The following is a 230686-nucleotide window of genomic DNA, read 5'->3' on the forward strand; positions in this document are numbered from 1 at the left end:
AGACCAGCACCTCCCGGTGGCGGGTGACCGTGCGGATGTGGTGCAGGGACACCATCTGGACCCCGACGGCCATCACCAGCGCGGCGAGTGAGGCGAGGGGGATCAGCTCCAGGACGGGCACCAGGAGCAGGGTGGCCGCCATCACCCAGACGCCGTGCAGCATCGTGGAGTTCCGGCTGGTGGCGCCGGCCCGGACGTTGGCCGTGCTGCGGACGGCGACGCCGGCGATCGGCAGGCCGCCGAGGGCGCCGGAGACGACGTTGGCCGCGCCCTGGCCGCGCAGTTCGCGGTCGAGGTCGGAGCGCCGTACGTCGGTTCGTCCGGCCGCCAGTTTGTCCATGGCGACAGCGCCGAGCAGGGACTGCACGCTGCACACGAGCGTGGTGGTGAGGACGGCCGCGACGAGGCCGAGCGCCGGTCCGTCGGGCACGCCGGCCAGGGCGTGGCTGCGCCAGGACGGCAAATCGACCTTGGGCAGGCTCAACGCGGCGAGCGCGGCGGCGGCCGTGGCACCGGCGACGGCGACCAGGGCGGCCGGGATCGTGCGCAGTTGCCGTCCGACCGAGCCGGGGAGTCGGGGCCAGGCGAGCAGCAGGACGAGGGTGAGGACGCTCACGGAGACGGCGGCGGGGTGCAGGTGTGCCAACTGGGCGGGCAGGGCCCCGAGGTTGGCGCTGACGGAGCTCTGCGGGGTGCCGCCGAGCACGATGTGGAGCTGGGCGACGGCGATGGTGACGCCGATGCCGGCGAGCATGCCGTGCACGATCGCGGGACTGACGGCGAGCGCCGAGCGGGCCACGCGCAGATGGGCCAGGCCCAGTTGGGCGATGCCCGCGAAGACGGTGATGGCGCAGGTGGTGCGCCAGCCGTACTGGTGGATGAGGTCGGCGGTGACCACCGTGAGACCGGCGGCGGGGCCGCTGACCTGGAGGGGGGATCCGCCGAGGCGTCCGGCCACGAGTCCGCCGACGGCGGCCGCGACGAGGCCGGCCTGGAGCGGTGCGCCCGTGGCGAGGGCGATGCCCAGGGACAGGGGGAGGGCGATCAGGAAGACCGCGATGGAGGCGGACAGATCGGCGGCCGAGACGTGGAACCGGCGACGCGGGCCCTCCGGCGGGCTGTGCGGTCGGTGGTCACGCTCCGTCCGGTTCGAGTCCGGGTCGGTGGTGGGGGTGGGAACGCAGGCGGACATGTTCTCCCGTCTCCTCCGGGGCTGCGCGGTCGCGTCGGTTCGCGGCCGTGGGACACGGCGTACAGCGGCGGGATATCTCAACGCTCAGTAAACGAATCGTAATGCAGGGTAAAGGATGCGCAAGAACATTAGCCGCAAATAGGTCATTAGATCACTCGCGGGAGTGAATGAGGCATTTCATCGGCTTGTCGTATTAATCATGATCGGAACTCTGTGTGACCTTGGCCGCTCTGCCTCAGAGCGAAGGAAGGTGGGCGGGACATGGCCGTCACCCAGAGGATCGCCGCCGGAGTCACGCTCGCCGCGACCGTCGCCGCGGCGCTCGCCGGATGCGGGATCGGTGAGCCGACGTCGACCGCCGGTTCACCCGGCGCGAAGAGAACGGAGCAGGAGGGCCGGCAGGGCGGACCAACGAAGGAGGGTGCCCCGGCACCGCCCAAGACCGCCGTCCGGCTGATCGGCGACGGCTCCACCGCGTACACCGGTGCACAGCCGCACCTGCCCAGGCCGCAGCGGTTGGAGCCCGGTCAGCGGCCCCCGCAGTTCGTCGTCTTCTCCTGGGACGGCGCGGGGGAGGACAGCCAACGGCTCTTCTCGCACTTCCGCAAGGTCGCCCGGGCCAACGACGCGACCATGACGTATTTCCTGAGCGGCGTGTACATGCTGCCGGAGGAGAAGCGGGACCTGTACCGGCCGCCCCAGCACTCACCGGGCCGCTCCGACATCGGGTTCAACGACGTCCGCGGGATCAAGGACACCGTGGATCAGCTGCGCGGCGCGTGGTTGGAGGGCAACGAGATCGGCACCCACTTCAACGGCCACTTCTGCGGTCCCGACGGCGGGGTCGGCGAGTGGTCGGTCGAGGAGTGGAAGAGCGAGGTCGCCCAGGCCAAGTCGTTCGTGAAGGCGTGGAAGACCAACACCGGCACGGAGCGGGCCGAACCCCTGCCCTTCGACTACGACAAGGAGCTGATCGGCGCCCGCACGCCCTGCCTCGAAGGGCAGACCAACTTCATGCGGGCCGCCCGGGAACTGGGCTTCCGCTACGACACCAGCGGCGTGCGGAACCAGGTCTGGCCCGAGAAGAAGGACGGGCTGTGGGACCTGTCGCTGCAACTCGTCCCCGTCCCGGGACGGAACTTCGAGACCCTGACCATGGACTACAACTTCTACGTCAACCAGTCCGGCGCCCGGGCGGGTGCACCCGCCCGGCGGGAGGAGTGGGGCGACCAGTTCCGTGACGGGCTGCTCGCGGGCTTCGATCGCGCCTATCGGAGCAACCGCGCGCCCCTGATCATCGGCAACCACTTCGAGTCCTGGAACGGCGGCGTCTACATGCGCGCGGTCGAGGAGACCGTCGAGGCGGTCTGCGGCAAGCCCGAGGTGCGCTGCGTCTCCTTCCGGCAACTCGCCGACTGGCTCGACGCCCAGGACCCGAAGGTCCTGGACAGGCTGCGCGGCCTGGGCGTCGGTCAGTCCCCGAAGGACGGCTGGACGTCCTTCCTCTCCGCAGCAGCGGCACCGGCCCCGAAGGGGGTTCCGGGGGCACCCGCGGCCAAGCCGTAGCAGCGCTCAGACGGCGGCGGCGACCTGTTCGCCGAGCACGAACCCGGGGTCGATCTGCGAGGCCAGATCGGCCCCGGTCCGCTCGTTGCCCCAACTGGTGGCGTTCTTCAGGTGGAAGTGCTCCATCTGACGGGTGTAGCGCTCCCAGTCACGCAGCTCGTACGTGCCGTCGGCCGCTTCGTGCAGCGTGCGCAGGGAGCGGCGGTTGGCCTCCTCCAGATGCTCGAAGCGGGGCGGGCGGCCCTTCTCCAGGGCGCGCACCCAGTCCGAGTGCCCGAAGGCGACCAGCAGGTCGTCCCCGACCTCGGCGCGGAGGAAGTCGAGGTCGTCCTCGCCGTGCACCTTGTTCCCGACGACCTTCAGGGCGACGCCGAAGTCGGCGGCGTACTCCTTGTACTGGCGATAGACGGAGACTCCTCTGCGCGTCGGTTCGGCGACGAGGAACGTCATGTCGAAACGCGTGAACATGCCGGACGCGAAGGAGTCCGAACCGGCTGTCATGTCGACCACCACGTACTCGTCGCGGCCGTCCACCAGGTGGTTCAGGAACAGCTCCACCGCTCCCGTCTTGGAGTGGTAGCAGGCGACCCCCAGGTCGGCGTCGGTGAAGGGGCCGGTGACCATCAAACGGACGGCTCCGCCGTCGAGTTCCACCGGACGGGCGCAGGCGTCGTAGATCGCGTTGGGCTCGCAGATCCGCACCAGGCGCGAGCCGTCGCCCGGCGGGGTCGTCTTGATCATCGTCTCGGCGGAGGCGATCCGCGGGTTGGAGCCCCGCAGATGGTTCTTGATCAGCGCCAGCCGCTCGCCCATCGCGGGCAGTTCGGCGGCCTCCGACTCGTCGAGGCCGAGAGCGGCGCCGAGGTGCTGGTTGATGTCCGCGTCGACCGCGACGACGGGGAGACCTGAGACGGCGAGGTGGCGGATGAACAGGGAGGACAGCGTGGTCTTGCCACTCCCGCCCTTCCCGACGAAAGCAATTTTCATGTTCACTAACGGTAGTGGGGCGGCCGCCCAGGGTGTTCGCGCGATCGGGAAGACCACTCCTTCGAGGGGTCGGCCGCCAGTGCGCGTAGGGTCGTACTCATGAGTACGACAGGTGCGGCCGCCGATCCGCTCGCGGCCCTGGGAGAGCTTCCCGGTGTGGCCGAATCCGTGGAGTCCGTGCGCAAGGCCGTGGACCGGGTCTACGGCCACCGCGTCATGCGCCGTCGCAGCAACGCGGTCACCTCCGAGGCCGCCCTGCGGGGCGCGCGCGGCTCGGCGGCGCTGTCCGGCGCCGACTGGGCCCTCGAAGAGGTGCGTCGCCGTACGGACTTCAGCGGCCAGGACGGTGACGACGAGGCCCGCGCCGTGGGTGCCGCGCTGCGGCTCACCGCCGAGGCGGGCCAGCTGCTGTCGATCTGGCGGCAGTCGCCCCTGCGGGTGCTGGCCCGGCTGCACCTGGTCGCTGCCGGGAGCGACGACGCGCGCGTGGGGCGCCCGCGACAGGACGGCGAGCCCGTCGAGGAGCCCCTGGTCGAGCTGCCCCTGCCGGGTCCGGCGGAGGTGGCGGGCCGGCTCGACGGGCTCTCCGAGCTGATCATCAAGGGCAGTTCGGCCCCGGCACTGGTGACGGCCGCCGTCGTGCACGGCGAACTGCTCGCCCTACGGCCCTTCGGCTTCCACAACGGCCTCGTCGCGCGCGCCGCCGAGCGGATCGTGCTGATCGGCAGCGGCCTCGACCCCAAGTCGGTCTGCCCGGCGGAGGTCGGCCACGCGGAACTGGGCCGCGCCGCCTATCTGGCCGCCCTCGACGGCTACGCCTCCGGCACCCCGCAGGGCATGGCCGCCTGGATCGCCCACTGCGGCAGGGCGATCGAGCTGGGCGCTCGGGAGTCGACGGCCGTGTGCGAGGCGCTCCAGCGCGGGGCGGCGTAGAAAGCCGCGACCCAGGCGACGGAGAACCCCCGGAAAAGGGTTGCGGCGGTACGAGAATTCGTACCGCCGCTGGCATGTCCACCTGGTTACCAAGCGTCCTCGATATGTGCCCATCAGGCCGGGAACTCAGCCCGTGACCTGGTGCGGCTGGCCCGTAATCGACGGGTCGACGTCGCGTGGGTGCCTGGTGTTCATGCTAGGTCCGTGGGGCCAAAATGAGTTGTAAAGGTGATCCTCTCGGACGTCCTTTGGTCTCGCGGGCCTTGAATCCTTTCTACTCCAGGACCCGGGCAAGCGGAACCCCTCGATGTGCTTCTTTACTTTTAGGTTCAAAGAGGGTGATTCCGCAGCCGGGGCGCGGAGAGCGGGTCAGACGGTCGCCACACGGCGCCGGCTCGCGTACCAGACCAGCCCGGCGGTGGCCGCCGCGGCGCCTATGGCGGCGGCCGCGAGAAGAGCGGGCCGCGGCCGTACGGCCAGGCGCTGCTTGAGACGCACCGGGCGGTGGAAGTCGAGAATGGGCCACCCGCGCGCGAGGGCCTCCTTGCGCAGCGTCCGGTCCGGGTTCACCGCGTGCGGGTGACCCACGGCCTCCAGCATCGGCAGGTCCGTCGCCGAGTCGCTGTAGGCGTAGCAGTGCGCGAGGTCGTACTCCTCGGACTCGGCCAGCTCCCGGATCGCCTCCGCCTTCGTCGGGCCGTAGGCGTAGTACTCCACCTCGCCGGTGAAGCAGCCGTCGTCGCCTACGACCATGCGGGTCGCCACCACCCGGTCCGCGCCGAGCAGCTCGCCGATCGGCTCGACGACCTCGGCGCCCGAGGTGGAGACGATGACCACGTCCCGACCCGCGACGTGGTGCTCCTCGATGAGGGAGGCGGCCTCGTCGTAGATGATCGGGTCGATCAGGTCGTGCAGGGTCTCGGCGACGATGTCCTTCACCTGTTGGACGTTCCAGCCCCGGCACAGCGCGGACAGATACTTCCGCATCCGTTCCATCTGGTCGTGGTCGGCGCCGCCCGCGAGGAACACGAACTGGGTGTACGCCGTTCGCAGGGCAGCCCTGCGGTTGATCAGGCCGCCTTGGTAGAACGACTTGCTGAACGTGAGCGTGCTCGACTTCGCAATGACCGTCTTGTCCAGGTCAAAGAAGGCCGCTGTGCGGGGCAAGGAGTGGTTTTCCACGGGGCCGAGCATATGCGCCCGCCATTCGGGCTAGTGTGGGGCGCGTGGGTTTGCCTGAGAGGCCTCTCGGGTACACCATGGAAGTCACGGATCGTTCGCGACCGTGCTAACGCGGTCCGGCTCCTCCCCCCCCGAGTCGGCCGTGAAGACGACCCCCACTCTCCCCCCCGGTGGGGGTCGTCGCATGTCCGGACACGTTTCCTCTCTTCTCGCCGGCCCGCGAGGCGCCCTCAGGCACTCGTGGGCTTTCCTCTGCCCCGGCACAGGATCCGTCACTGTAGGTAGTCGCCGGGCTGCGCTGCGGAAGCCGCACAGGAGTCGCCTGTTCGGGTGACGGCGATATTCACAAGGACCCAGTTGTCCACAGTTTTCGACCAAGATCCACATGATTTCCGAGGCCGTCGCACCGTGATTCCAGCGCGTCCCGACGGCGGCGAGTTCATGGCCGGTTCCGTTTCGCGGATGCGTAGGGCCGGATTCCGTCGACCGCCTCCGTGGCGGCCGATCTCCGGTGCTTCACACAGGAGTTGAACACGTCGTCCGGAACACCGGACGACCGCGTTCACGCAGCGAAGGGGGCTGGAGATCATGGCAGGAGCCATCACCGACGACCGGCCGTCCGCCGCCGAGGGGCGGCAGGGCAGGCCGTTGATCGTCACCGAGGACGTGGAACTGCTGGACGACCTGCTGCGCCTGTGCGCGGCCGCGGGCGCCCGGCCGGAGGTCCACCACGGGGTGCCGGAAGGCCGGGGCCGATGGGACACGGCGCCGCTGGTGCTCGTCGGGAACGACGCGGCACGGCGGCTGCGCGGGGCCGCACGCAGACGAGGAGTGGTGCTCGTCGGCAAGGACCAGGACGACTCCGGGGTCTGGCAGCGGGCCGTGGAGATCGGCGCCGACCACGTCCTGATGCTGCCCGACGGCGAGCAGTGGCTCGTCGACCGCATCGCCGACGTGGCGGAAGGCGTCGGCAGGCCGGCGCTCACCGTCGGCGTCGTCGGCGGTCGGGGCGGCGCCGGGGCCTCCACACTGGCCTGCGCCCTCGCCGTCACCTCCGCGCGCCGGGGCACCCGCACCCTCCTCGTGGACGCCGATCCGCTCGGTGGGGGCCTGGACGTGCTCCTCGGTGGCGAGGGCGCCGACGGACTGCGCTGGCCGGCCTTCGCCGCCTCGCGCGGACGGGTCGGCGGTGGCGCGCTGGAGGAGTCGCTGCCCGAGGTGCACGCCCTGCGCGTCCTCAGCTGGGACCGGGGCGACGCCGTGGCCATTCCGCCCCAGGCCGTGCGCGCGGTGCTCGCCGCGGGGCGACGGCGCGGCGGTGCGGTCGTCGTCGACCTGCCGCGCCGCATCGACGAAGGCGTCGCCGAAACCCTCGCCCAACTGGACATGGGGCTCCTGGTCGTCCCCGCCGAACTGCGCGCGGTCGCCGCCGCCTCCCGGGTCGCCTCCGCCTTCGGCATGGTCCTGCGCGACCTGCGCGTCGCGGTCCGCGGCCCGTACGCCCCCGGCCTCGACGACCACGAGGTGGCCCGCCTCCTCCGGCTGCCCCTCGTGGGCGAGGTACCCACCGAGGCCGGGCTGTCCGACGGCGGCGGACCCCCGGGTGTGCCACGCGGACCGCTCGCTCGCTTCTGCGAGGGCTTCTGGGAACGCGCGGCGGTCCGGGGTGAGGCGGCGTGAACCGCGTGAACGGGATGCCCGACGACGGTCTGCTGGACGGCGTACGGCAGTGGCTCGTCGAGAGCGGGGCCGAGCCGACACCCGCGCGCGTGGCGCAGGCGCTGCGCGAGCGGGGACGGGTGCTCGGGGACGCGGAGGTGCTCGGCGCGGCCGAGCGGTTGCGGTCGGAGCTGGTGGGGAGCGGGCCGCTGGAGCCGCTGCTCGCCGATCCCTCGGTCACCGACGTGCTGGTGTCGGGCCCTGACCGGGTGTGGGTGGATCGGGGCGGCGGCCTGGAGCTCACCGGGATCTGCTTCCCGGACGCGGCGGCCGTACGACGCCTCGCGCAGCGCCTGGCGGCCGTCGCCGGACGCCGGCTGGACGACGCCCGACCGTGGGTGGACGCCCGGCTCCCGGACGGCACCCGGCTGCACGCGGTGCTTCCGCCGGTGGCCGTCGGTTCCACCTGTCTGTCCCTGCGGGTCGTCCGGCCGCGCGCCTTCACCCTCGCCGAACTGGTGGCGGCGGGCACGGTGCCGCCCGGCGGCGACGGGGTCCTGCGGGCGCTGATCCGCTCCCGGTTGTCGTACGTCATCAGCGGCGGGACGGGGACCGGGAAGACCACCTTGTTGAGCGCGCTGCTCGGGCTGGTCGACCCCGGCGAGCGGATCGTGCTGGCCGAGGACTCGGCGGAGCTGCGGCCCGACCATCCGCATGTGGTGCGGCTGGAGGGGAGACCGGCGAACCAGGAGGGCGTGGGCCTCGTCGAGCTGCGGGACCTGGTGCGACAGGCGCTGCGCATGCGCCCGGACCGGCTGGTGGTCGGCGAGGTGCGGGGGCCCGAGGTGGTGTCCTTGTTGGCCGCCCTGAACACCGGCCACGAGGGCGGCAGCGGCACGCTCCACGCCAATGCCGCGGGGCAGGTGCCGGCCCGTCTGGAGGCCCTCGGCACGGCCGCGGGGCTGGACCGGGCCGCACTGCACAGCCAACTGGCGGCCGCGCTGTCGGTGGTCGTGCATCTCGTACGGGACCGGGACGGCCGACGGCGGATCGACGAGGTGCACGTGCTGGAACGGGACGGGGCGGGGCTGGTGGGGACCGTGCCGGCCCTCCGCTGGGGCGAGGCGGCATTCGTGTACGAGCGGGGCTGGGAGCGGCTGCGGGGTCTGCTTCGGGGCGGAGCGCACGGCCGGGTGGACGAGGTCTCCGGTGGGGTGCGAGGCCCGGGCGGTGGGGTGCGAGGCCCGGGTGGCGGGCGGATGGACGAGACCGACGGCGGGCCTGGCGGCCTTCCGGAAGGGAGTGGGCGGCGGTGACAGGGGTCGGGGAGATCTCGGGGGTCGTGGCCGTGATGTGTGCCGGGGCCGCGGCCTGGATGTCGGACGAGGGGCGGGGCGCGGGAGCGCGGCGGGCGCGGTCGTTGTTGCCGGGCGGCGCGGCAGTGGGGCCGCCGCGATGGAAACGGGTCGCCGGCCGGGTGCGGACGCTGGGGGCCGAGTGGTGGGCGCCGGTGGCCGGGGCGGTGATCGCGGTGCTCGGGGCGTCGGTGCTGCCGGTCGTCGTGGGAGCGGCCGGGGTGCCGTTGCTGAGGCGGGTACGGCGGGCGGCGGAGGAGCGCCGGGGCCGGGAGCGGCGGGGCGACGCCGTGGTCGCGCTGTGCGCGTCGCTCGCGGGGGAGGTGCGGGCCGGGCGGCAGCCGGGCGAGGCGTTGACGCGGGCCGCGCGGGACTCCGCCGGACTGGGCGAGGCCCATGCCGTGGTGCTGGCGGCGGCCCGCTTCGGCGGTGACGTGCCCGGTGCCCTGCTGGACGCGGCGCGGCAGCCCGGCGCCGAGGGGCTGTCCGGGCTTGCCGCGTGCTGGCGGGTGGCCGTCGACCGGGGGGCGGGCCTGGCCGCCGGCCTCGACCGGCTGGAGGGCGCTCTGCGTGCCGAGCGGGACCAGCGGGCGGACCTGCGTGCCCAGTTGGCCGGCGCGCGGTCGACGGCCGTGATGCTGGCCGGTCTACCGGTGCTGGGCCTGTTGCTGGGGACCGCGCTCGGCGCCGATCCCCTGCACGTGGTGCTGCACAGCACGGCGGGGATGGGCTGTCTGCTCGTCGGTGCCGTGTTGGAGGGCGCGGGCCTGTGGTGGGCGCTGCGGATCGTGCGGGGAGCTGAGACGGCGTGAGCGGGGAACTTGTCCACAGGCTGGGGCTGACCGTCGCCGTGATCGTGGGGCTGTGGTGGCTGGTCCGGTCCTTCGACACCGCGCGACGCCGGCGAGGGCTGCGTGCCCGGCTGACCACGGTGCTCGCACTGGCGGCCGACCCGCCCCGGCGGAGCCTCCTGACACAGAGGGCCGTACGGCGATGGCTGCCGGTCGTCGGCGCGGTCTGCGCCGGGTGGGTGCTCGTCGGCGGGCTCGTCGGCCTGCTGCTGGGGCTGGCCGCCGGGGTCGGGGCCTGGCAATGGCTGAGGAGGGCGCGGCGCGCGGACGCCGAAGCGGGCGAGGCGTACGACGTCGCCGCTGTGGCGCGTCAACTGCCCCTCGCGGCCGACCTGCTGGCTGCCTGCATCACGGCCGGGGCGAGCCCGGTGGCGGCCGCACAGGCCGTGGGCGAGGCCCTCGGCGGACCGGTGGGCGAACGGCTGGCCAGAGGGGCGGCGGAAGCGCGGCTGGGCGGAGAACCGGCCGAAGCCTGGCGCTCGTTGGCGGCGCTGCCCGGCGCCGGAGCCCTGGCGCGGCTGCTGGAGCGCGCCGACGAGTCCGGGGTGCCGGCCGCCTCACCGGTCGCCCGCCTGGCCGCCGAGGCCCGCGCCGAATGGGGCCGCTCGGCGACGGAGCGGGCCCGCCGGGCCGCCGTGATGGTCACCGCACCGGTGGGGCTGTGCTTCCTGCCCGCCTTCATCGCGGTGGGCGTCCTGCCGGTGGTCATCGGGTTGGCGGACGGTCTGTTGCGAGGAGGCGGGCCGTGACGGGGCGGACGGGGGCGGGTGTTGCGCGGGGGCCGCCCGGACGGACCGGAAGGGCGACGACGAACTGCGGTGATCAGCGGACCAACGAGACAGACGAGTGGTCAACGGCACAGAGCCTCACGGGGGTTGAGATGCGCAAGGCAGTACATGCAGTACGGGTAGTACAGGCGACGCGGGCTGTGGAAGCAGTGCGGGAAGTGGTGCGGGTACGGGTGGTGTCGGCCGTGCTGTGCCGGGTGCGCGCGGCGCGGAGGGACGCGGGGATGGTGACCTCCGAGTACGCGGTGGGGATCATCGCGGCCGTGGCCTTCGCCGCGGTGCTCTACAAGGTGGTGACCAGCGGACAGGTCCAGGCGGAGCTGCAGCAGATCGTCGGGCGGGCCCTCAATGGCGGGGCGTGAGCCGCGTCGGCTTCGCGGGGCGCTGGGCGGCGACGGCGGGTTCGTGACGGCGGAGGCGGCCATGGCCCTGCCCGTGATGCTGCTGTTCGCGACGGCGCTCGTGTGGGCCCTGCTCGCGGCCTGCGCACAGATCCAGGTCGTGGACGCCGCCCGGGCCGGTGCCCGGGCGGCGGCCCGGCAGGACCCGCCGGGGGCGGTCGAGGCGGCGGCGCGGAAGACAGCGCCGGACGGGGCGGAGGTGCACGTGGGCCGCGAGGGTGATCTCGTACGCGTCGTGGTCTCGGCCCACGCGCCGGGGCCGGACGGACTGGACCTCGACCTCAGCCACGCGGCCGTGGCGCTCGCGGAGGAGACGGTGGGGGAGGCGGGCGGGTGAGCGCGTTGTCGTGGTGCGGCCGACGGTTCGGGGGCGTGCGCCCGGTCCCGGGGCGGCGGGCTGCTTCGGACAGAGGGTCAGCGACCGTCTGGGCGGTGGGGGCGATCGCGGTGCTGTGCGCGGTGTTCGGTGCCGTACTCGCCTTCGGCCAGGCTGTCGTGATCCGGCATCAGGCGGAGGCGGCGGCCGACCTCGCGGCCCTCGCGGCCGCAGACCACTGGACGAAGGGCGCCGAGGGGGCCTGCGCGACCGCGGAACGGGTGGCGAAGGCCCAGGACAGCCCACTGGTGCGCTGTGAGCTCCAGGGAGAGATCTCGGACGTCACGGCCACCTCGGCGATGGGCCCGTTCACCGCCGAGTCCAGGGCACGTGCGGGGCCACCGAACGCAGCGGACAGTCCCGCAGAAGCGCCCCTCAAGGGACGCGGGGAACTGCGCGACCAGCCACACACGACCGGCAGCCGCCCGATCCCTGACACCCCCGAACTCTGAGGCGCTCAGCACCCCGGGCTTCCCGGGCAGGCAGCACCGAGACTAGGGCACCCGGCCCTCCGGCGGAGCCCCCGGCGCGGTGCGCAGCAGCTCGGTCAGGAGGCGTACGGCGCCCCGCTTGTGCAGCGGCTCGTTGCCGTTGCCGCACTTGGGGGACTGGATGCAGGACGGGCAGCCGGCGTCGCACTCGCAGGAGGCGATGGCCTGGCGGGTGGCGGTGAGCCAGGCACGGGCCGTGTGGAAGGCACGCTCGGCGAAGCCCGCGCCGCCCGGGTGGCCGTCGTAGACGAAGACCGTCGGGAGCAGGGTGTCCGGGTGGAGCGGGACCGAGACACCGCCGATGTCCCAGCGGTCGCAGGTCGCGAAGAGGGGCAGCATGCCGATCGAGGCGTGCTCGGCGGCGTGCAGGGAGCCGCCGAGGATCTCGGCGTCGATCCGGGCCGCGTCGAGCTGGTCCTCGGTGACGGTCCACCAGACGGCGCGGGTGCGCAGCGTACGAGGAGGGAGGTTGAGTCTGGACTCGCCGAGCACCTCGCCGGTGATGAGGCGGCGACGGAGGAAGGAGACGACCTGGTTGGTGACTTCGACGGAGCCGTAGCACAAGCGGCCGTCGCCCCAGGGGACTTCCGTGTCGGTCTCCAGGACGGAGATGGCGGTGGTGTCGCGGGCGACCGTCGAATAGGGCGGGTCGGCTTGTTGGACGAGGGCGACGGAGTCCTCCAGGTCCAGTTCGCGGACCAGATAGGTGCGGCCCTGGTGCAGATGGACCGCGCCCTCGTGGACGGTGGTGTGGGCGGCGCCCGCGTCGACCGTGCCGAGGAGCCGGCCGGTGCCGGTCTCGACGACCTGGACGGGGCGACCGCCCTGGCCCCGGATGTCGGCCAGGTCGGCGGCGCGTTCGCGGCGGGTCCAGTGCCAGGCCTTGGCCCGGCGGCGGAGCAGTTTCGCCGCCTCCAGTTGCGGCAGGAGGTCCTCGCAGGCGGGGCCGAACAGGACGAGGTCCTCGTCGGTGAGGGGCAGTTCCGCGGCTGCGGCGCAGAGATGGGGGGCGAGGACGTACGGGTTGTCGGGGTCGAGGACGGTCGATTCCACCGGTCGGTCGAACAGGGCCTCGGGGTGGTGGACCAGGAAGGTGTCCAGCGGGTCGTCGCGGGCGATCAGGACGGCGAGGGCGCCCTGGCCGGAGCGTCCGGCGCGGCCGGCCTGCTGCCACAGGGAGGCGCGGGTGCCGGGGTAACCGGCGATGAGGACGGCGTCGAGGCCGGAGATGTCGACGCCGAGTTCGAGGGCGGTGGTGGCGGCGAGGCCGAGGAGCTCGCCGGAGTGGAGGGCGCGTTCGAGGGCGCGGCGCTCCTCGGGGAGGTATCCGCCGCGGTAGGCGGCGACACGGCGGGAGAGGGAGCGGTCCACCTCGGCGAGGCGTTCCTGGGCGATCACGGAGATCAGCTCCGCGCCGCGCCGGGAGCGGACGAAGGCCACCGAGCGGACGCCCTGGACGGTGAGGTCGGTGAGCAGGTCGGCGGTCTCGGCGGTGGCTGTGCGGCGTACCGGCGCGCCCTTCTCGCCGTGCAGCTCGGTGAGCGGCGGTTCCCACAGGGCGAACACCAGTTCACCGCGAGGTGAGGCGTCGTCCGCGACCTCGGTGACCGGGACGCCGGTGAGGCGGCGGGCGGCGACCGAGGGCTCGGCGGCGGTGGCGGAGGCGAGGAGGAAGACGGGCTCGGCGCCGTAGCGGGCGCACAGGCGGCGCAGGCGCCGGAGCACCTGGGCGACGTGGGAGCCGAAGACGCCCCGGTAGGTGTGGCACTCGTCGATGACGACGTACTTCAGGGCGCGCAGGAAGGAGGACCAGCGAGGGTGGGAGGGGAGGATCCCCCGGTGCAGCATGTCGGGGTTGGTGAGGACGTAGTTGGCGTACTGGCGGACCCACTCGCGTTCCTCGACGGGGGTGTCGCCGTCGTACACGGCGGGGCGTACGGCGTTTCCGAGAGGTTGTGAAAGTTCCTTCACGGCTCGGCACTGATCCGCCGCGAGGGCCTTGGTGGGGGCCAGGTAGAGCGTGGTCGCGCCCCGGCCGTTGGGGGCCTCGGAGCCGTCCAGGAGGCGGGAGAGGACCGGGACGAGGTAGGCCAGCGACTTGCCGGAGGCGGTGCCGGTGGCGACGACGACCGATTCGCCGTCCAGCGCGTGCTCGGCGACGCGTGCCTGGTGGGCCCAGGGATGTTCGATTCCGGCGGCCTGTACGGCGGAGACCACTTCCGGCCGGATCCGGTCGGGCCAGACGGCATGGCGACCCGCACGTGGGGGCACATGCTCCGTATGAGTGATGCGCGAAGCCCGGCTCGGCCCCGAGGCGAGCCGGTCCAGGACCGTGCCCGGCGAGGGGCTGGAAGCGGTGTCCGTCCGGGTTCGATCGGATCGGTGATTCTTGGCCATCGGCATCGAGTGTGTCACCGGCGTGACGGACAATGGAGCCAAGGCGTCGTGCACGCCTGCCGGTAAGTGATTGAATGCCATCGCGGCTGGCGAACCGTCCCGGGGGCTTTCAAGCCGAGGTGTCCCGAGGGGCGAACGCTCGATAGCAAGGTGCTGGAGGATCCGTGGACCTGTCCCTGTCGACCCGTACCGTCGGCGATCGTACGGTCGTCGAGGTCGGTGGCGAAATCGACGTTTATACCGCGCCCAAGCTGCGTGAGCAGCTGGTCGAGCTGGTCAACGACGGGAGTTTCCACCTCGTCGTCGACATGGAGGGCGTCGACTTCCTCGACTCCACCGGGCTCGGCGTACTGGTGGGCGGCCTGAAGCGAGTACGGGCCCATGAGGGCTCGCTGCGCCTGGTGTGCAACCAGGAGCGGATTTTGAAGATCTTCCGCATCACCGGTCTGACCAAGGTGTTCCCCATCCACACCTCGGTCGACGAAGCGGTGGCGGCCACTGACTGATCACGTCCGTCCGGGCCCCGTGCCCGGACGGCCACAGACAAGTGAGGAGGACCGGGCCCGTGCGGCCCGGCCTTCCGACAGCACGCCCGTAGTTCCGAGGGGGACGCATGGCCACCGTTGAACTCCGCTTCAGCGCGTTGCCCGAGCACGTCAGGACCGCCCGACTGGTGGCGGCAGCGGTGGCGCGCAGGGCCGGAGTGGACGAGGCCGTCCTCGACGAGGTCAGGTTGGCCGTCGGCGAGGCGTGCACCCGTGCCGTCGGACTGCATCAGAGCAGCGGTATCTCGGCGCCGGTGCGGGTGTCGCTGATCGAGGAGGAGAAGCAGTTCTCCATCGAGGTGGGCGACGAGGCGCCGCACGCCGTCCCCGGTGACCGGTCATCGGGTGCCGGGAACGCGGACGCCGAGGTCGAGGAGGACGACATGGGCCTCGCGGTCATCAGCGGCCTCGTCGACGACGTGGAGGTCACCGCCGGCGAGAACGGCGGCCTGATCCGTATGACCTGGCCGACGACACCGTCGGTCGCGGTCGTGCCCTGACCCTGCGTACTCCCAGTTTCAAGTAGTACCGCGAGGGCCCTGCTGAGCAGGGCCCTTCGTGTTTTTCCGGCAATCTATTCCGATCATTGTTCATCGGAACACCGGAATTCGTGAAGGAATTCACGATCATTCGCGTGATAATTGATCAAGCGTCAATGCCTTTGAGGCGTTACTTCTTTCGAGTAGCGTTGTCGGGTCCGGATCATTTGCTGAAGAGCATGTGAAGGCCAATTCCGTTTCCCGCGCACTGTTTTGATCAGGTCCACCTCCCTACAATCCGTCCACATCTTGAGCTCAGCCCAAGCGTCAAGGAGGACGAATGGCGGGGCTTTCTACCCCTCAAAGGTTTGACCACACCGCGAACTTCGCAGCCGCGGTGCTCACCGACGACAACCGGATCATCGTCATGGTGATCGGCGTCGTGGCCCTGGCAGCACTCGTCGTCGCCGGGGTCCTGGTGCGCCAGGTGCTCGCGGCGGGCGAGGGCACCGAGAGCATGAAGAAGATCGCGGCGGCCGTACAGGAAGGCGCGAACGCCTATCTGGCACGGCAGTTGCGCACGCTCGGCGTATTCGCCGTCGTCGTGTTCTTCCTGCTCATGCTGCTGCCCGCGGACGACTGGAATCAGCGCGCCGGACGATCGGTGTTCTTCTTGATCGGCGCGGCGTTCTCGGCGGCCACCGGCTATATCGGTATGTGGCTCGCCGTGCGCAGCAATGTGCGCGTCGCCGCGGCGGCCCGGGAAGCGACACCGGCGGAAGGTGAGCCGGAAAAGGATCTCACCGCCGTCTCGCACAAGGCGATGAAGATCGCATTTCGCACCGGCGGCGTCGTCGGCATGTTCACGGTGGGGCTCGGCCTCCTCGGCGCGTCCTGCGTGGTCCTCGTCTACGCGGCCGACGCGCCCAAGGTGCTGGAGGGCTTCGGCCTCGGGGCCGCGCTCATCGCCATGTTCATGAGGGTCGGCGGCGGCATCTTCACCAAGGCCGCCGACGTCGGCGCCGACCTGGTCGGCAAGGTCGAGCAGGGCATTCCGGAGGACGACCCGCGCAATGCCGCGACCATCGCCGACAACGTGGGCGACAACGTCGGCGACTGCGCGGGCATGGCGGCCGACCTGTTCGAGTCGTACGCCGTGACGCTCGTCGCCGCGCTGATCCTCGGCAAGGCGGCGTTCGGCGACTCCGGTCTCGCGTTCCCGCTGATCGTGCCCGCGATCGGTGTGATCACCGCGATGATCGGCATCTTCGCGGTGGCACCCCGCCGCACCGACCGCAGCGGCATGTCCGCCATCAACCGCGGGTTCTTCATCTCCGCGGTGATCTCGCTGGTGCTCGTCGCCATCGCCGTCTACGCCTATCTGCCCTCGTCGTACGCCGACCTCGACGGGGTCACGGACACGGCGATCCAGGGCCATGCCGGCGATCCGCGGGTCCTCGCGGTCGTCGCGGTGGCCATCGGCATCGTGCTGGCCGCGCTGATCCAGCAACTGACCGGCTACTTCACCGAGACCACCCGGCGTCCCGTGAAGGACATCGGCAAGAGCTCGCTGACCGGCGCGGCCACCGTCGTCCTCGCCGGTATCTCCATCGGTCTCGAATCGGCCGTCTACACCGCCCTGTTGATCGGCCTCGGCGTGTACGGGGCGTTCCTGCTCGGCGGTACGTCCATCATGCTCGCGCTGTTCGCGGTGGCGCTGGCCGGCACCGGCCTGCTCACCACGGTCGGCGTCATCGTCGCCATGGACACCTTCGGACCGGTCTCCGACAACGCCCAGGGCATCGCCGAGATGTCCGGCGACGTCGAGGGCGCGGGCGCGCAGGTGCTCACCGACCTCGACGCCGTCGGCAACACCACCAAGGCCATCACCAAGGGCATCGCCATCGCCACGGCCGTCCTCGCGGCCGCAGCGCTCTTCGGCTCGTACCGGGACGCCATCCTCACGGCCGCGAACGACGTCGGGGAGAAGGTCTCCGGCGAGGGCGCGCCCATGAACCTGATGATGGACATCTCGCAGCCCAACAACCTGGTCGGGCTCGTCGCGGGCGCCGCGGTCGTCTTCCTCTTCTCGGGGCTGGCGATCAACGCGGTCGCACGGTCGGCCGGTTCGGTGGTCTACGAGGTGCGGCGGCAGTTCCGCGAGCGGCCCGGGATCATGGACTACACCGAGCAGCCGGAGTACGGGCGGGTCGTCGACATCTGCACCAAGGACGCCCTGCGGGAGCTGGCCACGCCCGGTCTGCTCGCGGTCATGGCACCGATCGCGATCGGGTTCACGCTCGGGGTCGGGGCGCTCGGCGCGTATCTCGCCGGCGCGATCGGGACCGGGACGCTGATGGCGGTGTTCCTCGCCAACTCCGGTGGCGCGTGGGACAACGCCAAGAAGCTCGTCGAGGACGGTCATCACGGCGGCAAGGGGAGCGAGGCCCATGCCGCGACCGTCATCGGCGACACGGTCGGCGACCCGTTCAAGGACACGGCGGGGCCGGCCATCAACCCGCTGCTGAAGGTGATGAACCTCGTCGCGCTGCTGATCGCGCCCGCGGTCGTCCAGTTCAGCTACGGCGAGGACAAGAGCGTCGCGCTGCGGGTCGCCATCGCGGTGGCCTCGATCGCCGTCATCGTGGGCGCGGTGTACGTGTCCAAGCGGCGGGGGATCGCGGTGGGTGACGAAGGCAACTCCGAGCGGGTGGCCAAGTCGGCTGATCCAGCGGTGGTTTCGTAGACGGTCTTACGACCGGCTCTGTCAGGGGCCAGCTCAAGGGGCGGGCGGACGGCGCGTGTTGACGCGTCGGCCGTCCGCCCCTTGGCCGTGCCGGGGGGAGCCCGTGAGCCTTCTCTCTCTTGGTGCAAACGGTTACAAAAGGGTGCACCGGGGGTGCTCGGCACACGGGTGGCTCCCATTCGGCGTGTATGTTCCGGGGCCGAGAGCCATGGAAGGGACCAATCCGGTGAACAAGAAGCTCGCGGCCGCACTGTCCGGCGGTGCGGTACTGGTACTGGCGCTGTCCGGCTGCAGCGGCGACGACGAGACGAACGACAAGCTGAACTCCTGGGCCAAGGAGGTCTGCGACTCGGTGCAGCCGCAGATCAAGAAGATCGCGGCGGCCAACGCCTCGATCCAGAAGGAGACCTCGGACGACAGCGCGCCGGCGGACGTGCAGAAGGCCGACTCCCAGGGCTTCCAGGACATCTCCGACGCCTACAAGGCGATGGCGACGGCCATTCAGCAGGCCGGGGCGCCGGATGTCGAGGACGGCGAGAAGAAGCAGAAGGCCGCGGTGGCCGAGCTGAACCAGCTGTCCACGGCGTACGGGGAACTGAAGAAGAAGTCGGACGCGCTGAACACCAAGGACCAGGCGAAGTTCGCGGACGGGCTCGAAGGGGTCGCGACGGAGCTGGAGAAGCTGAGCAAGACCGGGAGCGACGCGCTGAAGGAGCTGGAGAAGGGGGAGGTCGGGCAGGCGATGGCCGAGCAGCAGAGCTGCAAGTCCGCGGGCACGTCCGGGGCCGCGTCGGTGCCGGCTGTGCCTTCGGAGGGGTGAGGGTTGCTCTCGCGTCGAGCGGCGGCCGGTGCGACGAGCCGGGCCGGGGGTTGATCGGACGCGCCCAGGGGTGCAGGTAGGCGGGCGGGGTGGGCCGGGGTTTGATCGATTGCCCGGCGGTCGGGCCGGCCGGGGATGGGTTCCGCGGCTCGGCGGTCACGAAGTGCCGCCTGCGCCCACCCGTGCCCCCCCAGCGGCACGACTGCCCGCAGTTCAGACGTCGCGCCGCAGTTCTGACGTGGTGTTGGGGCGTCCCCTCTGGGCACGACTGCCGTAGCCGGGACACCGTCGGGGCCGTGGCTGGGGCGGCGTCGAAAGTCGCAGCTGAGACGCCGTCGGGGGCCGCGAGGGAGAACGCGGAGTGTGTGTCGCTGAGGCGGGTCGTGGGGCGCGGTTACGCTGGGCGGTGTGAGTGACTCCAGGCTGTCTTCGTTGCCCTCTGTTGATCGGTCCGATGTCGCCGCTCGGTTGCGGGAGGCCTTGCTCGGGGCCGAGTTCACCGCCGACGGGCTGCTCGAACTGCTCGGTGCGCCGGCGTACGCGGCTCTCGCGCGGAGCGAGGTCGTGCCCGCGCTGAGGGCGACTCGGGGGGACACGGCGCTGGAGGCGCTGGTCCGGCTGTTCCTGTTGCAGGAGCCGGTCGTACGCGCGCGCGTGGAGGGCGTGCTGCCTGTCGACGCGTGCGTCGAGAGCGGCTGGCTCGTGCGCGTCGGTGACGACGGGGACGAGGTCGCCGCCACCGTCGACGTCCGGCCGTACGGCGGCCCCGGCGGCGAGGACTGGTTCATCGTCTCCGACCTGGGGTGCGCGGTCGGTGGGGCCGGCGGGATCGGGAGCCCGGACGAGGGCGTCGTGCTGGGGGTCGGCGGGGCGTCCACGACGCTGGCCGGGATCACCGTACGCACGCCCGTCGCCGCCGCCCTCGACCTAGGGACCGGCTCCGGCATCCAAGCCCTGCACGCCGCGCAGCACGCCACGCGCGTGACGGCGACCGATCTCAACCCGCGCGCGCTGCACATCACGGCGCTCACGCTGGCGCTTTCCGGAGCCCGCGCCGCCGAGCTGCGGGAGGGTTCGCTCTTCGAGCCGGTCGGGGCGGACGAGACGTACGACCTCATCGTGTCGAATCCGCCGTTCGTGATCTCGCCCGGTGCCCGGCTGACGTACCGCGACGGCGGGATGGGCGGGGACGACCTGTGCCGCACGCTCGTCTCGCAGGCGGGTGAGCGGCTGAACGAGGGCGGGTACGCGCAGTTCCTCGCCAACTGGCAGCACGTGGAGGGGGAGGACTGGCAGGAGCGGCTCATGTCGTGGGTGCCGCGCGGCTGCGACGCGTGGATCGTGCAGCGCGAGGTCCAGGACGTCACGCAGTACGCCGAGTTGTGGCTGCGGGACGCGGGCGACCACCGCGGTGACGTGGCCGAGTACCAGACGCGGTACGACGCGTGGCTCGACGAGTTCGAGGCGCGGAAGGTGAAGGGCGTCGGGTTCGGGTGGATCACGCTGCGGAAGTCGGCCGCGGCGGAGTCGGAGCCCTCGATCACCCTGGAGGAGTGGCCGCATCCGGTCGAACAGCCGCTCGGTGAGGCGGTGCGGCAGCACTTCGCGCGCGTCGACTACCTGCGGGCGAACGACGACGCGGCCCTCCTGGAGGCGCACTTCCGGCTCACTGCCGAGGTCGTCCAGGAGCAGGTCGGGCTGCCCGGCGCCGAGGACCCCGAGCATGTGGTGCTGCGTCAGAACCGTGGGATGCGCCGGGCCACGAAGGTGGACACGGTGGGCGCGGGATTCGCCGGTGTGTGCGACGGCACGCTCAGCGCGGGGCGGATTCTGGACGCCATCGCCCAACTCGTCGGCGAGGACCCGGTGGCCCTGCGCGACCGGACGCCGGTGCAGATCCGCCTCCTTGTCGAACAGGGGTTCCTCGAACCGGCTCGGTGACCCGCCCCGCACCGGTGAGGGGGCCCGTCCGGGCTCCCTCACCCGGTGACGATTTCCGGACCGTCCGATGACGGGACCGGTACCCCGCGCGGCGCCCGTTCCCGTGAAGGGTGGGGCTGGTTCGCACCTCTGAGATGCATGTGTCTCCTCTGTCTGGATTGGTCCGTAAAAAGGCTCCTGTCAGTGGTGCGTGCGAAGCTATTTTCAAGAGACGGATCCGACGTGTCCTCGGGGGAGGCACGCGCTGTCTCTGGGGGATCGGGGGATCGCGATGGCGGGGGAAACGCCGGAGCAGGGCCGGGGAAGGATCATCAACGACCGGTACCGACTGCTGCGCACCCTGGGCGCGGGCGGTATGGGCCGGGTCTGGCTCGCGTACGACGAGGAGCTGGCCTGCGAGGTCTCCATGAAGGAGATCTCGCTGCCCGATGTCCCGCTGGACGCGACCGAGCCCGCCCAGCGCATCGCCCGGGCCCGCAGCGAGGCCCGGCACGCCGCGCGGCTGCGCGGCCATCCCCATGTGGCCACGGTCCACGACGTGGTGCTCCACGAGGGCCTGCCGTGGATCGTCATGGAGTACGTGCCGGACGCGATCGACCTCCAGGCGGTCGTACGGCAGCGGGGACCGCTCTCGCCCGAGCAGGTCGCCCGGGTCGGGCTCGCCGTCCTCGACGCGCTCACGGCGGGACACCGCATCGGCATCCTCCACCGGGACGTGAAGCCGGCCAACATCCTGCTCGCGGCCGACGCCTCGGGCGACCCCTACGCGCGCGTGCTGCTCACCGACTACGGCATCGCGCTCCAGCCGGAGTCCCGCGAACCCCGGCTCACCGCCACCGCCGGAATCCTCGGCACGCCCGGATATCTGGCGCCCGAGCGGGCTCGGGGCGAGCCGCCGACCCCGGCCGCCGACCTGTTCTCGCTCGGCGCCACGCTGTACGCGGCGGTCGAGGGCCGCGGCCCCTTCGACCGGCACGGCGAGTACGCGACGCTCACGGCCCTGCTCGGGGAGGAGCCGGCGCCGCCCGCCCGCGCCGGTGAACTCGCCCCCGTCCTGCACGGGTTGCTCATCAAGGACCCCGTTCGTCGGCTCTCGCCGGAGGCCGCGGCACGCGGCCTGGAGCGGGTGGCCGCCTCGGGCGGCGAGCCGACCCCGCCCGGCTGGGGCGCCACCCCCGCGTCGGCAGCCGGCGCCTTCGGACCCGCTCCCCGCACCCCCGGCGCCCCCGCGACCCCCGGCACTCCCGGCGCGCCTCCGGGGTATGCAGCGAGCGCGCCCCCCGGGTACGTCGCCGCCGGGCAGCACGGCCTCGGGGGCACGCCCGACACGCCTGGCCCACCCCACACGCCGTACACACCGGGGGTCCCGCACACCCCCGGCACGCCCTCGTCACCGAACGCCCCGAACACTCCCGCCGGGGGCCCGCCCACGCCGGGCGCGACGCCGGCCGGCCCTTCGCCGTACGACCCGTGGCAGCGGGGACAGCAACCGCGCGGTCCCTACGACAGCCACAACCCGTACGGGGGCGGCCCGCCCACGCCCTACGGGAGTCCGGCGGGCGGCGGGGCCACGCCCTACGCGGGTGCCCCCGGTGGCCGGCCGTCGGCGTACGGCGGCGCAGGCGCTCAGTCACCTGGGTACGGCGGCACGGTCGGCAACCAGTCGCTGCCGTACACGGCCAACGCGTCCGTGCCGTACGGCGGTGGCGGCGCCACGCCCCCGGGGAACGCGGGGCTCCCGACCATCACGGCAGGAAGCCCGCCGCCCGGCGGACCGCGGCGCAGGACGCCCGCGGGGGCGGTCGTCGCGATCGTGGTCGCCGTGCTGCTCGTGGCGGGCGGCGGCACCTGGGCCGCGGTGAACCTGTCGGGCGGCCCGGACCCCAAGCCCTCCGACAGCCCGGGCCCGTTGTCGTCGCCGACGTCGGAGTACCCCTACGGCAAGCAGGCGGCCCTCAAGAAGGCGTTGGAAGTGGGGGACTGCGTCAAGGCCGTCTGGACGGGGACGGCGTTCGACTCGGTGCCCGACCTCGGCGTGGTGGACTGCGACGAGGACTGGCCGGACGGTCAGGTCGTGGCGATAGCGACGGCGTCGGACCCCGCCGAGGCCAAGGCGAGCGGAGAGCAGCGCTGCGCCGGCCAGGCCGACGCGCTGGCCGAGGCCCTGCCCGACGCGGGGGTCTACGCACTGATCCCGACGAAGGAGGGCTTCACCGCGGCCAAGGGCGGTACGGCATGTCTCGTCCTCGGCAAGCACGTCCCGATCGGCGGCGAGGTGGGCCGACTCCGTGACGTGGGCATGAACCTGTGGCCCACGCAGATGGCCGTCGGTGACTGCTGGGACTACGCCACCAGGGAGGACGAGGGGTACGACGCCCCGCTGACCGACTGTGCCGAAGCGCACACCGACCAAGTCGTCGGATCGGTGCAGGCACCCGACAACATGACCTTCGCCGGAGCCCTCGCCGAAGGCGGAAAGCTGTGCACCAACAGGTTCGAGTCGAGTTGGGCGCCCGGCGCTGACCTGATCGTGTCGGGATGGGTCTCCGACGAAGAGGAGTGGAAGAAGGGCTTCAACAAAGTGGTGTGCACGGTGCGCAACGCCGACGTGTCGCAGACGACCGGCAAGATACCCACGCCCGGTTCGGTCTGAGAGTCCGGACGCCTCACGTTCACCTCGGGTTCGCGCGCCCGCTTCCCGTCCGTGCCAGCCTCCCGTCCCGGTGCAGTCGAGGGGTGGGAGGACGGGACATGGAGAGCGGTCCGGCGATCTTCGTAGGAGTGGTGTTCGCCCTGTTCGGGGGCGGACTGATGCTGTGGACCGTGCGGCGGCTGCGCCTCGGCGAGCCGGTCGCGCAGGGGGTGCGTCCCGCGATGTCGGCGACCCTCGCGAGCGTCACCGCGGTCACCGCCCTGGTGCTCGCCGCGTGGTGCCTCGCCCGCGTCTGAGCGGGCGCGGGGAGCCGGGGCCGGCGAGCGAGCGGGGTAACCGCGATGTGACCCTCCGCATAGGCCCCGAACGGATCGCTGAGGACGCCGGGCGGCAGGAATGGCGGTAGTCGGGTTACCGTTCGAGTGGCCGTTGCGGGCTTTTCCCGTTTGACACGGGGGCGGGATGTACCGTCACACTCCGCAGCGTCAGCATGACCCGACCCCCGGGCCGACCGCCGAGCCCCGTGCGCGGCAACGGCCTTCGGGGTCGCCCGCCCCGGGACGCAAGCCTGGGGAGACCCAGCGTCGACCGGAGAGAAGAGCGAAGTTGTCCCCGACCAGCGAGACCGCGAAGGGCGGCCGCCGACTCGTGATCGTCGAGTCGCCTGCCAAGGCGAAGACGATCAAGGGCTATCTCGGCCCCGGCTACATCGTCGAGGCGAGCGTGGGGCACATCCGCGACCTTCCCAACGGCGCCGCGGAGGTGCCCGAGCAGTACACCGGCGAGGTGCGCCGCCTCGGCGTGGACGTCGAGCACGACTTCGCGCCCATCTACGTGGTCAACGCGGACAAGAAGGCGCAGGTCAGGAAGCTCAAGGACCTGCTGAAGGAGTCCGACGAACTCTTCCTCGCCACCGATGAGGACCGCGAGGGCGAGGCCATCGCCTGGCACCTCCAGGAGGTGCTCAAGCCCAAGGTCCCGGTCAAGCGGATGGTCTTCCACGAGATCACCAAGGCCGCGATCCAGGCCGCCGTCGCCAACCCGCGCGAGCTGAACCAGCGCCTCGTCGACGCCCAGGAGACCCGCCGCATCCTCGACCGCCTCTACGGCTACGAGGTCTCGCCGGTCCTGTGGAAGAAGGTCATGCCGCGGCTGTCGGCGGGCCGCGTCCAGTCCGTCGCGACCCGTCTCGTCGTGGAGCGGGAGCGGGAGCGGATCGCCTTCCGCTCGGCCGAGTACTGGGACCTGACCGGCACCTTCGCGACCGGCCGCGCCGGTGACGCCTCCGACCCGTCGTCGCTGGTCGCCCGCCTGCAGTCCGTGGACGGCCGCCGCGTCGCCCAGGGCCGCGACTTCGACTCGCTCGGGCAGATCAAGGGCGCCAATGTCCTCCACCTCGACGAGGCGAACGCCCGCGCGCTCGCCGCCGCCCTGGAGAACACCCGCTTCTCGGTCCGCTCCGTCGAGTCCAAGCCCTACCGCCGCTCGCCGTACGCCCCCTTCCGTACGACGACGCTCCAGCAGGAGGCCTCGCGCAAGCTCGGCTTCGGGGCGAAGGCGACCATGCAGGTGGCGCAGAAGCTGTACGAGAACGGCTTCATCACCTATATGCGTACGGACTCCACGACGCTCAGCGACACCGCCGTGGCCGCCGCCCGCGCCCAGGTGACCCAGCTGTACGGCGCCGACTACCTGCCGGCGCAGCCGCGTACGTACGCCGGGAAGGTCAAGAACGCGCAGGAGGCGCACGAGGCGATCAGGCCCTCGGGTGATCGTTTCCGCACGCCCGCGGAGACCGGTCTGACCGGTGACCAGTTCAAGCTGTACGAGCTGATCTGGAAGCGGACCGTCGCCTCCCAGATGAAGGACGCCACGGGCAACAGCGTCACCGTCAAGATCGGCGGCACCGCGTCCGACGGCCGGGACGCCGAGTTCAGCGCCTCCGGCAAGACGATCACCTTCCACGGTTTCCTCAAGGCCTACGTCGAGGGCGCCGACGACCCGAACGCCGAGCTCGACGACCGTGAGCGCCGGCTGCCGCAGGTCGCCGAGGGCGACCCGCTCTCCGCCGAGGAGATCACGGTCGACGGGCACGCCACCAAGCCCCCGGCCCGCTACACCGAGGCGTCGCTGGTCAAGGAGCTCGAAGAGCGCGAGATCGGCCGCCCGTCGACGTACGCGTCGATCATCGGCACCATCCTCGACCGGGGCTATGTGTTCAAGAAGGGCACGGCCCTCGTGCCGTCCTTCCTGAGCTTCGCCGTGGTCAACCTGCTGGAGAAGCACTTCGGGCGGCTCGTCGACTACGACTTCACCGCCAAGATGGAGGACGACCTCGACCGCATCGCGCGCGGCGAGGCCCAGGCGGTGCCGTGGCTGAAGCGGTTCTACTTCGGCGAGGGCACCGACGTCAGCGGCACGGCGGCGGCCGAGGCCGGCAACGGCGACGGGGACCACCTCGGCGGCCTGAAGGAACTGGTCACCGACCTCGGCGCGATCGACGCCCGCGAGGTCTCCTCCTTCCCCGTCGGCAACGGCATCGTGCTGCGCGTCGGGCGCTACGGCCCGTACATCGAGCGGGGCGAGAAGGATGCCGAGGGGCACCAGCGCGCGGACATCCCCGAGGACCTGGCGCCGGACGAGCTGAGCGTCGAACTGGCGGAGGAACTGCTCGCCAAGCCGAGCGGCGACTTCGAGCTGGGCGCCGACCCGGCGACCGGTCACCAGATCGTCGCCAAGGACGGGCGCTACGGCCCCTACGTCACGGAGATCCTCCCCGAGGGCACCCCGAAGACGGGTAAGAACGCGGTCAAGCCGCGCACGGCCTCCCTGTTCAAGTCCATGTCCCTGGACACCGTGACCCTCGACGACGCCCTGAAGCTGATGTCGCTGCCGCGGATCGTCGGCGCCGACGCGGAGGGCCAGGAGATCACCGCGCAGAACGGGCGCTACGGGCCGTATCTGAAGAAGGGCACGGACTCGCGTTCGCTCCAGACCGAGGAGCAGCTCTTCACGATCACCCTCGAAGAGGCGCTGGCCATCTACGCCCAGCCCAAGCAGCGCGGGCGGGCCGCCGCCAAGCCGCCGCTGAAGGAGCTGGGTGAGGACCCCGTCAGCGGGAAGCCGGTCGTGGTGAAGGACGGCCGCTTCGGTCCGTACGTCACCGACGGCGAGACCAACGCGACGCTGCGGTCCGGGGACAGCGTGGAGACCATCACGCCCGAACGCGGGTTCGAGCTGCTGGCGGAGAAGCGGGCGAAGGGGCCCGCCAAGAAGACGGCCAAGAAGGCTCCGGCGAAGAAGACGGCGACGAAGGCTGCCGCCAAGAAGGCCGCGCCGGCGAAGAAGACCGCTGCTGCGAAGAAGACCGCTTCTTCGAAGACGGCCGCGGCGAAGAAGGCGACTCCCGCGAAGAAGGTGGCTGCGAAGAAGGCGACGTCGGCCGGGGAGAGCGCCTAGTCGCTCGGGGGTGCGGGTGCGTGCGCGGCTGCGGGTGGAGTGTGGCTTGTCGCGCGGTTCCCCGCGCCCCTCAGGGGCGGCTCCGGTGCGCGTTGGCTGAATCTTCACCTCTCGGGTGCTGAACCCGCACCCTTTGCGCGACTTGGTGTCGACGTGTGTGTGCGCTCGGGCGCTGCTTCTGGGTGTCGGCGCGTGCCGATAGGCTGAAAGCATGATGCGAGCCGAGCAGCCGACGGCCCACAACCCGGCCCCCGACGACGCCCTGGCAGCCGACTCCAGGGAGCGCGCCGTCCGGGCGCTGCTGCGCCGGCCGCAGCTGAAACGGTTGTGGAGCGCACAGCTCGTGGGTGGCGTGGGCGACGTACTCGCGCTGTTCGTGCTGGTGCTCCTCGCCTTCCAGGCGGCGATCGCCGAGGGTGCCTTCGGCGGCGGATACCGGGGCGTCGCCCTGACGGTCGCGGTCGTCTTCGGGACGCGCGTCCTCGCGACCCTGCTCTTCGGTGCCGTGCTCCTCGGGCCGCTCACCTCCCTGACCTCGCAGGACGGTCCGCTCGACCGCCGCTGGACCATGGTCGGCGCGGACGGGCTGCGGGTCCTGCTGCTGATCGTCGCGCCCCTGTGGATCGACTGGACGCCGGCCAACGCGCTCGCGGTGCTGCTGGTCACCGTGTTCGTCGCCGGTGTCGCCGAGCGGTTCTGGACGGTCTGCCGCGAGAGCGCGGCCCCCGCGCTGCTGCCCGCGCCGCCGCTGGAGGGCGCGACCGTACGGCCGCTGCCGGACCACATGGACGCGCTGCGGCGCCTGTCCCTGCGTACCGGATTCGTGGCCGTTCCCCTCGCGGCCGCCGTACTCGTCGTCGCCTCGCTGCTCAACAACCTGCTGGGCGCGGGCCTCGACTGGTTCGGACAGCACCAGGCCGCGCTCGCCTCGTACGTCGCCGCCGGGCTCTTCGCCGCCTCGCTGTCGGTCGTGACCTTCCTCGAGCTGCCCAAGACGCGTACCCCCCGCGCGCGGTCGCCGCTGGAGGGACTGCGCCGGCCCAAGACGGGCACCGGTGTCGACAAGGGCCGCACGGGCGCGATCCCGCTGCTGGTGCCGGCCTGCGGGGCCGTCGCGGGTGCGGTCGCCGCCGCGGTCGCCGTCGCCGTGCTGCACGCCAAGGACCTGGGCGGCGGGCCGGTGATGTACGGGCTGTTCGTCACCGCGCTGACGGGTGGCGTGGTCGTCGGGATCCGTCGGGGCCCGTCCGTGCTGCCCTCGCTGTCCCGGCGCAGGCTGCTCGCTCTCGCGATCGCCTTCACCGGGATCGCGCTGCTCGCCGCCGGTCTGACACCGGACGTCACGAGCGTCGTGCTCATCCTGGGGCTCGCGGGTGCCGGCGCGGGAATCGCCGCCAACACCGGGCACACACTGCTCGATCAGGAGGCCGAGGACTCCCGCCGTGCCCGGACGACCGAGCATCTGCACGCTGTCGTAAGGGTGTTCGTGGCGCTGGCGGTGCTCGTCGCTCCGCTGGTCGCGGCCGTCATCGGACCGCACCGGCTGGAGAGCGGCAAGTTCGTCTTCGCGCACGGCGGTGCGGCGTTCACGCTGATGCTGGTGGGGGCGTTGCTGCTGCCGGTCGCCGCGCTGGTGCTCGCCAAGGTCGACGACCGCTCCGGGGTGCCGCTGCGGCAGGACCTGCGGGACGCGCTGCTCAAGGGCGACGACCCGGTGCAGGCGCCCGCGGCGTCCGGGTTCTTCATCGCCCTGGAGGGCGGGGACGGCGCCGGGAAGTCCACCCAGGTCGAGGCGCTCGCCGAGTGGATCCGGGCCAAGGGGCACGAGGTCGTGGTGACGCGCGAGCCGGGGGCGACCCCGGTGGGGAAGCGGCTGCGGTCGATCCTGCTCGATGTGTCGTCGGCCGGTCTGTCCCATCGCGCCGAGGCGCTGCTGTACGCGGCGGATCGTGCCGAGCACGTGGACACCGTGGTGCGACCCGCGCTGGAGCGGGGCGCGGTGGTCATCTCGGACCGGTACATCGACTCGTCCGTGGCGTACCAGGGGGCCGGGCGGGACCTCTCGCCGACCGAGATCGCCCGGATCTCGCGGTGGGCGACCGACGGACTCGTGCCGCACCTGACGGTGCTGCTGGACGTGTCGCCGGAGGCCGCGCGCGAGCGGTTCACCGAGGCGCCGGACCGGCTGGAGTCCGAGCCGGCCGAGTTCCACGAGCGGGTGCGGGCGGGATTCCTGACGCTGGCCGCCGCCGACGCCGGGCGCTACCTGGTGGTGGACGCCGCGCAGGACCCCGAGGCGGTGACGACCGTGGTCCGGCACCGGCTCGACGTGATGCTGCCGCTGTCCGAGGCCGAGGTGAAGGCGCAGGAGGAGGCCCGGCGCAAGGCCGAGGAGGAAGCCCGGCGCAAGGCCGAGGAAGAGGCCGCGCGCAAGGCCGAGGAGGAGCGGCTGGAGCGCGAGCGCCAGGAGGAGCTCGCGCGGCTGCGGGCCGAGGAGGAGGAGCGCAAGCGGCGCGAGCTGGAGGAGGCTCAGCGGCGCGAGGCGGAACGGCAAGCGGAGGAGGCCCGGCAGCGGGCCGAGGAAGCGCGTCGCCGGGCCGAGGAGGAGCAGGCGCGGCTCCTCGCGGAGGAGAAGGCACGGGCCGAGGCGGAGGAACGGCGTCGGGTCGAGGAGGAACGGCGTCGTCAGCAGGCCGCGGAGGAGCAGCGGCTGCGGGCCGAGGCGGAGGCGCGGCGCCTGGAGAAGCAGCGCAAGGCCGAGGAGGCGTTGCTGCGGGCCGAGGAGGCCCGGCGGGTGGCTGCCGCGGCGGAGGCCGAGCGGGCGGCGGCGGTCGCGGCCGAGGCGGAGCGGGCCGCGGCGGAGCGTGCCGAGGCCGACCGGAAGGCCGAGGCGGAGCGGGTCGCGGCCGCGGCGGAGGCCGCGCGGCTTGCGGCTGAGCGGGGGAGTGGGGCCGGGTCCGGATCCGGGTCGGGTCCGGGCGCGGGTGCCGGCTCTGGGGCCAGCGACGACGCGGTGACTGTGGCTACGCCGTTGGTGACGCCGACGAACGCGTCCGGTGGGCCGCTGGATGAGACGGCTGTGCTGCCGCCCGTGCGGGACGCGTCCGGGGCCGACTCCGAGACGACGGCGAAGCTGCCGAAGCCGCCGGTGCCCGCAGTGCCGCCGACGCCGCCGGTGCCGTCGTCGGGGGCTGCCGCGGAGGACGAGACCGCGGTGTTTCCGCCGGTGCCTTCGGGGGCGGCCGACGAGACGGCTGTGCTGCCGCCGGTGCGGGACGACTTGGTGCCGCCGGGATACTTCCGGGACGAGCGGCCTGCGGCCGGCGCGGCGGACGGGTCCGACGCCGTGGATCGGACGCGGGAGCTGCCGCAGGTCGATGAGCAGGGGGTGCCTCGACGGAGGCCTCGGTCGGACTGGGCCGAGGAGACGCCGTTGGACGATCTGCCCACGTTGGCGGACGAGTTGCTGGGGTCGCACGACGAGGACGACGCCGATGAGGGGCGGGGCTGGCGGCGGCGCCGCCGCTGAGTCGAGCTTCAGCCGACCCGAGCTGAGCTGACCGAGCTGAGCGGCTGAGCGGCTGAGCTTCGGTGGGGCGCGTGCGGCCGGTCGGCCGGTACGTGTTCCGCCGGTGGTCGGGTGGGGTCGGGGCCGTGTCGGTGCCTCAGATCGTCGCTGGTGCCCTACTGCCCGGGGGGTCCCCCGGGCTCTCTGGGCCGCTGTGTGCGACGGGCTGACGTACCGGCACGGCCCCTTCCCCGTGGGGGCGACGGACCGTGGGGCCGGGTGTCAGTGGGGTCGCGCACAATGGGGCGCGGTGAGGGTTTTGTGTGACGGAGGCGGTGGGGCATGGCTGTGTGGGACGACCTGGTGGGGCAGGAGCGGCTGAGTGCGCAGCTGGACGCTGCCGCTCGGGACGCGGACGGGATCGTCACGGCGGCCGAGAAGGGGATCGCGCCTCCGGAGGCGTCGAAGATGACGCACGCGTGGCTGTTCACAGGGCCGCCGGGGTCGGGGCGGGTGACGGCGGCGCGGGCGTTCGCGGCGGCTCTGCAGTGCGTGAGTCCGGACCGGGCGCTCGGCGGGAGCCCGGGCTGCGGATTCTGTGACGGGTGCCATACGGCGCTGGTGGGGACGCACGCGGATGTGAGCACCGTGGCGGCGGTGGGCACGCAGATCCTGGCCGACGACATGCGGGACACGGTGCGGAAGTCGTTCACGTCGCCGGCGAACGGCCGCTGGCAGGTGATCCTCGTCGAGGACGCCGAGCGGCTGAACGAGAAGTCGGCGAACGCCGTGCTGAAGGCCGTGGAGGAGCCCGCCCCTCGGACGGTGTGGCTGCTGTGCGCGCCGTCGTTGGAGGACGTGCTGCCGACGATCCGGTCGCGGTGCCGGCACGTCGGGCTGCTCACCCCGTCGGTCGACGCCGTGGCGGACATGCTCGTACGGCGGGAGGGCATCGAGCCGGAGGCCGCGGCGACGGCCGCGAGGGCGACCCAGGGGCACATCGAGCGGGCCCGGCGGCTGGCCACCGATCCGCGGGCCCGGGAGCGGCGGGCCGCTGTGCTGAAGCTGCCGTTGCGGGTCGAGGACATCGGCGGGTGCCTGAAGGCGGCGCAGGAGCTGGTGGACGCCGCCTCGGAGGAGTCGAAGCAGCTGGCTGAGGAGGTCGACACCAAGGAGACCGAGGAGCTCAAGGCGGCCCTGGGTGCGGTGCAGGGCGGGCGGATGCCGCGCGGTACGGCGGGGGTGATGAAGGACCTGGAGGACAAGCAGAAGCGGCGGCGTACGCGGGCGCAGCGGGACAGCCTGGACCTCGCGCTGACCGAGCTCACCGGGTTCTACCGGGATGTGCTGGCTCTGCAGCTGGGTTCCCGGGTGCCGCTCGCCAATGTCGAGGTGCGGGACAGTCTGGAGCGGTTGGCGAGAGGGGGCACGCCCGAGGCGACGCTGCGGCGCATCGACGCGATCGCGGCGTGCAGAGAGGCGTTGGACCGCAACGTGGCGCCCCTGCTGGCCGTGGAGGCGATGACGATGGCCCTGCGTGCCGGGTGAGGGGCCGGCGGTCTATGCGGGTGGGGCGCGGCCTGTTGACTGTGTCACTCGTACGAGGCGCCTTCGTCGCTGTTCGTGATGAATTGGGCGGTTCTGGTTAGGCTCGCGAGATGCACACCAGGCGTACTTCCCGGCCGAACCGCTCCGTGCGGGCCGGCGGCGCGTTGCTCGCGGCCGCCGCGCTGCTCGTCGCGGGCTGCTCCTCCGGTCACTCCAGTGCGGCGGCCACGACCGTCGACGGGGGGCCCGCCCTCGGCCCGCTGCCCCGTGCGACTCCGTCGGCGCTGGCCCCGTACTACGAGCAGAAGCTGAACTGGCGGGGCTGCGAGACCCCCGGTTTCCAGTGCGCCACGATGAAGGCGCCCCTGGACTACGCGAACCCGGCCGAGGGCGACATCAGGCTGGCCGTCTCACGGCGGAAGGCGACCGGCCCGGGGGAGCGGCTCGGCTCGCTGCTGGTGAACCCGGGTGGTCCCGGCGGCTCGGCGGTCGGCTATGTGCAGAGGTACGCGGGCATCGGCTACCCGGCCGAGGTGCGGGCGCGGTACGACATGGTGGCCGTGGACCCCAGGGGCGTGGCCGGCAGCGAGCCGGTCGAATGTCTCACCGGGCGCCAGATGGACACGTACACGCAGACCGATCTCACCCCCGACGACACGGCGGAGAAGGGCCGGCTGGTCGCCGCGTACAAGCGGTTCGCGGAGGGGTGCGGGGAGCGGTCGCCGAAGCTGCTGAGGCACGTCTCGACGGTCGAGGCCGCCCGGGACATGGACATCCTGCGGGCCCTGCTGGGCGACGAGAAGCTGACGTACGTCGGCGCCTCGTACGGCACGTTCCTCGGTGCGACGTACGCGGGGCTCTTCCCGGAGCGGGTCGGTCGCCTGGTGCTGGACGGCGCATTGGACCCCTCGCTGCCGGCCCGTCGGCTCAATCAGGAGCAGACGGCGGGGTTCGAGACGGCGTTCCAGGCGTTCGCGAAGGACTGCGTGGGGCGCAAGGACTGTGTGCTGGGGCGTACGCCCGCGCGGGTCGCCAAGAATCTGAGCGCTCTCTTCGCGCGGCTGGACGAGCGCCCGCTGGCGACCGGCGACGCGGACGGGCGCCGGCTCGGGGAGTCCCTGGCCACGACCGGCGTGATCGCCGCGATGTACGACGAGGGCGCCTGGCCACAGCTGCGGCAGGCGCTCAGCGAGGCGGTCAGGAACGACGACGGCGCCGGCCTGCTCGCGCTCTCGGACAGCTACTTCGAACGCGCGCCCGACGGCACCTACTCCAACCTGATGTACGCCAACGCCGCCGTGAACTGCCTGGACCTCCCGGCCGCCTACGACACCCCCGAGGCGGTGGAACGGGCCCTCCCCGAGTTCGAGAAGGCCTCCCCGGTGTTCGGCCGGGCCCTGGCGTGGGCCTCCCTGAACTGCGCGTACTGGCCCGTGGGGCCGACGGGCGGGCCGCACCGCATCGAGGCGAAGGGCGCCGCCCCGATCGTCGTCGTCGGCACCACGCGCGACCCCGCCACGCCCTACCGCTGGTCCCAGGCCCTCGCCTCCCAGCTCTCCTCCGCCCGCCTCCTCACCTACGACGGCGACGGCCACACCGCCTACGGCCGCGGCAGCGCGTGCATCGACTCCGCGATCAACACGTACCTGCTCCGCGGCACACCCCCGACCGACGGAAAGCGCTGCTCAGCGTCCTGATCATCGACGTCCGGGCCGGTCGTGCCGGGGCGGCCCCGGGGTGCTCCGACCCGTGGTCCGGAGCACCCCGGAAACTGTGTAGACTTACCGACGTTGCTGATCGCACCATGGTGTGGACAGCGCGCCGCCTTAGCTCAGATGGCCAGAGCAACGCACTCGTAATGCGTAGGTCTCGGGTTCGAATCCCGAAGGCGGCTCCATGGTGAACCCCAGGTCAAGCCTTTGACCTGGGGTTTCTTGTTTCGGATGACCTTGAAATCGACCCAAGTTGCGCCTCTGGGGTCTGTGCATCGTAATGCGTGGGTCGGGGGTTTGGTTTCCGTGACCGTGTAGACGGCTTGAGCCTCCGAGCTGGGCTTTTGCTCATCTAGGAGGGGCGGGTCAGGCATACGCGGTCGGTCTCGGTGGACAACCGGTGGACAGGCGTGCGTGACGTTCCATCAGGGGGCTGTCGCTGGCCCGGGACCGACGGGTGAAGTGCGATCGTCTTCGATGGGGCGATCGGGAGTGGTGGGACTGTCCGATGCCGATAGGTCTCACGTCCAGCTCGGGTCCTGGAGTTGATCAAGCTGTGAACCCACTCAGTAGCCGATCGGGGCACAGGGTCAGGATCGGCCGGTGGGCCGCACTGCTGCCTGTTGTTCCCTTGTGGCACAGCGTTCCTGGCGAGTACGCGTTCAGCATGGACCGGCGCGGACCCAGCGCAGCATGTGTGGGCACTTCCGCCTCAGGCCTCCAGCTTCCACAGGAAATGCCACTACAAGCCGGACGGCGCTCTCCTGTAGGGGTGCGGCGGCCCTGACGGCGCTGGCCGGAGGTCGTGCGTCGTCGAGAGGCATGCAGCTGACGGTTGACGGAGCAGAGAGACAAACTGGCCGCACTGCGGCAGCTCCCCATGGCGAGGGCCTGCCGACTGGAAAATCACCCAACGTCCGGCGACTTGCCGGAAGCTGGCCTGAATATTGATCAACAGGGTGATCACGAAGCAAGGAGTTGTTGATGTACTCGTTCACACATGTGTGCGCCGACGATCCGCTCTTCGGTTCGATCGGCATCGAACTGGACCATGAGAACGGGGCTTTGGTTGTCGACGGCGGTGGTCTTCCGCGGGCCGAGATGACGCGGGCCGCCGGTACACCGCTGGAGAGCCATGTGCCGATCGGTACGCGCGACCCGCAGTGCCTGATCATGACGGTCGACGACACGGCCGTGACCCTGCGCCCTGCCAAGGGTTTCCTGACCCGCCGGTCCTACCGAGTGGACGTCGGGTCCGAGGAGACGGGATCCGGGCACCGGTTGGTGCCCGATTCCCTTGGCAGCAGCCGCCTGTTACGGGACGGCGTGGTCATCGGTGCCTTCACGTCGACCGGAGACGGGGAGGTGACGGCCGAATGGGAGCCGGACGCCGCCCCGGAGCCCCGCGACGCGGCCATCGGATACGCGCTCGCTGCGGCCTTCGGCACCGGAGCTGAGCCGATGTGGAAGTTGACTCTTGAAGCCGTGCTCGCCATGTGGCCATAGGAGTGAAGGCGTTGCTCACACCTCCGGCGGCAGCAGGTGCGAGCAGGTTGAGCGGGCGACGAAGGCGATGCCGTCGTAGTCCTGCACTGGCACCAGCGGCGCCACATGGAAGCGGTAGAAGAATCGCGGCACATTGGCACCGAAGCCGCGCTGGGCATGTGGGGCGTACAGCCACTGTGCGGCCTCGGGTGAGGTACCGCCGACTCGCAGGTCGGTGTAGTAGTCACCGAGGACGCTGTCGGCGAGCTGTGCCTCAATGGACCGGAATCCCGTGCCGATGTGATGCTGAACCGGCGAGCCCTGGAAATCGTCACCGCGTCGTGCGAGGAAGGAGCCCTTACCGAAGAGCAGGGCCAGCGCGTAGTAGGCGTCGCCGTAGCGTTCGCGGAGCCCGCTGCCGAGCGCGGGGACGTTTTTGCCGTATGTGCTCTTCGCGATGTGTCCGTTGTGCGCCCAGAGCATGACCCGCGCCTTGGGGTTGTCGTCCACGAGCCGTGCCACGGCCTCGGCCATGTAGCGGTCGCGTACGGCGAATACGCTGTCCGCGCCGGAGTGCGGGTCCGGGGAGCGGGTCACCAGATCGGCGGCACGCACGAGGATCCGTGCGTGTTCCAGGGCTTCGGCGATGCCGTCCGCCGGTTCCGACGTCTCGTCCGCGGTGTGCCGGGACAACTTCTCGCGGAGGCTCTCCAGGAAGTCGGCGAGTGCTTCGGCGCGGCGCATGAGCGTTTGTCGCGGGTCGGGCTGGGACGCCGGTCGAGCTTGCTTCAGTACATCGAGTTCACGTATCTCCTCCGTCCGCTCGGGTGCGACCCGCTGGAGGAAGGCGGCGACCGCCTCGACCGAGTCGGTGCTGCGCTGGGGGTCCGTGCCGACGAAACGGACCCGCCGTTCCTCGGGGAGAGCGCGGTTGTGCTTGCGCAGCCACTCGACGAGGTCGAGCATCTCCTGTGTGCGCCAGGTCCAGAATCCCAGCCTGGCGACGAGCCGTGCGGGGTCGCCGGTGCCGTGCCGCACGTACGTGTCCAGGGCGTGGGCGGCTGACTCGCTGGCCTCCATGGCGAGGACGCCGAATCCCGCCTCCCGCACCAGGAACTCGATGATCCGGTGCTTCAGCCGGAAGAACTCGCTGGTGCCGTGGGTGGATTCACCGAGACCGACAATCCGCACACCGCGCAGGATGTCGCGGAGCGGTTCAAGGTCGTCGGCGGGAGCGCCCGGTGTCAGCGTGCTGAGCGGTCTGGCGTGCTCGGTCAGCCAGCGCGCGATGTCGTCGGGCACTTGGTGTCTCTTCTCGTCGGGCGGCTGAGCGGCGCATGGCGGGTCCGGGATGCCCTACCGGATCGGGTGACCGTTCTCCAGGCCCCGGCACGAGGTGAGGATGTCCTGGAGGTCTTGCACGGCGTCCGGTTGGCCATGTTCGGAATACACGCCGGCGAGGTTGAGGACAACTTCGTCCACGCCGGCCCGGCCGTATTCGGCCAGTTGTACGGCGATTTCCTCGGGCGTGCCGTGCACGAAGGTGCCCGAGTCGACCAGGGCACGGGCGCCGAGGTTCGGTCGGCTGTGATGCACGCGCAGGCCTGCCCGGCGCAGCATGTCGGTGTAGTGCGGGCCGGCGAGGTGGGCGCGGGCCGCCGTGTAGGCGAGCCGATACGCGTTGCGGTGGGGGCGGTCGACGGCGGCGTGCACGACCGTGACCATGCGCGGCACCGGCCGACCGGCCTCGGCCGCCCCTTTCGCCATGGCGGGCAGCAGCGTGTCGCGCACGTAACCGGGCGGAGTCATCCAACTGATCGCTGTGTCAGCCACGCGGCCGGCGGCGCGCGCGAGGGCGGGCCGGAGTACGCCGAGCCCGGTCTCCACGTACGGGTGCGGCATGCCGGGCAGGCTGACGGCACCACCGTCGTCACTGGTCGGCTGTGTCTGCTCGGTGTCCAGCAGACGGCGGACCTCACCGAGGTAGGCGGCGCAGGCGTCACGCGGGCTGTCGTACGGCTTCCCGTGTAGTCCGGTGACGAAGTCCGGCGTCGCCGCTCCCAGGCCCAGGACCATGCGGTGTCCGGTGAGCATGGCCAGGGAGCGGGACTGGATCGCGGCGTCCATGGGGTGGCGAAGCGGCATCAGGACGACGCTGGTCCCGACCGGTACGCGATATCCCATTCCGGCGAGGTAGGCGAACACCTGGTGGGTGTCCGCGCTCAGGGACTGGCCCTGCCACAAACGGGCGGCCCACCCGTCACGAACGAACTCGGCGAAAGGAACCACCGATCGAGGATCCGTCGGCATGACGGGGTACAGGACGGACACACGCATCGCTCGACCTCTAGGGGGACACGGCTTCGGTCAGGTAGCCCGAAGCCTGGAGACGGAAGAGACGGGCGTAGACACCGTCGGCCCGGACGAGGTCCTGGTGCACGCCGTGCTCGATCACCTTGCCGTTCTCCACCACGACGATGTGATCCGCCATCCGGACCGTGGAGAAACGGTGGGCTATGACCAGGGACGTGGCGCCGCGGGCGATTTCCTTCAACCGGGTGAAGATCTCCGCTTCCGCTTCGGCGTCGATGGCGGCCGTCGGCTCGTCCAGAACGACGACCGGTGCGCGTCGCATGAACGCCCGGCTCAGCGCCATCTTCTGCCACTGCCCGCCGGAGAGCTGGTGACCGTCCTCGAAGTGGCGTCCGAGCATGGTGTCGTACTTCTGCGGCAACGACTCGACGATGCCCTCGGCCCCGGCCGCACGTGCCGCCTCGGCGACTCGCTCCGTGTCCTGACGAGCCTCCACCCGGCCGAAGCCGATGTTGTCGCGCACTGGCAGCTCGTAGCGGATGAAGTCCTGGAAAATGACGCCCATGTGACGTTGCAGGTCGTCGATGTCGTACTCCTCGATGGGCACGTCGTCGACGAGGATCCGCCCGCCGCTCGGCTCGTACAGGCGAGTGAGGAGCTTGACGAGCGTGGTTTTGCCAGCACCGTTCTGCCCCACCAGAGCAACGCACCGGCCTGCGGGGATGGTGAAACTGACACCGTCCAGGACGACGCGATCGGTTCCGGGGTAGACGAAGCGTACGTCGCGGAACTCGATGCCCTTGCGGAGCTTGTCGGGGAAGGCCCTGGTGCCGCCCTTGAGCTGCCGTTCGGGCAGCGCGAAGAAATCGAAGAGGTTGCCGAGGAACAGGCTGTCCTTGTACAGGGCGGCGATGCCGAGCAGCATGGCATGCGCGGACACCTGGATCGATCCGACGGCCTGGAGGTAGCCCGCGAGCTGCCCTATCCGGCCGGCGTCGATGGTGGTGTGGATGGCCCACAACACGGCACCCGACGAGGCGGCGACGCTGAGAAAGCCGAGGGCGCCACCGAGCAGGGACTGGCGACGGGCCAGACGCCGGTCAGTGTCGAAGAAGGTCCGCACGAGGCGGGTGTAGAGGTCCAGGAGGTGCGGGCCCAGTTGGAAGAGCCGTATCTCCTTGTACGAATGGTCGCTGGTCGTGAGGTGCTGGTAGTAGTAAAGGCGGCGTCGGTCGGAGGCCCGCTCATACTCGATCTCGTAGCCCTTGTGGCTGAAGAACATGTACGAGATCACCGACGGGACGGGCGAGAACAGGATCGCCAGGGCGATCCAGGGACTCCAGGAGAACAGCACCACGCTGACGGTCACCAGAGTGACCAACTCCCGGGCAACCTCAAGGAGTTGGGTGAACACCTGATAGACACGGCCGCCGCTGCTCTCCTGGAAGGCGCGCTGCATGTTGTCGTAGACCGCCGCGTCCTCATACTGCTGCAGATCGAGCATCGTGCCCTTGCGCATCACCCACTCGCCCACGCGGGCGGTGAGTTCGAGCCGCAGGAGCGAGTCGAGGTATTGGAGGCAGGTGCCCAGCAGGTGGCTGGCGAGGCTCACCGCCATCAGGAGGCCACCCGAGAGGAGGGCGGACCGCCCAGCGTCGGCATCACCGGCGACGGCGTCGGCCACGCTCTGCACCGCGGAAGCGACGAGCCCGATCTGGGCGGCCGGGACGAGGGCGAGAAGCATGGACACGGCCGCGAAGCCCGATACCCGCAGAGGGCTGAGTCCCCAGAACAGGACGGTGACGCGGAGCCAGATCATCGTTCCTCCCTGGCCGCCGCGGCGGCACGGCCGCGGATCGCGCGCAGTACGTGCGCCCACAGGGCATGGCTGCGAGCCTCCCGGTCCAGGTCTATGGGCAACAGGCGGTTGATCTGCATATGGGCCAGGCTCGCAAGGATCCCGTCCTCCGATCCGACGAGCACCCCGTCCCGCTCCGCCTGGCGTACGGCCTCGGCCATCCGCCCGGCGGAGGACGCCTGGTCCGCGAAAATCTCATGGAGCAGCAGCCGGTGGCTCCTGCCCTCCTCGTGCGGGGCGCGATCCCAGGGGCTGAGAAGCTCGCACAGGTAGGCGCGGTGCGCGTGGAACAGCTGCCGGGTGTCACGTACCTGGACATCGTCCTGGTCGATGATGTGCCCAGTGCGCAGGGACGGTCGGCCACCCCACTGCGTGTACAGCGTGTCCAGGGCGGCGACGGCGAGGAACTCCGGTCTGATGTCGAGCCGTCGAGCCAGCAGCGTCGCCGTGGTCTCGCTGCTGGCCTGGAACATCAGCTCAGCGGCGTCGAAGACCTCCGGGCCCCCGTAGCGGGCGATCTCCGGTGCGTAGCCGGCCAGTTCGATGTCCCTGGCAAGCCCCTGACCGACCAGGCTCCGGCCCCATGTCGTTACGAGGGTCAGAGCGCGGGCGGCGTCCGTCCCCCGTACCCGCAGTCGCAGGTGGGGAAAGGGGTCGGCGTAACGGATGTAGAACCAGCGGTCGAGCAGGCCCTGTCGCCGCAGTTCGGCGACGAGGTCGCGCAGTGAGCCGGCGATGATCTCGTCCTGCCGCTCGGGTGCCGCGTAGACCTTGAGGAAGGTCCACTCGCCGCCCGGTAGATGGCGTTCCACGGGGACTTCCCGCCTGCCGCGCGGCAGGGAGCGGCGGGTGGCGCGCACTGCGTCCCGGAGCACGACCGGTACGACGACCTCGGCCGCGTAGCGGTCGCCGGCGGTGTCCTGGAGCCACATGCCGTCGAACGACGGCAGCATCTCGTGGAGGACGAGGGTGCGCTGCTTGTCCAGTTCCTCGCGGAGTTCGACTCGGCAGGCGGGGTGGTCGAGGTCCAGCAACAGCCGCTGGTCGGCTTCGACGAGGTAGACGTGGCGGGGTACGCGCCACCGCTCCCGCCAGCCGTCGAGGTCGTCGGCGGTGCCTGCGGTGAGCCTCCATTGCGCGGGGCGCAGAACCACCCTGCCGCGGGTCACCCGTGGCAGGAACGGAGCCGCCTCGGCCGGCCCCCAGTGGAATCCGGTCGGCTGGATGCAGCCGTCCTGAGACACTTCGATGAGGAAGCGCGCGACATTCGGCGCGAGGGTCGGGCTGAGCATGTGGTGCTGGGCGACCACGATCTCCCGGTCCAGTCGCCGGGACCAGAGGTGGAACCGGTCGTCGGCGACACCCACGAGGATGTCGTCCAGCGGGACGACCCGGTCCGGGGCCACCGACGGCGTCGTGTTGACGGGAATCTCGTACGGCCGGATGGCGGGGCGCAGTGTCACATTGGCCGCCCGGCCGTACGGCGGCAGGAACGCCAGGTCCGCGTAGGCGACATCGGGGAAGAGTGCCTCCTCGCGCCGCGCATAGTCGCGCAGCCGGTCCCCGGCGGCCTCACCGAGCAGGTCGCCGAAGCGTCCGAAGGTGCGTCCGCCGTAGGCGAGGCTGTCGGATCGCAGGACCGCCCGCCACTCGCCCCGGTCCAGGGCCTTGCGGTCCGAGGCGTCGATCTGGACGTACGCCTCTAGCGCGGGTGGCGGGTCCCCCGGCCCGAGGCGGGCCGGGGCGAGCCGGTCCAGCCAGGCGTCGGTCAGCTCGACCTCGACGGCCCGGTCCCACCACGCCTGCTGGGCGAACTCGACGAGCGCGCCGTCCAGCCGGGAGGTGTCCTCGGCGGGCGCGGGAGGCAACGCGATGCCGCGGGGCGGATTGGTGTAGGTGGGCGGCGCGTCCAGCCCGGTGTCGGGACTGAGCAGGCTGAGGACCGGTACGCGTGTCCCGGCGCCGTAGCGCTCGGTGAACTCCTCGCGGTAGCGGGTCAGATGGGTGCGCGTGCCGTGGGCTGCGCTGAGCCGGACCAGGACGCCCACGGCTTCGGCGACTTCCTGCGCGATCGACTCGTTCAGGTCCGGATCGCGCAGGTCCAGTGCGGTGTCGGCCTGGTAGGTCCGGTCCGTGTGCTCGGGGACCAGGTCGCGCTGGGCGACCGACAGCCGCCGCAGCGACTCGGTGTCGTGGACACGGTCGGCCAGGTCGGCCACCGCACGCAGCTGTTCGGCGGCGGCGGTGGCGGCCGGGACGCCGGTGAGTTTCTTCAGGACGTGCAGCTCAGGGCGTTCCGCGGTTTGCGGGGGCCGCAGGTCGCCGGTGAGGAAGCCGAGGTCCCACAGCTGGCGGACCAGCCTCTCGACGGACTCCGGCGACACCTCCGGGAAGGCGGTCGACAGTTCGGCCGTGAGCCGCTCGTAGGGGACAGGTACGGCGGCCGTCCGCATGACCAGGTCCACGGCGGGGGTGGCCCGGACGCGCACCGTGCGCGCGTCGTGTCGGCCGTACTTGTCGGCCTGCGGCAGGACGACGCGGTCGCCGGCGAGATGGGCCATGGGGTTGAGGACGAGGTGGAGTTGGCGCAGTAGGGCGGGGTCCGTCTCCAGCCGCTCGATCAGGGCGAGCAGCCAGCCCATGTCGGCGCGCACGCGGACTCGGTGCTCCTGGGGCCGGCCGAGCCGGGCTTCCGAGCCGGGTCCGAACGTTCCCATCGCCACGCCGGAAAACGCGCCGAAGGGCGTGGGCCGAGTCGCCATGCGCGTCGCGTACCGCAGCAGCCGGGAGTGCAGCCGCCGGGTGCGCTTCTCGCTCAGGCTGTCGAGCCGGTCGAGACCGCCGGTCAGATCCTCGCTCGCGATGAGCAGAGCGCGGGCGATGTCGGGACGGCCGGCGAGGTCGACCAGGGCCTGCGGGGTGCGGGCGGGGTCGGCCATGATGTCGAGATAGGTGTCCACGGGCAGGACAGGGGAGCGGAGGAGGAAGAACCCGGCGGGCTCGTACGGGGACATGGCCGTCACCGGGCGAGGAAGATGCGGAACCAGTGGGGTCGCTCCTCGCCGATGGCGGCGAGCAGGGTGAGGGCGACGCCGGTGGCCCCGGTGAGGAGCCCCGGATCGTCGACGGCCTGTCCGGGGCGGGGCACGTCCGTGAAGCCGAGCGGGCGGTCCGGATCGTGTCGGTCGAGCAACTGCCCGACCAGCTCCGGCAGCCGGTCGCGGGCGGTCGCGCTCCAGGGCGCGAACTCCAGGGCGAGCATGACGAGTCCGGCGAGGCCGTGGCAGAGAGTGGGTGACAGCGGTGCGAGATCTCGAGCACGGGTCAGTGCGGCGTCGAAGGCCGCGACGGCGGCGGCGTGCAGTTCCTCGTCCGCGGTGGCCGTGGCGATGGTCAGGAGCGCGCCGGCGACGCCCACGCTGCCGTAGCACCAGGCGACCCGATCGTGTCCGGACCCGGAGGTGACCTCCTGACCGTGCTCGTCGACGGGCGTGCCGTCGCCCCACACGGGGCCGTGCTCGTCGACGGCGGCCTGGGCCCGGATCCAGCGAGTGAAGGTGGCGACGGCCTCCAGGTGGCCCGGGCGGCGGTGGCCAGCCTCCCAGGCGACGGCGAGCGCGGCGGCCACCCCCGGAACTCCGTGCGACAGGCCCAGGTTGAGGTAGCCGTGCGGGTATTTGGCGTGGTAGTCGGCGACGGGCGGGTAGTACGCCGGGGTGATGAGCCAGCGGTGCGGTGTGCCTGCGGTCTCGGCAGGTCGGCTGAGCCAGATCAGGTAGTCGACGAGTGCGCCGGCGGCCTCGGAGATCCGGTCGGTTGGTTCGGTGAGGGAGCTGAGCTGGACGAGGGTGCCGGCCGCTCCGGTCACGAGGTCGTAGTCCAGGTCGCTGACGGCCCGCTCGGTCTGTCGCGGTGGCGCGGCGAGGATCTGGTCGGCGAGTTGTTCGTACAGCCGGTCCAGGCTGGGGCGGAAGCGGGGCTCGTCGCGGGTGACGTCCGCGAGCGCGAGGGCGAGGCCGCTGGTGCCGGCGAACAGACCATGGTGGTCGAGGGGTTCGACCTGGGTGGACAGAACCGCCTCGCGCATGTGTGCGAAGGCCGTGTCGAGGTCGCCCATGTCCGCCCGTGCGGCGTAGAGGTGCAGGAGCGCCGTACCCGCCTGCCCGTGGGCGACACTGGGCGGGTACCAGCCGCCGGACGTGTCACTCTGTTCGGCGGCGAGCAACGCCAGGTGGTCGACCTGCGCCGTGGTCGACGTCTGTGCGACGACGTGCTGGACGGCCGTCCGTACGCGGTGCACGAGTCCGAGGTCGGCCGCGCGGATCCTGGTCCCCGTACCGTGGTGGGCGAGTTGCATGGTCTGTCCCTGTCTGTTCGGCGTGTCTCTCGGGCTCTGTATGACGGGTGCCGCCGTGACGCGGGCACGGCGGCACCCGTCAGGCGTTCAGCCTGAGATCACTTACCGGGCGAGCAGAAGACCGTGCACACCGAGGTGCAGGCGCAGGTGCTGGTGACCTGGCAGACACTCTTGGTGCAGACCGTCTTGGTCGCGATCTGCGAGATGGACGGCGGGGGCGCCTGCTCACCGGCGGGGCCGACGGAGGGAGCGGAGATCCGGGCGTCGAGGTCGAATGCGTCCGACATTTTATTTCCTTTCGTGATTCCTTTCCCGGCCGTGAGGCCAGCCGGGAGCGCCGGTGTTTTCCCGGCGTGCAAAGAATCATGTCGAATCGTGTCAGGGAGTTTCTATTGGCCGTGACGACAATATTTCCGGAGTCAGCTTCTGGATTTATCCAGCTCGCCCGGGGGGGCGTCGGATCGTCTTTCCGTCAAGAATATGTACGACGCCAGGCACGCCGTCAGGCGGGAACCGAGTTCCAGTTTCTCCATGACGGCTGCCACATGGGCACGTACGGTCCGCTCGCTCACGTGGAGGTGCTGCGCCATTGCCTCGTTGGACAGTCCTTCGGCGAGTAGAAGAAAGGTCTCCTGCTCGCGGGGGGTGAGCCGGCCCACTCGGTCCAGGGCCGGTCTCCAGTGCGGCTCCGCGCATGCGGAGCCGGAAGGGGGTGCGCCGGTGCCACTCACGGTGCTGCCATGCTCCTGTCCGCGTCAGGGTGTTTGAGATGGTCGGTGGTCAGCCGTCGGTAGAACGGGTCGTCGGTGAGCAATTGTTCGTGCGTGCCCATGGCGCTGACCCGGCCATCGTCCAAGACGACGATCCGGTCGGCCGCGCGTACCGTCGACATTCGATGGGCCACCACCAGCAGAGCGTGTTTCCGGGATATTTTCCGTAACATCTCGGTGATTTCCCGTTCGTTGATGAGGTCGAGTTGCGATGTAGGTTCGTCCAGCAGCAGGAGATGCGGTCGGCCCAGCAATGCGCGAGCAATGGCGACTCGTTGGCGTTCTCCGCCGGAGAGATTGAAACCGCGGTCACCGACTTCTGTCCGCAGCCCGTCCGGAAGGCGTTCGACGAGTTCTTCGAGGTTGACCATTCGCAGCGTTTCGCGAAGGCTTTCCTCGTCCGCCGCCGGAGTCGCGTACACCAGGTTGTCGCGCAGGGTTCCGTGCAGCAGGGGCGCGTGTTGCTCTACGAGACCGATCCGGGCACGGTGCGCGCGCGGGTCGACATCGCGGATATCCGTGCCGTCGAAGGCGATGTGTCCGCCGTCGGGCTCGTAGAACTTCTCCACGAGCGACACGATGGTGGTCTTCCCGGCACCGGAGCGTCCCACGAGCGCGACGATGCCGGTCCGCGGCACCGTGAAGGAGACGTCGCGCAGCACGGGCCGTTCACCGTACGAGAAGGTGACGTTCCGCAGATCGAGCAGCGTCGATGAGGAAGCCGCGGGTGGCGTCGCCGACGCCTGCGTGACCTCTTCCACGGGCAGCCCCAGGACATCCTCGATCCGGCCGAGCGATCCCAGGCCGCGCTGGATGAGGCTGAGCGCGTTGAAGAGTCCCGCGAGCGGCATGACGAGGTAGGTGGCGAACAGGAGAAACGCCACGAGCTCGCTGACGGTCATCGATCCGTTCGACACACGGACCGCGCCGATCAACAGGACGAGGAGGAACGAACCGTTGACCGCGATCTCCATGGCCGGTCCCACGACGGAGCCCAGCCGCGCGGAGCGCAGTCCCGCGGTGTAGGCGGTGTCGACGTCCGCTCCGATGCGTTCGGCCTCCCGGCGCTCGGCACGGGCGGCACGGACCGTCCTGATGCCGCCGAGCGCGCGTTCGAGGTCGGCGGTCATCGCTCCGACGCCGGCGAGGGCCTGCTCGGTGCTGCTGCGGATGCCGGCCATCACACCGGCGACGAGGACGGCGGCGACCACAAGTGTCGCGGAGACCATGAGAAACATCACCGGGTCGATCCAGAGCATCAGCCCCGCGGCACCGACGCCGGTGACGCCTACGGTGACGAGTTGGACGAAGCTGCCGGCCACCATGTCGCGCAGCACGGTGGTGTCGGTCCCGACCCGTGACAGCAGATCGCCGGTCCGCCGGCCGTCGAGTTCCTGGATCCGGACGAACATCAGTCGCTCGACGAGCCGGCGCCGCAGCCGCCGGACTACGCTTTCGCCGGTCACGTCCAGCAGGTACTGACCGCCGGCCTCCAGCGCCGCCTGGGCGAGGAAGAGAGCGGTCAGGGCCACGACGAGCGAAGCGACGGCTTCGTGGGCCGAGACCCGGTCGATCAGACGCATGGTCAGCAGCGGCTGGAACAGGCCGACCACCGTACCCGTGACCGTCAGCACGAGCGCCGCGACCACGGTACGGCCGCTGCCCCGCAGCAGGCGCAGCAGATCGCCGATGCGTGGGCCGTCGGTCTCCTGGGCCGACCCCGCCTGGTCCTGGACCGCCCCGGTGCCCCCGGCAGCGGTCGCCTTGACGTCGCCGCTCATGAGCGACCCCTCTTCCCTGCCCCGGGGCTCACACCGATCAGCACCTGGAAGTAGCCCTGGGGCAGCTCCTCGCCCACCAGTCGGCCATCCGCCTCGACCCAGGCGTGGGCGCCGAACGGCGGCGCGCTGCGGACGCCGACGCACCAGGTGGGCCACTCTCCCCTGGCCCGGCACAGCAGGGCCGTGGCGACGGAACGAGGCAGACAGCCCTCCCGTCCGGCGCACACCGCGCTGACGGTGGTGACCGCTCGGCGGGCGCGAAGGGCTCTGTCGTGACCGGCCGGGCGGGCTCCGCGCGCCACGCGGCGGAGCAGCCGGCCCAGGCGGGCCGGCGGGAGAAGCAGGAGCGGCCGCGCCACTGCGACGGCGACACGGGCCTGGGCGCGTTGCCCGAACGACGTTCCCGTATGCGTCTCCGGCACCGGGTGGAAGCTCATGCCCTCACCAGCCGGGCCTCGCGCAGGGCGGACAGCAGCGCGGCCACGTCGGTGGCCGCGCGGTCCTCGTCCACCTCGAACTCGGCGCACAGTGTGCCGATGATCTCCTCGGCCGGACTGCCTTCGAGTAGGGCCGCCAGGATCAGACCACCGGTCGGGTTGAGTTCCCAGTACTCGCCCGTACCGCCGTTCAGCAGGACCTTGCCGTAGTCCGTGTCGACCAAGGACACGTCCTCGCGCAATTGCATGGAGATGTTCCCCTTCAGATGGTGCGAAGCCAGATCTCGCAGGCGAGCGTGGCGTCGAGGCCGCCGTGCCGCAGTTCGGGCGAGGAGGGTCGGAGGGTGATGTCCACGAGGCGTTTGGCATCGACGAGGCCGGCCTTGGCGAGGTGCGACTCCCGCCACAGTTCGGCCAACCGCACCCGGTTCTCCCGCAGGCCGTTGGCCGCGTCGACCGATGCCTCGCCCTTGGTGGTACGCCGCAGCAAGGCGTCGGGTACGTGACCGCGCATCGCCGTCTTCAGCAGCGGCTTGAACTCCCAAGGGGTGGTGCGCTCCTCGGAACGTACGGACCAGCACGCCATGATGACCCGGTCGTCCAGGAACGGGCTGGCCAGCGGCAGTCCGCTGTGCTCTGCTACCTGGTGCAGAACGCGGGTGGCGCGCGTCCCGTGGTGAAGCGTGTGGAGTTCGTTGTGCAGCGCGTGGGTGGCGCCACGAGGCTCGGCCGTCGCCGCGGCCTCCCGTAGCTTCCTGCGTACGGAGTCGGCGGCGTCGGGTGTGACCCACGTCGGCAACCGCGGCGGTATGTCCCAGGCGAAGACGTCCGGACTGTGCGGGGCCGGCCGGGGGGCGGTGATCCGGTCGGCGGTGTCCGCCAGCCACTGGCCGTACGGCCGCCGGTCGGTGAGCACCGACACCGTCTCCCGCAATGACCAGCGGTTCTGGGCACGGTAACCCCGGATGCTGCGCAGCGCCTTGAGCGGACGGGTGGTCAGCAGATCCCGGTGATGGGCGGGGTGCCCCCACAGGACGTGGTCGCCGCCCATGCCGGTGAAGTGCAGCCGCGAGCCACGGGCGAGGAGCCCGTCGTGGCCGACCAGTTGGCGGGGCTGGTCGATGATCGTGGGCAGCGGTTCGTCGACGGGACCGGTGACGTCGAGCAGACCGCTGTAGAACAGCGGGATCTCGTCGATGTCCAGCAGGATGTGTTCCAGGCCGTCGATCTCGGACGCCGCCAGCCGGGCCCAGTGCACGTCGTCGTCACCGATGTCCCGGCTGGGCATGGTGAGCGCGGGCAGCGGCTCCGCGCTCGCTCGGGCGGCTAGGGCGCAGATGGTGGTGGAGTCCAGGCCGCCGGACAGGTCGCAGCTGACCGTTTCGGCCGCGGCCACCCGGAAACGTACGGCGTCGTCGAGTGCCTCGCGCAGTGCCTCGGCACCCTCGACGAGCGGGACATGGGTGTGCGGGGGTTCCCACCAGCGGACCGTCCCGGCCCTGCCCCGGCCGAACCGGAGGAGGTCGCCGGGAACGACGGCGTGCACACCGCGCCACAGCGGCACGTCACCCAGCGGATGGGGTACGAAGTCCAGGAGACGAAGGGCGAGCATGTCCTCGTCCAGTGGTGCGTCGAGCAACCGCGCCAGAGTGTCGGCGCGGTTGGCGGACACGGTGACCTCGCCGACGGTGGCGTGGAACAGGCGGCGCAGCCCGCCGGCCGTGCCGCGGGCGTGGATCTCGCCGTGTGCCTCCACGACGGCGTGGAAGTCGCCGGGCAGGCGTGCAGTCAGGCGGTCGAGTGCGTCGATGTCCCTCACGTCGGCGATGTGGGCTTCGAGTTCGCGTTGACCGACGGGCGTGTGCCCGATCAGCGCCACGAACAGGCCGTGTCCGTTGCGGGCTTGGACGGAGGTGAGCCAGTCGCCCAAAATAAACGGGTTTCCGGAGGGGTGGGCGATGGTTCGAGCAGCACGTGTCACCATGCGGGAGGCCACGGCGAGGGCGGCCTCACAGTCCGGGAACAGCGTGAACCATCCCTCGCCGTGGTCTGTCATCGGACTACAGGCCCAGCGGCAGACGGACCTTGGGCTCGTGCGGCCCGCGCTTCAGGAATCCGGTGTCCTTGCGGAAGTCGCCGGCCTTGGACAGCGCCGGAACCTCGTAGACCTTCCTGGCCATATTCCTTGTCCTTTCTCTCACGGGAATTTCTGACGGGGCGGCACTCGATTTCGGGAAATCGGGTGCCGCTCACAGAGAAAATCTTGGTCCCACTCCGAGAACCGATCAAGAAGCAGTCCGGGCCCACCACTTTGGGTGGCCACCCCCGGTCCGCCGTTCGGCGTCCACCGACATGGCTGCCACCAGCGCGAAGACGTGCCGTCCACTCGTGGGGCGGGTAGACCCGGCGCAGTGGATCGACCTGGCTTTCTTAGGTTCTTCTTCACTCTCCGTATGAGCTTCATTGGTACCACGCCGATCCAGCAGTGGTGTCACAGAGTCCGCCGGGCCTGCGGCGAGTGGAGTGGACCGCACTGCGTCCTCCCGTGGCGCGCCACCACGCGAGGCATTCGCTCGATGGCGGAGATGATCGCGGTGCGTGAAATGCCGGATACATCCGCCAGGTTGACGACCTGCTGGAGTTGTGCGGAGATGTCGTCCATGTTCATCGGATGTGAGGAATGGAGGACGACGGGGCCGCGGCCACGGCCGAAATCGATGATTCCCTCGCTCCGCAGCATCCGCAGTGCCCGCAGAACGGTGTTCTTGTTGGCCCCGTATTTCTTGCCGAGTTGGTCCGCCGGGGGAAGTTGCTCTCCCCGGGCATACAGGCCGGACGCTATGTCTGCTCTGAGTCTCACCTTGATCTGGACATAGAGCGGTGTCGTGGTCTCACCGCTCTGTCGGCGGACATTCGCGACACCAGACACAGGTAACATCCTGCTGTTCCCCCCCCCATAGTTCGGATGTGCTCAAAAAACGCGCCAAGTCGTTGACTTACCGGCGCGGTGATGACCGAGGCAGCCCCGTGGGCCCGGCCTCCGCGTGGTCGGCGCGGGACCGAAATCTGCCTGGTCGGTATTGCGGTCCTCGATGGGCCGGTGGGCTGTGCGAGCCGGGAGTCGTGACAACGCTGTCGTGGGGGCCCTGTCCGGATGAGTTTCGTGCCGTCCGGAACGGGGCGCGCGGGGCGAACGTGATCAGGGCTAGGTTTGGGCTCGTGTGTTCAGTCACCGGCAAACGCGTCGGCGTCCGGTGCGGCGATCAAGTCGCCAGGGCGGTACGGCATCTCATCGACACCAGGACCGGTAAACGGAGCCGGGAGACGGTCTACGTCATCACCGACCTGACCAGCGGCCCGGTATCCCCTGAGCGGATCGCGAAGAACCTGAGGGCGCACTGGGTGATCGAAAACCCGCTCCACTTGTTCCGGGACACCGCCGCCCGTGAGGACGTCTCCAAGGTCCGTGCCGGTCACGGCCCGGAGAGCATGGCTCCTGCGTAACCTCGTTATTCACTAGTTCCGCACCACAGCCCTCGCCCTACCAGTGGGCCCTCCTCGGCCTCCGGCCGACCAGCACTGATCCATGATCAAAAATCTTTGCCAAGCGCCCTCGGGTCGCCTGGCATGCGGTGTGAGGAAAATGCGCATGCGGGAACGTCGCACACGGCGGTGACTCTCTAGGCATAGATGGCTCTTTCGGTGGGTGCCTACCGATCGACGATCACGTGGACTCGTCGGATCGAACGATTCCGCTGCCGGATCTTGCTACGCCCCCGCAAGCGTGTCAACGATCGTTTCCTGCCACGGAACGATCGTTTGAAGGACTGCTGACGAGCCGAGTAATGTGCGTGGGACAGGCACACCGACCTTGGGAGCGATTGGTGGAGCAACCTCTCACCGAAACTCTTCGGCGCCTCAGTGCGCACCGTGAGACGGAGAGTCTCAACTCCCGAGAGCTGGCAGCTCAGACGGCTCTTCCTGAGAACATCGTCCGTGAGTTGCTTCGCGGTGGTAGCCCGCCACCGGACACTGTGCAGCAAAGGGTCTGCGCGCGCATCAAGGCCCTGGCGGAGGACTACTTGTCTCGTACGGACAAGAAGCTGAGCGACCTTGTTTCTGAGGTCGCTGATCGCCTCGCGGTCTCCGAAGTTTGGGCGCGAAAGCTACTCAAGGGCGAGAAGATGCCCAACGTGCCCTTGCTCCACGACTTCGCGGATTTCTTCGACGTCGAAGGAGGGGAGACGTTCTTCACCATGTCAGCGGAGGACTCACTCAATCGTGTTCTCCAGCCGATCCTCCAGAAGTACGAGAACCCCGCGTCCGATCCTGTCCAGGCGCTGATGAAGAAGTACGGCGTCGTCAACGCCGACCTCAGGCACGCCGGTTCCCTGACACCTGAGCAGCTTGAGGTACTCCTTGCCGGCGTTATCCGGTCGGTCCTGCCCTCGGGGGGAGACTCAGCCCGTTGAGCATCCGAGCCATGAAATCACTTTTGTCTGCGCTCGGGAGAGAAGCAGCTCATTCGGTCGACCGGCCGGCAGACGCGGAGGAGGTCATGCGGGAGTTCTGCCGGGCGATGAGTGTTCGCACCGGACGCCCGATTGAACTCCTGTTCCGGCGCTTTCCCTCAGACATTCCCGTGTCCGGCATGCGCCTGGACTGCGGGGATCGGTCGATCATCGTGGTCGAGAAAGCAACCGTTCCGGAGGCACAGCTGGTCATCCTCGGACACGAACTGTGGCACGAGGAACAAGGCGACTGCGGCCACCACGCCCCCGGATTGGCAGCTGCCGCCCGCGCGCTCGTGCCCGACCAGGCCCCCGGCACGCTGCAGCGCGTAGTCGATCAGATCCTGACCGACCAGGACGTGCCACGCGAAGCGATCCGGATGGGCGCGGCGCGTGCGGAGTCCCTTTCGGAGCGCGAGGCGGCAGCGGAGACCTTTGGCCTGCTGTTCGGCAGCGAGGTCCGTGCATGGGTGAAGGGCCGCTACGCCGAAGGGCCCGTCAGTGAGTCGACTCTCGAGGGACGCATCAACGTGTCGCTCACCAACCGCGGTGGACGCATACTTTTATGATCTACGTCCCTTACTCGGTCCCTGCCGTCCTGCTGGCGCTTGCGCTGTTCTTCAAGATCCCGACGTTCATCCGAGCCTGGCGCAACCCCGAGGTAAGAGCAACAACCCTGCTGCTTGTCTGGGCCACGGCTGCGTTCACCGTCATCATTCCCGTCAACATCGAGCGCCTCAACGAAGTCACGGGTGTCCCGAACATAGCGGCACCCTGGGCCTATTCGTTCCTGACCGCGTCCGGGGCCACCGGCCTGGCCATGATCATGCGCTGGAGCGAGGAACCGTCCGAGCACCGACGGCGCAAGATCCGGCGCATCTATGCCATCTACACCGGCATGATCGTAGTTCTGTGGGTCACTTTCTTCCTTGCCGATGCGCCGGACGTGCGGATCTACGACCTCGACACCTACTACGCCAGCACCCCGTGGATGCGTGAACACATCCTGCTCTACCTGCTCGCGCACTTCACCACGTGTTCCGCCTCGGCGTTCATGCTCTGGAAGTGGTTCAAGGCAGTCCAGAACCCCTGGCTGAAGTCAGGGGTCGTCTTCCTGCAAGGCTCTTTCGTCCTAGGCCTGGCCTTCGACATAAGCAAACTGACTGCGATCACGGCCCGCTGGTCCGGCGCTGACTGGGACTGGCTCAGTACAAAGGCCGCACCACCTCTGGCACTCATGGAGGGGGTGTTCGCAGCCATAGGCTTCATCACTCCCCAGGCCGGCCCGGCCCTCAAGGAGTGGAACCAAAACCGGCGCGAGTACCGCCGGTTGAGACCACTGTGGCGCGCGGTACTCGTCCTGGCCCCCGCCGCAGCAACGGCACGGTTCGGGTACTGGGTTCCACTAGAGCTGCGTTTGCTGCAGCGCCGCCAGCGCATCCACGACTCTCTGCGCCTGCTCGCCCCGTACTACAACACGGCCCTGTACCACCAGGCGTACACGGAGGCAGACACCACCTACCCCGAGCCCAAGGCCCGCGCCATCGCCGGAGCCGTCGCCATCCGCGACGCGATCTCCGCCTACACCAACGGCACACCTGTCTCCGTCAGCGGACAGTCCCCACGGATCGGCGCCGAGATCACCGATCACATCGACGCCATCTCCGTCGCCCTCGACAGCCCTGCCACCGCCAACAGCCTCCACCAGCGGGCAACCGGAACAGAAAGCATGAACGCACATGCCTGACAGCGCCACCACCCGCCGGCCCACCGCAGTCGTCATCGGCGCCAGCGCCGCCGGGCTCTTCGCCGCCGCAGCTCTCGCTGAGTTCGCCGACGTCGAAGTCATCGAACGCGACACCCTGCCCAAGGGGCCCGAACCGCGCCGAGGCGTTCCCCAGGCACGGCACGCGCACGTTGTGTGGAGCGGCGGCGTCCGGGCCTTCAACGACCTTCTGCCCGGTCTAACCGACGACGTCGTTGCCCGGGGCGGGCGCATGGCCCACATCATGGGCGACATGGTCTCCCGTTCCCCCAACGGCGTGTGGTTCCGCCGTTTCCGGTCCACTCACCACCGCAATGTGGTGTGCTCCAGAGACCTGCTCGACGCCGTCGTACGTGACCGCGTCCTCACCAATGCACGGATCACATTCCGGGACACGACCACTGCCCTGTCGCTGGAGGGCACCGCCACCCAGGTGACCGGCCTCCGTGTCCGTACCGGCGAGGAAGCATTCGCCCTGAACGCCGACCTCATCGTCGACGCCTCCGGCCGCGGCTCCCGTGCCTCACAGTGGCTCGTCGGCCTAGGTATCCCCAGAGCAACTGAACGGGAAGTCAATCCTGGCGTCACCTACGCAACTCGCCTCTACAAGGCTCCGAGTTGTGTCGGCAGCGACTTCCCGCTGATCAACGTGCAGGCCAACCCCAGACAGGCCCCTGGCCGGGGCGGCATCATCCTCCCCATCGAGAACAACCAGTGGCTCGTCACTCTGGGAGGCACACGCGGCGGCGAACCCACCGCCGACCCGGACGCCTTCGCTGCTTTTGCCCTGGGCTTCGGCCACCCGGTCATAGGCGAGCTGCTCCAGAAGCTCGAACCCGTCAGCGACATCGTCACCACGCGCGGTACCGCCAACCGCCGCCGCTACTACGAGAAAGCGAAGCACTGGCCGGACGGTTTCATCGTTCTCGGCGACGCCGTCGCCACCTACAACCCCGTCTACGGACATGGCCTGACCGTCGCAGCCCAGAGCGCGACCGCTGTCCGCGACGTACTCCGCTCCACTGGCCTCACAGCGCCCGGCACAGCCCGCCGCCTCCAACGAGCCGCCTCACGGCCCGTTGCCGCAGCGTGGGACCTCGCCGTCGGCCAAGACGCCTTCTACCCCGGCGCCACAGACACCCCACCCACCTCAGTTGAAAGGTTGCTCGCCCGCTTCGTCGACCGCGCTGTTGCAACCGGAGCCCGAAACCCCCGCGCGATGAGGGCACTGCTCGACGTGATGAGTATGGAAAAGCCGGCAACTCGCCTGCTCTCCCCGGACATGCTGATCCCGATGCTCTTCGGTCCCAAGAAGCCCCACCTGCAAGGCCCGCCTCTGACCGAGAAGGAACGAGAAGCGGCAACCTCCTAACCATCCGTGTCGACCGCTGCTGCAGCTCGACCTGCATCAGAGGCGCTTGTGTCGAGGTCGGACAAGCACCCTCGTGTGCTCGTCTGGTCTCGTCGCAGCTACGCTTGCAGCCTCTCCGCGCACTGGTTGACCTCTTCCGGATGCCCCGTCGGTGGACAGCCGGTGGACAGACGCCTTTGGACAGTGCATCACGGGGTGGCACGGGTCAACCTGTCGTACGTGCTCTGATCAGGCAAAACGTCACGGCACAGTACTACGCGGCACTACGCAGCACGGACCCTCACGGTCTCGTAATGCGTAGGTCTCGGGTTCGAATCCCGAAGGCGGCTCCATGGTGAACCCCAGGTCAGGCCTTTGACCTGGGGTTTCTTGTTTTCGTTGACCTTGAAACTCGGGTCAATCGGGCAGACGCGGTCTGTGCATCGCAATGCGTAGGTCGGAGGTTTGGTTTCTGTGACGAGATTGACGATCTAGTGCTCTGACCTGGCTCTTTATCCGCTCGCAGAGGGCAGGTCATACGAACGCGATGGGTCCCGGTGGACATCCGGTGGACAACCGTGCATGACGCTCCATCAGGGGACTCTTGCTGCTCCTCGGCGACGGGGGCAATCCACCAGTGCCCGAAGACGCAATTGGTGTCGTCGGGATTGTCCGGCCCGAACAGATCTGATGTCGGGCGAGCGGCCTGGTGATGACTGCTCCGCCGCGTCTGCGAGGCCACCGATGATCTCCGCGGCCCCTGGGAACCGCCCGCCGAGTCGGGGGGTGGGGCGGGGGCGGCCTCATCCCCGCGCAGGTGCGCCGCCGAGGGTTCAGGAACCTCCGCCCACCACTCGGTCTTCCCCGTCCGAGCGCCGCATCCATCTGGGCCGGGGACCTGGCCCGCCTCCGGCTCGAAGAACGCGTCGGCAAAACCGCCGAACGGCCCGAGAGCATCAAGGATGCTCTCGGGCCGGAGGATCACGAAACAAGCTAAGACGCGCTGTGCTGCTTCGGGCTGATGAGGACGCAGGAATCTCCATCGCCCCAAGTCATCAAGCGTCTCATCTGCTTTCATCTCCCACGGACTGACCGGCGTGCGTGTGTACAGGCCGACACTTCAGCTGAGGGCTTGGTAGCCGCTCCAACCGGCACCCAGATCCCTGAGGGGCAGGTCGCCCTTGGAGATCCGGGGTACGAACCAGAGGTGGCCCGTCTCGAGGACGGTCCACAGGTCTGGTACTCCGTCGTGGTCGGCGTCTCCGGGGGAGGTCACCAGTGGGGCTCTCCCGGTGGTGAACCCGTAGCCGGTCTTGATCTTGGTGGACTGGTCCGCGAGGCCGTCACCGTTGTCGCCGGTGCCGGTGTGGATGTAGAGGTCGCCGGTCTCGGTGTTGCGGGAGATCAGGTCGACCCGGTCGTCCCCCCGTACATTGCCGGGGGCGATGAGCGTGGACTTCGCCCAGCCCTCGGTGCCGATCAGTAGGGGTTCCCGGTCGCTGTCGAGTCGGTTGTCGGGCGCTCCGAAGTAGAGCCACAGCAGGTCACCATTGCGGACCAGGAGGTCGGGGTGGCCTGGGATATCGGGCGTGCCGTCGTCGTCCACGTCGAGCGGACCGTCCACGTCACCGATGGTGAGGATCTCACTGGCCTGCTGCCAGTGGTTGTTGGCGGGGTCGTAGAGGGTGAGTTCCTGGCTGTCGTGGAGGTCGCCGGAGCAGTCTGTGCAGGCGAAGCCGTATCCGGAGTTGGGGTGAATCCACAATCGGTCGGTGTCGGTCGTGGCGTCGTGTCGGAGGGCGATGAGGTCTTCGTAGCCGTCGCCGGTCCAGTCCCCTCGATGAGAGATTTTCACCCCGGCCCAACTGGCGTTGCTCGCTGTGGACGAGGCCTCGGTTGCGGTGCCGTCCCCGGGGCCGAAGAAGCGGCGCAGAGTGCCGTCCTTGTCGACGCCCCACATGTCGGGGTTGCCGTCGCCGTTGATGTCGCCGGGCTTGTCGCCCTCCTTGAAGCCGTTGGCGTAGAAGAGATAGTCCGCCTGGTCCGACTTGTTGCCGGCCCTGTCCACGCTGCGGGCGTAGAGGTGGTTGCTGCCTGCGGCGGTAGGGGTGAAACTGACGTTGACGCCGCCTCCGGCGCTGGCGGGGGTTGCGGTGCGGACAGCGGGATCGGTGTCAGTCCAGTACTCGTACCTGGTCACGTCCGCGACGCCGCCGCTGGAGAGGGCGAAGGCGCCCTGGGTGCGGACGCTGCCGGTCGTAGCGGGCCAGCCGTCACTGCCGTCGGGGAACTGGCTGGACGTGATGCCGGGTGGGGTGCTGGGCCTGGTGGGGTCGAAGACGAAGCGGCAGCCGACTGCGCCCTGGACGGGTGTCCAGTCGGAGCTTGCCTTGCCGTCCTCGGCCTGCACCTTCCAGGAGAAGTTGCCGCCGGCCACCTTCAGATGGGGCGTGAGCTCAGCCTTGCTGACTTTGACCTTGGCAACGGTGCCGGAGGTAACAGAGACGGTCTTGTCGAAGAACACGCCGGGACCGTCGTCGTGGTGGCCGGTGGCCCACAGGTGGAACTGGGCCTTGACCGTGCCGCCGTCGCGGTCGGAGACCTTGGCGGTGAGGTAGAAGTCGGTGTTGCCGATCAGGCCGTACGGGGCTACGTCGCCGCAGCCCTTGGCGTTGCGGGTGCTGACCGGCGAGGTGTCCAGGGCGGTGGGCGCGTTGGGCACGGTGTTGTACTCGGTGGACATCACGGCCGACTTGGCGGCGAACTTCTTCCAGCCGTAGACGTCGGATTCGTTGGAGGCGGCGAGTTCCAGGGTGATCGTGTTCCATTTGCTCGCGGCGGCGTCCTTGGCTCCCTTCGTGATGTCGAAAGCCAGGTTGCCCGCCGGGCAGCTGGAACTCCAGCCCTTGGCATCATTGACCGAGTCCATCTGCTCGCGCCGGTCGGGCCGGTTGTTCCACGTCGTGGACGAGCCGATCGCGGCGGTGCGCCAGAGCTGCACCGGCTTTGCAGTGCACGACCAGGACCAGGTGTTCTTGATCCGGAAAGTGGACTTCAGAACCTGCTTGTTCGTGCTCCACAGGTTCTTGGTGTTCATCCGGAAGTAGGAGCGGGCCAGGCCGTTGGTCTCGTTCTCGTACCCCGCGCGGGCGGTGGAGGTGGAGGAGCCGGAGCCGCCCCAGCCGGCTCCGTTGTAGAAGGAGCTGTTGGGGAACTTCTTGTAAGCGATGGTCCACGAGTAGCGCGAGCCATCGATGTACGGGTCGATGTAGACCGGGTACGTGGTGTCCTCGCCGGTCATCAGCTCCGTGTCGGGGGTGAGTCGTAAGGTGTCGTCCGTGAGCTCGACCGGGATGGCGGCCTGCTGAGCTCCCCGCCCTGGTTCGAACTCGTCTCCGTCCGGTGAGGGATCAGCGGAGTCCTCGGCTGCGGTTGTCCGGAGACTCACGGCCTCCGTGCTGCTCTCGGTCGAGCTGTCCCACATCCGCGGTGTAGGCGCCGTGAACAGTTCCTGTCCGCCGGGATTGACGGCGCTCAGGTTGCCGTGCTCATCGACGCTGACGTTCACGCCGTCGCTGGACATCTCGTACGCGACCGTCTTCAGGTCCGGATTGGCCGCCGCTTGAGCGGACTTCACCACGAGAAGCTGCGCGAATCCAGACGCACCGGCACGTAGCTTGAGGTCGACGTCGGGCAGTACCTCCGGGTAGGTGACGGTGTCATTCGCGATCACCGGCTCCGGCAGGGCCGTCGGCCAGGACAGGGAGATGCTCCGGCCGTCGCGGGTGATGGTCGCCAGGGGCCCCTCGCCGCCGCCGGAGAACTCAAGACCCACGGCAGTGGCCTTCGGTGTGATCTTCCCGTTCCCGTCCGTGCTCAGGCTGGTGTCGAAGTCCACCAGTCTGTTGCCCTGACGTGCCCACTGGGCGGTGGCGTACCGCTCCTCGGTGAAGGTGCCCTCGGGATTGGCGAACACCTGCGACGCTTCACCCCGGTGAGACAGCAACTCCACCGGCTCTCCCGACTCCGCGGCCTGAGTCAGCGCCTTCGACTCCTCCGCGGAGTAGCCCTGCTCGGTCAGCGGACGGGAGGGTGTGTCATCGGCGGCCGAGGGCAGGGCCATGACCAGCGGCGCCACCATTGCCGCCGCCATGACGACGGCAATCGGCATACGACGAGACTTTCCGGTTCCCGGCCATCTTCGACGTTCTCTCATTACGCCTCCTATTCATTCTCTGCGCTACGTTCAGCGCACCCTACAACTTTGACAAGGCGGCACGACGAGAGATTGTGGAGGATTTCCCACTGACTTGGCTCGCACGAGTCGATGGGTGCACTACACCGCGACGTGTCCCAAGTCCAGGCGCTACGCGCGGAGTTCAACCAACCCCCGCAAGGGTGCGTTTCAGTCATGTGGTAGAAATCTCGCCAGGAATTCAAGGGCCTCCTGACGTGCCCTTTACGGCAGCTTTACCCAGTGATACCTTCCGCGAGATCTTCACGCTTCTGGACTTTCCATGGGGGGATTCCATGTCCGTTTTACGAGCGGAGAGACCGAGACATCCCGGTCGTGCGGTAAAGAGACGTGTGCGTTGGGCACGCTGCATCGCGCTGTCATTGGTGGCCTATCTGGTGGCCGGCCTGTTAGGCGGGCCTGTGGCCGCCGCAGCCGAGCTCACGCTGGCCAAGCTCAAGACGCCGGAGCCGGTGCCAGTCTCCCCGGCCGAGAAGCACCGGATCTCCAGGCCCGACCAGACCGCCAAGCACGCCTGGAAGAGGACTTCGAAGTCCTCTTGGCCGAAGCCGGGAACCACAGCGGTGGACCTACCCGCCGAGGGCAGTGCCGAGGCGGAGGCGGGAACACTCCCGCTGCGTATGGGACGCGCCGCACGAAGACCGCCAAGTCGGCGGCAGGCCCCGCGCGGGCGCAGGTCCAGGTGCTCGACCAGGAGGCCGCAGAAGCCGCAGGTGTCACCGGCGTGCTTCTCGCGGTGCGCCCGCTCGAAGGGGAGAGGGGTACGGTCGACGTCACGCTCGACTACTCCGGCTTCAAGGACGCCTACGGCGGTGGCTGGGCCTCTCGCCTGACGTTGCGCCAGATCCCCAACTGCGCCCTGCTCAGCCCGGACAAGAAGGAGTGCCGGAAGAGCAAGGCACTCGCGACAGACAACAACCTCGAGTCCACGGTTCTGTCGGCCTCCGTCGCCCTTCCGGCCGCCGATGCCCTCGCCGAAGACGAGACAGCGCCGGTGGTCAAGGCTCCTGCCGCGGCCCGCTCCACGAGTGGCCTCGCTGCCACCGATGGCACCGTGCTCCTGGCCGTGACAGCCGCCGCCTCCGGAGCCTCCGGGGACTTCAAGGCCACCTCCCTGTCACCGTCCGCGTCCTGGTCCGCCGGCGGCTCCAGCGGCGCCTTCACATGGACGTACGACATCGACACTCCCGAGGTACCCGGCGGCGCCGCACCGGACCTGAGCTTGTCCTACTCCTCCCAATCCATTGATGGACGTACAGCATCGACCAACAACCAGGCCAACTGGATCGGTGACGGCTGGTCGATGGAGCCCGGCTACATCGAGCGCCGCTACGTTTCCTGTGCCGACGACGACAAGGACGGCAACGGCACCGACAAGAGCGGCGACCTGTGCTGGAAGAAGGACAACGCGGTCCTCAACCTCGGCGGCCAGTCCAGCGTGCTCGTCAAGGACGACACGACCGGCGAGTGGCGCCTGGAGGACGACGACGGCACCAAGGTCGAGAAGCTCACCAGCACGGCTCGCGGCAATGGCGACAACAACGGTGAGTACTGGCAGGTCACCACGCCGAACGGTACCCGCTACCACTTCGGCTACAACCGTCTGCCGGGATGGAGCGAGGGCAAGCCGGAGACCAACTCCACGTGGACGGTGCCGGTGTTCGGCAACCACACCAGCGAGCCGTGCCACGCGGACGCGTTCAAGGACTCCTGGTGTCAACAGGCCTGGCGGTGGAACCTCGACTATGTCGTCGACCCGCACTCCGATGCCATGGCCTACTACTGGGCCAAGGAGACCAACCACTACGGACGGAACGTCGTCGCCGACACCGGTGCCTCGACCGCGACCGCGTACACGCGTGGCGGGCATCTGGATCGCATCGAGTACGGGCTGCGGTCCGACTCCGTCTACAGCGAGAAGGCAGCGGCCAAGGTCGACTTCACCGTCTCAGAACGCTGCTTGAGTGACTGCGGCACCTTCGACAAGGACAACGCCAAGAACTGGCCGGATGTGCCGTTCGACCAGTACTGCAAGTCCGGTGACGAGTGCAAGGACCGTTACTCGCCCTCGTTCTGGACCCGCAAGCGCCTCACGAAGATCGACACGTCGGTGCTGACCGGCGGCGCCTACAAGAGCGCGGACACCTGGGTGCTGGCGCACCAGTTCCCCTCCACCGGTGATGGGACGGACCGCGCGCTCTGGCTGGCCTCCCTCACCCGCACCGGGCACACCGGCACCGGGGACGTCGTCATGCCTGCCGTCACCTTCAAGGGCCAGCAGCTGGCCAACCGTGTCGAGGGCGCCACCACCGGCGGCGACGCCGACCCCGTGCCGCCGATGGTGCGCTACCGCGTCTACGGCATCGACACCGAGACGGGGGGCTCCATCGGGGTCACCTACTCGGCGGCCGACTGCAAGGCCGGTGACGTACCCACACCGTCGTCCAACAAGCGGCGCTGTTATCCCGTGATGTGGTCGCCCCCGGACGCGCCGGCGGCCGACTACGAGCCCTATCTGGACTGGTTCCACACCTACGTCGTCACGCAGGTCCTGGAGGCGGACAACACCGGCGGCGCCCCGGTCAAGCAGACCAGCTACTCGTATCTGGACGGTATGTCCTGGGGCAAGGAAGAGGACGAGTTCGCCAAGGCCAAGCACCTCACGTACGGCGACCGCCGAGGCTACGGACGGGTCCAGGTCCGTACGGGCGCCCCGGCCTCGGACAAGCAGACGCTGAAGGAGCACCGCTATTTCCGAGGCATCGACGGGGCCGAGGTGAAGGACCACGAAGGCGTCGCCGTCACCGACCACCCGGCCTTCGCCGGGATGCCCCGCGAGGAGGCCACCTTCAACGGCGACGGCGGCAAGCTGGAGAGCACCACCAGCTACGAGCCCTGGCATGGAGCCGCCACCGCGACACAGAGCCGCTCCGGCCTGTCGGCGTTGAAGGCATACTCCACCGGAACCAAGATCGAGAAGACCCGCACGGCCGTCGGTGACGGCTGGCGCTCCACCCAGACCGTGCGCACCTTCGACGAGTACGGCCAGGTGACCTCCGAGTCCGACCTGGGCGACACCGCCAAGACCGGTGACGAGGAGTGCACGACCACCGCGTATGCCCGGAACGACAGCAAGAACATCCTCAGCCTCGCCAAGGAAATCAGGAACGTCGCGGTCGCCTGCGACAAGACTCCGCGACTGCCGGCCGATCTGATCTCCGTCGCCCGGTACTACTACGACGACGCCACCAGCCTGGACACCGCTCCCGCCAAGGGCGACGTCACACGCCTGGAAGAGCAGGACGCCACGGGCACCGGCTACCTGACCACGGCCAGACACACCTACGACATCCACGGCCGTGAACTGACCGACACCGACGCTGACAACAAGACCACCAGCACCGCATACTCTCCGAAGAGCATCGAAGCGCCCACCTCGAAAACTGAGACCAACCCCCTGGGCCATGCGAGCATCACCGAGTTCGACCCGGTCCGCGGCGTGACCACCGCCACCGTCGACGCCAACCGCAAGCGCACCGACGCCGTCCACGACGGCCTCGGCCGCGTCGTCAAGGTGTGGCTGCCAGGCTGGTCCAAGGCGGACCACGCCAACCAGCCGTCAGCCCAGTACACGTACACCATTTCCAAGACGGCGGTGAACGCCGTGGCCACCAAGGCTCTCCAGCACGACGGGTCATATGCCACCAGCTACCAGCTGTACGACGGACTGCTGCGCGAGCGGGAAACCCAGGCACCGGCGATCGGCACAGCCCACCGGATCGTGACCGAGACGCTGTACGACAGCCGCGGCTCGGCCCACAAGTCGTACGGCGCCTACTACGCCGAGGGCGCCCCCTCGGCCGACCTGGCCGAGGCCGCCGACAACGCCGTGCCGTCCATGACGGAGAACGTGTACGACGGCATGGGCCGCGTCACCGACGCCATCACCCGCACCTACGGCGACGAGAAATGGCGCACCAAGAGCGTGTACGGCGGCGACCGCACGACGGTGATACCGCCCAAGGGCGGCACCGCCGCCACCACGGTCACGGATGCGCAGGGCCGTACCGTCGAGCGGATCGAGTACACCAACGCCGCACGCACCGCTTCGCAGAAGACCCGCTACACGTACGGCAAGTGGGACGAGCCGGACCAGGTCGTCGACCCTCTCGGCAACACCTGGACCTACACCTTCGACGCCCGTGGCCAGCGCAAGGTGATCGACGACCCGGACAAGGGAACGACAGAGATCAAGCACGACAAGCTCGGCCGTGAAGTGGAGACCACGGACGCGCGGAAGATCACACTGACTACCACGTACGACGAGATCGGGCGCAAGACCACGCTGAAGAAGGGCGACAGCCTGCTGGCCAAGTGGACCTACGACACCATCGCCAAGGGCCAGCCGACCAGCAGCATCCGTTACGTCGACGGCAAGGAGTACACCTCCACCACGGATGCCTACAACGACGCCTACCAGCCCACCTCAACAACAGTGACCGTCCCGGCCGAAGCGGGCGCCCTCGCAGGCTCCTACACCTGGACTTACGGCTACAACACGTACACCGGCCAGCAGGAATGGATCCGGCACCCGGCCGTCGGCAATCTGCCCAGCGAGCGCGAGACGACCGTCTACGGCGAAGGCAACCTGCCGCAGAAGACCACCGCCGGTTCCGTGACCCTTGTCAACTCAACCGCCCACGACGTGTTCTCCCGCCCTGTGCGCACGGAGTACGGCACGCTCGGCAAGAGGGTCTACAAGACGCAGGTGTACGACGAAGTCACAGGCCGGACGACCCGTCAGACGACCGATCGCGATCTCGCCCCCCAGCGGATCGACGACGTGGCCTACGCCTTCGACGACGCGGGCAACGTCACCGGCATCACCACCGCCAGCGGACAGGACACCCAGAGGACCGTCGACACCCAGTGCTTCAACAACGACGCCCTCCAGCGGCTGACCGAGGCCTGGACCGCGAAGACCGACTGCGCCACACCGCCGTCAGCCACCACGGTCGCAGGCCCCGACCCCTACTGGCAGTCCTTCGCATACGACGCCATAGGCAACCGCACCAAGCTCACCGAGCACGGCACGGGCGCCCTGGCCGGCGCCGACGTCACCACCACGTACACCGTCAACTCGCCCGGAACAGGCACACCGCACGCCGTGCAGGAAACCACGGTCGAAGGCGGCGCGGACGACGGCCGCAAGAGCACCTTCACCTACGACCCCGCCGGCAACACCGACATACGCACCGTCGGCAGCCGCACCCAGGACCTCGACTGGAACGACGAAGGCCAGCTCGCGACGCTCACCGAGTCCGGCAAGACCACCAGCTACCTCTACGACGCCGACGGCAACCGCATGATCACGCGCGACGCGGACGGCAGCCAGACGCTCACTCTCCCCGGAGACAACGAACTCAAGATCGCCGCCGACGGCACCAAGCAGGGAATCCGCTACTACTCCCACGGCGGAGAGAGCGTCGCCGTCCGTACCGGCAGCGGCTTCTCCTTCCTGATCTCCGACCACCAGGGCACGGCCATGACCGCCATCGCCATGACCACCCTCGCCGTCACCCGCCGCAAGCAACTACCCTTCGGCGGGCTGCGATCCGAGACCAGCCAGGCCCTCCCCGGCTCCCGTGGCTTCGTCGGCGGCACCAACGACCCCACGGGCCTCGTTCACCTGGGCGCCCGCGAGTACGACCCCACACTGGGCCGCTTCATCTCCGTCGATCCACTCATCGACATCGACGACCCCCAGCAGATGAACGCCTACGCCTACGCCAACAACCGCCCCATCACGGCCTCCGACCCCGACGGCCGGATGATCTACGACGACTTCACGGGCCTCGGCTACGGCAACGCCAAGGTGATGAAGAACAGCTACAAGAAGCGGGGTTACCTCGACAGCAGGGGGCGGCCCACAAAGAAGTACAGGAAGGCTGTGGCCGCTTACGACAAGCGGTGGAACAGCTACTACAACTCCAGCTACTACAAAAAAGAGATGCAGTGGGCCGAACAGGCAAACGCCCGCGCCGCAGCCGAACGCAAGGCCCAAGCGGAGGCCCGACGCAAGGCCCAGGAAGCCGAACGGCGCAAGAAAGACGGAATTCTCGGCAGCATCGGTAAAGGGCTGAGCAATGCCTGGGACAATACTGGCGGCAAGGCTGTATCAGGAATCGCGGACGCAGCAGGGGCCGTCGGGGATCACTTCTCCGACCATTGGCGGGATTACTTGGCGAATGGAGTGCTGGTCGCCGGGGCCGTCGGAGGACTTGCATGTCTAGCGTCCGTGGTCTGCGGAGTGGGCGGGGCCATTGCCATCGGTGCAGGCACGGCGGCCGCAAATTACGCTGCCTCGAACGCGGGAACAAAGAACTGGAATACCACCTCGTTTGCGATTAATACGGCGACCGGTGCGGGGCTCGGTTACCTTGGAGGTACTAGCGCTGCAGGCCAATCGGTAGCCAGTAGGATGTCCTTCGCTCGAATGGATCGAAGCCTGAATCGCATTGAGAAGGTGGTCCGGAGAATGAAGGATGATCAATGACAAAGTTGCAGCGGGAAGTCCTCAAAAGCATCGTTCCGCTGGCGATTCTTACTGCGATCGTCGCTGTGGTCTCCAAAGCGATTGGGGGATGGGTCCAAGTCATGGGCCCAATGGTGATCGTGATAGGAGCTGCGATGGTTTGGGGGACCGTGTTGCGGGCGAAGTTGAATCGCGAGGCCGACAAGGGGGATCAGCATGAGTAGCCTGTTGAGCCTTTCCCGGTAGTGGCTCCCGGGGGTGATCTCAGCCAGCCCTGGCGATCGCTTCATGCAAGAACACTGTAGAACGCCGGGCTGAGCTGGCGTTGTGGATAGCCTCGTGGGCCGTCAGCTTTCGCTGGCGGCCCCTGCGAGTTCATGGGTACACGAAAGAGCGGCCCCGTCGCCTGTACCGCTGTGTCAGCTATGGGCGGGGCCGGGCGGGGCAGCAGGAGCAGTTGCCATTGGCGCGGCAAGCGCTGGGGCTTCTTATGCTGCATTCAATGCAGGGACTACAAACTGGAACACGACGTCGTTTGCGATGTCCACAGCGACCGGAGGCATAACCGGATACGCAGGAGGAAGCTCAGCGCTGACAAGCAGAGTTGTGAGCCGAATGAGTTTCGCGCGACTGGAACGTTCATTGAAGCGGATAGAGAAGTCAGTGAAGAACAATGAAGGACTCTGAATGAAGAAAAACTGGAAGGTTATCCTGGCCTCTCTGGTCCCGCTGGCTATCCTGATCGTGATCGTCACTCAGGTGGCACGCACTCTGGGCGACCCAACCTCGGCTGTCGTTCCACCATTGTTCGCCATAGGAGGGGCAGTGATATGCGGAAAGATCATTCGGAGAAAGCTCCAGCAGGAGAATGGTAGGGAAACAAAATGAAATGCTCTCATTGCGGGCGGGAGCACGTCTCCGCACACTGCCTGATGCTGCCCTCGGGCGAAGGTAATCCCTGCTCACTGCTCACCCAGTTGACCCCGCCCAGCCCCGCCCAGTGGGGCGCGCTGGTACACGAACGGCTCCCGACTAATGGCGGGGGCTGTTCGCCGTTCCCTTACAAAAGGAGATGCAGTGAGCCGAACAGTCAAACGCCCGAGCCGCAGCCGAACGTAAGGCCCAGGCCGAAGCCCGACGCAAGGCACAGGAAGCCGAACGGCGCAAGAAGGATGGCATCTTCGGTCAAATCAAGAACGGCATCAGTGACAAGTGGGACTCATTCGAGAAGGACGTCACCAGCGTCGACTGATGGAAACACAAAGGTGTAGACATCGGCGTCGGTGTGCTCGCTACGGTAGGAACCGCAGCATGCATTGCATAGGTTGTCTGTGGCGCCGGACTGTTCACAGTCGGAGCAGCTGCACTTTTCACTGCTGGAATGGGAGCCCACATGGCGGTCGCCACAGATGAGGAGCGAGAACGGGGAGCATCTCAATTCATGCTAAGAACCGCGAAAGCGGAAGTAAAAGGAATGGCTTTCGGTACAGTCTTCGGGAGAGGACTGCTCGGTGCCATCCGCAAGTGAGGTAACCTCTCGTGGTCGCGATGGGCTGTCAAGGGTGGCCATGCTCGAGTCAACAGCATAGTTTCCGGACCGCGGCAGGGAGGGCTGCCGCTCCTCTGGAACCAATGCGGCCTCTTTAATTAAGTAGCCCAACGAGTGGCGCGGATACTCAGGGGTGGCCGTTGATGTTTCTTCTGCCGCCCCTGAGCTTGTCTCAATGGGAGATATCGAGGATCAAATGGATACATTCTACTGCGCAACGCGCAATCATGTTTCCGTGGACAAAAGTGCTGGGCTGCCGGACCGGCCGGAGCCCCTCTCGTTCTGCTCGGTAATCCGCGGATGCAGATTTGGGGTAGTCGCATGGTCTGCGGCAGTGGCTGCATTGACGCTGCTGATCGGATGGCAGGCGGGGGCGTTCCTGTTGGTTCTCTTCTTGTTCGTCTGCGTGTCATTTTTCTCGCCAGGAAGACGAAGGGGCATACGCTGAAATGCAGCCTGATGGGGTCATTGTCTGGAACCTTGCGATTGACGGATCTGATTTCATAGTCGTCCGGGTCCCTGATCCTCTTCCGCTCGTTTATTCAGTTAATGGGTAGGTTCGGATGTTAATCTTGATTGAATTTATCATTTTTGGGATATTCGGCTGGGGAGTTGCGGTGTTTGTGCGCTCCATGATTCGCAGGAGAGGTGCTCGGAGGAATTCTGCACTTGCCGATTCTGGTCTTGTGAAGTTTCCGTGCCGGATGTCTTGGCAGGGCTTCGGCGTAGTCGCATGACGTCCGGTTCGTGGTCATCCGAGGCCGAGGAGTGAGAGGGGTCGGTGAGGGTTGCGGGCGTTGCGGCGGAGACCGGCCGCGATGTTCTTCACTCCGGCCGTGCGGAGGGCTCCGATGGCGAGGTTGCGCCAGGTGGCCATCGCGCGGGGTGCGTTGCCGGTTCGCAGCTGGGAGGCGTCTTCGGCGAAGGTGGTGTCGCGGACGTGGTGCAGGGCCTCGATCTTCCAGTGGTCACGGACGAGTCGGGCGAGCTGGGCCGGGGTGGCCTGCTCGGCGGTGAGGCTGGTGACGGCGTAGACGGTCTTCACGGTGGTCTTGCCGGTCTTGCGGTCGGTGCGCCGGCGCTTGATCTGGATGGCCTGACGGGCGCCGGGAAAGAGCAGGTTGTTCACGGTGGCCACCTTGATCCGACGGATTTCGCAGCGGCCGTGGCCGACGTTCTGGGTGCGCCCCTGGAGCGGGATGCGCTTCCAGGGAAGGGATTTCATCTGCTTGCGCAGCTTCTTCTGGTTGCCCTTGACGATCACGATGTAGTGGGCGTCACGGCCGAGCAGATAGTCGGCGTGGTCGCGCTGGGTGTGCAGCGCGTCGCTGGTTACCACGGTGCCGGCCAGGTCGGCGACGGTCTCCAGCAGCGGCTGGAAGCACGTGATCTCGTTCGTCTTCTCCCGCACGTCCAGCTGGGCCAGGACCAGGCCGGTGGAGTGGTCCAGGGCGGCGAGCAGGTGGATCTTCCTGCCCCTGGCCCTGGCTGCTCCGCGCAGGCTCTTGCCGTCCACGGCCAGAGCTCGCCGACCGCCGCTCGCGGTGCGGGAGCGGCGGTCGGCGAGCCACCGGCCCACGGCCTGGTCCAGGGCATCGCCGTCGACCCTCGCCAGCAGTCGGCGAACCGTCGATTCCGCAGGCAGGAGCCGCTTGGGAAGCAGAGGATCGGGGGGCGCGCCGACAGCTTGCAGCACCTGCGGCGGGGCGTCGGCGATCCACTCGCCGACTGCCAGCAGCGACCTCGCCCCGGCCAGTACCGCGCACGCGGTGAGCGCGAGCACGACGACCAGAGCATGCCGTACTCCGCGCGGATCACGCGGGTCGGGTACTTCGGTCAGCCGTTCCAGCAGACCCGGCACGTCTGCGGGTTCGGCCCGTGGATGGCCACGGAGTTGGTCAAGGGCAGGCGGGATCGGCGATGATGCGTCGGCAGGCACGGTCTTCCACTCGGATCACGGGGCGTCGAGAACTCCATGATCTTGGGAGTCCGTGCCTGTCACGCTCTCCACGAGTCATCAGCAGCCAGAGCCGGGCCCCGGCCGACCGCCGGTTGGGCAGGGGACTAACCAAGCGGCAGCTCAACACGTCGTCCGAGGCCGATCTCCTCCGCCTCATCACTGGTGACCATCGCGAACACTCCGCTCGGGATGCCTGCAAGACCAGCCGCGCGAGATGCCACGGCCAGGAGATCCTCCTCGGCGGCCCCGGTGATGAAGAAGACGTACGCCTCGCCGTACTCCTCACCGTCGTCATACACCTCCGCCGCCTCCTGCTCGGCGAGGAAGTCCTCGACCTGGTCGATCCACGGGAAGAGATAGGAACCCTCCACAGTGCCCGCAGCCCCCCCAAGGGGCACATGGATCTCAACAACACTCTCCATGAGGCTCATTGTCGCTGGCCAGCCCCCGGACACCGGTACCCACCCCGCTCCCGGAGCACCGCGAAGCTCGGCAACCGCCATGAACCGGACACCACTCGACTACGCCGAAGCCCTGGATGTCTTGGGAGGCCGGGATGGGGAGGAAGGCCTCTACGTACGGCAAAATCCAGGTTGGTGCGGATGGCGGATTGACGTTCGCGCGCCGAGTCGGCGGCGTGGTGGACCTGCCTCGATGCGCGCGTGTTCACCGCGAGCCCAGCTGGCGCACCGGCCTCGTGACACTTTGGTACTCGGTTCCCGGAAAGGGGGATGTTCGGATCCTGCTCAGCGAGACCGATGCTGAAACGATCGAGGGTCTTCTGCAGATCTGACGCGGCACGCCGCGATCGGAACAAGCGGGGTCAGACACGAAAATGGCCTCGGTTCACAACCCCGGCGGAACGCATCCGCGCCAGGAGGGGAAGCATCCGTGGAGAGCCTGCTGGCGGACGGCTGTAGAGGTCCCACAGTGACCTTCGCCCGCCTCTCCAGCCGCTCGACAGCATCGCCGGCAGCCCAGCGGCAGTCTCACTGGCGGGGCGGTGAGAGCCCCGGCGGTGGACGGCCGGTGGACAGACGCCTTTGGACCGTGTATCACGAGGTGGCACAGGTCAACCTATCGCACGTGCTCTGATCAGGAAAAACGTCACCACGTAGCACAGCGAGGCATCAGTCAACACGATCGCTCATGGTCTCGTAATGCGTAGGTCTCGGGTTCGAATCCCGAAGGCGGCTCTATTGTGAACCCCAGGTCGAGCCTTTGACCTGGGGTTTTCTGTTTTCCTTGACCTTGGATATCTGGCGAATCGGGCACTGCTGGTCTGCGCATCGAAATGCGTAGGTCGCCGGTTCACAGCTTGTGTCCGGTTTTCGGCGCGCCGCTGTGACCTGCGACTTCATGGTCCTGAGGGCTTCTGCATCGAATTTCGGAGTGATCGCCGGTGGCCATCCGGTGGCCATTTGTGCAGCGCGCGTGCAGGGAGCATCCGCTCTCGGCCCTGCAGGTGCTGTCTCAGATGCCCCGTCTCTTGTGCAGTCTGAACAGTGAGCCTTTTCTAACCTCACGCTGATGCGTGGTGAAGGACGAGGCCGGCCTTCACCACATCGGTGATTCGGTTGGTGCTGCAGCGGAGCTTCCGCAGGAGGCGCCAGCCCTTGATGGTGGCCATGGCCCGCTCGCCGAGGCAGCGGATCTTGGCGTGGGTGGTGTTGTGGCGACGCTTCCATCGCTTGAGGCGGCGGCCCCGAAACGGTACGCGGACGGGTCCGCCGGCGCCTTGATATGCCTTGTCCGCCCAGCGTTTGAGTCCCGCATCGGCGAAGGCTTCGATGATGCCGTGCTGCCGCGCGGCGGTCAGGTCGTGAGTCGAGCCGGGCAGAGCCGGCGAGGCCCAGAGCAGCCGTCCGAACGGATCAGTGAGGACCTGGACGTTCATGCCGTGGCGTTTGTGTTTCCCGGAGTAGTACGGGGTGTCGGCGGCGATGCGGTCGATCGGCAGCAGGGTGCCGTCGAGGATCACGAACGCCTTCGTCCGGATCGTCTTCATCGCCTCGGCCAGGGACGGGGCGAGGGCGGCCAGGGCCTCGACGGCTTCACGTATGTAGCGGTAGACGGTCGCAATCCCGATGCCGAACCCGGCAGCGAGCTGGGCGTAGGTGTCACCGCACCGTAGATGGGCCAGGGTGAGCAGTGCCTGACGTGCGGCGGGAAGGCGCCGCCACCGCGTTCGGATCTCCTGCCGCCGGGCTGTCAGTTGTCCGGTCAGGAACCGCAGGGTGCGGCTGGACAGATCAATCGAGGACGGGTAGACAAGCACGCGAAGCTCCTGGGCGGACACGGGTGATCTTGGTCGAGAACCCGTCTACCAGGAGCTTCGTCGTTGCGCAGGGCAGTCCAACTCGCGGTCGCACCGCAGCTTGAAAAGGACTCAGTGGAGACACTTGCCGTGGAGTCGTCGGCGCCGGTGTGAAGCGGCCCGGTCGCAGGTCGCTTTACCTCTCGTGCGGCACCGTTGTGGCCCTGCTTCACCCAGCCAGGCACTGTCGCAAGATCTGCACCCGATGGCATTCGACTCAAGGGTGGGTTGACCATCGCCACCCGTAACAATGCGCTACGGCATTTGAGTTGACGCTTGGCCTGATTCTGCTGTGCCGTGTTGCCAGTCTGTCGTGAGCGGTAGTTGAAGGTTAAGGAGCTCATCGAGGCGGAGCGGCCGTGCTGTGGCGGTAGGGGTGTTTGCTCGAGCGGTCGTTGAAGAGTGGCGTGTTCTGTGCGTTTGACCTTCATTCGCGTGCGGAGAGTGAAGATGTGTGGCGTTCGAAGGTTCGCCCGACTGGTCGGTAATCGCCCGCTGTCGTCCCAGCTCAGAGGTGATCCGGCAGTCCAATTTGTGATGCGGGTCACGTTGACGTCGGGAACTGAGGTCGCGTTAGATCGCGGGATCTATGAAGGTTCTGTGACTACGGGGTGGGTTCGTGGGGTTGAGGCGGGGGCATCGCCATGTTCAGATGCGAAGAGGTCGTTCGCATCGTGTAGTCGGTGGGATCTCGGCAGCGGCGACGCTGTTGTCGCTGTTGCCCGTTGTGTCGATCGCGAGCGTGAGCGACGCGGCAGCCGCAGTTCCCGCATCGGCGCTGACCGAGCAGTCGGCCTCGGAGCGTGCGGCGGCAACCGGTGAACCGGTGGAAGTGCCGTCGGAGCGGACCGAGTACACGACGACCGTGGCGAACCCCGACGGTACCTTCACTCTCACTCAGTCGACACAACCGCAGCGCGCACGGGCCGAGGACGGCACGTGGCAGGACGTTGATGTCACTCTGGAAAAACGTTCCGACGGGACGGTTGGACCGAAAGCCGCCGTGGTGGACATGGCCTTTTCGGGCGGCGGTGACGGAGCAGGGCTGCTGCGCCTCGGGCGTGACGGCCAGGAGCTGAGGATGGGCTGGCCCACCTCCCTGCCGACGCCGACGCTGGACGGTGCCACGGCGACGTACGCGAACGTGCCGGTCGACGGGGTGGATCTGCAGATGACGGCGACGGCCGAGGGCTACCGCGAGGTGCTCGTGGTCAGGTCCGCCGAAGCCGCTGACAGCGCTGAGCTGGAGCACATCAGCCTTACGGCCACAGGGTCCGGCCTGAGTGTCGTGCCTGGTGAGGGCGGCGGGCTGCGTGCTGTGGACGCCGACGGGAATGCGGTGTTCCGGGGGCCTGCGGGACAGATGTGGGACTCGGCGGGAGACGATGCGGTCGCCGGGCCGCAGACCCAACTCCTGTCCAAGGCCGCTGCCTCGGAGGCCGAGGCCGAGGCCGCTGTCGAGGATCTCTCCCACCCCGGTGAGGGGGACGCCTCGGCGGAGTTGCCGGTGACGGTGGGGGACGGCACCGTCTCGGTGAAGCCGGACCTGGAACTGCTCCGCGGCCAGGAGACGGTGTACCCGGTCTTCATCGACCCGCCCGTGGGACTGGGTGTCTCCGAGTGGACGAAGCTGTCGTCGGACGGTGACAAGTTCTGGAAGTTCACCGAGCCCAAGGGCGTCGGCCGGTGTGGTGTCGCGGACGGCTACGCCTGCGGTCCCGGCTACACGGATCGCATGTACTTCGAGTTCGGTCCCGGAAAGCTGGCCGGCAAGCATGTGCTGGACGCGACGTTCCGGGCGTACGAGACCTGGTCGTTCAACTGCACGCCGTACTGGGTGGACCTGGAGCGCACGGACAACATCTCGGAGGGCACCCGCTGGCCCGGTCCCAAGCAGCTCGACCAGATGGGCGACAAATACGTCTCGGCGGGCCGCGGTGACCTGTGCAGTCCTGAACAGCCCAACATGTGGGTCGAGTTCAACGACAACCCCGCGGAGTCTGATGAGAATCTCGCCTCCACTGTGCGGGCCTTCGCGGCGGGCAAGTTCCCGCGGCTGACGCTGATGCTGCGGGCCAAGGACGAGACCGAACCGCGCGCTTGGAAGCGGTTCGACAACAACGCCGAGCTCAAGGTCTGGTACGTGCACAAGCCGGGTGTACCGACCACCGTGGGCGCGATTCCCGGAACCGGCAACAAGACCGGGCCATGCCGACCATCGTCGGACCCGCTGACCGTGACGGTGCTCACGCCGACGCTTCACGCGCGGGTGCAGACCCTTGTGCAGCCGGGTGCTGGCGAGACGACGCCCGCCCTGCAGGCCGAGTTCGCCATGCAGCGTTCCAGTACCGACACGACCAAGGGGACCTGGTCGCAGGTGTGGAGCGGGTACAGACCGGCTGAGGGGTGGGCGACGGACGGCGACCTTCTGCACATCACCACGACGAACCGGGCGGACGGAGGTCTCTATCGATTCCGTGCTCGTACCCAGTCGCACTGGAGCTATGACGGCAGGTCCGGCGACCTGTTCTCGCCGTACTCCTCCTGGTGCTACCTGAGGATCGACTCGACCGCACCCAAGGCACCGACCATCGTGTCCGGGCAGCCGTACACCGAGTGCACGGTCAATGACTGTGCACCGAACGGCGCCCCGGGGGTGGCAGGCACCTTCACCTTCCGGCCGAACACTTCCGACAACGACGTGAAGGCTTACCGCTGGCGGTTCCTCTCTACGGGCGCGGGTGCGACCAAGCAGGTCAACGCCGCGACGACGAACGCGCCCGTGACTCGAAAGGACATCACCCCAGGCCTGCCCGGCACACAGACCTTGTCGGTGGAGGCCAGCGACCTCAAGCTGGACAAGGACGGGCGGGTGCGCTGGGGACCGCCGGCGGAGTTCGTCCTCAAGGTGGGGCTGCCGCCAGGTCCGTCGGGCCGCTGGCGCTTCGACGACGGCACGCCGGGATCGAAGGTGGTGGATGCCCAGGACACCGGCGAGGTCGGAACACGCCACAAGGCCGTCCTGCGCGACACGGCAGGCACAGGTTGGTCGACGATGGCCCGCCGTGGCGCGGGTGATTACTCGCTCTGGTTGAACGACAGCACGGACCCCGCCAAGCAGACCGGCTACGCGTCGACCGACGGACCCGCCGTCAACACCCAGGACTCCTTCACCGTATCGGCATGGACCTACCTGACGGACGCCTCCGCGAACAGAACGGTGCTGTCCGCACCCGGCGACCGGGGATCGGCGTTCACGCTCTACTACTCGTCCACGTACAAGAAGTGGGTGTTCAACCGGACCGACCAGGACAAGGACAGCCCGGTCTACATCCGCTCGGTGGCCGATGAGGCCAATCCTCCGCTGCGGGTCTGGACCCATCTGGCCGCGGTCTTCGATGCGAAGAAGGACGCGGACAAGAGCAACGACACGATCCAGCTGTACGTCAACGGAAAGCCGCAGGGCGATCCGGTCGTGCTGTCCGACGCCGCGTCGACGTACACGCCCTGGGCTGCGGACCGGAACCTGATGTTCGGAGTCTCGAAGGTCGGCGGTGTGTACGGCGAGTACTTCCGTGGACGGCTGGATGAGGTCGCGGTGTGGCAGGAGGCACAGCAGCCTGAGCAGATCCGCGAGGAACACCAGCTGAAGATGGACGATGTGCCGACCGATGAGCTGGTCGCACACTGGGACGCCACCATCTCGTCCGGTACGAAGGTCTCGGAGAGTTCGGAAGACCCCGACAACCCGGCCAGTACGTCGTTTCCGTACCAACGCGGTGGTCTGACCCTGGCGGGCGGCGCCGAACTGACCGGTCAGGACGCCACAGCGCTCGTGCTCGACGGCACCTCGGGTTACGCCTCGCGGACGGGCCCGGTGATCGACGAGACCGGATCCTTCACGGTGTCCGCCCGCGTACGACTCAACAAGGCTCTGCTGGACTCCAAGCCCGACGGCTACCGAGGAGTGGTCGCTGCGCAGGCGACTCCGGCGGGCAAGGAGTCCTCCTGGGCCCTGTGGGTGGAGAAGGCCGCGGACGGCGCCTACCAGTGGAAGTTCGGTCGGACGGCAGTCGACTCAACCGGAAAGGTGGTCGACAGCTCCGTCTCCGTGGCCCAGGAGCTGATCGGCGAAAACGAGTTCGGCACATGGGTCGATGTCACCGGAGTCTTCGATGCCGTGAAGCCCTTCAGCGCTTCTGACGGGACAGAGGGACTTGGGGTGGCCCAGCTGTACGTCGGTCAATTCCCCCAGCAGAGCGAGGAAGACGACGGGCTGGAAGCCGCTCAGCAGGGTTCGGGCACGCTCTCGGTCGGTCGGGGTTCGGCGGGCGGTACCACTGGCCACTACTTGCCGGGTGATTTGGCGAAGTTCCGTGTGTGGTCCGGTGCCATGCCGAAGGAACAGGTACTGAGCCAGATCGCCGAGCCGTCCACGTAGATCGCGCGAGCCCGCCCCAGCGAGCTTCCCTGCTCTCTTCCATTGACCTTCAACGGCGCGCGCCGTTTCAGCGGAGCTGTCGCCGCAAGGAGACTTGTCATGACCCAGTTCGCCCCAGGCTCGTCCGGAGCGGGGACAGCCATATCTGGCAGACGCGTCTGGACGAGGCGCATCGCCTCGGTGGTGGGCTTCGCGATGCTGCCCGGCCTGCTGACACCGGTGGTGTTTGCGGCTGACGCGGACCCACTGGGCAGGCCTGATCTGGAAGCCCCGAAGGCGACCAAGGTCTCCCCGTGGACGGTGAAGACGAACAAGAAGGTCGCGGCGCTGGGGGAGAAGATCGAGTCCGCGAACCGTGCCGCGGCGAAGCGCGCCGGTCAGGACAGAGCACGGAAGGTCACCTGGCCGGGCAGCGGCTCGGCAACGCTCTCTTTGTCCGCATCGGGTAGAGCCAAGGGGACCCCCGGTTCGTTGCCGGTTTCGCTCACCGAACCGAAGGCTGCCAAGGGCAAGAAGCGGCCGCGCACGGCCGATTCGGTCAAGGTCGAGGTCCTCGACCAGAAGACCGCCGAGAAGCTCGGCGTCAAGGGTGTGGTGCTCAAGGTCACCGGGCCTAAGACGGGCGGGCAGGCCCGGCTGGGTGTCGACTATTCGGCGTTCGCCTCCGCCTATGGCGGTGACTGGGCCGGCCGTCTTAATTTGTTGAAGTTCCCTGCGTGTCTGCTCAGCGACAGCGGTACGGGTAAGTGCCGTGCTCCCAAGCCTCTCGTTTCGGTCAACGACCGGGCCGGGGAGCGCCTTTCGTCGACGCTGGCGTTCAAGCCGGCTGCGTCCCGCGCCGAGACGATGGTCCTCGCTGTGGCCGCTGGTACCCAGTCCGGTGGCGGCGACTACAAGGCGACTCCTCTGTCGTCCTCCTCGACGTGGGAGGCGGGCGGTTCGGCCGGCACGTTCACCTGGTCCTACCCGCTGCGCACCCCGCCGGCCGCGGCCGGGCCCGCCCCCGGGCTGTCGATCTCGTACGACTCCGGCGCCGTGGACGGCCGTACCGCCAACACGAACAACCAGAGCAGCCAGGTCGGCGAGGGTTTTGACCTCACCTCCTCTTACGTCGAGCGTAAGTACGGCTCCTGTGACGACGACGGGCAGGACGACAAGTTCGATCTGTGCTGGAAGTACGAGAACGCCTCGCTCGTCCTGAACGGCAAGGCGACCGAGCTCGTCAAGGACGACACCACCAAGCGGTGGCGCCTGAAGAACGACGACGCCTCCACGGTCACGCACTCCGTCGGTGCCGACAACGGCGACGACGGTGACGCGAAGACCGACACCTCGCAGGGTGACAAGGGCGAGTACTGGACGGTCGTCACGGGTGACGGCACCAAGTACGTCTTCGGCCTGAACAAGCTCGACGGCGCGGGGACGAGCGACCGCACGGAGTCGGTCTGGACCGTCCCCGTCTTCGGCGACGACTCCGGTGAACCCGGCTACGGCAGTGGCAGCGGCTTCTCCGGCCGGGAGAAGAAGCAGGCCTGGCGGTGGAACCTCGACTACGTCGAGGACACCCACGGCAACGCGATGAGCTACTGGTACCAGGCCGAGACCAACCACTACGACATGCTCGGCGACGACACCACCGGCACCGAGTACGTCCGCGGCGGATACCTCAAGGAGATCCGCTACGGCCAGCGCAAGGGCGCCCTCTTCTCCGCCACCCCCGCAGCCTCGAACAAGGTCGTCCTCGACTACTCCGAGCGCTGTGTCGCCTCCGGCACCGGCTGTGACTCGCTCACCGAGGACACGCGGGACAACTGGCCCGACGTGCCCTTCGACGCCGTCTGCAAGAACGGCGACAAGTGCACCGGAAACACCGGACCCTCTTTCTTCACCCGCAAGCGGCTGACCGGCCTCACCACGTACGCGTGGAACGCGGCGGCGTCGACACCCGCGTACGCGGCCGTCGACAACTGGGCGCTCCAGCACAGCTACCCCGACCCGGGCGACACGGGGGACTCCGCCGACCAGTCGCTGTGGCTGAAGGAGATCAAGCACACCGGCAAGCGCGGCACCGACCTCGCCCTGCCGCCGGTGACGTTCCAGCACACACTGCTCCCCAATCGCGTCGACGGCCAGAGCGACAACATCCTCTCCTTCGATAAACCGCGCTTGAAGACGATCACGTCCGAGGCGGGCGCGGTGACGACCGTGTCGTACATGGAGGCCGACTGCGTCCACGGGCAGACCATGCCCAAGGTCGACGAGAACACCAAGCGCTGCTACCCGGTGTACTGGTCGCCCAACGGTGAACAGACCCCGATCCTCGACTGGTTCCAGAAGTACCCGGTCACCTCCGTGATCACCTCCGCCCCGGACGGCGGCACGGAGGCCGTCCAGCACACCTACCAGTACTCGACCCCGGCCTGGCACTACAACGAGGACCCGTTCGTCCCGGAGAAGGAGCGCACCTGGTCGCTCTGGCGGGGTTTCCAGCGGGTCACGCACCTGACGGGTACCAGCGACACGGCTCAGCTGAAGACGGTCACGGTCTACATGCAGGGCATGAACGGCGACCGGGTCCTCGGCACGGACGGCAGGACACCGCACCCGGACAACCGCAAGTCGGCGTCGGTGACGGGCATCCTCGCTGGCGCGGCCACGGACCGTGATCAGTACGCCGGCTTCGTCCGGGAGAGCGTCACCTACAACGGGTCCGCCGAGGTCTCCGGAACCATCAACACCATCTGGTCCGAGAAGACCGCCACTCAGCACAAGTCCTACGCCGACACCGAGGCGTACATGGTGCGGGTCGCCAGCAAGACGGACCGCACTCGGGTGACGACCACCGGCACCGCCGTCAACCGAGCGCATCGCATCTCGTACACGTACGACGACTTCGGCATGGTCAGCACGACCGAGGACGAGGGCGACGCGGCCGTCACGGGCGATGAGAAGTGCACCCGCACCTGGTACGCCCGCAACGCCGACAACGGCATCAACTCCCTTGTCTCCCGCAACCGGACGGTCGCCAAGGCGTGCGCCACGACGGACTCCGCCCTCGACCTCCCGGCGGACTCCACCCGCCCCGGCGACGTCATCTCCGACACCGCCACGGTCTACGACGACGCCACCACCACAGCCTGGTCGGCATCGCAGAAGCCCACGAAGGGTGAGGCGGTCTGGGCAGGCCGTGCCAAGTCCTACGGCAGCGACGACGCACCGGCCTGGCAGAAGATGGCAACCACGACGTACGACGCGCTCGGCCGTCCGCGTCTGATCAAGGACACCAACAACGGACTGGTCACGGACACGGCCTATGTCCCGGCGGACGCCGGCCCGCTGACTTCCAGCAGTGTCACCAACATCAAGGGTCACAAGGCCACGACCGCTGTGTCGTTCGCGACAGGTGCGCCGCTGAAGGTGACCGACGCGAACAACAGGATCACCGAGTCCGAGTACGACAGCCTCGGCCGTGTCACCAGCGTCTGGTTGCCCAATCGCCTCAAGGTCGTCAGCCAGAAGCCGAACTACGTCTACGCCTACAACATCACCAACTCGGGCCTGTCCTGGGTGTCGACCGGTGCGATGAAGGGCGACGGCTCCGGCTACAACACCACCTACGAGTTCTACGACAACCTCCTGCGCACCCGGCAGGTCCAGACCCCGACCCCGGTCGGGGGACGCTTGGTCTCGCTGACGCGCTACGACAGCCGTGGGCTGGCGATCAGCGCGCAGGGCGACATCTGGGACAACACCTCCGCCCCGTCCGGCACTCCGGTGCAGACGGAGGGCAGCCAGGCCCCGATCCAGACCGACACGACGTACGACGGCGCCGGCCGCGCCACCAAGGCGGTCACGAAGACGCACGGCGTGACCCGCTGGACCACGGAGTCCACGTACACCGGAGACATGGTTACCTCGTCCGCCCCGCCCGGCGGCCAGGCCACCGCAGTGATCACCAACGCCCTCGGCCAGACGACCGAACGCCGCGAGTACGCGGGCCCGAACCCGACGGGCACGGACTACACGACGACCACCTACACGTACACGGACGCCGGACAGCAGGAAACGATCACCGGCCCGGACAAGGCGGCGTGGTCGTACACCTACGACCTGTTTGGTCGTCAGGTCACCGCGACCGACCCGGACAAGGGCACGGCGAAGTCGGTCTATGACAGCCTCGATCGGGTCGAGTCGTCCTTCAACGTAGAGGAGGAGAGCAAGAAGCTCCTCTACGGCTACGACGAGCTGAACCGGAAGACCGGCCTGTGGCAGGGCACGAAGACGGACGCGAACAAGCTCGCGGCCTGGACCTTCGACACGCTGGCCAAGGGACAGCTGGACACGGCGGTCCGCTACGACGGTGGATCGGTGGCGCCCGGCAAGGCGTACACGAAGAAGATCACGTCGTACGACCCTCTGTACCAGGTGAAGGAGAGCCAGCTCCTGCTCCCCAAGAGTGATGAGCTGGTGGCGGGGGGCTTCGTGCCGGAGACCCTGTCGTTCGCGACGGGTTACCGTCTGGATGGGACGGTCAGCCTGTCCTCCCATCCGGCGGTGGGTGGTCTCCCTTCGGAATCGGTCGGTTACGAGTACAACGCGACCGGCCAGCAGATCGAGTCGACGGGGACGAGCGGTTATCTGCAGGGTGCGGTGTTCTCTCCGCAGGGTGACCTGCGTCAGCTCACGGTGGGCAAGGACGGCACGTCCTCGGCCAAAAAGGCCTACCTGAACTGGGACTACGAGTCCGGCACTCGCCGCCTGACCCGCTCCTACGTCACCGACGACGTGCACGGCTACATGCCGCAGGAGCTGAAGTTCACCCAGGATGACGCGGGCAACGTCACCTCGATCTTCGACGCTGCCACCCAGGGCGGAACGGCGAAGCCCGACTACCAGTGCTTCACCTACGACGGCCACCGCCGCCTGACGGAGTCCTGGACCCCGAAGACGGCCGACTGCGCGGCTTCCGGCCGTACGACATCGAACATCGACGGTGCGGCCCCGTACTGGACGTCGTACACGTACACGGCGGCCGGCCAGCGCAAGACGGAGACCAAGCACGCCGGTACGGGCGACAGCACGACGACGTACACGTACGACGACACGAGCACGGCCGGCGACAAGAAGCCCCACACCCTGGACAACACGACGGGCGACAGGGCGGCCGACTACGACTACGACGCGAACGGCAACACCACGTCCCGACCCGGCCCAGCCGCCAAGCAGTCCCTCCTCTGGAACGGCGAGGGCAAACTCGCCAAGACCACCGAGGGCACGGCGGAGACGAGCTACCTCTACGACGCCGATGGCGAGCTACTGATCCGCCGCGCCAAGGGCGACGGCGACACGGTCCTGTACCTGGGCGGCACGGAGGTCCGCCTGACGGTCAAGGGCACGACGAAGACCCTCTCCGGCACGCGCTACTACTCGGCGAACGGCCAGACGATCGCGGTGCGTTCGGCAACCGTGGGCACGGCGGGTACGAAGCTGAGCTTCCTCGCCTCCGACCATCACGGCACGTCCAGCATCACGCTCGACGCGACGACGTACGCGATTACGAAGCGGTACACGTCACCGTTTGGCGCGTCGCGCGGTACGGCGACGGGTCCGTGGCCGGACGACAAGACCTTCCTGGGCAAGCCGACCGACGCCGGCACGGGGCTGACACACGTCGGGGCACGCGAGTACGACCCGAAGACGGGCCAGTTCGTCAGCGTCGACCCGGTCCTGGTGCCGGACCAGCACCAATCCCTTAACGGTTACACGTACGTCAGAAACAACCCTGCCTCGTCCTCCGACCCCACAGGACTTATGGACCCTGGTGGCGCTGACTGCGGCCTCACGGGAACCTGCAATGTCGGTAGCGAGCCTAAGCACATCAAGAACAATCCTGACGGAGTGCTGCGTGGGAGCAGCGGGACGACCAAGAAGAGCAGCGGAACAGCGTCCGCAAATGGCAACAGTGGTCAGACAATCATCAGTGATCGCGGTGAGGTGTTGTCCTGTGCGTATGGCCGTTGCTGGGGCAGTAATGTCGAACCAAGCGACACAGAGGTGCACGTTGGTAACTACCTCGGCAGTCTGCTGAGCAACGGCGACTTCTGGTCCGGCCTGCTTGAAACAGTGGGAGGGTCTCTCTGGGGCGGCGCTGGACTCGCTGTCACAGCATCCGGAGTTGTGGAATGCGGCACCGGGGTCCTGTGCCCGGTTGGTGCAGGTCAAGTAGTTGTCGGCGGCGGTATGACCATCAGCGGAGCTGCGATGGCTTCGTCTGGTTCCGACAAGCTTGGTAGAGCCTTCAGGGAAGCTGATGGGGCCGCGGAATCTGGAGGCGGCGGTAATGCAAGCGAGGTCGCTTATGGTGGTAGCGATCTGAGCAAGTCAGTGCAACTTCAGCGTCTGATAGATAAGAAGAAGACCGGAAATTACGGAGCTGCGCGACTGGATGACGGGACAATCCTTGTCGGACGGTCGGCGAAAGGTATACACGCCGAAGAAGATCTGATTCAGCAGGCTGGGGGCCGTAAAATAGTCGATCTGTACACCGAACGTGAACCCTGTGCAAACAAGTGCGCCGGACTGGTCAAAGATATCAATGTGACCTATAGTTATCGCTGGAATGGCGTGGATAGGGATAAGAGTAATGCGGCGCTGAAGCGGGCTATCGATGATCTCTTCAGTGGGCCGTGAGGTCGAGACGGGGTGGGGTGCTCGGTGTATGCTGGGCGCCCCGGCTTTCCTTGTGAGGGATGTAATGACATCTGGTGATTCAAGTCTCGCCTTCGAGTTCGTTGATTTGGTAGAGGGGGCAGGGAATTCACTTGGAGTTCGCGCCTCGCTGAGGGTTCCTGGGAATTCGATTGGAAATGCCTATCGACCCGCGGGATCCCTTGAGCGTATTTCTGTGAATGGAGCGGACTTTTTGCGCTTCGGTGCTGTGGGGGCTTTCGGTAGCGCACTCTTTGATCTGAATTCCGGCCATATTGTGGAGTGGATCCATGATTCCTCGGAAGTTGGTCTTGTTAACACGTCAATCGATGCCTTCAGTGAATGCGTCAAGGCGTTTGTGGAGAAATTCCCGCTGGAGGACGTGGAAGATGAGGGCGAGAGGGATGAGAGGGATAATATGCTCGCTCGTGAGATTGAAGGCGACGTGCGCCGCATCGACCCCGAGGCGTATTTTGAGGGTGGATTCTGGTACGAAATTCGCTGGAGTGTGGCCATCGGAGATTTTTCGGACTGATTGAATGTTGAGCCGAGGGCGGGCTCGCGCTGGCGCTCCCGTAGTTTTATCATCCCAAAGGACTTTCTGCTGTACCGTCCTCGGCTCGGGCGACGCGGGGAGATTCGGCTGTTGGGTCACTCCTCGCGCAGACACGCAGGACTCTCGTTAAACTGTGCCCAGTTGGTCGGGAAGAGATACGTCCACCAGCAGAGGATGACGCCGGTTCCCCGCTTGAAGCGTGGTGTTTTCCTTGCGGCTATCGGTACCCGCGCACGACGAAGATGCTGTCTCGGTGACGCCGACAGGAGGGTCCTGTGGGAGGCCGACAATCTGGGCGATCCGGTTCCGTGCCACCCGCGGCGCCTGTCCCGGTGGCCAGCCGGTGGCCGGACGCCTTTGGACGACGTAATACGAGGTAGCACAGACCAACCGGCCGCACATGCTCTGATCAGGAAATACGTCACTCAGCAGCACGAACGGGCACCACGCAGCACGATCGCTCCCGGTCTCGTAATGCGTAGGTCTCGGGTTCGAATCCCGAAGGCGGCTCTATGGTGAACCCCGGGTCGAGCCTTTGACCTGGGGTTTTCTGCTTTCCTTGACCTTGGATACCCGGCGAATCGGGCACTGCTGGTCTGCGCATCGAAATGCGTAGGTCGCCGGTTCACAGCTTGTGTCCGGTTTTCGGCGCGCCGCTGTGACCTGCGACTTCATGGTCCTGAGGGCTTTTGCATCGAATTTCGGAGTGATCGCCGGTGGCCATCCGGTGGCCATTTGTGCAGCGTGAGTGCAGGGGGCACCCGATCTCGGCCCTGCGGATGCTGTCCCAGGTGCCCGATCTTTTGTGCAGTCTGCACAGTGGAGAGACGTGCCGTGGAGTCCTCGGTGTCGGCGCGAAGTGGCCCGGTCTCAGGTCGCGTTACCTCTCGTGCAGCACCGGTGTGGCCCTGTTTCACTTGGACCCGGATCGCGATTGCGCAGACCATGCACGACCTCGGGATCAACACGGAGAGTTGGCGGAACTGGAGTCGTGCCCCGGCGTTTGCGGTCCCGATCTTCCTCCAGGCCAAGAACGGCACCGATACCGGTTCCGGCCCGCGGAACACCCAGGGGTGCGATGGCCAGGTCGGCGGATGACCGTCGCCAAGCTCAGCTTGCTCTCGTCGGCTCGGTCGCTGGCCAGTCCGACGACGGCGACCCGTTGTGCGCATCTGCGACACCCGGCTGCGCAGCATCCTCGGGTGGGTGTCCAGATCCTCAGTGCTTGGATTGAGTGGTGGCTGCTTGCCAGGCGGCGCGCCGCAAGCGGAGTGTGAGATGTCCGTCACTGAGCACTCTTGGTAAAGATCTACCCACCAGTTACCCTCCCTTCGTTCAACAAATAATCAAAAAATAAAGAATGCAGGGGGGAAGGTGCGACCAGCCAGTCGCAATAGAGCCGTGCGTGGGGTGATGACCATCGCCTCGGCCGTGCTGGTACTGGCAGGCGGCATGCAGGCTGCACCGGTCCAGGCGGCTGACACTGACACGGGGGGTTCCAGCACTCCGGCTGACGAGGGGGCGCGGGGCAAGGAGTTCTGGGAGGACGACGCGCTTCCGGCCTCCACGCCCGAGCAACGCGCTTCTGAGAAAGCGGTTGCCTCCGGTAAGAGCGTGGAGATCGGCGAGTTGACGTCGTCGACCAGCCGGGTGGTGGCCAATCCTGACGGGACGTTCACCGCCGAAACGGCGGCTTCGCCTGAGCGGGTCCTCAAAGCAGGTATGTGGACGGATGTCGACACCAGGCTCGACACGCGTCCTGACGGCAGCCTGGTACCGCGCGCTGCCGAGGACATCCGCTTCTCCAGTGGCCGCGCTGGCGAACCGCTGGCCCGGATGGTGACGGCAGGCAAGGAGTACGCGGTGTCGTCGCCGTGGGCGTTGCCGAAGCCGGAGGTCAACGGCTCGTCGGCTGTGTACCGATCGGTGCTCCCCGACGTGGACCTCGCCGTCCAGGCCCACCCGGACGGATTCACCTACCACCTGGTGGTCCACAGCCGCGAGGCCGCAGCCAACTCGGCCCTGGACAAGGTGAGTTTCCCGATCGAGGTCAAAGGGCTGTCCGTGCGTACGGACGACTCCGGAGCGGCCACCTTTGTGGATGGTTCGGGGCATGCCGTGATCTCCAGTGGGTCGGCTCTCATGTGGGACGCAGGCACAACCACTGCGAAGGCCGGCGGTGAGGTGCAGACCGCTTCCACGGCCTCCGCGTTCGTTGCGAAAACCTCAGCCGACACCCTCGGCGCGAGTCCCCGGTCCCGTACAGCTGTCATGGACACAGATGTCACCAACGACGCTCTCTCCATCGTTCCGGATCAGGACTTCCTTGGCAGCAGTGCGACCTCGTACCCCGTGGTTCTCGATCCGCCGGCGGTCAAAGCGACCCTGACAGGGTGGACGGCTCTGTGGTCCAACTCGCCGGGCACCAGCCTTTGGAAGACGAAGCACGCGCTCGGTGTGGGCTACGACGCGTTCGTGGACAACAAGAAATCGCGCTCGCTCTTCCAGTTCGACACCCGCAGGGTGGCAGGCAAGAAGATCGTGAACGCGACCTTCACGCCATACGCCATCTGGTCGGCGAACTGTGTGAAGCACGACGTCGATCTCTATCGCACGAGCCAGATCTTCTCCTCCACGACGTGGAACGATCCCCCGAAGTGGCTCGCCAAGGTCGACACAGTCTCCGCCGCCAAGGGCCACTCCTCCGACTGCCCGGACGGGGACATCGAGTTCGACGCCACGGCGGCCGTCGCGCACACCGCGAAGGCGAAGGACACTCTCACCACGCTCGGACTGCGGGCCGACGAAGGCGACCCGATCGCCTGGAAGCAGTTCCTGTCTCCGCTGGACCCGGACGCCACGTCCTCCCGCAAGCCCCGGCTGTCGATCACCTACGTGACTCCGCCGAACAGCAAGCCCTCATCGGTGAAGATGTCCGATCCCAAGGTCTCCTGCTCAGCCTCTTCCGCCCCGGCGCAGATTCGGGACACCACTCCGCGACTGACCGCGACACCGACATCAAGCGACGCCTCCAACTCTTCGCTTCGCCCCAATTTCGAGCTGTACAGGGGCAGCAGCACCACGGAGACCTCTTTGAAGCCGTCCACATGGACGGACAGCGGCACGGCCGGAACAGTGGTCACGGCCGCCTTGGACCAAGCCGTCACCTACAAGTTCCGCGCCCGTACCGAGTACAAGTACACGTGGCAGGGCGACACCCATTCCCTGTTCGGGCCGTGGTCGAGCTACTGCTACTTCAGGGTGGACTCCAAGGGGCCGCCGGTACCGAAGGTGTCCTCCACCGTGTACAAGGAGTGCGGCGGCACGATCTGTGAGGCCGCCGACCCGGAGCTGGGCAGCGTCGGCATGACCGCTGGCTTCAAGATCGACGCGGGTGCCAGTGACGTACGCCGCTACGACTGGTGGCTCAACGGGGCGAAGCTCGGCAGCAAGACGTTCACGGCCAACACCTCGACGTACGAGATCGAGGCGGCACCCGACAAGCGGTTGACCAACACCTTGCGGGTGCAGACCTACGACGGGGCGGGGAATCCGAGCGCCCACTACGACTACCTGTTCAAGGTGGCCAAAGGCTCGGACCCCGTAGCGAGCTGGAAGCTGGACGACGGCAGCGGGGCCACTGCTGCCGACAGTTCGGGCAAGAACCGGCCGCTGGCGCTGACCTCGGCGGCCTGGACGGACAAGGCCCGGCTCGCCGGCGGACTTCGGGTCAACGGCACGAACACCGCAGGCGCCACCGCCACATCGGTCCTGGACACCACCAACAGTTTCACTGTGTCCGCCTGGGCCCGGCTGACCGCGAAGGACCACATCTCCACCGTGGCCACACAGAGCGGGACCCGGGTCGGCACCTTCCAGATCTACTACTCGCAGACGTACGACCGTTGGATCTTTAACCGGTACTCGGCCGACACCGACGACCCGACGATCGTCCGCGCGGTGTCCAAGAAGCCACCGGTTGTGGGTGCGTGGACCCATCTGACGGGTGTGTACGACCACAACAAGAAGCAGATCCGTCTGTATGTCAACGGTCAGCTCCAAGCGACCGCGGAGTTCACCACACCGTGGGCGGCGAAGGGGTCCTTCGAGGTCGGCCGCATGAAGGGATCAGGCACGTACTCGTCCTGGTTCGAGGGTGACCTCGACCAGGTCCAGGTCTGGGACCGTGTGGTCTTCGAGAACGAGATGTGGTCGATCGCCAATGCCTTGAACCCGGCCAACGGCAGGACAGAGCCCGCGCTTCTCGCCAACTGGGGATTCGACGAGGCATCAGGCAGCACGGCGGCGGACGTCACCGGCCGGGGCAATCCGCTTCAGCTCCAGGCAGGCGCAGCCTTCGTCGCGACCGAGGATCCGGCCCACGGCAACGTCCTGGAACTCGACGAGGAGAAACTGGGCAGGGCCACCTCCACCGTCGCACTGGACGAGTCAGGCAGCTTCAGCCTGGCCGGCTGGGTCAACCTGGCCGCCCAGTCGAAGCTCGACGACACCACCGTCGCGCATTCCCCGAGTGTCTTCTCGCACCCGGGCGCCGAGAGGAACTCCTTCCGCCTCTGGTACCGCCAGGAAGCGGGCCAAACCATCGGCGACTGGAACTTCGGCCGGTACGAGACGGATGTCCTGGGCGGGCCGGCCGTCGCTGCTGTCTCGGACGAGGTCAACTCGCCCGGTGGCTGGGTGCACGTCGTCGCCGTCTTCGACTCGGTGAACAAGTCCATTCATCTCTATGTGTCCGGGCAACGACAGGGCGACGAGGACGGCGTCCTGAGCGAGGAAGCCTTCCAGCCCACCGGCCCTCTGATGGTCGGCGGCGCACGTCGTCACGACAACGGAGAGTGGGGCAACGCCCTGCCCGGCCAGCTCGACGACCTGCGTGTGTACGCCGGCGTCTTGTCCGACGACGAGATCACGCAGCTCGCGACGGTTGACGAGCCTCCTGTGCCGGTCGAGTAACCCCTCGTTTCCTTCCTCTCTCCAGCGGCGTACCGGGCCCGGGGCCCGGTACGCCCTCACCACTCAGAATCCAGGAGCACCCCCCAAGTGTTGTCCAGGAACAGCTCACTGCTGCCCAAAAGATGGGCATGGAGCAGAGCGAGTCGGCATCGTCTGGCCGCTGTTGTCCTGCCTTTGTCATCGGCGGTCGTCGCTGGTCTGCTGATCGCCGCGCCGGTACAGGCAACTGCGGCAGACCGCGATCACACCGCCCTGCAGAAGGCGAAGTACGGTAAGGCCGAGCCCTTCGACCCGAAGGTCACCAAGGTCAAAGATCCGACGGAGGCCGCTGCCCGCAGGACGCTTGCCAAGGCTCGCGCGAAGGTGAAGTGGCCGGGAGCGTCGGCGGTGACGGTCGACCTGCCGCCGGAGAACAGCAAGAAGTCGGTCAAGGCCGCTGGGCTGCCCATCATGCTTGCCCAGCCCAGTGGCAAGGCCGCCGGGCGAGCTAAGACCGCCGAGGCCCCTGACGAGGCCAAGGTCCGCGTCCTCGACCGGAAGACCACCGACCGGCTCGGCATTGACGGAGTAGTCTTCACGGTCGCCCGCGCCGACGGCGACACCAGCGCGGCGAGCCTCGGCGCCACCTTCGACTACAGCTCCTTCGCCGACGCCTACAGCGGCAACTGGTCCTCCCGGCTGCGTCTGGTCCAGCTTCCCGCGTGTGCCCTGACGACGCCGGAGAAGGCGGAGTGCCGTAGGACTACTCCGGTGGCGTCGGAGAACGACGGTGAGGCCGAGACGGTCACCGCGCAGCTCACCACGCCGAAGGCGGCCACGCCCGGTACGAAGACCAGGACTGCGATGGCCGCGAAGCCCGCCGCCATGGTGATGGCCCTGTCCGCCGCGGCCGGCTCCGACCAGGGCACCTACGAGGCCACCCCGCTGGCGGCCTCCTCGACCTGGTCGGCCGGCGGTTCCAACGGCGACTTCACCTGGAACTACCCCCTGGAGACCCCGCCGGCCCCGGCCGGTCCGGCACCCAACCTGTCCATCGGCTACTCCGCGCAGAGCGTGGACGGGCGTACCTCCTCCACCAGCGCGCAGTCGTCCTGGATCGGTGAGGGTTTCGATCTGTCGACGTCGTACGTCGAGCGGGCGTACGGCAGTTGTGAGGACGACGGCCAGGACAAGAAGTACGACCAGTGCTGGAAGGAGGACAACGCCTCCCTCGTCCTCAACGGCAAGTCGACACCACTGGTCAAGGGCTCCGACGGCAAGTGGCGGCCCAAGAGCGACGACGGCGAGCGGATCGTCCACGACACCGGAGCCACCAACGGTGACGACGGTGACACCGGGGAGAATGGCGACAAGGGCGAGTTCTGGACGGTCACCTCGACCGACGGCACCCAGTACGTCTTCGGCAAGAACCGCCTGCCCGGCTGGAGTTCGGGCAAGCCGGAGACCAACTCGGTCTGGACGCTGCCGGTCTTCGGCGACGACTCCGGCGAGCCCGGGTACTCCTCCGGTGACTCCTTCTCCGGCCGCGCCAAGACGCAGGCCTGGCGGTGGAACCTCGACTACGTCGTGGACCCGCACGGCAACGTCATGACGTACTGGTACGACAAGGAACTCAACCACTACGCCAAGAACGGCACCACCGGCAACGGCACCGCCTACGTCCGCGGCGGCTGGCTCAAGCGCATCGACTACGGCCAGCGCACCGACACCATCTTCTCCACCACCCAGCCGGCCGCGGCCCGGGTGAAGTTCACCGTCGCCGAGCGCTGTCTGCCCGTCTCCGGCGGCGAGAGCTGCGGCTCGCTCACCTCGTCCAACCGCAACGCCTGGCCGGACGTCCCGTTCGACCAGATCTGCGCCGCCGACAAGCCCTGCACCGACCAGCCCAGCCCGTCGTTCTTCACCCGCAAGCGGCTGACCGACGTCACCACCCAGGTGTACGACGGTGCCGGCACGGGTGCCGAGAGCGACTACCGCGCGGTCAACGCCTGGCACCTGGGCCAGACCTTCCCCGACCCGGGCGACGGCTCCGACGCCGGCCTGTGGCTGGACTCCATCAAGCGCACCGGCAAGGTGGGTGGCGACGCCTCCCTGCCCTCGGTCACCTTCAGCGGCATCCAGCTGCACAACCGCGTCGACCGCACCGGCGACGACGTCGCCCCGTTCATCAAGTGGCGCGTCCGTTCGGTCCTGTCGGAGACCGGCTCCAAGCTGACGGTGAACTACTCCAAGGAGGACTGCGTCGCCGGCAGCGACGTCCCCTCCGACCTGGACTCCAACACCCGCCGCTGCTACCCGGTCAAGTGGATCCCGCCGTCCAACCCGACGCCGGGCACCGACCCCAAGCCGCGCACGGACTTCTTCCACAAGTACGTCGTCACCCAGGTCACCGAGTCCGACCCGTACGGCGGCGCGCCGCTGAAGCAGACGGACTACACCTACAGCGGCGGCGGCGCGTGGGCGTACGACGACGAGTCGCCCATCACCCAGGCGAAATACCGCACGTGGGGTATTTGGCGCGGCTACCAGAAGGTCACCACGACCACCGGTGAACCTTCCGGCACCCAGTCGAAGTCCACATCCCTCTACTACCGGGGCATGGACGGCGACAAGCAGTCCGACGGCACCACCCGCAAGGAGACGGTCACCGACTCCAAGGGCGTGGTGAAGACGGACGCGGAACAGTTCGCGGGTCAGTTGCGCGAACAGATCACCTACAACGGCGTGAACGGTCCCGAGGTCTCCGCCACCGTCAACACACCCTGGTCCCGTACAACGGCCACGGACAAGCACTCCTACGGCACGGTCAACGCGTACATGGTCCGCACCAAGGAATCGGTCTCCCGCACCGCGCTGGCGGGCGGCGGTGAGGCGACGGCGAGCAAGACGACGACGTACGACCCGACCAGCGGCCTGCCGCTGAAGGCGGAGATGGACGCGGCGGGCGAGAAGGACTGCACCGTCACGGAGTACGCCACCAACACCTCGGCATGGATTCTCACCTTGCCCAAGCAGGTGGAGAAACTGTCCACTGGCTGCGACGCGACCCCGAAGCGGACCGGGGACCCGAAGACGACCGACGTGATCTCGGACGTGCGGACGTCCTACGACGACCAGGACTGGGGAAAGGCACCGACGAAGGGTGATGTGACCCGCGTCGAGAGAGTGACCGGCTACGACGGCTCCACAGCCAAACTCCAGACCGTCAACACCACCAAGTACGACGCCCTCGGCCGCGTGACGGACTCCTACGACACCAGGGGCACCCGGGTCTCGCACACCGAGTACACCCCGGCGGCGGGAGGGCCGCTCACCAAGACCGTCGAGACCAACGCGCTCGACCACACCGTCACGACCGAGATCGCCCCTGACTGGGGAGTGCGTACCTCGACCACCGACCCCAACGGCAACCGCACAGAGTTGGCCTACGACAGCTTTGGGCAGCTCACCGATGTGTGGCTCGCCAACCGGGACCGTGCCGCCGGTCAAGCGGCCAGCTACAAGTTCGAGTACAAGTTGCAGAACACGGCCGCGTCGTGGGTGGCGACCAAGTCCCTGAACAACGACGGCACCACGTACCAGACCACCTACGAGATCTACGACGCACTGCTCAGGCTGCGGCAGACACATGCACCCGCCGCGTCCGGTACCGGACGGGTCATCACGGAGGCCAAGTACGACACCCGTGGCCTGACTGTCGAGACCTCGACCGACTACGTCGACACCACGTCCCCTTCAGGCAAGCTCGCCACGCTGCTCACCGCGGCGCCAGCTGGTACGGAGACGGTGATCGATGGCGCCGGGAGGGTGACGATCGAGAAGGTCCTCGCCAACGGCAAGGAGTTCTCACGGACCAAGCACACCCATGACGGCGACTCCACGCTCGTGGAGCCCCCGGCGGGCGCCTCGGCCATCCGGGAGAGGGTCGATGCCCGAGGCCGTACGGTGGAGAAGCTGGAGTACGACGGCAACGCGGTCAGCACCAAGTTCTCCCGGTTCGCCTACGGATACGACCACGCCGACCGGTTGAACAGCGTCAAGGACGACGACGGCAACACCTGGACGTACGGATACGACTTCCTGGGCCGCAAGGACAGCGCCACCGATCCCGACGCCGGTGCAAGCTCGTCCGAGTTCAACGATCTCGACCAGGTCGTCTCGACGACCGACGCACGTGGCAAGACGATCGGGCTCACGTATGACGTGCTCGGCCGCCCGACCGGCAGGCTCGACGGCAAGGTGCCCCTGGTCAACGGCCAGCCGGCGCCCGAGGACTCCAAATACCTGGCGCGCTGGACCTATGACTCCATCGCCAAGGGCGAATTGACGTCGGCGATCAGATACGTTGGCGGCAAGGGCGGCAGCGTCTACGCCAAGACCAACGCCAAGTACAGCAAGACCTACGAGGTCCTCAGCGAGCAGTACACGATCAGCAAGACCGAAGGTGCCTTGGCCGGTTCCAACGGGACCTGGACCATCGCCAACGCCTACAACCTCGACGGCACGCTCCAGAAGCGCACCATCCCCGCTATGGGCGGCCTCGCCCAGGAGGTGTTGACATACGGCTACACCGACCAGCGCCTGCCGGATACCCTCCAGGGGCTCACGGGCATCGTCCAGAACACGGACTACCTGCCTGCCGGTGAGCAGATCCGCACCACCCTCGGTGTCTCGCCCCTAGCGGACTGGACGGAGATCAACCGCAGCTACGAGACCGGCACCAAGCGCCTCGCGCGCCAAAGCGTGGTCTCCGAGACCCACACCGGCACGGACTCCGACGTCCATTACCGCTACGACACGGCAGGTAACCCGGTCGAGGTCGAGGAGAAGGCCACCAGCCCCAGCGACCGGCAGTGCTTCACCTTTGACGGCCACCGCCGTCTGAAAACGGCCTGGACGACGACGGCCGACTGTGCCACCGCACCCGCCAGGACGAACGTCGGCGGCCCGGGCCCGTACTGGCAGTCGTTCACCTACGACAGCGCCGGCAACCGCAAGACAGCCACCGACCACCTCGCCGACGCCACCACCTCCTACACCTACAAGACACCCGACCAGTCCCGCCCGCACGCCCTGGCCTCCACCGAGACCAAGAAGACGGACGGCACGGTCACCGGTTCGACCAGTTACACCTACGACTCCGCCGGTAACACCGACATCCGGACCCTAGGTGGAAAGCCGCAGGACCTCGACTTCAATGTCGAGGGCAGCCTCGAGAAAGTCACCGAGGCGGACAAGACGGCGACGGAGTACCTGAACGACGCCGACGGCTCCCGGCTGATCCGCCGGGACACCACCGGCACCACGCTCTACTTGGGCGAGACCGAACTGAGGCTGGACAAGGCCAGTGGCAAGGTCGAGGCCACCCGCTACTACAGCCACAGCGGGCAGACCGTGGCGGTGCGTACGACGGCGGGGCTGACCTGGACCGCCGCCGACCACAACGGCACGGCGAGTGTGCAGGTGGACGCCGCCACCCAGGCCGTTACCCGTCGCCAGATGAAGCCGTTCGGCGAGGACCGGGGCGAGGCTGCCAAGGCATGGGTGGGCGAACGAGGTTTTGTCGGTGGCACTAAGGAGCCGACCGGCCTCACCCACCTCGGAGCACGTGAGTATGACCCGTCCACCGGGCGCTTCGTCAGCGTGGACCCGGTCATCGACCTCACCGACCCCCAACAGGCAGGGCTTCGGCGTAGTCGAGTGGTGTCCGGTTCATGGCGGTTGCCGAGCTTCGCGGTGCTCCGGGAGCGGGGTGGGTACCGGTGTCCGGGGGCTGGCCAGCGACAATGAGCCTCATGGAGAGTGTTGTTGAGATCCATGTGCCCCTTGGGGGGGCTGCGGGCACTGTGGAGGGTTCCTATCTCTTCCCGTGGATCGACCAGGTCGAGGACTTCCTCGCCGAGCAGGAGGCGGCGGAGGTGTATGACGACGGTGAGGAGTACGGCGAGGCGTACGTCTTCTTCATCACCGGGGCCGCCGAGGAGGATCTCCTGGCCGTGGCATCTCGCGCGGCTGGTCTTGCAGGCATCCCGAGCGGAGTGTTCGCGATGGTCACCAGTGATGAGGCGGAGGAGATCGGCCTCGGACGACGTGTTGAGCTGCCGCTTGGTTAGTCCCCTGCCCAACCGGCGGTCGGCCGGGGCCCGGCTCTGGCTGCTGATGACTCGTGGAGAGCGTGACAGGCACGGACTCCCAAGATCATGGAGTTCTCGACGCCCCGTGATCCGAGTGGAAGACCGTGCCTGCCGACGCATCATCGCCGATCCCGCCTGCCCTTGACCAACTCCGTGGCCATCCACGGGCCGAACCCGCAGACGTGCCGGGTCTGCTGGAACGGCTGACCGAAGTACCCGACCCGCGTGATCCGCGCGGAGTACGGCATGCTCTGGTCGTCGTGCTCGCGCTCACCGCGTGCGCGGTACTGGCCGGGGCGAGGTCGCTGCTGGCAGTCGGCGAGTGGATCGCCGACGCCCCGCCGCAGGTGCTGCAAGCTGTCGGCGCGCCCCCCGATCCTCTGCTTCCCAAGCGGCTCCTGCCTGCGGAATCGACGGTTCGCCGACTGCTGGCGAGGGTCGACGGCGATGCCCTGGACCAGGCCGTGGGCCGGTGGCTCGCCGACCGCCGCTCCCGCACCGCGAGCGGCGGTCGGCGAGCTCTGGCCGTGGACGGCAAGAGCCTGCGCGGAGCAGCCAGGGCCAGGGGCAGGAAGATCCACCTGCTCGCCGCCCTGGACCACTCCACCGGCCTGGTCCTGGCCCAGCTGGACGTGCGGGAGAAGACGAACGAGATCACGTGCTTCCAGCCGCTGCTGGAGACCGTCGCCGACCTGGCCGGCACCGTGGTAACCAGCGACGCGCTGCACACCCAGCGCGACCACGCCGACTATCTGCTCGGCCGTGACGCCCACTACATCGTGATCGTCAAGGGCAACCAGAAGAAGCTGCGCAAGCAGATGAAATCCCTTCCCTGGAAGCGCATCCCGCTCCAGGGGCGCACCCAGAACGTCGGCCACGGCCGCTGCGAAATCCGTCGGATCAAGGTGGCCACCGTGAACAACCTGCTCTTTCCCGGCGCCCGTCAGGCCATCCAGATCAAGCGCCGGCGCACCGACCGCAAGACCGGCAAGACCACCGTGAAGACCGTCTACGCCGTCACCAGCCTCACCGCCGAGCAGGCCACCCCGGCCCAGCTCGCCCGACTCGTCCGTGACCACTGGAAGATCGAGGCCCTGCACCACGTCCGCGACACCACCTTCGCCGAAGACGCCTCCCAGCTGCGAACCGGCAACGCACCCCGCGCGATGGCCACCTGGCGCAACCTCGCCATCGGAGCCCTCCGCACGGCCGGAGTGAAGAACATCGCGGCCGGTCTCCGCCGCAACGCCCGCAACCCTCACCGACCCCTCTCACTCCTCGGCCTCGGATGACCACGAACCGGACGTCATGCGACTACGCCGAAGCCCTGCCCCAACAGGTCAACGGCTACTCCTACAGCAGCAACAACCCGGTCACCTTCGCCGACCCCGACGGCAAATTCCGCGCCTCAGCCATCCTGCTGTTCCTGGCCCGCCAGCTTGGAAAGGCCATTGTTGCAGCCCAAGCCGTCATCATGAGGCAGTCGGGTTCATCCAGCTCGGGTGGTATGTCCACTGGAGGAAGCGCCAACTACACGTCATCGGGTAGCAGTTCGTGCATGCCGCCCAGAATCTGCGGCAACGTCGAACCGGCGGATCCCAGATCTGTGGGTAGCTGGAAAGACGTTGCGGGAGGCATCGGAGATTTCTTCGCCGAGAGCGCGGATGTGGCCGAGTTCGCCACCGAGCCCTGGTGCTGGAGCGGCACAAACCCGGACTGCGGTGGTACCCAGGACAGCTATCAGGAGCTGGTTGAGGGGTTCGGCGCTGATCCCGACTCTGACGTGTATCAGGGGACCAAGACCGTCATGGATGTCGGGTCGGTGTTCGCCGGTGGCTTCGGTATCGGAAAGTTTGCCCTGAAGCAGCTCTTCAAAAAGGAGATGAAGAATAAGGGCAGGGGTAAAAGCCAAGCTCCGGGCTGCCCCAAGTGTTTCCTGGCAGGCACTGACATCCAGATGGCCGACGGCTCGACCAAGGACATTGAGGACGTCGAGGTCGGCGATGAGGTCCTCGCGACTGACCCGGAGACGGGCGAGACTGGCGCCCGCAAAGTGACCCGCCTTATCGTCACCGACGACGACAAGCGCTTCAACGAACTGTCGATCGCCACCTCGTACGGTATCGAGAAGTTGACGGCAACTTACGAGCACCCATTCTGGTCACCGTCAGAGCACGGCTGGGTCAGGGCGGGCGACCTCGCGCCTGGCATGAGTCTGCGCACCGATGAGGGCGAAATAGTCGTCGTCACCGGAAACCGGGCCTACACGGATCATGCTCGCACGTACAACCTCACTGTCGATGACCTGCACACGTACTACGTGCTTGCGGGTCGGACCCCGGTGCTCGTCCACAACAGCGGAGAAGACCCAACATCCTTCTCGAACCTTCAGCCTGAGGACAAGCCCGATTGGTTCAAGCCAATCGCACCCGGAACCGCCTTGTCCCGTTCAGGCAACTACGCCTACGTAGTGCGCGCCGACGGGGAACTCATCATCGGAAAGAGAACTGCAGGTCATGTGAGCCTTGCCAAGGGCGGACAGGTTCTGGCTGCCGGCGAGTTCAAGACGAAGGGTGGTGCGGTGGTGTACCTCGACAATAAGTCTGGACACTACCGGCCCTACGGAGCCAATGCACAGAGAGCGGCGGTCGACGCCTTCAACAGCAATGGAATGGATGCGAATGGAAAGTACATCGCCGCTTGGGGGGCACCCGACTGCTGACCCAGTCGCCGAGCTCAGAGGAATCGTGCAGGACATTCGGAACGCCGCCGAAGAGTCGTGCGGAGTCGAGTCCGTCGAGCCGGATCTCGAACGGGCGCTCGAAGTCCTAAAGTCGAATCCTGGATCCAGGGAGGCCTTCGAGGAAGTGCTCGTCTCGGTGATCGATTCGCTGGGGGAGGGTGCCGTCGAGCTGATCTCATTTAGCATGCATGAACTGAGATGGCAGGCAGTCCAAGAGGCGATCACAGCGCGGATTTCGGATCCGCGGCGGAATGTCAGCGACCTTCGCCTGTATGAGGCCATGTTGGACGCCTTCTCTGACTCATGGAGAGATCGTGATCTCTATGCGAGATTCGATCGACAGGACGGATGACGCACACTTGTGAGCGTGCAGCCCCACCGGATGGCTGGTGGGGCTGCGGTCTCTTGAGCGGAAATTTCGATACGCGTGAGCTGACGTATCTTTCCGCTCATCTCTGCAGCAAGGGAACGCCTGAAGCGCCACCGATGGCAGCGCCAATGCAACCGTCCAGGGGTCGCGAGCTCAGATAGACGCGTGGGGGGGGGACTGACATAAAAGTAGATTTCTGTCATCCCGTTGGGATCAGGCGGCGCGGAGCGATTCAGCTTTCGGATCGCTACTGCACAACAACACAAAACTTTCGTTCAAATGTGCCCAGTTGTGGGGATGGGATACGTCCACAGGCACAGGATGGCACCGGCGCCCCGATTGAAGCCCGATGTTTTCCTTGCGGTGATCGGAACTCTCGCACGATGACGATGCTGTCTCGGCGACGCTGAGGGGAGGGGCTGTGGGAGGTCGACAATCTGGGTGATCCGGTTCCTTGCCGCCCGGAGTGCTCGTCTCGGTGGCCAGCCGGTGGCCGGACGCCTTTGGACGACGTAGCGAGAGAGAGCACAGGTCAGGCAGCCGCACATGCTCTGATCAGGCAGAACGTCACTGGGCAGCACGACCAGGCACCACGCAGCACGATCCCTCACGGTCTCGTAATGCGTAGGTCTCGGGTTCGAATCCCGAAGGCGCGGCTCCGGTAGAGGCCAGGTCACATAGCTCGTGACCTGGCCTTTTGTGTTGCTCGGGGCATGGCGCGTCACACGGCCGGGGTGCCGTGGGGTGGCTTGCGTGAGCGTCCCCCGGCGTAGCGACGCCGGAGGCTCGGGGAAGCCGGCCGCCCGCATCCAGCGAAAGGGAAACCGCAGGTCAGGTAGTTGGACTGCGGCTTTTTTGTTGCGCTGTGGGGGTGGGGTGGGCGGAGCCATGGGGAGGCCGTCTGGGTCAGCGGCCTACCTCGTGGTGGTGGCCCGTCGGGCCCGGGAGGGGTTTCAGGTCGACCTGGATGCGGTGGGTGGTGTCGTGGCTGACCGTGCCGCCCAGGCGGGCCTCGACGACGCCGAGGCGGAGGCCCGCGCCGCCCTCGCCGGAGCGGTGGAACTGGACCGCGAACTCCAGGCTGACCTGCTCCACGCTGAACCGCCAGTCGCTCGCAGCGCCCTCCTCCTGGGCCCGGGCCAGTTCCGCGCGGACCGTGCCGATGGCCTCCGCCAGGCCGACCGGTTCGGTATCGCTCATGTCAACACCCCGTCGGATTGCGTTGATTGCCTGAACCGATTGACCGATTCAAGTTGGTTCCCAAGTCTAGGGAGGCGCCATGCCCCGCGCGTAGTGTGAGGTGGCATGGGGGAATTGCGTGCGGACTGGAGACTCCGGCTGCGGCGCGGGAGTGCGCGGGGCCCCATCTGCGGCGCCGGGGTGCTCGTCGATCAGAACACCGTGTTGACCTGCGCGCATGTGGTGCGCGATCCGGATGCCGTGATGTGGGTGGAGTTCGCGGAGAACGGTGAGATCGAGGCGGTGTCCGCGCGCGTGCAGCCCGGCGGTTGGCTCGCTGAGGGGGAGGGTGGCGAGGACGTCGCCGTACTGCGGTTGGACGCCCCCCGGCCTCAGGCGCGGCCCGCCCGGCTGGAGACCCGGCTGTGGGGAGGGATGGAGGTGTCCGCCACCGGGTACGCGGAGGGCTTCGACGACGGGATGAGTCTGTGGGGGCGGATCGGCGGGGTCAGCGGTGAGCGCGTGCAGCTCGACGCCGTGACCAAGGCCGAGGTGGTGCGGCGGGGGTTCAGCGGGGCCGCCGTGTGCACCCGGCCCGAGGAAGGGCGCCCCGCGAGGGTCGTCGGGCTCGTCGTCAGTTGGCGTGGAGACATGGGCGAGTTGTTGCCGGAGAGCAATCGGCTCGCGTTCTCGTACCTGATTCCCGTCTCGCGTATCGCCGAACTGTGCCCACTGGTCGCCGAGTTGAGTACGCCGTATGCCTGGGACCATGGTTTCGAGGAGAGGCTGGTGCGGTGGTTCGGTGACGAGCACGCCGACGAGGAGCCGGTGAAGGTCACCGTGGTCCCGCCGGGGAGCGGGAAGGAACGATCCCTGCGGCATCTCGTGCATCGGGCCGATCTCGTCCACCGGGGTGGCGTGTCCAGTCGGCCCGACCTCGCCGATCACGCACTCGGGCACATCGCCTGTCCTCCCGGGCAGTATCTGGCGTACTGGGACTGGCTCCTCGGGACCCGGCCGCCCCCGTCCGGGCCCGCGCCCGGCTCCGTGAGCGGGCAGCGGGTCACCGTCGTCGTCGACGGGCTCGACGAGGAGGCCGAGCCGGGGCCGTTGATCGCCCTCCTCGCCCGATTACGGACCTTTGGCTTCCGGTTGCTGCTGGTCTTCCGGCACGAGGGCGGCACCGGTTGGAACGCCGCCCGAGACGACCTTCTCGCGCCCGCGCTGCTCGCCCACGCGGACACATTGCTCGCCCGGCTGGAGCGGGCCGAGTTCAGCCGCGCGGTTCGGCACGGCGTGGTCGACAGTGCGTCGCTGGGCTCCCTCACCGAGACCGCCGAACGGCGCCGGGGCGAGTTTCGGTTGATCGACGGCGGTGGTGGGGCCGGTGGGGGTGTTTGGGGTGGTGCGGGCGGCGGCACCGGTGGGGGCGCGGATCCGCAGCAGCGGCTCGCCCGGCTGCGGGAGTTGGTCCGCACGCTCCGTGCCGATCTGCGGCGCATCGGGGAGCGGGCACCCGGAGGTCTGACATGAGGTCCGGGGGGCTGACTTGAGATCCGGAGGCCTGGAGGCATGGCATGAGGTCCGGTGGCCAGCGGGCGCTGGCATGAGGTCCGGGGAGCTGGCATGACGCCCGGCGGTCGGTTCGGGCCGGGGAGTGGGGACCGGGGGATGGGTGCCTCAGGGGCGGGTGGCCATGAAGCACGGGGAACGGGGAGAGATGCTCCCGGGGAACGCGGCCGAGGGGCCGCCGGTGGCCGTGGGGCGCCCAGGTGTCCGCATCGGCGGTTCAGCGGGGCCCCCTGTGGTGGGTTCCTGTTGCCCACCCGGCACTGTGCCGTGTGTGGTCGTGCGGAGGACGGTCCCCGGCTGCCCGCCCTGCCCGACGAGGCCCGGGAGTTCGGGCCCACCGAGCTGCTCGCCCTGCCCGAGCGTGCCTCGCGCCCCGCACAGGAACGCCTCATCCATCCCGAGGCGCCGCTGCGCGTCCGCATGGTCTGTTCGTCCGGCGAGTGCGGCATCACCTTCGCTCCGCCCTACACCGTGGTCCCGGTGCCGGTCGAGGGGTACTGCCCGGCCTGCGGCGAGCCCTACTCGTACCGGCCCGAACTCGCTGAGGGCGACGTGCTGCGCGACCAGTACCGGATCATGGGGCCCATCGCGCACGGCGGCCAGGGCTGGGTCTACCTCGCCGAGGACACGCACCTCGGTGACGTCGTCGCCGTGAAGGGGCTGCTCAACCGGTACGAGCAGGACGGGGCCCGGCTCGCCGACGTCGAACGCCGCAACCTCGTCGCCATCCGCCACCCCCGTATCGTCCAGATCCGCGACTTCGTCGCCCGGCGTGACGACTCCGGGCGGGTCACCGGCGGGTACATCGTCATGGACGACGTCGGCGACGGCACCCTGGACAAGGTCGTCAAGGAGACCCGGCGCGGCGAGTCCGTCCTCGACATCGAGCACGTGGCCGCGTACGGCTGCCAGATCCTCGAAGCGCTCGTGCACCTGCACACGGGCGGCGAACGGGGCTTCGTGTACGGGGACATGAAGCCCTCGAACGTCGTCCACCACGGCGACGGCGTCAAGGTCATCGATCTCGGCGGCATGCGCGAACAGGGCCAGGACCAGCCGCCCGCGCATGTCACCCCCGACTACATGGCGCCCGAGACCGCCTCCTCGCCCATGCCCACCACCGCCCACGACCTGCACACCGTCGGCGTCACCCTGCGGGAACTCGCCGGCTGGGCCGTCGACGAGGTGCCCGGCCTCGGCACCGCCTCCTTCCACGAGGTCGTCGACCGCGCCACGCGCATCGATCCGGGGCTCCGCTTCGCCGACGCCCGCGAGATGGCCGGCCAACTGCGGGGCGCGCTGCGGGAGATCCGTGCCCTGCGCGGCAAGAGCGACCCGCCCGAACCCTCCGACTACTTCTGGCCGTCCCCCCAACTGCTCGGCGCCCGGCTCGGCACCGTGCCCGGCATCGAACACTGGCTCGACCGCCCCCGCCGCGACCGGTACGACCCGCCCCTCGCCCCCGCCCTCGACCTCGGCGCGCCCACCCTCACCGAGATCGCCCGCCGGCTGCCGGTGCCCAGGCGCTACCCGGGCGACCCCCAGACCACGCGGTTCGAGGTGAGCAGCGGCTACGACCCCGGCCGGCTCCTCGACCAGGAGGAGGGCAAGCCGCCCTCGGTCGAGATCCGCCTGCACAACGTACGGGTCCTGCTGGGCCGGAACACCCGGGACGACCTGGAGCGCGCCCAGGAGGAGCTCGACACCGCCGACTCCATCCCCGGGCCGTCCGCCGTGCGCCGGTGGCGCCTGGAGTGGCACCGCGCGCTGGTCGCGCTGCGCCGCGCCGACCTCGACGGCGACCCGCGCCGGGTCGCCGAGGCCAAGGGCCACTTCGCCGCCGTCCGCCTCGAACTGCCCGGCGAGTACGCGCCCAAGCTCGCCCTCGCCTATTGCGGCGAACGGCTCGGCGACGACACGGCCGGGCCCACGGCCAAGCAGCTGTACGAGGCCGTGTTCGCCCGCAACCCCGCGCACGGGGGCGCTGCCCTGGGGCTCGCGCGGCTCGCGCTCCGGGCGGGCGACCGCCGGGCCGCGCTCGACGTCCTCGGCCGGGTGCGTCCCGGCACCCTGGACCACACCGTCACCCGGATCGCCTCCCTGCGCATCCGCGCGGCCCGGCTGCCCCGCGACGACGATCCGCTGCCCGCGCCCAGCGAGGTCGACGCGGCCCTCGCCGAACTGAGCGACCTCGTCCTCCGGGAGCCGGGCGCCGGCGGGCCGAGCCTGTCCGAGGACGAGGCGTTGCGCCTCAGCACCGAACTGCACGAATGGAAGCTGGACGCGCTGCACAGCCGTGGCGACCGGCCTGGTCCCGGGGGAGCGGGTGGCGGGCGACTTGATCCCGGCAGTCTGCGGCGGCTGAGCCCGCAGGAGCGGGAGCTGCGCGCACGGATCGAGTCCCACTATCGCCAACTCGCCGCCCGGCACGGGGAGACCGCCGCCGCGCACGAACACCTCGTGGACCTCCTCCAGGCGGTACGGCCACAGACCGTGGTCTGACGGGGGAAGGGGAGGAGGGAGGGGAGGGAGGGGAGGGAGGGGAGAGGCGGGCAGTGGCCATGTGGTGCGTACGGCGACGAACGGGGAAGGAACGGTGACGCACGACATGAGCGGGCGCGTGGGCGGGCACATGAGCCGGTGCGTGAGCCGGCACATGGGGCGGTGCGAGAACGGGCACATGGGCCAGGGCGTGAGCGGGCGGACGGGCTGCGGGCGTGGGGGCGGACGTATGGAGCGTCGTACGGGCGGGCAGGGGGACGGCCTCGTGGGCGGGCATACGGGCGGGCATACGGGCGGGCAGGGGGAGGGCCTCGAGGGCGGGCGTACGCGCGGTGGTGCGGAAGCGCGTGCCGGCGGGCGTACGGACGGCCACGCGCGGGGCGAGCGTACGGGTGGTCACGCGCGGTCGGCTCGGCCGGAGATCCGCGTGCGGGTCGACCTCGACGGTGATGTGCGGCCGCATCGCAGCGCGAAGATCGAGGCGCATCTCCGGGTGGACGTGAACGCCGGGGACGCCCCCGCCGAACTGCCCGCGATCGAGCTCGCCGTGATCATCGCGGTCGATGTCGCCGAACCTCTCCGGACGGTCGTCCGGCACGCCTTGCCGGCCGCGCTCAGGGGACTGCCCGACGGGATCTCGTTCACCGTGCTCGGCGCCGGCCCCGAGCCGGTCCCCTGCTACCCACAGGGGAACACCGAGTGGGCCGTCGCCGATCAGCACGAGAAGCGCCGGGCCGCCTTCGCGGCGGGCTCGATACCGCTGCACCGGGACGGCCCGCGCCCCGCCGGGTACGCCGTCTGGGCGGCCAGGGCGCGCGCCCTGCTCGCGGCACGCCCGCTGTCCGTACGGCATCTGCTGCTGATCACCGACGGCAGCAGCGGCCCCGGCGAGACCCGGCTGGAGGAGGAACTGGACGTGTGCGCGGGGCACTTCACCTGCGATGTGCTCGCCGTGGGCGTCGACTGGGCGCCCGAGCCGTTGCTGACGCTCGCCGAACGGCTGCACGGCAGCGCCGAGTTCGTGGACGAGGGCCTCGGCGGGGCGATCACCGGCGCCGTACGGCGACTTCGCCGGGTGCACGCCCCGCAGTTGCCGATCGAGGTCACCGTACGGCCCACGGTGCGGCAGGTCGCGCTGAACGAGAAGGCGCCCCGGCCACACCGTCTCGGGGGGCTTCCGCAGCCCGGTCGGCCGCATCGCTGGAGCTTTCCGACGTACCAGTGGGAGCAGGGCGGGCGCGACTATCTGCTCACGCTCGTCGCCGACGCCGACGGTGACCCGTTGGAGACGTGGTTGCAGTTCGCCATGGTGTCCGTCGGGGACGTCCACGCGGCCGTCACCGCGCGCTGGCACCGGCCCGAGCTGCCGCCGCCCGAGGTCGCGGCCGGGGGAGGCAGTGTGCGCGAGCAGAAGTCGCGCACCGCGATGCGGGACGCGTTGCGCCGGGGGCTCGTCGCGCTCGGGGAGCGGCGGTTTGAAGTCGCCGAGGGGCAGTTGGGGCTGGCGGCGCGGCTGGCGGCCCGGTTCGGCACGGACTGGGTGCTGCACCAGATCGCCGCGGTCGCGGACATCGAGGACGCGTCGGCGGGTCGGGTCCGGCTGCGCCCGGGCGACGCCGTCGACGCGTCCACGCTCGGGCCGATGATCCTGCGCGCGGGGTCCCGGCCCGTGCCGCTGACCGACACCGCGGCACCGCAACCGGGCGCACGCTGCGCCCGGTGCGCCGCCCCGGCCGGGAGCGAGGCCCGCTACTGCATCGCCTGCGGGGAGAAACTGCTGTGACGGCCGGCCAGGGGGCATTCGGGGGCGGGTGGCGGGAGCGGGCCTCACGTGACGGGCGGCCGGAGCGGGCTTCCCGGGAGGGCGCCGCGCTCTCGACGCGCCGAGCCCGGCTCACGTCCTTACGCTTCACCGCCACCGCCACCGCCACCGCCACCGCCACCGCCACCGCCACCGCCACCGCCACGGCAACCGCGTCCGCGTCCGCGTCAACGCCGGCGCGCCGGGGCGGGCCCCTGTTCTTCGCCGCCCGGCGTTCCTCCTCACGGCGTCGGCGGTGGTCGTACTCCCCTGGTGGCTTCTGGCGGGCCCGGCTGGGGCGGTGGCGGACGCGGCGGTTGCTGGAAGTGCATCTGGTGCTGCTGGCGGTGTGTGCGCTCGTGGCAGCCGGGGCCCTGTTCGTCTCCTGCCGCCAGATCCAGAGCGGCGCCGGGACGGTCGCCGAGCAGGAGGCACCGGCCGTGCAGGGGCTCGCCGCCACCCGGCTCGCGGTGCTGCGCGCCGACCGCGAGGCCCGTGCCCTGGGCGAGCGGGAGTTCGTCGACGTGGCGGGCCGCGGCGAGACCTACCGGGCCCAGCTCTCCGCCGCCGACCAGGGGCTGTCCAGGATCGCGGACCGCACCGACCAGGACCTCGGCACCGTCAACGGGCTGCTCGCCACCTACAGCAACTCCCTCACCCTCGGCACCGTGATGTACCGGGACCAGCCGCTCATGCGGCACCAGAAGCTCACCGAGGCACGCTCGCTGCTCACGCGCGAGGGCGTGGGACTCGTACCGCGTCTGGGCGCGATGCAGCGGACGCAACTGAAGCACGCCGAGGCCACCGTCGCCGAGGGATGGCTTCAGCGCGGCGGCTGGTGGATCGCCGAACTCGCCCTGGTGGCCCTGGCGTTCACCATGCTGTCCACGCTGTTCGTGCTGCGCGACCGCTGCGGCCGGGACTGGAACCCGTATCTGCTCGCGGCCTTCGCGATCACCGTGCTGCTCGCCGTCGTCCCGCTGCTCACGATGGGCTCCGCCCAGGACGACCTCGACCGTGTCACCGGGGATCTGCGGGAGATCACCCGGGTCTCCACGGACGCCTGCTGCGGCCTGGAACTGGAGCGCGCGCAGCGGACCGTCACGGCGAAGTCCGAGGAGGTGCGGAGCGTCCTGGCCGACGACGCCTGGACCGACCGGGTCTACCAGGGCACGCTGACCGGCGGTCTGCTGATCGTCGTCCTGCCCGTGATCGGCGTCGGCCTCCGGCTCGACAGCGACTACTGGAGGCGACGGTGACCCGGCGGTTCAAGGTGCTCGTGCTGCTCGCGGCGCTGCTGCTGGTCTGCGCCGGCGGCATGGTGGCGGTCTGGTCGGAGCGGGACGACGAACCGGTGACCATCCTCGGGCCGTGGACCGACAAGCAGGGGGAGCAGTTCGAGGACGTCCTGCGGAGCTTCGGCATCCCCTTCGAGTACCAGGGCACCGCGGCCCAGCGCGAGGTGCTGCTGTCCAAGGTGCAGTCGGGGGAGCCCCCGGACATCGCGATCATGCCGGGGGTCGGCGAACTCGCCGAGTACGCCGACCAGAACCTCCTCAAGTCGCTGAACGGCCTCTACGCGGAGGAGGAGTACGGGGCCCCCTGGAAGCCGGTGAGCTCGCCCCGGGAGGACGCGTACTGGGTGCCGGTCAAGGCGGACCTGAAGAGCATCGTCTGGTACCGCGAGGGCGAGCGCCCCGCGGACTCGCCTGCCCCGCTGACGAGTTGGTGCATCGGCATGGGAGACGACGGAGCGTCCGGCTGGCCCGGCAGCGACTGGATCGAGGACCTCGTGCTGCAACGGGAGGGCCCGGAGGTCTACGGCAAGTGGGCGCTGGGCGACGCCTCGGTGCCGTGGACGGGGACGGCGGTGCGCGAGGCGTGGGAGGCGTGGGCCGGACTGCTCCGGCAGGACGAGGCGGCGGCGGGGCGCGCCCTGCTCACCGACCATCGAGGCGCCCCCGGCGAGTACGGGCTGCTGTTCGAGGGCAAGGGCGGGTGCGCGCTGGAGCACCAAGGCTCCTTCGCCCGCTCCTTCTACGGGGACAAGCGGCAGGGGGCGGGCCTGATGGACTCCGCTCCCCTGCTGCCCGGCGGCGGCTACCGGGTCCGGGGCCACGAGGTGACCGGTGACTTCGCCGCGTTGTTCAGCGACCGCCCCCGGGCCGGTGACCTGATCGAGCGGCTGGCCTCCCGGGAGGGCCAGCGGAAGTGGGCGGAGGCCGCGGACGTCTTCTCGGCGAACCGGCGAGTGCGACAGGAGGGCGGCCCTGTCGCACGGGAGATCGCCGAGCGCCTCACGGGAGCCGGCCCGCGCTGTCTCGACGCCTCCGACGTGATGCCCCCCGCCGTCCGGGACGCCTTCTACGAGGCCGTCCTGCTGACGATCGCCCGCGCCGCCGCCGGGGAGGAACTCGACGTGCCGGGGCTGCTGGCCGACGTACAGAACGTCGCGGAGGCGCGGCCCGACCGGCGGGCGCCGTTGCGGACGGTGTGCAGTACGTAGGCGTAGCGCGGAGAGGTGCGGAGCGGAGAGGCGCAGACGGGAGAAGTGCAGTCCGGGGAAGTGCAGTCCGGGGAAGTGCAGTACGGGGTCAGCGGGTGGTGCCGGGCTGGGAGGCGTGGAAGGTGCGGCGGTAGGTGTCCGGGGGGACGCCGAGGGTGCGGTTGAAGTGGCGGCGGAGGGTTGCGGCCGTCCCCATGCCCGTGGTGGTGGCGATGGCGTCGACGCTGTCGGAGGTGGTCTCCAGGAGTTCCTGGGCACGGCGGATGCGTTGGGTGAGGAGCCACTGGAGCGGGGTGGTGCCGGTGGCCGCGCGGAAGTGCCGGGTCAGGGTGCGCGAACTCATGCTCGCGCGGCGAGCCAGATCCTCGACGGTCAGGGGCTGGTCGAGGCGTTCCAGGGTCCAGGGGAGCAGGCCGGTCAGCGGGTGGTCGCTCCGGGTGGGCACCGGGGCGGGGACGAACTGGGCCTGGCCGCCCGAACGGTGCGGGGGTACGACCAGTCGGCGGGCCACCGTGTTGGCGACCGCCGAGCCGTGGTCGAGGCGGACCAGGTGCAGGCAGAGGTCCATCGCGGCGGCCTTGCCCGCCGAGGTGAGGACGCTGCCGTTGTCGACGTAGAGGACGTCCGGGTCGACCTCCACCTCGGGGAAGCGGGCAGCCAGGACGTCCGTGTGCGCCCAGTGCGTGGTGGCCCGGCGGCCGTTCAGGAGTCCTGCGGCGGCCAGGACGAACGCGCCGGTGCACAGCGAGGCGATCCGAGCGCCCGCCTCGTGCGCCGCGCGGACCGCGTCGACCAGGTCGGCGGGCGGGGGCACGTCCACATCGGTCCAACCGGGGACGATCACGGTGTCGGCGTGCGGGAGCCGGTCCAGGCCGTGGTCCGGCTCCAGGCGGAAGCGGCCCACGGAGACGGGGCCCGGGCCGCAGAGGGCGAACTCGTACCAGGGGTCCACCAGGTGCGAGAGATCGGAGCCGAACACCTCGTAGGCGAGGGCCAGTTCGAAGTGCAGCATGCCGTCGGTGACGGCGAGCGCGATGGTGGTCCGGTCCGGGCTCGGCATGTCGGAAATTGTACGGGGCTCGTCGTTTCGGACACTCGTGGTGGCCGGCCGCGCTCGGAAGGATGGTCGTCAGGCAGGGCGGTCGACGCTTCGCCGATGGGGACACTGAATGTGGGGGAGTACTGATGACGGCTGGGCGTACGGTCGCGGTGTTCGGGGCGTCCGGGCACACCGGGCGGTTCGTGGTGGCGGAGTTGCGGGCGCGGGGGTTCGTACCGCTGCTGGTCGGGCGGGACGCGGCGAAGCTGCGGGCGGTGGCGGCGGGGCTGCCGGGGGCGCAGGAGCGACAGGTGCCGGGGCCGCAGGAGTGGGTGCGGGTCGCCACGGTCGGTGAACCGGGCTCCCTGGACCGGGCGTTCGCCGGAGCGGACGCCGTGGTCAACTGTGCCGGGCCCTTCGCGGAGACGGCCGCGCCGGTGATCGAGGCGGCCTTGCGCGCCGGGATTCCCTATGTGGACGTGGCGGCCGAGATCGAGGCCAATCTCGACACGTTCGCGCGGTTCGGGGAGCCGGCGCGGGCTGCGGGGGTCGCCGTGGTGCCCGCCATGGCCTTCTTCGGCGGACTCGGGGACCTGCTGGTCACCGCCGTGACCGAGTCGGCCGGCTGGACGGCGGTGGACGAGGCGCACATCGCGTACGGGCTGAGCGGATGGCACCCCACGGCGGGGACACGGGACGCGGGCGCGGTCTCGCGGCAGCGCCGGGGCGGACGGCGGGTCCGGTACGCCGACGGGCGGCTGGAGTACCGGGACGACGCGGCCCCGGCCACGACGTGGGACTTCCCCGAGCCACTGGGGACGCGGGCCGTGATCGGGGAGTTCAGCATGGCCGACATCGTCACCGTGCCGACCCATCTGGCCGTCCCCGAGGTGCGGACGTACATGACGGTCGAGGCCGCGCGCGATCTGGCCGCGCCGGACACGCCCGCGCCGGTCGCCGTCGACGAGCGGGGCCGGTCCGGGCAGACCTTCGTGGTCGACGTCGTCGTCCGTTCCGGGGGCGTGGAACAGCGGGCCACGGCGCGCGGACAGGACATCTACGCCGTCAGCGCGCCGCTCGCGGTGGAGGCGGTGCGGCGCGTGGTCGAGGGGCGGGTGAAGGGGTCCGGTGTGCTCTCCGCCGGGGCGGCGTTCGACGCGGCCGACTTCCTCGGCGCGCTGTCCGCGCACGTCTCGGTGGAGCTCGGGAAGTAGGGGAGAGGGAGAGGGCCCCTGAGGGCCTGGCGCTATCCCTCGGGAGGCGGCGTCCCGGCTGTCGATCCCGGAACGATCAGGCCCGTCTCGTACGCCACCACGACGGCCTGGGCGCGGTCGCGGAGGCGGAGTTTGGCGAGGATGCGGGCGACATGGGTCTTGACGGTGGCCTCGCTGAGGCGGAAATGGGCGGCCAGTTCGGCGTTGCTGAGGCCGGTGGCGAGGGACCGGAGGACCTGTAGTTCGCGGGGCGTGAGGGGGGCCAGGTCGCGGTGGAGGACCGGGGTCTCGGGGGACGGGGAGACGAAGCGTTCGATCAGGCGGCGGGTGATGGCGGGGGAGAGGAGCGCATCGCCGGTGCGGGCCAGGCGGACGGCGGCGACCAGGTGCTCGGGGGTGACGTCCTTCAGCAGGAAGCCGCTGGCGCCGGCGGTGAGGGCGGCGTAGACGTAGCGGTCCAGGTCGAAGGTGGTCAGCATGAGGACGCGGGGCGGCTCGGGGACCGTGCCGGAGAGGATGTGCCTGGTCGCCTCCAGGCCGTCCGTGCCGGGCATGCGGATGTCCATCAGGACGAGGTCGGGACGGGTGCGATGGACCGCCTCGACGGCCTGGTCCCCGTCGGCCGCCTCCGCGACCACGTCGATGCCGTCGGCGGAGAGGATCATGCCGAACCCGGTGCGGACCAGGGCCTGGTCGTCGGCGATCACCACGCGGGGCGGGTCGGCGTCAGCCGGGGACATGGCAGGGGGGTGCGGGTGACCTGCCGTCACGGGCGCTCTCCGAGGGGTGGGGGCGGGGTGCCATGGGGGTTGCCCAGGGCATGCGGGGCGTGCGGGGCGTGTGGGGCGTGTGGGATGAGCTGGGCGCCCGGGGCCCGCGGGGCGGTCGGGGCGCGGGGGATGGTCGCCCGGACGCGGTAGCCGCCGGTCGGACGGGGGCCCGTGTCGAGGGTGCCGCCGTGGACGGTGAGGCGTTCGCGCAGGCCCAGGAGGCCACGGCCCGTGCCGGAGGCGGCCGCGGGCGTGGGGGTGCCGCCGGTGTCCGTGATCTCCAGGTGGAGCGCGGTGGGCGCGTGGTCGACGCTGATCCGCACCCGGGCGCCCTCGGCGTGCTTGACGGTGTTCGTCAGTGCCTCCTGGACGACGCGGTACGCGGCCAGGTCGGCGCCCGGCGGCAACGGTGCGGGGGTGCCCGTGACGACCAGCTCCACGGGGACGCCGGAGGCGCGGACGCGCGAGGCGAGGGCCGGGAGCTGATCGAGGCCCGGTTGTGGGGCCAACTCGCCGTCGCCGGCCGGATCTTCCCAGGAGTCCGAGCGGGCCGGACCGCTCCACGCACCGGCCGGGGCGGCGGGCCCGGCGGCTGGAGGACGGTCCTCGTCGGACATCGTCAACAGGCCCATCACATGCCGCAGTTCGGTCATCGCCGTACGGCCGCCCGTCTCGACGGCGAGGAGCGCCTCGCGGGCCCGGCCCGGGGCCACGTCCATCACCTTGCGGGCCGCGCCCGCCTGGATCACCATCACGCTCACATGGTGGGTCACGACGTCGTGCAACTCCCGTGCGATCCGGGAGCGTTCGTGCTCGACCGCCAGTCGCGTGGCTGCCTCCTGCTGTTCCCGCAGAGCGTGCACCCGCTGCTTCCAGGTGTGGATCGCGTTGGCGCCGAGCCCCACGCCGAGCAGGACGAGGAACGGGATCACGCCCGGCGTGACGTACGGGAAGTTGTCCTCGGCGAACACCGCGATCAGGGCGGCGCCCGCCACCAGACTGCCGAGCGCGCGCAGCCGGTACGGGCTGTGGACGGCAGCGCTGTGCGCGGCGACCACACAGGTCAGGAACGTGTACCCGGTCGCCTCGGCCGCCCCCGCACGCTCGTTGAACACCATCGTCGTGATGATCACCGCCCAGAACGCGGTCAGCGGGTAGCGGCGCCGGACCAGCAGCGGGAGCGCGGTCAGGGCGGCGAGGAGCAACTGCCAGGCGTGGGGCGCGCCGAGGTCCTGCGTCAGGTACGGGGGTGCCGGCAGGGGCGGGGCCTCGGGCGGCACCGGCCCGCCTCCCGGGGCCGGTGTCAGCACCCTGTGCGGCAGGCGCCCGCCCGCGCTCGCGTCCTGTGCCGTCGTGGCCATCACCGTGCAGGCGGCGAGGAGGAAGGCGAGGCACGCATCGGCGGTCCAGGCCCACCGGGACGGGCGGGGCGGCGGGGCCGCGGCACGCAGCAGGGAGGGCAGATCCTCCCACCACCGGCGCGCGACCGCCGCCCACCGCCGGAACACCGCACCCGCCGAGCCGGCCCGCGCCTGATCCTGGGCCTGCGTCGGCTGCGCCTGATCCTGGGCCTGCGTCGGCTGCGCCTGATCCTGGGCCTGCGTCGGCTGCGCCTGATCCTGCGCCTGCGCCTGCGCCTGCGAACGAGGGTCCGCCGTGGCCCGCGCCTCCGGGAGCGGGTCGCCCGGCGCAGGTTCCTCCGTCGACCGCGCTGGTGCCGCCCCTGCCACCCGTGCCGATCGCGCCCCCGGCCCGTCGCCCCGCGTCTCCCCGCCACCACCCATGGGATCAGTCTGGCAAGCGGCAGCGGGCGTCACATCCGTCCTGCTGGGGACGGGCGGTACATCCTCCGCGTACATCTCCGGGATGACGTGCGCGCGGGGTCCGTCCGGTACGGCAGAGGGGTTCGCCGTCGTGGGGGACGACCGGGCGCGGGGCCGTCCCTAGCGTCGGTGCCACACGTCAACCACCCTCCTGAGGAGGCCCCGTGCCCGTGCCGCCGACCCCGCCCCCGACCAGCCGTCACCGCCACCCCGGCGTGACGGCGTCCGCCGCCGAGCCCGTCATCGACATCCGCGAGGTGCGCAGGACGTACGGCGGTGAGGGGCCCCCGGCGCTCGACGGGGTCTCGCTGCGGGTGCGGGCCGGGGAGGCGGTGAGCGTCATCGGCCCGTCGGGGAGCGGCAAGTCGACGTTGCTCAATCTGATCGCGGGGCTCGACCGGCCGAGTTCGGGGAGCGTCACGGTCGACGGCGTACGCGTGGACCGGCTGGGCGAGGCCGGGGCGGCGCGCTACCGGCGGGCCAAGGTCGGCATGGTCTTCCAGTTCTTCAACCTGCTGGACGACCTGACCGTCGTGGACAACGTGCTGCTGCCCGCCCAGTTGGCGGGCCTGGGCAGGGCCGAGGCCCGCCGACGGGCTGCGGGCCTGCTGGAATACCTCCGCATCGACCGGCACACCCACGCGTACCCCGGCCGGTTGTCCGGCGGCGAACGACAACGGGTCGCCGTGGCCCGCGCGTTGATGAACCGCCCGGCACTCCTGCTCGCCGACGAGCCCACCGGCGCGCTCGACACGGCGTCCGGCGACGACGTCCGCGCCCTCCTCACCGAGCTCAACGCGGACGGTCAGACGATCGTCCTCGTCACCCACGACCCGCACCTGGCGCGGTCCTGCGCGCACCGGACGGTCGAACTCGTCGACGGCCGGATCATGCGCGAGACGGCCCATACGCAGACGTGGGGCGCGGCGGAAGTTCCTCACAACGGCCCCGATCCCGGCCCTCACTCCCGCCCCCACCCCGGCCCCGGCGGAGCCCTGGGCGGCGGCTCGGCCGCGGCGGCGGTGGACCGGTGAGCGCGCTCGGGCGGGTGGTGCGGGCCGGGGTCGGGCGGCGGCGGGTGCGGACCGTCGTCATGGTGCTGACGACGCTGATGGCCGTGACCGCGTCCGTTCTCGCGGTCGGGTTGCTCGTCGCCGCACGGGCACCCTTCGATCGGGCCTTCGCGGAGCAGCGCGGCGCGCATCTGACCGCGCGGTTCGACGGGACGAAGGTGACGGCGGCGCGGCTCGCGGCGACCGCCGACGCGCCCGGAGTGACCGCCGTGGCCGGGCCCTTCCCGACCGTCTCCGTACGGCCCCGCACGGTCACCGGCTCCGACTTCCTGCCGGCCGGGGTCGACCTGCCACCGATGACCGTCGTCGGCCGGGAGGAACCGGGCGGCCCCGTCGACGTCATCGACCTGGTCGAGGGCGAGTGGGCCACCGGACCGGGCCAGATCGTCGTGGCCCCCGACGCCGGGCCGTTCCGGCCGGGCGACCGACTGGCCGTCCCCGACGCGCCGGGCGCCCCGACGCTGACCGTGGTCGGCCTCGCCCGCTCGGTGACCGGCACGGGCGAGGCCTGGGTGACACCGGCCCAGGCGGAGTCGCTGGCGGGCACGGGCGGCGGGGCGGGTCGCGCCGGTGGCGCTGCCGCGAGTGACAACACCGCGGGTGTCAGCGGCGGTTCGACCGCGTACGAGATGCTCTACCGCTTCCGGCAGGCCGCGACCGAGGCCGACATGGGCGCCGCTCGCGCCGCGCTCGTCGCGGGCGTGCCGGAGGGCGCGTTGAGCGGTGTGCGGTCGTATCTGGTGGTGAGGCAGGACGAGACCGCGAACGCGATGGCGTTCGTGCCGTTCCTGGCCGCCTTCGGGGTGCTCGGGCTGTGTCTGTCCGTGCTGGTGATCGGGATCGTGGTCGGTGGGGCCGTGGGGGCGGCCACCCGGCGGATCGGGGTGCTCAAGGCGCTCGGTTTCACGCCCGCGCAGGTCGTACGGGCGTACGTGGCGCAGGCTTTGGTGCCGGCGGCGCTGGGCTGCGTCCTCGGGGTGGTGCTCGGCAACGCGCTGGCCCGGCCGGTGCTGCACGAGGTGGGGGAGGCGTTCGGCGCGTCGGCCGGAGGGATCCCCGTCTGGGTGGACGTCGTCGTGCCCGGCGCCGCGCTTCTGCTGGTCGCGGTGTCCGCCGTGGTGCCCGCGCTGCGCGCCGGACGTCTGCGGACGGTGGAGGCGATCGCGGTGGGGGGCGGGTCCGGACGGGCCGTGCGGGGCGGCGGAGGTGCCGGACGAGGGCGGGGCGGGGTGTTCACGGCGCGACGGCTGTCGCTGTCACGGCTGTCGCTGTCACGGCTGTTCACGTCGCGGCTGCCCTTGCCTCCGGCGGTCCGGCTCGGCCTGGCGCATCCCGTCGTCCGGCCCGCCCGGTCCGCGACGGTGGCCGCGGCGGTGGTCTTCGGCGCCCTGTCCGTCACCTTCGCCGTAGGGCTCGCGCTGACACTGGGCAAGGTCCAGGAGGGCCGCATGCTCGACTCGGCCGGCTCGGTCGTGGTGGAGGCGGGCGGCGGTCAGGGGCCGCCCGGCGCCGAGGTCGTACCGGCGGAAGGTCCGGAAGGTCCGGAAGGTCCGGGTGGTTCGGGTGGTCCGGGCGGGCCGGGCGGTTCGAGTGACGGGCGGGAGAAGGCCGATCCGCAGGCCGTGGCCGCCGTGCTCCGGGCCCAGGACGGCACCCGACGGTTCTACGGCACCGCCCAGGCCCAGGTAGCGGCCTCCGGGGTCACCGGGCCGACGACCGTGGTTGCCTACGAGGGCGACTCGGCGTGGGGCGCGCCCGAACTGGTCTCTGGCCGGTGGCTCGACGGGCCCGGCCAGGCCGTGGTGACCGGGCGGTTCCTGACGGCCGCCGGTATCGGGGTCGGGGACACGGTGACCCTCGAAGAGAAGGGCGGACGGGCCACCGTACGGGTCGTGGGTGAGGCCTTCTTCACCCAGGGCGGGGGGACGGCGCTCCTCACCTCGACGGCCACTCTCACCGAACTCGGGCTCGGGGAGCGGGCGTTGCCAGGCCGGTTCCACGTCGACACCACGTCGGGCACCGACCAGGCGCAGTACCTGGCCGCACTCGACCGCGCGCTCGACGACGCGGGTCTCGCCGCCCTCGCCCGCGCCGCCGACGCCAACTCCTCCAGCGTGATCGTGGCCATGGACGCGCTGATCGGGATGCTCACGCTCATGCTCGTCGTGGTCGCCGGGCTCGGAGTCCTCCACACGGTCGTCCTCGACACCCGCGAACGGGTCCGCGACCTCGGAGTGCTCAAGGCACTCGGCATGACACCCCGCCAGACCGTGACCATGGTCGTCATCTCCGTCGCCGGGGTCGGCCTGCTCGCGGGGCTGGTCGCGGTCCCCGCCGGGATCGTCCTGCACGGTGTCGTCACGCCGTTCATGGGCGACGCCGTCGGCATGAGCCTGCCGGACAGCGTCCTGGCCGTGTACGACGGGCCCGTCCTCGTCGCACTCGCGCTGGGCGGGCTGGTCATCGCGGTGTCCGGGGCGCTGCTGCCGGCGGGGTGGGCGGCGCGGACGGGTACGGCCAGGGCGCTGCGAACGGAGTGAGCGACGACACCCCAGAAGCGGACAAGTCGGACTTACTGGGGGCGTGAAGGGGGCGTACCCGGCGCTGCGTCGGATGCCGTACGGAATGTTGTACGCGCTCTTACCGTGACTGGCTCCCTCCTAACCCTCACCTGTCCCCGCCCTGTCCGGCCGCATCGAACAGTGGTGTCCGGCACCGCTGAACGACCGCGAGGTCCGGGTCGCGGAGGACTGGCCTCGCGGTTCCGGGTCCGGGGCCCGGAGTGCGCGTGGCGGAGTCCGCGCACCGGGCCCGGGATCCCGCGGGCGTCCCGCGCACCCATGAGGTGCCGGGGCGCCCCCTCCGCAACCCGGTCACCCACCTCCCTTGCCGCGCACGGGCGTTGACCCGGGCGGGGTGCGCCAGCAGAATGAGCCCCCATCCGCTTGAGAGCGCTCTCAGAACCGACTCCGGGCGCGCACCCAACCGCATCCGCACCTCCCACCTGCCCCGCGCACTCGCACCTCGCGCCCACCTCTCACCCACCCCTCGCACCCGCCCCTCGTATCTCCAAGGGAGACCCATGACCGGCAGCACGGGCACCAGCGGCACCACCGGCAGCACGGGCAGTACCGGCAGCACCGGCGGACGAGCCCGCGCGTTCAGCCGCCGCAGGCTCCTCGGCACCGGCACCGGCCTCGGCGCGGCGGCGGCCCTCACCGCCGTCGGCGCGGGCGCCGGCACGGCCCACGCGGCATCCCCGGCCCCTTCGGCATCGCAGGCATCCTCGTCCGCCGCACCCGGCGGCTCGGCTCCGCGGCGCGGGCACGCCTTCCTCGCCGCCGCCATGGACGCCTACCCCGACCACGGCGACCTCCGGCTGACCCAGAGCTACACCGACCAGGCGGGCCTGTTCAGCACGGCCTTCACCTACGACAACGCCCTCGCCGTCCTCGCCCACCTCGCCGTGCGCACCGAGGACGGACGGGCCCGGGCGGTGGCGCTCGGGGACGCGCTGATCTACGCCCAGGAGCACGACCCGGCGTACGACGACGGCCGGCTGCGCCAGGCGTACAACGTCGGGCCCTACGTCTACTACGACGGCGTCCCACAGCCGGACGGGTTCGTCCGGGCGGACGGGACGGCCAACGTCGGTACGCAGTTCGGCTTCACGGGGACGGCCGTGGGGGACATGGCCTGGGCGGGTATCGCCCTGAGCGCGCTGGCCCGGCGGACCGGAGCCCCGCGCTTCCTGGCCGCCGCCGTGCGGATCGGGGAGTGGATCGAGCGGACCGGCCGTACCGACGAGCCCCTCGGCGGCTACAAGTTCGGCGTCAACGGGGCGAACGAGAAGCTGCCGTTCACCTCGACCGAGCACAACACCGACCTGATCTGCCTGTTCGGGCGGCTGGCCCGGCTCACCGGCGACCGGGTGTGGTGGCGGCGGCGGGCGCGGGCCGAGGCCTTCGTGAAGGGCATGTGGGAGCCGGGCCGGGGCGCGTCCGGCGGCTTCTTCTACACCGGCACGAACGACGGCATCACCGTCAACAAGTCCCCGATCCCCGAGGACACCCAGACCTGGACCCACCTCGCCCTCGACTCCGACCGGTACGCGCGCTCCCTCGACTGGGCGGCCCGGGAACTCGCCGTCTCGGACCACGCCGAGCGCCGCAACAGCACCGTCCCCGCCGGGCAGTCGTACGAGGGCGTGACCTTCAGCTCGGCCAGTCTCCTCGCGAACGAGGACGCGCCCATCGCCGAGTTCCAGCCCAAGCCCAACCGCAACGGCGTCTGGTTCGAGGGCACCGCCCATCTCGCGCTCGCCCTGCGCGACCGGGGCGCACGCGGCGACGAGAAGCGCGCCCGGCGCCTCCTCGCCTCTCTCGAACGCGCCCAGGACCTCCTCGGCACCGACCAGACCATCGGCGGCCGCGCCCTCCCGGGCCGCTCGGGCGTCGTCTCGGCCAGCAGCCCCCTCGACACGGGCTTCGGGTTCGGCTACTACCCGTACCGGCACACGGGCGCCACGGCCTGGTACCTGATGGCAGCGGTCCGCTCGAACCCGCTGCGGGCCTGAGGCCTGCACCCGCACCGGGGCCCGGAGCGCCGACTCGCGCTCCGGGCCCGGGGGCTGTACGCCCCGTCACGGCGGGAGAGGGGCGCGGCCGGCGGTCAGCCCTCTCCACGCCTCGCCGTGCGCTCCCGGTGTCCCGACGCCTCGCCGTGCGCACCCGGTGTCTCGCCCGATCGGGCTGTCCCGCGTACGACGGCGGCTGCGGCACCCTGCCGAGGAAAGATCGGGGGCGTCCAGTAGCTCCCCACTCCGGCGAGCGAGTCCCAGCGGATCAGCGCATCAGCCACGCGGCGGTGAGGCGGGGCCGCCAGCCCTCGGAGAGCAGGGCCTCCAGCTCGGCGTCCGTGATCGACGCGGCGTCGGCGAGCAGCGGATGCAGGAACCGCCTCCGGGTGGCCCCCTCGTACCGGAGGAACCGGCCGCTCATCAGTTCCCCGTACCGGCCGATGCTCCGCCGGTCGGCGCGCGGCTGGACGTACCGCTTGACGGCGTTCCACCGGAACGCCTCCTCCGGCGTCATGACCGGCACACGCCACACCCGCGACCCGCGCAGCTCTCTCCGCCATCTCTGCTCCGCCATGCAGGAAGCCTGGATGCGGACATCCCGTCCCGGAGGAGGCGTTGTACGCCGTGAGTGCTGTCAGTGCCCTGCGGGAGCGCGGTGAGAACGGCCGAGAACGACCGGCGTGGGCGCCGGGTCTGATGCGTACTCAAGTGTGGCCGGAAAGACCGCAGTCGGTGTCACGGCGGGGGAGAACCTGCGTGACGAACCGGGGCCGGGGCGGCGAAGTGGAGGAGTCGATGCGAAGTCTCCGGCGTGAACGACTAGCATCCCGGCCGTAAACAGTCGGTGGGGGACGGGAAGCGCGTCGGCGGTCGCCGGCCGCGCCGGTCGTCGTCGGCGGTCCGTGGACGGAATGGGGTTGGTGTCGTGGTGGAGGCCGGGCCTCGGGTCGCTGTCGCCGTGGTGACGATGGGCAATCGGCCCGCGGAGGTGGACGCGCTGCTCGCCTCCGTGGCCAAGCAGGACGTCGCGCCCGAACGCATCGTGATCGTGGGGAACGGCTGCCCGCTCCCCGAGTTCGCCGAACGGCTCGACCTGCCCGGCGAGGTCACCCTCATCGAGGTGGACGAGAACCTCGGCTGCCCCGGCGGTCGGAACGTCGCCCTGGAACGGCTGCGCGCCTTCGGTGACATCGACGTCGTCGTCGAACTGGACGACGACGGTCTGCTCGTCGACGCCGATGTGCTGCGCCGCGTACGGGACTTGTACGCCGCCGACCCCCGCCTCGGCATCGTCGGGTTCCGGATCGCCGACGAGCACGGCGAGACCCAGCGGCGGCACGTACCGCGGGTCGGGGCGAAGGACCCGATGCGCGGCGGCCCGGTCACCGGGTTCCTCGGGGGCGGCCACGCCCTCTCGATGGCCATGCTCGGCGAGACGGGCGACTGGGCCGCCGAGTTCTTCTTCGCGCACGAGGAGACCGACCTGGCGTGGCGGGCGCTCGACGCCGGCTGGACCGTGCTGTACGCCCCCGAACTGCTCCTCCAGCACCCGAAGACCTCACCGGCCCGGCACGCCATCTACTACCGCGTCAACGCCCGCAACCGCGTCTGGCTCGCCCGCCGCCGCCTCCCGCTCCCGCTCATCCCCGTCCACCTGGGCGTGTGGGTCCTCATCACCTTGCTGCGGATGCGCTCGGTCGGCGGTCTGAAGGCCTGGTTCGGCGGCTTCGCGGAGGGCTGGCGCGAGTCGGGCGGCGAGCGCCGGCCGATGAGCTGGCGGACGGTCTGGCGCCTGACACGGCTGGGCCGCCCGCCGATCCTGTAGGGCGGCCGGCCCGCCGCGCCTCCGGGGCCGCTCGCCGTTCCCGTAGGGCCGCGTCCCGATCCCGTGAGGCCCTCCGGGGCCGCTCGCCTACCCGTACGGCCGCTCCCCTCCCTACCCGTACGGCCGCTCGCCGACCCGTGCGGCCGCTCCCCGCTCCCGCACGGCTGCCCGTCGACGCCAAGCGACGGCTGCCAGTCGCTTGCCGCTCGCTGCCGCGTCCGCACACACGAAGGCCCCGGTCGTTCACCTCCACCGACCGGGGCACAGCGCTTTGTGCGGTTCCCGGATCCGGCGGCGGCGGCGGCACTCCCCCGAGCTACGCGTCTCACGCGTGCGCCGTCGTCGCCGGATCCGATGAAGTGATCACATCAGGTCCCGCCAACGGATCGCTAACATGAGCCCAACGGTTCCACGGGGAGCCGTACGGGAGGCGGCGGCAGGTCGCCGCGGGGCGGGCCCGGAACGACGGTGCGGAAAGGCAGCGGACGGGTTCTATGCGGGACGGGCTGCGGTTCGGACTGCTCGGTCCGCCGGTTCTGTACGGAACCGGCATCGGGGCCGGGGCCGGGGCCGGGGACGCGGACGCGGATGCCGCCCAAGCGCCCGGAGGGGCCATGGCTTCCGGCGGCGCCCCTTCGAACGGCCGCGGCCCCGGTGGCGGCGTACGGTCCGTCGGCAGCGGCAAGATGCGCGCCCTGTTCGTCGCACTGCTGCTCGAACCCGGTCGGGTCGTCTCCGTCGACACCCTGAAGGACGTGCTGTGGGACGCGGCGCCACCGCCCTCCGCCCAGGCCTCCCTGCAGAACCACGTGACCCGGCTGCGCAGGCTGCTGGACGACCCCGAGCGGCTGCGCGCGATCCCGCCGGGCTATCTGCTGCGGGTCGACGAGGGCGAGTTGGACGTCCGCGTCTTCGAGGCCCACGCCCGCGCCGCCCGTGCCGCACACGCCGAGCGCGACTGGGCCCGCACCGTACGCGAGTCCACCGCCGCGCTCGCCCTCTGGCGGGGCGCCCCGCTCGGCGGACTGCCCGTCGAGGAGTTCCGCGCCCAGGCGTTCGTCCAACGCCTGGAGGAGGCACGGCTGTTGCTGCTGGAGCGCCGGTACGACGCCGAACTCCACCTTGCGGCCGCCAGGGCGCAGACGGAACCCGCCGGGGCGCACGCGCTCGGCGCCCTCGCCCCCGAACTCACCGCCCTCGTCGCCGAACACCCCCTGCGCGAGGCCTTCCACCGGCTCCTCATGCTCGTCCTGCACCGCACGGGCCGCCAGGCCGAGGCCCTCGCCGTCCACCGTGACCTCCGGGCGCGCCTCCTCGACGAACTCGGTGTGGAGCCGGGCCACGCCGTCCGCGAGGCCCACGTGGAGATCCTGCGGGAACCCGAGGAACACACGCAGGGCCCGCCTCTCGAATCCACTCCCACCGATCCCTCACCTCGCCCCGCCCAACTCCCGCCCCCACCAGCCCATTTCACGGGTAGGCGGGATGCGCTGGCGGAGCTGCGCCATGTCCTCGACCCGACCGTCAGCGCCCCTTCAGGGGCGCGGGGCGGCATTGAATCTGCGGCTACCGCCGCGTGGGCGCGACCAGCCGCGGACGATGCGCACTCGCCCACCACCAGCGCCCCCCGAGCTCCGAGGCGCCATCCGCTTCCGAAGGGGACCGCCACGGCAGTCATCAGCGGCATGGCCGGCGTGGGCAAGAGCGCCCTCGCCCTCCACCTCGCTCACGAACTCGCCGAACACTTCCCCGACGGCCAGCTGTACATCAACCTCCACGGCGCCACCCCGGGCATGACCCCCCTCACCCCCGCCCAGGCCCTCGCCGCCCTCCTGCGGGATCTCGGCACCGACCCCCGCCGTATCCCCGAACACCCGGACGCGGCCGCCGCGTCGCTCCGCTCGGCCCTCGCCCCCACCCGCACCCTGATGGTCCTGGACGACGCCGCGACCGCCGCCCAGGTGCGCCCCCTCCTCCCGGCGGGCCCCGGCTGCGCGGTCATCGTGACGAGCCGCTCGCCCCTCACCGCGCTGGACGGCGCCCACCGCTTCCCGCTCGCCCCGCTGTCGGACGACGAGAGCGTGGCCCTGCTGCGGGCCGCCTCGGGCCGCGCGGCGGGCCTGGACGCCGCGCACCCCCTCGTGGAACTCACCGGCCGCCTCCCGCTCGCCCTCCGCGTGGTCGCGGCCCGCCTCGCCGCCCGGCGCGCCCTCACCCCGGATGCTCTCGCGGGCCAACTGGCCGCCACGGAGGGGCGGTTGCAGCATCTCGAATACGACGACCTGAGTGTCCGCCGCTCCCTCGCCGTCGCCCACGAGGCCCTGCGCGCCTCCCACCGCGAGGCCGACCGCGACGCCGCCCACGTCCTGAGCCGCATCGGCGCCCTCGACCTGCCCGCCTACGGCGCGCCCCTCCTCGCCCGCCTCACCGGCACCGACGAGTTCCGCGCGGAGGCCGCCCTCGACCGCCTCGTCGACGTGGCCCTCCTGGAGGAGACGACGTACGGCCGTTACGTCCCCCACGACCTCGTACGCCACTTCGCCCGCGAACTCGCCGACCCGGCCGACACCTCCGAGGCCGTCCAGCAGGCCCTCGGCTGGTACGCCGGACACGCCCGGCAGAGCCTGCTGGTGATGCTCCCGCCGGGCTACGAGCGCGACGAACGCCTGCGGACCACCGCCCCCGTGCCGGATCCGGGGCCCCCGGAACTCACCTCCGCCGAGGCGGCCTTCGCCTGGGGCGACCGCGAACTCCCGAACATCGTGGCCCTGGTGGAACGCTGCGCCCGGGAGGACGGCGGCCCGGCGGCGGCGCTCGTCCCCACCCTCGTCCGCCACCTCTTCCCCCATCTGCACCGAGGCGGCCGGCTCGCCGAGTTGGACGTGCTCGGACGGCACGCGCTGGACGTCGCGAGGTCCCTCGGGGACGACGCGGCCGAGGCGTTCGCCCTCACCGATCGCGCGGGGCTGCACTTCATGTCCGGCCGGGCCTCGGAGGCGCTCGCCCTCAACGACGAGGGCCTGAAGCTGTGGCGCCGCCTCGGAGTGGTGTCGTGCGTACGGCGGTGCCTGAACAACCGGGGGCTCGTCCTGGCGAGCCTCGGCCGGTACGAGGAGAGCGAGGAGACGCTCCGCCAGAGCCTGGAACTGTCCCGGCAGCTCGGCGACCCCTACGGCGAGGCGGTGACCTTCAGCCACCTCGGCAACCTGTACAAACACACCGACGCGCGCGCCGCCATCGCCCACCACGAACGGAGTCTGGCGCTGGGCGAGATCGCCGACAGCCTCGTCGTACGGCACACCGCGCACTGCAACATCGGCTACGCCCACCTCCGCCTCGGCGAACCGGCCGCCGCCGTACGCAACTTCGAGCAGAGCCTGCGCATCCTCGGCGACGACGAGGACTGGCAGGGCGAGTCCAAGTCCCGGCTCGGCCTGGTCCGGGCCCTGCGCGAACTCGGGCGCCCGGACCGCGCGGCCCAGGAGTGCGCGGTCCTGCTCGACCTCGCCGAACGCCGCGCCGACCAGTACGCGGTGGGCCTGGCCCGGCACCAGCGAGGGCTGCTGCTCCGCGCCGGGGGCCATGAGGAGGAGGCCTACCAGGAATGGGAACGCGCCCAGGAAATCCTGGACGACACGGACTCGACGGTGGCGACGGACCTGAGAGAACTACTGAAGCACCGCGCGCCGAATGGCGGCGCAGCCGCCTTCTAGGGGCGCGGGGAACTGCGCGACCAACCCCAGCGCTCCCGCAGCCGCCGCCCGCCGGACGCCCCACCCCGGAAGGCGCGCCGCCCGCCCCCGCACGCGCCCCCTTCACTTCGCATCCGCGTAGCACTCCACCACCGCCGTAGTGAAAGGAAACCGCACCGGCGTCTCTCCGAACGCCAGCCGCCCCGACAGCTCCGACGCCTCACGGATCGCCCTCACCACGGCCTCCGCCTCCCGCTCCGGGCAGTGCACGATCACCTCGTCGTGCTGGAAGAAGACCAGCTCGGCCGCCATGCCGTCGAGGGCGCGGCGGAGGGCCGCGAGCAGCAGCAGGGTCCAGTCGGCGGCGCTGCCCTGGACGACGAAGTTACGGGCGAAACGGCCCCGGGCGCGGGAGTTGGTGGAGGCGTACCCAGGCACCCACTCGTCGCCCTGCGCACGCTCCCGGGTGTCGGGGTCACCGTCGTCCTGGGGAAGGCCCGCCTCGTCGCCGGCCGAGTCCGAGGCGCCGACCGCCGGTGGGCACGTACGCCCGAGCCAGGTCCGTACGAGCCGGCCCTCCTCGCCCGCGCGGGCCGCGTCGTCGACGTACCGCACGGCGAGCGGGAACCGTCGGCGCAGCGCGGCGAGGTTCTTGAGTCCGTCCCCGGACGTCTGCCCGTACACGGCTCCGAGCACGGCGAGTTTGGCGTGCTCGCGGTTGCCGGAGAAGGCGCGGTCGGAGACGGACTGGTAGAGGTCGGTGGGGCGGCCCGCGACCTCCATCAGCCCGGGGTCGCGGGAGATGGCGGCCAGTACCCGGGGTTCCATCTGGTCGGCGTCGGCGACGACGAGCCGCCAGCCCGGGTCGGCGACGCAGGCGCGGCGGATCACCTTCGGGATCTGCAGGGCGCCTCCACCGTTGGTGACCCACCGTCCGGTGACCGTGCCGTGCGCGAGGAACTCGGGGCGGAAGCGGCCGTCGCGGACCCAGTCGTGGAGCCAGGACCACCCGTGGGCGACCCAGATCCGGTACAGCCGCTTGTATTCGAGGAGGGGCTTCACCGCCGGGTGATCGAGGCTCTCGATCTCCCAGCGCCGGGTGGACCGGATGCGGATGCCGGCCCGGGCGAAGGCCTTGACGACATCGGCGGGCAGATCGGGCCGCACCCGCCGTCCGAACGCCTGCGACACCTCCTCGGCGAGTTCGGCGAGGCGACGTGGCTCGCCCCCGCCCGCGTACCGCTCGCCGAGCATCTCGTGCAGCACGTCACGGTGGACGTCGGCCCGCCACGGCAGCCCCGCCCGGTTCATCTCGGCGGCGACCAGCATCCCGGCCGACTCGGCGGCGGTCAGCAGCCGCATCCGGTCGGGGTGGGCGGTGGCGTCGTGCCGCCGCTGCTGGTCCGCGTACACCTCGACCAGGTCGGCGAGGGGGACGTGGACGGGGCGGGGCTCGAACAGGGAGGGCTGGGCGCCGGGGTCGGCCGAGCGTTGGGGCGGGTCCGGGGGGACGGGGGCGCGACGGAGCCGGGCGAGCGCGGCGGCGGCGGAGCGGGGTTCGCCGAGCCGGCCCTCATGTCCGAGCAGCAGGGTCTCGGCGTCCTCGATGTCGTAGCACCGCTCCACTCGCACCCCCGTGGCGAGCAGCCGTGGATACACCTCACCGGTGGACCGCCACACCCACCGCCCCACCTGCGGTCCGCGCCGCCGGACCGCCTCCGCGAGGTCGGGCTCCCGCGTGACCGCCCCCGCGAGCAGCCCGTCGGCGCCGAGCGGGGCGATCTCCACGCCCCCGTCCTCGGCCGTCGCGAGCACCCACCGGTCGGTCATGGGTGCGAGTGTGACAGGGGGGTCTGACAACGACCGGCCGACGCGACCCGACCCACCGCACGCCCGCCGACCCCGGCCCCTCTGCCTGCTTGCCGTCCTGCTGGCCCTGGCCCTAGCCCCGGCCCTGCTCTTGCTCCTGCATGAGGGCCTGGAGTGCCTGGAGGGCTTCGGTCACGTTCGCCTCTGTTGCCTCCTTGGTGACGCCGAGGCCGCTGAGCACTCCCTGCCCGTTCTCGAACTCCAGGAGGGCGAGGAGGATGTGCTCGGTGCCGATGTAGTTGTGGCCGAGGCGGAGGGCCTCGCGGAAGGTGAGTTCGAGGACCTTCTTGGCGTCGGGCCCGTAGGGGATGAGCTCGGGGACCTCGGCGGCGGCCGGCGGCAGGACGGCGGTGGCGGCGTCCCGTACGGCCTCCGGGGAGAGGCCCTGGGCGACGAGCGCCTTGGCCCCGAGCCCGTCCGGCTCGGCGAGGAGCCCGAGGACGAGGTGGGCGGGCAGCCCCTCGACGGCGCCGGCGGCCTTGCCTTCGTTGTGCGCGGCCGCGACCGCGTTCCGGGCGCGGGGGGTGAAGCGGCTGAAGCCCTGGCTGGCGTCGAGGTCGTTCTCGGCCTTCGGCACGAACCGCTTCTGCGCGGCCTGCCGGGTGACCCCCATGCTCCGGCCGATGTCCGTCCAGGACGCGCCCGAACGCCGGGCCTGGTCCACGAAGTGGCCGATCAGATGGTCGGCCACGTCACCGAGGTGATCCGCGGCGATCACCGCGTCCTGGAGCTGGTCGAGCGGTTCCGGGTGCACCTTCTTGATGGCTTCGATGAGTTCGTCGAGACGGATGGAGGAGGTGACTCGAGGATTCGTCGTCATGTGTCAACCGTAGGTTGACACTCTCCAGCTGTCAACCCGAAGTTGACACCCGCTCCATGCCGACCACGCTAGGCCCCGCAAGGGGTGCGGGGAACGGCGCGCCCAGCCACACCCGACCCGCGCACGCCCCTCAACCGCACCCCCACCCCCCTCCCGCACCCCCACCCCCCTCCCGCGCCCGGCTACCTCACCCCCGCGCTCGCCACCGCCACCACCCCACCCACCCCGACGCACGCCCCCACGCACGCTCCGAGCACCTCCCACGGCACCGTCACACCCACCGGCGCCGACAGCACACCCAACGCCCCCGCCACACCGGCCAGGTTCACCGCGGTGACCGCGACCCCCAGCAGCGCGCCCACCGCGATCGCGGCCAGCGCCTCGCCCACCACGACCGCCCGCACCTGCCCCCGCGTCGCCCCCGCCAGCCGCAGTGACCGCAACTCCGCGCCCCGCGCCGACGTGGCCATCAGCAACGTCCCGGCCAGCGAGATCCCCGCGTACACGAGCGCGATGCCCAGCACCACCGCAAACCCCAGCCGGGTGTGCGCCTTCGTGCCGGGACGGTTCGCCGCGAGCCACTCCCCGGCCGACCGCACCGTCCAGCCGGCCCGCTCCGACCGCCCTTCCAGCGCCGCCGCCACCCCGGCCCGCTCCACCCCGCTCCCACGCGGAGCGACCCGCACCTCGACCCGGTCCACCACCGCCCCACCCGCGTTCGCGGCCGTCACATACGCCCCGTTGTCCCCGGTCCCCTCCGCGAGCACCGCCGCGATCCGCAGCCGTACCGGCCGCCCGTCCCCGAGCCACACCCGTACGCTCTCGCCGACCTCGTGCCGCTCCCACTCCTCGTTCACGACGATCGACCGGTCATCGAGATCCCGCACGTCACCGGCGACCACCGGCAACCGCGACACCGACGTGAGCGCCGCCGCGTCCGTCACCGCCCGCGCCTCGGACCGCACGAGCGCGGTCCCCTCCTCCACGACGTACACGGCGGTGGAGGCGGACCCGACCACCGTCGCCCCGTCCCCGACGGCACCCCGCACCGCCGTGTCCCGCAGCCCCGTCCCCGCCCCACCCGTGATGACGAAGTCCGCCCCGGTCCGCGCCGCCGCCTCCGCGCCCTTCGCCCCGGCGACCGTCCCGGCGGCCCCCAGCAGCGACCCGGCCAGTGCGACGGTCACCAGCACCGGCGCGGCGACGGCCGCGGTACGGCGTACGGACGTGGCCGCGTTCTCCCTGATCAGCAGCCCGACGGCCCCGGGCAGCGCGGCACCCGCCAGCCGTACGACCGGCCGTACGAGCAGGGGCGCGAGCGCGGCCACGGCCGTGATCAGCAGCATCGGCTGGGTGGTGTACGTCTTCCGCTTCAGCAGCTCGGCGGGGTCCGTCCCCACCTTCCAGGCCAGCAACCCCAGTCCGGCCACCAGCAGCAGGCCCCCGATCACCCGGCGGGACAGCGGCAGCACCCCGGTGTCCACGGACGCCTCGCGCAACGCCTCCACGGGCCCGATCCGCCCGGCCCGCCGCGCCGCCACCCACGCCCCGGCAAGGGCCACCGACACCCCCGTCCAGAAGGCCAGGTGATACGGCCACACGACCGTGTCCGGCACCGCGAACCACGTCGGCGCGACCCCGCCGCCCACCAACTCCCGTACCAGCAGCGGCGCCCCCCACGCCCCCAGCGCACACCCGGCGCCGGACGCCACGAGCCCCACCGCCACGGCCTCGCCGAGCAGCAGCCGCCGTACCTGACCCGGGGTCGCCCCCGCCATCCGCAGCAGTCCGAACTCCCTTCTGCGCAGCGCCACCACGAACGCGAACGTGGACGCCGTCACCAACACCGACACGAACGCGGCGACCCCGCCGGCCGTCCCCAGCAGCGAGTTCACGGCGACCAGCGCCTGAGCGTCCCGCTCGTACGACGGGTCCACCTGCCGCCGGGCGTCACCGGTCAGCACCCGCGCCCGCTCCCCGACCACCGCCCGCACCTCGGTCACGGGCGCGTCCACCCCGACGGCGTCCACCCCGCCCGTGGCCGCCCCGCCGCTGTCCGCCCCGGCCGCGCCGACGCCGGTCGTGTCCGTCCCGCCCGCGCCCGTCGTCACCGGCCCCAGCTTCCGCAGCTCCGCCAGCAATCGCTTGTCCACAGGCTGTGGACGGGCCAGCTTCTGCGACACCCTGGCCGTGCCCGGCCCCCGCCGGACCTCCACCGTGAGTCTGTCCTGGCCCGCCACCACCACGGGGGAGGAGCCGAAACGCTCCGGCGCACGCGCGGGCGGATCGAGCGACGCCGCGAGCCCCAGACCCATGGCCGTCATCACCCCGACCCCCACCATCACGGCGACGAACGACCCGAACAACGCGGCCCACCGCGTACGCAACGACGACAGAGTCAGCACGTCACACCCCCGGCGACCCCGTCACCCGCGACCCGCTCCATCCCCGCGACCCGCTCCATCCCCGCGACCCGTTCCGGCGTCGCCGCCCGCTCCAGTCCCGCCATGCGCGCGGCCACCGCCTCGACCGACGGCCGGATCAGCTCACCGCTCACCCGCCCGTCGACCAGGAACACCACCCGGTCCGCGTACGACGCGGCCACCGGATCGTGGGTCACCATGACCGTGGTCTGGCCCTCCCGGTCCACCAACTCCCGCAACAGACAGAGCACTTCACGGCTGGTCGTGGTGTCCAGCGCCCCGGTGGGCTCGTCCCCGAAGAGAACCGCGGGCCGGGTGATCAGCGCCCTGGCCAGGGCGACCCGCTGCTGCTGGCCGCCGGACAGCTGTGCCGGCCGGTGTCCGGCCCGCCCGGCCAGCCCCACCCTGGCCAGGGCCTCGCGCACCGCACCCCGCGAGGGGCGGCGCCCGGCGAGTCGCAGCGGCAGGGCGACGTTCTGCGCGGCGGTCAGGGAGGGGAGGAGGTTGAAGGCCTGGAAGACGAAACCGATCCGGTCCCGGCGCAGCAGGGTCAGCCGCCTCTCGCTCAGCCCGGCCAGCTCCACGCCGTCGATCCGCACGGTCCCGCCCGACGGCCGGTCCAGCCCCGCCGCGCACTGCAACAGCGTCGACTTCCCCGACCCCGACGGTCCCATCACCGCGGTGAAGGTCCCGACCCCGAAGTCCAGGTCCACCCCGTCGAGGGCGACGACCTCCCCGTACGTCCTGCGCAGACCCCGTACGCGTACGGCGACACCGGCCGCCTCCCCGTCCCCCGCCGACACCCTGCCCGCCTCCGAGGAGGCCCTGTCTCTCTCAACCGTGGTCATGCCCCAAGCGAACCGTCTCCGCCCGGCCCACACACGACCCCTGAGGGGCGTCCTGGAGGTAGGGCCAGCCCTACCGTTCCTGTTCAGTGAGCAGGAGTGAGTCTTGGACCCATGCCTGGTCACTGCGGACATCCCGAACGGTTGTGGATGTCCTGGTCGCCCGCGTACTCGCCGCGTCCGGCGGCACGGATCGTGTCCGTGGTCCGGGGATGCGGGGGCGGGGTTCCTCACGCCCAGGGGCACGCCGGTCGGCCTGGACGGTCCGATGCCCGTGCGCATCGCTCTGGTGTGCACGGGGCGGTGTCGTCCGTCGCCGGATCGGGTGTCCCTGGGCGCGTCGTCCGATCGCGATGCCGGCCGCATCGTGCCGGGTGGTCCTACGGGTGGGGCCGGCCATCGGTTTTTGCCAGTGCTGGGCACCCCACTTGCTGGTGTAGGCCGGATCCACGGCGATGATCGTGACACCGGTGGTGTCGGCCATGGAGGTCAGCCGGGCGCGGAGCCTGCCTGTCGGCATGCCGGAGATCAGCTGCCGGAATCGGCGCCTGTGCCCGTGTTTCTCTCTGGTCTTCTCGGCCTGGAAGTCGAGGTCTTCGACCGCGATGGCCTTGACGCCGCAGGTGCGGGCCCAGTTCAGCAGCCGTGTGAGGGCGTGCCGTACCTGGGCGTCGCGGTGCTGGGCGGTGCCGGACAGGTCGTAGAGGAACCGGCGCGGTCGGCCGACCGGGTTGCCGTGCGTGTCCAGGCGCCATGCGGCGAGGTGGTCGGCGTTCATGTCGATGCCGATCACGCCGTGGGCGAGCGCTGCCTCGATGGGGAGGGTGGGGGTGGGCGGGATCTGCCAGGACGCGGTCAGATACCAGCGGCCCCGGCCCGCATCCAGGTGGATGCGATAGGCGACAGCCCGGTTGGCTTCGACACGGTCCGCCCAGTCACTGCCCCGGTGTGCGAAGGCGACCTGGCCGGTGAGGACGTACCGTCCGTGCGGGGCGTTCGCCAGATGCGCGAGCGGCGCGGGGAGTTTGATGTTCACCTCGCCGTCGGGGCTGACGCGGATGGTCTCGTTGCCGTAGCGCTTGCCGGACTCACCGTCCGCCTGGCAGAACCAGCGCTCCGCCTCCCACCGCCCACGCCACGCGCACTCCGTCAGCCCGGCCGCCTCCAGGTGGTGCCGGGTGCGGGCCAGGCGTTTACCGCCCCGCACGACATGCACGACCCCCGCCTCCCGGTCGGCCCGCGCGGCGGCCAGCCGGTCCTGCAGCACCCGCAGCCGCCGCGCCTTCGCATGCCACTCCCGCTTGGACCGGTAACCCCCCGGCGCGCTTTTCGTCCCCTTCTGCCCGACCGGCAGCACCAGCCGCTCCTCGATCGCGCGGATACCCGCTTCCAGATTCTGGATGTGCGCCAGCTGACAGCGGCGGGCCAGCGCCCACTGATCGTGCGTGGCCTTGGTGATACTGCCCGCCCAGCGTGACGACGAGACGGGTGTCAGCTCCCGCTTGCGCACCGCCCACGCCTTCACGGAGTGCGCCAGGCCGTCCCGGCAGCGCGCCTTGAGATCCCGCGAAGCCAGCGACCCCAGATGCGCCCCCACCAGCCGCAGCACCTTCTCATCGCCCGGCGCCAGGCCCTTGCGGCGGGTGCGGATGGCCACACCGGACGGCCCGGATACGACGAACGGCTCCGCGATGCTCCGCAGCTCACCCACCCCGTCACCCCCTCCGAACCCGCCCGAAGATCCTGTCGCCATGGGAAACGAAGCACCACCCGCAAAAGGTCACGCATTCGATGATCAAACGTCAGTTCCCCACTGAAACCGACCCGCCAACGAGGCAGGCCACACGGCGAAGGCCAGCAGCACTCACCCCCGCTCACTCAAGGGCTCCTGAACGCACGCCACCAAGCAGTTCCAACCCCATGACACGATCGAACACGTGAGTACGACCAGCACGGTGGACCGCGCCTTCGAGGCCGCGCTCTACGCCGACACCGACGCCGCTCTCGACACCGGCGCCTCCCTGCTCGCCGCCGACCCGGCGGCCGGCGCCGAACTGGCCCGGCGCGGGCGGGAGTTCGTCGCCGGGGCCTGGCGGCGGGGCTGGCAGCCCGCCGATGTCGTCCGGTTCGCGCGGCGCGAGCTGGAGGACGAGCACGTACGGCTCCTCGCGCGCCTCGTCGTCGAGGAACACGAGTCCGCCGCCGGGGAGCACGGGACCGCGCGGCCGGGCGGCCGCCGGCCTCCCGGCCCACGCTGGGCCGCCCAGCTCGACGAGATCAGGGAACTCGCCGCGCACCCCACCCGCGCGGACCGCTTCTCACAGGCCACCACCGCCCTGGAGCTGTACCGCCTCCTCCTGCGCCTGCCCACCCTCGAACCCCTGGACCGCCCGCGGGAGGCCGGCGCGGCCAAGAACTCGCCCCACCCCGAGTCCCGCATGCTCAGCCGGATCCGCGCGCTCCTCGCGAAGGCGGAGGCGACCGGATTCCCGGAGGAGGCGGAGGCGCTCAGCGCGAAGGCGCAGGAGCTGATGGCGCGGCACAGCATCGACGAGGCGCTGCTCGCGGCCCGCGCACACAGCAAGGACGCGCCCGGCGCGTGCCGGATCGGCGTCGACCCGCCGTACGAGACGGCCAAGGCGATCCTTCTCGACGCGGTCGCCCGGGCCAACCGCTGCGAGGCCGTGTGGAACGAGGCCCTCGGCTTCTCCACGGTGGTCGGGTTCGAGGCCGACCTGGAGGTGGTCGAGCTGCTGCACACCTCGCTCCTCGTCCAGGCCACCACCGCCATGACCAAGGCGGAGGCGGCCCAGCGCAAGGGCGGCCGCAAGCGGACCAAGACCTTCCGCCAGTCGTTCCTGGCCGCCTACGCCCACCGCATCGGCGACCGGCTGGCGGCGGTGGCCGAGGCCCAGGTCGCCGAGGCGCGGGCGGCAGAGGCGGCGGCCGGGGGCGCGGGTGGGGCGGGCGGCTCCGACCAGGACCTGCTGCCTGTCCTCGCCGCCCGCGATGTGGCCGTCCACGACGAGTTCAGCCGGATGTTCCCGGACACGGTGACCACCCGAGTCCGAGGCGTCAGCGACCTCGCCGGCTGGCAACAGGGCGCGGCAGCAGCCGACCGCGCCCAGGTCAGAGCCCGCCCTCGACTACCGGAATGACCCGTACCGGACACTGCCCCGGAAACCGACGCCGCCTTGGGAACCGACCCTGACTCGTCCCCCCTCCGTACCCGGCGTCGTGCCCCGCGCCTGGACTCATGACCCGACCAGGGCCCGGCCCGGCCCGTGCCCTACCGATGACCCGAGCACTCTGTCCCAGGCCCAGGCCCAGGCCCCGGCCCCGGCCCCGGCCCCGGCCCCGGGCCCCAAGCCCCCGGCCCGCCCAGGCGCTGTCGGAGCAGCCGGCTCCGCGTGCGGCCCCCGAGGGCCCCGACCCGGGCGGGGGCGCGGATACCGTCCCCGCCTCGGCCCCGGCCCGGCCTCGGCACTGACGGCGTCCCCCGTTCGGCCCCGAGACCCAGGCGCCCGCCCGCAGGAACGCCCCCGACGTCTCAGTCGCCCGCCGACACGCGTGGCAACGAGAACTCAGTCGCCCACCGGCAGGAACGGCCCCACCGTCGCCTCCAACGTGCTCTCGGACTTCACCGCGACCTCCGCGTCCGGCCACTTGAAGCTGCTGACCTTGCTGTCGCCGGGCAGGGTCAGCTTCACCTCGTCCACGGCGGCACCCTTCTCCGCGTCACCGGCGACCCCGCGCACGTAGGTGATGGAGAAGCTCACCGACTGGCCGCCCGCCAGCTTCACCTCGGTGTCCTCGGACGCGCCCTCCTGCGGCTTGAGCGCCCACGACTTGTCGCCGGCGAACAGATCGACCCCGGCGAGCCCCTTCAACGTGCAGGCCGCGTCGCCCTTGTTGGTGACGGTGATCGGGACGGCCCCCTCGTCCCCGGCGGCCGGTGCCGCGCTGCTGGGCCCGACCTCCAAGCCGACCCGCGCGGCCGTGCACGCGCCCTCCTGGGCGCTCTCGGTGGTGGCGGCGGCACCGGTCTTGCCGTCGTCCCCGCCGTCACCCCCGTCACTCCCGCTGCAGGCGGTCAGGGTGAGGGCCGCGAGAAGGGCGGCGGCGATGGCGGTCGGAGCGGTGCGCATGGTGTTCCCGGTGGAGTTCGTGGCTGTCACGGCACAGCCGGCGGCGGTGTGAAAGTGCGGACGGGCCACCGAACCCGGCGGTTCCGCGGCCCGTCCGACACATGATCTACGACCCGGCCGCCGAGCGAGGCCCATTCCACAGCCTCACAGCCCTACCGCCCGCTGAAGACCCCACGGCCCGGGCCCGAGCAGCCCATGCTCCACCGCCCGCTGAAGACCCCACGGCTCCGGCCCGGACAGATGACCCGGCGCCCGAAGCGGAGGCGCCCGCCCTCGCCCCTCCCGCCCGAAGCGGAGGCGCCCGCCCCCGCCCCCTCCCGCCCGAACCGGCCTACGACCCCGCGCTCGCCGTGGGCAGATCCGTGGGCAGATCCGTCGGCAGCCCGGACGGCATCGACCCCTCCGCCTTCCGGAACGTCTCCTCGCCGACGCCGCCCTCCCAGGTGATCGTGAGGGACTTGGCGCTCACCTTGTCCACCATGCCCTCGGTGCGGTCGTCGCTGCCGTCCTGGCACTTGAGGCTGATCATCTGCATGTCCGCCTCGTCGGAGACCTTGCCGCTGCACACCGAGGTGCCCGCGAAGACGGCGACCTCCCCGCCGTTGACGAACAGGGCGACCGGCTTGCCGCCGGTCGTGGCCAGCCAGTTGCCCTGGAGTTCGGTCTCGGAGCCGGAGGAGTCCCCGGAGCCGCCGCTGTCCGAGCCGTCCGCGCCGTCCGACGGCTTCGGGGCGGCGGACGACTCCTTGGTCGCGGAGTCGTCACTGCCGCCGCTGCACCCGGTCAGCACGAGCGCGGCCGTGAGCCCGGCCGCCGCGGCCACGACGCGTATACGCCTCCTCGCGGAGGAAGTCCTGGTCGCGGGCCTTGCCGTCTGCGCGGTGGTCGCCGCGGTCACCGTAGTCACTGGAGGTCTCCCAAAGCTGTGGCCGGATCCGGTCGCCGCGGCGACAGCGGCAAGCTACCAGCAGCCCTTCGGCGCCAGACGGCCGGGAACTGTGAGAATTCCGGGAAGGACGGGACGCCCCGGCACCCCTGGGACAGACTGCCCCAGCGGCAGGCAGACCCAGGCCGCCCCCGTCACCCACCCCCTACCAGGAAGACTTCCGCACCCCCGGCAGATACCCCGCGTGCGCCTGCTCCCGCAGGCTCACCCGGGACAGCCCGAACTTGCGGAAGTGCCCCCGGGGCCGGCCGTCCACCTGGTCCCGGTTGCGGACGCGGGTCGCGCTGGCGTCGCGCGGCTGGGCGCGCAGCTCCCGCTGGGCGGCCTCGCGCTCGGCGTCCGAGGCGGACGGCCGCCGGATGATCTCCTTCAGCTCGGCCCGCCGCTCGGCGTACCGCGCGACGATCTCCCGGCGCTTCTCGTTCTTCGCGATCTTGCTCTTCTTCGCCATCGGCTCTTCAGCCCCTCAGATCTTCACGCCGCGCGCGCGGATCCGCGCGACCGCGGCCTCGACGCCGATGACGTCCACGGTCTTGATCCCCTTCGTGCTCAGCCGCAGCCGCACATGGCGGTTCTCGCTGGGCAGCCAGTACCGCTTGGACTGGATGTTGGGGTCGAAGCGGCGGGACGTACGCCGGTGGGAGTGCGAGATGCGGTTGCCGAAGCCGGGCTGGGCGCCGGTCAGCATGCAGTGGGCGGACAAGGTGATGCACCTCTCTCGATCAGGTGATGTAAATGGAATTCATTTTCAGTAAGGTAGCAGCATGGCACGCAACGAACTCCGCCCGGTCATCAAACTCCGGTCGACGGCCGGCACCGGCTACACCTACGTCACCCGCAAGAACCGCCGGAACGACCCGGACCGGCTGACGCTGCGCAAGTTCGACCCGATGGCGGGCCGTCACGTCGACTTCCGAGAGGAGCGCTGAGGCGCCGATGAAGAAGGACATCCACCCGTCGTACGGGCCCGTCGTCTTCCGGGACCGTGCCGCGAACCACACCTTCCTCACCCGCTCGACGATGACGAGTGAGAAGACGATCGAGTGGGAGGACGGCAACACCTACCCGGTGGTCGACGTCGAGATCTCGAACGTCAGCCACCCCTTCTACACGGGCACCGCACGTGTCCTGGACACCGCGGGCCGCGTGGAGAAGTTCCAGAAGCGGTACGGCGCCGGGAAGGCCGGAGCGGCCGGCCCGAGCGGATCAGTCGGCGCGACCGGCGCGGCTGACGCTGCCGGAACGAAGCGAGGCTGACCGACGTGACCCAGCTGTCTGTCGCGATCGTCGGCGGGCTGCACGCCGACGCCCGGCGGGCCGCCGTCGAGGCGCTGCTCGCCGGGGTCCCGGGCAGCGTCGCGCTGCACCACGACCTCTCCACCGCGACCGACGGTCCGGACGCCAAGGTCGTCCGGACCGTCCGGGACGCGGCGGGCCTCATCTCCACCGGTGAGACCCCGCTCGTGAACGACTGCGCCTGCTGCGCGCTGCGCGAGGACCTCGTCCCCGAACTGGAGCGCTTCGCCGACGCGGGCCTCACCCGCCTCGCGGTCGTCGAACTCTGGGACTCGGTCGAGCCGAAGGCCATGGCCGAGGTGGTCGCCGCCAGCGGCCTCCGCCTCACCTCCGTGATCACGGCGGTCGACCCCGCCCTCCTGCTGCCCTACCTCGGCAACGGCGACGACCTCGCCGACCGGGGCCTCGCCGCCGCCACCACCGACCAGCGCACGGTCGCCGACACCTTCGCCCGCCAACTCGAATACGCCCCGGTCCTCGCCGTACTGGACTCGGAGGACGCGGACGACGAGGACAGGGCGTTGCTGGCCCAACTCCACCCGACGGCCCAGCGAGTGCCCATCGGTGACGGAAGCTGTGCTCCTGAGGTGGCCGCAGGCCCCGAAGGGGGCGCGGGGCGGCATCCGTCTGCGGCCCCGCCGCGGGGCGCGAACAGCCACAACGCACCCGCACCCGGAGACGTGCGCCAGCCGCTGCGGCGCCCCTCGGCCCTGCTCGCCGCCGCGTTCGCCGGCTTCGACGTGGACGCCGCAGCCGCGGCCCAGCACCCCGCCTCCGCCCTCCTCCCCACCGACGCGGACGAACACGGCGTCACCACCCTGGTCTGGCACCGTCACCGCCCCTTCCACCCGGAGCGGCTCTACGCGGCACTGGAGGACCTCTGCTGTGCGGCGGCCCGCAGCCGAGGCAGGTTCTGGCTGGCCGAGCGCCCCGACACCCTGCTCCACTGGGACGCCGCCGGCGGCGCCCTGTGCGTGGAGTCGGTCGGCCCCTGGCTCGCCTCGCTCCCGGACGCCGCCTGGGACATGGTGCCCCCGGTCCGCCGGGCCGCCGCCGCCCTCGACTGGCACCCGGAACACGGCGACCGCTGCCAGCACCTCGTCTTCACCTCCCCGGGACTGGACCGCGACGGACTCGAGCGCCTGCTGGAGTCCTGCCTGCTCACCGACGCCGAGTACGCCGCGGGTCGCGCCGCCTGGGAACGGCTGCCGCGCCCCTTCGACACCTTCCTGGAGGTCTGACCGCCATGCCCCGCAAGCCCGAGCGCAAGCCCGCCAAGTCCCGCCCCAATCCGCTGGACCAGGCGAAGATCACGTACATCGACTACAAGGACACGGACCTGCTGCGCCGGTTCATCTCCGACCGGGGCAAGATCCGCAGCCGCCGTGTGACCCGTGTCACCGCGCAGCAGCAGCGCCAGCTCGCGCGGGCCATCAAGAACGCCCGCGAGATGGCCCTCCTGCCGTACTCCACGCGCTGAGCCCGCTGCCTGAACCGACCCGAATACCCACCCGCACCACCTGCACTACCCGCACCACCTGCGCCGCAGGCGATGCCGGCACCACCCGTACCACCTGGACCATCTGCACCATCTGAACCACCACCCCCACCCGGCCCCGGGGAGGCTCCACGGCCTCCCCGGGGCCGTCCCTTTTCCGCCAATCCGCGGAACCCTCTCCCCGCCCTGAACCGCCCGGTTCCACACGCCGTACGGAGAGATATGGGCCCGGATGGAACAGGATCGCGCCGTCCTACGTCTCTCTGGTGCTGTAACCGGGAAGACACCCCGCGTGCACGTGCATCCGCTCATGCATCTGCACGTGAACAAAGCTATGATCCGGGGCAGTTGACTGCTGCATCACTGGTGTCACTGACAACACGGACACCACTGACGCCACTGGCAGCACAGACGCCACTAGCAACGAAGGAATCACTGGCAACACCGGCCACATCAGAGCCAACGCGCATCCAGCGCACTACTGCACCACCCCGGGGAGCGACCTGTGGACCACGACGTGTACGGCGTGGATGACGTGTACAACGGCATGGCCGCGACGGAGCTCACCGAGCTCCACGCGGTGGCCTGGCAGAAGAGCCGGCACAGCAACTCGCAGGGCAACTGCGTGGAGTTCGCCCGGCTGCCCGGCGGTGAGGTGGCGGTACGCAACTCGCGCTTCCCCGACGGGCCGGCGCTCGTCTACACCCGCGCGGAGATCGAGGCGATGCTGCTGGGTGTCAAGGACGGGGAGTTCGACCACTTGGTCGGATAGGACCCGCCCGGTGGCGGGAAGTCGGCGGGCCCGACGGGTGTGACACGCGTAGAACCGCGGCGCCGAAAAGCGCCGCGGTTCATCGACAGGTGGACGGGCGGCCCGGCACCGGCTCCACCTGGAACAGCGCCCACACCACCTTGCCGTTGAGCGCGCCGCCCAGCGGATGCCAGCCCCAGCTGTCCGCGAACGAGTCGACCAGGAACAGTCCGCGTCCCGACTCCGCCGAGAAGTCCTCGGAGTCGCCCGCGACCGGGCTGTCGTGACTGGGATCGCGCACGGCGCACACCAGCCGCTCGGTCCAACGCATCAAGTGCAGTCGTACGGGCGGGTCCTGGGCCGGGCACGCCCCGTTGCCGGTGGTCAGACCGTGGCGCAGGGCGTTGGTGACGAGTTCCGAGACCACGAGGCAGACGTCGTCGAAGCGTTCGTCCAGCCGCCACCGGTCGAGCGTGCCCCGGGTGAACTGCCGTGCCTCGCGCACCGCTTCGTAGCGGGGCGGCAACGCGCAGGACGCGGCGTCCGACACGGTCGCGGGATCAAGTGGCGGAAGTCCCTGCCGTAAGGGTTCGAGCATGGTCGATCCATTCGTCCCCATGCGAGGCACTCCCGGGAGTTCGCGGTCGTTGCGATGCAGCGGTGGCGCGGGACCATGGTTTCTGATGCGCACAGCAGATGCAAGGGCAGATGCACGTGCACGCGCCCGAATTGGACCTTCGCATACCGCTTGCTGAACATTTCTTCTGCCCCCTCAATCCCTCCGATTCCCTCCGAACGGGCCGCGGATGACGACTTGCCGGCGACCTGCTGACGACTCGCTGACAACCTCCTGTCGACTCGCTGGCGACTTCCTGGCGGATTCCTGTGTCCGCGGGGTGTTCTTCGCGACGCATCTCGGCCACACTCCCTTCTCTCCTCATCCGTCTCATCCGTCTCAGATGTTGAAGACTTTCCATTTCTGTAACCGGGCGAGTGCGGATCGGAGTGGTTTAGTGGCAGACTGCGGCCCCTGGAGAAGTTGGGGAGGCTGGACGAACGTGGGCGCCGGTGAATCGAGCGGGTCGGTGGTGAGGCGGATGCTGCTGGGCTCGCACCTCAGGCGACTGCGTGAGTCGCAGGGGATCACCCGGGAGAAGGCCGGATACTCGATCCGCTCCTCGGAGTCGAAGATCAGCCGGATGGAACTCGGCCGGGTCAGCTTCAAGACCCGTGACGTGGAGGACCTGTTGACCCTCTACGGCGTCACCGACGAGGCCGAGCGCACCTCGCTGCTCTCCCTGGCCAAGGAAGCCAATGTCGCCGGCTGGTGGCACAGCTACTCGGACGTCCTGCCCAGTTGGTTCCCCACCTACGTCGGCCTCGAAGCGGCGGCCCACCTCATCCGCAGCTACGAAGTCCAGTTCGTGCACGGCCTGTTGCAGACCGAGGCGTACGCCCACGCGGTCGTCGCCCGGGGCATGAGGGGCGCGAGCGAGGCGGAGATCGACAAGCGGGTCGCCCTGCGGATGGAGCGCCAGAAGTACCTGGTGGCCGAGCGGGCCCCGGAGTTCCACTGTGTCCTCGACGAGGCGGCGCTGCGCCGACCGTACGGCGACCGGGACGTGATGCGGGGGCAGTTCCAGCATCTGATCGACATCTCGGAGCGCCCGAACGTGACGATCCAGATCATGCCGTTCAGCTTCGGCGGCCACTCCGGGGAGAGCGGGGCCTTCACCGTGCTGAGCTTCCCCGAGTCCGACCTCACCGACGTCGTCTATCTCGAACAGCTCACCAGCGCGCTCTACCTGGACAAGGGTGAGGACATCGCCCAGTACGAGCGGGCGATCAAGCGGCTCCAGGACGACAGCCCGTCCCCGTCCGAGAGTCGGGACCTGCTGCGAGGGCTGATCCAGCTCTCCTGAGCCGCCTCGGGGCTCCCCGGGACCGCTTCCGGGCCTCCCTGAGAGTCTTCACAGAGTCTCCCGAGTAGCTCTCAACTCCCTTTACCCACCAGTACGATGACGTGTGATCAATCTTGATCGATGCCGACTGATTGAGGATCACATGTCGTCCTACTTCACCGACCTGGCCCAGCAGTACATCGGCGGCGAGTGGCGCCCGGGCTCCGGCTCCTGGGACATCATCGACTTCAACCCGTACGACGACGCGAAGCTCGCGTCGATCACCATCGCCACGGTCGACGAGGTGGACGAGGCATACCGGGCCGCCCAGGCGGCCCAGAAGGAATGGGCCGAGGTCAACGCCTATGCGCGTCGCGCGGTCTTCGAGAAGGCCCTGAAGGTCATCGAGGAGCGCGAGCAGGAGATCACCGAGGTGATCATCGCCGAACTCGGCGGCACGCACCTGAAGGCCGGCTTCGAACTGCACCTCGCCAAGGAGTTCCTGCGCGAATCGATTCAGCTGGCGCTGCGCCCCGAGGGCAGGATCCTTCCGTCACCGGTCGACGGCAAGGAGAACCGCCTCTACCGCGTACCGGTGGGTGTCGTGGGCGTCATCAGCCCCTTCAACTTCCCCTTCCTGCTCTCCCTGAAGTCGGTCGCCCCCGCCCTGGCCCTCGGTAACGGTGTGGTGCTGAAGCCGCACCAGAACACCCCCATCGCCGGCGGCACCCTGGTCGCGAAGGTCTTCGAGGAGGCCGGCCTGCCCGGCGGGCTGCTCAACGTCGTCGTCACCGACATCGCCGAGATAGGCGACGCCTTCATCGAGCACCCCGTCCCGAAGCTGATCTCGTTCACCGGCTCCGACAAGGTCGGCCGTCACGTCGCCACCGTCGCCGCCGCGAACTTCAAGCGCGTCGTCCTCGAACTGGGCGGCAACAGCGCCCTGGTGGTCCTGGACGACGCGGACGTCGACTACGCCGTCGACGCGGCCGTCTTCTCGCGCTACGTCCACCAGGGCCAGGTCTGCATGGCCGCCAACCGCGTGCTGGTCGACCGCTCGGTGCAGGCCGAGTTCACCGAGAAGTTCGTGGCCAAGGTGAAGTCCCTGAAGGTCGGCGACCCGAGCGACCCGAGCACGGTCATCGGCCCGGTCATCAACTCCTCCCAGGCGGACTGCCTCAAGTCCGTCGTGGAGCAGGCGCTCGCCGAGGGCGCCACCGCGCTCGTGCACGGCTCCACGACCGCCAACCTGGTCGAGCCGACCGTCCTCACCGACGTCCCCGCCGGCTCCGCCCTCCTCCGGCAGGAGGTCTTCGGCCCCGTCGTCTTCCTCATCCCCTTCGACGAGGAGGAGGAGGCCGTCCGCATCGTCAACGACACCCCGTACGGCCTCAGCGGCGCCGTGCACACCGGGGACATCGAGCGGGGCGTGCGCTTCGCCAAGCAGATCGACACCGGCATGTTCCACGTCAACGACGGGACCGTCCACGACGAGCCCCTCGTGCCGTTCGGCGGCGAGAAGCACTCCGGCATCGGGCGCCTCAACGGCGAGACCGTGGTGGACGCGTTCACCACCCAGAAGTGGATCTCGGTCCAGCACAAGCGGAGCTTCTTCCCCTTCTAGCCCGCTCCTCGCCGGCCCTGCTCCTCGCCGGCTCGCTGTTTCTCGCTCTTCGAATTCCCGGGCCCTTGCGGACAGAACCTGACCGCAAGGGCCCGTAGCTTCGTCTGTGTCAGAGGGGCTCACCGGAGCCCCCGGGCCCGACGAGAGGCAGACGGTCATGGTCATGCACGTGCGCGCGGAGGAGACGGTCGACGAGCGCGGGGCGCTGCTCGCCTTCCTGGCGGAACAGCGCGGCGGCCTCCGCCGCTCGGTGCTCGGCCTCACCGACGAGCAGGCCTCCAGCCGACCGAGCGCCAGCGAGCTCTCCCTCGCCGGGCTCGTCAAGCACGTGGCCGAGGTCGAGCAGTGGTGGGTCGCCAGGGCCAAGGGCGAGGAGCCGGCCGTCCGGCGGGACCAGTCGAACTGGCACGAGTGCTTCACCCTCGTCCGCGACGAGACCGTGGAGTCGCAGCTCGCGTACTGGGAGAAGGTCGCCGCCGAGACGGAGTCCTTCCTGCGTACGGTGCCCAGCCTCGACGACACCTTCGAGCTGCCGAACGAACCGTGGTTCCCGCCGAACGAGCGGGTCTCCATGCGCTGGCTGGGCCTGCACCTCATCCGCGAGACCGCGCGGCACGCCGGTCACGCCGACGTCATCCGTGAGTCGCTGGACGGCGCCACCGCCTTCGAACTGGTGGCGAAGGCGCAGGGTGCGAACGGGGGGTGACGTCCCGTGGTTCTACGCTGGGCCCATGTCAGCGATCCGTCTTCTCGTGCTCGGCGCGGTGCGCCAGCACGGGCGGGCCCACGGCTACCAGGTGCGCAACGACCTGGAGTACTGGGGCGCGCACGAGTGGTCCAATGCCAAGCCCGGCTCGATCTACCACGCCCTGAAGCAGATGGCGAAACAGGGACTGCTGGTCGCGCACGAGATCGCCCCCTCCACGGCCGGCGGGCCGCCCCGCACGGAGTACACGATCACCGACGCCGGCAGCGAGGAGTTCTTCGCGCTGCTGCGGGAGTCCCTCGCCACCTACCACCAGAAGCCGGACGTGCTCTCGGCCGGGCTCGGCTTCATGGTCGACCTCGACCGTGCGGAGGTGCTCGGCCTGCTGGAGGAGCGGGTGAAGGCCATCGGCGCCTGGCGCGAGGGCATCACCGAGTACTACGCGCCGGAGAAGGGCCCGGCCCAGTTCGGGCACATCGGCGAGATCATGAACTTCTGGCTCGACTCCTCCGACAGCGGCGCCGCGTGGACCCGCAGCCTCATCGAGCGCATCCGCGCAGGCGCCTACACCTTCGCCGGGGAGGGCGAGCCGTTCGTCGGTGTCCTCGCGGAGGGCGAGGAGAACCCGTACGCGACGGGGGAGCGGCATCCGGAGGACGACCGCTAATCAAGTTTGACCACTCGGCTTCGCAAGGGTTACCGTCATGCTTGTAGTCAACTTTGACTACCGAGGGGGCGTGAACGGTGAGGCGAACATCGACCGATGGGGAGGTTCCGATGGCGGCGGACACGGCGATCACTGTCGAAGGAGTGCGCAAGAGGTACGCCGGCAGAAGCGGCAAGAGCGAGAGGAGGGACCAGGGCGGCAAGGTGGCCCTCGACGGGCTCGACCTCCACGTGGCGCGCGGGACCGTGCACGGAGTGCTCGGGCCCAACGGCGCGGGCAAGACGACCCTGGTCAGGATCCTGGCGACCCTGCTGCGGCCCGACGCGGGCCGGGTCGAGGTCGCGGGGCACGACGTGGTCGCGCACGCGCGGGAGGTGCGCTTCCGCATCGGCCTGCTCGGCCAGCACGCCGCGCTCGACGAGGAACTCGGTGGTCGGCAGAACCTGGAGATGTTCGGCCGCCTCTACCACCTGGGCGCCCGCCACGCGCGGGTACGGGCCGACGAACTCCTGGAGCGGTTCGGGCTCGGCGACACCGGGCGCAAGGCCGTCAAGCAGTACAGCGGCGGCATGCGCCGCCGCCTGGACCTCGCCGCTTCCTTGATCACCGAACCGGAGGTGCTCTTCCTGGACGAGCCGACGACCGGCCTCGACCCCCGTGGCCGCACCGAGGTCTGGGACTCCGTCCGCTCCCTGGTCGGCGGCGGTACGACGGTCCTGCTCACCACCCAGTACCTGGAGGAGGCCGACCAGCTCGCCGACCGGATCTCCGTGGTCGACGGCGGCCGGGTCGTCGCCGACGGCACGGCGGACGAGCTGAAGCGCCTGACCGGCGGCGACCGCATCGACATCGTCCTGCGCGACGCCGATCAACTGGACGTCGTGGCGGCCCTGTTGCCGGTCCCTGAGGCCGACGTCTCGGTCGACGCCGACCGCCGCCGGATCAGCGCCCCGGTCACCGACCGCATGACGGCCCTCACCGCGGTCGTACGCGCCCTCGCGGACGCGGGCATCGAGGCCGAGGACATCGCCCTGCGCCGCCCGACCCTGGACGAGGCGTTCCTGCACCTCACCGGGGACGACCGTACGAAGGAGGCCGTACGCGCATGACCACGACGACACGGACGACACCGACGACAGCGACGACCGCGCACACGGGTGCGGGCGTGCACGCCCTGACCGACTCCTGGACCATGACCCGCCGCGAACTCGCCCACTGGGCACGGCAACCGGTGCAGTTGCTGGTCGGGCTGGTCTTCCCCGTGATGCTGCTGCTGATGTTCGGCTATCTGATCGGCGGCGGCCGCGGGGTGACCGGTGACTACCTCGACTACCTGGTCCCCGGCATGCTCGCGCTCACCATGGCCTTCGGCCTGGAGGGCACGATGCTCGCGGTCACCCAGGACCTCAACAAAGGAGTGATCGACCGCTTCCGCTCGATGCCGATGACCAACGGAGCGGTCCTGGTGGGCCGTTCGGTCGCGGACATGCTCCAGTCGGCGGTGGGCCTGGCTGTCCTCATGGCCGTCGCCCTCGCCCTCGGATGGCGCGCGCACGGCGGCCCCGCGGCCTTCCTCGGGGCGGTCGGCCTCCTGCTGCTCTTCCGCTTCGCGATGCTGTGGATCGGCATCCACCTGGCGATGCTGGCAGGCCGGCCCGAACTCCTCACCGCCGTGCAGATCCTCGTCTGGCCCGTCGGCTTTCTCTCCAACGCCCTCGCCACGCCCGCCTCCATGCCCGACTGGCTCGGCACGGTCGTCGACTGGAACCCGATGTCCCACACGGCGACGGCCGTACGCCACCTCTTCGGCACCCCGGGTGCCGAAGCTTCCCACCTCTGGACGGCGATCGCCTGGCCCTTGGCCCTGCTGGCGGTCTTCTTCCCCTTGGCGGTCCGCAGATTCGCCCGCCTGAGCAAGTGAGGCCGGCCCCGCAAGGGGCGCGGGCGCCGCCCTAGTGGTGAAACCCCGTCGCCGCCCCCTTGTCCCGCACCGCCGGCCCCGACTGCCGTCGAAGCTCGGGCAGCAGCCGCCCCAGATCCTCCAGGAACAGCCCCGCGAGATCGGTCGTGAACCCGTTCCGGCACACCACCCGCAGCACGGACAGATCCTGCCGGTTCTCCGGGAACGTGTACGCGGGCACCAGCCACCCCCGCTCCCGCATCCGCCGCGCCACGTCGAAGACGTCGAACGCGGTGACCCCCTCCTGCGTCGTGAAGGCGAACACCGGCAACTCGTCACCCCGGGTCAGCAACCGGAAGTCCCCGAACTTCGCCACCTCCTCCGCGAGCCCGGTCGCCACGTCCCGCGTCGACCGCTGCACGGCCCGGTACCCCTCCCGCCCGAGCCGCAGGAACGTGTAGTACTGCGCCACGACCTGCGCGCCCGGGCGGGAGAAGTTCAGCGCGAAGGTGGGCATGTCCCCGCCCAGGTAGTTCACCCGGAACACCAGCTCCTCCGGCAGCTCGGCGGCGGAGCGCCAGAGCGCCCAGCCCACCCCCGGATACACCAGCCCGTACTTGTGCCCGGAGGTGTTGATCGACGCCACCCGCGGCAGCCGGAAGTCCCAGACCAGGTCCTCGTCGAGGAAGGGCGCGACCATCGCCCCGGACGCCCCGTCGACATGCACGGGCACATCCAGCCCCGTCCGCTCCTGGAGGTCGTCGAGGGCCGCGCAGAGCTCGGCGATCGGCTCGTACGACCCGTCGAAGGTGGAGCCGAGGACGCCCACCACCCCGATCGTGTTCTCGTCGCACAGCGCCGCGGCCGCCGCCGGATCGAGATGGAACCGGTCGCCCTCCATGGGCACCTGCCGGGCCTCCACCTCCCAGAAGTTGCAGAACTTGTCCCAGCAGACCTGGACGTTGACCCCCATGACCAGATTGGGCCGGGCCCCCGCCGACGGGTAGCGGTCCGTGTTCCGTTTCGCCCACCGCCGCTTGAGGGCCATCCCGGCGAGCATGCAGGCCTCGCTGGACCCGGTGGTCGAGCAGCCGACGGCGGCGGCCGGATCCGGCGCGTTCCACAGGTCGGCGAGCATCGACACGCACCGCCGCTCCAGCTCGGCGGTGCGCGGGTACTCGTCCTTGTCGATCATGTTCTTGTCCCGGCACTCGCCCATCAGCACCCCCGCCTCGGGCTCCATCCAGGTGGTGACGAAGGTGGCGAGGTTCAGCCGTGAGTTCCCGTCCAGCATGAGTTCGTCGTGGACGAGCTGGTACGCGGTGGAGGGGGCCAGCGGCGCCTCGGGCAGCCGGTGCTTGGGCGGGGCCTCGGTCATGCCGCCCACCGGATTGGCCTGGCCGTAGAAGGGGTTCACGGCGAGCCGGTGCCCGTCGTGCCGGTCGCGCCCGGCGTCCTGCGGGGCGTCGCTGTCCCATCGGTGCAGTGGCATGCCTTCGACGGTAGGTCCGCCGCCGGGGACGCGCACCTCACACATGTGCGGAAGGGGTGCGGGTGGCCCGTGAGGATGATGTGCCGGTCGTATCGTCCGTCCATTACGCTGCCGAATGCACACCACGTATGACAAGACGTATGACAAGAGCGAACACAGCAGGTGGAGTTGAGCGTCCCGCGCACCCACGTGCGTGACCGGGGAGGGACGGCGCAGTTGCCCACCCTTGACTATTTGATCAACGAGCAGCAGCTGCGGCTGAGGTTCCTCCAGCCGGGCCACGCCTCCCGACACGGCGCGACCCGGGTCACCGAGGTCGTCGCCAGGCCACTGACCGAGGCCCCGCACACGCTCGGCGACCTCGCGGCCGACCCCCCGTTCGAGGACGGGACACTCTTCCTGGTCACCCTGGACACGCCGCGGCCGACCCCGGCCCAGCTGCGCGCGCTCGACCACCTGATCCGGCTTCTGGACCGGCGCAAGGCGGCCGGCCTGGTGATCGGCACCCCCGGGCACGACCTGCGCGCCCTTCCCGACGCCACCCTCACCGCCGCGAACCGCGCGGAACTGCCCCTGCTGGCGACCTCCGCCGAGACCACCGCCTGGGACCACGTCAACGAGGACCTACGGCTGCGGCGCGTCCAGTTCGCGGAGCGCCAGGTCCAGCACCTCGACGGCCTCCTCAACCGGCTCCCGGCCCGCCTCGCCGACCCCACGGCCGCGCGGCGCATCGCCGACTGGCTCTCGGTGGCCCTGGACGCCGAGGTCCTCGTCAGCTCGGCCCGGCGCGGCGTCCTCGCGGCGGCGCCCGACAGCGCGCCCGCCGGCCTGGCCCACGCCGTCATCACCAGCGCGCACGGCGCACCCGAGGCGCACGGCGGCGCCATGCACACCCGGATCGTGTCGATCTCCCCGGGCTCCCCGGGCGGCGAGGACGAGGCCCGGCTGGCCATCGCCTCCCACGAACCCTTCGACAGCGCGGCCACGGCCCTGATCCAGCACGCGGCGAAGCTCCTCGGACTGTGCGACCAGGCCCGCCGCGAGCACCAGGCCAGGACCCGGACCCCGCGGGCGGTGCGGCACGCCGCGTTCCAGCTGCTCATGCGCGGAGAAACGGTTCTGGCGCAGGTGGTCTACACGGGCGCCGCACAGGCCCTGCTGGACACCGACTCCGCCCGTGTCTTCGTCGTCGACACCGGACCGCAGGAGCGCGAGGCAACCCTCAGCTGGTGCGAGCGGGCCCTGGCCGAGGAGGCCATCGTGGCCCCGTGCCCGGGCAAGCCGAAGCACATCCTCATCCTCGACCCCGCCCGGGAGGGCGACCGGGTCGAGACGGTGCTCAAGGAGATGATCGCCGCCCGCGAGGGTCATCTGATGGGCCAGAGCCGACCGCACGCGCTCGCCGAGACCGCGGTCGGCTATCTGGAGGCCCTGACGGCGGTCGGCGACGCGGCGGGCACCCCGCACCGGGTCCGGCTGGGCGGCTCCAAGGCCAAGTTCGCCCCCCTCCTGCCCAGGCGGGCGGCGAAGGCCTGGGCGGCGGCCCTGATGTCCCCGCTCCTGGACCACTTCCCCGGCCGCGGCGACGAGCGGAAGCTGCTGCTGGAGACCCTCCCGACCGCCCTCAGCTTCAAGCACACGGAGGCCGCCGGGGGCCTCGGCGTCCACCGCAACACGGTCACGCAGCGCCTCAACCGGGCCGGGAAGATCCTCTCCCTGGACCTCCGGGGCTCCGCCAACGACCGCGTCCTGACGCTGCTCGCCCTCGACATCCTCGCCCTGCCGGACCCGGACCCGGACCCGGACCCGGACCCGGGGACCGACACGCCCGCCACGCCACCCGACTTCGCGGCGCTGATGGCGGCCGCGGCCGAGGACGGCGGCCCCACCGCCTGGGCGGAGGAGCGCCTGCGCCCCGTACGGGCGGATCAGCGCGACCTCGTCGAGACCCTCTGCGTCTGGCTGGAGAGCAACCTCAGCACCAGGGAGACCGCCCGCGCCCTCGGTCTCTCCGAGGCCACCGTCCGCAACCACACCCGGGACGCGGCGGGCCTGCTGGGCATGGACTTCTCCACGAAGATGGTCGGCATCACCGACACCGACGTGGTGACCGTGGCCGACATCGCCCTCGCCCTGCACGTGCTCCTGGGCCGCCCGGCCCTGACCCAGCCGCCCCGCGGCTCCTGAGTCGCCGGCCCCGCAGGACCTGTGCCGAGTACCGAAACCCGCGCACGTGCCCCAACACGTGCGCGGGTTGTCCAGGGGGTCCTCACGCGGGTACGGGCGCCCGCCACAGGACGAGTTGGGCGCCCTCGGTGCCGGCGCGCGGGTGGTGCACATGGTGCGCCGGGCGCATCCACAGGCTGCCCGCCCCGTGTTCCGTCCCGTCCTCGTCGATGATGCTGCCCGCGACGATGTGGGCGGCCTCGGCGAAGTCCTCGTGCACACAGGCCTGGCTCGGCGCGTTCGGCGGCCACACCACGAGATGGGCGGTGAGCCCGGCGTCGTCGCCGGCGAAGAGGGGCACGATCGTCAGCCGGTCGCGGTCCACACCCTCCAACGCCGTGCCGAGGTCGGCGAACGAGGTGTCCCTCTTGTCGGTCTGGTTCAAGACAGTCCCTCCGCTGGGAGCTACGAGGTCGGAAGAGGCGACGGTGGCCGTCGACGGAACGCCTGGCCCGCACCCCCGTGACGGGCCGGGCGTTCTCGTCCGCGGACACCGCGCGGGCGGTGGCCAGCGTCGTCCGGTACCACCTGGGGAGGAAGGCCCCGGACGACGTGCGCTCAGCGTAGGAAGTGCGCCGGGCCGCGGGCCATTGCACAAGTGCACGGTCCACGCGCCCCGGCTTCGCGTTGTGCACAGTGAGACGGGTGTGACGTGTCGCCAGTGCGTTTCGCCAGCCCCGAGCCTTGCGGAAGTGCACAGTCCGCTACAGCCCGGCGCTGACCGCCGGAGGGCCACTGCCCGGCCCCGGCGGTCGGTGGGCACGAAGGACTTGCACCTCACGCCACGTGAGGACCCAGCGTGGAACACGACCGACAAAGGAGCGGAAGCCATGAGCCACACTGTGGGACAGGTCGCGGGCTACGCCGGGATCACGGTGCGCACGCTGCACCACTACGACGAGATCGGCCTCCTCGTACCGAGCGAGCGCACCCACGCGGGTCACCGCCGCTACGGCGACGACGACCTCGACCGGCTCCAGCAGATCCTGTTCTACCGGGAGCTCGGCTTCTCCCTCGACGAGGTCGCGACCCTGCTCGACGACCCGGATGCGGACCCGCGGGCGCACCTGCGCCGCCAGCACGAAGTGCTGACCGCCCGGATCGAGAGACTCCAGAAGATGGCCGCGGCCGTGGAACACGCCATGGAGGCACGCAGGATGGGCATAAACCTCACCCCCGAGGAACGGTTCGAGGTCTTCGGCGACAAGGATCCCGAGCAGTACGCGGAGGAGGCGGAACAGCGCTGGGGCGGCACGGAGGCGTACGCCGAGTCGCAGCGCCGCACCGCCGGCTACACCAAGGAGGACTGGAAGCGCATGCAGGACGAGGTGGCCGACTGGGGCGCGCGCTACGACGCCCTGATGGCCGCCGGCGAGGAGCCGACCGGCGAGGCGGCCATGAACATGGCCGAGGAGCACCGGCGGCACATCGTCACCTGGTTCTACGACTGCCCCTACGAGATGCACCAGGGCCTCGGTGAGATGTACGTCTCCGACGAGCGCTTCAAGGGCTTCTACGACGCGATGCGCCCCGGCCTCGCCGAACACCTCCGGGACGCGATCAACGCGAACGCGGCCCGGAAGCGCCCCTGATCGCGCCTCCGCCCACCGCGCCGACCACGCAGCTTGGTCTCAGTGCGGCCACAGGGCACTCTGGAGGAACCCGTGGAACCTAGTGGGGTGACCGTGCGTTGATAGCTTTGGTCACCCCTATGGGTCCCACCGCCTGTGCGACCCGCCGTCGTGGGTCCCCGCCCACAGGCGTTCCCTCTTCCTCACCCCCCAGGAGCCCGGAACCGTGCAGACGATCGCCCTCGGACCGAGCTGGCTGGATCCGGACTATCTGCTCAATTCGTTCGGCATCTGGGGCCTGCTCCTGATCGTGTTCGCCGAGTCCGGCCTGTTCTTCGGGTTCTTCCTGCCCGGTGACTCGCTGCTGTTCACGGCCGGCCTGCTGATCACCACCGATCAGCTGGACTTCCCGCTGTGGCTGGCGATCGTGCTGATCTGCGTCGCGGCGATCCTGGGCGACCAGGTGGGGTACATGTTCGGCAAGAAGGTCGGCCCCGCCCTCTTCAACCGCCCCGACTCCCGCTTCTTCAAGCAGGAGAACGTCACCAAGGCCCACGAGTTCTTCGAGAAGCACGGCCCGAAGTCACTGATCCTGGCCCGCTTCGTCCCCATCGTGCGGACGTTCACGCCGATCATCGCGGGCGTCAGCGGCATGCGGTACCGCACGTTCCTCGTCTTCAACATCGTCGGCGCCATCCTCTGGGGCGCGGGCGTCACGCTCCTCGGCTCCTGGCTCGGCCAGATCGAGTTCGTGCACAAGAACATCGAGGCGATGCTCATCCTCATCGTCCTCATCTCGGTGCTCCCGATCATCTTCGAGGTCCTCAAGGCGAGGAAGGCGAAGAAGAACCAGCCCCAGCAGGACCCGCAGCAGCACTCCGCCGCCCCGGTCATGGACGACGCGACGACCCAGCTCCGCCGCGTCCCGCCGACCGACCGGCCCCAGCAGCCGTCGTACGACCAGAACCAGGGCTACGGCAACCAGGGTTACGGCAACCAGGCTCACGACAACCAGGGCTACGGCAACCAGGGCTACGGCAACCAGGGTTATGGCAACCAGGGCCACCAGCAGCAGGGCCACCAGGAGAACTACGGCTACCAGCAGCCCCCGCAGCAGCCCTACGCCCAGCAGTACCCGCAGGGCGGCCAGTACCCCCAGAACCAGAACCAGCAGGGCTACCAGGGCCAGGACCACCCCCGGTACTGACGACCACGGTCCCGCGCCCCGCTTTCCAGGGGCGCGGGACCGTGTCCATGTGCGGCTCCGCCGCGTGGGCGCGATCAGCCACAACCGACCCGCAGCCGCCAACACCCAGCAGCACCCGAGCTATTAGGCAACGGCGCTAGAACCCCCGCGTCCGCTTCGCCGCCTTCCGGCCGGCCCGCGCGGCCCCCGGCAGGAACAACCGGAACAGCTCGGACCCCAGGTTCACCCCGATCGCGATGGCCATGGCCAACGCCGCGGCCTTGGTGAGCGACACCAACCCCGCGTCCACATCGTTCTGCGCGAAGGCCAACAACCCGAAATACGTGGCCGACCCCGGCAACAGGGGCCCGATCGCCGCGGTCGTGTAGGGCAGCGCGGAAGCGAACCGGTACCGCGACAGCAACTGTCCGAACAGCCCCACCAGCCCCGCCGCCACGGCGGTGGAGGCCACCGGCGAGATCCCGCCCGCCTCGTGCATGGCCCCGTACACGGCCCAGGCCACACCGCCGTTGAGGGTCACCGCCAGCACGGTGGATCGTTCCTGCTGAAGCAGCAGAGCGAACGTCAACGACAGCAGCATCGACGCCCCGAGCTGCAACAGCGGCCGGTCCGCGCTGCCGAGCGCCGCGTCCGGGTTCAGCTCGGCGCCCAGCTTCACACCGAAGTACAGGACGAGCAGCACCCCCACCACGATGCCCACGAAGAGGTACATGACCTCCAGCAGCCGCGCGGAGGCGGTGATGTAGAAGCCGGTCAGCCCGTCCTGCACACCCGCCACCAGCGCCCGCCCGGGCAGCAGCGCGAACAGCCCACCGGTGATGACGGCGGACGCCTCCACGTCCACGTGCGCCGCGGTCAGCGCCACCCCGATCGCCGCCGGGGGCATCGCGGCCACCAGGAACTGGTAGAACTCCGGCAGCCCGCGCCCCGAGCACAGCCACGCCAGCCGGTCGCCGAGCATCGCGCCGAGCGCCGCCGCCACGAACACGACCACGCCACCGCCGACCAGGACGGACGCGGCCCCCGCCAGCAGCCCGCTCGCCAGGGTCAGCGTCCAGCCGGGATACGGGTGCCGGTTGCGCCGTATCTCCGCGAGCCGCCGGTACGCCTCCTCCAGCGAGATGGCGGTCTCCGGGTCGCTGAGGTCGTCCACCAGCCGGAAGACGGCCGCGAGCCGGTTGTAGTCGGTGGCCCGGCGCCGGACGATCCTCGACGCCGTGACCGGGTCGTCCACCAGCGACGGCTGGTAGGTGACCGACAACTGGGTGAAGGTCACCGTCGGCTCGCAGCGGTCGAGGCCGTAGGACCGGCACACGGCGAACATCGCCGCCTCCACGTCCTCCGCGCCCTCGCCGCCCGCCAGCAGCAGCTCGCCGATCCTCAGGGTGAGGTCGAGCACACGCGGCACGGCGGGCCCCGAGTCGCCCTCCGCGCGCGCCGGCGGCTCCGGCGCGGGCCGCTCCGCCACCGGCATCCGCAGCATCGTGCGCATCCGGTCCTGCCAGGGCGCGTCCTTGGTCAGACTGACGGCCGGGATCCCGCCGGCCGGTGTGAACGCGACCGGCGCGTGCCGCGCGCTGTAGGTCCGGGGCACGCTGAACGCGGACCCCTCGTGCTCGTCCGGGACCCCCTCGGGCGGCGCCAGCCCCTCCGGCAACGCGAACTCGGAGGTCGTCTGCGCCTCGGCCTCCGGGGTCGGCACGTCCAGTCCGGCCGGGATCGCGAACTCCGAGGTCACCGACGCGTCACCGTCGATCCCCAGCGTGAATCCCACCGGCGCGAAGGCACTGCCCGCCTCGTCCGACACCGGCTTGCGGTCCTCCACCGGCCCGTCGCCCCCGGGCTCCGTCACTGCCACTCCGCCGCGCTCCCTGTACGACACCTCAGGTACGCCTCAGTATGCGCACCGACACTCACGGATACGCGAACGGGCCACGCGCCCCTCCTGGGGACACGCGGCCCGTTCGCGGAATCGATCGGCAAGACGGCCGACAAGCTCAGGCGGGGTCAGTGACCGCCCTGCTCCTTGAAGCGCTTGTACGACTTCTCGACCTCGGCCTCGGCCTCGGCGCGGCCGACCCAGTCGGCGCCCTCGACGGACTTGCCGGGCTCCAGGTCCTTGTAGACCTCGAAGAAGTGCTGGATCTCCAGGCGGTCGAACTCCGAGACGTGGTGGATGTCACGCAGGTGCTCCACACGCGGGTCCGTCGCTGGGACGCACAGCAGCTTGTCGTCGCCGCCGGCCTCGTCCGTCATACGGAACATGCCGATCGCACGGCACTTGATGAGGCAGCCCGGGAAGGTCGGCTCGTCCAGGATGACCAGCGCGTCCAACGGGTCGCCGTCCTCGCCGAGGGTGTTCTCGACGAAGCCGTAGTCGGTCGGGTAGGCGGTCGAGGTGAAGAGTCGACGGTCCAGGCGGATCCGACCGGTCTCGTGGTCCACCTCGTACTTGTTCCGCGAACCCTTCGGAATCTCGATCGTGACGTCGAACTCCACCGGTGACTCCTCCATGATCAACACATAGTTCTGGTGGTTAAGTGTCCCTCACGCAGGTGTGTGATCGCGAAAGGGGCTGGTGGTCGTGCGGGAGCCGAAGGTCTGGCGGGCCGCGAGACCGCGTGTGGTGCGGGTGGTGCACGGCGTGAAACCGGGGATCGCGCGCGTCACACGCGCCGTGAAGCCCGGTGCCGCGCGCGTCGCACAGGCGGTGAAACCCGGCGTCGTACGCGTCACGAGCGCCGTCACGGCACGTTCTTCGCAGCTCACGGGGAGAGCGAAGAAGCTCACGACCCTCCAGTTCACCGCCGGCGCGGCCACCCTGGGACTGGTGTTCTCGGCCGGGGCGGTGGCCGCCGCCGGACCTTGGGACTCCTCCGGTCAGCGTACGGCCGAGCGCGACTGGGCGGCATCGCGCGAAGGTCAGGGTGGCGCAGATCACGGACGTGGTTCCGGTACGGCGGCGGGGGCGCCCAAGCCCGCGCCGAGCGCCCCCGCCGTCCTGGCCGGCCTCGGCGGCACCTCCGGCGCGGGCTCGGCGCCCGACTCCGCCGCCCTGGCGGCCCTCCTCGACCCGTTCCTGAAGTCCCCCGTCCTGGGCCCCCGCCGCGCGGCCTCCGTCGTCGACGTCGAGACCGGCGAGCAGCTGTACTCCCAGAACGCGGACGAGGCTCTGACACCGGCCTCCACCACCAAGATCGCCACGGCTGTCGCGGCGCTCTCGGCGGTGGGCCCCGACCACCGCATCGAGACCCGGACGGTCCTGGACCCCGACTCCGCCGAGGTCGTCCTCGTCGGCGGCGGCGACCCCACCCTCACCGCGCACAAGGACACCGGCGGCTACGCGAGCCTGCGCACGCTCGCCGACAGGACCGCCGACGCCCTCGACAGGCGTCACCTGAAGGAGATCACCCTCACCCACGACGTCTCCCTCTACGAGGGCCCCGAACAGCACACCATCGGCCCGAACGGAAACCTCGCCCTCGTCGTCCCGCTGATGGTCGACGAGGCCCGCCTCGACGACTCCTCCAGCGGCAGCGCGGACCGCGACCCCGACCCGGCGGGGGACGCCACCGCCGAGTTCGCGGGCCTCCTGGAGGACCGGGGCATCAAGGTGAGGACGGAGGGCGACGCGGGGGCCCCGAAGAACGCGAAGGAACTCGCGGCGGTCTCCTCCCCGCCCCTGGCCACCCTGGTCGAGCGCATGCTCACCAACAGCGACAACGACATCGCCGAGGCCCTCGCCCGCCACGTCGCGCTCGCGACGGGCGAACAGCCGAGCTTCGAGGGCGGCGCGGCGGCCATCAAGAAGGAACTGAAGAAGCTGGAAGTGCCCCTGGAGGGCGTCGAGTTCGCGGACGGCAGCGGCCTCAGCCGGGGCAACGCGCTGACCCCCGCCCTCCTCACCGCCCTCCTGGCCGAGTCGGCGGCCCCCGGCCACCCCGAACTCCGCCCCGTCCTCACCGGTCTCCCCGTCGCCGGTTTCACCGGCACCCTGCGCACCCGCTACACCAGCGATGCCACCGGCACCGGCATCGTCCGGGCCAAGACCGGCACCCTCAGCAACGTGAACACCCTCGCCGGCACCGTCGTCGACGCCGACGGCCGCCTCCTCGCCTTCGCCTTCCTCGCCACGGAAACCCCCCTGGAGAACACCGACCCGGCCAAGAAGGCCCTGACGGACGCCACCTCGACCCTGGCCACCTGCGGCTGCCGCTGAGGGGAAGGCCGGGGAGAAGCAAGGGGCGCAGCCCCTGCTTCTCAGGGGCGCGGGGAACTGCGCGAGAACCTCCACCCACCCGCACGCACACACCGCCCCCAAGGCACCCCCCACCCCCCACGGCCTGCCCCCAGCGGCAGCGCTCCCGTACGGTTGACAACATGACTCGTATCGGTGGTGCCGAGATGGTCGACTGGAATCTCGCGGTGGCGACCGCGACCCGGCTCGTGCGGCCGGGCCCCGAGGTGAGCCGCGACGAGGCCAGGGCCATCGTCGCCGAGCTCCGCCGACACGCGAAGGCCTCGGAGGAGCACGTCCGCGCCTTCACCCGGATGCTCCCCGACACGGCCGACGACACCCCTGTACTCGTCGTCGACCGGCCCGGCTGGGTCCGGGCCAACGTCGCCGGCTTCCGGGAACTGCTGAAGCCGCTGCTCGACAAGATGCAGGAACGTCGCAACACCCCCGGCGGGGCCGTCCTCGGCGCGGTCGGTGGCAAGGTCACCGGCGTGGAGCTGGGCATGCTCCTGTCCTTCCTGGCCTCCCGGGTCCTCGGCCAGTACGAGACCTTCGCCCCCGCCACCCGCGACCTGCCCGCGGGCGAGAACGGCGGCGGGCGACTCCTGCTCGTCGCCCCGAACATCGTGCACGTGGAGCGCGAACTCGACGTGCAGCCCCACGACTTCCGCCTCTGGGTCTGTCTGCATGAGGAGACGCACCGCACGCAGTTCACCGCCGTCCCCTGGCTGCGGGACCACCTGGAGGGTGAAATCCAGTCGTTCTTGGGGGAGACGGAGGTCGACCCCACGACCTTCCTGGAGCGCATCAGGGAGGCCGCCCAGTCACTCGCGGGTGGCCGGCCCGAGGGGGAGGTCGGCGACGACGGTCACTCGATCGTGGAGTTGGTGCAGACCCCCGCCCAGCGCGAGATCCTCGGCCGGCTCACCGCCGTCATGTCCCTTCTGGAGGGCCACGCCGACTTCGTGATGGACGGCGTCGGTCCGGCCGTCGTGCCCTCGGTCGCCGAGATCCGCGAGAAGTTCCAGCAGCGCCGCGCGAAGGGCGCCTCCCGACTGGACCAGGCGCTGCGCAAACTGCTGGGCCTGGACGCCAAGCTCAGGCAGTACAGGGACGGCGAGCGGTTCGTACGGGCGGTCGTCGAACAGGTCGGCATGGACGGCTTCAACCGGGTCTGGACCTCCCCGAACACCCTGCCGACCAAGGCGGAGATCGCCAAACCGGCGGACTGGGTCGCGCGGGTGCATCGCAAGGCGGATTCGTGAGCCGCGCGTGAGCGTGGTGCACGAATCCGGCCGACGGCAGGCGAACGCCCCTCCAATCACCCGTCCGAGGGACCGTGAGCGAGGGGTAGGCGTGCAATGCTCGGGGAACCGCCCGGTTCTGTCACCATCTACACACTCTGAGTGACCGAGCTCGGGCTCACCCCCCGACAATTTCATGAAGGGAACCGGACATGGGTCCCCACCCCGCGGTCGCGGCGATACGCCTGGCGGTCCGCCGCGTACTCCACGACCTCCTCACCGAACACCACACGAACACCACCCGGCACGCGCCCGCCCGCGCGCTCCCGGGCGCGCCCTCCGACCCGGGCGCACCACCGGTGCCCACGCCCCCCACGGCCGTACCCCCCGGGGCCGTGCCCGTCGAGGTGAGGCGCGGCAGTTCCGCGCGCCCGGGTGCCGGCCGGCCGGGACCCGCCGCACCCGAGAGCCCGCTCGTGCTCGTGGCGTGCTCCGGCGGCGCCGACTCCATGGCGCTCGCGTCCGCCCTCGCCTTCGAGGCACCCAAGCTCGGCGTCCGAGCCGGCGGCATCACCGTCGACCACGGTCTGCAGCCCGGCTCCGACCTGCGCGCCGAGGAAGTCGCCCTGCGCCTGCGGGAACTCGGCCTGGACCCGGTCGAGTCCGTCGCCGTCACCGTCGGCCGCGAGGGCGGCCCCGAAGCCGCCGCCCGGGACGCCCGCTACGCCGCCCTGGACGCCGCCCTCGAACGCCACGGGGCCACCGCCGTCCTCCTCGGCCACACCCGCGACGACCAGGCCGAGACCGTTCTCCTCGGGCTCGCCCGCGGCTCCGGCATCCGTTCCCTGTCCGGGATGGCCGCGGTCTCGGGGGCCGACGGCCGCTACCGCCGCCCCTTCCTCCAGCTCGACCGGCAGACCGCCCGCAAGGCCTGCATGGTCCAGTCGCTGCCCGTCTGGGACGACCCGCACAACGCCGATCCCGCCTACACCCGCTCCCGGCTCCGCCACGAGGGCCTGCCCGCCCTGGAGAAGGCGCTCGGCAAGGGCGTCGTCGAGGCCCTCGCCCGTACGGCCCAGCTCTCCCGGGACGACGCCGACGCCCTCGACACCTGGGCCCGCCAGGCAGAGGCCTCCGTCCGCGACGCGGCGGGCCGGCTGGAGTGCGCCAAGCTCTACGCCCTGCCGCCCGCCGTGCGCCGCCGGATCCTGCGCCGGGCCGCCATCGAGGCCGGAGCCCCGGCGGGTTCCCTCTTCGCCCGGCACATCGAGGAGATCGACCGTCTCATCACCGGCTGGCGCGGTCAGGGGGCCATCAATCTCCCCGGCCGGGTCGTCGCCCAGCGGCAGGGTGGCAGACTGGTGATTCGGCAAGGCTGAAACCGGACGCCGAGGGGGCCCGCGCGACGGGCCCCGAGCCCCCGCACGGGGAGCGGGCGTCCGGGAGCGGCCCTGGGACGACCGAAAGTGATGCGGGTGGACGCGAAAGACATGGGCACCGACCTCAAAGAGGTGCTCATCACCAAGGAAGAGATCGACGCGAAGCTGGCCGAGCTGGCCGCGAAGATCGACACGGAGTACGCGGGCAAGGACCTGCTGATCGTCGGTGTCCTCAAGGGCGCGGTGATGGTCATGGCGGACCTCGCCCGGGCGCTGTCCACCCCGGTCACCATGGACTGGATGGCCGTGTCCTCCTACGGCGCGGGCACCCAGTCCTCGGGTGTGGTGCGGATCCTCAAGGACCTCGACACCGACATCAAGGGCAGGCACGTCCTGATCGTCGAGGACATCATCGACTCGGGTCTGACCCTGTCCTGGCTGATCTCCAATCTCGGCTCCCGCGAGCCCGAGTCCCTGAAGATCTGCACCCTGCTGCGCAAGCCCGACGCCGCCAAGGTCGCCATCGACGTGGAATGGGTCGGCTTCGACATCCCCAACGAGTTCGTCGTGGGCTACGGCCTCGACTACGCCGAGAAGTACCGCAACCTCCCGTTCGTCGGTACGCTCGCGCCCCACGTCTACGGCGGTTGAGCCAACCCTCGTAAGACGCTCGGGAACCCCAGCGGGTTTCGCGCCGTTGAAGCATGCGAGGACGGGATTGCGAGCAGTCCCCTGCGGCTTCGGGTGACAATGCTGGGGTACCGTCCGAAGAACAGTCTTTTATCAAACTCACTATGGCAGGAGGGACGGGGCGGCACCGCTCCGTATGGATGGACGTGAAGCGATACTTCCGTGGGCCAGTCATGTGGATCGTGCTGGCCGTCCTTGCCGTGGTCGTGTTGATGCAGGTCGTCGGCTCGTCCGGCGGCTACAAGACGGTGGACACCGGCCAGGTGGTCCAGGCGATCAATGACAACAAGGTCAAAGAAGCCAAGCTGACCACCGGCGAAGAGTCGACCATCAAGGTTCAGCTCAAGGACGGCCAGAAGATCGAGGGCAGCTCGAAGATCCAGGCGAGCTACATCGGCGACCAGGGCGTCACCCTCGCCAACACCCTGCAGGACAAGTTCCAGAACAAGCAGATCCCCGACGGCTACACGGTCTCCCCGACCAAGCAGAACGCTTTCGTCGGCATCCTGCTGTCTCTGCTCCCCTTCGTCCTCATCGTGGTCGTCTTCCTGTTCCTGATGAACCAGATGCAGGGCGGCGGCTCCCGGGTGATGAACTTCGGGAAGTCCAAGGCCAAGCTCATCACCAAGGACACCCCGAAGACGACGTTCTCCGACGTCGCCGGCGCGGACGAGGCCGTCGAGGAACTCCACGAGATCAAGGAGTTCCTGCAGGAGCCGGCCAAGTTCCAGGCCGTCGGCGCCAAGATCCCCAAGGGTGTGCTGCTGTACGGCCCGCCCGGTACGGGCAAGACGCTCCTCGCGCGTGCCGTCGCCGGCGAGGCGGGCGTCCCCTTCTACTCGATCTCCGGTTCCGACTTCGTCGAGATGTTCGTCGGTGTCGGTGCCTCCCGGGTCCGTGACCTCTTCGAGCAGGCCAAGGCGAACGCCCCGGCGATCGTCTTCGTCGACGAGATCGACGCGGTCGGCCGCCACCGCGGCGCCGGCCTCGGCGGCGGTCACGACGAGCGCGAGCAGACGCTCAACCAGCTGCTCGTCGAGATGGACGGCTTCGACGTGAAGGGCGGCGTCATCCTGATCGCCGCCACGAACCGCCCGGACATCCTGGACCCGGCGCTCCTGCGCCCCGGCCGTTTCGACCGCCAGATCGCGGTCGACCGTCCGGACATGCAGGGCCGGCTGGAGATCCTCAAGGTCCACCAGAAGGGCAAGCCGGTCGCGCCCGACGTCGACCTCGGCGCCGTCGCCCGCCGTACCCCCGGTATGACGGGTGCCGATCTCTCCAACGTCCTGAACGAGGCCGCGCTCCTCACGGCCCGCAGCGACAAGAAGCTGATCGACAACCACATGCTGGACGAGGCGATCGACCGTGTGGTCGCGGGCCCGCAGAAGCGGACCCGGATCATGTCGGACAAGGAGAAGAAGATCACCGCGTACCACGAGGGCGGACACGCCCTGGTCGCGGCGGCCTCCCCCAACTCCGACCCGGTCCACAAGATCACGATCCTGTCGAGAGGCCGTGCCCTCGGCTACACGATGGTCCTGCCGGACGAGGACAAGTACTCGACCACCCGCAACGAGATGCTCGACCAGCTCGGGTACATGATGGGTGGCCGCGCCGCCGAGGAACTGGTCTTCCACGACCCGACCACCGGCGCCGCGAACGACATCGAGAAGGCCACCAACCTGGCCCGCGCGATGGTCACGCAGTACGGCATGACCGAGCGGCTCGGCGCCATCAAGTTCGGCGGCGACAACACGGAGCCGTTCCTCGGACGTGAGATGGCTCACCAGCGCGACTACTCGGAAGAGGTCGCCGCGCTCGTGGACGAGGAAGTCAAGAAGCTCATCGAGAACGCGCACAACGAGGCCTGGGAGATCCTGGTCGAGAACCGCGACGTCCTCGACAACCTCGTGCTCCAGCTGCTGGAGAAGGAGACGCTGGGCAAGGAGGAGATCGCCGAGATCTTCTCCGCCATCGTCAAGCGTCCGGCCCGGCCCGCCTGGACCGGCTCCTCCCGCCGCACCCCGTCGACCCGTCCGCCGGTGCTCTCCCCGAAGGAGCTCGCACTGACGAACGGCGCCAATGGCGCGGCACCGGCGATCACCACCAAGGCGCCCGCCGAGGCGACACCGGAGGAGAGCACGGAGAGCTGACGCTCCACCGATGAGCACCGGCCACCGGGAGCCTGCCGCTCCCGGCCCAGGCCGCCTCGTCAGGCCCGGAATGATTGCCGCGTCCCCCTGGTTCTAGCCTGGGGGGCGCGGCATTTTGTATGGCCGAAAGAAGGCTGCAAGAAGGCCGAGGACGAGACGCGTCATCCGTACGTGTCACAGGCTCAGGAGCGAGGCACGACATGACCGACCCCGTGACGCTGGACGGCGAGGGCACCATCGGTGAGTTCGACGAGAAGCGCGCAGAGAACGCCGTGAGGGAACTGCTGATCGCCGTCGGTGAGGACCCCGACCGGGAGGGCCTGAGGGAGACACCGGCGCGGGTGGCGCGGGCGTACAAGGAGATCTTCGCGGGGCTGTGGCAGCAGCCGGAGGATGTGCTGACCACCACGTTCGACCTCGGTCACGACGAGATGGTGCTGGTCAAGGACATCGAGGTGTACTCGACCTGTGAGCACCACCTCGTGCCGTTCCGGGGCGTGGCGCACGTCGGGTACATCCCGTCCACCAGCGGCAAGATCACCGGGCTGTCGAAGCTGGCGCGGCTGGTGGACGTCTACGCCCGGCGTCCGCAGGTGCAGGAGCGGATGACGACGCAGATCGCGGACTCGCTGATGGAGATCCTGGAGCCGCGCGGGGTGATCGTGGTCGTGGAGTGCGAGCACATGTGCATGTCGATGCGGGGCATCCGCAAGCCCGGCGCGAAGACCATAACGTCGGCGGTGCGCGGCCAGCTCAGGGACGCGGCGACCCGCAACGAGGCGATGAGCCTCATCATGGCCCACTGACCCCCGGTGGCCCACTGACTCCCCGGTGGCCCTCCCGGCCCTTCGGCGCCGGGAGGGCCGGACCGCGGCCGCGCGCGGGGGCCTAGGCTTGACGCATGAGCAAGCAGAACCGGCGCGGGTGGGTGGCCGGATTGCCCCGATGGGACCGTTGTGCGGTCATGGGTGTCGTCAATGTCACCCCGGACTCCTTCTCCGACGGAGGCCGCTTCTTCGACACCACGGCGGCGGTCAAGCACGGTCTGGACATGGTCGGCGAGGGCGCGGACCTGGTGGACGTCGGCGGGGAGTCGACCCGCCCCGGCGCGCCCCGGGTCGACGAGGCGGAGGAACTGCGCCGAGTCGTCCCGGTGGTGCGGGGACTGGCCTCCGAGGGCGTCACCGTCTCCGTGGACACCGTGCGCGCGTCCGTGGCGGAGCAGGCCCTGGCCGCCGGCGCGGCGCTCGTCAACGACGTCAGCGGCGGGCTGGCCGACCCCGCGATGATCCCGGTGGTCGCCGACGCGGGCGCCCCCTTCGTGGTGATGCACTGGCGCGGCTTCCTCCAGGGCGGCAACGTGAAGGGCGTCTACGAGGACGTCGTCGCCGAGGTGCTCCAGGAGCTGCACGCGCGCGTGGAGGCCGTCCTGGAGGGCGGAGTGGCGGCGGACCGTGTCGTCGTCGACCCCGGCCTGGGCTTCTCCAAGGACGCCGAGCACGACCTCGCCCTGCTCGCGCACCTCGACCGGCTGCACGGCCTCGGCCGGCCCCTGCTGGTCGCGGCCTCCCGCAAGCGGTTCCTCGGCCGGGTGCTGGCGGGCTCCGAGGGTGCACCGCCGCCCGCGCGGGAACGGGACGCCGCAACGGCCGCCGTGTCGGCCCTGGCCGCACAGCAGGGCGCCTGGGCGGTCCGGGTGCACGAGGTCCGCGCCACTGCCGACGCGGTCCGGGTGACCCGCGCCATCGAAGGGGCCCGTGAGCGGTGAGCGCTCCCCACCTCGACGTCGAACAGGTCGAACTCGCCAACCGGGCCTTCTACGAGGCCCTGGAACAGGGCGACTTCGAGACGCTCTCCGCGCTCTGGCTGACCCCGGCCGACGTGGGCGTGGACGAGGAGTACCACGACCCCGCCGAGGCCGGTGTGATCTCCTGCGTCCATCCCGGCTGGCCGGTGCTCACCGGGCGCGGCGAGGTGCTGCGGTCGTACGCGCTGATCATGGCGAACACGGAGTACATCCAGTTCTTCCTCACCGATGTGCACGTCTCGGTCACCGGGGACACCGCGCTCGTCACGTGCACCGAGAACATCCTCAGCGGGGGCCCGGCGCCGGACGGCGGTGACGAGCTGGGGCCGCTCGTGGGGCAGCTGGTGGTCGCCACGAATGTGTTCCGTCGCACACCCGACGGCTGGAAGCTCTGGTCGCACCATGGTTCCCCGGTCCTGACGGAGTCCGACGACGACGAGGGCGAGGAGTCGCCTTCCTGAGCGGAGTCACCCTCCTGAGGGGGCCGCTGGTCCGTCGGGCCCAAGGGGCGATTGGGAACCCGGGGGCGCGGGTAGGGGCGGCTTCCGACCCGTGAGCCGTCACGTTCCCCGGGAGAACGCTCGATGAACCCTGTCCGTACGGAAGTGGAATCGAGCCCTCCGGGGGGTGAGCGCTGTCAGTGCCCGCAGGTAGATTCGAAGGTGGCCGGTGTGCCGACCGTGTTCGCACGACACGGAGGACATCGGCCGTTCCCGACGACTGCAGGAGTGATTCGCGTGGATCGTGTCGCGCTGCGCGGCCTCAGGGCCCGTGGGTACCACGGGGTGTTCCCGGGTGAGCGCGAGGAGGGCCAGACCTTCGTCGTGGACCTCACGCTCGGGCTGGACACCCGGCCGGCCGCGGCCGACGACGACCTGGCGAAGACCGTCCACTACGGGATCGTGGCGGAGGAGGTCGTCGCCATCGTCGCGGGTGAGCCGGTGAACCTCATCGAGACGCTCGCCGAGCGCATCGCCCGGGCGTGTCTGCGGCATGAGGTGGTCCAGGAGGTCGAGGTCACCGTCCACAAGCCGAACGCGCCGATCACGGTCCCCTTCGACGACACGACCGTCACCATCACCCGGAGCCGAGTATGACCGCGTTCTTCACCGGGGGTCAGAGCGACCCGACCGTCCAGCCGGTGCCGGCCTCCGTCGTGCAGAAGGTGGACGAGGCCGACACGACCCTGCACAACCCCCGCCGGGCGGTGATCTCCATCGGCTCGAACCTGGGCAACCGGCTGGAGAATCTCCAGGGCGCCGTCGACGCCCTGGAGGACACCCCGGGCGTCCGCGTCAAGGCCGTGTCGCCGGTGTACGAGACCGAGCCGTGGGGTGTGGCGCCGGGCAGCCAGCCCTCGTACTTCAACGCGGTGGTGGTGCTGAAGACCACCCTGCCGCCCTCCTCGCTGCTGGAGCGGGCCCAGGCCGTGGAGGAGGCCTTCCACCGGGTGCGGGACGAGCGCTGGGGCCCGCGCACGCTGGACGTCGACATCGTGGCGTACGCGGACGTCGTCTCCGACGACCCGGCCCTGACTCTGCCGCACCCGCGGGCGCACGAGCGGGCCTTCGTCCTCGCGCCGTGGCACGACGTGGAGCCGGAGGCCCGGCTCGCCGGGCGGGGCCCGGTCGCCCAGCTCCTCGACGGCATCACCCGCGAGGGCGTGTCGCCCCGCGCCGACCTGGAACTCCAGCTGCCCGAGTAGTCGTTAAGGTCTACCGGGTCGGGATCATCCCCGACGCCGTCGGGACCACCGGCCGGGCCGACCACCCGGCGCCCGTGGACCCGGCGTCCGTGGACCATCGGGCTCGTCGAAGGGGCATCGTGAAAGAGCTGCGCATCAGGACGCTGGCCGCGGTGTTCGCGGTGGCGGGGGTGCTGTCCTGGGCCGGGGCCCGGCTGTGGAACTCGGTGGACACCCTGCCGAGCGTCCCGCTGGCCGCCCCCATCGTGCTCGCCCTGATCGCCGCCGTCCTGACGGCCACCGCGCTGTCCCTGCGCAGCCGGCTCAAGGCCCAGCGGGAGCGCAGGCCGGAGGCCAAGGGCGTCGATCCCCTGATGGCCGCCCGCGCGGTCGTGTTCGGACAGGCCAGCGCCCTCGTCGCCGCTCTCGTTGCCGGCATGTACGGCGGCGTCGGCGTCTTCCTCCTGGAGTACCTGGAGGTCCCGGCCCGCCGGGACCAGGCCATCTACGCCGGCTTCTCCGTCCTCGCGGGGATCGCCGTCATAGTGGCCGCCTTCTTCCTGGAGCGCGTCTGCAAGCTCCCGGAGGACGACGACACGGGCGGCGGGGCGGCGCGGGCGACGTAGCCCGGCAGGGCTCCGGCGGGGCTGCGGGAGCGGGCGGTCCGTCGCGCGCGGGCCGCACCGATCACGCCGCGCTGCGCGCCGGGTGTTCCGCCGAGTGCGTCGCATGGGCGCAAGGGGCCGGAGCCTTCGCGCGGCGCCGCAGCAGGCGCGGCAGGGCGAGGTTGACGAAGCCCTCGGCCTGCATGGCGGCCAGCCCGATGCGCGGGAGGTCGCGGGAGGCGGCGTAGACGACGAAGCGCGGTTCCCAGCGGGGGCGGAACTTGGCGTTGAACTTGTAGAGGGACTCGATCTGGAACCAGCGGGAGAGGAAGACCAGCAGGCCGCGCCAGGCGCGCAGGACCGGGCCCGCGCCGATCTTCTCCCCCCGGGCCAGGGCCGAGCGGAACATCGCGAAGTTCAGGGAGACCTGCCGGACGCCCAGGCGGGGGGCGGCCTGGAGGGCCGCGACGATGAGGAGTTCGTTCATGCCGGGGTCGGCGGAGCGGTCGCGGCGCATCAGGTCCAGGGAGGCGCCGTCCGGGCCCCAGGGCACGAAGTGGAGAACGGCCTTGAGGTCGCCGTACGGGCCGGGGACCTCGTCGGCCTTGTGCGCGGTGGCGATGAGACAGTCCCCGTCGGCCGGGTCGCCGATGCGGCCGAGGGCCATGGAGAAGCCGCGCTCGGTGTCGGTGCCGCGCCAGTCCTCGGCGGCGCGGCGGATCCGGTCGAGCTCGGCCTCGCCGAGGTCACGGACCCGCCGTACCCGGGTCTCGTAACCGAGCCGCTCGATGCGCTTCACCATTTGACGCACGTTGCGCATCGCGCGTCCGGCGAGGGAGAAATCCGCGACGTCCACCACCGCCTCGTCGCCCAGTTCGAGGGCGTCCAGGCCGGTCTCCCGGGTCCAGACCTCCGCCCCGGTCTCCGAACAGCCCATGACGGCCGGGGTCCAGGAGTGGGCCTTCGCCTCGTCCATGAAGCGTTCGATCGCGCCGGGCCAGGCCTCGACGTCGCCGATCGGGTCGCCGCTGGCGAGCATCACCCCGGAGACGACGCGGTACGTCACCGCCGCCTTGCCGCTGGGGGAGAAGACGACCGCCTTGTCCCGGCGGAGCGCGAAGTGGCCGAGCGAGTCGCGGCCGCCGTGCCGGTCGAGCAGGGCGCGCAGCCGTGCCTCGTCGTCGTCGGTGAGGCGGGCCGCCGGATGTTCGGGGCGGAAGGCCAGGTAGACGGTGGTGACGGCGGTCAGCAGACCGAGGGCGCCGAGGGAGAAGGCCACCGTCCAGGACGTGTTGCCGGCGTAGGCGACCGGGCCCTCGAAGCCGAACAGGCCGTAGATGACGTGTTCGAGCCGGTCGGCGAGGCTCGGGTCGCCGACCATGCGTCCGGGGTGGGCGCTGACGACGACCAGACCGAGGACGATCGAACCGGCGCCCATCAGCACGAAGTTGGCGAGCGCCCGCCAGCGGCTGGTGGGGTCGGGCAGGGCGCGGAACTCGTCGCGGTGGCGCAGCAGCGGGACGAGCAGCGCGAGCGAGATGAGCACGCCGACGAGCGAGTGGCGGTAGGTGAACTGGGCGATCGCCCCGGCCGGGAGCAGGATCACGGCCGCCCGCCAGGCCCGCCGCTTGCGTCGACGCAGACCGTGGGCGAGGAGCAGCAGCAGGACGCCGACGCTCAGTGAGAGGGCCGCCGCGAACGGGCCGAGCGCGCCGGGGAGCACCTCGGCCAGCGCGTGCATACGGCTGTTGCGGAAGCGGGGGAACACCCCCGCGGCGATGTCCACGAGCCCGACGAGTGTGCAGGCCCTGGCGACCAGGGCGGGTACGGCCTCGGGGCGCGGGCCGCGCAGCACGCCACGCACCGCGCCCGGGACCCCGCCCGGCACCGCGCCAGGCGCCGCGCCCGGGTGAGCGTTCTTCGGCTGCCGGTCGGTGTTCGGCGCGAGCCGGTCCGACCGGACCGGAACCCCACCCGACATTTCCCCATCTGTCCTGACAGACATCGCATCCCGTAGTTCCGCGAGAGAGCTTGGATCCGGTGCCTTATCCGGCATCCGGCGACATTGCGCCCTCTAGGACGGTGGCTCGGCGGGGGAGGTTCACTCTCCTTCGGAAAGCTGAACCAAAGGGCGGGGAAAGACATGGAAAGAAAGGTCGGCGGGGGACAACCCGATGGGTCTTACGAGCAACAAGGTCCTGGTGTTGGCGGTGCTGTCCGCGGTACTGCTGTTCGTCGGCACGGTGTGGCTGTGGCCGCGGCTGGCCCGGCGCGGATGGCGAGCGGTCGGCGGCCGGATCGTCGTGCTGCTGGCCACACAGGTCGCCGTCTTCGTCTCGGTCGGCCTCGCCGCCAACCAGGCCTTCGGGTTCTACGCCAGCTGGGCCGACCTCCTCGGCCGGGAGACCGGGCAGGGGGTGGTCGTCGACCACGACGGGGCCGACACCGGGGGGCCGTTGCGGGTCGTCGGCACCCAGCAGGTGAACGTGGCCGGGGGCAATCGTCCCGCGGTCGGCGGCCAGATCCAGAAGGTCGAGATCGTCGGACGTACGAGCCGGATCGCGAGCCCGGCGTACGTGTATCTGCCGCCGGAGTACTTCCAGCCCCGGTACCGCACCCGCACCTTCCCCGCCGCGGTCGTCCTCACCGGGTACCCGGGCACCGCCGAGGCGCTGATCAAAGGGCTCCACTTCCCGCAGACGGCCCACGCGTTGGCCCGGGACGGGAAGGCTCAGCCGATGATCCTGGTGATGCTGCGGCCGACCGTGGCGCCGCCGCGCGACACCGAGTGCGTGGACGTGCCGGGCGGGCCGCAGACCGAGACGTACTTCGCCCGGGATCTGCCCGACGCCGTGGGGCATCACTACAGGGTCGGGAAGAAGCCCGGCAGTTGGGGCGTCATCGGTGACTCGACCGGTGGCTACTGCGCGCTGAAACTCGCCATGCACCACCCCCGGGTGTTCGCCGCCAGCGCGGGCCTCTCGCCGTACTACAAGGCGCCGATCGACCCGACGACGGGCGATCTCTTCCAAGGCGACAAGACGCTACGGAACGAGGCGGACCTGTTCTGGTATCTGAAGCACCGTCCGGCGCCGGACACCTCTCTGCTGGTCACCAGCAGCAAACAGGGGGAGACCAACTACAAGGCCACGCTGGAGTTCATCGAACAGGTGAAGGAGATGCGGCCGACGCGGATCTCGTCGATCATCCTCGACAGCGGCGGGCACAACTTCAACACCTGGCGCCGGGAGATCCCGGCGACGTTGCAGTGGATCAGCGGGCGGCTGAGCGACCGGTGAAGTGGGCCGGTGAGGGGCGGGTCGGTCACGGCTCGGCGACGGGTCGGCGACGAGTTCGGTAACGGTTCGGCGGCGGGTTCCGCAATTCGCGGAATTCACCGGAGGGGAAAGAGACGGATGCGGCCAAGGCGTATCCGGATTCAATGAGGTTGATCCAGAGGAGGAGCCGCCGGTGGGCGCATTGCGGGACCGGCGGTGAGGAAGCTTGTGAGGGCTTGTGAGAGGTGAGAGGGGCGGCTGAGTTTTTGCGTCCCGGGGCACCATCATTCGCCTACGCGCGGTAAGTTTCTGGCCATGCCACGTGGACGTCACCGCCATTCACCGCCTCTGCACAGGCTGCTGCCCCCCACGGCGATCGCAGGCGTCTCGCTCGTCTGCGCCCTTGGGCCATGGATGTTCTCCGAGCCGGCGGTGCTCAGGGTCACCGCCGCCGTCGCCGCGGCGACCGCGGCCGTGGGCGCGGCGGTCATGCGCCGCTGGGACGTCGAGGCGGGCAAACGCGTCGCCGACCTCACGCGCGCGCGGGCGAGCGACGAGTGGCGTCACGAGGAGAAGGTCGCCGAACTGGAGACCGACCTCGACGAGTCCCGTGAGCTGCGCACCAAGCTGGAGCACAAGCTCCGCGCCAAGCGCACCGAACTGGCCAACCTCCGCAACGAGCACGCCGCGCTGCTTCGGCGCTACGCCACGGCCGAGACCGAGCGGGCCAGCGCCCTGGAGGGCCGCCGTCTGCTGGAGATCGAGACGACCTCCCCCGAGGACGCACGGGCGTTGCCGGCGGCGGGTGCGGACGCGGGCGACGGCGACGGCGGGACCACGGCGGCGTCCCGGACCTCGACGGTGCCGCAGCAGGGGACTCCCGCGCCGGGGGCGCCCTGGGCCTCGTGGGAGACGGCGTCCAAGGCCGCGGCGGCGAGGGCGGCGGCGCAGGACGGGAAGGGCGTGAAGGGCGGGGGCGCTGCGGATGCCTCGGCCGGTGCCGGTGGCGGTGCCGATTCGGGTGCGGGAGAGGGTTCTTCTGCGAGGCGGGCCGAGGCCGAGGAGGGCTCGGGGGCGGAGAAGTCGGCCCCCACGGTGTTCTCGCCGGCCGGTTCGTCGCTCTTCCTGCGCGCGAACTCGGCGTTGGACCGGATCATCACCCAGCGGGGCTCGGTGACGGGCACGAAGGACGCCGGGGCCACCGCCGGGGCGGACGCGGAGGGTGCCGCCGAGTCCGTAGCGGTGGGGGACGCAGACGAGGTCACCGGTGAGCGTGCTGGTGAGGGCGTCGGCGAAGCTGCTGGCGAGTCCCTCGGTGGCGCCGTGGACGAGCCGGTCGGCGCATCGGAGGACGGCACGGTCGGTGAGCAGAACGGCGACTCGGTCGAGACGTCCGCCGAAACCAGCCAGTCATCCGAGCCCTCAGAGCGCTCAGAGCCTTCCCGGGCCGCCGCCGCACCCGGCCCGGCCACGGAATCCGCCGAGTCCGCCGCCCCAGGCGAGTCCGCCGCAGCAGCCGAATCCGCCGACGGGCCGGTCAAGGGCGACGGCGAGGGCAAGGTGAAGGGCGAGGCCAAGGGCGAGGCAGCGAAGGACCGGTCCCCGAAGGGGCCTTCCCCCAAGGGTGATCCGGACGGGCCCACGGACGGGGGCACCCGGCAGGGACGTTCCGCCGAGGTGGAGGAGGAGCCCGTTCCGGTGCTCACCGCCGAGGAGGGCGACGCGGTGGGGAAATCGGTGGCGACCCGAGGACATGAGCGCGCCGCCGGCGGACCCGTACCCGTGGTCGCCGCGCCGGCCGGCTCGACAGGAGTCGGGGAACTGACCCGCGTGGAGCCCTCGGGGCGTGTGGAGCCGGTGGTTCCGTCGGTCGGTCACTTCACGGTGCCCACGGCCGTGGCGGTCGTCCCGGCGGCGCCGCGCCGGCGGACGGCCGTCGAGGGAGGGTTCGACTTCTTCGGTACGCAGAAGTCGGCGGACGCCTTGGAGGCCGTGCAGAACGAGGACCTCGCCGACGTGGTCGGTCAGGAGGCACTCGCGCTCCACAAGGCCGAGTCGGAGGCGCAGTTCAAGCGCGCCGACGAGGCCTCCCGGGGGATCGGCCAGGTCATCGACCTCACAGCCCACGACGAAACGGAACAGATCGACGTACAGGGCCTCCGCACAGCGGCGTCCTGACCACCCACCACGCGCCTGACTGCGGCCGCCCGCCCCTCCCGGCGAGCGGCCGCACCGTTTGTCCGGCCGCCCGGCCCCCCGTCCGGCTCTACACCATCCACCGATCCGGCAACGCCTCCCGCCGCCCCGTGCGGGACCGTTCCGCCTGGGCGCGCAGCAGGTCCGCCGCCTCGGCCGCGTCCCGCAGTCGCGCCGTCACGGTCTTGTTGGCGCCGGTGTCGACGTGGACGTCGGCGAGCCCCTTGTACCGCTGCCAGGGCCCCTGCGACAGCCGCACGCTCTGCACCTTCGCGTGCGGCACGAGATCGAGCCGGCGGCGCAGCAGCCCGTGCCGCGACGCGAACACGGCGTCGCTGACGGCCAGCCCGTACCCCCGCCACCACCACGGCACGCACCACCGCGCGCGCCCCGGCGGCCGTACGAGCGCCGGGGCGTCCGGCACGCTCACCCCGGGCAGCACCCGCGCGATCACCGACTCGGCCACCTCACGTGGCGCGACCGGCAGCAGGACGGAGTTGGTCGAGCCCGCCACGTCCAGCTCGACCCGGACCCACCCGCGCCGCCGCCACAGCAGCGGTTCGACGATGCGCACCGTCTGCACACGGCCGGGCGGCACCGTCTCGTGGGTCCGGTCGAGGAGCCCGTGGTCGATGCGGAGCCCGTCGGGGGAGTCGCCGACCGTCCAGTCGTACTCCCCGACGAACCGCCCCACACTGCTCGCCCCGGCCGCGCCGAGCAGCGGCAGCGCGGTCGCGAGGACGCTCCACACGCTCTCCGTGGCGAACCACAGCACGGACGGCACGACGACCGCGGCCACCAAGGTCCCCCAGGTCGCGCCGGTCAGGACGAGGGACATGGCGAGCACTCCGGCCGGGACCTTCAGCAGCTGCCGTACGGGCGCCTCGCCCACCTCGTGCGCGGTCTCCGGTGCGAAACCGGCCGCGCGGGCCAGGAGTTCGGCCCGTAGCGCGCCGGCGTGCGCCTCGCCGAGATAGGCCAGCTCGTCCTTCTTGTCGGTGCCGACGACGTCGAGTTTGAGTTTGGCGACGCCCGCGATCCGGGCCAGCAGCGGGCGGGTGACGTCGATGGCCTGAATGCGTTCGAGACGGATGTGGGCGGTGCGGCGGAACAACAGGCCGGTACGGATGCGCAGTTCGCTGTCGGTCACCGCGAAGTGGGTGAACCACCAGGTCAGGAAGCCGTAGAGGGCGGCGGCCGGGACGAACACCGCGAGCCCGATCAGCAGGGTCGACGTGTCGAGCCGCATCAGCTGCCGCTGCGCCCCGTCCGGATCGTGCACCCCCCACCCGATCAGCACGGCCACCGGCGCCCAGGCCCGCCGCAACGGCGTCACCGGATGCAGCCGATGCTCGACGACCGGCTTCTCCGCCCCGGCTCCGCCGCCGTCCGCCGGCACGGTCTCCGCCCCGGCTCCGCCGCCGTCCGCCTGTACGGCCTCCGCCCCAGCCTCGCCATCCACTCGTACCGTCGCGTCGTCCACCACGCCGTCAACCCCCACCGCGTCGTCCCCCGGCGCGGTGCCCGCGTCCGATGCCGGCACCGTCACAGCCCTGCCGATCGGGCCTCGCCCAGCTGCGTGAGGTGGTCGCGCAGGCGTTCGGCCTCGGCCGGGTCGAGGCCCGGGATGCACGCGTCCGTGGCCGCCGCGGCCGTGTGCAGCTGCACGCTCGCCAGGTTGAAGTGCCGCTCCACGGGACCGGAGGTCACCTCGACCAGCTGCATGCGCCCGTACGGCACGACGGTCTCCTCGCGCCACAGCACACCCCGGCTGATCAACAGGTCGTCCGCCCGTTCGGCGTACCGCCACGACCGCCAGTTGCGCCCCAGCATCGGCCAGCCCCAGAGCAGCAGCGCCAGGGGCAGGAGCGCGAACGCCGCCCAGGGCGGCCCCGCCAGCCAGCCCGGCAGGACGGCCGTCGCGACGGTGATCGGCACCAGCCACACCACCAGCAACAACCGCCTCATCCGCAACAGCCCCGGCGGCAGTCCGGTCCAGACCGGCTCGTCCTCCGCCCGCCCCGCGCCGTCTTCGAAGGTCCCCACGCTCCCCGTCTCCATGACGCCAGCGTACGTACGACAGACTGTGTCCATGACTCCCCCGACGGAGACCCGAGAGACGACGGTCGGTATCGGCGGTGCCGCCGAGAGCACGGACATGGTGCTGAACATCGGCCCGCAGCATCCGTCCACGCACGGTGTGCTGCGGCTGCGGCTGGTCCTCGACGGCGAGCGCATCCAGCACGCCGAGCCGGTGATCGGCTATATGCACCGGGGCGCGGAGAAGCTCTTCGAGGCGCGCGACTACCGGCAGATCATCATGCTCGCCAACCGCCACGACTGGCTCTCCGCCTTCTCCAACGAACTCGGCGTCGTCCTTGGCGTCGAACGCATGCTCGGTATGGAGGTCCCGGAGCGCGCGGTCTGGATGCGCACGCTCCTCGCCGAGCTGAACCGCGTCCTGAACCACCTGATGTTCCTCGGCTCCTACCCGCTGGAGCTCGGCGGCATCACCCCGGTCTTCTACGCCTTCCGGGAGCGCGAGGAGCTCCAGAACGTCATGGAGGAGATCTCCGGCGGGCGCATGCACTACATGTTCAACCGGGTGGGCGGCCTGAAGGAGGACCTGCCGGCGGGGTGGACCGCACGCGCGCGTGCCGCGGTCGCCGATGTCCGCTCCCGCATGGACGTCTTCGACGACCTGGTGCTCGGCAACGAGATCTTCCGGGGCCGCACCCGGGACGTGGGCGTCCTCGCCCCGGAGACCGTGCACGCGTACGGGGTCAGCGGCCCCATCGCCCGCGCCTCCGGTGTCGATTTCGACCTGCGGCGCGACGAGCCGTACCTGGCGTACGGCGACCTCCAGGACGTCCTGAAGGTCGTCACCCGTGACGAGGGCGACTGCCTCGCCCGCTTCGAGTGCCTGCTGGAGCAGACGCACAACGCCCTCGCCCTCGCCGACGCCTGCCTGGACCGGCTCGCCGAACTCCCGCCCGGTCCCGTCAACCAGCGGCTGCCCAAGGTCCTCAAGGCCCCCGAGGGACACACCTACGCCTGGACCGAGAACCCCCTCGGCATCAACGGCTACTACCTCGTCAGCAAGGGCGAGAAGACCCCCTACCGCCTCAAGCTCCGCTCCGCCTCGTACAACAACATCCAGGCCCTCACGGAACTGCTGCCGGGGACACTGGTGGCCGACATGGTGGCCATCCTGGGCTCGCTGTTCTTCGTGGTGGGGGACATCGACAAGTAGCCGCTCACCGGCCCGCCCTCCCCGCTCGGTACCGCCCGCCCTACGCGAGCGGATCCGGGATCCCGACCGGCTGCAGGAGCCATCCGAAGTCGCCCAGGCCGCCCGGCGCGGTCAGCTCGGCGGCCTCGCCCGCGCCCGCCAGGGCCCGTACGTACGCCGCCGGGTCGGTGGTCGCCAGGGACAGCGGCGGGCGCCCGCCCGTGACCCCCAGGGCGCGCAGGGCCTCCCGCTGGGTGAGCAGCCGGGCGCCCGGCAGCGCGCACGCGTCCAGCGCCACGTGCGCGGTGATGTCGCACGACCCGTCCGGGACCGGCGCGGTCTCCCGCCCCTCCCGGAACCCGGTGAGCGTCCCGAAGGGCGGCCGGGAGCCGGCGAGGTGCGCGTAGTCGACGGCGACGGCCAGCCCTCGCTCGACGCCCGCCACCGCGGCGGCCCACGCCCGGTCCCGGGGCAGCCCGACCTCGGCCCGCAGCCCCTCCTCCGGGGCCAGCGGCCACCACCGGCCCAGCCACTCGGCCTCGGCCCCGCCGACGGGCTCCCCGAGCACCTCGCCGCCGTCCTCCCGTACGAGCACCAGCCGTGGCACGCCCGCCGGGTCCACCTCGACGACGTCCACGGGCACGTTGTCCAGCCACTCGTTGGCGAACAGCAGCCCCGTGACGCCCGCCGGCGGTTCGGCGACCCACTCGATGCGGTGATCCAGGCCGGGAGGCCGGTCGGCCAGTTCGACGGCGTACGCGCGCGTGCGCTCCGCCACATCGGCGGGCAACGCGTCCAGCACCCCGGCCACCAGCTCCCCGCGCCCGGCCCCCATGTCCACGAAGGTCAGCTCGTCCGGCCGCCCCGCCCCGTCGTCCACGCGGCAGAGCAGCCGGGCCACGGCCGCGGCGAACAGCGGGGAGGCGTGCACGGAGGTCCGGAAATGGCCCGCCGGTCCCTCCGGCCGCCGGTAGAAGCCCTCGGGCCCGTACAGCGCCTTCTCGGCCGCCGCTCGCCAGGGCCGCGCCTCGTCGGGGGCGGGAGTTCGTGGGCGATGCGTCACAGCGCCAGGCTAAGCGGAACGCACAACAACGCCTCCACCTTGGGGAGTACATGTCCCCGTCATGGATCGGCCCTCCGGTTGACCCCGGCACACCGCCCGCTTCCCTACGCTGGGTTACGTGCAGCGCCTCTATGACTTCCTCCGCCGACACCCGACCTGGGTCGACAGCTTCTGGGCCGTCGTCCTGCTCGGGGTGACGCTGGCCGGCGGAGCGATCGACCCGGACTACGCGGGTGACATGAACGAGACCGCGTTCGTGGTGATCTCGCTCGTGCTGTGTCTGTCGATCGCCCTGCGGCGCCGTATGCCCGAGAAGATGCTGATGCTGGCCGCCGCGGCGGGCATCGCGCAGCTGATCCTCGACGTGCCGAGAATCCCGGCCGACTTCGCGATGCTCGTGGTCATCTACACGGTCGCGGCGAACGGCGCCCGCTGGGCCTCCTGGTTCGCCCTGGGCGGCGGCCTGTGCGCGGCGTCGCTGGGGCAGCTGCGCTGGAGCGAGGACGACACGAGCACGATGGGCAACGCGGTGCTCGCGCTGTTCCTGACCGTGCCGTTCGCCCTGGCCTGGGTGCTCGGCGACTCGCTGCGCACCCGCCGCGCGTACTTCGCGCAGCTGGAGGAGCGCGCCGCCCGGCTGGAGAAGGAGCGCGAGGCACAGGCCAAGGTCGCGGTCGCCGCCGAGCGCGCCCGGATCGCCCGTGAACTGCACGACGTGGTCGCGCACAACGTGTCCGTGATGGTCGTCCAGGCCGACGGCGCCGCATACGTCCTCGACGCCGCCCCCGACCAGGCGAAGAAGGCCCTGGAGACGATCTCCTCCACCGGCCGCCAGGCCCTCGCCGAGATGCGCCGCCTGCTGGGCGTGCTGCGCACCGGTGAGCACAAGGAGGGCGGCGAGTACGTCCCGCAGCCCGACGTCGAGCAGATCGACGACCTGGTCGAGCAGTGCCGGGTGGCCGGGCTGCCCGTCGACTTCAAGATCGAGGGCACTCCGCGCCCGCTGCCCAGCGGGGTGGAGCTGACGGCGTACCGCATCGTCCAGGAGGCCCTCACCAACACCCGCAAGCACGGCGGCCCGAACGCCGGGGCGAGTGTCCGGCTGGTCTACTTCGACGACGGCCTCGGCCTGCTCGTCGAGGACGACGGCAAGGGCGCTCCGCACGAGCTGTACGAGGAGGGCGGCGCCGACGGTCAGGGGCACGGCCTCATCGGGATGCGGGAGCGCGTCGGTATGGTCGGCGGCACGCTGGACGCGGGCCCCCGCCCCGGCGGCGGCTTCCGGATCAGCGCCCTGCTGCCCCTGAAGCCCGCGCACTGACACGACCGTGCCGGCTGCCGACACCTGTGGACCCGGCACCCGCAGACCCGACACCTGTAGATCCGACACCTGTAGACCCGACATCTGTAGACGGAAGAGGACCCGATGGCGATCCGCGTGATGCTCGTCGACGACCAGGTGCTGCTGCGCACCGGGTTCCGGATGGTGCTGGCGGCCCAGCCGGACATGGAGGTCGTGGCGGAGGCGGGCGACGGCGTCGAGGCCCTCCAGGTCGTGCGGTCGACCGAGGTGGACGTGGTCCTCATGGACGTCCGTATGCCGAAGCTGGACGGCGTCGAGGCCACCCGCCGCATCTGCGCGGAGCCCGAGCCGCCGAAGGTGCTCATCCTGACCACCTTCGACCTCGACGAGTACGCCTTCTCCGGGCTGAAGGCGGGCGCCTCCGGCTTCATGCTCAAGGACGTGCCGCCCGGTGAGCTGCTGGCCGCGATCCGGGCCGTGCACAGCGGCGACGCGGTCGTCGCGCCCTCCACGACCCGGCGGCTGCTCGACCGGTTCGCCCCGATGCTCCCGGGCACCGGCTCGGAGCCCAAGCACAAGGAACTGGAGCGGCTGACCGAACGTGAGCGCGAGGTCATGATCCTCGTCGCGCAGGGCCTCTCCAACGGCGAGATCGCCGCCCGCCTCGTCCTCTCCGAGGCCACGGTCAAGACCCACGTGGGCCGCATCCTGACCAAGCTGGGCCTGCGCGACCGCGTCCAGGTGGTCGTCCTGGCGTACGAGACGGGTTTGGTGCGCGCGGGGGGACACGGCTGAGACGGCCGGCGTACGGCTGAGACGGCCGGCCCACTGCCCTCCGGTGCGCCCGTGCCGCCGTGCGTCCGTGCCGCCGTGCGTCCGGCTATCTGAGCAGACCCTCCAGGAAGTCGCTCCCCAGCCGGGCCACCATCGTCACGTCCAGCTGGTGGAGCACATAACGGCCCCGGCGGCGCGTCGTGAGGAGGCCCGCCTTCTTGAGGACGGCCAGATGCCGGGATATCTCCGGCGGGGTCATGCCGAGCATCTGGGCCAGCTCGCCGGTGGTGTTCGCGCTGCGGGCCAGATTGCGGCACAGGCGCATCCGGACGGGGTGGGCCAGCGCGGTCATGCGCAGGGCGAGCTGCTCCACGGAGGGCGGGGCGGCGGGCTCGGCCGCGCTCACCGGGTACTGGATCACCGGCTGCCAGCCGAAGCGGTGCAGGACCGTGAGGTGGGGCCGCCCCAGGCTGGTCGGCACGAGCAGCAGGCCGCCGTCACCGGTGTGCGTACGGCCTTCGACCAGCTTGTCCACGACGATCCGGCCTGCTGCTCCGCCCCGGCCGTCCGTTCCGCCCCGGCCGTCCGTACCGTCCGCGCGGTTCCGGCCGCCCGGAGCGTCCAGGGTCAGTGACGGCGAGACGGCCCCCAGCGCCTCGGCCAGCCCCTTGTGCCGCAGCAAGTCGGTCTTGTGGCGGGCGTCCGCCGCGAGCGGGTGGCGCAGCCTGGACCAGGTCTCGGCGAAGAAGGCCGCGTCGCAGTCCGCCAGGAACTGCCGCAGCCAGGCCCGTACCCCGGGCGGATCCGTCAGCAGCCGCCCGGCGAAGCGCAGTTGCCGAGGTCCGCGAGCGGCGGCCAGCTCCAGGGCGCGGCGCCGCATCTCCGCGTCGGCCAGCGGACCGGGCCGCGGCGAGTCGTAGGCGTAACCGGGGGAGCAGACGAACTCCAGCCCGGCGTCGACGAACTGGTCGTCCGTCAGTTTGTCCAGCAGATCGAGGTCGTCGGCGAGCGTCGCACCCGGGAGGGTGTCCCGGCCGGGGATCCCGGCGAAAGGGAGGAACAGGTCCGAGAACGACGTGCGCCACAGGAAGTCCGCCTCGGACATCCGGTCCGCGAGATGCGGGTCGAGCCGGGAGGTCACCCCCGTCACCCAGCCCTGGAGCCCCGGGTGGTGTCCGGGCTCGGACAGCACGTGCAGCGCCATGCCGAGCTCGGCCAGCGGCGAGGGCACGACGGCCACCTTCTCCCGCCGCAGCCCGGTGATGTCGATGCGCACACTCATGGCCCCATGGTGCCCCCGACCACTGACACCGCCCCCTCCACCGCCTCGGTCACCCGCCAACCCCCGCGTCCGGCGGGCCTATTCGCCGGCCACCTTCTCCACCAGGCCCACGAAGTCCGCCACGGCCGCCCGGACGTCGTCGGCCGTCCACTCCAGCCCGGCGGCCCGCACCTCGATCTCCGTGACGGCCAGTCCCGGCCCGCCCGGATCCCACGGGCGGGCGAAGAGCAGCGCGTCCGTCTGCTCGCCCTGGCGCACCGAGGCCTCCGCGACGACGTCGACCTCGTACGGCAGCCATACCTGGAACTCGTGGGTGTGGGGCTCCTCGGGGTGCACCCGGGCCCACGGCACCCCCGCCGCCGCGAACCCCTCGCGCAGCGCGGCCGCGACCACGCGCGCGTGGCGGACGTACTCCGGCAGCCGGGGCAGTTCGCGCTCCAGGCCGATGAGGGCCGACAGGGCGGTGGGGAACTGCTGGAAGAGGTCCCCGCCGTAGCGGTGCCGCCAGGCCTTCGCCTCGTCGATCAGTGTCCTCGGGCCGGCGATCGCGGCGCCGCCGTAGGCGCCCAGCGACTTGTAGTACGACACGTAGACGCTGTCTGCGAGGGCCGCGATCTCGCCGACGCCGCGGCCGAAGTGGGTGGTGGACTCCCACAGCCGGGCCCCGTCGAAGTGGACCACCGCCTCCCGCGCGCGTGCCGCCTCGGTGATCTCCTCCAGCTCCTCCCAGGAGGGGAGCAGGAAACCGGCCTCCCTGAGGGGGAGTTCGAGCATCAGCGCCCCGAAGGCCTCGTCGAGGCCGCGTACCTCCTCGGCGGTCGGTTGCCTCGATTCGCTCGTCAGCCGGACCGGACGCAGGCCGCTGACCTGGCTGAACGCATGCCGCTCGTACATCTCGGGGTGCGCGAGGGCGTGCAGGGCCACCGCCGGGTTCCCGGTGCGCGCCGCCCAGCAGCGCAGCGCCACCTGCTGGGCCATCGTGCCGGTCGGGAAGAACGCGGCTGCCTCCATGCCGAGCAGCGCGGCGGTCCGCTCCTCCAGGGTCTCGACGACCCCGTTGCCGTAGATGTCGGCGGTCCGCTCCAGGTCGTACACGTCCCCGGCGGCGTCCAGCAGCGCCAGGCGCTCCCGGACCGTCGCCAGCGCGCTCGACCGGACCAGCACCCGCTCGGCCTCCCGGTGCGCGACCTGCCGCCGCTCGTACCGCTTCCTCGCCGCTTCGCTCATCCTGGGATCATCCCCTCGGGCCGTCCGGCCCGGCACCCGGTTTTCGAGCCGAACCGGCCACATGGCGAAGCTCCCGACGCGACCTGCGCAAACGACCCGCGGCCGCCCACAGCCTGTGGACAACCGGACGCCCCTCGAAGCAATCGCGTTAACATGACGAGAAATCGTCCGGTACCCAGAGCGGACTGGAACGGGAAGGCCACCACCGAGTGAGTACATTCCAGCAGCCAGAGCCGAAGGACCGCCCCGCGCGGCTCGCCGTCGGTGTCGTCGGCGCCGGCCGGGTCGGTCCCGCGCTGGCGGCGTCGCTCCGGCTCGCGGGTCACCGGCCGGTGGCCGTCTCCGGCGTCTCCGACGCCTCCCGGCGGCGCGCGGCCGACCTGTTGCCCGACGTCCCGCTGATGTCCCCCGCAGACGTGCTGCGTCACGCGGACCTGGTCCTGCTGACCGTTCCCGACGACGCCCTCCCGGGGCTCGTCGAAGGCCTCGCGGAGACCGGCTCCGTACGGCCGGGGCAGCTCCTCGTGCACACCTCCGGACGGTACGGCGCGAAGGTGCTGGACCCCGCGCTGCGGGCCGGGGCGCTGCCGCTCGCGCTGCACCCCGCGATGACGTTCACGGGGACCGCGGTGGACGTGCAGCGGCTCGCCGGCTGCTCCTTCGGCGTCACCGCCCCGGACGAGCTGCGGCTCGCCGCCGAGGCGCTGGTGATCGAGATGGGCGGCGAGCCCGAGTGGATCGCCGAGGAGAACCGCCCGCTCTATCACGCGGCCCTCGCTCTGGGAGCGAACCACCTGGTGACCCTGGTGGCCCAGTCCATGGAGCTGCTGCGCACGGCCGGGGTCACCGCTCCCGACCGCATGCTCGGCCCCCTGCTCGGCGCCGCCCTGGACAACGCCCTCAGGTCCGGTGACGCGGCCCTGACCGGCCCCGTCGCGCGCGGGGACGCGGGCACGGTCGCCGCGCACGTCGCCGAGCTGCGCGCGCACGCCCCCGCCACCGTCGCCGGATACCTGGCGATGGCCCGCGCCACGGCCGACCGGGCCCTCGCCCACGGCCTGCTCAAGCCGGAGCTCGCCGAGGACCTCCTCGGGGTACTCGCCGGCGGGACGAGCGGAACCACCGGAGCGGACGGGTCCGACGGCACCGAAGGGAACGCCCGATGACCATCACCGTGCTGCGCACCGCCGACGAACTGCACGCACGCGCGCGTACGGGACGCCGGGCCGTCGTGATGACCATGGGCGCCCTGCACGAGGGCCACGCCACGCTGATCCGCACAGCGCGCGAGATCGCGGGCGACACGGGCGAGGTCGTCGTGACCGTGTTCGTCAACCCCCTCCAGTTCGGCGCCGGCGAGGACCTCGACCGCTACCCGCGCACCCTCGACGCCGACGTCAAGCTCGCCGAACAGGCGGGCGCGGACGTGGTGTTCGCCCCCTCCGTGGAGGAGGTCTACCCGGGCGGCGAACCCCAGGTCCGGATCACCGCAGGGCCCATGGGGGAGCGCCTGGAGGGCGCCTCCCGCCCCGGGCACTTCGACGGCATGCTCACCGTCGTCGCCAAGCTGCTCCACCTCACCCGCCCCGACGTGGCGCTCTACGGCCAGAAGGACGCCCAGCAGCTCGCCCTGATCCGCCGCATGGTCCGCGACCTGAACTTCGGCATGGAGATCGTGGGCGTCCCGACGGTCCGCGAGGCCGACGGGCTGGCCCTGTCCAGCCGCAACCGGTATCTCTCCACCGAGGAGCGCCGCACCGCCCTGGCGCTCTCCCAGGCACTGTTCGCGGGCCGCGACCGGCACGCCGCGCAGGAGGCGCTGCGCGCCCGCGCCCGTGAGGTGCCCGCCACGCGCGCGCGTGCCGAGGCCCTCAGCGCGATCGGCGAGTCCCGCGCGGCCGCCGACGCGCACGCCATGGCCAAGTCCGCCCCCGGCGGCCCGGCCGCCGTCCGCGCCGCCGCCCGTCTGGTCCTCGACGAGGCCCTGCGCATGAAGCCGCCGATCGTCCTGGACTACCTGGCCCTGGTCGACCCGTCGGACTTCACCGACATCCCCGACGACTTCACCGGCGAAGCCGTCCTCGCCGTCGCGGCCCGGGTGGGGACGACCCGGCTGATCGACAACATCCCCCTCACCTTCGGAGCCGCCTCGTGACCAGCACAGGCATACGACTGCACGCGCCCGCACCCGGCTGGTCCATCGACGCCGACGTCGTGGTCGTCGGCTCGGGCGTGGCCGGCCTCACCGCCGCGCTGCGCTGCGAGGCCGCCGGCCTGACGACGGTCGTCGTCACCAAGGCCCGCCTCGACGACGGCTCCACCCGCTGGGCCCAGGGCGGCATCGCCGCGGCCCTCGGCGAGGGCGACACCCCCGAACAGCACCTGGACGACACCCTGGTGGCCGGCGCGGGCCTGTGCGACGAGGAGGCCGTACGCATCCTCGTCACCGAGGGCCCCGACGCCGTACGCCGGCTGATCGCGACCGGCGCCCACTTCGACGAGTCGGAGGAGGGCGGCCTGGAGCTGACCCGCGAGGGCGGCCACCACCGCCGCCGCATCGCCCACGCGGGCGGCGACGCCACCGGCGCCGAGATCTCCCGGGCCCTCGTCGAGGCCGTACGCGCGCGTGGCGTGCGCACCGTCGAGAACGCGCTCGTGCTGGACCTGCTGACCGACGCCGCCGGCCGCACCGCCGGAGTCACCCTGCACGTCATGGGCGAGGGCCAGCACGACGGCGTGGGAGCCGTCCACGCCCCCGCGGTCGTCCTCGCGACCGGCGGCATGGGCCAGGTCTTCTCCGCCACCACCAACCCGTCGGTGTCGACCGGCGACGGCGTGGCCCTCGCCCTGCGCGCGGGCGCGGAGGTCTCCGACCTCGAATTCGTCCAGTTCCACCCGACCGTGCTGTTCCTCGGCGCGGACGCGGAGGGCCAGCAGCCCCTGGTCTCCGAGGCCGTCCGCGGCGAGGGCGCCCACCTGGTGGACGCCGACGGCACCCGCTTCATGGTCGGACAGCACGAACTGGCCGAGCTGGCGCCCCGGGACATCGTCGCCAAGGGCATCATGCGCCGCATGCAGGAGCAGGGCGCCGAGCACATGTACCTGGACGCCCGGCACTTCGGCGCGCACATGTGGGAGCACCGCTTCCCGACGATCCTCGCCGCCTGCCGCGCCCACGGCCTCGACCCGGTCACCGAGCCCATCCCGGTCGCCCCGGCCGCCCACTACGCCTCCGGCGGCGTCCGCACCGACTCCCGCGGCCGCACCACCGTCCCCGGCCTGTACGCCTGCGGAGAGGTCGCCTGCACCGGGGTCCACGGCGCCAACCGGCTGGCCTCGAACTCCCTCCTGGAGGGCCTGGTCTACGCCGAGCGCATCGTCAGCGACATCGTCGCCGCTCACACCGACCACGGCCTCCACGCGCGCGTGCCCCAGCCCGTCCCGCACGCGGAACAGCCCGCGCACCCGCTGCTCGCCCCGGAGATACGGTTCGCGATCCAGCGGACCATGACCGAGGGCGCCGGCGTGCTGCGCTCCGAGGCGTCCCTGGCCACCGCCGCGGCGGCCCTGGACCGGCTGCACGCCGAGGCCCGCGACGCCCTCGCCGAGAACGGCAAGACGGCCGAGCCGGGCGTCGACACCTGGGAGACGACCAACCTCCTGTGCGTGGCCCGCGTCCTGGTCGCCGCCGCCCGGCTGCGCGAGGAGACCCGCGGCTGCCACTGGCGCGAGGACCGCGCCGACCGCGACGACACCGCCTGGCGCCGTCACATCGTCGTACGGCTGAATCCGGACCGGACGCTCGCCGTACACACCACTGATACCGCAGACTTCCCCCCGACCCGGCAGCACCAGCAGGAGCAGTGACAGACGTGAGCACCCCCGACCTTCCCCTCGCCCAGAGCGGCGGATGCGGCGACGGCTGCGCCTGCGGCGCGGACGACGGCCTCGACGAGGAATACCTGGAGTGCGGGCTCGATCCCGCGCTCGCCCAGCTCCTGGCCGACGCCGGACTCGACCCCGTGGAGGTCGAGGACATCGCCAACGTGGCCATCCAGGAGGACCTCGACCACGGCGTGGACGTGACCACGGTCGCCACGATCCCCGAGGACGCGCGCGCCACCGCCGACTTCACCGCCCGCGAGGGCGGCGTCGTGGCGGGCCTGAGAGTCGCCGAGGCGGTCCTCTCGGTGGCCTGCTCCGACGAGTTCGAGGTCGAGCGGCACGTCGACGACGGCGACCGCGTCGAGGCCGGCCAGAAGCTCCTCAGCGTCACCGGCGCCACCCGTGACCTGCTCACCGCCGAGCGCAGCGCCCTGAACCTGCTGTGCCGCCTCTCCGGCATCGCGACCGCCACGCGCGCGTGGGCGGACACGCTGGAGGGCACCAGGGCCAAGGTGCGCGACACCCGCAAGACGACGCCGGGGCTGCGTTCCCTGGAGAAGTTCGCGGTCCGCTGCGGCGGCGGGATCAACCACCGCATGTCCCTGTCGGACGCGGCCCTCGTCAAGGACAACCACGTGGTCGCCGCGGGCGGTGTCGCCCAGGCCTTCAAGGCCGTGCGGGAGATGTTCCCCGAGGTGCCCATCGAGGTCGAGGTCGACACCCTGCACCAGCTGCGCGAGGTCGTCGACGCGGGCGCCGATCTGATCCTCCTGGACAACTTCACACCGCTGGAGTGCGAGGAGGCCGTCTCGATCGTCGACGGCCGCGCCCTCCTGGAGGCCTCGGGCCGGCTGACCCTCGCCAACGCGAAGGCGTACGCGGACACCGGCGTCGACTTCCTGGCCGTCGGGGCGCTGACCCACTCGTCCCCGATCCTGGACATCGGCCTCGACCTGCGCGCGGCCGAGTAGGGACGGGGACGGGCCATGCTGCTGACGATCGACGTGGGCAACACCCACACCGTCCTCGGTCTGTTCGACGGCGAGGACATCGTCGAACACTGGCGCATCTCCACGGACGCGCGCCGCACCGCCGACGAACTGGCGGTCCTCCTCCAGGGCCTCATGGGCATGCACCCGCTGCTCGGCGAGGAGCTCGGCGACGGCATCGACGGCATCGCGATCTGCGCCACCGTCCCGTCGGTGCTGCACGAGCTGCGCGAGGTGACCCGCCGCTACTACGGCGACGTCCCCGCGGTCCTCGTCGAGCCGGGGGTGAAGACGGGCGTCCCGATCCTCACGGACAACCCGAAGGAGGTCGGCGCCGACCGCATCATCAACGCCGTCGCCGCCGTCGAGCTGTACGGCGGGCCGGCCGTCGTCGTGGACTTCGGTACGGCGACGACGTTCGACGCGGTCAGCGCGCGCGGCGAGTACGTCGGCGGTGTCATCGCGCCCGGTATCGAGATCTCCGTCGAGGCGCTCGGCGTCAAGGGCGCCCAGCTCCGCAAGATCGAGGTCGCCCGGCCGCGCAGCGTCATCGGCAAGAACACGGTCGAGGCGATGCAGTCCGGGATCGTGTACGGGTTCGCCGGGCAGGTCGACGGTGTCGTCAGCCGCATGGTCCGCGAACTCGCCGACGACCCCGCGGACGTGACGGTCATCGCGACGGGCGGGCTGGCACCGATGGTGCTGGGCGAGTCCTCGGTGATCGACGAACACGAGCCGTGGTTGACGCTGATCGGGCTCCGGCTGGTGTACGAGCGGAACGTGTCGCGTCTTTGAGGGGTGAGTGGTCGGGTGCGGCCAGCCCTCACCCACCCGCACCCGACAACCGCACCCCGCGCGCCCCCACCCGGGTGGAACCGTCGGCGCCACGCCCCCTCATCACATCTGTTTTGTCTGATTAGCGCGTATCGTCGCCGCATGCCCACGCCCCACGGAACCCGCGGCGGCATGGCGTTCGGCGCTGAGGAGCTGCGTGTGCTCCGCCGTGCCCTCGCCCTCGCCCTCAACCCCAGTCCCGTCTCGGCGGAGGAGGTGCAGGACTGCCTCCGACTCGCCGAGTCCGTCGACGAGGCGGCCCGCGAGGACGCCCGTCTGAGGGCCTTCCTGCTGGCCGACCTCGCCCGGTACCGCGCCGCGCTCCCCGGCACCGTCACGGGCTACACGGCACTCCTGACGCAGGCCATGGACGCCGGGTACCGCCCTCAGCCGGACGACCTCGCCGCGCTGCGCGCCCTGCGCGGCAACCCCGGCGCCGCGTCGCTCCTGGAGCGTTGCCGCCCGCTCGTCGCACAGGACGTGCGCGCCCGTTTCGCGGGGCGCGCGGCCTCCTCGGCCGTCGTCGTCCCCGCCTCGCGCTCCGCCTCCGGCCGCTCACGGCTCCGGCTCACCGCGCTCCCCGGCGGTCTGGCGGCGCGGGACAACCACGTGCGCGCCGCCGGAGACCCCGCCCGGCCGAAGCCCGCCCGGCCGTCCCGTCCCGCCGAGCCCGCCGACAAGCCCGGCCCGGTGCCCCGCCCCGACGCCCCGCGCCCGGCCCGCCGCCCCATTCCCACCCCCGGCGAGGTCTTCCCGCCCAAGCGGAAGCCGGCCGCCCCACCCGCGAAGCCGCCCCAGCAGTTGGCCGCCGTCTAGCCCTGGCTACCCTGGACGCATGGACTACGTCTCCGCGCTGCTGCCCCCCTTCGTGATGGCCGTGCTGTTCATCAGCGTCATCCGGGTGATCGTGAAGACCCAGGGCGGCCCCAACAAGGCCAAGGAGGACGCGGTGGTCGACGCGGCCCTCGCCCGCGCGGAGAACACCCGCCAGGCCGACGGCGGCTCCCGGGCCACCGGCGCCTGACGCGTACCGCTCCGCCCCATCGGCGTACGACTCGTGTGTTTTTCGAGTCGTACGCCCTTTTTGTTCCCGCGCTCCGGATAGTGTGCGGAACTGTGCCTCGCCCATTGGGAGAACTCGAAGACGCGGTCATGACGCGGGTGTGGAAGTGGAACCGCCCGGTGACGGTTCGGGAAGTCCTGGAAGACCTTCAGCGGGAACGGTCCATCGCGTACACCACCGTGATGACCGTTCTGGACAATCTCCATCAGAAGGGCTGGGTGCGCCGGGAGGCGGAGGGCCGGGCCTATCGATATGAGGCCGTCTCCACTCGCGCCGCCTACGCGGCCGCACTCATGAACGAAGCCTGGTCGCAGAGCGACAACCCCGCAGCCGCCCTCGTCGCCTTCTTCGGGATGATGAGCGAGGAACAGCGACAGGCGCTCACCGACGCCGTACGCATCGTGCAGGGCCCGGGCCCCGGCAAACCCGAACCCGCCGCACCCGCCGCCCCCGCCCTCGAAACCCCTGTTGAAACCGCCGGCGAATCCGTCGAATCGTCCGGCGAAACACAGGGGACCCCCGGCGAATCACCGGATCTCCCCGGGCGATAGCGTCCGCTCATGCCAGCAACGAGTCCCGAAGCCACCGCAAAAGCCATCACCGTCAGGCGGGCTCGGACCAGCGATGTCCCGCACGTGCGCGATCTGCTCGACTCCTACGTCCAGCGCCGCATCCTGCTCGACAAAGCGACGGTCACGCTTTACGAGGACATCCAGGAGTTCTGGGTCGCGGAACGGGACGACAACGCCCAGGTCGTCGGCTGCGGCGCGCTGCACGTCATGTGGGAAGACCTCGCGGAAGTCCGCACTCTCGCGGTGAACCCGGACGCCAAGGGGCTCGGCGTCGGTCACCAGTTGCTCGAGAAGTTGCTGCACACCGCTCGCTGGCTGGGTGTTCGACGCGTTTTCTGTCTGACCTTCGAAGTCGAGTTCTTCGCCAAGCACGGCTTCGTGGAGATCGGTGAGACTCCCGTTGACACCGATGTCTACGCGGAGCTGCTGCGTTCCTATGACGAGGGCGTCGCGGAGTTCCTCGGTCTCGAACGAGTGAAACCGAACACCTTGGGCAACAGCCGGATGCTTCTGCATCTGTGATCGACGGCGGAGACCAATTCCGCTGAGGGGCGTTCCGTCGAGGGGCGCCTTGCCCACGGGGCCTATGTCCGAAACGCGCATGTTTCCGGTCTTCCCGGGCTCCTCGCCCTCTCCGGACTCTCTCCCCGGACTCTCCTCGGTCTCTCCCAGGGGTTTGTGTTTTTCCTTGAAAAGCGGTTTGCTTTCCGACGTACTGCAGTACTGCATATAACAGGGGACGTGAAACAGCGGCGCTCGCCGCAGCCTCGGCCCTCAAGTTTTCGATGAAAGGAAATCCGGTGGCACAGAAGGTTCAGGTCCTTCTTGTCGACGACCTCGACGGCGGCGAGGCGGACGAGACCGTGACGTTCGCGCTGGACGGCAAGACATACGAGATCGACCTCACGACCGCCAACGCGGACAAGCTTCGCGGCCTTCTCGACCCCTATGTCAAGGGTGGCCGGCGTACCGGAGGCCGCGCTGCGGGCGGGCGTGGCAAGGCCCGTGCCGCTTCCGGCGGCAGCCAGGACACCGCGGCCATCCGCGCCTGGGCGAAGGAGAACGGTTACGAGGTCAACGACCGCGGTCGCGTCCCCGCCTCCATCCGCGAGGCCTACGAGAAGGCCAACGGCTGAGATTCCGACGGCCCGGTGCTCGCGCGCCGCAGCCGGACGCGGTGGCAGTGCGTCGCCACCGTGTCCACCACTCGCACGAGGTCGGGGGCGCCCCCACCGCCCCCCAACGCCGACATGCTCGGCAGCGAGGGTTCGACCTCGCACCCCGGCTCGGGGGGCCGCACCCACTCGGCGGCCCCCTGTGAACCGGCCTCCCCGCGTACGCCCCCACGCCCACCGGTTCCGCCCGGGGGCTCCGGCGCCACCATGTGACCGCCCGTTCCGACGGCAGTGAGGTCCAGGTCGAGGCCGCCCCAGTCCAGCCACCGCAACAGCTCCGGCACCTCCTCCGCGCTCCCCGCCGCGACCAGCAGCAGCATCCGCCCGCCGCACAGCGCCACCGGGGACCCCGGGCCGGGCACCGGCCCCAGATGCCGGAGCGCCGCGACCCCCGCTTCCACCGGTACGTCGAGCACATCGAAGCGCAGGCCCGTAATGAGGTGTACGGGCGTCCCGGGCGCGGTCGCCCAGCCGAGTCCGTTCTCGTACCACCACCGCACCGCCTCGCAGGGGTCCGCGCCCGGGACGTCGCGCGGGGCGACGGCCGAGGAGGCGCTCGGGTCGAGCGGTCGGCGGGGAAGGGGGACGATGGTCATGTCAGGAGCAACCGGGCGAAGGGGCCCAGAGTTACGCTGGGTGTCGGCGCGGCTGCGAGGAGTGCCGGGAGAGGGGGCGTTCCACAGTGTGCGGTGGCGCAAGGATGTTCGCCCTTAGCGGAGGGAACCGGTGCATCCGGCATGGAGTGTCAGTGCCTACGGGTAAGACATCCCTAGTGGGAGGGGGCGACACGCAGGAAAGGCAGTCTCACGTTCGCCATCGGCGTACTGATGGTGGGGGTAACTGTCTGGCCTGCGGGAACATCGTCTCGCACCATCGGGTTGGAGCAGATGTCGGCGTTCGGGGTCAGGAGGCCAAGGACGGTGTCGGCAGTTGGAATGAGCGGTCCCCGCTTGCGGGACTAAGCTGCGGAAGGACAGCGAGGGGAGCGTCCCCTCACTGCCTGACCGCTCTGAGGAGCGATTAACGATGTTCGAGAGGTTCACCGACCGCGCGCGGCGGGTTGTCGTCCTGGCTCAGGAAGAAGCCCGGATGCTCAACCACAACTACATCGGCACCGAGCACATCCTCCTGGGCCTGATCCACGAGGGTGAGGGTGTCGCCGCTAAGGCCCTGGAGAGCCTCGGGATTTCGCTCGAGGCGGTCCGCCAGCAGGTGGAGGAGATCATCGGGCAGGGGCAGCAGGCTCCGTCCGGCCACATCCCCTTCACCCCCCGTGCCAAGAAGGTCCTGGAGCTGTCGCTCCGCGAGGCCCTTCAGCTGGGCCACAACTACATCGGCACGGAGCACATCCTGCTCGGCCTGATCCGTGAGGGCGAGGGCGTCGCCGCCCAGGTCCTGGTCAAGCTGGGCGCAGATCTCAACCGGGTGCGGCAGCAGGTCATCCAGCTGCTCTCCGGTTACCAGGGCAAGGAGACCGCCACCGCCGGCGGACCCGCCGAGGGCACCCCCTCGACGTCCCTGGTCCTCGACCAGTTCGGCCGGAACCTCACCCAGGCCGCTCGTGAGTCCAAGCTCGACCCGGTCATCGGGCGCGAGAAGGAGATCGAGCGGGTCATGCAGGTGCTGTCCCGCCGTACCAAGAACAACCCGGTCCTGATCGGTGAGCCCGGCGTCGGCAAGACCGCCGTCGTCGAGGGCCTCGCCCAGGCCATCGTCAAGGGCGAGGTGCCCGAGACCCTCAAGGACAAGCACCTCTACACCCTCGACCTCGGCGCGCTGGTCGCCGGCTCCCGCTACCGCGGTGACTTCGAGGAGCGCCTGAAGAAGGTGCTCAAGGAGATCCGCACCCGCGGCGACATCATCCTGTTCATCGACGAGCTGCACACGCTGGTCGGTGCGGGTGCCGCCGAGGGCGCCATCGACGCCGCTTCGATCCTGAAGCCGATGCTGGCCCGCGGTGAGCTGCAGACCATCGGTGCCACCACCCTGGACGAGTACCGCAAGCACCTGGAGAAGGACGCGGCCCTGGAGCGCCGGTTCCAGCCCATCCAGGTCGCCGAGCCCTCGCTCCCGCACACCATCGAGATCCTCAAGGGTCTGCGCGACCGGTACGAGGCCCACCACCGTGTCTCTATCACGGACGAGGCCCTCGTCCAGGCCGCGACCCTGGCCGACCGGTACATCTCGGACCGCTTCCTGCCGGACAAGGCGATCGACCTGATCGACGAGGCCGGTTCCCGGATGCGCATCCGCCGGATGACCGCGCCGCCGGACCTCCGCGAGTTCGACGAGAAGATCGCCGGTGTCCGCCGGGACAAGGAGTCCGCGATCGACTCGCAGGACTTCGAGAAGGCCGCCTCCCTCCGCGACAAGGAGAAGCAGCTCCTGGCCGCCAAGGCCAAGCGGGAGAAGGAGTGGAAGGCCGGCGACATGGACGTCGTCGCCGAGGTCGACGGCGAGCTGATCGCCGAGGTCCTCGCGACCGCCACCGGCATCCCGGTCTTCAAGCTCACCGAGGAGGAGTCCTCGCGTCTGCTGCGCATGGAGGACGAGCTCCACAAGCGGGTCATCGGCCAGGTCGACGCCGTCAAGGCGCTGTCGAAGGCGATCCGTCGTACGCGTGCCGGTCTGAAGGACCCCAAGCGTCCCGGTGGTTCGTTCATCTTCGCCGGCCCGTCCGGTGTCGGTAAGACCGAGCTGTCCAAGGCGCTCGCCGAGTTCCTCTTCGGCGACGAGGACGCGCTGATCTCCCTCGACATGTCGGAGTTCAGCGAGAAGCACACGGTCTCCCGGCTCTTCGGTTCCCCGCCCGGATACGTGGGCTACGAAGAGGGCGGCCAGCTGACCGAGAAGGTCCGCCGCAAGCCGTTCTCCGTCGTCCTCTTCGACGAGGTCGAGAAGGCCCACCCGGACATCTTCAACTCGCTGCTGCAGATCCTGGAGGACGGTCGCCTGACCGACTCCCAGGGCCGGGTCGTGGACTTCAAGAACACGGTCATCATCATGACGACCAACCTCGGCACCCGGGACATCTCCAAGGGCTTCAACCTGGGCTTCGCGGCCTCGGGCGACAAGAAGACCAACTACGAGCGCATGAAGAACAAGGTCTCGGACGAGCTCAAGCAGCACTTCCGGCCCGAGTTCCTCAACCGTGTCGACGACGTCGTCGTCTTCCCGCAGCTGACGCAGGAGGACATCCTCGCGATCGTCGACCTGATGATCGGCAAGGTCGACGAGCGCCTGAAGGACCGGGACATGGGCATCGAGCTCTCCCAGTCCGCCAAGGAACTGCTGTCCAAGAAGGGGTACGACCCCGTGCTGGGCGCCCGGCCGCTGCGCCGGACCATCCAGCGCGAGATCGAGGACACCCTCTCCGAGAAGATCCTCTTCGGCGAGCTGCGCCCCGGCCACATCGTGGTCGTGGACACCGAGGGCGAGGGCGACGCGGCCACCTTCACCTTCCGGGGTGAGGAGAAGTCGGCGCTGCCGGACGTGCCGCCGATCGAGCAGGCGGCCGGCGGTGCCGGGCCGAACCTGAGCAAGGACGCGTAACCGCCGCGCTCGGCCTGAGCGACAAAGGGGCTGCCCCGGGACTTCGGTCCCGGGGCAGCCCCTTTTCGCTGCCGGAATCCATCGTCCCGTGAGTGATGTGGGCCTCGTAGGGGGCGTCACATTCCGGAGGTCTTTCAGGTCGGTACCGGTGACGTGCCGCACAGGTCATTTGTCCGGTACTAGACGGAATAGTGGCGAAGGAGTGAAGGTCAAAACGGACATTTGGGTGTGATGGCGGGGGATTTGATTGCTGCCGTGCAGGTGGGGGACGGTTTGTGGGTGGGTGTCAATGTGAGGTGCGTTTTATGGGGACCTACGACGTTCGGTCGTAGGTCACATGTTTGGGGGGTTTCGGGGCGTCGGGGTACCAAGGGGTGTCCCATTCGGCGGCCGCAGATGTGTGCCGGGTGGGATTCGTGTCCGTCGAGGCACGTTCCCTGTCTCCGTCTCCCGTGAGGTACTCCATGTCGCAGCGTGTTCGCACTCCCCGTTCCCGTATGTCCCAGCTCCGTGTCCGTGCCGCCGTGGCGGCCGTGGGTGTGGGTGTCTCGGGTGTGCTGGGGGCCGGGGTCGCGGCCGCCGCCGGTGGTGCTCAGGCCACGAGCGCCGGCACCGCCACCGTCCAGACCGCCGCCGCCAAGAAGGCCGCCTCCTGGGTCAGCCCCGTCAAGGGCTACAAGCTGAGCGCGCGGTTCGCCCAGGCCGGCAACATGTGGTCCGCGAAGCACAGCGGCCAGGACTTCGCCGTCAAGAGCGGTACGGCCGTCGCCGCCGCCCACGGCGGCACCGTCGTGAAGGCCGGCGGCAACGGCGCCGGTGACGGCCCGGCGTACGGCAACGCCGTCGTCGTCAAGCACGGCAACGGCACGTTCTCGCAGTACGCCCACCTGTCCAAGGTGAACGTGAAGGTCGGCCAGGTCGTCAAGACCGGGCAGCGTATAGCCCTCTCCGGCAACACCGGTAACTCCAGCGGGCCGCACCTGCACTTCGAGATCCGTACGACCGCGAACTACGGCTCCGCCATCGACCCGGTCGCCTTCCTGCGGACCAAGGGCGTCAGCGTCTGATCCGATCGGACCCGAGGCCCGTGCCGCTCAGCACGGGCCGTAGTCCTGGCCCGTGCCGCACATCGGGGTGTCGGCGTAGTAGTCGTTGAAGAAGGCGATGAGGACGAGCATCAGGATCACGCCCGCCGCAGAGGTGGCGAGTGCGATGCGGTGGCTTCTGCGGTCGCGGGCGGCGCGCTCCTCGTCGGTCATCCGGGCGTAGTCGTCGGCTTTCACTCGGGCCTCCTCGTGGCGATGCGGCCGGGATGCGGTCGGGAGGTCCCCGAGGGCTCTGGGGGTATTACCCCGATACGAGGGCCCTCACGAGTGGGGGGTGCCGGCGTGTGCCTGGGTCACCAGGTCGATCGCGACCTCCAGAACGGCCTTGCGCTTCTCCTCTGGGTCGCCGTCGAGGTCCCTGAGGACGAACATGCCGGCGTGCATGGTGAACAGGGCGCTCGTGCAGCGGACCTGGTCGGCCAGGGCGGCGTCCGGTTCCTTGATGGTGTCGATCAGCCGGATCATGCGGTCCTTGAACGTCTCGCCGACGCTCAGCTCACGGACCGTCGCCTGGTTCTCCTGCATGAAGCGGAAGAGGGGGGCGACATCGGCCAGGGCCAGGCTGTAGCGGCGCAGGATCTCCCGCTTGGTGTCGAGGGTGCGCGGCTGGGTGCCCGCCCATTCGATCAGTTCGTCGATCGGGCGCTGCAGGTCCTGGAAGAGACCGATGAGGATGTCCTCCTTGGTCTTGAAGTGGTAGTACAGCGCCGCCTTCGTCACATCGAGGCGTTCGGCGATCTCCCGCAGCGAGGTCTTCTCGTAGCCCTGCTCGGCGAAGAGCTCGAGGGCGACGTCCTGGATGCGCTGGCGGGTGTCGCCGCGACGCTGCCGCTTCGGTGTCGGGCTCGTCGGGCCCGTCGCGTCCCGTGTCGTGCCGCTCATCCTCGTACTCCTCGCCGCTCGGACGGCCCGGGTCGGTCAAGCCTCGGCCAAGCGCGTCGAACTTACTTGACGCCCGGCTAGTTAGGGGCCTAGCTTCCCTAAGTGTAGACAACTAGCCGGTCGGCAAGTAAGTGCACGGGAACTCCGGGGGGAGTGGAGGGCCGCGATGGATGCGGAGAAGAAGAACGACGTGAGCGGTGGGGCCGAGGCGGAGGGGCCGCAGTCGCGCAGTGTGCGGGTGGTGCTGCTCGCACTCATGATCGCCATGCTGCTCGCGATGCTCGACAACATGATCATCGGCACCGCGATGCCGACGATCGTGGGCGAGCTGGGCGGGCTCGAACACCTCTCGTGGGTCGTCACCGCCTACACGCTCGCGACCGCCGCCTCCACGCCCATCTGGGGCAAGCTCGGCGACCTCTACGGCCGCAAGCGGGTCTTCATGACCTCGATCGTGCTCTTCCTGATCGGGTCGGCGCTGAGCGGCATGGCCCAGGACATGGGCCAGCTCATCGGGTTCCGCGCGGTGCAGGGACTCGGCGCCGGCGGGCTGATGGTCGGCGTCATGGCGATCATCGGCGACCTCATACCGCCCCGGGAGCGCGGCAAGTACCAGGGCATGATGGCCGGGGTGATGGCCCTCGCCATGATCGCCGGACCGCTGGTGGGCGGGTCCATCACGGACCACTGGGGCTGGCGCTGGTCCTTCTACATCAACCTGCCGCTCGGAGTCGTGGCGCTGATCGCCGTCAGTGCCGTGCTGCATCTGCCGAAGCCGTCGCGCGAGGGACGGTCGGCGCGGAACATCGACTACCTGGGCGCGGGCCTGCTGACCGTCGGCATCACGGCGATCGTGCTGGTCACCACGTGGGGCGGCACCGAGTACGCCTGGGGCTCGGCGGTCATCATGGAGCTGATCGCGCTCGGGGTCACCTCGCTGGTCGGGTTCGTGTTCGTGCAGAAGCGGGCGGCCGAGCCGGTGATCCCGCTGCACATCTTCCGCAGCCGGAACTTCACGCTGATGTCCCTGATCGGGTTCTTCACCGGCTTCGTGATGTTCGGCGCCGTGCTGTTCCTGCCGCTGTACCAGCAGTCGGTGCAGGGCGCGTCCGCGACGAACTCCGGGCTGTTGCTGCTGCCGATGCTGGGAGCGATGCTCGCGGTGTCGATGGTGGCCGGGCGGGTGACCACGAACAGCGGCCGCTACAAGGTCTTCCCGGTCGTCGGGAGCGTCCTGATGATCGTGGGGCTGTTCCTGCTGGCGCAGATGGACACCGGGACGAGCCGGGTGACGTCCGGGCTGTACATGGCCGTACTGGGTGCCGGTATGGGTTGCCTGATGCAGATCACCATGCTGGTCGCGCAGAACAGCGTCGAGATGAAGGACATGGGGGTGGCGTCGTCCACGACCACGCTGTCCCGGACCCTCGGGTCGTCCTTCGGGGTCGCGATCATGGGCGCGCTGTTCAACAGCCGGGTGCAGGACGTGATGGCCGAGCGGGCCGGGGCGCTGGGGTCCAAGGTGACCGAGCAGTCGGCGCAACTGGACGCGGCGAGTCTGGCGAAGCTGCCGGAGGCCGCGCGGGAGGCGTACCAGTACGCGGTGTCCGCGGGGACGCACTCGGCGTTCCTGCTGGGGGCGGTCGTCTCCGTGGTGGCGCTGGTGGCGGCGGTGTTCGTGAAGGAGGTGCCGTTGCGGGGGGCCGCCGGGTCGCCCGAGGCGGAGGCCTCGGGCAGGGCGGAGGCCGCCGAGGGCATGGTGCGCGCCTGAGAGTGGGGGTGCGGGTTCGTTGGCGACCGCGGGCCCGGTGGGGCGTCTCGCGCAGTTCCCCGCGCCCCTGAAAAGCAGGGGCTGCGCCCCGTGCTTTTCCCCCGCGGCCCCGTCGCCCTTCAGGCCGCAGGGCCGTGGTCTTTGAGGCCCGCAGGGCCTGGTCTTCAGGGGCGCGGGGAACTGCGCGAGAAGCGCCACGCACCCGCACCCGAGACGCCGCCCCCGCCGCCCGCCAGGGCTAGTCGTTCGACATCGGCAGCATCGGGTAGCTCCCCGTGTTCGTCGGGGCGTGTTCCGGGAGCCACAGGACCGCGACCGCGCCCTCGGCCGGGACCGTGTCCGGGGAACCCGGCGGGCGGACGTTGCGGAAGGTGAGGCGGGCGCCGAGGACGCGTGCCTGACCGGCGGCGATGGTGAGGCCGAGCCCGTGCCCCTGGCCGGCCCGGTCCGAAGCCCCGGTGCGGAAACGGCGGGGCCCGTCCGCGAGAAGCTCCTCGGGGAAGCCGGGGCCATGGTCGCGGACCCGGATGACGCGGCCCTCGACGGACACCTCGATCGGCGGTCGGCCGTGCTTGGCCGCGTTGGCCAGCAGGTTCAGCAGGACCCGCTCGAGACGGCGGGGGTCGGTCGTCACCTCCGACTCGTGCACGACCTGCACCCGCACGTCCGCGTTCTTCGCCGCCACCCGCCGGGCCACGAACTCACCCAGCATGATGTCCTGCAACTCGGCCCGCTCGGAGGCCCCGTCGAGACGGGCCACCTCCAGCACGTCCTCGACGAGCGTGCGCATCGCCTGCGCCCGGTCGCGGACCAGCTCGGAGGGGCGGCCCGGCGGCAGCAGCTCCGCGGCCGTCAGCAGCCCGGTCACCGGCGTACGCAGCTCGTGCGCGATGTCCGCCGTCACCCGGCGCTCCGCCTCGATGCGCTGCCGCAGGGTGTCGGCCATGGCGTCCACGGCCCGCGCCAGCTCGGCGGTCTCGTCGCGGACGACACCGCCGATCGCGTCCTGCACCCGTACGTCCGACTCGCCCTTGGCCACCTCGTGCGCGGCGGCCGCCGCCTTGCGCAGTCGGCGGGACATCTGGCCGCCGATCAGGACCCCGAGGGCCGAGCCGCCGAAGACGACCGCGATCGAGCCGATCAGCAGGGCCTGGTCGAGGTCCCGCATCACGGCCGAGCTGTGGTCGGTGAAGTCGGTGTGGAGCGACAGGACACGCTTGTCCTTCAGCGGGACCGCCGCCCAGATGTCGGGCACCCCGTTCTCGCCCTCGGACACGTACGTGGCCCTGCGGCCCTCCCTGACCTTGGCCAGAAGGTCCCCCGGGATCTCGGGGTCGTCGATCTTCACGCCGAAGGCGCCCGACTTCAGCGGGCGGCCCGACTCGTACATGCGCTGGGCGACCTGGATGCGCTCGTCGGCGAGGTCCCGCGAGTTGTCGAGCATCGAGACCCGTGCCGCGTTGTGCACGACCAGGCTCAGCGCGACCGCCACCAGCGCGCCCACCAGGGCGATCGCCGCGCTCAACTGCCAGCGCAGCCCCGTCCGGATGCCCGAGGCGGGCCCGGCGCCGGCGGCTGGCCCCGCGCCTGCCGCACGTCTCGTATCCGACGCGGAACCCGCGGCGGACGGGCGACCGACGACACGGGTCGCCTCCGGGGCCCGCCGTGCCCGTATGCCCCTCGACTCCATCTCGGCCCCGTCCCCGCTCAGGCCTTGAGCTTGTAGCCGAAGCCGCGGACCGTGTCGATCCGGTCCTGGCCGATCTTCGCGCGCAGCCGCTGGACATGGACGTCGACGACCCGGGTGTCCCCGCCCCAGCCGTAGTCCCACACGCGTTCGAGCAGCTTGTCGCGGGAGAGCACCGTGCCGGGGGCGGACGAGAACTCCAGCAGCAGCCGCATCTCGGTCGGCGTCAGCGCCACCGGCTCCCCCGACCTCCGTACCTCCATGCCCTCGGTGTCGATCTCCAGTTCGCCGAAGGTGAGCACCCCGCCGGTGCCCGCCGCCCCGGTCTCCTCCGCCTTGGCCTCGCTGCCGCTCGCGTGCCCGAAGCGGCGCAGCACCGCGCGGATCCGGGCGACCAGGACCGCGCCGTCGAACGGCTTGGTCACGTAGTCGTCGGCGCCCGCCTCCAGCCCCAGCACCACGTCGATGGAGTCGGCGCGCGCGGAGAGCATGATCACCGGGACGGTCGACTCGTCACGGATGCGGCGGCACAGGGAGACCCCGTCCAGACCCGGGACCATGACGTCGAGGAGGGCGATGTCGGGCCGGTTCGCGCGGAACGCCTCCAGCCCCGACAGTCCGTCGGGCATGGCCGTGACCGCGAAGCCGTCCCGCTCCAGGGCGAGCTGGGTGGCCTCGCGGATGACGTCGTCGTCCTCGACGAACAGGACGTGGGTCTGCTCTGCCATCCGGTGATCTCGCTCGCTCTCGGTCGCGGTGGGTCGCAACGGTTTCGGGACGGTGGGACGGTGGGGGACGGTTGGCCGTCGTGGTCGGGGACGGTCGGGACGTCGTGATCCGGGGCGGGTCCGGGACGGTCAGGAGCGTCGTACGCGGTCGGCGGTCGGTCGGGATCGCTGTGACCGGACGGGCTCAGCTCGGTTCGGGCGTCGCCGACTCCGTGCCGCCCACGGCACTGCTGTACTCGGTGCGTGTGTTGGAGCGCTGGACGAAGTCGTCCTTGATCCAGCGATAGGTGGCCACTTCCTCGCTGGACGGGTACGACGACGGGTCGCCATTCTCGTACAGCTGCCGGGTGACGAGGAGGTCGCCCCGGTCTATCTCCGCGTAGACGGGCGGCTGTTCGGACCGGAAGACGCTCCGGTACGTCCCCTTCCTCTCCGCGCGGTACACGTACGACGCCACACCGACGGCGTCCGCACAGGTCATCACATTCACCACGAGGTCGTCGGACGAGGCCCCGGTCAGGTCCCCGTACGTCACGTCCACCGGGTACTCGTCGGCCACACACGGCCGCAGATCGCTCTTGACCGCCTTGCTGACCTCCGGGTCCGCGCGGACGATCCGGACGACCTCGTCGACGCTCGGATGGTCGTCCTCGGCGTCCGCCGAACCGGAGGCGGACGGGGTGGCCGCGCCCGTCGCGAGGGAGTCGCTGTCGGCCGGCCCCTCGTCCCGGGCACCTGTGCCGCCCGTGCCGCAGGCGGACACGGAAAGGGCGAGGGCGGCGAGCACGGCCACCGCCGTGATCACCGCCTTCGTCGCCTGCCTGACCCCCGGACGGGGACCGGCCGCTGTGCTCAGGCCGCGCAACGCTCCTGCTCCTCGCTCGCTTCGAGCGCACGGGCGGCGCGCTCTTCGTGGTCCCGCGACTCCAACTCCTCGCGGAGCCGGGCCAGTGCACGGTGCAGCGTGCTCTTGACCGTGCCGGCCGACATGCCGAGGGCGGCGGCCGTCTCCTCCGTGGACATCTGCTCCCAGTGTCGCAGCACCACGACACTGCGCTGCTTGGGTGCCAGCACCTTCATGATGTCCATCAGGAGGGCGCGGTCCGCGTGCTGCTCGGTGGAGTCCTCGATGCGGGCGTCCGGCAGCTGCTCGGTCGGGACCTCCTCCAGCTTCCGGGCCCGCCACCACTCGGTCCGCGTGTTGATCATGACCCGGCGCAGATAGGCGTCGGCCAGCCGCTTGTCCGCGATGCCGTCCCAGCGGCCGTACGTCCGCGCCAGCGCCGTCTGCAGCAGATCCTGGGCGTCCACCGGGTCCGGCACGAGCCGACGGGCGCTGCGCAGCAACGCGTCCTGCCGGGTACGGACGTACTCCTCGAATTCGAGCACCTCGCCGTGCGCCATGATCAACCGCCTCCGTTCCCCGTTTCCGACGTCCGCGCTGTCGCGCGGTGCCGGTTGTCCGCCGCTTCGTGCCGCGCGGTGTGTCGCGCGGTGCGTATCGCTCGTTCCGCCGGATCCGCCGGTTCGTTTCGCGGGTTCCTGCGGTACGCCAATGAAGCTACGGAGGGGTTGTCACGGAGACGTCCGAGGCAGCCTGCGGAGAACGCTCGGCTGTCCGTCGGTTGTGTAACGAAAGTAGGAACGGGGTAAAGCGGGGTGGGCTTTGGGGATGAGATGGGCCGTTTTACCCCGTCGACGACACCGGAGGGTCAGGTGAGGGGGAGCCGGTAGAGGCCGCCCGGGAGGGGTTCCACCAGTCCGTCGGAGACCAGTCCGTCCAGGGCGCGGGCACGTTGCACGGGCTCGTCCCACACCCGGTCGAGAACCGCCTGCGGCACCGGCGCGATCGCGTCCCGCAGGACGGCGAGCAGCTTGCCGCGGACCTGACGGTCGGTACCGGCGTACGTCTGCCCGCGCCGTGCCGGGCCCTCGTGCGCGGGCTTCCCGGCCAGCCGCCAGGCGCACTGTCCGGCGATCGGGCAGCGCCCGCACGTCTCGTTCTTCGCCGTGCACACCAGCGCGCCCAGCTCCATCGACGCGGCCGCCCACCGGGACGCCGTCCCGTCGTCCTCGGGCAGCAGGGCCCGGGCCAGCTTCCGCTCGGCGGCCGTGGTCGCGTTCGGCGGGTACTGCGTGCCGCTCACCGCGCGGGCGAAGACCCGCCGCACGTTCGTGTCGAGCACGGCGTGCCGCTGTCCGTACGCGAACGAGGCCACCGCCGCGGCCGTGTACTCGCCGATCCCGGGCAGCGCGAGCAGCTGCGCGTGATCACGGGGTACGTCTCCGCCGTGCCGTTCCGTTATGGCCACCGCGGCGCCGTGCAGCCGTAGCGCGCGGCGCGGGTAGCCGAGCCGGCCCCAGGCGCGCACCGCCTCGCCCGGGGGTTCCTTCGCGAGATCCGCCGGGCGGGGCCAGCGCGCCAACCACTGCTCGTAGACGGGCAGTACACGGTTGACCGGTGTCTGCTGGAGCATGAACTCGCTGACCATCACCCCCCAGGGGCCGGCCTCCGGTCGTCGCCAGGGCAGGTCACGGGCGTGCGTCTCGAACCAGGCGATCACCGGGGTGTGCAGGGCGGTGGGTGCCGGGGCGGGCGTGGGGGCGGGGACGGAGGTGGGGGTGGGGGTTGGGGTTACGTCGGCAGGGCTGCTCTGGGGTTTCGTGGGTGCAGTCATGGCACGGTCGATCCTGCCATGCGGGGGGTGGTGGGGGCGGGTTCTGGTGGGGGGTGTCTGGGGTGGGTGTCTGGGGTGGGTCAGCCGGGTGCGAGGCGCTCCACCGGAGCCGCACCCGGCCGACCCACCTGACCCACTGAGCTCTTCCGCGGCACGTCAGCCCGCCGGCTCCCACCCCAACGCCGGCCCCAGCTTCGTCGCGATGTCCGTCAGGATCTGCACATAGTCCTCGTGCTCGAACGTGAACGGGAGCGCGAACGCCACCTCGTCGACCTCGCGGAACCCGGCGTGCGCCCGCAACCGCTCGGCGATCTCCGCGGACGTGCCCACCAGATCCGGCGCGAACACGAGCCGCCCCGGCCCCTGCGGCGCCGTGGTCCGGGGCAACCGCTTCGCCGCGTACGCCTCGTACCTGGCGCGCTGCTCCGCACTCGCGGAGTCGGTCGGGATGACGACGAGTCCCTGGGAGACCCGGGCCCGCTCGCCGTCGGGGTGGTGCGCCCGGAACTCCCGGATCTGCGAGCGCTGGATCTCGGCGAAGTCCACCGTCTCGGATGCGGCCGCCGTCCCCGGCTCCGCCGCCGCCCCCTCCGCCGGCTCCGCCTTCACCACGCTGCTGGTCAGGAAGTTCATCCCGTTCTCGCCGGCCCACCGCGCCGACCGCAGGCTGCCGCCGCCGTACCACATCCGGGCGCCCAGCCCGGGGGAGTGCGGCTGGACCCGGTCGGAGAAGACCTCGAACCCCTCGGTGCCGCTGAAGCCGGTGGCCGTCTCGCCGCGGACGAAGTCCAGGAGCCGCCGGACCCGTTCGAAGCTGAAGTCCTCCGCCTCGGCGGTGTCCGGATAGAGCGCCGCCTTGACGGTGTCGTAGTGCATCGGCGGTCCGACGCTGACCCCCGGGTTGACCCGGCCGCCGGAGAGGAGGTCGACCGTGGCCAGGTCCTCGGCGAGCCGCAGCGGGTTCTCCCAGCCCAACGGGATGACAGCGGTGCCCAGTTCGATACGGCTCGTGCGCTGCGAGGCGGCGGCCATGACCGCGACGGGAGAGGAGATGCCGTACTGCAGATGACGGTGGCGCAGCCACGCGCTGTCGAAACCGAGCCGCTCGCCCAGTTCGATGATCTCCAGTGTGGATTCGTGGCCCCGGCGCGGGTCGACCTCGTCGAACAGCCCGATGGTCAGGAACCCCAGCTTCCGCAAAGGCTTCGACGCCGATTCACTGACGCTGTTCTCCACGGTCGCGGATCCGGCCATCGTCTTCTCCAAGTCCTGCGGCGCGCTGCGTTGGTGGAGGGACGATTGTGGCAGGTGGGTCGAGGGAAGCGGCGAGCGAACTCGGGCCCGGGAGCGGATGCCCCCCTGAACGGGCTTGGCGGGCCGAGGAGTTGGTGATGCTCGCGTGGCGTGGGTCCGGTCACGGAACGTGCCCGTACGGGCTCTGTGATCACGCACCGCGATCATGGGGCGCCCGGGCGGGGTGATCACGGGAAGGACCGGGATGATGATCCGGAAAAGTTGAGGTTTCGGGCGGCGGGTGGGGCCAGCGAAGTGCCGGATCTCTCGTACAGTTTGCGCCGTGGGATCTCTGCGCAATCCGATCGGGCCGCTTCCCTCCACCATCTACTGGCGCCGGAGGGCCGTTCTGCTGACCGTCGTCGGTCTGCTCGCGATTCTCGTCGTGTGGGTCGTCACCGGCGGGGGCGGGGACGGCGACAACAACGCGGGTGGGCCCGACGGAAAGAATCCCGCGCCCTCGATCACTCCCGGCCCGTCCGGTTCCGGTCCCGCGATCAGCGAAGCGCCGGGCGGACGCGACGAGTCGGGTGACGAGTCGAGCTCCGGGGGCGACAGCTCCGGCTCCGGGGCGGGCGACGGTTCGGGGTCGGGTTCAGGCTCCGGCTCGGCTTCCGGTGGTGGGGACACGAGTGCCGGATCCGGTGCCGCGGGCGGGGGTACGTCCGACGACGGCGGCAAGAACGGCAGCAGCTCGGGCGAGCAGGTTCCGGCGGGGTCCAGCCTGCCCAACTGCACCGCCGGGGCCGTGAAGTTGACCGTGCGCAGCGTGCGCAACGCCTACGCGCCCGGGGTGAACCCCACGTTCGAACTCATCGCCCGCAACTCCTCCGGCGGCGACTGCAAGCTCGATCTCGGCCCGGACAACACGGTGGTGACGATCACCCCGGCCGACGCCGATGACGACGACGCGTTCTGGGCGTCCGACGACTGCCACGAGACGGCGGGCAGCCTGATGTTCAAGGTGCCGGCCGGTGACCGGGTGACTTACACCGTCGAGTGGAACCGTGACCCGAGCGCGCCCAACTGCGCGACCCCGTCGGCCGGTTCGGCCACCGCCGGGACGTACCTCGTCGAGGCGAAGGCGCCGGGGCTGGCCACGGCCCGCACGTCCTTCGTACTGGAGAAGGACTGACAGCTGGAGTAAGGACTGACAGCTGGAGCAGGACCGACGGCTGGACCAGGGCGTGACGGGTCAGGGGGTCGGCGGTCGCAGGGCTGGCTGACGGTCAGGGGGCGGGCCGGGCCGGGTGGGCCTGGTGGGCTGGAGGCGGTCGGTCAGACGTAGCGTTCCAGGATGGAGGACTCCGCCAGGCGGGACAGTCCCTCGCGGACGCTGCGGGCGCGGGCCTCGCCCACGCCGTCGACCGTCTGGAGGTCGTCGACGCTGGCGGCGAGCAGCTTCTGGAGGCCGCCGAAGTGCTCCACCAGGCGGTCGATGATGGCGCCGGGCAGACGCGGAACCTTGGCGAGGAGGCGGAAGCCGCGCGGGGAGACGGCCGAGTCCATGCCCTCGGGGGATCCGGTGTAGCCGAGGGCGCGGGCCACCGTGGGGAGTTCGAGGAGCTCGGCGTGGGTGAGGGCGTCGAGTTCGTGGAGGGCCTCGTCGACCGTGCGGGAGCGCTTCGCGGTGGGCTCGGGGACGTAGTCCCTGACCACCAGTTCGCGCTCCGGTTCGACGCCCGCGATCAGTTCGTCGAGCTGGAGGGCCAGGAGACGGCCGTCCGTGCCCAGTTCGACCACGTATTCGGCGATTTCGGTGGCGATGCGGCGGACCATCTCCAGTCGCTGGGCGACCGCCGAGACGTCCCGGACCGTCACCAGGTCCTCGATCTCCAGCGCGGAGAGAGTGCCCGCCACCTCGTCCAGGCGGAGCTTGTAGCGCTCCAGGGTCGCCAGGGCCTGGTTCGCCCGGGACAGGATCGCCGCCGAGTCCTCCAGGACGCGGCGCTGCCCGTCGACGTAGAGCGCGATGAGGCGCATCGACTGGGAGACCGAGACGACGGGGAAGCCCACCTGTTTGCTGACGCGGTCGGCCGTGCGGTGGCGGGTGCCGGTCTCCTCGGTCGGGATCATCGGGTCGGGGACCAGCTGGACGCCCGCGCGGAGGATCTTGGAGAGGTCCGAGGACAGCACGATGCCGCCGTCGAGCTTGCACAGCTCACGCAGACGCGTGGCGGTGAACTCGACATCCAGGACGAAACCACCGGTGCACATCGGCTCGACTGTCTTGTCGAAGCCGAGCACGATGAGTCCGCCGGTGTTGCCGCGGAGAATCCGTTCAAGCCCGTCGCGCAGGGCCGTGCCTGGGGCCACGGCGCTCAGTGAGGCGCGCATCAGGCCATCGGCACCGGAGCTCCCACCGGACTTTCCGGGAGCTGCTGCCCGGTCGTTGGCTGCCACTGCACTCCTCCGGTCGCAGGTTCTGGGGCGCTCCCGTTTCGCACACGTGGTTCGTACGGACGGGCGAGACCTGGGCAAAGTCTACCGGCGGTCCTCCGCGTCCCGTGGGGCCTCTCGCCGACGCGATCGGGGCAGTACCCGGAGCGCGTCCCCCATGTCGGCCACTTCCAGGACCTTCATACCGGGAGGAACCTTGCCGGGATCGGACGGAACGAGCGCGTGCGTGAAGCCGAGACGATGGGCTTCGGCCAGGCGCCGCTGCACCCCTGTGACTCGTCTGACCTCGCCCGCGAGACCCACCTCGCCGATCGCCACCAGGTTCTTGGGGAGAGGGGTGTCGCTCGCCGCGGAGGCCAGCGCCAGGGCGATCGCGAGGTCCGCGGCCGGCTCCGACAGCTTCACACCGCCGACCGTCGCCGAGTAGATGTCCCGCTTGCCGAGGGCGCTGATCCGGCCGCGCTGCTCCAGGACCGCGAGCATCATCGAGACCCGGGAGGTCTCCAGGCCGGACGTCGTCCGGCGGGGGGAGGGGAGCTGCGAGTCGACTGTGAGCGACTGCACTTCCGCGACCAGGGGGCGGCGGCCCTCCAGGGTGACGGTCAGGCAGGTGCCGGGGACGGGTTCGTCGCGGCGGGTGAGGAAGAGGCCGCTGGGATCGGTCAGGCCGGTGATGCCCTCGTCGTGCAGCTCGAAGCAGCCGACCTCGTCCGTGGCGCCGTAGCGGTTCTTGACGCCGCGGACCAGGCGGAGGCGGGCGTGCCGGTCGCCCTCGAAGTGCAGGACGACGTCGACGAGGTGCTCCAGGAGGCGGGGCCCCGCGATGGCGCCGTCCTTGGTGACGTGGCCCACGAGGAGGGTCGACATGCCGCGCTCCTTGGAGGCGCGGATCAGGGCGCCGGCGACCTCGCGGACCTGGGCCATGCCGCCGGGAGCGCCGTCGATCTCCGGCGAGGCGACGGTCTGGACCGAGTCGAGGATCAGCAGGGACGGCTTGACCGCGTCCAAGTGACCGAGGACGGCGGCGAGGTCGGTCTCGGCGGCGAGGTAGAGGTGGTCGTGCAGGGCGTTGATGCGGTCGGCGCGGAGGCGGACCTGGCTGGCGGACTCCTCGCCCGTGACGTACAGGGTGGGGTGCTCGGCGCTCGCGGACTTGGCGGCGGCGTCGAGGAGGAGGGTGGACTTGCCGACGCCGGGTTCTCCCGCGAGGAGGACGACGGCGCCGGGGACGAGGCCGCCGCCGAGGACGCGGTCGAGCTCGGGGACGCCGGTGGAGCGGGCGGTGGCCTGGCGGCCGTCCACCTGGGCGATGGGGACGGCGGAGGTGGTGACGCGGCCGGGGGCCGTCGTGCGGACGGCAGGGGTGCCGTACTCCTCGACCGTGCCCCAGGCCTGGCATTCGGGGCAGCGGCCCAGCCACTTGGCCGTCTGCCAGCCGCATTCCGTGCAGCGGTAGGACGGGCGGTCCTTCGTGGTCTTCGTGCGGGCAGCCATGGACGAACCGTAACGGAGGGCACTGACAGTGTTCGACGGTCGGCCGGACGGGGGGCGTGGGGATGGGCCTTGGGAGGGCGGTGGGTGGGGCGGGGCCGTGCCGGTGCGTGGAGCCCGTCGCGTGCTGCCCCACTGCGCGGAGGCAGGAGCGAGCCGTTCTGCGGGCCGCTGTGAGCGGCGGGCTGCTTCGCACCGGCACGGCCCCTTCCGCGGGTCCGCGGCGGGTCGCCGTCTCGGCGAGTCCTCGGTCCGCTACGGGCGGCGGCCGATGGTCAGTTGGGCCGGGGTGTACGGGATGTAGGCCGCGCCGTCGAGGTCGAGGGCGGTCGCCGCAGACTGGAGGGCGGCCGGGGTGGCCGAGGCGCCCCAGCGGCCGGTGTCCAGGCGGGACTCCAGGGCGTGCAGGGCGGCCACCGTCTCGGCGGTGGTGAAGGCGCAGTGACCCTGGCGTTCGACGTAGGCCTGGCGGAGCTGCGCGGCGTCGCCGGAGGCGCGGACCCGGGTGGCGAAGCGGGACTCCTGCTCGACGGGGACGAGGTCGTCGGCGGTGGTGTGGATGTTGAGGAGGGGGACGGCGAGGCCCTGGCCGGCGGAGGACGTGCGTCGGCCGGCGGCGACGGCGTCCGGGTCGGCGGTGATGTCGGCGTTCGCGGTCAGGTCGCGCAGATCCGCGCGCAGGTCGAGGCCGGCCTTCCGGTAGAGGGCCTTGACCAGGGGTGCGTGCTGGGAGCCCGCGAGCACGCGCGCGTAGTCGACGCCCTTGTTCCCGGAGTTGTTGCCGCCGAGGGCCTTCTCGACGTGGAAGCGGCCGGGCTCGACGCGGTCGAGGACGCCCTGGGCCAGCCACGCGTACTGCTGGGCCTGCTGGTCGTCCCGGTCGCCGGGTGCGGGGCGATCCTTGCCGGGCGCCCAGGCGGGCAGGTTGAGGTAGGCGGCGGCGAGGGCGATCCGGGCGCGGCCCTGCGGGGTCTTCTGGGCGGCGACGACGGCCTCGGTGAGCTGCCGGCCGGTGGTGGCGCCCTCCGCCTCGGAGGCGAAGTCCACCAGCTTCACGGGAGTGTCGGGGAGCAGGAGCCGGGCGATCGTGTACTCGGCGTCGAGCTGGTAGCTGTGCAGGTCGTTGGCTCCTGCCACGAGACCGCACAGGCCGAGGGCGCCGTCGATACCGCCCGCGCCGGAGCGGGCGAGCCGGGCGTTGACCAGCCCGCCCATGGACTGGCCGATGGAGAGGGTGCGCGTGGGTTCGCCGATCCTCTCGGTGACCGCCGCGACGGTGGCGACCTGGTCGCGCTCCGCGCTCTCCAGGGCCCAGAGGGTCTCGCTGACGTCGTAGGAGGAGCCGGTGAGGGCGTAGCCCTCTTCGAGGAGGCGGAGGCGTACGGCCTCGCGGGGGGCGTTCTGGGGCACCGTCACGCCGAAACCGTGACTGAAGACGATCAGGGTGCCGTTCCAGTTCTCCGGGACGTCCGCTATCCAGGCGGCGCCGTCGGGGAGGGTGCCGGTGAGGCGTTCGACGGCGGGCGCGGCGCTCCGGGGGGCGGCGGTGGAGACGGAGGCGCCGGCCAGGGAGAGGACGACGGTCGCGGCCAGGGCGGCGAGGGCGCGGTTGGTGGAGCGGCGGGTGGTGCGTCGGGTGCGTACGGCCATGGGGTGGGGCTCCTGTCGACGCGGAGGTGGGGACGTTGCTCGCCCTTACTCGGCAGTAACTCGGTTTCGGGAGGAAGGTAGGGCCAATTTCTTGTGACGGTCAAGAAAGTGCACACCATTCGGCCAAGCCCCGTGTGCGCTGCGGAATGCGGCATTCCTGTCCCCTTATGAGGGATCGTTTCACCCGTACGGAGTAAATGTGCTCAAGGGGCGAGAAGGTGCAGGTTCCGGGCGCCTACCGTCCATGAATGATGAGCATCGGTCCGGAAACCTCGACCCGCACCACCGGCGCACACCGGGCGCACCGTGAGGCGCGCGACCGGGCCGCGGCGCGCGCGGTGGCGCAGCACCCCTCGACGCGCTACGAGCCGTACCTGGACGGCCTCTTCACCTACTGCATGTCCGTGCTGTGCGACCACGACGCGGCCACCGCGGCGCTCGCCGACGTGCTCGTGCTCGCCGAGCGGCGCCGGGGGCCGGACACCGCCGACGACCGCCGCGCCTGGCTGTACGCACTGGCCCGCTGGGCCTGTCTGCGCAAGCTCGCCGAGGTGCGGCAGAAGCGGCCGGCCGCGCATGCCTCCACGCGCCCGCCGGGGCACGGCGGTGGGGCCGACAACACGCACCCCGACAAGGGCCGTTCAGAGAAAGGGCGTTCGGACAAAGGGCGTTCGGCGAAGGCGCGCGCCGTCGAGAGTTCCGCCGTCCGGGCCGTCGCGCTCTCCGAGGACGAGAAGCGGCAGCGGCGGCGTGAACTCGCCCTGCTCGCCTGGCCGGAGGCCGCCGGCACCACGCCCGAGCAGCGCGAGGCACTGGAGTTGGCCGTACGGCATCAGCTCACCGCCCACGAGGTCGCCGCCGTGCTGGGCATGGACCCGACCGCCGCGCGGGAGCTGCTCGCCTCCGCCGCCTGCGAGGTGGAGCGGACCCGCGCCGCCCTGGCGGTCGTCGAGAGCGGCGCCTGTCCGAGCGTCGCCCGGCTGACCGGTGACCATCAGCTCGTCCTGAGCGCCACCCTGCGCCGCGAGCTCGTCCGGCACGTGGACGACTGTCCCGTCTGCCGTCGCGCCGCCGAGCGCGCCGTTCCCGGCCGCTGGCCCGGCACCACGGTCACGCCCGCCGCGCTGCCGGTGCTCGAAGCGCCGCGTGCCGCCCTGGGGCCCGCGATGGCCCACCTCACGCGCGCGCGTGGCGGCGCCCCGCGCTTCGACCGGCGTGGCTTCCCCATGGACCCGAGGGACCGTGCGGCCCGGCGGGAGCGGCTGCGCGCGCGGGCCGTGACCACCACCGTCGTCGCCACCGTGGTTGCCGCACCCGTCTTCGCGCTCTGGGCCGCCTACCGGGGCGCCCCTTTCATCGGTGAGGGCGGCGACGGCCGTTCGGTCAGCGCGGGCGAGGAGCACGGTGACGGCGACGGCACCGTCGGCGACGGCGTCGGCGACGCCTACCAGAACGCGGGCAACGCCCGGAACAGGTCGGACGCCCGCCACGGCCGAGGCAAGCACGCGTCGGACGACGTGTCCGTGGAGGTCACCCAGGGCAAGGGGCGGGGCGCGCTCTCCATCACCGCCGCGAACGACGGCGACACCACCCTCATCACCCTCGAAGCGACCGGGGACGCGTCCGTCCGCTGGTCCGCCCGTACCGGCGCCGACTGGCTCTACCTCAGCCAGTCCTCGGGCGCCCTGAAACCCGGCGAGTCTGTGACGATCAAGGTGTACGTCGACCAGCTGAGCGAGCCCTCCGGGTACTGGACGGCTCGGGTGACCCTGGCTCCGGCGGACGCCGTGGTGACGATCGAGGGCTACGGTCCGGCGCCGACACCGCCGGTCGACCCCCGGCCCACCGCACCCGTCCCGGACCCGGGCCCCCCGAGGCCCACCGCTCCACCACCGACCCCCGACCCGGACCCCACGCCGACCGGCCCTGCCCAGCCGGATCCCACGCCTACCCCGACCGACCCGGCCCCCACGGACCCGGGCGGCCCCACGACACCACCGGGCGACGGAGGCGGCGACCCGCCACCGGGGCCGTAGACCGGCGGGGGCGCTGCCATGAACCCTTCGAGGCACCGGTCCGCCGGCCCGAACTACCGTCGGCGTGTCGAAGCACCGGCCCGCCGCCTGGCCGGCGTCCCCCGTTCCCGTTCCCGTCCGCCCGCCAACGCGCTTACCGGCCCGCAGGCTCCGCCGGACCGGTCGGATCCGCCGGGTGCGGTGCAACCAGGGGCAGGCGGGACGCCAGTCGCTGTTCGCACAGCTCGACCAGGCGGTCGTACCCCTCCTTGCCCATCAGCTCGATCAACTCCGGGCGGTACGACACGTACACCGGGTCGCCCGCGCCGTGCGCCGACGTCGCCGAGGTGCACCACCAGTGCAGGTCGTGACCGCCCGGGCCCCAGCCGCGACGGTCGTACTCGCCGATCGACACCTGGAGCACCCGTGTGTCGTCGGGCCGGTCGATCCAGTCGTACGTACGGCGGATCGGCAACTGCCAGCAGACGTCCGGCTTCGTCTCCAGCGGCTCGCGCCCCTCCTGGAGCGCCAGGATGTGCAGCGAGCAGCCCGCGCCCCCGGCGAAGCCCGGGCGGTTCTGGAAGATGCATGACCCCTTGTACGGGCGGGTCTGACGGTCGCCGTCCTCGTCCTTCGAGACCCAGCCCGTCTCCGTGCCCACATCGTGGAACTGCCAGATTTCCGGAGTGAGCCTCGCCACATGTTCGGCGACGCGCTTCTCGTCGTCCTCGTCCGAGAAGTGGGCACCCAGAGTGCAGCACCCGTCGGCCGCCCGGCCCGCCTGGATGCCCTGGCAGCCGCTGCCGAAGACGCAGTTCCAGCGAGAGGTCAGCCATGTCAGATCGCAGCGGAAGACCTGCTCGTCGTCCGCCGGATCAGGGAACTCCACCCACGCGCGCGCGAAATCGAGCCCCTTCTCGTCCGGCGCCGTGGACTCCGCCGAGCCCTTCGTCGACTTCGGTGGTCTGGTCGCCGCCTTCGCCCGCGAAGAGCCGCCGGCCGCAGCCGTCCCCGACGCCGCTCCCGCTGCCGACTTGTCGGCCTTTGCCTTTTTCGTCTTTGGCACGCGTCCAGGGTACGGCGCCCGAAGCCGCATCGAGGACGGCGCACGCCTCCGCTGGCAGTAGCGTTCCGTACATGAGACTCGGTGTCCTCGACGTGGGATCGAACACGGTGCATCTGCTGGTGGTGGACGCACACCCGGGCGCGCGCCCCCTGCCCGCGCATTCGCACAAGGTGGAGCTGCGCCTTGCCCAACTCCTCGACGAGGCCGGGGCCATCGGCCCCGAGGGGATCGACAAGCTCATAGCCGTCGTCCACGAGGCGCTCCAGGCCGCCGAGGACAAGGGCGTCGAGGAACTGCTCCCGTTCGCCACGTCGGCGGTGCGTGAGGCCAGCAACGCGGACGACGTCCTCACCCGTGTCAAGGACGAGACCGGCGTGGAACTCCAGGTCCTCACCGGCGCCGAGGAGGCCCGGCTGACCTTCCTCGCCGTCCGCCGGTGGTTCGGCTGGTCCGCCGGCAAGCTCCTCGTCCTCGACATCGGCGGCGGCTCGCTGGAGATCGCCTACGGCATAGACGAGGAGCCCGACGCCGCCGCCTCGCTGCCCCTGGGAGCCGGCCGCCTCACCGCCGGCTGGCTCCCCGGCGATCCGCCCACCCCGGACGACATCCGCTCCCTGCGCCGCCATGTCCGGGCCCAGATCGCGCGTACCGTAGGGGAGTTCAGCCGCTTCGGGGCCCCCGACCACGTCGTCGCCACGTCCAAGACGTTCAAGCAGCTCGCCCGTATCGGCGGCGCCGCCCGCTCCGCCGAGGGCCTCTACGTCCAGCGCGACCTCAAGCGCGACGCGTTGGAGTCCTGGGTTCCCAAGCTCGCCGGCATGACCACCGTCCAGCGGGCCGCCCTGCCCGGAGTGTCCGAGGGGCGGGCCAACCAGCTCCTCGCGGGGGCGTTGGTGGCGGAGGCCGCGATGGATCTGTTCGAGGTGGAGACGCTGGAGATCTGTCCCTGGGCGCTTCGGGAGGGTGTGATCCTTCGGCGGTTGGACCACATGGGTACGGCGCAGGGGATCGGTGGCCGGGCGTGAGGAGCAGGGAGGGGGCAGGTCACGTGGGGTGCGTTGTCGGGTGCGGCTCCGGTGGGGGTTCTCGCGCAGTTCCCCGCGCCCCTCAGAGCAACGGCCCCTGCGGGCCTTGAAAAGCACAGGGCGCAGCCCCTGTTTTTCAAGGGCGCGGGGAACTGCGCGACCAGTCGCAGGCGACGCGTGGCCGCCGACGGGCAGGCACCCCGACGGCGCACGGGCGAGGCCTCACCCCGTAGGCTGTGCCGCGTGGCAGAACCCGTACGGATCCCGGACGCGAAGGTCGCCCTGTCCACGGCCTCCGTGTACCCGGAGTCGACGGCCACGGCCTTCGAGATCGCCGCACGCCTCGGGTACGACGGCGTGGAAGTCATGGTCTGGACCGACCCGGTCAGCCAGGACCTCGAGGCCCTGCGCCGCCTCTCCGACTACCACCAGATCCCCATCCTCGCCGTTCACGCGCCCTGTCTCCTGATCACCCAGCGTGTGTGGTCCACCGACCCGTGGGTCAAGCTCCAGCGCGCCCAGGCCGCCGCGGAGAAGCTCGGCGCGAGCACCGTCGTCGTCCACCCCCCGTTCCGCTGGCAGCGACAGTACGCGCGTGACTTCGTCACCGGGATCTGGCGGATGGCGAACGAGACGGACGTCCGGTTCGCCGTCGAGAACATGTACCCGTGGCGCTACCGCGACCGCGAGATGCTCGCGTACGCCCCCGACTGGGACGTCACGAACGACGACTACCGGCACTTCACGATCGACCTCAGTCATGCCGCGACCTCCCGCACCGACGCCCTGGACATGGTCGACCGCATGGGTGACCGACTCGGCCATGTGCACATGGCGGACGGCAGGGGGTCGGCCAAGGACGAGCACCTCGTCCCCGGCCGCGGCAGCCAGCCCTGCGCCGAGCTGCTGGAACGTCTCGCCCGGAGCGGTTTCGACGGCCACGTCGTGATCGAGGTCAACACCCGCCGCGCCATGTCCGCCGCCGAGCGCGAGGCCGACCTGGCGGAGGCGCTCGCGTTCACCCGGCTGCATCTCGCCTCCGCCGCGCGGGTCCCCCGCCCGTGACCCCGGCCACCCCGCGCCGCAGGGGCCGGCCCTCCCGTACGGAATCGGCCGACACGCCGGCCGCCCGCGACCGCATCCTGACGGCGGCCCGCGAGGAGTTCTCCGAGCGCGGCTACGACAAGGCGTCCGTACGCGGCATCGCCAAGGCCGCCGGGGTGGACTCGGCCCTGGTGCACCACTACTTCGGCACGAAGGAGCAGGTGTTCGAGGCCGCCATCACCCTCTCCTTCGGCCCGGCCATGCAGGCTCCGCAGGCCGTCGAGGAGGGCCCGCTCGACGACGCCGGCGAGCGGCTCACCCGGTTCGTCTTCGGCGTCTGGGAGAACCCGACGACCCGTGCGCCCCTGCTCGCGATCGTCCGTTCCGCCGTGAACAACGAGGCCGCGGCCGCCGTCTTCCGCCGCATCATCGCCACGCAGGTGCTCCGCCGCATCGCCGACCGCCTGGACGTACCGGACGCGGAGCTGAGGGCGGAACTGGCCGCCGCGCAGCTGGTGGGCATCGCGATGCTGCGGTACGTGATCAAGGTGGAGCCGTTGGCGTCGGCGGATCCCGAGCAGATCATCGCAAGGGTGGCTCCCGTGGTGCAGGCACACCTCACCGCACCCTCCTGAGGGCAGGGGCAGGGGCAGGGGGCCGGGCGCGTACTCGAAAACCGAGACGGGCGTCCCATATTCCGGTCATCGTGTCCATCCCCTGGATGACCGGCGTACGCTCGACTTCAGTCATTACTCTCCGAAGGAGCGAGGCGAGCGACGATGCCCGAGCTGAGGTCCCGCACAGTCACCCACGGCCGCAACATGGCGGGCGCCCGCGCCCTTATGCGCGCCTCCGGTGTACCGGGCGCGGACATCGGCCGCAAGCCGATCATCGCGGTCGCGAACTCCTTCACCGAGTTCGTGCCGGGCCACACCCACCTCCAGCCGGTGGGCCGGATCGTCAGCGAGGCCATCCGCGAGGCCGGCGGCATCCCCCGCGAGTTCAACACGATCGCCGTGGACGACGGCATCGCGATGGGCCACGGCGGCATGCTGTACAGCCTCCCCTCCCGCGATCTGATCGCGGACTCGGTCGAGTACATGGTCGAGGCCCACTGCGCCGACGCCCTGATCTGTATCTCCAACTGCGACAAGATCACCCCGGGCATGCTGAACGCCGCCCTGCGGCTCAACATCCCGACCGTCTTCGTCTCCGGCGGCCCCATGGAGTCCGGCCGGGCCACCCTCGTCGACGGCACGGTCCGCACGCTCGACCTGGTCGACGCGATCTCCGACGCCGTGAACGACAAGATCTCGGACGAGGACATCCTCCGTATCGAGGAGAACGCCTGTCCGACCTGCGGCTCCTGCTCCGGCATGTTCACGGCCAACTCGATGAACTGCCTGACCGAGGCCATCGGCCTCTCCCTCCCGGGCAACGGCTCCGTCCTGGCCACGCACACGGCCCGCAAACAGCTGTACATCGACGCGGCCCACACGGTCATGGACATCACCCGCCGCTACTACGACCAGGACGACGAGACGGTCCTGCCGCGCTCGATCGCGAACTTCGCGGCCTTCGAGAACGCGATGGCCCTCGACATCGCCATGGGCGGCTCCACCAACACGATCCTGCACCTGCTGGCCGCCGCCCAGGAGGCGGGCGTCCCGTTCGGCCTGAACGAGATCGACGCCGTCTCGCGCCGCGTGCCGTGCCTCGCGAAGGTCGCGCCGAACGTCGCCAAGGACCGCACGTACTACATGGAGGACGTGCACCGCGCCGGCGGCATCCCGGCCCTGCTGGGCGAGCTGCACCGCGCGGGCCTGCTCAACGAGGACGTGAACTCCGTCCACAGCCCCTCCCTCGCCGACTGGCTGAAGACCTGGGACGTGCGCGGCGGCTCCCCGTCCCCCAAGGCCGTCGAGCTGTGGCACGCGGCCCCCGGCTGCGTCCGCTCCGCCGAGGCGTTCTCCACCTCCGAGCGCTGGGACACCCTGGACGAGGACGCCGAGGGCGGCTGCATCCGCTCCGCCGAGCACGCCTACTCCAAGGACGGCGGTCTGGCGGTGCTGAAGGGCAACCTCGCCGTCGACGGCTGTGTGGTGAAGACGGCCGGCGTCGACGAGTCGATCTGGACCTTCGAGGGCCCGGCGGTCGTCTGCGAGTCGCAGGAGGAGGCCGTCCAGAAGATCCTGCTGAAGGAGATCAAGGAAGGCGACGTCGTCGTCATCCGCTACGAGGGCCCCAAGGGCGGCCCCGGCATGCAGGAGATGCTCTACCCGACCTCGTATCTCAAGGGCCGCGGCCTGGGCAAGTCCTGCGCCCTGATCACCGACGGCCGTTTCTCCGGCGGCACCTCGGGCCTCTCCATCGGCCACGCCTCGCCCGAGGCGGCCGGTGGCGGCACGATCGCCCTCGTCGAGGACGGCGACCGCATCCGCATCGACATCCCGAACCGTTCGATCGAGCTGCTGGTCGACGACGCCGAACTGGCCCGCCGCGAGCAGGCCCTGCACGGCGTCTACGCCCCGAAGAACCGGGAGCGCAAGGTGTCGGCCGCGCTGCGCGCCTACGCCGCGATGGCCACCAGCGCCGACAAGGGCGCGGTCCGGGACGTCAGCAAGCTGGGCTGAGGACCGCCGCCGTCCGCCGTCCCGCACGACGGCAGTGGTCGCACGAAGCGACGGTCGCACGAAGTGACGGCCGCACGAAGCGACGGCCGCACGAGTTCGTACGAATGAGGGCCGTTCCCGGGTGGGGACGGCCCTCGGTCGTGTCAGGGGTGCGTACGGGCCGTGGGGCCGGTCGGCGTCTCACCAGTTGACCAGCTCACCAGCTCACCAGCTCACCAGCTCACCAGCTCGCCGGCTCGGTTCCGTCCAGGCCGAGCACGGTCCCGTCGAGCGCCCCTGCGCAGACTCGGCCGTCGATCACCACCGGCTGGGGCAGGGCGCCGCTGAGGCGGTCCGACTCGCCGAGCCGTGCCGGTGTGTCCCCGCTGATCCGTCCCTTGCGCACGTCCACCGCGAGCACCCGGCCGTCGGACGAGGTGAAGTACACATACCGGTCGCCGACGACGGGCGTCGAACTCCGCGCGACCCCCGTCTCGGTCCGCCACAGCTGCGCGCGGGCCTTCATGTCGACGGCCACGAGCGCGCCGCTCGCGCCGCTCAACAGGTACACGACGTCACCCCGCACCACCGCATGCGCCTGTTCGAGCCGCACAGGCAGCTCGACCCGGACGGTCTTCCCGGTGCCGGGGTCGTACCGGACCACGGCGACCGTGTCGGGGTAGGCGCCCCCGATCGCGGCGAAGAGGAGGGAGCCGTCCTGGGCCCCCACGGGTTCCAGGTGACCGTCCAGCCGGGCGTCCCACCGCACGTCGCCCGTCTCGGGGTCCACCGCGGTGACCCGGGTCCGAGCGCTCGTCCCCTCGCCGGTGACGCTCGCCACGTAGGCCGACCGGTCACCGTCGAACGACGTGAAGTACGCCTCCGGCTGCCCCGGGATCCGACGGGTCCACTCGATGTCGCCGGTGGCGCCGTCCACCCCGGTGACCGTTCCGTCGGCGGAGGTCAGCAGCAGCATGCCGCCCGCGAACCGCTGGGCGGCGTACGCGGAGACGTCCAGCTCCCACCGCACCTTGCCGGTGTGCGGATCGAGCGCCTGGACCCGGCGGTTCTGGTCCGTCAGTACGTGCACCAGCCCGCCCGCCTCGACGGGCGGGGCACCCGTGCCGGGCGCGCCGACGCCTTTGACGGTGTGCCGCCACAGCACGCTGCCGTCCGCCGGATCCAGCGCGGAGACCAGCTCCGGCTGGGAGCAGAGCAGCTTCCCGGCCCCGTACGAGCACTGCGGCACGCTGCCGTTCTTCGCCGCGGGCTTGGTGGCCCACGCTTCGAGCGCGGGTGCGGCGGCCGCGGCACGACTGGCCCGGGGAGTGGCCGCGGCCCCGTCCGCCCGCCCGCCGTCGCCGCCCAGCATCCGCGCCGAGACGAACCCACCACCCGCGACGAGCACCAGCGAGGCGGCGACCAGCACGGCCCGCCGACGCAACCGCCGGCCGGCTGAAGCGGCCCCGCGCCCAGGCCCGCCGTCGCGGGACGCCCCGGACTCACTCCGCCCATCACCGCCACCTGCGCCGGAGCCCGGGCCTGTGTCTACTTCGGTGCCGGTGCCGGTGCCGGTGCCGGTGCCGGTGCCGGTGTTGGTCTTGGTGCGGGTGCCGGAGTTCTCGGCCTCCCCCCGTCCAGCATTCGTGTCCCCGTACTCTCTGTTGCTGCCGTCCCTGCCGTCCCTGCCGTCCCTGCCGTCCCTGCCGTCCCTGCCGTCCCTGCCGTCCCTGCCGTCCCTGCCGTCCCTGCCGTCCCTGCCGTCCCTGCCGTCCCTGCCGTCCCTGCCGTCCCTGCCGTCCCTGCCGTCCCTGCCGTCCCTGCCGTCCGTGCCGTCTGCGGCATCTCTGTCGGCGGGGCGGCCTGGGGGACGGTCGGCGGCTCGGTCGGAGGCCGGGACGGCCGTAGCCCACCCCGCCCCTCGTCTCTCCTTCTCCCGCTCCCTCTCCCGTTCCCGGTCCCGCTGGCTCGGTATGAAGCTCTGCGTGTCGTACGAGGCCGCCACGGACCGGAGTTCATGCATCAGCTGGTCCGCGGTGGGCCGGTCGTCGGGCTCCTTCGCGAGGCAGGCGCGGACGAGCGGCGCGAGGTTGTCGGGCACGCCGGTGAGGTCCGGCTCGTCGTGGACGACCTGGTAGGCGACGACGTAGGGGCTGTCGGAGTCGAAAGGGCCGCGCCCGGTGGCCGCGTGCACGGTCACCGAACCGAGGGCGAAGATGTCGGCGGCGGGACCGACCTCCCGGGGCCGCCGGAACTGCTCGGGGGCCATGAACGGCGGCGTGCCGATCAACTTGCCGGTCTCCGTGCGCAGTTCGCTGTCCTTCGGCCGGGAGATACCGAAGTCGATGACCTTGGGGCCGTCCTCGGCGAGCAGCACGTTGCTGGGCTTGAGATCCCGGTGCACCACGCCGGCGCGATGGATGTCGCGCAGGGCCTCCGCGAGTCCGGCCATCAGCCGCCGCAACTGCCCGGGCGGCATGGGCCCGTTCCGCTTGACGTGCTCGGCGAGGGTGGGGCCGGGGATGAAGAGGGTGGCCATCCATGGCCGGGGGCTGTCCGTGTCGGCGTCGACGACAGGCGCGGTGAAGGCACCGCTGACCCGCCGGGCGGCGGCCACCTCCTGCCGGAAACGGCCCCTGAATTCGGGGTCCTTGGCGAACTCGGCATGCACCACCTTTACCGCGAGCCGCCCCGAGGTCGAGGTGGCCAGATGGACGACACCCATGCCGCCGGACCCCAGACACGACTCCAGGCGGTAGTGACCGGAGTACTCGGGAAGTTCCGCTTCCGCTCCCGACCCGGTGCCCCGCTGCGGTGCCATGGGTCCACCCCCGTGCTGTTTCGGCCGCTCTCGCGACGCTCGGAGCCTAGTCGATGACATCTACGGGACAGAGGCGGCTTGCTAGCCTTCGCGTGCGAAAAACGCACAGGTGTGCGTGTCCTGATTCAGGGGTATCAAAGGGTCCCCGTGGCTTGCATGGGGACCAAACGGGGTCAGTACGGGTTTCAAAACAGTTTCAAACGGGGGGAGTTCAGCCATGTCTGTCGAGCATGCCGAAGAGATCACGGGCGACGGCGAGGGGGAGCAGAGCGCCACGGTGGCGGTCACTGCGGCGGCGGTCACCGCGGCGGTCCGGTACTACTCGGTCGCGCCGGATGTCCGCGTCAACGTCCGCAGCGGCCCCAGCACGAGTTACGGCATCGTCCGCGTCCTCTCCGAGGGCGCCAGGGTGCCGATCTACTGCCAGACCCCGGGCCAGACCATCTCCGGTCCGTACGGCACGACGAACCTCTGGGACAACATCGACAACGGCCAGTACATCTCCGACGCGTACGTCTACACCGGCAGCGACGGCTACGTGGCCGGCCGCTGCGGCTGACCCGAAAGGGAAAGCCGGCACACCGCACGCGGAGAGACAGCTCGCCGCGGTTCCCCGCACACGGGGTACCGCGGCGAAGCACCACAGCCACGTTGCCGCCGCCCAGCCCATGTCGACCCGGGGCGATAATCGACGCGTGAGCGATGAACCGAAGAACATCCGGGCGGAGCGGCGGGAGAGGCAGGCGCAGCAGGAGTCGGCGGAAACGCGGGAGCGCCAGGCGCCCTCGGCGGCCGAGCCCACCCCTACGGGCCCTCGTCCCGAACCCATCCGTTTCTTCGGGACGACCTGGCTGAATCACGACGGCAACTATTCGGCCCGTCGTGTCGGCGTCACAGCGGGCTCGCTCGCCGCCGTGGTCGCCTCCGCCCTGATGCTGCGCCTGGCCTACGAGGGCCTGCAGCTGGCGGCGGTCGGCGGCTTCGTCAGCATCCTGGTCGTGATCATGTTCGCCGTCTGCAGTGCGCTGGCCTTCGGCCACACCTGGGGCTCCTACACCAAACGTCCCGACCCGGACCGCCAGTCCTCTCTGCGCGGCCTCCTCGCCATCGGCTTCCTGGGCTCCCTGACCGCCTACTTCCTTCGCTCCCTGAAGGAGGCCCCGGGTGAGGCCCTCCACCGCGAGGAATACACGACGGCCCGCGACCAGTACGACCGCCGCACAGCCAAGCGCACCGGCAACCCGGCGAAGCGACGCCGCCCCTGACGCGGCACCCCTCAGGGACCCGGGGAACCGCGCGAGCGGCCAGGGGCGGCGGGGCCGACAAACTCCTCCCCAGCACCCCCCACCGCAAGTCACGATGCCCCCATGACCACCTCACGCCCTCACCCCTCCCACACCACCCGAGCCCACTCCTTCAACACCGCCGCAGCCCAGTACGCGGCGAACCGCCCCTCCTACCCACCCAGCCTCTTCGACACCGTCGAAGCCCTGTCCCCCCGCCCGCTCCGCGGCTCCCGCACCGTCGACGTAGGCGCCGGCACGGGCATCTCCACCGCTCTCCTCCACGGCCGAGGCGCCCGGGTACTGGCCGTCGAACCCGGCGCGGGCATGGCCGCCCAGTTCCGCCGCTCCCACCCCCACATCCCCGTCGTCCGAGGCGACGGCAACGCCCTCCCCGTCGCCACCGCCTCCACCGACTTCCTGACCTACGCCCAGTCCTGGCACTGGACCGACCCCTCCCGTTCGGTTCCGGAAGCCCTCCGCGTACTGCGCCCCGGCGGCGTACTCGCCTTGTGGTGGAACACCGACGCCGTCGACATCCCCTGGATCGCCGACGCCACCACCCGCATCCACCGCTTCCTCGGCGTGGACCCCGGCACCCCGATCGAGAAGAGCGGTTCCGGTGCGCCCGCCGCCCTCACCGACACCGTGGGGCTGCTCGACTTCACCCGCCGCGAACTCCGCTGGAGCCGCGAGGTCTCCCTCGACACCCATCTGGCCAACATCGCCAGCCATTCGGCGTTCCTGGTGCTGGGCGAAGACGCCACCGCCGAGTTCCTCACCGAGGAACGAGCCCACCTCCGCAGGCTCTTCCCCACCGAAACCATCGAGGAGACCTACGACGTGGACCTGCTACTGGCCATCCGCCCCTGAACCAGCCCCCTTTGCGGCGCCGCGCTTCATACGATCACCGCCGTCAGGGGCAGCGCACCGAGCACCCCGCACAGCACGTTCCCGCGCTCCCCATCGCCACCGGGGCCACACCACAGCTCGCCCCTGGATGCAGCCACCCCTCCCTTGACGGCGCCCCCACCTCTGCGCAATATTCATCACATGATGAATTACTCTCCAGGGGGGACTCCACCTCCCCCCCGACCTCGCACCCCATGCCCCCACACTCCAGGGCCCTCAGCTACTCCCGCACGACCGCCACCGCCGCCCGAGTCCTCCGCCAACTCGGCCACGACCCCCGCACGATCGCCCTGCTGATCCTCATCCCGTGCGTGATGCTCTTCCTGCTCCGCTACGTCTTCGACGGCAACCCACGCGTCTTCGACTCCATCGGCGCCTCACTCCTCGGCATCTTCCCGCTGATCACGATGTTCCTGGTGACCTCGATCGCGACCCTGCGCGAACGCACCTCCGGCACCCTGGAACGCCTCCTCTCCATGCCCCTCGGCAAGGGAGACCTCATCGCCGGCTACGCCCTGGCCTTCGGCACCCTGGCGATCATCCAGTCCGCCCTCGCCACCGGCCTGGCCGTCTGGTTCCTCGACCTCGACGTCACCGGCTCACCCTGGCTCCTCCTGATCGTCGCCCTCCTCGACGCCCTGCTGGGCACCGCCCTCGGTCTCTTCGTCTCGGCCTTCGCCTCCTCCGAGTACCAGGCCGTCCAGTTCATGCCGGCCGTGATCTTCCCCCAGCTCCTGCTCTGCGGCCTGTTCACCCCGCGCCCCGAGATGCACCCGGCGCTGGAAGCCGTCTCCAACGTCCTCCCCATGTCGTACGCCGTCGACGGCATGAACGAAGTCCTGCTGCACAGCGACATGACCGCCACCTTCGTCCGCGACGTCGCGATCGTCGCCGGCTGCGCCCTGCTGGTCCTGACCCTGGGAGCGGCCACCCTGCGCCGCCGGACGACCTGACGGCCACCCAGCACATGCCCGACGTTCCGCCCACCGGACACGGCAGCCGGACGCCCGCCCCCGGTGCGAGGATGGCCCCAGGACGACGCACCCCCCGGAGGGCACCCGCACCATGAGCCAGAAAGTCGCAGTCCTCGGCACCGGCAAGATCGGCGAGGCCCTGCTCAGCGGCATGATCCGAGCCGGCTGGGCGCCCGCGGACCTCCTGGTCACCGCCCGCCGCCCCGAGCGCGCCGAGGAACTCCGCACCCGCTACGGCGTCACCCCGGTCACCAACGCCGAGGCGGCGAAGACCGCGGACACGCTCATCCTCACGGTCAAGCCCCAGGACATGGCCACTCTCCTCGACGAACTGGCCCCGCACACCCCCGCCGACCGCCTGGTCGTCAGCGGCGCGGCGGGTATCCCCACCTCCTTCTTCGAAGAGCGCCTGGCCGCAGGCACCCCCGTCGTCCGCGTCATGACGAACACCCCCGCCCTCGTCGACGAGGCCATGTCCGTGATCTCCGCGGGCAGCCACGCGAGTGAGGCCGACCTCGCGCACGCCGAGGAGATCTTCGGCGCCGTCGGCAAGACGCTCCGCGTCCCCGAGTCCCAGCAGGACGCCTGCACCGCCCTCTCCGGCTCCGGCCCGGCGTACTTCTTCTACCTGGTCGAAGCCATGACGGACGCGGGCATCCTCCTCGGCCTGCCCCGGGACAAGGCCCACGACCTGATCGTCCAGTCCGCCATCGGCGCGGCCACGATGCTCCGCGACAGCGGCGAACACCCCGTCAAGCTCCGCGAGAACGTCACCTCTCCCGCCGGCACGACGATCAGCGCGATCCGCGAACTCGAGAACCACGGAGTACGCGCCGCACTGATCGCCGCGCTGGAGGCCGCCCGCGACCGCAGCCGCGAACTGGCCTCCGGCAACAACAGCTGACGCCGCCCACGGTCAACCGGCCAGAAGACCGATCGCCCGATACGCCTCATCCACCCTCGGTCGAGCCATCTCTCTGGCCTTCGCCGCCCCCATCCGCAGCACCCCCTCCACATACGCAGGATCCGCGCACAACGCCTTGTGCCTCTCCTGTACGGGCCTGAGGAGCTCGACCACGGCCTCTGCGGTGTCCTTCTTCAGTGCTCCGTACGATTCATATACACCGCTCAGGTCCTCGGGGTTCCCACCCTCACAGGCCGCGAGGATCTCCAGCAGATTCGAGAGCCCCGGCCGCCTCTCCCGGTCGTACACGACATCCCGCCCGCTGTCGGTCACGGCCCGCATGACCTTCTTCCGCACGACATCCGGTTCGTCCAGCAGATAGACGATCCCCGGCCCGACGTCGTCCGTCTTCCCCATCTTCGACGTCGGGTCCTGCAGGTTCATCACCCGCGCCCCGACCTTCGGAGAGGTGGCCCGGGGCACGACGAACGTCTGCCCGTACCGCTGGTTGAACCGCACCGCGAGATCCCGCGTCAGCTCCACGTGCTGTGTCTGGTCGTCCCCGACCGGCACCTCGTCCGTCCCGTAGGCCAGGATGTCCGCCGCCATCAGCACCGGATACGTCAGCAGCGAGAGCCGGACACTCCCGCCCCGTTCCCGCTCCCGCGCCGCCTTCTCCTTGTACTGGATCATGCGCCGCATCTCGCCGTCCGTGGCCACGCACTCCAACAGGTACGAGAGCCGCGCGTGCTCATCCACATGACTCTGCACGAAGACGGTGCACAGCTCGGGGTCCAGCCCCGACGCCAGCAACAGCGTCGCCGCCTGCCGGCTGAGTCTGCGCACCCGGGCCGGATCGTGGTCCACGGTCAGCGCGTGCAGGTCCACGACGCAGAACAGCGCGTCCGTCCGGTGCTGGTCGACCTCGGCCCACCGCCGCACGGCCCCCAGGTAGTTCCCCAGCGTCAGATGCCCTGTCGGCTTGATACCGCTGAAGACCCGTGTCATCTCTCCACCTCCTGATCAGGACCGCCGCCACCGGGCGGCCGACCCCCAGAAGGGAGAAACGAGAACGGCCGCCAGGGCGGCGGCCGTTGAGTACATACGTGAGTACGGCCGCCGTCAGGCGGCCCACCACTGCTGGCGACACGTACGCGTAGTCATGGGGGACAGGCTACGCCCGCGAGGGGCCGATCGGCAGCGAGTTGACACACCCCGGGCCGATACGTAGTGTTCTCCGGGTTGTCCGACGTGAGCGCCGACCTCGGTCGGTCCCCGGACAGCCATTCCGCAGGTAATCACCAACAACCGACGATCCGTCGTCGTGCCCTTGGCATGGGAATTTGCGAAATGAGGAATCCCCGTTCGAAAGGACGCAGCCCCGATTAGCTCGGGAGCCGGGAATCCGCTAAAGTCTCACTCGTCGGAACGGCCCAACAGCCGCGAAGACAACTCCCGCTGACTGGGAATCAGGCCCGAAAGGATCTGATAGAGTCGGGCGCCGATGGTACTGCAGGGGGGACCCTGTGGGAGAGTAGGACGCCGCCGAACAATTGTTGAGAAAGCCCCTGCCGGAGACCCGGCGGGGGCTTTCTGCATTTACGGGTGGTTTGGGGTCGCTTAGGGTCGAGCCATGCGCTACGACCTCGTGATCTTCGACAATGACGGTGTTCTCGTCGACAGTGAGTCGATCTCCAACCGGCTGCTGGCGGCCTTCCTGACCGAGTTGGGGTATCCGACCTCGTACGAGGACTCCATTCGCGACTACATGGGGTCGGCGATGCATCGGGTGCACGAGCTCGTGCTGGAGCGGACGGGCCGACCGTTGCCCGAGGACTTCGACGATGTCTTCCACGGCCGGGTCTTCGATGCGTTCGAGCGGGAGTTGCAGCCTGTTCCGGGCGTCGTCGACGTGCTGGAGAAGCTCGTCGCGGACGACGTGCCGTACTGCGTGGCCTCGTCCGGGAGCCATGAGCGGATCCGGGTGGGGCATCGGACGACCGGGCTGGACCGGTGGTTCGGAGCCGGGCTCGTGTTCAGCGCTCAGGACGTGGGGCGGGGGAAACCGGAGCCCGATCTGTTCCTGCACGCGGCCGCGCGGAGGGGAGTGGCTCCGGAGAGGTGTGTGGTGGTCGAGGACAGTCCTGCCGGGGTACAGGCCGGCGTGGCGGCCGGGATGGATGTGTACGGGTTCACGGGGATGACGCCCGCCGACAAGCTCGTGGGAGCCAAGGGGCACTTCTCGGACATGGGGCAGCTGCTGGATCTGCTCGTCTGAAGCCGCTCCGCACGCTTAGTTGAGCAGTATTCAACTTCCTCTACCCCTGAGTAGGCCCTGGCCCCTACTGTGCCGCCATGACAGATGTGCTGCGGCGCGGTAGGGCCGCGTTGGCGTTCAGCTTCTTCGCTCAGGGTGTCGCCTTCGCGTTGCTCGTGACGCGGATTCCGGCCATCCAGGACCGGTACGGGGTCTCCGACGCGCTGTTGCCCGCCTTCCTCGCCGCCGTGCCGATCCTCGCCGGGGTCGGCAGCGTCTGCACCGAGCACCTCGTGAAGAAGGTGCCGCCGAGCCTGGTGCTCCGGTGGTCCCAGCCCGTCGTGCTCCTGGCCCTGCTCGGGGTGGGGGCCGGCGAGCAGATGGTCGTGCTCGGTGCGGCCCTGGCGGCCTTCGGGCTGGCCGTCGGAGCGCTCGACGCGTCGATGAACATGCTCGGGGTGAGCCTGCAGCGGTCGTACGGGCGGAGCATCATGCTCGGCTTCCACGCGGTGTACAGCCTGGGCGGTATAGCGGGGGCCTCGCTGGCGTGGGTCGGGGCGCACTGGGATCTGGCGCTGCTGGTGTCGTATCTGCCCGTGGTGGTCGTGCTGTTGCCAGCGGTACTGCTCGGGAGCCGGTGGTACGTCGACGCCGGGCCGGAGGCGACCAAGGAGGACGCCGCACATGCTGAGGCGGGCGGGGCGAGCGGCGCGGGCGGGTCCGTCGCGTTCACGATGCTGCTGCCGCTCTGTCTGGTGATGTGCTTCGCGTACATCGGCGACTCGACCGTCTCCAACTGGAGTGCCAAGTATCTGCAGGACGTGCTGGGAAGCAGCGAGCAGCTCGCGACGGTGCCGTACAACGTCTACATGGTCACCACGCTGCTCGGGCGGTCCATCGGGGACTTCGGGGTGCGGCGGTTCGGGGCCGCGGCCGTCGTGCGGGCCGGGGCGCTGGTGGCGGCCGTCGGCTTCGCCGTGGTGGCGGGCGCGCCGGGGGCCTGGGTCGGCATGCTCGGGTTCACGCTGCTGGGGCTGGGGCTGTGTGTGCTGGTGCCGCAGACCTTCGCGGCGGCGGGGCGGCTGTTCCCCGGAGCTTCGGACGCGGCCGTCGCGCGACTGAATATCTTCAACTATGTCGGGTTCTTGATCGGTTCTCCGTTGGTGGGGGCCGTGGGGGACCTCTGGAGCTATCGCGGGGCGATGCTCATCCCCATGGCGTTGGTGCTGGTGACCCTGGTGTACGCCCGCTCGTTCGAAACTGAACCGGACCGATACGGTGGCGGGCATGAGCGGCCGCGCACAGCTGATGTGGGACGAGGCAGTAACGGGCTATGACTTCGGTCCGGACCATCCGATGGATCCGGTCCGGCTGGCGTTGACCCGGAGCCTGGTGACTGCCTTCGGGCTCGATCGGGAGATGGATGTCGTCTCGGCGAAGCCGGCCGGGGAGTCGACGCTGCGGCTCGTGCACCGCGAGGACTACGTGGCGGCGGTCCGGGCCGCGTCCGCCGACCCCGGGGGCGCGGACGGGGCGTACGGACTGGGGACCGTCGACGATCCGGCCTTCGCCGGGATGCACGAGGTGTCCGCGCTCATCGCGGGGCAGTCGGTGGGGGCGGCAGAGGCCGTGTGGCGCGGGGACGCGCTGCACGCCGTGAACTTCGCGGGCGGGCTGCACCACGCGATGCCCGGGGGCGCCTCGGGGTTCTGTATCTACAACGACGCGTCGATCGCCATCGCCCGGCTGTTGGAGCTGGGGGCCGAGCGGGTCGCCTATGTGGACGTCGACGTGCATCACGGGGACGGGGTGCAGGCGGCGTTCTGGGAGGACCCGAGGGTCCTGACGATCTCGCTGCACGAGCACCCCCGGACCCTGTTCCCCCAGACCGGGTGGCCCGAGGAGACGGGCGCCCCGTCGAGTGCGGAGGGGTCGGCCGTGAACGTGGCGCTGCCGGCGGGGACCGGGGACGCGGGGTGGCTGCGGGCGTTCCACGCGGTGGTGCCCGAGCTGATCGCCGACTTCCGGCCGCAGGTGCTGGTGACCCAGCACGGGGCCGATACGCACTTCGAGGATCCGCTGGCGCATCTGGCGGTGTCGCTGGACGCGCAACGGGCCGTGCAGGTCGCGTTGCACGAGCTGGCGCACGAGTACGCCGACGGGCGGTGGGTCGCGCTCGGCGGGGGCGGGTACGCGGTGGTGGACGTGGTGCCGCGGTCGTGGACGCATCTGGTGGCGATCGCGGCGGGGCGGGAGATCGCGCCGGAGACTGCGATTCCCGAGGAGTGGCGGCAGCAGGTGTTCGCTCGGACGCGGCAGTTGGCGCCGGCGCGGATGACTGATGGGCGGTGGCCTGTGGCTTGGGCGGGATGGGATGCGGGGTACGACCCCGCTGATCGGTTGGATCAGGCGGTACTGGCTGCGCGGAAGGCCGTTTTTCCGTTGCGGGGGTTGTTGCCGTAGAGGGCTTTCTCGCCCCGCCGCCCCTACCCGTCCCATCCTTCAGGGGGCTGCGCGCCCCCTTCGGCCCCCCCGTCAATGATCGGGGCTCCGCCCCGGACCCCGTTCGCGCAGTTCCCCGCGCCCCTGGAGGGGGCAGTTAGGCCAACTGTGTGGTGGGGCGGGAGTTTTCGGGGTGGGGGCGGAGGGCGTGCGTCAGCATCTGAGGGTGGTTGGCGGTGGGGCGTTGCGGGAGCACCTGGTGCGGTCCGGGCTGGCGGGGACTGTGGCCACCGCTCGGGAAGTGAGTCTGCGGAGTTATCGGTTGTTCGCGGCTCGTGATCCTCGGTTTCTGATCGGGATCGATCCGGAGATGAACTGGCGCCAGCGGGATGTGCTCGCTTTGATGGCGGAGAGGTGCGGGGTTTCGGCCGATCCTGGGTGTACATCCGGGCAGGATGTGATCGACCCGGAGTTGACGGTCGGGGCGCTGGACCGGTTCGCGGAACGGGTCGGGGCGGTTGCTCGCAGTGGTGGGCCGGTGCTCCTCGGGACCGGGCACCCGCATCGGCTGCTCGGTTTCTACGGCGCGTTGGCGGACGCTTTGTCGGCGGCGGGATGTGAGGTCCTCACCCCTGCGACGGGTAGACGTGTCGACATAACGACCCGGTTCGGTCTACGTACGTACAACCTCGACTACGTACGGGGCGTCGCTCTCGTCCGAGAGGCGCCCGCCCTGCGCTCCGGTTGTGCGACCGGCGTGCACACGCATTCACCGCTGCCGATTCGGACGGTTCTGGCGGCCGCCGCGGAGGCCGGCGGGCCGCTCCCGGAACTCGTGGTGGGAGACCATGGATGGGTCTGCGGGGCAGGTCAGCTGGGGTTCGAGGCGATCGGGCTCGCCGATACGGACGATCCTGCACTCTTCGTGGGGGAGGCGGAGGGGCGGGTGTCCGTCGCCGTTCCACTTGATGACGGTGTGCGGTCTGATTACTACCGACCGCTGACCCGCTACGTACTCAATCGGGCGTGTCTGTCACAGTAGGCCGCCGATGGCATCCCCTCTTCCCCACTCGCATCACCCGCCCCTACATTGGGGAGTGAGCACGCAACGACGAAGAGTCACCGGAAGGGGAAGCCGGTGGCCGTCGAGTGCGGAAGGTTCAGGTGTGTCATGGCTGCAGCTGGCGAGAGGCCTCTGAACGAGGTTCAGTTCCTGACCGTGGCGGAAGTCGCCGCGGTGATGCGCGTGTCGAAGATGACCGTGTACCGCTTGGTGCACAGCGGTCATCTGCCGGCGATCCGGGTGGGCAGGTCCTTCCGGGTGCCGGAGCAAGCGGTGCACGAATACCTCCGCGAGAGCTATGTGGGGGTGGAGACGGCCTGACGGCCATCGGGGCCGAGGGGCTCCCGGAGGTCCCGCGGGACCTCCGGGATACCCCCGGTTCCCCCTCGATTACGACCTCAGCGCTCGGACGGGTAGGCTGGCCCCTCGTAGGTCGTATGGGCCCATGGCGCCCAAACACCGAGTGATGAGAAGTGAGCGAGGGTAGTCGTGGGCTCTGTTATCAAGAAGCGGCGCAAGCGGATGGCTAAGAAGAAGCACCGCAAGCTGCTCAAGCGCACCCGCGTTCAGCGTCGCAACAAGAAGTAAGGCGGTCCGGCCCCGCGATCGGGGTCCTGGCCGGTCCCCCTCGCGTAAGGGGGCCGTACGCCTTGCTTTCTTGCGCGAGCGCTGTTGAAGAACGCGTTGCCGCGACCCCCCACCGGAACCGGTGGGGGGTCGCGGTGTTTCACCGGTCATTGTTTTTGCCGGTCATTGACGGGGTCGCGGTCACCACAGAGCAACATCGACCCGCTAACGTGGCCGCACACGGGGAACGCGGAGAACACGGGGAACGCGGCAGAGTACGAGCAGAGTTACGCCTGTGTGAGGCGACGGCTGGAAGGAAGGCGCTGATCTTGGGGAAGGTCGTGCTCGTCACCGGTGTGGCCCGTCAGCTGGGAGGCCGGTTCGTCCGGCGGATCCAGCGTGACCCGCAGGTGGACCGGGTCATCGCGGTGGACGCGGTGCCGCCGGGACACCATCTGGGTGGCGCGGACTTCGTCCAGGCCGACATCCGACAGCCCGCCATAGCCCGTCTGCTGGCCGAGCACAACGTGGACACCGTGGTGCACATGGACGTCACGGGCACCCCGCTGGGCAGCGGCGGCCGCGCCACGCTCAAGGAGACCAACGTCATCGGCACCATGCAGTTGCTCGGTGCCTGTCAGAAGTCCCCGTTGATCAAGCGGCTGGTCGTGAAGTCCAGCACCAACGTGTACGGTTCCGCTCCCCGCGATCCGGCCGTGTTCACGGAGACCACCCCGCCCAAGTCGCTGCCCAGCGGTGGCTTCGCCAAGGACACCGTCGAGGTCGAGGGGTACGTCCGTGGATTCGCCCGGCGGCGGCCCGACGTGGCCGTGTGCGTGCTGCGGTTCGCGAACATCCTCGGGCCGAGCGCCGATTCGCCGCTCGCCTCGTACTTCTCGATGCCGGTGCTGCCGACCGTGCTGGGCTACGACCCCCGGCTGCAGTTCGTGCACGAGGACGATGTGATCGAGGTGCTGCGGATCGCCTCGCACGAACCGGCGCGGGGCACGCTCAACAGCGGGACGTTCAACATCGCGGGCGACGGTGTGCTGCTGCTCTCGCAGTGTGCGCGGCGGCTCGGCCGGCCGACGGTGCCGCTGCTGATGCCGGCGGTCAGCTGGGTCGGCTCGATGGTCCGGACGCTGGGCGTCACCGACTTCTCGCCGGAGCAGCTGCGGCTGCTGACGCACGGGCGGGTCGTGTCGACCAACCAGATGCGCGAGACGCTCGGGTACCGGGCCAGATACACCACTGCGGAGACATTCGCGGACTTCGCGCGCAGCAGGGGGCCCGGCCTCCTGCCCCCCGAGGCCCTCGCTGGGGCCATCGACCGGATCGCCGCCCTGCCCGTGCCCACCGTGGGTGGCGGTCAACCCCCGACGCAGAGCGCCAACTGAGGAGCGCATCAACGATGGCGGATGCCAAGGTCATTCCGTTCGACGACGACCGGACGCGCGGGGGTGCCGTGCAGCGCCCGCCGCGCCGCCGGACCACGGGGAGCCGGCGCAAAGGTGAGAGCGCGGTCGTCCGGGACGTCCGCGAATCCGGCGAGGTCCAGGCCCTCCCCGCACGGCCGACGGGCACGGATGATGTACCTGTGACACGGGAGAAGCCGGAGCCGCCCCAGGAGGCCGCCGAGGCACAGGACGCGGGCGGGCTGGAGCGACGGATCGCCGGGGGACTCGCGTTCCTGCGCAAGCGCCTCACGGGCGACTACGAGGTCGACGACTTCGGCTTCGACGCCGAGCTCACCGACCAGGTGCTGATGTCGTTGCTGCGGCCGGTGTACGAGAAGTACTTCCGGGTCGAGGTGAAGGGCATCGAGAACATCCCGACGGACGGCGGTGCCCTGATCGTCGCCAACCACTCGGGGACGCTGCCGATGGACGGCCTGATGATGCAGGTCGCCGTGCACGACAACCACCCCACGGGCCGGCATCTGCGGCTGCTCGCGGCGGACCTGGTCTTCATGCTGCCGGTGGTCAACGAACTGGCCCGCAAGCTCGGCCACACGCTCGCGTGCGCGGAGGACGCCTCACGGCTGCTGCAGCAGGGCGAGTTGGTCGGGGTCATGCCGGAGGGCTTCAAGGGCCTCGGTAAGCCCTTCGGGGACCGCTACAAGCTTCAGCGGTTCGGCCGGGGCGGCTTCGTCTCCACGGCCCTGCGCGCCGGAACGCCGATCATCCCGTGCTCGATCGTGGGCGCGGAGGAGATCTACCCGATGATCGGGAACTCGAAGACGCTCGCGCGGCTGCTCGGTTTCCCGTACTTCCCGATCACGCCGACCTTCCCGTGGCTCGGCCCGCTGGGTGCGGTCCCGCTGCCGACGAAGTGGACCATCCAGTTCGGCGAGCCGATTCCGACGGACGGCTATCCGCCGGAGGCCGCCGAGGACCCGATGCTGATGTTCAACCTGACCGACCAGGTACGGGAGCAGATCCAGCACACGCTGTACAAGCTTCTGGTGCAGCGGCGGTCGGTGTTCTTCTGAGGCCCCGCGGGGCGGAGGACAGAGGACAAACGACGACAGAGGACATACGACGGTGGGGCGCCCTTCTCGAAGAAGGGCGCCCCACCGTCGTACGGGGTGGTGCTATCCGCCGTTCTCGCCGTCGATGCCCAGGCCGGGCAGGAGGCCCGGGAGGAGGGGCGGGAGGGTGACGTCGGGGTCTTCGGGCGGGGTGGACTTGCCGGTGGACGGGGAGGTGCTGGTGGTGTCGTCCTGGGGCGGGTCCAGCAGGCCGCCGGTGGTGCCGCCGACGAGACCCTCGCCGCCGCTGTCCGAGTCCGACGTGGACGGTTTGGGCTTGCCGCCGGTGTCCTGGTCGCCGCCGACGGAGCCGCCGGTGGCGCTCGGGGCGGGGCGGCCTCCAGGGTCCGTGGTGCCGGGGGAACCGGAGCCGGTGGACCGCTGCTTGCCGTCGCCGCCGGGGGCCGGGGGCTGCGGCAGGAGCGACGAGTGCGGGGCGACCTCGTCGTCTATGGCGTCGAAGACCGACGAGACCTGCTGACTCACGTCCCCGAGCTGCACGGGCAGCCGGTCACGGAGCGCGCCCCAGGCCTCGCGGTGGGACCGGGAGAAGGCCGACAGGGCCTGGATCGGGCCCAGGGAGTCCGGATCTCGCTCGAATGCCTCGTGGAGCAGTCGGTGGCCCTCGGCGGCGTCGTGCCGCATCCCGGTGAGCGCGCGGCGGATCTCGCCGAGCGACTCGTGGTCGAGGTGTCCGCTCCGGCCGCGCTCCATGAGGCGGCGGGCCTCGCCGAGCCGGGTGGACGCCTGGTCCAGATAGAGCCGGCCCCGGTCGTCGTTGTCGTCGGCCAGGGTCAGTTTCACGTCCTCGATGCCGCGCTTGAGGCCGTAGAGCGAGTCACCGGGGAGGGCGTCCGAGCTGGCGGCGGCCACACCGCCGAAGGCGCTCGCGGCCACACCGACGCTGAGCCCGCCCGCGGCGAGCCCCTTCGTCAGTCGGGACCTTGGTCGCAACTTCCCCAGCGGGCTCGCCCGGTGAGCACCTCGTGCCTTGCCCGACCGCTGCTCGGGCACCGAAGGGTCCGCCTCGCGCC

General features: G+C 70.4%; 171 protein-coding genes, 1 tRNA gene and 3 pseudogenes (2 of these 175 only partly in view). 113 read left to right on the forward strand and 62 right to left on the reverse strand.

Translation table 11 applies throughout. From position 1 onward, the window contains the following. Positions 1–1192, reverse strand: the 5' portion of a protein-coding gene (locus GWK25_RS02100) for a SulP family inorganic anion transporter (RefSeq protein ID WP_215448235.1). 1181 nt of this gene lie to the left of the window's left edge; 1192 of the gene's 2373 nt are visible here — the first part of the coding sequence; the start codon lies at positions 1190–1192; its stop codon lies beyond the left edge, outside the window. Between the two features lie 261 nt (positions 1193–1453). On the opposite strand from GWK25_RS02100, the gene GWK25_RS02105 reads away from it, so the two are divergent. Then, positions 1454–2758 (forward strand): hypothetical protein, encoded by a 1305-nt coding sequence (locus GWK25_RS02105; protein ID WP_215448236.1) that lies wholly within the window; start codon positions 1454–1456, stop codon positions 2756–2758. A 6-nt stretch (positions 2759–2764) separates the two neighbouring features. On the opposite strand, the gene GWK25_RS02110 is transcribed toward GWK25_RS02105, so the two are convergent. Then, entirely contained in the window at positions 2765–3745 is a 981-nt protein-coding gene (locus GWK25_RS02110; protein WP_215448237.1) for an ATP-binding protein, read from the reverse strand. A gap of 99 nt (positions 3746–3844) precedes the next feature. Here GWK25_RS02110 and GWK25_RS02115 point away from each other — a divergent pair, with 99 nt between their 5' ends. Then, complete coding sequence (locus GWK25_RS02115) at positions 3845–4678, forward strand: oxidoreductase (RefSeq protein ID WP_215448238.1); 834 nt, start codon at positions 3845–3847, stop codon at positions 4676–4678. A 369-nt stretch (positions 4679–5047) separates the two neighbouring features. Here the strand turns inward: GWK25_RS02115 and GWK25_RS02120 are convergent, their stop codons facing one another. Continuing rightward, positions 5048–5872 (reverse strand): HAD family phosphatase, encoded by an 825-nt coding sequence (locus tag GWK25_RS02120; RefSeq protein ID WP_215448239.1) that lies wholly within the window; start codon positions 5870–5872, stop codon positions 5048–5050. Between the two features lie 576 nt (positions 5873–6448). On the opposite strand from GWK25_RS02120, the gene ssd reads away from it, so the two are divergent. The 7 genes from ssd to GWK25_RS02155 all read left to right on the forward strand — a co-directional run bounded on the left by ssd (position 6449) and on the right by GWK25_RS02155 (position 11742). Then, the gene (gene ssd / locus GWK25_RS02125) at positions 6449–7540 is read left to right on the forward strand and encodes a septum site-determining protein Ssd (protein WP_215448240.1); all 1092 of its coding nucleotides are present in this window, start codon (positions 6449–6451) and stop codon (positions 7538–7540) included. A gap of 14 nt (positions 7541–7554) precedes the next feature. After that, positions 7555–8835 carry a TadA family conjugal transfer-associated ATPase gene (locus tag GWK25_RS02130; RefSeq protein WP_251829353.1) on the forward strand — a complete coding sequence of 427 codons (1281 nt, stop codon included), beginning with the start codon at positions 7555–7557 and terminating at the stop codon, positions 8833–8835. 35 nt (positions 8836–8870) lie between these two features. After that, entirely contained in the window at positions 8871–9686 is an 816-nt protein-coding gene (locus GWK25_RS02135; RefSeq protein ID WP_215457145.1) for a type II secretion system F family protein, read from the forward strand. Next, on the forward strand, positions 9683–10474 hold the full coding sequence (locus tag GWK25_RS02140; protein WP_215448241.1) for a type II secretion system F family protein: 792 nt from the start codon (positions 9683–9685) through the stop codon (positions 10472–10474). Before GWK25_RS02135 ends, GWK25_RS02140 begins: the two co-directional genes overlap by 4 nt. 188 nt (positions 10475–10662) lie before the next feature. Next, positions 10663–10875: a DUF4244 domain-containing protein gene (locus tag GWK25_RS02145; protein ID WP_215457146.1), complete on the forward strand. Its 213-nt coding sequence runs from the start codon at positions 10663–10665 to the stop codon at positions 10873–10875. Then, positions 10862–11251 carry a TadE family type IV pilus minor pilin gene (locus GWK25_RS02150; protein ID WP_215448242.1) on the forward strand — a complete coding sequence of 130 codons (390 nt, stop codon included), beginning with the start codon at positions 10862–10864 and terminating at the stop codon, positions 11249–11251. Before GWK25_RS02145 ends, GWK25_RS02150 begins: the two co-directional genes overlap by 14 nt. 95 nt (positions 11252–11346) lie before the next feature. Continuing rightward, positions 11347–11742, forward strand: a complete 396-nt coding sequence (locus GWK25_RS02155) for an Rv3654c family TadE-like protein (RefSeq protein ID WP_374200586.1) — start codon at positions 11347–11349, stop codon at positions 11740–11742. A 42-nt stretch (positions 11743–11784) separates the two neighbouring features. Here GWK25_RS02155 and GWK25_RS02160 read toward each other — a convergent pair whose 3' ends face one another. After that, positions 11785–14259 carry a DEAD/DEAH box helicase gene (locus GWK25_RS02160; protein ID WP_215448243.1) on the reverse strand — a complete coding sequence of 825 codons (2475 nt, stop codon included), beginning with the start codon at positions 14257–14259 and terminating at the stop codon, positions 11785–11787. An 83-nt stretch (positions 14260–14342) separates the two neighbouring features. Here GWK25_RS02160 and bldG point away from each other — a divergent pair, with 83 nt between their 5' ends. From bldG to GWK25_RS02225, 13 genes are all read left to right on the forward strand, one after another. Further along, on the forward strand, positions 14343–14684 hold the full coding sequence (gene bldG, locus GWK25_RS02165; protein ID WP_005475923.1) for an anti-sigma factor antagonist BldG: 342 nt from the start codon (positions 14343–14345) through the stop codon (positions 14682–14684). 107 nt (positions 14685–14791) lie between these two features. Next, positions 14792–15223, forward strand: a complete 432-nt coding sequence (locus tag GWK25_RS02170; protein WP_215448244.1) for an ATP-binding protein — start codon at positions 14792–14794, stop codon at positions 15221–15223. Positions 15224–15542: 319 nt separating this feature from the next. Beyond that, entirely contained in the window at positions 15543–17948 is a 2406-nt protein-coding gene (locus GWK25_RS02175; protein WP_215448245.1) for a sodium-translocating pyrophosphatase, read from the forward strand. Between the two features lie 208 nt (positions 17949–18156). Next, entirely contained in the window at positions 18157–18768 is a 612-nt protein-coding gene (locus GWK25_RS02180; protein ID WP_215448246.1) for a small secreted protein, read from the forward strand. A gap of 408 nt (positions 18769–19176) precedes the next feature. After that, the gene (locus tag GWK25_RS02185) at positions 19177–20709 is read left to right on the forward strand and encodes a class I SAM-dependent methyltransferase (RefSeq protein ID WP_215448247.1); all 1533 of its coding nucleotides are present in this window, start codon (positions 19177–19179) and stop codon (positions 20707–20709) included. Between the two features lie 271 nt (positions 20710–20980). After that, positions 20981–23362 (forward strand): serine/threonine-protein kinase, encoded by a 2382-nt coding sequence (locus tag GWK25_RS02190; protein ID WP_215448248.1) that lies wholly within the window; start codon positions 20981–20983, stop codon positions 23360–23362. A gap of 98 nt (positions 23363–23460) precedes the next feature. Further along, entirely contained in the window at positions 23461–23658 is a 198-nt protein-coding gene (locus GWK25_RS02195; protein WP_215448249.1) for a hypothetical protein, read from the forward strand. A 310-nt stretch (positions 23659–23968) separates the two neighbouring features. Then, a complete protein-coding gene (gene topA / locus GWK25_RS02200; protein ID WP_215448250.1) occupies positions 23969–26821 on the forward strand; it encodes a type I DNA topoisomerase in 2853 nt (950 codons plus the stop codon). Positions 26822–27032: 211 nt separating this feature from the next. Beyond that, entirely contained in the window at positions 27033–30350 is a 3318-nt protein-coding gene (gene tmk, locus GWK25_RS02205; RefSeq protein WP_215448251.1) for a dTMP kinase, read from the forward strand. A gap of 321 nt (positions 30351–30671) precedes the next feature. Beyond that, positions 30672–31877 carry a DNA polymerase III subunit delta' gene (locus tag GWK25_RS02210; protein ID WP_215448252.1) on the forward strand — a complete coding sequence of 402 codons (1206 nt, stop codon included), beginning with the start codon at positions 30672–30674 and terminating at the stop codon, positions 31875–31877. 110 nt (positions 31878–31987) lie between these two features. Continuing rightward, positions 31988–33574 carry an alpha/beta hydrolase gene (locus GWK25_RS02215; protein ID WP_215448253.1) on the forward strand — a complete coding sequence of 529 codons (1587 nt, stop codon included), beginning with the start codon at positions 31988–31990 and terminating at the stop codon, positions 33572–33574. Positions 33575–33697: 123 nt separating this feature from the next. Next, a tRNA-Thr gene (locus tag GWK25_RS02220) sits at positions 33698–33774 on the forward strand. 799 nt (positions 33775–34573) lie between these two features. Next, complete coding sequence (locus GWK25_RS02225) at positions 34574–35095, forward strand: hypothetical protein (RefSeq protein ID WP_215448254.1); 522 nt, start codon at positions 34574–34576, stop codon at positions 35093–35095. Between the two features lie 15 nt (positions 35096–35110). On the opposite strand, the gene GWK25_RS02230 is transcribed toward GWK25_RS02225, so the two are convergent. From GWK25_RS02230 to GWK25_RS02290, 13 genes are all read right to left on the reverse strand, one after another. Beyond that, positions 35111–36376, reverse strand: a complete 1266-nt coding sequence (locus GWK25_RS02230; RefSeq protein WP_215448255.1) for an erythromycin esterase family protein — start codon at positions 36374–36376, stop codon at positions 35111–35113. Positions 36377–36430: 54 nt separating this feature from the next. Beyond that, complete coding sequence (locus tag GWK25_RS02235) at positions 36431–37363, reverse strand: LLM class flavin-dependent oxidoreductase (RefSeq protein ID WP_246203757.1); 933 nt, start codon at positions 37361–37363, stop codon at positions 36431–36433. Between the two features lie 58 nt (positions 37364–37421). After that, complete coding sequence (locus GWK25_RS02240; RefSeq protein WP_215448256.1) at positions 37422–39206, reverse strand: ABC transporter ATP-binding protein; 1785 nt, start codon at positions 39204–39206, stop codon at positions 37422–37424. Next, positions 39203–42259: a lantibiotic dehydratase gene (locus GWK25_RS02245; protein ID WP_215457148.1), complete on the reverse strand. Its 3057-nt coding sequence runs from the start codon at positions 42257–42259 to the stop codon at positions 39203–39205. The genes GWK25_RS02240 and GWK25_RS02245 overlap by 4 nt, the downstream gene beginning before the upstream one ends. Positions 42260–42264: 5 nt before the next feature. Continuing rightward, on the reverse strand, positions 42265–43602 hold the full coding sequence (locus tag GWK25_RS02250) for a lanthionine synthetase C family protein (protein ID WP_215448257.1): 1338 nt from the start codon (positions 43600–43602) through the stop codon (positions 42265–42267). 98 nt (positions 43603–43700) lie between these two features. After that, complete coding sequence (locus GWK25_RS02255) at positions 43701–43889, reverse strand: FDLD family class I lanthipeptide (RefSeq protein ID WP_215448258.1); 189 nt, start codon at positions 43887–43889, stop codon at positions 43701–43703. A 132-nt stretch (positions 43890–44021) separates the two neighbouring features. Then, entirely contained in the window at positions 44022–44333 is a 312-nt protein-coding gene (locus GWK25_RS02260; RefSeq protein ID WP_308404157.1) for a helix-turn-helix transcriptional regulator, read from the reverse strand. Then, complete coding sequence (locus tag GWK25_RS02265; RefSeq protein ID WP_215448260.1) at positions 44330–46153, reverse strand: ABC transporter ATP-binding protein; 1824 nt, start codon at positions 46151–46153, stop codon at positions 44330–44332. Before GWK25_RS02265 ends, GWK25_RS02260 begins: the two co-directional genes overlap by 4 nt. After that, positions 46150–46590 carry a lasso peptide biosynthesis B2 protein gene (locus GWK25_RS02270; RefSeq protein WP_251828664.1) on the reverse strand — a complete coding sequence of 147 codons (441 nt, stop codon included), beginning with the start codon at positions 46588–46590 and terminating at the stop codon, positions 46150–46152. The genes GWK25_RS02265 and GWK25_RS02270 overlap by 4 nt, the downstream gene beginning before the upstream one ends. Further along, the gene (locus tag GWK25_RS02275; protein ID WP_215448261.1) at positions 46587–46838 is read right to left on the reverse strand and encodes a lasso peptide biosynthesis PqqD family chaperone; all 252 of its coding nucleotides are present in this window, start codon (positions 46836–46838) and stop codon (positions 46587–46589) included. Before GWK25_RS02275 ends, GWK25_RS02270 begins: the two co-directional genes overlap by 4 nt. Positions 46839–46852: 14 nt before the next feature. Next, the gene (locus GWK25_RS02280) at positions 46853–48646 is read right to left on the reverse strand and encodes an asparagine synthase-related protein (protein WP_215448262.1); all 1794 of its coding nucleotides are present in this window, start codon (positions 48644–48646) and stop codon (positions 46853–46855) included. Between the two features lie 4 nt (positions 48647–48650). Next, positions 48651–48770: a keywimysin-related RiPP gene (locus GWK25_RS02285; RefSeq protein WP_009303044.1), complete on the reverse strand. Its 120-nt coding sequence runs from the start codon at positions 48768–48770 to the stop codon at positions 48651–48653. Positions 48771–49081: 311 nt separating this feature from the next. After that, positions 49082–49528 carry a GntR family transcriptional regulator gene (locus GWK25_RS02290; RefSeq protein WP_159771011.1) on the reverse strand — a complete coding sequence of 149 codons (447 nt, stop codon included), beginning with the start codon at positions 49526–49528 and terminating at the stop codon, positions 49082–49084. A 185-nt stretch (positions 49529–49713) separates the two neighbouring features. Between GWK25_RS02290 and GWK25_RS02295 the strand changes: the two genes are divergently transcribed. The 5 genes from GWK25_RS02295 to GWK25_RS02315 all read left to right on the forward strand — a co-directional run bounded on the left by GWK25_RS02295 (position 49714) and on the right by GWK25_RS02315 (position 54238). Further along, entirely contained in the window at positions 49714–50094 is a 381-nt protein-coding gene (locus GWK25_RS02295) for a hypothetical protein (RefSeq protein ID WP_215448263.1), read from the forward strand. Positions 50095–50474: 380 nt separating this feature from the next. Beyond that, complete coding sequence (locus tag GWK25_RS02300) at positions 50475–51062, forward strand: hypothetical protein (protein WP_308404158.1); 588 nt, start codon at positions 50475–50477, stop codon at positions 51060–51062. An 11-nt stretch (positions 51063–51073) separates the two neighbouring features. Next, entirely contained in the window at positions 51074–51670 is a 597-nt protein-coding gene (locus tag GWK25_RS02305; RefSeq protein WP_251828666.1) for a toxin, read from the forward strand. After that, a complete protein-coding gene (locus tag GWK25_RS02310; RefSeq protein ID WP_215448266.1) occupies positions 51667–52848 on the forward strand; it encodes an MAB_1171c family putative transporter in 1182 nt (393 codons plus the stop codon). Before GWK25_RS02305 ends, GWK25_RS02310 begins: the two co-directional genes overlap by 4 nt. After that, the gene (locus tag GWK25_RS02315; RefSeq protein ID WP_215448267.1) at positions 52841–54238 is read left to right on the forward strand and encodes an NAD(P)/FAD-dependent oxidoreductase; all 1398 of its coding nucleotides are present in this window, start codon (positions 52841–52843) and stop codon (positions 54236–54238) included. The genes GWK25_RS02310 and GWK25_RS02315 overlap by 8 nt, the downstream gene beginning before the upstream one ends. A 1099-nt stretch (positions 54239–55337) precedes the next feature. Here the strand turns inward: GWK25_RS02315 and GWK25_RS44185 are convergent. Beyond that, a complete protein-coding gene (locus GWK25_RS44185; RefSeq protein ID WP_286014510.1) occupies positions 55338–58388 on the reverse strand; it encodes an FG-GAP-like repeat-containing protein in 3051 nt (1016 codons plus the stop codon). Between the two features lie 808 nt (positions 58389–59196). Here GWK25_RS44185 and GWK25_RS44455 point away from each other — a divergent pair. The 3 genes from GWK25_RS44455 to GWK25_RS02335 all read left to right on the forward strand — a co-directional run bounded on the left by GWK25_RS44455 (position 59197) and on the right by GWK25_RS02335 (position 65895). Next, entirely contained in the window at positions 59197–65028 is a 5832-nt protein-coding gene (locus GWK25_RS44455) for an RHS repeat-associated core domain-containing protein (protein ID WP_251828667.1), read from the forward strand. Further along, positions 65025–65231, forward strand: a complete 207-nt coding sequence (locus GWK25_RS02330) for a hypothetical protein (RefSeq protein WP_215448269.1) — start codon at positions 65025–65027, stop codon at positions 65229–65231. The genes GWK25_RS44455 and GWK25_RS02330 overlap by 4 nt, the downstream gene beginning before the upstream one ends. 463 nt (positions 65232–65694) lie before the next feature. Further along, positions 65695–65895: a hypothetical protein gene (locus GWK25_RS02335; RefSeq protein ID WP_215448270.1), complete on the forward strand. Its 201-nt coding sequence runs from the start codon at positions 65695–65697 to the stop codon at positions 65893–65895. Between the two features lie 1571 nt (positions 65896–67466). Here GWK25_RS02335 and GWK25_RS02340 read toward each other — a convergent pair. The 3 genes and pseudogenes from GWK25_RS02340 to GWK25_RS02350 form a co-directional block, all read right to left on the reverse strand. Beyond that, positions 67467–68495 (reverse strand): annotated as a pseudogene (locus tag GWK25_RS02340) (ISAs1 family transposase); the annotation flags it as partial. 125 nt (positions 68496–68620) lie between these two features. Next, positions 68621–68938, reverse strand: coding sequence for a hypothetical protein (locus GWK25_RS02345; RefSeq protein WP_251828668.1), 318 nt, complete (start codon positions 68936–68938; stop codon positions 68621–68623). 1100 nt (positions 68939–70038) lie between these two features. Continuing rightward, complete coding sequence (locus GWK25_RS02350) at positions 70039–70794, reverse strand: transposase family protein (protein ID WP_215448273.1); 756 nt, start codon at positions 70792–70794, stop codon at positions 70039–70041. A gap of 1051 nt (positions 70795–71845) precedes the next feature. Here GWK25_RS02350 and GWK25_RS02355 point away from each other — a divergent pair. The 9 genes and pseudogenes from GWK25_RS02355 to GWK25_RS02395 all read left to right on the forward strand — a co-directional run bounded on the left by GWK25_RS02355 (position 71846) and on the right by GWK25_RS02395 (position 96741). Then, positions 71846–75274 (forward strand): LamG domain-containing protein, encoded by a 3429-nt coding sequence (locus tag GWK25_RS02355; RefSeq protein ID WP_251828669.1) that lies wholly within the window; start codon positions 71846–71848, stop codon positions 75272–75274. Between the two features lie 99 nt (positions 75275–75373). After that, positions 75374–81964, forward strand: coding sequence for an RHS repeat-associated core domain-containing protein (locus tag GWK25_RS02360; RefSeq protein WP_215448275.1), 6591 nt, complete (start codon positions 75374–75376; stop codon positions 81962–81964). Further along, positions 81942–82517 carry an SUKH-4 family immunity protein gene (locus GWK25_RS02365; protein WP_215448276.1) on the forward strand — a complete coding sequence of 192 codons (576 nt, stop codon included), beginning with the start codon at positions 81942–81944 and terminating at the stop codon, positions 82515–82517. Before GWK25_RS02360 ends, GWK25_RS02365 begins: the two co-directional genes overlap by 23 nt. Before the next feature lie 1395 nt (positions 82518–83912). Then, positions 83913–87512 carry a LamG-like jellyroll fold domain-containing protein gene (locus tag GWK25_RS02370; RefSeq protein WP_308404160.1) on the forward strand — a complete coding sequence of 1200 codons (3600 nt, stop codon included), beginning with the start codon at positions 83913–83915 and terminating at the stop codon, positions 87510–87512. Positions 87513–87686: 174 nt separating this feature from the next. Further along, positions 87687–93302 carry a hypothetical protein gene (locus GWK25_RS02375; RefSeq protein WP_251828670.1) on the forward strand — a complete coding sequence of 1872 codons (5616 nt, stop codon included), beginning with the start codon at positions 87687–87689 and terminating at the stop codon, positions 93300–93302. Positions 93303–93307: 5 nt separating this feature from the next. Then, on the forward strand, positions 93308–93625 hold the full coding sequence (locus GWK25_RS02380; RefSeq protein ID WP_251828668.1) for a hypothetical protein: 318 nt from the start codon (positions 93308–93310) through the stop codon (positions 93623–93625). A gap of 203 nt (positions 93626–93828) precedes the next feature. Beyond that, positions 93829–94779 (forward strand): annotated as a pseudogene (locus GWK25_RS02385) (ISAs1 family transposase); the annotation flags it as partial. Between the two features lie 785 nt (positions 94780–95564). Next, a pseudogene (locus GWK25_RS44665) lies at positions 95565–96368 on the forward strand (polymorphic toxin-type HINT domain-containing protein); the annotation flags it as partial. Between the two features lie 25 nt (positions 96369–96393). After that, positions 96394–96741: a hypothetical protein gene (locus GWK25_RS02395; protein ID WP_215448277.1), complete on the forward strand. Its 348-nt coding sequence runs from the start codon at positions 96394–96396 to the stop codon at positions 96739–96741. A 924-nt stretch (positions 96742–97665) separates the two neighbouring features. Here GWK25_RS02395 and GWK25_RS02400 read toward each other — a convergent pair. Further along, positions 97666–97959 (reverse strand): trypco2 family protein, encoded by a 294-nt coding sequence (locus GWK25_RS02400; RefSeq protein ID WP_215448278.1) that lies wholly within the window; start codon positions 97957–97959, stop codon positions 97666–97668. Between the two features lie 105 nt (positions 97960–98064). Here GWK25_RS02400 and GWK25_RS02405 point away from each other — a divergent pair, with 105 nt between their 5' ends. From GWK25_RS02405 to GWK25_RS02425, 5 genes are all read left to right on the forward strand, one after another. Continuing rightward, entirely contained in the window at positions 98065–99471 is a 1407-nt protein-coding gene (locus GWK25_RS02405) for a serine protease (protein ID WP_215448279.1), read from the forward strand. A 459-nt stretch (positions 99472–99930) separates the two neighbouring features. After that, a complete protein-coding gene (locus GWK25_RS02410; protein WP_251829363.1) occupies positions 99931–102012 on the forward strand; it encodes a tetratricopeptide repeat protein in 2082 nt (693 codons plus the stop codon). Positions 102013–102439: 427 nt separating this feature from the next. Beyond that, a complete protein-coding gene (locus GWK25_RS02415; protein ID WP_215448280.1) occupies positions 102440–103795 on the forward strand; it encodes a hypothetical protein in 1356 nt (451 codons plus the stop codon). Next, positions 103792–105072, forward strand: a complete 1281-nt coding sequence (locus GWK25_RS02420; RefSeq protein WP_308404161.1) for a hypothetical protein — start codon at positions 103792–103794, stop codon at positions 105070–105072. The genes GWK25_RS02415 and GWK25_RS02420 overlap by 4 nt, the downstream gene beginning before the upstream one ends. Then, the gene (locus GWK25_RS02425; protein ID WP_215448281.1) at positions 105069–106319 is read left to right on the forward strand and encodes an extracellular solute-binding protein; all 1251 of its coding nucleotides are present in this window, start codon (positions 105069–105071) and stop codon (positions 106317–106319) included. The genes GWK25_RS02420 and GWK25_RS02425 overlap by 4 nt, the downstream gene beginning before the upstream one ends. 88 nt (positions 106320–106407) lie before the next feature. Here the strand turns inward: GWK25_RS02425 and GWK25_RS02430 are convergent, their stop codons facing one another. Beyond that, positions 106408–107379 carry a helix-turn-helix domain-containing protein gene (locus GWK25_RS02430; protein ID WP_215448282.1) on the reverse strand — a complete coding sequence of 324 codons (972 nt, stop codon included), beginning with the start codon at positions 107377–107379 and terminating at the stop codon, positions 106408–106410. Positions 107380–107504: 125 nt separating this feature from the next. Between GWK25_RS02430 and GWK25_RS02435 the strand changes: the two genes are divergently transcribed. Next, positions 107505–108572, forward strand: a complete 1068-nt coding sequence (locus GWK25_RS02435) for a saccharopine dehydrogenase NADP-binding domain-containing protein (protein WP_215448283.1) — start codon at positions 107505–107507, stop codon at positions 108570–108572. A 32-nt stretch (positions 108573–108604) separates the two neighbouring features. Here the strand turns inward: GWK25_RS02435 and GWK25_RS02440 are convergent, their stop codons facing one another. Together GWK25_RS02440 and GWK25_RS02445 are read right to left on the reverse strand one after the other, a co-directional pair. Beyond that, on the reverse strand, positions 108605–109312 hold the full coding sequence (locus GWK25_RS02440; RefSeq protein ID WP_215448284.1) for a response regulator transcription factor: 708 nt from the start codon (positions 109310–109312) through the stop codon (positions 108605–108607). A 26-nt stretch (positions 109313–109338) separates the two neighbouring features. Next, complete coding sequence (locus GWK25_RS02445) at positions 109339–111126, reverse strand: sensor histidine kinase (RefSeq protein WP_215448285.1); 1788 nt, start codon at positions 111124–111126, stop codon at positions 109339–109341. A 254-nt stretch (positions 111127–111380) separates the two neighbouring features. Here GWK25_RS02445 and GWK25_RS02450 point away from each other — a divergent pair, with 254 nt between their 5' ends. The 3 genes from GWK25_RS02450 (at position 111381) to GWK25_RS02460 (ending at position 116814) form a co-directional block, all read left to right on the forward strand. Next, positions 111381–112199 carry an ABC transporter ATP-binding protein gene (locus tag GWK25_RS02450; protein ID WP_308404466.1) on the forward strand — a complete coding sequence of 273 codons (819 nt, stop codon included), beginning with the start codon at positions 111381–111383 and terminating at the stop codon, positions 112197–112199. Next, positions 112196–114778: an ABC transporter permease gene (locus tag GWK25_RS02455; protein ID WP_215448286.1), complete on the forward strand. Its 2583-nt coding sequence runs from the start codon at positions 112196–112198 to the stop codon at positions 114776–114778. The genes GWK25_RS02450 and GWK25_RS02455 overlap by 4 nt, the downstream gene beginning before the upstream one ends. A 542-nt stretch (positions 114779–115320) precedes the next feature. Further along, positions 115321–116814 carry a Tat pathway signal sequence domain protein gene (locus tag GWK25_RS02460; protein ID WP_215448287.1) on the forward strand — a complete coding sequence of 498 codons (1494 nt, stop codon included), beginning with the start codon at positions 115321–115323 and terminating at the stop codon, positions 116812–116814. A 268-nt stretch (positions 116815–117082) separates the two neighbouring features. Here the strand turns inward: GWK25_RS02460 and GWK25_RS02465 are convergent, their stop codons facing one another. Next, the gene (locus GWK25_RS02465; protein WP_251828672.1) at positions 117083–117391 is read right to left on the reverse strand and encodes a DUF6000 family protein; all 309 of its coding nucleotides are present in this window, start codon (positions 117389–117391) and stop codon (positions 117083–117085) included. A gap of 351 nt (positions 117392–117742) precedes the next feature. Between GWK25_RS02465 and GWK25_RS02470 the strand changes: the two genes are divergently transcribed. Beyond that, positions 117743–118642 carry a glycosyltransferase family 2 protein gene (locus GWK25_RS02470; protein ID WP_215448288.1) on the forward strand — a complete coding sequence of 300 codons (900 nt, stop codon included), beginning with the start codon at positions 117743–117745 and terminating at the stop codon, positions 118640–118642. A 494-nt stretch (positions 118643–119136) separates the two neighbouring features. Continuing rightward, a complete protein-coding gene (locus GWK25_RS02475) occupies positions 119137–122355 on the forward strand; it encodes a BTAD domain-containing putative transcriptional regulator (protein ID WP_215448289.1) in 3219 nt (1072 codons plus the stop codon). A 102-nt stretch (positions 122356–122457) separates the two neighbouring features. Here the strand turns inward: GWK25_RS02475 and GWK25_RS02480 are convergent, their stop codons facing one another. The 5 genes from GWK25_RS02480 to GWK25_RS02500 all read right to left on the reverse strand — a co-directional run bounded on the left by GWK25_RS02480 (position 122458) and on the right by GWK25_RS02500 (position 130002). After that, complete coding sequence (locus GWK25_RS02480; protein ID WP_215448290.1) at positions 122458–124164, reverse strand: bifunctional 3'-5' exonuclease/DNA polymerase; 1707 nt, start codon at positions 124162–124164, stop codon at positions 122458–122460. 112 nt (positions 124165–124276) lie between these two features. Continuing rightward, positions 124277–125023 (reverse strand): Clp protease N-terminal domain-containing protein, encoded by a 747-nt coding sequence (locus tag GWK25_RS02485; protein ID WP_215448291.1) that lies wholly within the window; start codon positions 125021–125023, stop codon positions 124277–124279. 182 nt (positions 125024–125205) lie between these two features. Next, the gene (locus GWK25_RS02490; RefSeq protein WP_215448292.1) at positions 125206–127428 is read right to left on the reverse strand and encodes an ABC transporter permease; all 2223 of its coding nucleotides are present in this window, start codon (positions 127426–127428) and stop codon (positions 125206–125208) included. Beyond that, positions 127422–128294 carry an ABC transporter ATP-binding protein gene (locus GWK25_RS02495; protein WP_251828674.1) on the reverse strand — a complete coding sequence of 291 codons (873 nt, stop codon included), beginning with the start codon at positions 128292–128294 and terminating at the stop codon, positions 127422–127424. The genes GWK25_RS02490 and GWK25_RS02495 overlap by 7 nt, the downstream gene beginning before the upstream one ends. Before the next feature lie 70 nt (positions 128295–128364). Next, positions 128365–130002, reverse strand: a complete 1638-nt coding sequence (locus tag GWK25_RS02500) for a transposase (protein WP_215448293.1) — start codon at positions 130000–130002, stop codon at positions 128365–128367. Positions 130003–130228: 226 nt separating this feature from the next. Between GWK25_RS02500 and GWK25_RS02505 the strand changes: the two genes are divergently transcribed. Continuing rightward, complete coding sequence (locus GWK25_RS02505) at positions 130229–131449, forward strand: DUF2786 domain-containing protein (protein WP_215448294.1); 1221 nt, start codon at positions 130229–130231, stop codon at positions 131447–131449. 426 nt (positions 131450–131875) lie between these two features. Here GWK25_RS02505 and GWK25_RS02510 read toward each other — a convergent pair whose 3' ends face one another. The 4 genes from GWK25_RS02510 to rpmB form a co-directional block, all read right to left on the reverse strand. Beyond that, on the reverse strand, positions 131876–132439 hold the full coding sequence (locus tag GWK25_RS02510) for a DUF4232 domain-containing protein (RefSeq protein WP_215448295.1): 564 nt from the start codon (positions 132437–132439) through the stop codon (positions 131876–131878). Positions 132440–132770: 331 nt separating this feature from the next. Then, the gene (locus GWK25_RS02515) at positions 132771–133262 is read right to left on the reverse strand and encodes a hypothetical protein (RefSeq protein WP_374200587.1); all 492 of its coding nucleotides are present in this window, start codon (positions 133260–133262) and stop codon (positions 132771–132773) included. A gap of 268 nt (positions 133263–133530) precedes the next feature. Then, positions 133531–133836, reverse strand: a complete 306-nt coding sequence (rpsN, locus tag GWK25_RS02520) for a 30S ribosomal protein S14 (RefSeq protein WP_184905146.1) — start codon at positions 133834–133836, stop codon at positions 133531–133533. A gap of 15 nt (positions 133837–133851) precedes the next feature. Continuing rightward, a complete protein-coding gene (rpmB, locus tag GWK25_RS02525; protein ID WP_184905144.1) occupies positions 133852–134088 on the reverse strand; it encodes a 50S ribosomal protein L28 in 237 nt (78 codons plus the stop codon). 61 nt (positions 134089–134149) lie between these two features. On the opposite strand from rpmB, the gene rpmG reads away from it, so the two are divergent. The 5 genes from rpmG (at position 134150) to GWK25_RS02550 (ending at position 136951) form a co-directional block, all read left to right on the forward strand. Then, a complete protein-coding gene (gene rpmG, locus GWK25_RS02530; protein ID WP_033524681.1) occupies positions 134150–134314 on the forward strand; it encodes a 50S ribosomal protein L33 in 165 nt (54 codons plus the stop codon). Between the two features lie 7 nt (positions 134315–134321). Further along, positions 134322–134642, forward strand: coding sequence for a type B 50S ribosomal protein L31 (locus tag GWK25_RS02535; protein WP_251828676.1), 321 nt, complete (start codon positions 134322–134324; stop codon positions 134640–134642). A gap of 5 nt (positions 134643–134647) precedes the next feature. Beyond that, positions 134648–135922 (forward strand): GTP-binding protein, encoded by a 1275-nt coding sequence (locus tag GWK25_RS02540; protein ID WP_215448296.1) that lies wholly within the window; start codon positions 134648–134650, stop codon positions 135920–135922. Positions 135923–135927: 5 nt separating this feature from the next. Beyond that, entirely contained in the window at positions 135928–136161 is a 234-nt protein-coding gene (gene rpsR, locus GWK25_RS02545; protein ID WP_184905141.1) for a 30S ribosomal protein S18, read from the forward strand. Between the two features lie 523 nt (positions 136162–136684). Further along, on the forward strand, positions 136685–136951 hold the full coding sequence (locus tag GWK25_RS02550) for a DUF397 domain-containing protein (RefSeq protein WP_193382079.1): 267 nt from the start codon (positions 136685–136687) through the stop codon (positions 136949–136951). A 79-nt stretch (positions 136952–137030) separates the two neighbouring features. Here the strand turns inward: GWK25_RS02550 and GWK25_RS02555 are convergent, their stop codons facing one another. After that, positions 137031–137549: an ATP-binding protein gene (locus GWK25_RS02555; RefSeq protein ID WP_215448297.1), complete on the reverse strand. Its 519-nt coding sequence runs from the start codon at positions 137547–137549 to the stop codon at positions 137031–137033. A gap of 478 nt (positions 137550–138027) precedes the next feature. Between GWK25_RS02555 and GWK25_RS02560 the strand changes: the two genes are divergently transcribed. The 6 genes from GWK25_RS02560 to GWK25_RS02585 all read left to right on the forward strand — a co-directional run bounded on the left by GWK25_RS02560 (position 138028) and on the right by GWK25_RS02585 (position 143749). Further along, on the forward strand, positions 138028–138852 hold the full coding sequence (locus GWK25_RS02560; protein WP_251828677.1) for a helix-turn-helix transcriptional regulator: 825 nt from the start codon (positions 138028–138030) through the stop codon (positions 138850–138852). Positions 138853–138994: 142 nt separating this feature from the next. Then, the gene (locus GWK25_RS02565; RefSeq protein WP_215448298.1) at positions 138995–140455 is read left to right on the forward strand and encodes an aldehyde dehydrogenase family protein; all 1461 of its coding nucleotides are present in this window, start codon (positions 138995–138997) and stop codon (positions 140453–140455) included. Between the two features lie 157 nt (positions 140456–140612). Then, on the forward strand, positions 140613–141161 hold the full coding sequence (locus GWK25_RS02570; RefSeq protein WP_215448299.1) for a DinB family protein: 549 nt from the start codon (positions 140613–140615) through the stop codon (positions 141159–141161). A gap of 25 nt (positions 141162–141186) precedes the next feature. Further along, positions 141187–141828: a PadR family transcriptional regulator gene (locus GWK25_RS02575; protein WP_215448300.1), complete on the forward strand. Its 642-nt coding sequence runs from the start codon at positions 141187–141189 to the stop codon at positions 141826–141828. A gap of 110 nt (positions 141829–141938) precedes the next feature. Then, positions 141939–142937 carry an ATP-binding cassette domain-containing protein gene (locus GWK25_RS02580; RefSeq protein ID WP_251828678.1) on the forward strand — a complete coding sequence of 333 codons (999 nt, stop codon included), beginning with the start codon at positions 141939–141941 and terminating at the stop codon, positions 142935–142937. Then, entirely contained in the window at positions 142934–143749 is an 816-nt protein-coding gene (locus GWK25_RS02585) for an ABC transporter permease (protein WP_374200588.1), read from the forward strand. Before GWK25_RS02580 ends, GWK25_RS02585 begins: the two co-directional genes overlap by 4 nt. Positions 143750–143780: 31 nt before the next feature. Here GWK25_RS02585 and GWK25_RS02590 read toward each other — a convergent pair whose 3' ends face one another. Continuing rightward, entirely contained in the window at positions 143781–145220 is a 1440-nt protein-coding gene (locus tag GWK25_RS02590; protein WP_215448301.1) for a glutamate decarboxylase, read from the reverse strand. A gap of 216 nt (positions 145221–145436) precedes the next feature. Here GWK25_RS02590 and GWK25_RS02595 point away from each other — a divergent pair, with 216 nt between their 5' ends. Beyond that, positions 145437–147407 (forward strand): helix-turn-helix domain-containing protein, encoded by a 1971-nt coding sequence (locus GWK25_RS02595; RefSeq protein ID WP_215448302.1) that lies wholly within the window; start codon positions 145437–145439, stop codon positions 147405–147407. Between the two features lie 82 nt (positions 147408–147489). Here the strand turns inward: GWK25_RS02595 and GWK25_RS02600 are convergent, their stop codons facing one another. Further along, positions 147490–147831 carry a hypothetical protein gene (locus GWK25_RS02600; protein WP_215448303.1) on the reverse strand — a complete coding sequence of 114 codons (342 nt, stop codon included), beginning with the start codon at positions 147829–147831 and terminating at the stop codon, positions 147490–147492. A 445-nt stretch (positions 147832–148276) separates the two neighbouring features. Here GWK25_RS02600 and GWK25_RS02605 point away from each other — a divergent pair, with 445 nt between their 5' ends. Continuing rightward, the gene (locus tag GWK25_RS02605; RefSeq protein ID WP_215448304.1) at positions 148277–149038 is read left to right on the forward strand and encodes a MerR family transcriptional regulator; all 762 of its coding nucleotides are present in this window, start codon (positions 148277–148279) and stop codon (positions 149036–149038) included. A gap of 205 nt (positions 149039–149243) precedes the next feature. After that, positions 149244–150224, forward strand: coding sequence for a DedA family protein (locus GWK25_RS02610; protein ID WP_215448305.1), 981 nt, complete (start codon positions 149244–149246; stop codon positions 150222–150224). A 136-nt stretch (positions 150225–150360) separates the two neighbouring features. Here GWK25_RS02610 and GWK25_RS02615 read toward each other — a convergent pair whose 3' ends face one another. Then, positions 150361–152076, reverse strand: coding sequence for a threonine/serine exporter family protein (locus GWK25_RS02615; RefSeq protein ID WP_308010767.1), 1716 nt, complete (start codon positions 152074–152076; stop codon positions 150361–150363). A 155-nt stretch (positions 152077–152231) separates the two neighbouring features. Further along, positions 152232–152723: an inorganic diphosphatase gene (locus tag GWK25_RS02620; RefSeq protein ID WP_048819635.1), complete on the reverse strand. Its 492-nt coding sequence runs from the start codon at positions 152721–152723 to the stop codon at positions 152232–152234. Between the two features lie 79 nt (positions 152724–152802). Between GWK25_RS02620 and dacB the strand changes: the two genes are divergently transcribed. The 11 genes from dacB to GWK25_RS02675 all read left to right on the forward strand — a co-directional run bounded on the left by dacB (position 152803) and on the right by GWK25_RS02675 (position 164047). Next, the gene (gene dacB / locus GWK25_RS02625; protein ID WP_215448306.1) at positions 152803–154443 is read left to right on the forward strand and encodes a D-alanyl-D-alanine carboxypeptidase/D-alanyl-D-alanine-endopeptidase; all 1641 of its coding nucleotides are present in this window, start codon (positions 152803–152805) and stop codon (positions 154441–154443) included. 161 nt (positions 154444–154604) lie between these two features. Further along, entirely contained in the window at positions 154605–155726 is a 1122-nt protein-coding gene (locus GWK25_RS02630) for a zinc-dependent metalloprotease (RefSeq protein WP_215448307.1), read from the forward strand. A 191-nt stretch (positions 155727–155917) separates the two neighbouring features. Then, positions 155918–157084, forward strand: a complete 1167-nt coding sequence (gene tilS, locus GWK25_RS02635; protein WP_215448308.1) for a tRNA lysidine(34) synthetase TilS — start codon at positions 155918–155920, stop codon at positions 157082–157084. A 90-nt stretch (positions 157085–157174) separates the two neighbouring features. Next, positions 157175–157735 carry a hypoxanthine phosphoribosyltransferase gene (gene hpt / locus GWK25_RS02640; protein ID WP_215448309.1) on the forward strand — a complete coding sequence of 187 codons (561 nt, stop codon included), beginning with the start codon at positions 157175–157177 and terminating at the stop codon, positions 157733–157735. A 179-nt stretch (positions 157736–157914) separates the two neighbouring features. Further along, positions 157915–159930, forward strand: coding sequence for an ATP-dependent zinc metalloprotease FtsH (gene ftsH / locus GWK25_RS02645; protein ID WP_215457158.1), 2016 nt, complete (start codon positions 157915–157917; stop codon positions 159928–159930). Positions 159931–160130: 200 nt separating this feature from the next. Continuing rightward, positions 160131–160736, forward strand: coding sequence for a GTP cyclohydrolase I FolE (gene folE / locus GWK25_RS02650; protein WP_045562619.1), 606 nt, complete (start codon positions 160131–160133; stop codon positions 160734–160736). Between the two features lie 95 nt (positions 160737–160831). Then, complete coding sequence (gene folP / locus GWK25_RS02655) at positions 160832–161698, forward strand: dihydropteroate synthase (protein ID WP_215448310.1); 867 nt, start codon at positions 160832–160834, stop codon at positions 161696–161698. After that, a complete protein-coding gene (locus GWK25_RS02660) occupies positions 161695–162198 on the forward strand; it encodes a nuclear transport factor 2 family protein (protein WP_215448311.1) in 504 nt (167 codons plus the stop codon). Before folP ends, GWK25_RS02660 begins: the two co-directional genes overlap by 4 nt. Before the next feature lie 276 nt (positions 162199–162474). Then, positions 162475–162834: a dihydroneopterin aldolase gene (folB, locus tag GWK25_RS02665; RefSeq protein WP_215448312.1), complete on the forward strand. Its 360-nt coding sequence runs from the start codon at positions 162475–162477 to the stop codon at positions 162832–162834. Further along, positions 162831–163442, forward strand: a complete 612-nt coding sequence (folK, locus tag GWK25_RS02670; RefSeq protein WP_215448313.1) for a 2-amino-4-hydroxy-6-hydroxymethyldihydropteridine diphosphokinase — start codon at positions 162831–162833, stop codon at positions 163440–163442. Before folB ends, folK begins: the two co-directional genes overlap by 4 nt. Before the next feature lie 119 nt (positions 163443–163561). Then, a complete protein-coding gene (locus GWK25_RS02675; protein WP_215448314.1) occupies positions 163562–164047 on the forward strand; it encodes a DUF3180 domain-containing protein in 486 nt (161 codons plus the stop codon). Between the two features lie 61 nt (positions 164048–164108). On the opposite strand, the gene GWK25_RS02680 is transcribed toward GWK25_RS02675, so the two are convergent. Beyond that, the gene (locus GWK25_RS02680) at positions 164109–166007 is read right to left on the reverse strand and encodes a phosphatidylglycerol lysyltransferase domain-containing protein (protein ID WP_215448315.1); all 1899 of its coding nucleotides are present in this window, start codon (positions 166005–166007) and stop codon (positions 164109–164111) included. Between the two features lie 193 nt (positions 166008–166200). Here GWK25_RS02680 and GWK25_RS02685 point away from each other — a divergent pair, with 193 nt between their 5' ends. Further along, positions 166201–167325 (forward strand): esterase family protein, encoded by a 1125-nt coding sequence (locus GWK25_RS02685; protein ID WP_215448316.1) that lies wholly within the window; start codon positions 166201–166203, stop codon positions 167323–167325. Positions 167326–167718: 393 nt separating this feature from the next. After that, positions 167719–169482, forward strand: a complete 1764-nt coding sequence (locus tag GWK25_RS02690) for a hypothetical protein (protein ID WP_215448317.1) — start codon at positions 167719–167721, stop codon at positions 169480–169482. Between the two features lie 88 nt (positions 169483–169570). Here GWK25_RS02690 and GWK25_RS02695 read toward each other — a convergent pair whose 3' ends face one another. Further along, positions 169571–170899, reverse strand: a complete 1329-nt coding sequence (locus GWK25_RS02695; protein WP_215457159.1) for a PH domain-containing protein — start codon at positions 170897–170899, stop codon at positions 169571–169573. Between the two features lie 146 nt (positions 170900–171045). Further along, entirely contained in the window at positions 171046–171561 is a 516-nt protein-coding gene (locus GWK25_RS02700) for a PH domain-containing protein (RefSeq protein ID WP_215448318.1), read from the reverse strand. A gap of 31 nt (positions 171562–171592) precedes the next feature. On the opposite strand from GWK25_RS02700, the gene GWK25_RS02705 reads away from it, so the two are divergent. Then, a complete protein-coding gene (locus GWK25_RS02705; RefSeq protein ID WP_215448319.1) occupies positions 171593–172753 on the forward strand; it encodes an NADH-quinone oxidoreductase subunit D in 1161 nt (386 codons plus the stop codon). A gap of 40 nt (positions 172754–172793) precedes the next feature. Here GWK25_RS02705 and GWK25_RS02710 read toward each other — a convergent pair whose 3' ends face one another. Further along, positions 172794–173795 carry an SAM-dependent methyltransferase gene (locus tag GWK25_RS02710; protein WP_215448320.1) on the reverse strand — a complete coding sequence of 334 codons (1002 nt, stop codon included), beginning with the start codon at positions 173793–173795 and terminating at the stop codon, positions 172794–172796. A 118-nt stretch (positions 173796–173913) separates the two neighbouring features. On the opposite strand from GWK25_RS02710, the gene GWK25_RS02715 reads away from it, so the two are divergent. Next, entirely contained in the window at positions 173914–175116 is a 1203-nt protein-coding gene (locus tag GWK25_RS02715) for a sensor histidine kinase (RefSeq protein WP_215448321.1), read from the forward strand. A gap of 105 nt (positions 175117–175221) precedes the next feature. Further along, on the forward strand, positions 175222–175893 hold the full coding sequence (locus tag GWK25_RS02720; RefSeq protein WP_184905083.1) for a response regulator transcription factor: 672 nt from the start codon (positions 175222–175224) through the stop codon (positions 175891–175893). Between the two features lie 85 nt (positions 175894–175978). On the opposite strand, the gene GWK25_RS02725 is transcribed toward GWK25_RS02720, so the two are convergent. Both GWK25_RS02725 and GWK25_RS02730 read right to left on the reverse strand, forming a co-directional pair. Next, positions 175979–177154: a DUF5937 family protein gene (locus GWK25_RS02725; RefSeq protein ID WP_215448322.1), complete on the reverse strand. Its 1176-nt coding sequence runs from the start codon at positions 177152–177154 to the stop codon at positions 175979–175981. A gap of 78 nt (positions 177155–177232) precedes the next feature. Further along, positions 177233–178381: a low specificity L-threonine aldolase gene (locus tag GWK25_RS02730; protein ID WP_215448323.1), complete on the reverse strand. Its 1149-nt coding sequence runs from the start codon at positions 178379–178381 to the stop codon at positions 177233–177235. Between the two features lie 209 nt (positions 178382–178590). Here GWK25_RS02730 and GWK25_RS02735 point away from each other — a divergent pair, with 209 nt between their 5' ends. From GWK25_RS02735 to GWK25_RS02780, 10 genes are all read left to right on the forward strand, one after another. After that, positions 178591–179547: a Rossmann-like and DUF2520 domain-containing protein gene (locus tag GWK25_RS02735; protein ID WP_215448324.1), complete on the forward strand. Its 957-nt coding sequence runs from the start codon at positions 178591–178593 to the stop codon at positions 179545–179547. Continuing rightward, positions 179544–180536 (forward strand): pantoate--beta-alanine ligase, encoded by a 993-nt coding sequence (gene panC / locus GWK25_RS02740; protein ID WP_215448325.1) that lies wholly within the window; start codon positions 179544–179546, stop codon positions 180534–180536. Before GWK25_RS02735 ends, panC begins: the two co-directional genes overlap by 4 nt. Beyond that, positions 180533–182248, forward strand: coding sequence for an L-aspartate oxidase (locus GWK25_RS02745; RefSeq protein ID WP_215448326.1), 1716 nt, complete (start codon positions 180533–180535; stop codon positions 182246–182248). Before panC ends, GWK25_RS02745 begins: the two co-directional genes overlap by 4 nt. A 5-nt stretch (positions 182249–182253) precedes the next feature. Continuing rightward, positions 182254–183237, forward strand: coding sequence for a carboxylating nicotinate-nucleotide diphosphorylase (nadC, locus tag GWK25_RS02750; RefSeq protein ID WP_215448327.1), 984 nt, complete (start codon positions 182254–182256; stop codon positions 183235–183237). A 15-nt stretch (positions 183238–183252) separates the two neighbouring features. Next, complete coding sequence (locus tag GWK25_RS02755) at positions 183253–184050, forward strand: type III pantothenate kinase (RefSeq protein ID WP_215448328.1); 798 nt, start codon at positions 183253–183255, stop codon at positions 184048–184050. Between the two features lie 141 nt (positions 184051–184191). Then, on the forward strand, positions 184192–184905 hold the full coding sequence (locus GWK25_RS02760) for a hypothetical protein (RefSeq protein WP_251828679.1): 714 nt from the start codon (positions 184192–184194) through the stop codon (positions 184903–184905). A 19-nt stretch (positions 184906–184924) separates the two neighbouring features. After that, positions 184925–185113, forward strand: coding sequence for a hypothetical protein (locus GWK25_RS02765; protein ID WP_215448329.1), 189 nt, complete (start codon positions 184925–184927; stop codon positions 185111–185113). Positions 185114–185241: 128 nt separating this feature from the next. After that, on the forward strand, positions 185242–185703 hold the full coding sequence (locus GWK25_RS02770) for a BlaI/MecI/CopY family transcriptional regulator (RefSeq protein WP_251828680.1): 462 nt from the start codon (positions 185242–185244) through the stop codon (positions 185701–185703). Between the two features lie 9 nt (positions 185704–185712). Further along, positions 185713–186246, forward strand: a complete 534-nt coding sequence (locus GWK25_RS02775; protein ID WP_045562639.1) for an amino-acid N-acetyltransferase — start codon at positions 185713–185715, stop codon at positions 186244–186246. 278 nt (positions 186247–186524) lie between these two features. Beyond that, positions 186525–186860 (forward strand): Lsr2 family protein, encoded by a 336-nt coding sequence (locus GWK25_RS02780; RefSeq protein ID WP_033524724.1) that lies wholly within the window; start codon positions 186525–186527, stop codon positions 186858–186860. Here GWK25_RS02780 and GWK25_RS02785 read toward each other — a convergent pair. Continuing rightward, on the reverse strand, positions 186839–187495 hold the full coding sequence (locus GWK25_RS02785) for an SCO3374 family protein (RefSeq protein WP_215448331.1): 657 nt from the start codon (positions 187493–187495) through the stop codon (positions 186839–186841). The genes GWK25_RS02780 and GWK25_RS02785 overlap by 22 nt on opposite strands. Before the next feature lie 430 nt (positions 187496–187925). Between GWK25_RS02785 and GWK25_RS02790 the strand changes: the two genes are divergently transcribed. After that, positions 187926–190451 carry an ATP-dependent Clp protease ATP-binding subunit gene (locus GWK25_RS02790; RefSeq protein WP_215448332.1) on the forward strand — a complete coding sequence of 842 codons (2526 nt, stop codon included), beginning with the start codon at positions 187926–187928 and terminating at the stop codon, positions 190449–190451. Between the two features lie 464 nt (positions 190452–190915). After that, on the forward strand, positions 190916–191518 hold the full coding sequence (locus tag GWK25_RS02795) for a M23 family metallopeptidase (RefSeq protein WP_215448333.1): 603 nt from the start codon (positions 190916–190918) through the stop codon (positions 191516–191518). A gap of 27 nt (positions 191519–191545) precedes the next feature. Here the strand turns inward: GWK25_RS02795 and GWK25_RS02800 are convergent, their stop codons facing one another. Next, a complete protein-coding gene (locus GWK25_RS02800) occupies positions 191546–191734 on the reverse strand; it encodes a hypothetical protein (protein WP_215448334.1) in 189 nt (62 codons plus the stop codon). An 84-nt stretch (positions 191735–191818) separates the two neighbouring features. Beyond that, positions 191819–192439 (reverse strand): TetR/AcrR family transcriptional regulator, encoded by a 621-nt coding sequence (locus GWK25_RS02805; RefSeq protein WP_215448335.1) that lies wholly within the window; start codon positions 192437–192439, stop codon positions 191819–191821. A gap of 166 nt (positions 192440–192605) precedes the next feature. Here GWK25_RS02805 and GWK25_RS02810 point away from each other — a divergent pair, with 166 nt between their 5' ends. Further along, complete coding sequence (locus GWK25_RS02810; protein WP_215448336.1) at positions 192606–194210, forward strand: MDR family MFS transporter; 1605 nt, start codon at positions 192606–192608, stop codon at positions 194208–194210. A gap of 238 nt (positions 194211–194448) precedes the next feature. On the opposite strand, the gene cseC is transcribed toward GWK25_RS02810, so the two are convergent. From cseC to GWK25_RS02840, 6 genes are all read right to left on the reverse strand, one after another. After that, entirely contained in the window at positions 194449–196029 is a 1581-nt protein-coding gene (cseC, locus tag GWK25_RS02815; protein WP_251829379.1) for a two-component system sensor histidine kinase CseC, read from the reverse strand. Continuing rightward, a complete protein-coding gene (gene cseB, locus GWK25_RS02820) occupies positions 195918–196625 on the reverse strand; it encodes a two-component system response regulator CseB (RefSeq protein WP_215448338.1) in 708 nt (235 codons plus the stop codon). The genes cseC and cseB overlap by 112 nt, the downstream gene beginning before the upstream one ends. Positions 196626–196809: 184 nt before the next feature. Beyond that, complete coding sequence (locus GWK25_RS02825) at positions 196810–197490, reverse strand: hypothetical protein (protein WP_215448339.1); 681 nt, start codon at positions 197488–197490, stop codon at positions 196810–196812. Further along, a complete protein-coding gene (locus GWK25_RS02830; RefSeq protein WP_215448340.1) occupies positions 197478–198029 on the reverse strand; it encodes a SigE family RNA polymerase sigma factor in 552 nt (183 codons plus the stop codon). The genes GWK25_RS02825 and GWK25_RS02830 overlap by 13 nt, the downstream gene beginning before the upstream one ends. Positions 198030–198337: 308 nt before the next feature. Beyond that, a complete protein-coding gene (locus tag GWK25_RS02835; RefSeq protein WP_251828681.1) occupies positions 198338–199303 on the reverse strand; it encodes an A/G-specific adenine glycosylase in 966 nt (321 codons plus the stop codon). A 156-nt stretch (positions 199304–199459) separates the two neighbouring features. Beyond that, positions 199460–200557 (reverse strand): LLM class flavin-dependent oxidoreductase, encoded by a 1098-nt coding sequence (locus GWK25_RS02840; RefSeq protein WP_215448341.1) that lies wholly within the window; start codon positions 200555–200557, stop codon positions 199460–199462. A gap of 322 nt (positions 200558–200879) precedes the next feature. On the opposite strand from GWK25_RS02840, the gene GWK25_RS02845 reads away from it, so the two are divergent. Next, a complete protein-coding gene (locus GWK25_RS02845; protein ID WP_215448342.1) occupies positions 200880–201731 on the forward strand; it encodes a hypothetical protein in 852 nt (283 codons plus the stop codon). A 143-nt stretch (positions 201732–201874) separates the two neighbouring features. Here GWK25_RS02845 and disA read toward each other — a convergent pair whose 3' ends face one another. The 3 genes from disA to GWK25_RS02860 all read right to left on the reverse strand — a co-directional run bounded on the left by disA (position 201875) and on the right by GWK25_RS02860 (position 206137). Beyond that, complete coding sequence (disA, locus tag GWK25_RS02850; RefSeq protein ID WP_045562654.1) at positions 201875–202999, reverse strand: DNA integrity scanning diadenylate cyclase DisA; 1125 nt, start codon at positions 202997–202999, stop codon at positions 201875–201877. 81 nt (positions 203000–203080) lie between these two features. Then, positions 203081–204490, reverse strand: coding sequence for a DNA repair protein RadA (gene radA / locus GWK25_RS02855; protein WP_215448343.1), 1410 nt, complete (start codon positions 204488–204490; stop codon positions 203081–203083). Positions 204491–204742: 252 nt separating this feature from the next. Further along, a complete protein-coding gene (locus GWK25_RS02860) occupies positions 204743–206137 on the reverse strand; it encodes an alpha/beta hydrolase (protein WP_215448344.1) in 1395 nt (464 codons plus the stop codon). A gap of 248 nt (positions 206138–206385) precedes the next feature. Here GWK25_RS02860 and GWK25_RS02865 point away from each other — a divergent pair, with 248 nt between their 5' ends. Further along, complete coding sequence (locus GWK25_RS02865) at positions 206386–208173, forward strand: hypothetical protein (RefSeq protein ID WP_215448345.1); 1788 nt, start codon at positions 206386–206388, stop codon at positions 208171–208173. 133 nt (positions 208174–208306) lie between these two features. Here GWK25_RS02865 and GWK25_RS02870 read toward each other — a convergent pair whose 3' ends face one another. Continuing rightward, on the reverse strand, positions 208307–209218 hold the full coding sequence (locus GWK25_RS02870; RefSeq protein ID WP_215448346.1) for a hypothetical protein: 912 nt from the start codon (positions 209216–209218) through the stop codon (positions 208307–208309). A 71-nt stretch (positions 209219–209289) separates the two neighbouring features. Between GWK25_RS02870 and GWK25_RS02875 the strand changes: the two genes are divergently transcribed. The 4 genes from GWK25_RS02875 (at position 209290) to ilvD (ending at position 213920) form a co-directional block, all read left to right on the forward strand. Then, a complete protein-coding gene (locus GWK25_RS02875; protein ID WP_215448347.1) occupies positions 209290–210243 on the forward strand; it encodes a Ppx/GppA phosphatase family protein in 954 nt (317 codons plus the stop codon). 243 nt (positions 210244–210486) lie between these two features. Beyond that, on the forward strand, positions 210487–211308 hold the full coding sequence (locus GWK25_RS02880; protein ID WP_215448348.1) for a sugar phosphate isomerase/epimerase: 822 nt from the start codon (positions 210487–210489) through the stop codon (positions 211306–211308). Continuing rightward, positions 211305–211922, forward strand: a complete 618-nt coding sequence (locus GWK25_RS02885; RefSeq protein ID WP_215448349.1) for a TetR/AcrR family transcriptional regulator — start codon at positions 211305–211307, stop codon at positions 211920–211922. Before GWK25_RS02880 ends, GWK25_RS02885 begins: the two co-directional genes overlap by 4 nt. 144 nt (positions 211923–212066) lie before the next feature. Next, positions 212067–213920: a dihydroxy-acid dehydratase gene (gene ilvD, locus GWK25_RS02890; protein WP_215448350.1), complete on the forward strand. Its 1854-nt coding sequence runs from the start codon at positions 212067–212069 to the stop codon at positions 213918–213920. Positions 213921–214140: 220 nt separating this feature from the next. Here ilvD and GWK25_RS02895 read toward each other — a convergent pair whose 3' ends face one another. Then, entirely contained in the window at positions 214141–216720 is a 2580-nt protein-coding gene (locus GWK25_RS02895) for a serine/threonine-protein kinase (RefSeq protein WP_215448351.1), read from the reverse strand. A gap of 217 nt (positions 216721–216937) precedes the next feature. On the opposite strand from GWK25_RS02895, the gene GWK25_RS02900 reads away from it, so the two are divergent. From GWK25_RS02900 to proC, 5 genes are all read left to right on the forward strand, one after another. Next, on the forward strand, positions 216938–217279 hold the full coding sequence (locus GWK25_RS02900) for an SH3 domain-containing protein (RefSeq protein WP_215448352.1): 342 nt from the start codon (positions 216938–216940) through the stop codon (positions 217277–217279). Positions 217280–217415: 136 nt separating this feature from the next. Continuing rightward, the gene (locus tag GWK25_RS02905; RefSeq protein WP_215448353.1) at positions 217416–217985 is read left to right on the forward strand and encodes an EamA/RhaT family transporter; all 570 of its coding nucleotides are present in this window, start codon (positions 217416–217418) and stop codon (positions 217983–217985) included. Positions 217986–218087: 102 nt separating this feature from the next. After that, complete coding sequence (locus GWK25_RS02910) at positions 218088–218876, forward strand: class I SAM-dependent methyltransferase (protein WP_215448354.1); 789 nt, start codon at positions 218088–218090, stop codon at positions 218874–218876. A gap of 233 nt (positions 218877–219109) precedes the next feature. Then, positions 219110–219868, forward strand: a complete 759-nt coding sequence (locus GWK25_RS02915; protein ID WP_215448355.1) for an ABC transporter permease — start codon at positions 219110–219112, stop codon at positions 219866–219868. A 112-nt stretch (positions 219869–219980) separates the two neighbouring features. Next, positions 219981–220793 (forward strand): pyrroline-5-carboxylate reductase, encoded by an 813-nt coding sequence (gene proC / locus GWK25_RS02920; RefSeq protein WP_215448356.1) that lies wholly within the window; start codon positions 219981–219983, stop codon positions 220791–220793. Positions 220794–220805: 12 nt separating this feature from the next. On the opposite strand, the gene trpS is transcribed toward proC, so the two are convergent. Beyond that, positions 220806–221801 carry a tryptophan--tRNA ligase gene (gene trpS / locus GWK25_RS02925; RefSeq protein WP_215448357.1) on the reverse strand — a complete coding sequence of 332 codons (996 nt, stop codon included), beginning with the start codon at positions 221799–221801 and terminating at the stop codon, positions 220806–220808. A gap of 625 nt (positions 221802–222426) precedes the next feature. On the opposite strand from trpS, the gene GWK25_RS02930 reads away from it, so the two are divergent. The 8 genes from GWK25_RS02930 to GWK25_RS02965 all read left to right on the forward strand — a co-directional run bounded on the left by GWK25_RS02930 (position 222427) and on the right by GWK25_RS02965 (position 229613). Further along, entirely contained in the window at positions 222427–223071 is a 645-nt protein-coding gene (locus GWK25_RS02930; protein WP_215448358.1) for an HAD family phosphatase, read from the forward strand. Between the two features lie 77 nt (positions 223072–223148). Then, entirely contained in the window at positions 223149–224387 is a 1239-nt protein-coding gene (locus GWK25_RS02935) for an MFS transporter (RefSeq protein WP_215448359.1), read from the forward strand. Then, on the forward strand, positions 224338–225513 hold the full coding sequence (locus GWK25_RS02940; RefSeq protein ID WP_215448360.1) for an acetoin utilization protein AcuC: 1176 nt from the start codon (positions 224338–224340) through the stop codon (positions 225511–225513). Before GWK25_RS02935 ends, GWK25_RS02940 begins: the two co-directional genes overlap by 50 nt. A 205-nt stretch (positions 225514–225718) precedes the next feature. Next, positions 225719–226534 carry a phosphatase gene (locus GWK25_RS02945; RefSeq protein WP_215457162.1) on the forward strand — a complete coding sequence of 272 codons (816 nt, stop codon included), beginning with the start codon at positions 225719–225721 and terminating at the stop codon, positions 226532–226534. Between the two features lie 129 nt (positions 226535–226663). Next, positions 226664–226876 carry a helix-turn-helix domain-containing protein gene (locus GWK25_RS02950; protein ID WP_007443703.1) on the forward strand — a complete coding sequence of 71 codons (213 nt, stop codon included), beginning with the start codon at positions 226664–226666 and terminating at the stop codon, positions 226874–226876. A gap of 168 nt (positions 226877–227044) precedes the next feature. Further along, positions 227045–227143 carry a 30S ribosomal protein bS22 gene (locus GWK25_RS02955; RefSeq protein ID WP_003948845.1) on the forward strand — a complete coding sequence of 33 codons (99 nt, stop codon included), beginning with the start codon at positions 227045–227047 and terminating at the stop codon, positions 227141–227143. A gap of 308 nt (positions 227144–227451) precedes the next feature. Continuing rightward, the gene (locus GWK25_RS02960) at positions 227452–228519 is read left to right on the forward strand and encodes an NAD-dependent epimerase/dehydratase family protein (protein WP_215448361.1); all 1068 of its coding nucleotides are present in this window, start codon (positions 227452–227454) and stop codon (positions 228517–228519) included. A gap of 14 nt (positions 228520–228533) precedes the next feature. Beyond that, positions 228534–229613 (forward strand): lysophospholipid acyltransferase family protein, encoded by a 1080-nt coding sequence (locus tag GWK25_RS02965; protein ID WP_215448362.1) that lies wholly within the window; start codon positions 228534–228536, stop codon positions 229611–229613. A gap of 102 nt (positions 229614–229715) precedes the next feature. On the opposite strand, the gene GWK25_RS02970 is transcribed toward GWK25_RS02965, so the two are convergent. Continuing rightward, positions 229716–230686 carry the 3' portion of a DUF5667 domain-containing protein gene (locus GWK25_RS02970; RefSeq protein WP_215448363.1) on the reverse strand. 268 nt of this gene lie beyond the right edge of the window, so the window shows 971 of its 1239 coding nt (coding positions 269–1239); its start codon lies beyond the right edge, outside the window; it ends in the stop codon at positions 229716–229718.

This window comes from Streptomyces sp. ATCC 21386, from assembly GCF_018728545.1.
GTDB lineage: Bacteria > Actinomycetota > Actinomycetes > Streptomycetales > Streptomycetaceae > Streptomyces.

Bases quoted from the DNA above. Each gene is read 5' to 3' on its own strand.
- GWK25_RS02105 (WP_215448236.1), top strand. From the start codon at position 1,454: ATGGCCGTCACCCAGAGGATCGCCGCCGGAGTCACGCTCGCCGCGACC.
- GWK25_RS02110 (WP_215448237.1), bottom strand. From the start codon at position 3,745: ATGAAAATTGCTTTCGTCGGGAAGGGCGGGAGTGGCAAGACCACGCTG.
- GWK25_RS02115 (WP_215448238.1), top strand. From the start codon at position 3,845: ATGAGTACGACAGGTGCGGCCGCCGATCCGCTCGCGGCCCTGGGAGAG.
- GWK25_RS02120 (WP_215448239.1), bottom strand. From the start codon at position 5,872: ATGCTCGGCCCCGTGGAAAACCACTCCTTGCCCCGCACAGCGGCCTTC.
- ssd (WP_215448240.1), top strand. From the start codon at position 6,449: ATGGCAGGAGCCATCACCGACGACCGGCCGTCCGCCGCCGAGGGGCGG.
- GWK25_RS02130 (WP_251829353.1), top strand. From the start codon at position 7,555: ATGCCCGACGACGGTCTGCTGGACGGCGTACGGCAGTGGCTCGTCGAG.
- GWK25_RS02135 (WP_215457145.1), top strand. From the start codon at position 8,871: ATGTGTGCCGGGGCCGCGGCCTGGATGTCGGACGAGGGGCGGGGCGCG.
- GWK25_RS02150 (WP_215448242.1), top strand. From the start codon at position 10,862: ATGGCGGGGCGTGAGCCGCGTCGGCTTCGCGGGGCGCTGGGCGGCGAC.
- GWK25_RS02160 (WP_215448243.1), bottom strand. From the start codon at position 14,259: ATGGCATTCAATCACTTACCGGCAGGCGTGCACGACGCCTTGGCTCCA.
- GWK25_RS02170 (WP_215448244.1), top strand. From the start codon at position 14,792: ATGGCCACCGTTGAACTCCGCTTCAGCGCGTTGCCCGAGCACGTCAGG.
- GWK25_RS02175 (WP_215448245.1), top strand. From the start codon at position 15,543: ATGGCGGGGCTTTCTACCCCTCAAAGGTTTGACCACACCGCGAACTTC.
- GWK25_RS02180 (WP_215448246.1), top strand. From the start codon at position 18,157: ATGGAAGGGACCAATCCGGTGAACAAGAAGCTCGCGGCCGCACTGTCC.
- GWK25_RS02190 (WP_215448248.1), top strand. From the start codon at position 20,981: ATGGCGGGGGAAACGCCGGAGCAGGGCCGGGGAAGGATCATCAACGAC.
- GWK25_RS02195 (WP_215448249.1), top strand. From the start codon at position 23,461: ATGGAGAGCGGTCCGGCGATCTTCGTAGGAGTGGTGTTCGCCCTGTTC.
- tmk (WP_215448251.1), top strand. From the start codon at position 27,033: ATGATGCGAGCCGAGCAGCCGACGGCCCACAACCCGGCCCCCGACGAC.
- GWK25_RS02210 (WP_215448252.1), top strand. From the start codon at position 30,672: ATGGCTGTGTGGGACGACCTGGTGGGGCAGGAGCGGCTGAGTGCGCAG.
- GWK25_RS02215 (WP_215448253.1), top strand. From the start codon at position 31,988: ATGCACACCAGGCGTACTTCCCGGCCGAACCGCTCCGTGCGGGCCGGC.
- GWK25_RS02225 (WP_215448254.1), top strand. From the start codon at position 34,574: ATGTACTCGTTCACACATGTGTGCGCCGACGATCCGCTCTTCGGTTCG.
- GWK25_RS02240 (WP_215448256.1), bottom strand. From the start codon at position 39,206: ATGATCTGGCTCCGCGTCACCGTCCTGTTCTGGGGACTCAGCCCTCTG.
- GWK25_RS02245 (WP_215457148.1), bottom strand. From the start codon at position 42,259: ATGTCCCCGTACGAGCCCGCCGGGTTCTTCCTCCTCCGCTCCCCTGTC.
- GWK25_RS02250 (WP_215448257.1), bottom strand. From the start codon at position 43,602: ATGCAACTCGCCCACCACGGTACGGGGACCAGGATCCGCGCGGCCGAC.
- GWK25_RS02255 (WP_215448258.1), bottom strand. From the start codon at position 43,889: ATGTCGGACGCATTCGACCTCGACGCCCGGATCTCCGCTCCCTCCGTC.
- GWK25_RS02265 (WP_215448260.1), bottom strand. From the start codon at position 46,153: ATGAGCGGCGACGTCAAGGCGACCGCTGCCGGGGGCACCGGGGCGGTC.
- GWK25_RS02270 (WP_251828664.1), bottom strand. From the start codon at position 46,590: ATGAGCTTCCACCCGGTGCCGGAGACGCATACGGGAACGTCGTTCGGG.
- GWK25_RS02275 (WP_215448261.1), bottom strand. From the start codon at position 46,838: ATGCAATTGCGCGAGGACGTGTCCTTGGTCGACACGGACTACGGCAAG.
- GWK25_RS02280 (WP_215448262.1), bottom strand. From the start codon at position 48,646: ATGACAGACCACGGCGAGGGATGGTTCACGCTGTTCCCGGACTGTGAG.
- GWK25_RS02285 (WP_009303044.1), bottom strand. From the start codon at position 48,770: ATGGCCAGGAAGGTCTACGAGGTTCCGGCGCTGTCCAAGGCCGGCGAC.
- GWK25_RS02290 (WP_159771011.1), bottom strand. From the start codon at position 49,528: ATGTTACCTGTGTCTGGTGTCGCGAATGTCCGCCGACAGAGCGGTGAG.
- GWK25_RS02305 (WP_251828666.1), top strand. From the start codon at position 51,074: ATGAAATCACTTTTGTCTGCGCTCGGGAGAGAAGCAGCTCATTCGGTC.
- GWK25_RS02310 (WP_215448266.1), top strand. From the start codon at position 51,667: ATGATCTACGTCCCTTACTCGGTCCCTGCCGTCCTGCTGGCGCTTGCG.
- GWK25_RS02315 (WP_215448267.1), top strand. From the start codon at position 52,841: ATGCCTGACAGCGCCACCACCCGCCGGCCCACCGCAGTCGTCATCGGC.
- GWK25_RS44185 (WP_286014510.1), bottom strand. From the start codon at position 58,388: ATGCCGATTGCCGTCGTCATGGCGGCGGCAATGGTGGCGCCGCTGGTC.
- GWK25_RS02330 (WP_215448269.1), top strand. From the start codon at position 65,025: ATGACAAAGTTGCAGCGGGAAGTCCTCAAAAGCATCGTTCCGCTGGCG.
- GWK25_RS02335 (WP_215448270.1), top strand. From the start codon at position 65,695: ATGAAGAAAAACTGGAAGGTTATCCTGGCCTCTCTGGTCCCGCTGGCT.
- GWK25_RS02345 (WP_251828668.1), bottom strand. From the start codon at position 68,938: ATGGAGAGTGTTGTTGAGATCCATGTGCCCCTTGGGGGGGCTGCGGGC.
- GWK25_RS02355 (WP_251828669.1), top strand. From the start codon at position 71,846: ATGGCCTTTTCGGGCGGCGGTGACGGAGCAGGGCTGCTGCGCCTCGGG.
- GWK25_RS02360 (WP_215448275.1), top strand. From the start codon at position 75,374: ATGACCCAGTTCGCCCCAGGCTCGTCCGGAGCGGGGACAGCCATATCT.
- GWK25_RS02365 (WP_215448276.1), top strand. From the start codon at position 81,942: ATGATCTCTTCAGTGGGCCGTGAGGTCGAGACGGGGTGGGGTGCTCGG.
- GWK25_RS02380 (WP_251828668.1), top strand. From the start codon at position 93,308: ATGGAGAGTGTTGTTGAGATCCATGTGCCCCTTGGGGGGGCTGCGGGC.
- GWK25_RS02400 (WP_215448278.1), bottom strand. From the start codon at position 97,959: ATGAGCGATACCGAACCGGTCGGCCTGGCGGAGGCCATCGGCACGGTC.
- GWK25_RS02405 (WP_215448279.1), top strand. From the start codon at position 98,065: ATGGGGGAATTGCGTGCGGACTGGAGACTCCGGCTGCGGCGCGGGAGT.
- GWK25_RS02410 (WP_251829363.1), top strand. From the start codon at position 99,931: ATGGTCTGTTCGTCCGGCGAGTGCGGCATCACCTTCGCTCCGCCCTAC.
- GWK25_RS02430 (WP_215448282.1), bottom strand. From the start codon at position 107,379: ATGCCGAGCCCGGACCGGACCACCATCGCGCTCGCCGTCACCGACGGC.
- GWK25_RS02435 (WP_215448283.1), top strand. From the start codon at position 107,505: ATGACGGCTGGGCGTACGGTCGCGGTGTTCGGGGCGTCCGGGCACACC.
- GWK25_RS02440 (WP_215448284.1), bottom strand. From the start codon at position 109,312: ATGTCCCCGGCTGACGCCGACCCGCCCCGCGTGGTGATCGCCGACGAC.
- GWK25_RS02445 (WP_215448285.1), bottom strand. From the start codon at position 111,126: ATGGGTGGTGGCGGGGAGACGCGGGGCGACGGGCCGGGGGCGCGATCG.
- GWK25_RS02460 (WP_215448287.1), top strand. From the start codon at position 115,321: ATGACCGGCAGCACGGGCACCAGCGGCACCACCGGCAGCACGGGCAGT.
- GWK25_RS02465 (WP_251828672.1), bottom strand. From the start codon at position 117,391: ATGGCGGAGCAGAGATGGCGGAGAGAGCTGCGCGGGTCGCGGGTGTGG.
- GWK25_RS02475 (WP_215448289.1), top strand. From the start codon at position 119,137: ATGCGGGACGGGCTGCGGTTCGGACTGCTCGGTCCGCCGGTTCTGTAC.
- GWK25_RS02480 (WP_215448290.1), bottom strand. From the start codon at position 124,164: ATGACCGACCGGTGGGTGCTCGCGACGGCCGAGGACGGGGGCGTGGAG.
- GWK25_RS02485 (WP_215448291.1), bottom strand. From the start codon at position 125,023: ATGACGACGAATCCTCGAGTCACCTCCTCCATCCGTCTCGACGAACTC.
- GWK25_RS02495 (WP_251828674.1), bottom strand. From the start codon at position 128,294: ATGACCACGGTTGAGAGAGACAGGGCCTCCTCGGAGGCGGGCAGGGTG.
- GWK25_RS02510 (WP_215448295.1), bottom strand. From the start codon at position 132,439: ATGCGCACCGCTCCGACCGCCATCGCCGCCGCCCTTCTCGCGGCCCTC.
- rpsN (WP_184905146.1), bottom strand. From the start codon at position 133,836: ATGGCGAAGAAGAGCAAGATCGCGAAGAACGAGAAGCGCCGGGAGATC.
- rpmG (WP_033524681.1), top strand. From the start codon at position 134,150: ATGGCACGCAACGAACTCCGCCCGGTCATCAAACTCCGGTCGACGGCC.
- GWK25_RS02535 (WP_251828676.1), top strand. From the start codon at position 134,322: ATGAAGAAGGACATCCACCCGTCGTACGGGCCCGTCGTCTTCCGGGAC.
- rpsR (WP_184905141.1), top strand. From the start codon at position 135,928: ATGCCCCGCAAGCCCGAGCGCAAGCCCGCCAAGTCCCGCCCCAATCCG.
- GWK25_RS02555 (WP_215448297.1), bottom strand. From the start codon at position 137,549: ATGGGGACGAATGGATCGACCATGCTCGAACCCTTACGGCAGGGACTT.
- GWK25_RS02560 (WP_251828677.1), top strand. From the start codon at position 138,028: ATGCTGCTGGGCTCGCACCTCAGGCGACTGCGTGAGTCGCAGGGGATC.
- GWK25_RS02565 (WP_215448298.1), top strand. From the start codon at position 138,995: ATGTCGTCCTACTTCACCGACCTGGCCCAGCAGTACATCGGCGGCGAG.
- GWK25_RS02570 (WP_215448299.1), top strand. From the start codon at position 140,613: ATGGTCATGCACGTGCGCGCGGAGGAGACGGTCGACGAGCGCGGGGCG.
- GWK25_RS02575 (WP_215448300.1), top strand. From the start codon at position 141,187: ATGTCAGCGATCCGTCTTCTCGTGCTCGGCGCGGTGCGCCAGCACGGG.
- GWK25_RS02580 (WP_251828678.1), top strand. From the start codon at position 141,939: ATGGCGGCGGACACGGCGATCACTGTCGAAGGAGTGCGCAAGAGGTAC.
- GWK25_RS02585 (WP_374200588.1), top strand. From the start codon at position 142,934: ATGACCACGACGACACGGACGACACCGACGACAGCGACGACCGCGCAC.
- GWK25_RS02590 (WP_215448301.1), bottom strand. From the start codon at position 145,220: ATGCCACTGCACCGATGGGACAGCGACGCCCCGCAGGACGCCGGGCGC.
- GWK25_RS02605 (WP_215448304.1), top strand. From the start codon at position 148,277: ATGAGCCACACTGTGGGACAGGTCGCGGGCTACGCCGGGATCACGGTG.
- GWK25_RS02630 (WP_215448307.1), top strand. From the start codon at position 154,605: ATGACTCGTATCGGTGGTGCCGAGATGGTCGACTGGAATCTCGCGGTG.
- tilS (WP_215448308.1), top strand. From the start codon at position 155,918: ATGGGTCCCCACCCCGCGGTCGCGGCGATACGCCTGGCGGTCCGCCGC.
- hpt (WP_215448309.1), top strand. From the start codon at position 157,175: ATGCGGGTGGACGCGAAAGACATGGGCACCGACCTCAAAGAGGTGCTC.
- ftsH (WP_215457158.1), top strand. From the start codon at position 157,915: ATGGACGTGAAGCGATACTTCCGTGGGCCAGTCATGTGGATCGTGCTG.
- folE (WP_045562619.1), top strand. From the start codon at position 160,131: ATGACCGACCCCGTGACGCTGGACGGCGAGGGCACCATCGGTGAGTTC.
- folP (WP_215448310.1), top strand. From the start codon at position 160,832: ATGAGCAAGCAGAACCGGCGCGGGTGGGTGGCCGGATTGCCCCGATGG.
- folK (WP_215448313.1), top strand. From the start codon at position 162,831: ATGACCGCGTTCTTCACCGGGGGTCAGAGCGACCCGACCGTCCAGCCG.
- GWK25_RS02680 (WP_215448315.1), bottom strand. From the start codon at position 166,007: ATGTCGGGTGGGGTTCCGGTCCGGTCGGACCGGCTCGCGCCGAACACC.
- GWK25_RS02685 (WP_215448316.1), top strand. From the start codon at position 166,201: ATGGGTCTTACGAGCAACAAGGTCCTGGTGTTGGCGGTGCTGTCCGCG.
- GWK25_RS02690 (WP_215448317.1), top strand. From the start codon at position 167,719: ATGTTCTCCGAGCCGGCGGTGCTCAGGGTCACCGCCGCCGTCGCCGCG.
- GWK25_RS02700 (WP_215448318.1), bottom strand. From the start codon at position 171,561: ATGGAGACGGGGAGCGTGGGGACCTTCGAAGACGGCGCGGGGCGGGCG.
- GWK25_RS02705 (WP_215448319.1), top strand. From the start codon at position 171,593: ATGACTCCCCCGACGGAGACCCGAGAGACGACGGTCGGTATCGGCGGT.
- GWK25_RS02720 (WP_184905083.1), top strand. From the start codon at position 175,222: ATGGCGATCCGCGTGATGCTCGTCGACGACCAGGTGCTGCTGCGCACC.
- GWK25_RS02725 (WP_215448322.1), bottom strand. From the start codon at position 177,154: ATGAGTGTGCGCATCGACATCACCGGGCTGCGGCGGGAGAAGGTGGCC.
- GWK25_RS02730 (WP_215448323.1), bottom strand. From the start codon at position 178,381: ATGAGCGAAGCGGCGAGGAAGCGGTACGAGCGGCGGCAGGTCGCGCAC.
- panC (WP_215448325.1), top strand. From the start codon at position 179,544: ATGACCATCACCGTGCTGCGCACCGCCGACGAACTGCACGCACGCGCG.
- GWK25_RS02755 (WP_215448328.1), top strand. From the start codon at position 183,253: ATGCTGCTGACGATCGACGTGGGCAACACCCACACCGTCCTCGGTCTG.
- GWK25_RS02760 (WP_251828679.1), top strand. From the start codon at position 184,192: ATGCCCACGCCCCACGGAACCCGCGGCGGCATGGCGTTCGGCGCTGAG.
- GWK25_RS02765 (WP_215448329.1), top strand. From the start codon at position 184,925: ATGGACTACGTCTCCGCGCTGCTGCCCCCCTTCGTGATGGCCGTGCTG.
- GWK25_RS02770 (WP_251828680.1), top strand. From the start codon at position 185,242: ATGACGCGGGTGTGGAAGTGGAACCGCCCGGTGACGGTTCGGGAAGTC.
- GWK25_RS02775 (WP_045562639.1), top strand. From the start codon at position 185,713: ATGCCAGCAACGAGTCCCGAAGCCACCGCAAAAGCCATCACCGTCAGG.
- GWK25_RS02785 (WP_215448331.1), bottom strand. From the start codon at position 187,495: ATGACCATCGTCCCCCTTCCCCGCCGACCGCTCGACCCGAGCGCCTCC.
- GWK25_RS02790 (WP_215448332.1), top strand. From the start codon at position 187,926: ATGTTCGAGAGGTTCACCGACCGCGCGCGGCGGGTTGTCGTCCTGGCT.
- GWK25_RS02795 (WP_215448333.1), top strand. From the start codon at position 190,916: ATGTCGCAGCGTGTTCGCACTCCCCGTTCCCGTATGTCCCAGCTCCGT.
- GWK25_RS02805 (WP_215448335.1), bottom strand. From the start codon at position 192,439: ATGAGCGGCACGACACGGGACGCGACGGGCCCGACGAGCCCGACACCG.
- GWK25_RS02810 (WP_215448336.1), top strand. From the start codon at position 192,606: ATGGATGCGGAGAAGAAGAACGACGTGAGCGGTGGGGCCGAGGCGGAG.
- cseB (WP_215448338.1), bottom strand. From the start codon at position 196,625: ATGGCAGAGCAGACCCACGTCCTGTTCGTCGAGGACGACGACGTCATC.
- GWK25_RS02830 (WP_215448340.1), bottom strand. From the start codon at position 198,029: ATGGCGCACGGCGAGGTGCTCGAATTCGAGGAGTACGTCCGTACCCGG.
- GWK25_RS02835 (WP_251828681.1), bottom strand. From the start codon at position 199,303: ATGACTGCACCCACGAAACCCCAGAGCAGCCCTGCCGACGTAACCCCA.
- GWK25_RS02840 (WP_215448341.1), bottom strand. From the start codon at position 200,557: ATGGCCGGATCCGCGACCGTGGAGAACAGCGTCAGTGAATCGGCGTCG.
- radA (WP_215448343.1), bottom strand. From the start codon at position 204,490: ATGGCTGCCCGCACGAAGACCACGAAGGACCGCCCGTCCTACCGCTGC.
- GWK25_RS02860 (WP_215448344.1), bottom strand. From the start codon at position 206,137: ATGGCCGTACGCACCCGACGCACCACCCGCCGCTCCACCAACCGCGCC.
- GWK25_RS02865 (WP_215448345.1), top strand. From the start codon at position 206,386: ATGATGAGCATCGGTCCGGAAACCTCGACCCGCACCACCGGCGCACAC.
- GWK25_RS02875 (WP_215448347.1), top strand. From the start codon at position 209,290: ATGAGACTCGGTGTCCTCGACGTGGGATCGAACACGGTGCATCTGCTG.
- ilvD (WP_215448350.1), top strand. From the start codon at position 212,067: ATGCCCGAGCTGAGGTCCCGCACAGTCACCCACGGCCGCAACATGGCG.
- GWK25_RS02895 (WP_215448351.1), bottom strand. From the start codon at position 216,720: ATGGCACCGCAGCGGGGCACCGGGTCGGGAGCGGAAGCGGAACTTCCC.
- GWK25_RS02900 (WP_215448352.1), top strand. From the start codon at position 216,938: ATGTCTGTCGAGCATGCCGAAGAGATCACGGGCGACGGCGAGGGGGAG.
- GWK25_RS02910 (WP_215448354.1), top strand. From the start codon at position 218,088: ATGACCACCTCACGCCCTCACCCCTCCCACACCACCCGAGCCCACTCC.
- GWK25_RS02915 (WP_215448355.1), top strand. From the start codon at position 219,110: ATGCCCCCACACTCCAGGGCCCTCAGCTACTCCCGCACGACCGCCACC.
- proC (WP_215448356.1), top strand. From the start codon at position 219,981: ATGAGCCAGAAAGTCGCAGTCCTCGGCACCGGCAAGATCGGCGAGGCC.
- trpS (WP_215448357.1), bottom strand. From the start codon at position 221,801: ATGACACGGGTCTTCAGCGGTATCAAGCCGACAGGGCATCTGACGCTG.
- GWK25_RS02930 (WP_215448358.1), top strand. From the start codon at position 222,427: ATGCGCTACGACCTCGTGATCTTCGACAATGACGGTGTTCTCGTCGAC.
- GWK25_RS02935 (WP_215448359.1), top strand. From the start codon at position 223,149: ATGACAGATGTGCTGCGGCGCGGTAGGGCCGCGTTGGCGTTCAGCTTC.
- GWK25_RS02940 (WP_215448360.1), top strand. From the start codon at position 224,338: ATGAGCGGCCGCGCACAGCTGATGTGGGACGAGGCAGTAACGGGCTAT.
- GWK25_RS02950 (WP_007443703.1), top strand. From the start codon at position 226,664: ATGGCTGCAGCTGGCGAGAGGCCTCTGAACGAGGTTCAGTTCCTGACC.
- GWK25_RS02965 (WP_215448362.1), top strand. From the start codon at position 228,534: ATGGCGGATGCCAAGGTCATTCCGTTCGACGACGACCGGACGCGCGGG.